Here is a 227,067-nt window from a genome sequence, read left to right as displayed (position 1 = left end):
TATGTGCTGGTGGAGATGGAAAACAAGGTTGTGGAAGCGATTGATCCGTGGGGCACGCGGCTGCGGTTGGTGCCGGTATAAGAGGGCGGCAAGTCGGCTGGTTTCCTGTGACTGGTTGAGGAACGACGGACGCTAGGCACAAGACCAAAAAAAAGCCTTGCGAGGCCACGGCAGCGACCTCGCAAGGCTTTCCATCCGGTACAGGAAACCGGATGGGGGGTCTGGAAAGAGCCCAAATTCCTTTCAAAAAGACATAGCAAAATGCCGCGCATTGTCGCCCACCCGAATGGGTGATGCGGCCAGATAAATTCGCGATGGAAAAGGCTTAAGGGGTAGACCCGGAACGGGAAACTCAGACGGCTTCGCGCAGTTGCTCGGCAGTCTGCAAATCCACGGAAACCAGTTGCGACACGCCCTGTTCGGCCATGGTGACGCCGAAGAGGCGGTTCATGCGCGCCATGGTGATGGGATTGTGGGTGATGATGACGAAACGCGTTTCGGTGGAGGCAACCATTTCGTCCATCAGGTTGCAGTAACGCTCGACATTATGGTCGTCGAGCGGCGCGTCCACCTCGTCCAGCACGCAGATCGGTGCGGGATTGGTGAGGAAGACCGCAAAGATCAGCGCCATGGCCGTCAGCGCCTGTTCACCGCCGGAAAGCAGCGTCATGGTCTGTGGCTTCTTGCCAGGAGGACGGGCGAGAATTTCCAGGCCGGCTTCCAGCGGATCGTCGGATTCGATCAGCTGCAATTCCGCCGTGCCGCCACCAAACAGATGGGTGAAAAGCCGCTGGAACTGCGAATTGACCACATCGAAGGCCGCAATCAACCGTTCACGGCCTTCGCGGTTGAGGTTCTGGATACCGGCGCGCAGCTTGCGCACCGCGTCGATGATATCGTCGCGTTCCTTGATGAGGGCCGCGAGCTTGGCGGACAGCTCCGCCTGCTCTTCCTCGGCACGCAGGTTGACGGCGCCCAGCCTCTCACGCTCGATCTTCAGCCGGTCGAGATCGCGCTCGACATCGCGAATATCTGGCTTCGGCTGGTCGGGACCAAGGCCGGTCAGGCGCAACGCCATATGCGGCTCGGTATTCAGCGTTTCGCGGATGCGATGTTCGGTTTCCTGCCGCTTCTCGCGGGCGGAAACAAGCCGCTCTTCGGCGCGGCCGCGCTTTTCACGGGCTTCTGCCAGTTCGGAAAGGGCGGTGGTTGCAACGCGGTCGGCGGCGCGTTGCAGGTTTTCCGCCTCCGCCAGCCGGTCCGCGGCCAAGCGGCGGGCGTCTTCGGTTTTCTGAAGCTCGGTCAGGAGGTTGCGGCGTTTCTCGTCAAACTCTTCCGGCGCAATGTCCAGTTCGGCGATTTCCTCGCGCGCCTCTTCCTCACGCTCGCGCAGGGTGGCGATGTGATCGGCGGCACTGGCGGCCCGCGATGCCCACGTGGAGCGCTCCTGCGCGATTGCCTGAAGCCGGCGCTGGCGGCTTTCCGCCTCGCGGCTCACCCCCTCGTGGCGGGCGCGCGCTTCTGCCAGCAGGCCACGGTCTGTGGCGACTTCCAGCTGGCTTTCACGCAGGCGCAGATCAAGGGCGGAAAGATCCGGTGCATCTTCCATTTCGATGCGGGCGTTTTCTTCCTGAACGACGATCTCGTCGATCTGCGCGCCGATCTGGTTCAGCGCTTCCGAAACGATATCCCGGCGGCGCAGAAGATCGCCCGAGGCGCGTTCGGCTGATGTCAGCGCCTCGCGTGCCTCGGCAAGATGACGCGTCACCAGCCGGCTTCTGTCGCGCACTTCCGAAAGCCGCAACTCGGCGCTTTTGATGTCGTCGGTCCTGATGGAGAGCTGTTCTTCGGCCTCCTCCAGACTGAAACGGGCCTCTTCCAGTTCCGTCTCGATTTCGGCAAGCCGGTTCTTTTGTGCCAGACGAAGGGCGGCGGCTCCCGGCGCATCAGCGCTGGCGATGTGGCCATCCCAGCGAAACAGCGCGCCCTCGCGCGTCACCAGCCGCTGACCGGCCTTCAGCGACGGCATCAGGCGCAAGGCTTCCGCAGTGTCGGCTGCAACGCCGATCTGGGCGAGACCGCGCCTTAATGCGTCCGGCGCCTGCGCATAGTTCAAAAGCGGCTTGACGCCCTGCGGCAAAGCAGGATCGCCCGCACCATCGCCATTGCCGGCCCAATAGGCGGGAGCAGCGGGATCAAGGGCACTTTCGAGGTCGTCGCCAAGGGCTGCACCAATCGCTGCCTCAAAACCACGTTCCACCGTCATTTCTTCCGCCACCGGCGTGAAGCTGCCATTGGCGGCAGCACTGGCCGCCAGGATTTTGGTGATGGTGCGCGCTTCCGTATCCAGAGCGTTCAGCCGGTTTCTCGCCGTTTCCAGCGGGCCGCGCGCCAGCGCTTCGGCGGAACGCGCCTCGGCAACGGCGGCTTCGGCTTCCTCCGCCACGATCAGAGCGTCTTCCACCGCGATCTCGGCTGCCTCGACCGCCTCGCGGCGCTCCGAAGGATCGGGAAGGCCGGAGAGTTTTTCATCGACGGCATCGATCTCGGAGGATGCCTCCTGCGACTGGCGTTCCAGCCGGAGTTTACGATCGGAAAGCTCGCGGATCGCCCGTTCCAGCTGCTGGCGCCCGGCGGCGGCCTCGGCGCGCTCGGCGGTGATGGCAGTGAAAACGGTTTCGCTTTCAGTCAGTTTAGCGGCAGCTGCCTCAAAGGCTTCGCGCATCTCTTCGGCATGACGACCGGAATCGGCGAGAATTTCGAGAAGGTCTGCCTCTTCCTCATCGAGCCGCGCAAGAATCTGGGCGTTATCAGAGACAAGCCGTTCTTCGCGAACGATGTCTTCGCCAAGCTGCGACAAACGGCGCGCCAGCTCATCACGGCGGCGCAGCAGGCGGTTAGCCTCGTCATCCAGCTGGGTGCGGGCAATCTGTAGACGTTGCAGGGCGGCAGCGACACGCGCTTCATCCTCGCGCAGTTCCGGCAGCTTCAGGCTGGCAATGCCCTGCTGTTTGGCCGCCTCCATCTGCGCCTGCGCCTTTTCGGCAACGATGTTCGTGGCCTGATTAAGCGCGCTTTCCGCTTCGCCTTCGGCTTCCTTGGCTTCTACCCAGCGGATATGCAGCAAGGTCGCCTCGCGGGCGCGGATATCCGCCGACAGCATCTTGAAACGGTTGGCCTGCCGCGCCTGGCGTTTCAGGCTTTCGATCTGGCTTTCAAGCTGGGCGGTCACATCCTCCAGCCGCTCCAGATTGGTTTCGGCAGCGCGCAGGCGAAGCTCCGCTTCATGGCGACGGGAATGCAGGCCGGAAATGCCGGCCGCCTCTTCCAGAAGCTGGCGGCGGGCCTGCGGCTTGGCATTGATGAGTTCGCCGATACGCCCCTGCCCCACCATCGAGGGCGAACGCGCGCCGGTGGAGGCATCGGCAAACAGAAGCTGCACATCCTTGGCGCGCGCTTCCTTGCCGTTGATGCGATAAACCGAGCCGTTTTCGCGCTCGATGCGGCGCGTCACCTGAATTTCATCGGCATCGTTGAAGGCGGCGGGCGCGGTGCGATCGGAATTGTCGAGATAAAGGCCGACCTCCGCGGTGTTGCGGGCCGGGCGATTGCCGGAACCAGAGAAGATGACGTCATCCATGCCGGATGCGCGCATGTTCTTGTAGGAGTTTTCGCCCATCACCCAGCGAAGCGCTTCGACCAGATTGGACTTGCCGCAACCATTGGGACCGACGACACCGGTCAGACCCGGCTCGATGATGAATTCCGAGGGTTCAACGAAGGATTTGAAACCGACGACGCGGAGCTTGTTGAACTTCATGCCGCTCCGCTCCGCCTGAAATAACGGCAATAAAAAACGGGCGAACGGAAATATCCGCCGCCCGTTGCTTTAAGGGTTCGGCGATCAGAGCAGCTTGTCGATGACAGCCGACATGGTTTCAACCGACATGTCTCCCGCGTATTTCTTGCCGTTGATGATGAAAGTCGGCGTGGAGTTGACGCCGAATTCCGTCGCACCGCGTTGCATCGTTGCGTTCACATCATCCAGAAGCTTCTGGTTCGTCAAGCAGGCCTCGAAAGACTCCTGTGAGAAACCGGCCATTTTCGACAATTGAAGCAGGGCCGCACGGGCATCCTGGGCTGTTGCCCAGCTCTGCTGCTGCTTGAACAGCATGGAAACGAACGGGAAATACTGTCCTTCCGGTGCGCAGCGCGCCAGCATGAAGGCAGCGGCGGCACGCGGATCGAACGGGAATTCGCGGATGACGAAATAGGCCTTGCCGGTATCGATGTATTTCTTCTTGATCTCGTCAAAGGTCTTGTTGTGGAAATTGGCGCAATGCGGGCAGGTCATCGACATATATTCGACGATCTTGACGGGAGCGTTCGCATCGCCGAGCGCCGCTTCCGGCAGCGGACCGGGCTTCAACACCGCAGCCATATCCACGTCACCGGTGGATTCAGGCAATTCCTGCGCCTGGGCAACGCCCGGCGTGAAGGCAAACGGCAGGGCCGTGGCAAGGGCAGCAAGTGCAACGCCGCCGAGAAGGCTGCGACGGGAAATGGTCAGTTCGGAAAAATGCATGAAAGCACCTGTTGGTAATAGACTCTATTGTCTGTTGATTCCGATATAGCGACGGCCTGTTCATCACAAGCGGGGTTTTGAACTCTTCTTGTCAAAGAATTGTGACCAGTCAAGGACCGTGCGCGACATCAAATCGTCCCGCCCCGCGGCTTCTTCTTCTGCATCACCGCCGTGCCGAGCCTTTCCACTGCCTTGCGCAGCGCTTCGCTCTCGATGCCGTCCATCATATCGTCGAGACGTTTTGCCGCATCACCGCGCAGCGGCGGCGGCTTTCGCCGGCGGGGAACGGGCTGCGATACCGGCTTCTGCACGATCCTGATCTGGCGTACCGCCGGAAAGCCAAAAAAGCCGTTGATGCGGGCGATGAGCTCGCCCTGTGCGTGGGTGAGGAACAGAGCGCGCGCGCCTTCGCAGGCAATCGTCAGCACGCCCGGCTGGTAACCGCCGCGATCCGGCCCCTCGTCGCGACGCGGCCAGGTAATCTTTTCCGGCCGCGTGCAATCGGCAAAGTCATCGCCGGCTATCTCGTCCCACGAGCCGAGCAGCGCCGTGTTGATGCCCGCCCGTTTAGACAGGAGGGGATCCATGATGCCATTGGCTATTTCGGCAATCTGGATGACGCCTTTGCGTGGATATCGCATTTTTCACTCGGGTTTCAGGACCGGACAGTCCGGAGCTTCTTGATAGGTCGGTATGAATGGCCCAACTATAGGCCGAATCGAAGAGAAACGGCAAACCATGCTTCAAAAAACCGCCCCGTCATCGCACGCGCAGATGCTGCTCGCATGGTACGACCGCCACCATCGCGAGTTGCCTTGGCGCACCTCGCCGGCCATGGCGGCACAAGGAAAACGTGCCGATCCCTATCATGTCTGGCTTTCCGAAGTGATGTTGCAGCAGACGACGGTGCAGGCGGTTAAACCCTATTTCCTGAAGTTCCTCGCAACGTGGCCTCATGTCAGCGATCTGGCGGCGGCACCGGTTGAGGATGTGATGGCTGCATGGGCGGGACTTGGTTATTACGCCCGCGCCCGCAACCTGAAAAAATGTGCGGAAGCTGTGGCGAAAGAGCATGGCGGCGTCTTTCCCGATACCGAAGAGGGCCTGAAGAAGCTGCCCGGCATCGGCGACTATACATCTGCTGCCGTGGCGGCCATTGCGTTCAACCGGCAGGCGGCGGTGATGGACGGTAATGTGGAGCGCGTCATCTCCCGCCTTTTCGCCATAGATGCACCCCTGCCCAGCTCGAAACCCGCCATGAAGGCGAAGGTGGCGGAGCTTACGCCTCCCGACCGGCCGGGCGATTTTGCGCAGGCGATGATGGATCTCGGTGCGACGATCTGCACGCCGAAGCGCCCTGCCTGCGCGCTCTGTCCGTTCAATGGCGGCTGTCTGGCGCTTGCCCATGACGAGCCGGAGCGGTTTCCGGTCAAGGCCGCGAAAAAGGCAAAACCGGTGCGGCTGGGAGCCGCCTTCGTGGCGGTGAATGCAAGCGGCGAAATTCTGCTGCGGCGGCGCATAGAAAGCGGCCTTCTCGGTGGCATGACGGAGGTGCCGACAACGGCATGGACCGCCCGCGTGGATGGCGGCACCGACACGAGCCACGCGCCTTTTGCCGCGTCTTGGCAAGCGGCGGGCGTCATTGTGCATGTCTTCACCCATTTCGAGCTGCGGCTCACCGTCTATCGGGCACAGGTGCCGGATGGGCTTGAAACTGGCGCGGATGACGGATGGTGGGAGCCGGTTACAAATCTTGACGCGCAAGCCTTGCCGACGGTGATGAAAAAAGTCATCGCACAGGCTATTCCATCCGCATTCGATGAAAGCAGGAAGTTTCGATGACCAAGATTGAGCATATCGTATTCGACATCGGCAAGGTACTGATCCACTACGATCCGCATATTCCCTATAGCCGCCTCATTCCCGATGCCGACGAGCGCAAATGGTTCTTCGAGAATGTCTGCACCCATGACTGGAACCTCGAACAGGATCGCGGACGCGGCTGGGAAGACGCCGAGGCGCTGCTGATGGAACAGTTTCCCGAGCGGGAAGAGCATATCCGCGCCTTCCGCAAGTTCTGGCATGAGATGGTCTCGCATTCCTATGACGACAGCGTCGCGATCATGACCGGCCTGATCGACAACGGTCACGACGTGACGATGCTGACCAACTTCGCCTCAGATACCTTCCGCGAAGCGCAGAAGATGTTCCCCTTCCTCACCCTGCCGCGCGGCGTGACGGTTTCTGGCGATGTGAAGCTGCTGAAACCGGATGTGGCGATCTACGAGCTGCACGCGAAGGAATTTGGCCTCGACCCTGCCGCAAGCATCTTCATTGACGATACGCTTGTTAATGTCGAAGGCGCCAAGGCCGCCGGCTGGCAGGCGGTGCATTTTACCGGGGCGGAAAAGCTGAAGCAGGATCTGCAATCCTACGGCGTGGATGTCTGACAGACCATCAGATCCAAAAAGAAAATTGGCGCAGGCGGAAATGGCGGTCTCCTGCCTGCGCCAGTCCTGCCGCAAGCGGCATGGGACAGCAATGTTTTCGTGAACTTTCCGAACCGGATTTTCACAACCATTGCTTTGCGTAGGACACTATGACCGTTCTCTTGCGCGAAACTTGTCTGGCTAAATTTAGATATTCAAAAATACCAACGCCCGACACCGAAGTGCCGGGCGTTGGTCGTTCTCCATCCGGGACTGAAGGTACTAAACCGGACGGAGACGTATGCTGACAATGGCGGGCGGTGGATCGTTGCCTTCAGCCTTTTGGGCTTTAGACTGTCAGGCCTTTGCCAGTTCACTGCGGATGATTGTTCTCAGATCATCGATAGGCTTCAGCTGGTCGCCATCCTCGAAGTGCCAGAACGTCCATCCGTTGCATGCGTCGAGACCCTGCACCTTTGCACCAAGACGGTGAATGGAGCCGGCAGTCCCGCCGGATGCAATCGTACCATCGGCACGAATAATGGCGCTATAACGGCGCTTTGCATCGGTCAGCACCTGGCCGGGACGGACGAGACCGCTTTCCACCAGGGTGTTGAAGGCAACACGCGGTTCGGCCCTCTTGCCGGTCATAACGGTCAGCTCCGCCTTGCCGAGCGGCTCGACGGCGGCGATGCGGGCAGACGCCGCGTCGATGTAATCCTGTTCGCGTTCGATACCAACGAAGTGGCGGCCGAGACGTTTTGCAACCGCACCCGTGGTGCCGGAGCCGAAGAACGGGTCGAGCACGATGTCGCCAGGCTTGGTGGAGGCCATGATGATGCGTGCCAGCAATGCTTCCGGCTTCTGGGTCGGATGCACCTTCTTGCCGTCGTCACCTTTCAGCCGCTCATGGCCGCTGCAAATCGGGAACAGCCAGTCGGAGCGCATCTGAACGTCGTCGTTGGAGGCCTTCAGCGCTTCGTAGTTGAAGGTATAGCCCTTGGCTTTCGGATCGCGGCTCGCCCAGATCATGGTCTCATGGGCGTTCTGGAAACGGCGGCCCTTGAAGTTGGGCATGGGATTGGTCTTGCGCCAGACGATATCGTTCAGGATCCAGAAATCGAGGTTCTGGAGCATGGAGCCGACACGGAAGATGTTGTGGTAGGAGCCGATGACCCAGATGGTACCATTCGGCTTCAGCACGCGGCGGCAGGCCAGCAGCCAGGCGCGGGTGAAGGCATCATAGGCCTCGAAGGAGGAGAACTGGTCCCACTCGTCATCGACCGCATCAACCAGCGACTGATCTGGCCGGTGAAGCGTACCGCCAAGCTGGAGGTTGTAGGGCGGATCGGCGAAAATCGCATCCACCGACTGGCTCGGGAGGGCATCCAAGGCAGCGACACAATCACCTTTGATTATGCTGTCTTTCCAGGCGTCACTCTCGCCCGCACGATCAAAACCGGCACGCCGAAAATCGGCCAGCGGAAAAACTGCTGCCATTGGTACTCGCTCCATACGCTTACTCTCTACTGATGCTTATGGTTACCGAAGATGGTTATCAAAGCCTGAACAAGTCACGGAAAATGCGAAATAAATGGCTGTTGCGGCCGACACGCGCAATTTGCTGGCGCGGGCGGGGAACCCGAAGTGGCGCAAAAACGTTGTGCACAACGGGTTGTCCTGTTCCGCATGTCGGTGCTGGCAATACCGGCAACTCAGGGGGTAATCCGCAATGACGTCCGTAACGCGAGTGGCTTCTTTTTCAGTGCATGCCTTTTCCGCGGCTCTTCTTCTGGCGGCACTGCCGTCAAGCTTGGGGGCGCAGGAGCCGGCACCGCTATACAACGTCGTCACCGACGCTGTACTGTTCGATGGCGGCCCCTCGCTCGGCAACAGCGACAGGGTGCGGTGGGATTTCTACAAAGCCGACCGGGCCGGAGTGCGCAGCGACGTCAATGCCGGCGGCTCCTACGACGCCACCTTCGAAGCGAAGCTGCCGGCGGGTAAATATGTCGGCGTGGCAGCGCTGGGCAACATCCGTCGCGAAATACCCTTCGAGGTGAAGGAGGGAAGCCTAACGAGGCCAAAGGCTAATTTCGACGCGGCGGAACTGACGGTGGTGCCAAAACGCAGCCCCGGCGGCGATGTGGAAAGCCAGGCGAAAACCGAAATCACCAAAGACGATTTCAAGGACAGCGTTTACGGGCAGAACACGACCTTCGTGCCGGCGGGCGAACTCCTCCTCACCGGCAGCATCGGCCCTGCGCGTGCGCAGGAAACGCTTGCCATCAAGGCGGGCGAGACGATCAGCCACGATCTAGTCATCCCGAGCGGCGTGGTCGTTGCCAAGGCGGCCTATACGGACGGTGGCAAGGCTGTGGAAACGGACGATATCCGTTTCGAAGCGCTTTCAGCCAAGGAGACGCTTGATGGCACTCGCCAGACCATCAACGGTGTTTACGGCACCGGCAAAACCATGGAAATGCCTGCCGGCGATTTCGTGATGCGCGCGCGTCTGGGCAAGGTCACGGTGGAACAGCCCTTCACCGTAACTGCAGGAAAACGCACTGAGATCAACCTCAACCTCGATGCTGGTGTTCTGGCAATCACGGCACCGGGTGCGGAGCGGATCGACATCGTCGAAACGACCAAGGACCTCCAGGGTACGCAAAAGGAAATTTCCGGCCGTTACGGCAACCGGCATCAGGAGACCCTGCATCCCGGCGATTATTCGGTGAAGGTGAGCTACGACAAGAAATCCGGGCGCGAGCCGAAGGAGATCAAGGCGACGGTCAAGGCCGCCGAGAGAACCGAGACGAATGTGCCGGAGTAGCAGTAAGCCGCTGCCCGGCCGGGTGCGGCGGCGGCTCGCCAATCTTCACGCCGGTAAATCCTGATGCCGCGATGCGATCGCACAGCCTAATCCACTGGCAGCCGCGACAGGCCTGCCGGATGTCTCCGGCAGCAAAGGCCAGACGCATTTTCTCAAGCAGCTCCGGCGTTGCCCGCAGCCGCTTTCCGGCGGTGATTGTCTCGTTCAAAAGCGTTGAAACCGAAAGCCGGGCCGCCTCGTCCCTCTGCACCACGCCCTCGTTGAAACAGTGGGCATGGCTTTCGCACAACAGGCCAACGCAGATATCGTCCGGCCCATCGACCAGCTCGATATCCTCTTCGCCGGCGTTCAGCCGAGCGGCGACACGGTCGTAGTTTTCGACAAAACCGGAGGTATATCCCTTCCCCACATAGGTCAGCATGCAGAGAAGGTGATGGGCGCGAAGGCGGACCGTCACAGGGCGCGTTTCCGATCAAGGAAACAGATCGGCGGACAAAGGAAAAATCCGCTCCGTGATTTCGCCGTATCAGCAGCCATCCATGCTCCCTTCACGCACCGCGGATCGTCATCGCGGGCGGATATCGATAACCGACTTTTCCGGCGGAGTCCAAACGAGCGCAGCCAATCGTTCCCGGCCTATCCGACGATGGCGAAGGCATCGTGCACCGAGCCTGAAGGGGTGCGGATTGCCTTGCGACCGATCCATTGCACGTGCCCGTCGAGAATTCGCACCGCCTCCTCGGCACGGCCGCCGCGCAATGCGTCGAGGATCGCGCGGTGATCGGTATCGGTGCGGCGCTCCCATCCTGCCCGCCAGGCGGAAAACAGGAACCGGGCGCTCGCGGCATGCAGGCCGTCGATCGCCTCCATCAGGCGCGGCATGTTGCAAGGCGCCGTGATGAGGCGGTGGAAGCGGCGATTGGCCTCTTCCCAATGCTGCACGTCGACCGCGCTATCGCCTTCGAGCGTGGCGGCCTCCGCCTGGTCGAGAATGGCTGAAGTCATGTTTGGAATGGCGTGGCGCAGCGCCAGAACCTCAAGCGCGGCGCGCATTTCCGCGACTTCGCGCACATCGGCAAGGCCGAAATCCGCGACCCGCACGCCGCGGCGCGGAATGCTGGCGGCCAAGCCCTGCGCCTCCAGCCTGCGGAACGCTTCGCGCACCGGCACATGCGATGCGCCGAATTCGGCGGCGATGTGATCCTGCCTCAGACGTTCACCCGGCGACAGCTCACCGCGCACGATGCGGTCAGCCAGAGTGCGGCTGATGCGTGCGGCAATGGTATCTTCGGGTCTGGTTTTCGCTGTCTTGGGCATAACATCCCATAACGCATCCGGCGCTGATCTGTGTAGCGGTTTTTGCACGCAGGAAACGCGCAAAGCCAAATCCCAGCTATGAGCCGGGCGCGACCGACCCTTGCGGGCCAGCCGGTTGAGCTTGACGCGGACTTGGTCTAAAAGCCCGGGCATCACTTTTTTCCAAGGCAAATCCGATACAGGGAGCGCCCATGAGCGGCTTCGACCTCATTATTTTCGACTGTGACGGCGTTCTGGTCGATTCCGAAATCATCGCCGCACAGGTGGAGTCCCGCCTTCTGACCGATGCCGGGTATCCGATCTCCGTCGAGGAAATGGGCGAGCGTTTCGCCGGCATGACCTGGAAGAACATCCTCCTGCAGGTGGAAAGCGAAGCCAGCATCCCGTTTTCCGCATCGCTGCTCGACAAGTCGGAAAAGCTGCTGGACGCGCGGCTGGAACGCGACGTGAAGATCATCGAGGGCGTCAAGTTCGCTCTGTCGCGCCTGACGACACCGCGTTGCATCTGCTCGAATTCATCCAGCCACCGCCTCGACATGATGCTGACGAAGGTGGGCCTGAAGCCCTATTTCGCACCGCATATCTACTCCGCCAAGGATCTCGGAGCCGACCGCGTCAAGCCGAAGCCGGATATCTTCCTGCATGGCGCAGCCCAGTTCGGCGTTTCACCGGATCGCGCCGTCGTAATCGAGGATTCCGTGCACGGCGTGCATGGTGCAAAGGCAGCCGGCATGCGCGTCATCGGCTTCACCGGCGCATCCCACACCTATCCCAGCCATGCCGACCGGTTGACGGACGCGGGCGCGGAAACGGTGATTTCACGCATGCAGGACCTGCCCGCCGTTATTGCAGCGATGGCGGAGTGGGAAGGCGCTTTTTAATCTCTGGCTTTGTCACAAACGCCACTTCGTCATGCTCGGGCCTGTCCCGAGCATCTGCAACGACTTGATTCTACGATACGTGTTCGGATCCTCGGGACAGGCCCGAGGATGACGTTGCGTATGAGCCATGGTTTGTTTGCGATCTGCCCGAAAGCCCGCAAAAGCAGCCTCCGGTTTTTACATTTCGCCCGTCAAATCACCGGCGCTTGGTCTTGGCCTTTGCGCCCTGCTCGGCAAAACCGATATAGACACTGACCGACCTCGGTGCGCCGCCCGGTCCGTTGGGAATGGCGACATGATCGTTGTTGAAGATGAACTGCGTGCCGGCACCGCCTGCAGCAACGTCGATGGCGAAATTGGTCGTTTCGCCGTAAATCTCGCCGTCGCCGTCCTTAACGGTGACGCGGATCGGTACGGTCACGCGGCCGGGCTTCGACATCGGGCCGGGAACGAGACGGCCCTGGGCCAGCACGTTTACCGTCAGCGTGGTTTCGTTCGCGGTACAAGAGCGCGTCGTGTCTGACAGCGAAACCTGATAGGCGAGTTTCTGCGGATCGTCCTTTGCGCCACCGGCATAGACGCGGTGGACGGCATTGGCATCGAGAACCGTGACCGTCGGGCAGTTGGCCTGCACCACCGGAGCAACGGCATTTGCCTGCGCCGCCGGAGGGTTGACGGCAAGCGAGTCTGACGGATTGGAGGAATTGCATCCTGCAACAACGGCCAGAAGCGACATCGCGGCGGACAAACGCAAGAAATTCCCTGACACTCTTCTAATTCCCTCTCCATTGTCCCGGATCCGAACCGGAGACGCTGTTTATTGACCTTTCACGCAGGTTGGCGATGGTCTATAGCAGCGACGCCGGAAAAAATCGATTGGCATGTTTGGTTTTGCTTGAATTTTCAAAAAAGCCCTTCATTACCTCGCCAATCGCCTCATTCCGGCGGGATGCTGCTGATAAAGAGCCGGTAACGGCAACGGACAGACCGGTAAACGACAAGGGACTATCTCGTGAAATATGTATCGACCAGGGGTGCGGCCCCTTCGCTTGGTTTCTGCGACGCGCTTCTGGCGGGCCTTGGCCGTGATGGCGGGCTTTACGTGCCGCGCGAATGGCCCTCCATGTCGAAAAAGGAAATCCGCAACCTGCGCGGCAAGTCCTATCAGGACATCGCGTTTGAAGTTCTCTACCGTTTCACCGGCGGTGAAATTCCGGCCGACAAGTTCAGGGCGATGATCGACGACGCCTATGCGACGTTCCGCCATCCGGCCGTAGCACCCTTGACGCAGACCGGGCCGAACACCTTCGTGCTGGAGCTTTTCCACGGCACCACGCTTGCCTTCAAGGACGTGGCGATGCAGCTTCTCGCCCGCCTGATGGATTATACGCTGGCTGAACGCGGCGAGCGCGCCACCATCGTCGGCGCCACCTCCGGCGACACGGGCGGCGCAGCCATCGACGCCTTTGCCGGGCGCGAGCGCACCGACATCTTCATCCTTTTCCCCAACGGCAAGGTCTCTCCGGTGCAGCAGCGCCAGATGACGACCTCCACCGCCTCCAACGTGCATGCGCTGGCGATCAACGGCAATTTCGACGATTGCCAGAACCTCGTCAAAGAAATGTTCAACGACGCGAAATTCCGCGACGGCGTCAAGCTTTCGGGCGTCAACTCCATCAACTGGGCGCGCATCATGGCGCAGGTGGTCTATTATTTCACGGCGTCCCTGTCGCTCGGCGGTCCCGACCGGAAGATTTCCTTCACCGTCCCAACGGGCAATTTCGGGGATATCTTCGCCGGTTACGTCGCCAAGAAGATGGGCCTGCCGATCGACAAGCTTGTCATCGCCACCAACGACAACGACATTCTGGCGCGCACGCTGAAGACCGGCCGTTACGAGATGCGCGGCGTCACGCCCACCACCTCGCCCTCGATGGACATCCAGATCTCGTCCAATTTCGAGCGGCTGCTGTTTGAGGCCTATGGCCGCGATTCCGCTGCGGTAAAGGCGTCGATGGATGGCCTCAAGCAATCCGGCGCGTTTGAAATCCCGCCGCATGCGCTGAAATTCATCAAGAAGGATTTCCGCGCCGGCCGTGCCACCGAAAAGCAGGTGGCGGCGACGATCCGCAATACGCTTGAGAAAACCGGTTACCTGATCGACCCGCATACGGCGACCGGCGTTTTTGTGGCGGAAAAACACGAAAAGGCATCAAGCCCGATGGTGGTCCTGTCCACTGCCCATCCGGCTAAATTCCCGACCGCCGTAAAATCCGCTTGCGCAATCGACCCGGCGCTTCCAGTATGGCTAGCTGACATTATGAACCGGGAGGAGCGTTTCGACATTCTGGACGCAGAGCTGAAGACGGTGGAAACCTTCATCGGCAGCCACGCACGCGCCGGCAAATAGAGACGCGGAAAGACTTGATATGAGAGTTAATGTGACCCGGCTTTCGTCCGGGTTGACCGTTGTCACGGAAAGAATGCCGCATCTCGAAAGCGTTGCTCTTGGGGTGTGGATCAAATCCGGGTCCCGCAACGAGACGACTGCCGAGCACGGCATCGCCCATCTTCTCGAGCATATGGCCTTCAAGGGTACGGCGCGCCGCACCGCCCGGCAGATCGCCGAAGAGATCGAAAATGTCGGCGGCGAAGTCAACGCCGCGACATCGACGGAAACAACTTCATACTACGCCCGCGTCCTGAAAGACCACGTTCCGCTCGCCGTCGATATTCTTGCAGACATCCTGACGGAGTCGCTGTTCGACGAAGACGAGCTGGAGCGGGAGAAAAACGTCATCCTCCAGGAAATCGGTGCCGCCACCGATACGCCTGACGATGTGATTTTCGACAATTTTTCCGGCGTCGCCTATCGCGACCAGACCATCGGCCGCCCGATCCTCGGCACTCCGGAAACCGTGCAATCCTTCACCAGCGCCCAGATCAGGCATTATCTCGCCCGCAACTATACAACGGATCGCATCTTCGTCGTTGCAGCGGGTGCTGTCGATCACCAGAGCTTCGTGAAGCAGGTGGAAGAACGCTTTGCCTCGCTGCCGCAGCTGCCGGTCACCACGCCGGTTCTCGAAAAGGCGATCTATACCGGCGGGGAAATCCGCGAGACCCGTGACCTCATGGACGCGCAGGTGCTTCTCGGCTTCGAGGGCAAGGCCTATCACGCCCGCGATTTCTACTGTTCGCAAATTCTCGCCAATATTCTTGGGGGCGGCATGTCATCGCGCCTGTTCCAGGAAGTGCGAGAGTCCCGCGGCCTTTGTTATTCCGTTTATGCCTTCCATTGGGGTTTTTCCGACACCGGCATTTTCGGCGTGCATGCGGCGACCGGCGGCAACGACCTGCCGGAACTGATGCCCGTCATCGTCGACGAGTTGCGCAAGTCTTCCCAGACCATTCATCAGGAAGAAATCGACCGCGCCCGCGCACAAATCCGCGCGCAACTGCTGATGGGTCAGGAAAGCCCGGCAGCCCGTGCCGGCCAGATGGCACGGCAGATGATGCTTTACGGCCGGCCCATCCCCAATGAGGAGATGATGGAGCGCCTGAACGACATCACGCGGGAACGCCTGACCGATCTTGCAGGACGGCTGTTTTTCGATACAGTTCCGACATTGTCTGCAATTGGCCCGCTCGAACAGCTGCCGCCTCTTTCAGACATTACTGCCGCGCTTTCCGCGCAGCAGCCCGCAAGGATAAAGGCGAACGGCTGAGGGTTGCGGTTTCTTTCCGTACAGGGATGGTGAATGCTGCGTTTTCTTTCCCGACATAACGACACCCCGGAACTGCGCAGCGCCAACCATCTTCTCAGACTGCCGCGCTATGGCGATTTCAAGCAGTGGCACGTTCTGCGCTCGGAAAGCCGTCAGTTTCTCCAGCCATGGGAACCCACCTGGCGCCCGGACGAACTGACGGAAGGCTCCTTCCGCACGCGTGTGGTGCGCAACGGCCAGGAGTTTTCCTCCGGCACCGCCGTGTCGTTTCTGCTATTCGAGAAGGAGACGTTGCTCGTTGGCGGCATCACCATCGGTTATATCAGGAGGGGTGCTGCACAAAGCTGCATGATAGGATATTGGGTGGGCGAACGCTACGCCGCGCAAGGCCATATGTCTGCCGCATTAAAATTGGTAATACCCTATATCTTCAACGGACTTCAGTTGCACCGTATCGAGGCAGCCTGTATTCCGGAAAACTTCAAAAGCATCCGGCTTCTCGAAAATGCCGGGTTCCAGCGGGAAGGCCTCTTGCGGGAATATCTGAAAATCAACGGCCAATGGCGGGATCATACGATGTTTTCCCTTCTTGCCGACAAGCAAAGCTCCAGTGGAACGAAGTACGATACATGACTTACACTCACTCTGCGCCGTGCCTGTCGAAACGTCTGGCGGCAATTGCACTGGCTGCGCCGTTCTTCCTGTTTTTCCTGCTTTTTTCGTCTCTTTCCTACGCCTTCGAGCCGGTGAAGATTTCCCGTGACGATACGGCGCTCGATCTCACCGCGACAACCGATATCTATGCCAATCAGGGTGAAGCCTTTCAGGTCTCGACCGCGCCCGGTCCGGATGGCATCCGCCGCCGTATCGAGGTGCGCGCCAGCTCCACCGACCATCAGGGCGACTGGGCCGTCTTCGCGCTCGCCAACGTCTCGGAAGAGCAGCTGGAGCGCGTTATCGTCGCACCGCATTTCCGTCTGGTGAATTCCAAGCTCTTCTGGCCCGATCTCGGCTCGCAGCGCATCATCGCGATCACACCGAGCGAAGGCTTTGCGCTTGACCGGCAGCCAAGCCCGGATGCCGACGTCTTCCGCATCACGCTCAATCCCGGCTCCGTCATCACCTTCGTCGCCGAGCTGTCGACCCCGCAATTGCCGCAGATCTATCTGTGGGAACCGGAAGCCTACAAGGATACGATCAACGCCTTCACGCTCTATCGCGGCATCGTTCTCGGCATTGCCGGCCTGCTGGCCGTGCTCCTGACCATCCTGTTCGTCGTCAAGGGAACCTCGGTTCTGCCGGCGTCGGCCGCGCTCGCCTGGGCGGTGCTCGCCTATATCTGCGTCGATTTCGGCTTCCTTGAAAAACTCATCACCGTCACATCCAGCGATCAGCGAATATGGAGGGCGGGCGCCGAAGTGGCTCTCGCCTCCAGCTTCGTGGTCTTCCTGTTCACCTATCTCAATCTAAACCGCTGGCACGCGCATCTGGGTTATGCGACCTTTGCCTGGGTGGTGGGTCTGGCGCTGCTGTTCGGCGTCGCGATTTACGATCCTTCGGTCGCCTCCGGTATCGCGCGCGTCTCCTTCGCGCTGACGGCGACGGCCGGCATCGCACTCATCATCTATCTCGGCTTCAACCGTTACGACCGGGCGATTTTGCTCGTTCCGTCCTGGGCGCTCATCCTCGTCTGGCTGTTCGGCAGCTGGCTGACGGTGACCGGACAATTGGACAACGACATCGTTCAGCCGGCGCTTGGCGGCGGGCTGGTGCTGATCGTGCTTCTGATCGGCTTCACAGTCATTCAGCATGCCTTTGCCGGCAGCGCCTATCAGCAGGGCCTGTTTTCCGATCTCGAACGGCAATCTCTCGCACTGACGGGCAGCGGCGATACCGTGTGGGACTGGGACGTGACGCGCGACCGCATCGTCACCACACCTGACATTTCCAACCGTCTGGGGCTGGAGCCCGGCACGATGCATGGTGCTGCGCGCAACTGGCTGCCGCGCCTGCATCCTGACGATCGCGACCGGTTCAAGGCAACGCTCGACGTGCTGCTCGACCATCGCAAGGGCCGCCTCAATCACGAATTCCGCATTCGCGCTGAAGACGGACATTTCCATTGGCTGCAAATCCGCGCCCGCCCGGTTCTCGGCTCCAACGGCGAAATCATCCGCTGCGTCGGCACCATCACCGACATCACCGAGCAGAAGAACTCGGTGGAGCGGCTGTTGCAGGATGCGATGAATGACAATCTGACCGGGCTACCAAACCGGCAGGTCTTCCTCGACCGCCTGCAATCGATCCTCAACCTCTCTCCTGAAAGCGACGGCGTGCGCCCGACGGTGATGGCGATCGATATCGACCGTTACAAGCTGGTCAACGATACGCTCGGCATTGCTGCAGGCGACAATATTCTCATCGCGCTGACACGGCGTCTGCGCCGCCTGTTGAAACCGCAGGATACGCTGGCGCGTCTCGGCGGCGATGAATTCGGCCTGATCCTGACCTCGGAGCGCGATCCGCAGCGGGTGGCCGATTTCGCCGATGCGGTGAACAAGGCAATCATGGTGCCGATCAATTTCGCCAATCGCGAAATCATCCTCACCGCCTCCATCGGCCTCGTTTCATGGATCGACCAGCAGGAAAGTGCCGCAGGTCTCTTGAGCGATGCGGAACTGGCGATGTACCGCGCCAAGCGCGCTGGCGGAAACCGCGTCGAGCCGTTCCGTCCCGCTTTCCGCACGTCCGGCACCGACCGCCTGCAAATGGAAAGCGATCTTCGCCGCGCCATCGAGCGCAAGGAGCTGTCGCTCGCCTATCAGCCCATCGTCAAGCTTGACGATGGCGCGCTGGCCGGTTTCGAGGCGCTGATGCGGTGGGAACACCCCAAACGCGGCAACATTCCGCCGAGCGAATTCATCCCCATCGCGGAAGCCTCCGGCCTGATCGAACCGCTCGGCATGTTCGCGCTGGAAAGGGCAGCGACCGACCTGATGGACTGGCAGCATTCCATCGAGAAGATGCCGATCTTCATCTCCGTCAATATTTCCAGCGCGCAATTGCTGAATAACGAATTGTATAACGACGTGCGCGGCATGCTGACGCGAACGCGCTGTAATCCGCAGCAGCTGAAGCTGGAGCTGACGGAATCCGTGGTGATGGAGAACCCGGAACAGGCGCGGCTGGTGCTTTCCAAGCTGAAGGAAACGGGCATCAGCCTCGCCATGGATGATTTCGGCACCGGCTATTCGTCACTTGCCTATCTCACCCGCTTCCCCTTCGACACGATCAAGCTCGACAAGGCACTGGTGGCCAATACCAGCGACAAGCGCAACGTGCTACTGCGCTCCGTTATCGCCATGGCGCGCGCTCTCGATATGCAGGTGGTGGCGGAAGGCATTGAAACGCCTGAGGATGCGGCGGAACTCTCACGCATGAACTGCCATTTCGGCCAGAGCTTCCTGTTCGGCACACCGGTTTCCGGCGATGCGGCGCTGAAGCTTTTGCGGGAGCGGTTCCAGCCGACGAAGCGAGCTTCGTAAGAGGTATTGGAATATGGGGTGGTAAAGGGCTACTCCATCCACCGCCGTCATTCCGGTATTGAGCCGGAATGACGGGAGAAGGAAACGACGCGTTTCCTGACTATGACTTCTCGTGTCTCGTATTCACTGCGCCATCGAGAACTGCTGCATCTGCCGTTGAGGCATCGCGTCGATCCTGCCGTGTAGCAGGTCGTGGATGAATTCCATCTTGCTCACAACAGGCGGGGCCAGCACGAAGGGATAAAGGTCCGCCTCCCCCATGCTGCGCTGGATCGAGTTGATGGCGACGCTGAGCGGAATCCAGGCCTTGACCAGTTGTGCGGCGCTACGGGCATTATAGGGATCGAAAGTGACCTCCGCCGCCATTTCCTCATGTCCATCGGGGTCTATCGCCACGCCAAAGGCGCGCGCGGTTTCCAGCGTATCGACGATGTGAAGATAATGCGCGAAACACTCGGCAAAATCCTCCCAGGGATGCACGGAGGCATAGGCGCTTATGAAGGTTTCCTGCCAGTTGGGGCGCGGCCCCTGCTCGTAGTTGCGCTGTAGCGCGGCGGCATAGTCTTCGCGCTCATCGCCGAATACCGCGCGGCAGGCCTCCAGTCGGCTCTCATCACGAACCAGCTTGTTCCAGATGAAATGCCCGACCTCATGGCGGAAATGGCCAAGCATGGTGCGATAGGGCTCGTTCATGTTGGCGCGCACCTGCTCGCGCGTCGCATCATCCACCTCTGCCGCGCGAATGGCGATCAGGCCCTCGTCGTGGCCGGTCATGGCGGGAATGACGGAACCGTCAGGTGCGACTTCGTCGACCAGAAAGTCGAAGACTAGCCCGCCGACAGGATCGGCATCGCGGTTGGGATGCGGCAGGCCGAGACGCAATATCGAATAAAACAAATGCCGCTGCGCCTGGCTGATGCCGCGCCATTGTTCGATACCCTCATCCGTCGCGATATTTGGAACGAGACGGTTATGGCTGCAGGCCGGGCAAAAGGCGTTCTGGCTTTCCGCCGGCACAGACCAGTTGCAGATGTCGTTCACCTCATTGGCGCAGAACCGCACCTGTCTTTCCGGCTGGGCAACAAGTTGCCAGTTCGGCTCACCCGCAGGCGCCAGCGCTTCCATGGAAAGGCGCTCCGGCACGAAGGCCAGACGATGGCCGCAAGAGACGCAGAAACGATTGTCGAAGTGGACCGGCTGGCCACAGGAAGCGCAGGAAAAAAGCTTCATTCATGAAACCCTTGCGGTGGATGAATTGGGTGAAGGCGAATATAAGAGACCAAGGTGAAAGGCGTAACAAACCCGCCCGTCAGGCCTCCAGACGACAAGAGCGCATGTGCGATAACACATGCGCTCCAAAGCACCGCATCAAAGACACGGGAGCCCGTCAGGTGGCATTACATACGATCAACGACACCCTTGACCGCATCCTTGGCCTTGCCGACGTTCTTCTGTACCTTGCCTTCGGTTTCCTGAGCGGCACCCTTGGCGCGCAGCTCGTTGTTGCCGGTTGCTTCGCCGACGTTTTTCTTGACCTTGCCAGCAACTTCCTTGGCTGTACCGGCGATCTTGTCTGATGTGCTACCCATGTTACTGCTCCCTAGTTGAGCCGTACTGTCTGTGCGGCTTTCGGGATTGTTAACGTCAGGGATTGGGATTGGTTCCAGCAGTCGACAAAAGGAGCATCACGAAAAAATCAGGCGTGGCCGGCTTCCGCAGAAAGCATGCGAGCATCCACACCCATAAGCGCAAGCGCCCGCTCGTATTTGTTGTCCAGTCCACGGTCGAAAATCAGCTCTTCCGCCGCCGGGCAATTCAGCCATCCATTATTGGCGATCTCGTTTTCCAGCTGACCCGGACCCCAGCCGGCATAACCGAGCATCATGGTGGCCTTTTGCGGGCCGCGACCGTTGGAAATGGCGCGCACGATATCCAGCGTCGCCGTCAAGGAAATGTCGTCGCTGACCGGAATGCTCGATTCACTTAAATAATCATCGGAATGCAGCACGAAACCCCGGCCGGATTCGACCGGGCCGCCGCATTGGATCGGAAATTCCCGGGTGCGGTTGGGAAGCATGATGGCGTCGTTGCTGTCCACCAGCTTCAGATGCAGCAGAATATCCGTGAAGGTGATCTGCTGCGGCCGGTTGATGATGAAACCCATGGCTCCGGCATCCGAATGGGCGCAGATATAGACCACCGAACGGGCAAAATTGCCATTGTCCAGCCCCGGCATCGCAATGAGGAACTGGCTGTCAAAAAAGCCACGTTCGCGTTTGTCCATCAGGGTTGAAAAGCTCACCGGCGCCTCCAGCTTGCCGAATTCCACCATTGAACGGGAAAGCGGCGTTCGCACTTCGACAAAGCACAGGATGCGGCATCGCGCCCGATCAATCAACCGAAAATGATGAACCGCACGAATTCGTAACTGGTCCATCAGGCGATGTTGGGTTAGACGGAAAGAATGAGCGTCAGGACATTCTTTCGATTTTCACATCTTCGCCTCGCCGTTGCCTTCGCCGCCCTTCTCGGTAGCTGGCAACTAGCGCAGGCCGAAATTACCGACTGGGCGAGAAGTGAAGGCGGCCAGATGCGTGTGGCAAGCCTTGCCATGGATGCGGACGGCGTGGTGCGCGGCGTGTTGCAGATCGAGCCGAAAGACGGCTGGATAACCTATTGGCGCGAACCGGGCGAAGCTGGAATACCGCCCAAGATCACGCTTGATCCGGCAAGCGGTATAAGCCTGACATCGATGGCCTATCCCGTTCCCAAACTCATCGAGAACGGCGATATCACCGATATCGGCTACGATCACGCCGTCAGCATTCCCTTTCAGTTGAAAGCCGTGGACGCCAAAGCGGGAGGCAATATCGACCTCACCGCCTTCATCGGCGTCTGCCAGAATATCTGCATTCCCTTTGAGGCGACGTTTTCGATCAGCCGCGGCAATGCGGGCGATGACGACCACGAAGAGCGGCGATTGCTGGAAGAGGCGCGCGAGACGCTGCCAGAGGCTGCGTCCGACGATTTCAAGGTTGTCGATTTCCACATCACGCCCGACAAGACCATGCTTGGCGTGCAATTGCAGCTGCCGGAAAACGCGCCGAAGGAGACCGAAATATTCATCGCCGGCCCCTCCGGTTTTGCCTATTATGAGCCGCAGAACCTGGTGCGAGACAAGCGCAAGCTCTCCTTCTACATGAACATCAAGGGCTTGCCAAAAACCTATCAGGTGCAGGGCAACAGCTGGCCCATTCTTGTCAAATCCGGCGATCGGACCATGGAGACCATGCTCAATTTTCCAAAGCCCTGACCGTTCAGGCGGCATATCCCGAACGGCTGTCTCAGCCATGGAATTTCCCGCGAAAACTGTATGACAGTTTTCTTTTCCTTGCTCTATAGTCGCGCGAACCAAACGGCCATAGGAGCATGGACATGACTATCAAGATCGGCGAAAAACTGCCTTCCGCAACCTTCAAGGAAAAGACCGCCGATGGCCCGGTGGAAACCACCACCGATGCACTTTTTGGCGGCAAGACGGTGGTTCTTTTCGCCGTACCCGGCGCTTTCACTCCCACCTGCTCGCTGAACCACCTGCCGGGCTACCTCGAAAACCGCGACGCCATTCTCGCAAAGGGCGTGGATGACATCGCCGTCGTTTCCGTCAACGACTGGCACGTCATGGGCGCATGGGCACAATCGTCCGGCGGCCAGGGCAAAATTCACTTCCTCGCCGACTGGGACGCCGCCTTCACCAAGGCGCTCGGCCTCGATGCCGACCTCTCCGGCGGTGGCCTCGGCGTGCGCTCCAAGCGCTATTCGATGCTGGTGAAAGACGGCGTGGTTACATCGCTCAACGTGGAAGAAAATCCCGGCCAGGCGACGGTCTCGGCCGCTGCAGCGATGATCGAGCAGCTTTAAGCCACCTCTCTGTCGTCGCGAATGAAGCACAGTATCCATTAAAGGGCGGTCAAACCGCCCTTTTTCACACGTTCATATCAAACACCAGAAGCCCGGCCAGACCGCCATCGGTTAGCGAGACCAGACGTTGACCGACTTCCATGTGTTGCGGGTGCGCCAGATATTCGTCGCGGGCTTCCGGGCTGTCCAGCGTCACGATGAAGCCATCGACGAAACCGCCATTCAGGCCTTCCGGCGAAACGTTCTGGCCGTATTTCACGTCGATTATGCCGGGTATCACGTCCTTGAGGGCCGCAATTGCTTCAAACACCGCGTGTTTTTCAGAGGATGCCGTTGCAGCCTTGAACCGTAGAAATACACAATGCAGGATCATCTGAATGTCTCTCCTCCGCTGGAACATCGTCCAACTGTTTGACGACAAGATAGATCGGGTTTCAGTTTTCACAATCCCTTATCACGGTTGGCCCGGATCAGGGCTGCATGGAAGAAATCAGACTTCCGTTACCGGCGTTTGAAAGGCTCCATGCCCTTGCGTGCCAATTCGTCGGCGCGCTCGTTTTCCGGGTGGCCGGCATGGCCCTTGACCCAGTGCAGCGTCACTTTATGGCGCTCCTGCGCCGCCTCCAGCGCCTGCCACAGCTCCACATTCTTGACCGGCTTGTTATCGGCGGTTTTCCAGCCCTTCTTTTTCCAGCCGAAAATCCACTTGGTGATGCCATCCTTGACATAGGCGCTGTCGGTATAGAGATCGACTTCGCAGGGACTTTTCAGCGCGTTGAGCGCCGAGATGGCCGCCAGCAGTTCCATGCGGTTGTTGGTGGTATCAGCCTCGCCGCCGGATAATTCCTTTTCGGTCTCGCCATATCGCAGCACGGCACCCCAGCCGCCCGGACCGGGATTGCCGGAGCAGGCGCCGTCGGTAAAGATATCGACATGTTTCATTCGCCAACCAGCCCGTATTCGGCGACATGACTGATGGAGCGGTGGAACCGCAGCTTGCGCAGATATTCCAGCGGGTCTTTCTTCACCACCAGCGCGCCCGCCGGCGTCGTCAGCCAGTCATAGAGGCGAGTCAGGAAGAAGCGCAGCGCCGAGCCGCGTGCCAGAAGCGGCATGGCATCCAGTTCCGCCTCGCTCAACGGACGCACCGACTGGTAACCTTCCAGCAGCGCCTTGCCCTTGGTGACGTTATAAGAGCCATCCTTCTCGAAGCACCAGGCATTGAGGCAGATCGACACGTCATAGGCGAGCAGGTCGTTGCAGGCGAAGTAAAAATCGATCAGGCCGGAAAGCTCGTCACCGAGGAAAAAAACGTTGTCCTGAAACAGGTCGGCATGGATGACGCCCGCGGGCAAATCCTTCGGCCAATGGGCGGCGAGATAATCGATTTCCGGGCGGATCTCTTGCTTCAAGCCCTTCTCCACCTCGTCGGCGCGGTCTTCAGACTTGTCCCACAGCACCTTCCAGCCATCGACGGAGAGTGCATTGGGGCGCTTGATCTCGAACCCCTCACCGGCAAGATGCATGGCGGCCAGGGCCTTGCCGACTTCCCGGCAATGTTTCGCTTCCGGTTTTCGCAGCCACATGCCTTCAAGGAAGGAGATCAGCGCCGCCGGGCGGCCGGACAATTCGCCCAGCAGTTCCCCGTCCTTGCGCGGCAGCGGCAAGGGGCAGGACAGACCCTTGGCGGCCAGATGCTGCATGAGACCGAGGAAGAACGGCAGATCGGATTTTTCCACGCGCTTTTCGTAAAGCGTCAGGATCAGCGGATCCTTCGTCGTATGCAGCAGGAAATTGGAGTTTTCGACGCCTTCGGCAATGCCCTTATAGGATGTGAGGCTGCCAACGTCGTATTGTATGAGGAAATTCCTCAGATCATCTTCGGTGATGTCCGTATAAACTGCCAATTTCAAATCTCTTGATGAAGGATGGAGTGAAAATCTGAAGAGGGGATGAGATGTGCGCGGTGGGAACCACTCACATATCTCGCCATCCCGGTCTAGGCGCCAGTGGCGGCTTTCGGTGGCAGGGCATTGCTGGCATTGCCGTTCACGAAAGCCATGTCGTCCGTCGTCAGCTCGATGCTGCGCAGTTCGCGGTTGACGAGGAAATGTTCCGTTTCCTCCACCGTGACGGCCAGATCTAGCGTCGTATCGAAACGCGCCTTGAAGGCTTCGATGATCTCATCAACGATGACCTCCGGCGCGGAAGCGCCCGCCGAAAGACCGACGGTGCGGATATCGCCGATCGCATCCCAGTCGATTTCCGCCGCACGCTGCACCAGAACTGAATGTTTGGCGCCAGCGCGCAGCGCCACTTCCACCAGCCGCTTCGAGTTTGACGAATTGGGCGCGCCGACCACGATGAAGAGATCGCAGCCGGGGGCCGCCTGCTTCACCGCATCCTGACGGTTGGTGGTGGCGTAACAAATGCTGTCGGCGGCGGGCGCCTGAATGGCCGGAAAACGTTCCTGCAACCGGGCAATAACGCCTGCGGTATCATCGACAGACAGCGTTGTCTGGGTAACGAAACCGAGGTTTTCTCGGTCCACCGGTTCATAGGTGCCGGCATCCTCCACCGTCTCGACCAGCGAAACAGTACCTTCGGGCAGCTGGCCCATGGTGCCGATGACCTCAGGGTGACCGGCATGGCCGATCAACACGACATGGCGGCCGAGGCGCTGGTGGCGCATGGCCTGCTTATGGACCTTGGAGACGAGCGGGCATGTGGCATCGAGATAAAACAGGTTGCGCGCCTGCGCATCCTCCGGCACGGATTTGGGCACACCATGGGCGGAAAAGACCACCGGCTGCTCGCGATGCTCGGTGGGGATTTCGTGCAGTTCCTCGACGAAAATCGCGCCCTTGGCTTCCAGCCCCTCGACCACGTATCGATTATGAACGATTTCGTGGCGGACATAGACCGGCGCGCCATAGGCTTTCAGCGCCAGCACGACGATCTGGATCGCCCGGTCCACGCCCGCGCAAAAGCCGCGCGGTCCGCACAGCCTTATCGTCAAAGGGGGTTTGGAAACGGCGATGTTCATTCGTGCTCCTTGGCGTGCTCCTTGCCCTTGCCCGGTAGCCAGCCTTACCGGACAGGGCGCGCGTTATTCACCTTGCGCCTTACCGTTCCGGAAATAGGCAAAACCGGCGACGATGACAAGGGCCGCCGCCAGACCATACCACGTTATCGCATATTGCAGGTGATTGTTGGGCAAATCTATCAGCGTCACGCCGCCCTGTGGCCAGCCGCCGGGGTTCGGCGCATCGTCGGCATCCACGAACAGGTTGACCAGCCTGTTGGGCGGGATATCGGTGCTCGACGCCATGGCCGCCAGATCCTTCCAGTAGAAGATGTTCTTGGCGATATCGTTATCCGGCAGCAGGGAAGACGGTTTTGCAACGAGCGGCGCGCGCGCCAGCCCCTTGATCTCCACCTCGCCAGCGACCTGCCCTTCAGGCCGCTTCGTCGCCTCCTTCATCTCAAAAGGCACGAAGCCGCGATTGACGAAGAGGATGCGGCCATCGGCAAGCGACAGCGGAGTATAGATGTAATAGCCGGTTCTGCCCTCGTGGGTGGCGAAGAAATGCCGCTCGCGGGCATGATCGAAAACGCCGGAAACGTTGACCCTGCGATATTCAATTTCGCCGCCGCTTTTGGCAATGACCTCGATCTGCGAGAGCGTGGCCGGACTTGCGTTGCGCCGCGCCTGGATATCGGCAATCAGCGCTTCTTTCCAGTAAAGCCGCTTCACCTGCCATGTGCCTAGCCCGAGAAGGATGGCAAGTGCCAAAAGGACGAGCGGCGCGGCAAACCAGATGCGTCTTTCCGCCGCCTTCATGTGGGAAACCTCATTCACGATCAAGCCTGCCTTCGCTTGCATTGTTGCGGTATTGCAGCGCAATCATGATGCCCTTCATCTTGCGCAGCAGCACGAGGGAGACGATCACCGCGAAAGGCAACCAGAGCATGGCATGCACCCAGACGGGTGGCGCAAAACGCTGATCGAACCAAAGCGCCAGCCCGACGACAAGGAAACCGACGATCAGCATGACAAAGACGGCCGGGCCTTCGCCCGCATCGGCAAAGCCATAATCCAGCCCGCAGGCGCTGCATGCGGGTTTCGGGGTCAGGAAGCCGTCGAACAGCCTGCCATTGCCGCAACGCGGGCAGCAGCCCTTCAGCCCGACTTTTATTGGGTCCACCGGCGCAAAGCCGCCGTTTCCGGGTTCAGACATGATGGCCTCCCGCCTTGGGCCGGTTAAACCTCCGTCCGGCCCGCCTGTTTAAACACAAAGGGCGGCAGATGCCGCCCTCCGAGTCAGAAAACAAACCGCATCACTCCGCCAGCGGCGCGCCCCAGCCGCCCCAGATGTAGATCGCGAAGAACAGGAACAGCCAGACGACGTCAACGAAGTGCCAGTACCAGGCAGCCGCTTCGAAGCCGAAATGCTGTTTCGGCGTGAAACCGCCGGCAATGGCGCGCAGCAGGCAGACCAGCAGGAAAACCGTGCCGACGAAAACGTGGAAACCGTGGAAGCCGGTCGCCATGAAGAAGGTCGCACCATAGATCGAGTTCTTGAAGTCGAACGGGGCGTGCATGTATTCGTAAACCTGCACGGTCGAGAACAGGACGCCGAGGGCAACGGTGAGGACGAGACCGGTGATCAGCCCCTTGCGGTCATTGTGCAGCAGGGCATGGTGCGCCCAGGTGACGCAGGTGCCCGACAAAAGCAGGATGACGGTGTTGTAGAGCGGCAGGTGCCAGGGATCGATGACCTCGATGCCCTTTGGCGGCCACTGACCGCCGGTATATTCGAGGCGCGACGCCTGAATGGCCTCGTGCGGATAAAGGCTGGCATCGAAATAGGCCCAGAACCACGCGACGAAGAACATCACCTCAGAGGCGATGAACATGATCATGCCGTAACGCAGGTGAAGCGAAACGACGCGGGTGTGGCTACCCTCATTGGCTTCCTTGATCGTGTCTGCCCACCATGCGTACATGGTGTAGAGCACGATGACGAGACCGATATAAAACAGCCAGGGATTGGCCAGTTCCATGCCGAACAGCTTGAAGGAGCCAGCCGACAGGTAACGCATGTAACAGACGCCGCCGAAGGTCAGAATGAAGGCGCCGATCGAGGCCAGAAGCGGCCAGGGGCTTGGATCTATGATGTGGTAGTCGTGGTTCTTTTGATGCGTATCTGCCATGTGTGACAATCCCCTGGTATCTCTTCCCAGACCCGGCCCTGCTCAAAAGGCCCGAGTCTCCTCTCACAATTTGCTTTCGCCAGATTCAGTCTTTACCGGCAAGGACGCAACCGGTTTTTCGGTTTTGGCCGGATAAAACGTATAGGACAGCGTCAAAGTATGAATGTTCTTCGTTTCGCGCGCCGTGGCGATATCCGGATCGATGAAAAACACCACCGGCATTTCGAGCGTTTCGCCCGGCTGAAGCGTCGTTTCAGTGAAGCAGAAACACTCCACCTTGTTGAAATAAGCGCCTGCTTCCATGGGCGTGACGTTAAAGACCGCCGTGCCCGTGGTTGCCACCGCTGAGCGGTTCGTCGCCTTGAAATTGATCTGCACAGTCTCGCCGATTTTCGGCGTGACCAGCTTGTCGACCGGGCGGAAATCCCAGTTGAGGCCATTCGACGTATTGGCGTCGAAGGTGACGTTGATGGTTTTGTCGAGAATGACGTCGGAATATTGCTCGACGCGCTGGGTCGTGCCGTTATAGCCAGTGACGCGGCAGAACAGGCTGTAGAGCGGAACGGCGGCATAGGCCATGCCGATCATAGCGCAGAAAAAGACGAGACAGAGCACGAGGATGGAGCGATTGCTCACCCGCTGCGTGCCGGCCGTTGCCTTGTCTGCCCCGATATTTGCCCCAGTATTCGCCATGTCCCCCTCCTCTCCTCCGATCATGCCCTCACTGTCAGGCCGTCAATGCGAACCGATCTTGATGATGGTGATGACGTAAAACAGCACCACCAAACCGGCGAGCAAGACGCCGAGCGCGACGTTGCGCCCGCGCCTCGATTTTTTCTGCGCCGCGCTCAGTTCCACGGTTTCCATCAAAAAACTCCCGAAATCACGGCTTTCAGGGCCGGAGCGAAATGATCGGCCAAAAGGCCGGAGAAGATGGCGAAGAGGTAAAGCACCGAATAGGCGAACATCTTCTTGGCGGGCAGCATTTTTTCGTCACCGTCAGGCATGCGCCGGACATCGAGCGAACAGTACACAAAGATCGCGCTCAGCACGGCGGCGAAAATGCCATAACCGAGGCTCGCCAGACCGGTGAAATACGGCGCGACCGCAACTGCAGCCGTCAGCACGGCGTAAACGATCATCTGGTTCTTGGTGGAGCGCTCGCCCGCCACGTTCGGCATCATCGGAATGCCGACGGAGCCGTAGTCGCGCATCTTGAACAGCGCCAGCGCCCAGAAATGGGCTGGTGTCCACAAGAAGATGATGAGGAAGAGGATGACGCTATCAAGCGAAACGCCGCCGGTGACGCAGGCCCAGCCAAGCATGGGCGGGAAAGCGCCGGCAGCACCACCAATGACGATGTTCTGCGGTGTCGAGCGTTTCAGCCACATCGTATAAACGACGGCGTAGAAGAAAATGGTGAAGGCGAGCAGTCCGGCGGAGAACCAGTTGACCGCAAGCCCGAGGATGACCACCGAAAAGGCCGAGAGCGTCAGCCCGAAGGCCAGGGCCTCGCCAGGTGCTACGCGGCCGGACGGGATCGGCCGCTTGGCGGTGCGGCTCATCACGGCGTCGATATCTGCATCGTACCACATGTTGAGCGCGCCGGATGCGCCGGCACCGACGGCAATACAGAGAATGGCGATGAGGCCGAGGACCGGGTTGATGTGGCCCGGCGCCAGCACGAGGCCCGCAAACGCCGTGAAGACGACGAGCGACATGACGCGCGGTTTCAGCAACTCGAAATAATCGCGCGCGCCGGCTTCCGAAAGTTCGGAGCTTTCCAGGCCAAGCATTTCGCGATTGTCGATGACGGTCATTTCGTATCCTGTTTTTCTTCAGATGCCGCTTGCCGCGGCATCCCTTGCACCAGCCCGAAAACAGAGTGTCGTTTTCGGCGTGCACGGTGCGTCAATTCATTGGTCCGAACGTTCCGGCACGAGCAGCACCGGGGTCAAAGACCCGATGCCATGCGCCTGGCATATCGCCACGCCCGTTCCGTCGCCCTGCTGCGTCTGCCCATTCATAGTGGCAGTACTTGGCTTTTATCATGTCGCACGAAAAGCTTCGCTTGGACAAAATGCCTCACGCAGCAGCAGACTCCGTCCGCCTCAAGGGAAACGGCGCGGATAAGCCCACACCATCCCCTCTTTTCAGCTTCCGGAGTTCGCAAGCCCTGCCCGCGCACTCCGGTCCGGCATTCAGCGAATGCGCGGAAGCTGTTCCCACTGGTGGTACGGCGGCGGAGAGGACAGCTGCCATTCGAGCGTCGTCGCACCTTCACCCCAGGGATTGTTGCCAGCGATCCGCTTCTTGGCGAAGGCTTCCCAAACACCGAAGAGGAAGATCAACACGGCAACGGCCGAGATATAGGAACCATAGGAAGACACCAGGTTCCAGCCGGCATAGGCATCGGGATAATCGATGTAACGACGCGGCATGCCGGCAAGGCCGAGGAAGTGCTGCGGGAAGAAGATCAGGTTCACGCCAACGAACATCACCCAGAAGTGCAGCTTGCCGATGAACTCGTTGTACATGTAGCCGGTGATCTTCGGGAACCAGTAATACCAGCCGGCGAAGATCGCGAAGACCGCGCCGAGCGACAGAACGTAATGGAAGTGCGCCACGACGTAGTAGGTGTCGTGCAGCGAACGGTCGAGACCGGCATTGGCGAGCTGGACGCCGGTGACACCGCCGACCGTGAACAGGAAGATGAAGCCGATTGCCCAGACCATCGGGGTCGAGAAGGTCAGCGAACCACCCCACATCGTCGCGATCCACGAGAAGATCTTGATACCTGTCGGCACCGCGATGACCATGGTTGCGAAGACGAAATAACGCTGCGCTTCCAGCGAAAGGCCGACCGTATACATGTGGTGCGCCCACACGATGAAGCCGACAGCGCCGATGGCGACCATGGCGTATGCCATGCCGAGATAGCCGAAGACCGGCTTCTTGGAGAAGGTGGACACGATGTGGCTGATGATGCCGAAGCCGGGCAGGATCAGGATGTATACTTCCGGGTGGCCGAAGAACCAGAACAGGTGCTGGTAGAGGATCGGATCACCGCCGCCTTCCGGCGAGAAGAATGCCGTGCCGAAGTTACGGTCGGTCAGAAGCATGGTGATGCCACCAGCCAGAACCGGCAGGGAAAGCAGCAGCAGGAATGCGGTGACCAGAACCGACCAGGCAAAAAGCGGCATCTTGTGCAGCGTCATGCCCGGAGCGCGCATGTTGAGGATGGTGGTGATGAAGTTGATGGCGCCAAGGATCGACGACGCGCCGGCAACGTGCAGCGAGAAGATCGCAAGATCCACCGCCGGTCCCGGCATGCCGTTGGTCGAAAGCGGCGGATACATGGTCCAGCCGCCACCCACGCCGTAACCGCCCGCCGGACCTTCGACGAAAAGCGACAGGAGCAGCAGGATGAACGCCGGAACGATCAGCCAGAAGGAAATATTGTTGAGGCGCGGGAAAGCCATGTCAGGAGCGCCGATCATGATCGGGATCATCCAGTTGGCAAAGCCGCCGATCATCGCCGGCATGACCATGAAGAAGATCATGATGAGCGCGTGCGCTGTCGTGAACACGTTGAACATGTGCTTGCCGCCGTCGATGGCGGCGTCGCCCTCGAAGCCGTAAACCATGGAGGCCAGACCGTGGAAGATCTGGATGCCAGGCTCCTGCAGCTCCATACGCATGACAACCGAAAGCCCGCCACCGATGATGCCCGCCATGATGGCGAAGATCAGGTAGAGCGTGCCGATGTCCTTATGGTTGGTCGACAGGAACCAGCGGGCGAAAAAGCCCGGCTTGTGGGAATGATCATGCGAATGATCATCATGCGCGTGCCCATCATGAGCGGATTGACCATGCGAGTGATGATCGTCGTGTGCGGAAGGTCCAGCCATTGTCGTCACTCCAGGTCTCAGTTGGTTTCGTTGGCGGCAACGTCGACCGTGCGCGGAGCGCCATCGACGGAGGCCATCAGTGCCCGGTTCGCGCCGTTCAGATCTGAAGCGGCGGCGGCGTGCCAGGCACTGTACTGCTGTTCGGAAACCACCCGAATGGCGATCGGCATGAAGGCGTGGTCCTTGCCGCAAAGCTCGGAACACTGGCCGTAATAAAGGCCTTCCTTCTCCGGCTTGAACCAAGTTTCGTTGAGGCGGCCCGGAACGGCGTCGATCTTAACACCGAAAGCGGGCATGGCGAAGGCGTGGATGACATCCGTAGGCGCCGCCGTCACCAGAAGGCGAACGGTCTTGCCGACCGGAACGACCATTTCATTGTCTACCGCGAGAAGACGCGGGTAGCGGGCCTTGTCCTCCTTGCCTGCAGCTGCACGATCCTGCTCTTTAAGCAGATAGCTGTCGAAGGCGAGCGGCTCGGCGCCCTCGGCAGCCTTGTATTCGTAGTTCCAGAGCCATTGCGTCGCAGTCGCCTTCAGCGTCAGATCAGGGTTTTCCGGCTGCGTCAGCTGCGCGTTCAGAAGATTGAACGACGGGAAAGCGAGGAACAGGAGAATGAGAACCGGCGCAAGCGTCCACACCACTTCGATCGCGGTGTTGTGGCTGGTCTTGGACGGCACCGGATTTTTCGCTGCACGGAATTTCAAGGCGACGATAATGAGCAGCGCAAGAACGAAAAGCGTAACCGGAACAATGAACCAGAGCGTATATTGTTCAAACCAGCGTATTTCGTGCATGATCGGCGTGGCGGCCTCCTGCATGCCCATTTGCCAATGCACCGGCTGATCGGCGTGGGCGCCGACAGCCGTGAGCAGACAGGTCATCCCCGCCAATGCTGCGTAAATCCTATTCGTCACGGTACCCTCTCCCTCACGCGTCTGATCTTGATCAATTACAGACGCAGAATCCATGCTTATGGTACTAACTTCAAACCACAGTTTGTCCTCTGCCGCAATATGCGTAAGGACACGGATGTCAGCCAATTTCACCATTGTTCGTCGCAGCCGAGTTTCCCATGTCCCGTATCCTGCAAGATATTTCAGGCGCGCTTGGCAATGGTCAAAATCCGGCGCAGCCCCTGCTGGCAGCGCTTTTGCAGCAGGCTTCAGCCAACAGGCACCGGCTGCCGCACGGTCAAATCAGGCGCCTGCACCCGGCAACAGGTCCTATTTCCGCCCAACTCGGCTGGAATTGAGGTACCAAGGCTTTTTTTTCCGGATTATGGCGTCAAAATAGCCGCACTGATTCGAATCCCAGAGGTATCCATGCGTCTTTCCCCGCTCGCGCGCACTTTTCTTGCCGCCGCCGGTCTTGCCATCATCGCTCCCGCCGCAGCGGCGCTGGCGCAACAGCAGCCGCCCGGAACGCCGAAGTCGACGCATGGAGCATGGTCGGTGATCTGCGACAAGCCGGCAGGCGCATCCGAAGATCAATGCGCCCTGATGCAGAACGTGATTGCCGACGACCGCCCAGAAGTGGGGCTTTCGGTGGTGGTCCTGAAAACCGCGGACCGCAAGTCGCGCATCCTGCGTATCCTCGCACCGCTTGGCGTGCTCCTGAAGGACGGCATGGAGCTTTATATCGACAACAACAATATTGGCCGCGCCTATTTCACCCGCTGCTTCTCCGAAGGCTGCTATGTCGAGGTCGATATTGACGACGAGCTGCTGAAGGTTCTGCGCGCCGGCAAGAACGCGGTTTTCGCGCTGCGTGAATCCGTCGATCAGGATCGTGTCGGTATTCCGATCGAGCTCACCGGCTTTGCCGAAGGCTACGACGCGCTTCCTTAAACAATAAGGTTGAATCCGAGAGACTAAAACTCTACCATGAAAGTATTGTTTTAACTATTTTCGGATATCATGAAATATAGAAAACCGGTAACCCTCCGTCAGTTTTGCGGCGTTTTTCTGGTACTTCTACTATTTGCTTTTGCGGTGAGCTTTGCTCATGAAAGTGGCCTCTTGCCCGATTTCATGGTAGGAAACGCGCAGCCGCAAATGCTGATTATGATTGTCACTGGGAATATTCTGTCGCAGTTCCACTGGGAACGCGTCGTGCCGAATCCGCCTGAGCACTGGGGACGTCTGACGTTGCTGGTTCTTCTCCATAGCGTCCCTGTCTATGTGGCCATGGCTTTTTTCGTGCATCTCATATTCAAGCTGACTTGAGCCAAATCACGCTTTGGCTTGCCACCGACGCCCCACAATCCTACATGCTTGCCAGACACTATTCAGTTTGGAGCCTCCCATGACCAACGACCTTGTAAATCTCTTCGATTGCGACGAGACGCAGTTGCGCAAGCTGGTCGCGGAAGCGCTCACCGGCGCAGACGATGGCGAGTTGTTCATCGAACATGCGCAGGCCGAATCGCTGACCTTCGACAACGGCCGCCTCAAGGGCGGCTCCTTCAATACCGACCAGGGTTTTGGCCTGCGCGCCGTTGCCGGCGAGACCGTTGGCTACGCCCATGCGGGCGAGCTGTCGCAGGCTGCGCTGAAGCGAGCTTCGGATGCGGTTGGCGCCGTGACCAGAGGGTATTCCGGTTCCTATGCCGCAGCCCCGCAGCGCACTAACAAAAAGCTCTATGGCGACGAAAACCCGATCGGCAGCCCGAGCTTCGAGGAGAAGGTGAAACTTCTCACCGATATCGACGCCTATTTGCGCGACAAAGACGCGAATGTCCGACAGGTGACGGCGACGATTTCCGCAAGCTGGCAGGTAGTGGATATTCTGCGCGCCGATGGCCATCGCGTCAGCGATGTCAGGCCCATGACCCGTATCAATATTTCCGTGGTCGCAGGTGCAGGCGACAGGCAGGAAAGCGGCTCCTACGGCATTGGCGGCCGCGTCGGCTTTGGCGATTTCATTACCACGGAGAACTGGCAGCGCGGTGCGGACGAAGCGCTGCGCCAGGCGCTCGTCAACCTGACCGCCGTCGATGCGCCGGCCGGCACCATGGATGTGGTTCTCGGCTCCGGCTGGCCCGGCGTCATGCTGCATGAGGCTGTGGGCCATGGCCTCGAAGGCGATTTCAACCGCAAGAAAACCTCGGCCTTTGCCGGCCTGATGGGCGAGATGGTGGCAGCCCCGGGTGTTACTGTGGTGGATGACGGCACCATCGACAGCCGCCGTGGTTCGCTCACCGTCGACGACGAGGGAACACCGTCGGCCTATAATGTGCTGATCGAGAACGGCAGGCTGGTGGGATACATGCAGGACCGCCAGAACGCCCGGCTGATGGGTGCAAAGGCGACAGGCAATGGCCGCCGGCAGGGTTATGCCTATGTGCCGATGCCGCGCATGACCAACACCTACATGCTGTCAGGCGACAAGACGCCCGAGGAGATCATCTCCTCCGTCAAGAAGGGCATCTATGCCGTTTCCTTCGGTGGCGGTCAGGTGGATATCACATCAGGCAAGTTCGTGTTCGGCTGCACCGAGGCTTATCTCATCGAGAACGGCAAGATCGGCGCGCCGGTGAAGGGTGCAATGCTGATCGGCAACGGGCCGGACGCAATGAAGCGCGTCTCGATGATCGGCAACGATTCGAAACTGGACACCGGCATCGGCAATTGCGGCAAGGCCGGGCAATGGGTGCCGGTTGGCGTCGGCCAGCCGCATCTGCGCATGGACCAGATCACCGTCGGCGGCACGAAGGCGTAGTTCCGGCCTCGAGCCGGAATCCAGCCTATCCGCGTCCGCTTGGCGAGATGAGTCTTTTCAGCCCAAGGACCTGGGCTGACTGGATGCCGGATCATGCCCGGCATGAGGTGAGAAAAGCTGTGGCAGGGCGAAAAGTTGAACCTGCTTCAGCCCACAACTCCGCACATGGCTGCCATGATGAGGATTCCTCTGGCAAGTCACCCGGAAGACGATAATATCGCCCCATCACCGCAGGCCACGCCTCCCGTCGCCGGGCCTGCGCGGCAAAGGAGACCATGACCATCATACGAAATGCCCTCGTCCCGGAACTAGCCGTCAGCGACTGGCAGAAAAGCCGCGCTTTTTATTGCGACCTGATCGGTTTTCATGTGGTTTATGAGCGCGCCGAAGAGGGCTTTGCCTATCTGGCGCTGGGTGATGCGCAGCTGATGATCGACCAGATCGGTGCGACCCGGACCTTCGTGGCGGAAAATGCAGCGCTTGAATTTCCGCTGGGCCGCGGCATGAATCTGCAACTTGCCGTTCCTTCCCTGCTGCCCATCCTCGCGCGGCTTGAGCGGGCCTCGATCGATCTTGTCCTGCCGTCAGAGGAAAAATGGTACAGGCGCGGCACAGTCGAGGTCGGTAACCGGCAATTCATCGTTGCCGATCCGGACGGTTACCTGCTCCGCCCGTTCGAAAGCCTCGGCGAACGCCCCTTCCGGTTCGGTTGAGCCGCCATGCTGCCTTTTCTCCCGCATGCAGTCGTTTTCGACATGGATGGATTGCTGATCGAAAGCGAGACGCTTTATCGCGATTCCTTTCTGGCCGCGTCAGATGAGGGCGGCCACGGAATGCGGGTCGAGACCTATCAGAAGGTCTGCGGCAGCCCGTGGGATGTCATTACCGGCACCATTTTCGCCGATTATGGCGCGGATTTTCCGATCGACAGCTTCCGTGACGCCTGGCTCCGGCATCTTGCCGTGATGATGGCGGAAGGCGTGGCGCTGAAACCCGGCGTCGTCGAAATCCTCGATCTTCTCGACAGGCTCGATATACGCCGCGCCATCGCCACCTCCTCGAGGCACGATTCCGTCACGCGCCATCTCGGCCCCTATGACCTGCTCAAACGTTTCGATACCATCGTCGCCCGCGGCGACTATTCGGAGCCGAAGCCGTCGCCCATGCCATATCTTACTGCCGCAAAACGTCTCGGCATCGATCCGGGTCGTTGCCTGGCGCTGGAGGATTCCTGGCACGGCGTGCGCTCCGCCTCCTCGGCGGGCATGATGACGATCATGGTGCCGGATGTCGCGCCGCCGACCGAGGAAATGCGGGAAAAATGTATCGCCGTTTCAAGCGATCTTCATGCGGTTGCCGGTCTCCTGCAAGAGGCGCCGTTATCAGAGGCATGAAGGCGCGGCGCATGCCTTTAGCCATTGGTCTTTATGGTGCCTCACATATAGGCTGGCAGGCCGATCCTGCCCGAATTCAATTATCGGCACATCCATAAACGGAGCGGCGCTGATATTGCTCGCTCTTTGCGCATTTCAGATTACCCTGCGGCAGGTCATGACGCCGGTGGCCGCCATTCTCGCAGCTCTGCTCTCTATCGTTTCGCTCTCATAATCGCGGCAGCGGCAGAGCCGCAGCGCTAGGGTCGCGTCCCTCCCCGCAAACTGTCAAACCGACGGTGTAAAACGCCACTTGCGCTCTATCGATGCTTCGATGTCGAGACCGTTATAATGGGCGAGCAGCAAAACGTGGCCGAGGAGATCGGCGGTTTCGTCGGCAAGATCGAGTTTCATCTCCTCTTCGCTTCTGTCTTTGCTGCGCCCACGCCCCGTCAGCCGGTTCCAGGCCTGCGTGACCTCACCAACCTCCTCCTGGAGCTTCAGCATATACCAGTCGGGATCGCGGACGATCCCATTTTCCTCAGCGTATTTCTGTGAGGCAGCTTCAAACTGGCGCATCAAGACAGCAAGCATTTGTTCATCCTTTGTTCGTGAGATACAAGTCTGATCACGATTCTCCGGCGGCGTCGATTCGAAAGCATATCGTGCGATAATCAGCTGAAATTTCCGCGACAGGTGCCTGCATGCGGGATAAAGAGGTATTCGAAACCCATGCAGTCACCCATGCCTCTCCTCGATTTTTTCCCGGCTCTCATCACCGCGCATAGTCCGACGCTGCTCGCCTTGTTTGCGGGCGCCGCCTTTCTCGCCGGACTTGCCCGCGGCTTTTCCGGCTTTGGTGCGGCCCTCATCTTCATTCCGCTGGCAAGCGCCATTGTCGGCCCGCGCATCGCCTCGGTGGTTCTTCTTATGGTGGACGGCGTTTTGACGCTCGGCATGATACCGCCGGCCTGGCGCATGGCCGACCGGCGTGAAGTCTTCACCATGGCAGCCGGTGCGCTTGTCGGTGTCCCGCTTGGAACGCTGCTGCTTTCCGGCGGGGATCCGCTCACCCTGCGCTGGATCATTTCCATCGTGGTTGTCGTGCTGCTGTTATTTCTCGTTTCCGGCTGGCGTTACAGCGGCCGGCCGAAAACGCCGCTCACCCTGTTCACCGGGCTTGTTGCCGGGCTGTTTTCAGGTGCGGCGCAACTGGGCGGTCCACCCATCGTCGCCTATTGGCTTGGCGGCGCCCTCAAGGGCGCTTTCGTGCGCGCCAATGTCATTCTCTATTTCGCGATTTCGACCGTGATATCCGCCACCAGCTATTTTTTTGGTGGCCTGTTCACCGCTGACGTCTTTGTTTTTTTCCTGCTGGCCCTGCCGTTTTACGGGGCGGGTCTTTATGCCGGTGCGCGGCTGCACGGGCTTGCCGACGAGGCGGCGTTCAGGCGCATCTGCTACGGCCTGATCGCCATTTCCGCCGTCATCGGCCTGCCGCTATTTGATTCGCTGCTGAAATAGGCAGGCAAGGACGGCCTGCCCCCTGCAGCTTTCAAGGATACATGCGGACCTTGGACCACGGTTCATCCGGCGTCTCGCGGCGGAATTCGACACGGTCGTGCAGGCGGAACTTGCGGTCGTGCCAGAACTCGATGCTGACCGGGCGAATGCGGAAACCGGACCAGTAGGAGGGGCGCGGAATATCGCCGATCGCATATTTCGCGGTGTATTCGGCAACCGCCTTTTCCAGCGCAAACCGGCCTTCCAGCGGCCGCGACTGCTTCGACGCCCAGGCGCCGATGCGGCTTCCGCGCGGACGCGAGGCGTAATAGCTATCCGCTTCCGCGTCGGTAACGATCTCCACCTCGCCGCGCAGACGCACCTGCCGGCGCAGGCTTTTCCAGTGGAAACACATGGCCGCTTTTTTCTGGCCCAGGATCTCGCGCCCCTTCTGGCTTTCGAAATTCGTATAGAAAACGAAGCCGCGATCGTCGACGTCCTTCAGCAGCACCATGCGCACATTCGGCAGGCCGTTTTCATCGACGGTTGCGAGTGCTACCGCGTTCGGATCGTTGATTTCGGAGGCCGTCGCGTCCTTCAGCCATTCGGCAAAAAGCGTGAACGGTTCATTTTCTTCAGTGAAGTCACTGGATGTTAACCCCGTTTCCGACATATTGACTAAAATGCTCCCGAGCTGATTTGGACCCCAGAGATGATCTCTGGCGAAAGATGGTGACCGTCATAGCAAAGTCGAACAGTCGAACAAAGGGCCTCCTTTCATCGATAGCGGAAGTTTCCGCCATCGTGTCAATGCTTGTGGTGCTGAGCGGATGCGTCAGCCTTGACCTGTTCGGCGGCGACAAGGTCGATCGCTCGCTTTCCACCGCCTCCGTTCCCAACCAGCCCAATAATAACCCGCAGACCGACGACGCGACCATCCGCAATGCGGTCACATCGGCGGATCTCACCAAACTCGCGGAACAGCCCCTGCCCTGGGCCAATGCCGCAACCGGCAGCGCCGGTGTCGTCACCACCATTCACGAAGACAAGTCCAGCGGTTTCGTCTGCCGCGATTTCAAGACGACACGCCACTCTTTCGAAGGTGTGGCGAGTTATGCCGGACAGGCCTGCCTGTCGGAAACCGGCGAATGGTTACTCACCCGCTTCGAACAGAAATAAACTGTTTACCCTGGCGCGCGGAATTAATCCGGCCGCATGGCAGCGCGCATTCCCCGTAAACAACTGCTTAGCAACTTATTGCCACAGTCGACGTTGTTTGAACCGAGGGCATGCATGCGAATGATCGCAGGCATCCCTTTTCGGAGGGGTTTGTTTCAGGATTGCGCCATGAGCGGCTGCACGTGCCTGAGCCAACGTAACTGGTGTTTCGCATGCGCGATCCGTATTCTATCCTCGGCTTAAAACGTGACGCCCGTCACGAAGACATCAAGGCTGCCTGGCGCACGAAGGCAAAAACCGTCCATCCGGACGCCAATCGCGATGACCCTGACGCGTCGGCGCGATTCGCCGAGGTCGGGCAGGCCTACGATCTTCTGAAAGACCCCAAAAAGCGCGATCTTTACGACCAGGCCCGCAAGGCGGCCGAGAAAAGGCAGCGCGGCGAAACAATCATGCAGCAGCGGGAGGCGGCGCGCGAGGCAGCCGAGCGCGCCAGGGCCGCTGAGAAGCTGATGGAGGAACTGGCCCGTGCGGATGCCCGCAACAGGGCGCAAACCGGCCAGAAAGCCGATGCAAAACCCGAAACGGCCGAAGATATCGTCGAGCGGATTTTCGGCGCAGACGCGCAGAACGACCCCAAGGTGCAGCAGGCAGCCGAAGCGGCGAAAGCCGCAGCCACGGGCGTTAAGGGCGACGCGCCCGGTGCTGGCGAGACCACGCAGACGTCTGCAAGCGAAACCGCAGCCGCTTCGCTCGCCGCCAACCTCTTCAGCGCTCTCGTGCGTCGCTTCCGCCCCCCGCAGACGCCGCCGGAAAAGGCACCTGACATCACGGCGGAAGCCACCGTTACGGTCACCGAACTTCTGGAGCGCAAATGGATCACCGTATCCCTTGCCGACGAACGCGAGGTACGCTTCCAGCTTGAACCCGGCATGACGGACGGTCATGTGGTGCGGCTAAAGGGCCAGGGGCTGAAGCTGCCGAACATTGCGCGTGGCGATCTGGCCGTCACGTTGCTGGCGGCACGCGACGACGCCTTTTCCCTTCGAGGCTTCGATATTCATACGACGCTGCCAATCTCTCTCAGTGACGCGGTTCTGGGTTGCGAGACGAGTATCCGGACGCCGCTTGGCGAGGAAACCGTGACCATTCCTGCCTGGTCCGGCTCCGATCGCGAGCTGCGGCTTGCCGAAAAGGGGCTTGCGGACGGCAAGGGTGGATATGGCGATCTCGTCATCGAATTGCGCATCATCCTGCTCGAAAAGCCGGACGAGAAGGTGACTGACCTCATGCGCCACATGCGCGAAGGCCTTTATTTGTAAAAGTTTTGCGAATAGGCGGGACAACGCACCCTTTGTTACGTTCCCTAACAGTAGATGATCCTCGGCAATCTTGAACAGGATTGCAGCCTATGCCATAGGCAGGATCAATCGAAAGTATCAGGGAGCATACAATGGCTCAGGCATCCGGCCTTATGGCTGGCAAACGCGGCATCATCTTGGGTGTCGCCAATAATCGTTCAATCGCTTGGGGCATTGCCAAGGCTTGCGCGGACGCGGGCGCGGAAATCGCGCTCACCTGGCAGGGCGACGCGCTGAAGAAGCGTGTTGAACCGCTGGCGCAGGAACTGGGCGCCTTCATGGCCGGCCACTGTGACGTGACCGACCTCGAGACGATCGATGCGGTTTTTGCCGGGCTGGAAAAGCATTGGGGCAAGATCGATTTCGTCGTGCACGCCATCGCCTTTTCCGACAAGGACGAGCTGACCGGCCGTTATCTCGACACCAGCCGCGACAACTTCAACCGCACCATGGACATTTCCGTCTTCTCGCTGGCCGCCGTTGCCAAGCGGGCAGAGCCGATCATGAATGATGGCGGTTCGATCATCACGCTCACCTATTACGGCGCCGAGAAGGTCATGCCGAACTACAACGTCATGGGCGTGGCCAAGGCTGCACTCGAGGCCAGCGTGCGTTATCTCGCGGTAGACCTCGGCAGTCGCGGCATCCGCGTCAACGCGGTTTCCGCTGGCCCGATCAAGACGCTTGCGGCTTCCGGTATCGGCGATTTCCGTTACATTCTGAAATGGAACGAATACAACGCGCCGCTGAAGCGCACCGTTTCCATCGAAGAAGTCGGCAAGTCGGCGCTTTACCTGCTGTCCGACCTTTCGACGGCTGTCACCGGCGAAATCCACCACGTGGATTCCGGTTATCACACCATCGGCATGAAGGCTGTTGACGCGCCGGATATCTCGGTGGTCAAAGACTGAGCCGACCGAACTTTGAAACAGGGGTATCGCCTTGCTCGTCTATGTGATCCGGCACGGACAAACGGACTGGAATGCGATACGCCGGCTTCAGGGCCAGAAAGACATTCCGCTCAATGATTTCGGCCGCGCGCAAGCGGTCGGCAACGGCAAGGTTCTGGCGCAAATTCTCGGCGACTCCGCGCGTGATTTCGATTACGTGGCAAGCCCGCTCGGGCGCACGCGCGAGACCATGGAGCTGATGCGCGGGGCGATGGGGCTCGATCCCCACGCATACCGCACCGATGACCGCCTCGTCGAAGTTTCCTTCGGCGACTGGGAAGGCCAGACCCTGCCGGAACTGAAAAAAGAATTTCCTGACCGGGTGAAAGCGCGCAAGGCCAACAAGTGGGACTTCATTCCCCCAGGTCAGCATGCCGAAAGCTATGAAATCCTGTCCTGGCGTATTGGCGCATGGCTTTCCTCAGTCGAGGTGCCGACGGTATGTGTCTGCCACGGCGGCGTAATCCGCTCGATCTTCCGCCTGGTTTCCGGCATGGACAAGGATGAAGCCTCTACGACGCAGATCCCGCAGGACCGGATTTTGAAGGTCGAGATCGACAGGAACAGTGCTGAGTGGATTTCGTGAGGGTACCGATCCTGCTCCCTCATTCCGACCTCGAGCCGGAACCCGGCCAACCCAAATCTTTGGGCTGAAAAAAATCCCGCCACGCAGACGCTCGTCGGCTGGATGTCGGATCAAGTCCGACATAATGGAAATTCTGGAGCTTCCCGACCGGGATTAGAGAGGTCCGCCTCGACAACAGGCAGAGCCGAAACCTCAGTTTACTGCACGACCTCGAGATCATCGACCACGCGTTTTCCGTCCACTTCCGTGTAGAAAACAACGACCTTCACGCCTGCCTTCAGGCCTTCGAAATTGAACTCTTCCGGCACACGGTAATTCTTGCCGTCGTTCAAGGTAATGGTCAGCGCATTCACGTCGATCTTGCTGATCGTCCCCTCGACATCGACGCTCTGGGCGTAGCTGTTGATAGGCATAAGCAAGTTGGCGGTGGCCAGAAGGGCGGCAATCATCATACGCATCGATCTAGCTTTCGTGAATTTGCGTGAAAACCTTACATGCATGAAGAATTGCCTTTCGAATGTGGCGGAAATTGCCCGCAACCATGACATTTTCGGCCCAATTGATGAACGGATTTTGGATCACGTTCAAGTCGTTAGTGATTTTTACACCGCATTTCCCGGCAATATTGGAAAACCGCGAAACAGCGTGGAAAACACCAGCACCCTTACACTTTTGTCACCTGGAAAACCCTGCGCCGTTTCCGCCGAATCATTCATCCGGCCAGTCGTCAGCCATCGTCACGCCTGTCGTTTTCCGGACTGCTCGGCGTCGTGAACGGTGCGTCACCGTCTTATCGGACTTGCGATGAAAGAAAGGCTTTTGCCTTGGTCCGATTTTCTACTATGACAAATCCGCTTGTTTTAAACGGCCCCTGTCCGCAGGCGCGCCCTCGTTTTCCGGTCTAGAGAAATATGTCGCATAACAGCTTCGGTCATCTTTTTCGCGTTACCACCTGGGGCGAAAGCCATGGGCCCGCTTTGGGCTGCGTGGTGGACGGCTGCCCGCCCGGTATTCGCTTCACGCTTGCCGAGGTGCAGCACTGGATGGACAAGCGCAAGCCCGGCCAAAGCCGCTTCGTCACCCAGCGCCGTGAAGATGACATTGTCAAAGTCCTGTCCGGCGTGATGCTGGATGAGGACGGCGAGACGATGATAACCACCGGCACGCCGATCTCCATGCTGATCGAAAATACCGACCAGCGTTCCAAGGATTACGGCGAGATTGCCCGCAGCTTCCGCCCTGGCCATGCCGACTTCACCTATGACCTGAAATACGGCATTCGCGATTATCGCGGCGGCGGACGCTCTTCCGCCCGCGAGACGGCGGCGCGTGTTGCCGCAGGCGCAATCGCCCGCAAGGTGGTACCGAGCCTCAACGTGCGTGGTGCGCTGGTGCAGATCGGCAAACACAAGATCAACCGTGACAATTGGGATTGGGACCAGGTCGATCAGAACCCGTTCTTCTGCCCCGATCCGGCGATGGTGCCGGTGTGGGAAGAATATCTTGACGGCATCCGCAAGGCGGGATCGTCGATCGGCGCGGTCGTCGAAGTCGTGGCGGAAGGTGTTCCGGCCGGCATCGGCGCGCCGATCTACGCCAAGCTCGATCAGGATATTGCCTCCAGCCTGATGTCGATCAACGCCGTCAAGGGCGTGGAGATTGGCGAGGGATTTGCCTCGGCTGAGCTTTCCGGCGAGGAGAATGCCGACGAGATGCGCATGGGCAATGACGGCAAACCGATTTTCCTGTCGAACCATGCCGGCGGCATTCTGGGGGGCATCGCGACTGGCGAGCCCGTCATCGCTCGCTTCGCCATCAAGCCCACCTCCTCCATTCTGACGGAGCGCCAGTCCATCGACACCGACGGCCGCAATGTGGATGTGCGCACCAAGGGCCGCCACGACCCCTGCGTCGGCATCCGCGCCGTGCCGATCGGCGAGGCGATGGTGGCCTGCACCGTTGCCGACCATTATTTGAGAGATCGTGGCCAGACCGGCCGGTTGAAGTGAGGTAAATCCGAAATGGCCTATGATCAGAAACGTGTCGTCGACGCTATCCGCGCTTTCGAAGCTGGCGAGATCGTTGTCGTGACCGACGACGACGACCGTGAAAACGAAGGCGATCTGATTATTTCGGCGGTTCATTGCACGCCGGAAAAAATGGCGCTGATCGTGCGCCACACATCCGGCATCGTTTGCGCGCCCATGCCGCGTGACGAGGCAAAGAGGCTGAACCTCAACGCCATGGTGGCGGAAAACGACAGCGCCCACACCACCGCCTTCACCGTCAGCGTCGACTTCAAGCATGGCACGACGACCGGTATTTCCGCGGATGACCGCACCTTGACGGTGCGCAATCTCGCCAACCCGAATGTCGGCGCGTCGGATTTCACCCGGCCAGGCCACATTTTCCCGCTGATTTCCCGCGAAGGCGGCGTGCTGATGCGTTCCGGCCATACCGAAGCGGCCGTCGATCTCTGCCGACTCGCCGGCCTGCCGCCCATCGGCGTCATCAGCGAGCTGGTCAATGACGATGGCACGGTGATGCGCGGTCCGCAGGTTCTGGATTTCGCCGAAAAACACGGCATGAAGCATGTTTCGGTCGCCGATCTGATCGCCTATCGCCAGCGCAAGGAAACGCTGGTGGAGATGGAATCCTCCTTCACCATCCAAACCCCGTTCGGACCGGCCAAGGCGCATACCTATTCCCTGCCATGGGACCGGATGCAGCATATGGCGGTGATTTTCGGCGATATCCGCGATGGCGTCGATATTCCCGTCCGCCTGCACCCTGAAAACGTTGCTGACGACGTGTTCGGCGACCGCCAGCCGGTGCAGCACTATATGCAGAAGATCGCCGAAGAAGGCCGCGGCGTCATCGTCTATCTGCGCGAAGGTTCTGTCGGCGTCGGCCAGGTGGACGGACGGCGCAAGGCGCGTGATCCCGACGAAGCGCACGCACAGGCCCGCTCCCGCGAAAATGAGTGGCTGGAAATCGGCCTCGGCGCGCAGATTCTCAAAGACCTCGGCATCAGCTCGATCAAGCTGATGACGACCCGCGAGCGCCACTATGTCGGGCTGGAAGGCTTCGGGATCAAGATTTCGGCAACGGATATCGGGTGATTTAGGGACGTCGCGAGGGCGCTTCGATTTGGCGTCCTCTCCGCCCGTCCGGCATCATCCTCGGTCTTGTGCCGAGGATCTGCAGACGCATCCTATACATTTTCCGTTGCAGATGCTCGGGACAGGCCCGAGCATGACGGAAGAGGCAGTCGCCGGCTCAAGGCGCAATTACACTTCCCGCCACCCCTCCAGATAATTCACACACTCCACCCCCGTAAACTTCGCAAGTCGCGACAATTCCGCGTCTAGTTTCTCGAGCCTTCCCGCTGAGGCGCGCACGTCCGGTTCCAGCCACAGGCGGCGCACATCCAGCGTGCTGCGCTTGCGGTCTGCCTTCATGTCGATACGGCCGATCAGCCGGTCGCCTTCCAGAAGCGGGAAGACGTAATAGCCATATTGCCGTTTCGGCTCGGGTACGAAGACCTCGATACGGTAATAGAAGCCAAACAGCCGCTCCGTGCGGTTGCGGTCGCGCAACAGCGGATCGAAGGGGCTCAGCACACGGACGCGGGACGACGGCTCCGGCAGGTTGGCGACATCGGCGCTGAAATCCGCAAAAGCATAGGACGGACGGGCAGCACCGCCATCGCTCGCGAGAAGCGAGACCTCGCACAGTTCGTCACGGTGGCTCTTGACCCAGTCCCTCGCCTCCTGCGGGGTAACGAGATCAAAAAAGGCGGCGATTTCGCCATGGGTGGCAAAACCCAGCCGGGTGAGCGCCTGCCGGCAGGCCCAGTCGACGAATTGCGTATGCTCCACTTCGCTTTCGTGGTGCTCGCCGGGAATGACCCGCTCCGCCAGATCATAGACCTTCTGGAAATTCACGCGGCCGGATATGGCAAGCTTACCGGTGTGCCACAGATATTCGAGTGCGGTCTTGGAAGGATGCCAGTTCCACCAGCCGCCGGACTGATGCCCCTCCTCCTTCAACTCACGCGCCAGAACAGGACCCGAGGCGGCGATGCGCTCCAGTGTCTCGGCGAAAGCCGCATCGAACCCCTCACCATGCCATTTGCGCCAGCGCTCCTGAATGATCGGCTCGCGGCGGCGGAAGCGGTGCTTCCAATAGGGGTAAAATTCGGTCGGCACGATGGAGGCATCATGCGTCCAGTGCTCGAACAGCGCGCGGTCCTTTTCCAGCAGTGCTGTCAGATGTTCGCGCCTGTAGGTCTGGTTTCGGGAGAATATTATCTGATGATGGGCGCGCTCCACCGTGCCGATACTGTCCACCTGCACGAAACCGATATCGGTAATGAGCTGCAGCAGGCCATCCTTGGAAAGCGCCTTTCCGGGCGGAGAGCAAAGCCCCTGCCGCGCCAGAAAAATCCGCTTTGCCGCTTCGTTTGAAACCTTGATCGTCATGAAGCAGAAGGTATGACGGCTTTTTCAGGATTGCAATGTTCTTTTTTTGTTCTTTGTTTCACTTCTGTTGATGACACGATATAGAACCGGAAAGCGATAGAGGGATGCATCAATCTTGGAAATCCGTTTCGACACCGCAGGCGTCGCCTTCGAGGGCAGGCAGGCTTTACAGCCCGTGTCCCTGACATTGACTGAACGGCGTATCGGCGTCATCGGCCTCAACGGCTCGGGCAAGACCACCTTTGCGCGGCTTATCAATGGTCTGACAAAGCCGACGGGCGGCAAGGTGTCGGTGAACGGTCTCGACACCGTCAAAGATGCGAGAGCGGTATTGCAGGCAGTCGGTTTCATCTTCCAGAATCCGCAGAACCAGATCATCCTGCCGATCATACGCGACGATGTCGCCTTCGGCCTCAAGCGACTCGGTATCGGCAAGACGGAGACAGAAACGCGGGTCAAGGCTGTGCTTGCCCGGCTCGGTATCGCTCATCTGGAAGAACGGCGCGCGCACGAGCTTTCCGGCGGCGAATTGCAGCTGGCGGCGCTGGCCGCCCTGCTGGTCACTGAACCGCAAATCCTCATTCTCGATGAACCGACCAATCAGCTCGACCTCAAAAACCGCGCGATCGTTGAGAAGACAATGGCTGCGCTGTCGCAGGCGCTTGTCGTCATCACCCACGATCTGCCGCTGCTTTCCGGCTTCGATCGCGTACTGGTTTTTCACGAAGGCGAGCTTGTTGCAGACGCCAACCCCGAAGAGGCGGTGGCACGTTATCTGGAGGTTGCGTCGCGATGAAGTCCCTTCATGTCGAAGGCACGGGCTGGCTCTACCGCGTCTCTCCACGCCTCAAGCTCGTGACGCTGATGGTTTTCAGCATTGCGCTGTTTCTCACCCGCGATCTGCTTTTGCTGGGATGCGCCGTCGTTGTCGCCGCCGCCATTCTGCGCGAAACGCGGCTGCAATTCCGCGAGATCGGCCTGCGGCTACGCCCGGTGATACTGACCATTCTCCTCGTTGCCGCCTTCAGCTATCTGCTGCTTCCGGTACACGATGCGAGTGTCAATCTTCTGCGGCTGACTGCACTGGCGCTTCTCGCCACCGCCGTCACCATCACCGTCAGCATTTCGCAATTCATGGACGAAATCGCGCTTGCCGCCGCCCCGCTGGAAAGGCTGGGGCTGGTCAAGGCGGCCGATATCGGGCTCGCGGTCGGGCTCGTCGTGCGGTTCGTGCCGGAGATCGTCAATCGTTACCATGCGGTGCGCGATGCGCACCGCGCGCGCGGCCTCCCCGTTCGGCTGGCCACGATCATCGTGCCGCTCGTCATTATGACGTTGAAGGATGCGGATGCCATTGCCGACGCCATTGACGCGCGCGGTTTCAGAGGCCAAAGCTGACGGCAAAACAACCATCCGGAGTTCCCGAGCCATGACGACCCGCGACCTTGTGCTGATCTCGCTGTTTTCCGCCATCATCATCGCACTCGGACTTTTGCCGCCGATCACGCTTGGTTTCATTCCGGTGCCCATCACCGCGCAGTCGCTTGGCGTCATGCTGGCCGGTGTCGTGCTGGGGGCGAAACGCGGCACGCTCGCGGTTCTTCTGACCATCCTCATCGCCGCCATCGGCCTGCCAGTCCTCTCAGGCGGACGCGGCGGCCTTTCCATCTTCACCACGCCGACCACGGGCTTCCTGATCGGCTGGATTGCTGCCGCTTTCGTCACCGGCACGCTCTCGGAAAAACTCGTCAATCGCGGCCAGTCGGCTCTGACGCAGGGTATCGGTTTCTTCATCGCCAGCCTCGCCGGCGGCGTGGTCGTGCTTTATGCCTTCGGCATCTCCTATCTGGCGCTGGTGGTCGGGCTCGGGTTTGAAAAGGCGTTCATGGGTTCGCTCGCCTTCATTCCCGGCGATGCGTTGAAGGCCGTGCTTGCCGCCCTTGCCGGCCGCGCTGTGATGGTCGGTTATCCGCTTTTGCCGCAGCGCGCTTGATCAGCTTATTTCGGGAGGATTAGAGAATGGCGACCCGTCTTTACGAACATCCGATCTTCCTTGAACACATCACGCCGGAAGGCCATCCCGAGCGGCCGGATCGGCTGCGATCTCTGAACATTGCGCTCGAACATCCGAATTTCGAGCGGCTGGTCCGCAAGCAAGCGCCGCAGGCCAACGAGGATGCCGTGCTTCTGGCGCATCCGGAGGAGCATCTGCTGTCCGTCATGCGCCAGATTCCCGAGGAAGATGGCGAGATCAACCGCGTCGAGGCCGACACCTATGTCTCGCCGAAAAGCCTGCAGGCGGCGCTGACCGGCATAGGCGCTGCGATGGTGGCGGTAGATGACGTGTTTACGGGTGCCGCCGACAACGTCTTCGTTGCGTCCCGCCCGCCCGGCCACCATGCGGAAACCGCAAAGGCCATGGGGTTCTGTCTCTTCAACAATGCAGCAATCGCCGCCCGTCACGCCCAGAAGGTGCAAGGCGCAGAGCGCGTCGCCATCATCGACTGGGACGTGCATCACGGCAACGGTACGCAGGATATCTTCTGGAACGACACGTCAGTGCTGTTCTGTTCCACCCACCAGATGCCGCTTTACCCGTGGAGCGGCGATAAAAACGAAACTGGCGTGAAGAACAATGTCGTCAACGCGCCACTTTCCCCCAATACCGGCAGCGAGTATTTTCGCGAGGCGTTCAAATCCCGCGTCCTGCCGGCGATTGCCGATTTTTCGCCCGATCTCATCATCATCTCCGCCGGTTTCGACGCGCATCACCGCGATCCGCTGGCGCAGATCAATCTGGTGGGCGAGGATTTCGACTGGGCGACGGGGCGGCTGCTGGAAATGGCGGACAAATACGCCTCGAACCGGGTCGTCAGCCTGCTTGAAGGCGGTTATGATCTGGAAGGGCTGGCGGAATCGGCGGCCATGCATATTTTGAGAATGATGAAGGGTTGAAAATGACGGAAAATGCCAACACAGCCGATGTCAGCGGTTATTCCTTCGAAAAGGCCGTCGCCGAGCTGGAAAGCATTGTTGCACGCCTGGAGCGCGGAGACGTGGCGCTGGACGAGTCGATCGCCATCTACGAGCGCGGCGAAGCCCTGAAAAAACATTGCGAGACGCTGTTGAACGCCGCCGAAAAGCGTATCGAGAAAATCCGTCTCGACCGCGCCGGAAAACCGCAGGGCGTGGAGCCGCTGGACGGCGAATAAACACGTCCTGTTGAACGGGGGCGACACAGCGTTCAACATTACGGCGCTCCCACGTCGTATCGTTCGTGGTAAGCTTGCGTGTAACGATACGAGGAGCTTCGGATGTCCTTCTTTCCCGGCAACGATCCTGTCGCGGGCGATGCTTTCGCCTGCGACGCCATCGAAAACCTCATCATTCCGCGCACCAGCGATATTGGCGGCTTCGCCGTGCGGCGTGCGCTGCCGACGCGGCAGCGGCGGCTGGTCGGCCCATTCATCTTTTTCGACCGCATGGGTCCGGCCATCCTGAAGGCGGGCGAGGCGCTGGATGTCAAGCCGCATCCGCATATCGGGCTTTCCACCGTTACCTATCTGTTTGACGGCGAAATCAAGCATCGCGACAGCCTCGGCACCGAACTGGTCATCCGGCCCGGCGACATCAACCTGATGACGGCGGGGCGCGGAATCGTGCATTCAGAGCGCACGCCGGAAAACCTGCGCGGCCATCCGCTTTCCATGTCCGGCCTGCAGACCTGGCTTGCCCTCCCCGATCGTATGGAGGAAATCGCTCCGGCTTTTTCCCATACCGCCCGGGAAGACATGCCTCTGATCGATATCAAGGGCGCATCCGGCCGGGTCGTTATCGGTGATTTCGAAGGCCTCACTTCCCCCGTTTCGGCTTTTACCGACACGCTTTACGTTGACCTGACGCTGGAACCGGATGTGAAATTCCCGTTCTCTGCCGACCATGAGGAACGGGCGATCTACATTCTTTCCGGCTCTCTGGATGTCGCAGGTGACGTTTTTGCCGCCGACCAGTTGCTCGTCTTCCGGCCCGGCGACGACATCACATTGCAGAGCGGCAGCGGCGGCTGTCACATCATGATCTTCGGCGGTGCGGCACTCAACCAGCGCCGTTACATCTGGTGGAACTTCGTTTCGTCATCAAAAGAACGCATAGAGCAGGCCAAACAGGAGTGGAGAACCGGACGCTTCGATATCGTTCCCGGCGACGAAGAAGAGTTTGTCCCTTTGCCGGAGGGTTGAAATTCTATAGAAGTGAACGACATGCAGGGCTCAACTGCCGGCTTTCCATATGAAAGACGCACTGGTGCCCACCGCTGACACGAGAAAAGGCCGAACGATTGACCGGAATGCCACAGACCCCATTGCTTGACCGGGTGAATTTTCCATCCGATCTCAAGGAGATCGACGATCGCGACCTGCCGGAACTGGCAAGGGAGTTGCGCGACGAGATGATCGACGCGGTGTCGAGCACCGGCGGGCATCTGGGTGCCGGTCTGGGCGTGGTGGAGCTGACGATTGCCATCCACAAGGTGTTCAACACGCCGGAAGACCGGTTGATCTTCGATGTCGGCCACCAATGTTATCCGCACAAGATCCTGACCGGCCGTCGCGAGCGCATCCGCACGCTGCGCCAGGAAGGCGGGCTTTCCGGTTTCACGCGTCGGGCCGAGAGCGAATATGACGATTTCGGCGCCGGCCATTCCTCCACCTCCATTTCCGCCGGTCTCGGCATGGCGGTGGCTGCGGGGCTGGATCAGAGCGACCGCAAGGTTATCGCCGTCATCGGTGATGGCTCCATGTCTGCGGGCATGGCGTTTGAGGCGCTCAACAATGCCGGTGCGCTCGACGCGCGGCTGATCGTCATCCTCAACGACAACGACATGTCGATTGCGCCGCCGACGGGCGCGATGAGCGCTTATCTCGCGCGGCTGGCGTCCGGCCGCACCTATATGGGCTTTCGCGATTTCGGCAAGAAACTCACCGCCTATCTCGGCAAGACCATCGACCGCGCCATTACCCGCGCCGTGACCCATGCGCGCGGTTACGTAACCGGCGGCACGCTGTTCGAGGAGCTTGGCTTCTATCACATCGGCCCGATCGACGGTCATTCCTTCGATCACCTGCTGCCTGTACTGCGCAATGTGCGCGACAACCAGAAAGGCCCTGTTCTCATCCATGTGGTGACGCAGAAGGGCAAGGGTTATGCGCCGGCAGAAGCGGCAGCGGACAAGTATCACGGCGTCAACAAGTTCGATGTCATTACCGGCGCACAGGCGAAAGCCAAGCCGAATGCGCCGAGCTATACCAGCGTGTTTGCCGAAGCGCTTATCCAGGAAGCGACACTCGACGACAAGATCATCGGCGTCACCGCCGCCATGCCTAATGGTACCGGGCTGGACAAGATGGCCGAGCTTTTCCCGGCCCGCACCTTCGATGTCGGCATTGCCGAGCAGCACGCCGTCACCTTCGCGGCGGGGCTTGCGGCTGACGGTTACAAGCCGTTCTGCGCGCTTTATTCCACCTTCCTGCAACGCGGTTACGACCAGCTGGTGCATGATGTGGCGATCCAGAGCTTGCCCGTGCGCTTCCCCATCGACCGCGCCGGTTTCGTCGGCGCAGACGGACCGACCCATGCCGGCTCTTTCGACACCACATTCCTTGCCACCCTGCCCGGCATGGTGGTTATGGCGGCGTCCGACGAGGCCGAGCTGAAACATATGGTTCGCACAGCCGCAGCCTATGATGAAGGCCCGATTTCCTTCCGTTATCCGCGCGGCGAAGGCGTGGGCGTTGAGATGCCCGCACGCGGTGAGATTTTGCAGATCGGCAAGGGCCGCATCATCAAGGAAGGCACCAAGGTTGCACTCCTTTCCTTCGGCACACGCCTTGCGGAGTGCCTGGCGGCGGCCGAGGACCTCGATGCGGCCGGACTTTCGACCACGGTTGCCGATGCGCGCTTCGCCAAGCCGCTCGACCTCGACCTCATCCGCCAGCTTGCGGCTCATCATGAGGTTCTGGTGACGATCGAGGAAGGCTCTGTCGGCGGTTTCGGTGCACATGTGCTGCATTTCATGGCAAGCGCAGGCTTGCTCGACCACGGCCCGAAGGTTCGGACCCTGACCCTGCCTGACCATTGGGTGGAGCAGGCCAAGCCGGAGACCATGTATGCCAATGCCGGCCTCGACCGCGCCGGCATCGTTTCCACCGTGTTCAATGCGCTCGGCCAGCGTCAGGCCGGCGTCGGTTTCGCCGGCTGACAGCATTACCGGGACAGAAGGCGGGGGACGACCCGCCTCTGCCTCAGGATGCGGCGCCATCGAGAAAACCGACGACATTTTCAATCCGCCCCTCGGCATTCAGGCTGACGACATCGGTTCCGCCGGCGACATCTTCTCCGTCAGGCGAAATGAGACGCCATGAAAAACGGGTGAAGTTGCCGTGGCCATCCGGGGTGCCTGTGAGCACAAAGCGATATCCCGGAAATTTCTGCCGCGCCGCCTCGATCATCGCGGCAATCCCCTGCTGCCCCTCACCCTGCATCAAAGGATCTGTATAGCACGCCATTTCAGCCCAGCCTTGGCTGACGAGGCGCTGGCGGCGTTCATCGTTCTCCTCGTTCCAGACAGCGAGGTAGGTTTCGGCGACTTTGAGATGTTGCGTCATGATTGCGCTCCTTTTGGTTGACGGCCTGAGCATGCCGGGGGCTGTGACGCAGAACAATTACCTGCGAGGTAATCGCATTGCCGATATCTTCTGCTAGGCTGCGGGGCATGACACATCATCAAGAACATGTCGGCCAGGTGCTTAAGGAATGGCGGGCGCGCCGCAGATTGAGCCAGCTCGATCTGGCGTCCGATGCCGAGATATCGGCGCGCCATCTGAGTTTTGTGGAAAGCGGGCGATCTTCGCCCAGCCGTGAAATGCTGGCGAGGCTGGCAGAGCAGCTTTCCATGCCAGCCCGCGCCGCCAACCGGCTGATGCTGGCGGCAGGCTATGCGCCGATCCATTCCGAACGATCACTGGATGCGCCTGATATGACGGCCGTTCGTAAGGCCGTCGAAACCGTGGTGCAGGGCCACATGCCCTTCCCGGCACTTGCCGTCGACCGCCACTGGAATCTGGTTCTTGCCAATGATGCGATCAAATCGCTTCTCGCCGGCATATCCGAAGACCTGCTTCACCCGCCCCTCAATGTATTGCGGCTGAGCCTGCATCCTGATGGCTTGAGTACACGCATCGTCAATCTTGCCGAATGGCGGCATCACCTGCTGGATCGCCTACGCCGCCAAGTCGAAGATACCGGAGACGAGACGCTTTCCCGGCTGCATGCGGAACTTTCCGCCTATCCCGCGCCTGCAGCTCCACGGCATTCCGCCGGGGCCGATCCGCTGGCGATACCGCTTGAACTACGCGATCCGTTGTCCGGGGGCGTGCTGCGCTTCATTTCGACCACCACGGTTTTCGGAACCGCCACTGATGTGACGTTGTCCGAGCTGGTGCTGGAATGTTTCTACCCGGCCGACGCCAAGACCCGCGCCGCCTTGATGAACGGTACAAAGGAGTAACTATCCATGCACACCACCTATCTCATCGGCTTCAAGGTCCGTGCCGATCAGCGCGAACGTTTTCTAGGATTGCTGAATGATCTGCTCGACGCCATGCGACACGAGAACACCTTTGTGAACGCAACCCTGCATCGGGACGGCGAAAACGAAAACCACTTCCTGCTGCATGAGACCTGGAGCGACCATCAGGATGTCCTAGACGTTCAGATCCATCGTCCCTATCGGCAGGCGTGGCACGATGCCCTGCCCGAGCTTCTAGATGCCCCGCGCGACATTTCCGTCTGGCACCCCATGCGGGCCGATCACGCCGCGTGAGACTATCATCGTCCCACCAACGCATAGTGCATCAGTGTCGCTGCGAAATGGATATTAGATGAGCGAATGTCCTGCATTTTTCAGCAGAACGAAAGCTTTTTCCAGATCGTTCGATTTCACAAGCAGGTGGTCGCCATCGAAAGTCGAAACCACGAATATACCGATCTCATTGGTCGAGAGCGGCTCGATAACGGACAAGACGATGCCCGTTTCATCGAAGGCAAATGGCCCCTGTAGCTTTAGACAGGACCAACCCGTATCAGATCTGACATGCCCAGGTATACGATCTTCCCGGCAGACGATGGAAAGCTCATCATCGGTCCGGGTGATACTGACGAAGCCACCGCCATCGGCCCAGGCCGGAATGGCTTCAGATGCCTCAAGTCGGGCCACCCCATATGCACCATCCAGAACTTTCAACTTGATCCTAGGTGCCATCTCGAAATCACCTTTGTTGGGAAACTGCGACAGAACGCGTGGTTGAGTGCTCGCGCCGTAAATCTAGCAACAAAAAGGGGGCTTCACAGCCCCCTGATTCACGCTTGATGATCGTGACCGTCAGGCTCAGAACTCCGTCCAGTCCTGATCCTTGGCAGCCGGCGCTTCCGCTTTGCCGCCAAAGGCGCGGGCGAGGCTTTGGCCAAGGGCGCGGGCGGGTGAAGCGACCGGCCTTGCGGTTGTGGAGGCAGGCTTCACTGCGGCTTTTCTGACTGGTGCTGCGGGTGCGGACTGGTAGACAGGCTTCACCGAGGACTGGCGAGGAGCAGAATATCCGCCGGCGCCGGCAACGGCACCTCGAACGCCGCCCACCTTGAACTGGCCGAGCAGGCTATTGAGCGCTTCCGCTTCACGGGCGAGCGAATGGCTGGCAGCGGTCTGCTGCTCAACCATTGCGGCATTCTGCTGCGTGCCCTGATCCATGGTGTTCACGGCCGTGTTGATTTCTTGCAGACCAGTCGCCTGTTCGCGGGCAGCGACGACGATGGCGCTGACATGGGTGTTGATCTCCTCGACTTCCGCCACGATGAGTTCGAGCGCCTTGCCGGTCTCGTCGACGAGGTTGACGCCGTTTTCCACCTGCTGGCTGGAAGCGCCGATCAGCGTCTTGATTTCCTTTGCGGCATTGGCGGAACGCTGGGCGAGTTCACGCACTTCCTGCGCGACGACGGCAAACCCCTTGCCCGCATCACCCGCACGGGCGGCTTCGACGCCTGCGTTCAGCGCAAGCAGGTTGGTCTGGAAAGCGATATCGTCGATGACGCCGATGATATTGCCGATTTCGCCTGATGATTTTTCGATCTCGCGCATGGCGGCAACCGCCTTGCGGACCACAACGCCGGATTTTTCCGCTCCGCTGCGGGCGCGCTGAACCAGATTGCCAGCGTCCTCAGCACCCCTTGCGCTGTCACGCACCGTGGTGGTGACTTCTTCCAGTGCTGCGGCGGTTTCCTCTATGGAAGCGGCCTGCTGTTCGGTGCGGCGAGACAGGTCGTCGGCAGCAGAGAGCATTTCCGAAGCCCCGGCATTGATTGCAGCGGCATTCTCGCCAACTGCGCGCATGGCCTGCTGCAGCTTTTCGACAGCGCTGTTGAAGTCGATACGGATGGGGTCGATGTAGGAGGCGAACGGCGTTTCGATACGGTAGGCGAGATCGCCTTCCGCCAGAGCCGCAAGACCCTTGCCAAGCTCGTCACGCGCAAGGGCGTTGGCGGCTTCGTCCTGGGCCTTCTCTTCTTCGTTGCGGCGGCGCTCGGTCTCGGTTGCGGAGCGCATGCGCTCGGTTTCGCTGGCAAGGCGGGATTTTTCCAGCCCGGCTTCCTTGAAGACGAGAACGGCCTTCGCCATTTTGCCGACTTCATCCTTGCGGTCGAGAGCCGGAACTTCCGTGGTCATGTCACCATCGGCAAGCCTGCTCATAGCCGCCGTCATACCGACGATCGGCGTGACGATGGAGCGCGACAGCGCCCAGATGAGGGCCACGGCCAGGAGACCGGCAACCGCGCCGCCACCCAGAAGTGCGAGCTTGAGGTTGAGTGCGGCAGCGTCCTGCTGTGCGGCGTAGCTTGCCGACAAGCCGTTCAGCTGGTCCTTGATCTTGGCGGCGGAGGCGCGGAAACCGTCGAGCTGACCCTTGGCCTGATTGCGACCGATCTCGATGATTTCGGAAATCGGTGCTTCGGTCGTCTTGCGGGCGGCAAGCTGCGGTTCCGCCAGTTCCTTGAAGAACACGGTGGCGGATGCCTGCATGTCATCGATGGATTTCAGAATGTCCGGCTGGCCGGCGGCAAGCGCACGGGCTTCACCAAGCTTCTTCAGCATCAGATCGCGCTGGGCGAAAACATCGTTGTAGGTGCTGTCGCTGCGAAACAGCAGAAAGCCGCGCTGGTTGACGGCCTGTTCCAGCATTGCGGCCGTCGCACCGTCAACCGCATGCAGGATGTTGTTGGCCTTGTTGTTCTGGACCGTGACGTGCTCGCTCCCCAGCGTCTGCCAGAAGACCACCGCCGAGGCGAGCAGGCAAACGCCCATCAAGACGCAGAAGGTGACAATGAGCTTAATGTTGATGGGGAAATTTTTTAGCGACATCGCAAACTCTCTCGGCGACCTGATGCCACGGAGCAAGCGTCTGCGCTGCAACGGTCGCAATTTTGGAAATGGGAGGAGATGCCGTCATGGCAGGTTCCGACTGGCCGCACGGGCCTTGCAGACAAAGTGCAATACAAGCCTTTATATTGGATTAATCGCATATGCTGTTAAAGACCACGAAACGACCCTGCGCTGCGGCAAATGGTGCCGTTGCGAAGCCTTGCGCGCGATAAATCGCTTGCATCTGCGGGGTTTGGCGGTCATTGACACGGGACCATGTCCAAAACACCTGAAAATGAACGGCTTGACCAGCTTCTTGTTTCGCTCGGCCACTTTGCCAGCCGCTCGCGTGCGCGCGATGCGATTGCGCGCGGCACCGTGAGCGTCAACGGGAAAACGGCCACGAAGCCCAGCCAAACCGTTGCCGGAAACGTCAAGATCGCCATTACCGATCCGGCGCAGGCCTACGTTTCCCGCGCCGCCCTCAAGCTTACCGCCGCGCTCGATCACTTCGGGCTCGATCCGAAGGGCCATGAATGCCTCGACGTCGGCGCCTCCACCGGCGGCTTCACCGAGGTATTGCTTCATCGCGGCGCAAAACACGTCACCTCCATCGATGTCGGCCACGGGCAGATGCATCCACGGATCGAGAACGATCCGCGCGTGACCAATCTGGAAGGGCTGAATGCGCGCTTCCTGACAACCGACGACATTGATGACCGGTCCGTGGACTTCATCGTCTCCGACGTGTCCTTCATCTCCATAAAGCTCGCCCTTGCCCCGGCACTCGCACTTGCCGCCTCCGGCGCGCACGCGGTTCTGCTGGTCAAGCCGCAATTCGAGGCAGGCCGTGATGCCATCAGCAAGGCCGGGCTGTTGAAAGAGCCGGAAACGGCGCCTGCCGTTGCTGCCGAACTGGAACGCTGGCTCGTTGAAGACATGGGCTGGAAGAGCCTCGGTCTCATCCCCTCGCCGATTTCCGGCGGCGATGGCAATATCGAATTTCTTCTCGGAGGCGAAAAGCCATGAGCACGCAGACCGTCAGCATCAAGAGCCTTGGCGCCCAGGGCGACGGCATTGCGCACTGTCCCGACGGCCCGGTCTATGTGCCCTTCGCCCTGCCCGGCGAAACGGTGGCCATCGCCAAGGTCAAGGATACCGGCACCATCATCTCGATTGCGGAAGCCTCCGCGGATCGCCGCGAACCCGTGTGCCGCCACTTCGGCCCCGAGGGCGTTAACGGCACCTGCGGCGGCTGTTCGCTGCAGCATTTTGCCGACCAGCCCTACCACGCCTTCAAGCGGGAGCTGGTGGTTTCGGCGCTGAGATCGAAAGGCCTGACGCCGCCAGTAGACGATCTCGTCATCTGTCGCCCCGGCGAGCGCCGCCGCGCGGTGTTTGCCGCCCGCAAGACGGAAAAGGGCCTGCTGCTCGGCTTCAGCCAGGCAAACAGCCATCACATCGTCGCCATCGAGGAATGTCCCGTCACCTCGCCCGGTATCGTCGCGCGGCTGGACGCCGTGCGCGCAATCGGCCTTTCCCTTGCGTCGAATGCCGAACCGTTCCGCATGACCGTTCTTGAAACGCTTTCGGGCCTCGACATTTCCGTCGAAGGCATCAAATCCGTCGGCGACAAACAGCGGCGCACATTGACGGAAACGGTGCTGGCAATGCGTGGCATCGCCCGTGTCGCGCTATCAGGCGAAATCCTGATCGAACCGCAAAAGCCGATCATCGAATTCGGCGGCATTCCGGTTTCCCCACCGGCCGGCGGTTTCACGCAGGCAACCAAACAGGCCGAAGACGCCATGGCGGAACTGGTGCTTGCCCATGTTGGCAAATCCAAACGCATCGCCGATCTCTTCTGCGGTTCCGGCACGTTTGCGCTGCGGCTTGCGCGCGTCGGCCGCGTGCATGCGGTTGAGGCAGAGGACAAGCCGCTGAAAGCGCTCGATTTCGCCGCGCGCAACACGCAGGGCCTGAAACCCGTCAGCATCGAAAAGCGTGATCTTTTCCGCCGGCCGTTGATGACGAGCGAAATGAAGAATTACGATGCCGTTGTGTTCGATCCGCCGCGCGCCGGTGCGGAAGTCCAGTGCAAGGAACTTGCGCGCAGCGCGGTGAAGAAAATCGTAGCCGTCAGCTGCAATCCGCTGACGCTTGCGCGCGACCTCGCCATTCTGGTGGAGGGCGGCTATCGCGTCACGCGCGTCACGCCGGTCGACCAGTTCTTGTGGTCGCCGCATGTGGAAGCGGTGGCGACGCTGGAGAAATAATCACCAGGCGGTGTCAACAGTGCCGTTGCCGACCACGCCCGAGCAACGGCAGGCGCCGCCAACGCGGCCCTGCTCGATGGGGCAGACATAGGGCCGACGACGATTGGCGCTGTCCGGTGGAGTGATGACGCAAACGAAACGCGCGCGGCGCTGGCGATCGCGGGAATTGCCGGAGTAATAATTCGGGCTGTCCTCTTGCGTGGACTGCGCCAAAATGACGTTATTGCTCGAACCCGGCAAAGGCACGGTCGCCGCCGCCTCTGCGACAGTCGCAGCGGAGAGGAGGACGGTCAGGGCGAAAACAAAAAGACGCATGGCGGGTGGCCTTCGAAGGATGACGTTGCGTTATCTAACCCAAGCCATATTACCCGGTTCCTTAACCGCAAGGAATTCCTGCCGGAACGCTTAACGCCGCATGAATGCCTCGAAAGCGGCCCGCGCCTCGGCACTCTGCAATTGCGCGGTGAAATGGCGGGCTTCCTCATCGATGCGGGCCAGCACATCTGCCGGATTGCCGCGCACGAGATCGCGGGCAATCTTCAGCGCCTGCTGCGGCTTGGCGGCAAGCCGCGTGGCAAGCGCCAGCGTTTCGCTTTCGACATGTTCCGGCGCCACGACTTTCCAGATCATTCCGGCCTGCAAGGCCTGTTCGGCGGTAAAACCTTCGCCCATGGCCAGCAGGGCAAAGGCGCGCTGATGGCCGATGAGCTTTGGCGCAAGCAGGCTGGACGCAGCTTCCGGCACCAGCGCCAGATCCACAAACGGCGTCTTGAACAGGCTGCGGTTGGAGGCAACGGTCAGATCGCAATGCAGGTTCAGCGTCGTGCCGATGCCGATGGCCAACCCATCGACGCCCGAAACCAGCGGCTTTTCGAAGGTTGCCAGCGCCTTCAGAAGATCGAGCACCGCGAGCTTGCCCTTTGCACCAGACATGGCGAAGGCAAGAAAATCGGCCATGTCATTGCCGGCGGAAAAGCAGCCTTCCGTACCCAGAAACGCGACGACACGGATATCCGGGTCTGCATTGGCGGCCTTCAGAGCCTCTGCCATGCGCAGATACATTGCATCGGTGATGGCATTTTTCTTTTCCGGCCGGTTGAAGCGGATGGTCATAACGTCAGGCGCATGACTGACCCGCTCGACTAAAATATGGTCGTCCGACATGGTTTTCTCCTTAACCCAGTACGGCGCGGGCGGCGGCAAGGCTTGCTGCACCGGCAATGACGCGATCCCTCAGCGCTGCCGTTTCCGCCAGCAGGTTTTCCGCCGCAAACCGGCAGAGCGATGCGCGATGCGCTCCCCTGCCGTCATCCACCTGGGCCAGGGCGCCCTTGGCAAGATAGGCTCCGGTGAGCGCCAGCCCGAAGAGGCGCTGATAGGGCGTGGCACCGGCGAGCGCGGTTTCGGTTTCGCCCGCTTTCAGGCGTTCCAGCAACCAGTCGGTCGCCGTTTCTAGATCGGTGAGACTCGTTTCGAGATAACGGGCAGTCTCGCCGAGATCACTGCGGTTCGAGGCAGCAGTTCGGGCGACGATTTCACGCAATTCTGCGATGAAACCGCGCACCTGTGCGCCATCGGAAAGCGGCAGCTTGCGCACCACCAGGTCGATCGCCTGAATGCCGTTGGTGCCTTCGTAGATCGGCGCGATGCGGGCATCGCGCAGGTAACGCGCCGCACCGGTTTCCTCGATGAAACCCATGCCGCCATGCACCTGAATGCCCATGGAAGCGACATCGACACCGGCATCGGTAGAGAAGGACTTGGCGATTGGCGTTAAAAGAGCTGCGCGCTCCTGCCAGTGAGCGCGTTCAGCCACGTCCTCGGCGGCATGCGCCATATCGATGGCGTGGGCGCAGTTGAAGGAGATGGCGCGCGCACCTTGCGTCAGCGCTTTCATCGTCAACAGCGTACGGGCGATATCGGGATGCTCGATGATCGGGCTCATGCCCGAACCCTGCCAGCCGGGCGCCTTGCCCTGCGTGCGTTCCCTGGCGTATTCGATTGCCTTCTGTGTCGCCGCCTCGCAGATCGCCACGCCCTGCATGCCAACGGCAAGGCGGGCGTTGTTCATCATGGTGAACATGCAGGCGAGACCCTTGCTCTCCTCGCCGATCAGCCAGCCCAAGGCACCCTTCTCTTCGCCAAACTTTCCGTCCCCGAAGATCATCGTGCAGGTGGGCGAACCGTGAATGCCGAGCTTGTGCTCCAGCGAATGGCAGAAGACGTCGTTGCGGCTGCCCGGCGTGCCGTCGTCTTCGGGCAGGAATTTCGGCACGAGGAACAGCGAAATTCCGCGCGTGCCGGCCGGCGCATCCGGCAGGCGGGCGAGAACGAGGTGGATGATATTGTCCGCGGCGTCATGTTCGCCCCAGGTGATGAAAATCTTCTGCCCGAAAATGCGGTAGGTGCCGTCACCATTACGCTCGGCACGGGTTTTCAGCACGCCAAGGTCCGATCCCGCATGCGGTTCGGTGAGGTTCATCGTGCCGGTCCATTCGCCGGAGACGAGTTTGGGAAGATAGATGCGCTTCAGGTCGTTGCTACCGTGGGCAACGAGAGCTTCCACCGCGCCCATGGTGAGCGTCGGCGCAAGCGCGAAAGCCATGGAACCGGAATTCCACATTTCGAGTGCGGCGACGTTCAGCATATGCGGCAGGTTCTGGCCGCCGAATTCTTCCGGTGCGGTGAGGCTGTTCCAGCCGGCCTCAGCCCAGCGCCGGTAAAGATCGGCCCAGCCGTCCGGCGTTGAGACCTTGCCGTCGCTCAGCCGCGCGCCCTGTCGGTCGCCTATATCGGCAAGCGGCGCGACCTGCTCGGTGGCGAAACGGCCGGCCTCCTGTAATATGGCATCGACCACATCTTCACCGAGGTCTCCCAGAGCACCCCTGGACAACGCGTCTTGCAGACCCGCCACATGTTTGAGTGTAAAGGCGATATCATCCACCGGCGCGGTATACATGCTGCCTCCTCCCGAAGCTCTTGCCTATCGTGCTGTTGCTTTCGGGCTAAATGATTTTTACGTAAACGTCAATTTGAAAATTCCCGCCTTTTAAGCGGGATTGTTATAAAACTGTCATATGAATTTGCTCAGCATGCGCTGACAGGTGCCGTGCCACCGCTGCCGTTTCCGTCTTGGGGCGACGGACGCCTCCCTCCCATTCCGCCGGTCAGGACTGCCACGATGGATCTCATAACGCCCGCTATCCCCGGCCTTGTCTGGGCCTATCAATTCCACCCTGGAACGGCGCCATGCCGGCGGCTTGCGCCCGATGCGGGCTTTGGCGAGATGGCGCAATGCGAGGGCTTCTTCTGGCTGCACCTCAATCTCGCGGATCAGCGGGTGGCTGGCTTTCTCGAAACGATCGATGGTCTCGATCCGGCAGCGCTGGCAAGCCTCACCACCCATGAAACCCATCCGTCCATCACGGTGGATGAAAAGTCACTTTATGGGACGCTGGTCGATTTCCAGCGCGAGTTCGATCAGGAAACGCGTGATTTCGGTTGGCTGCATTTCGCGGTCAGCGACCGTTTCATCATTACCACCCGTCTGCAACCGTTGCGCTCAGTGGACCGGCTGAAAGCGGCAGTCGACAAGAATTCCAACCGCTACCTCACGCCGGCCCATGTCTTCGAAGGCCTCGTCGCGGAATTCCAGCGTTCGCTGATCAGCCTGGTGATGGAAACGACCGAAGAGCTGAACGCCATCGAGGACCTGGTCTATGACAGCGAAAACCGCGACGAGCGGCGGCGGCTTGCGCCGCTCAGACGCACGGTCGTTCGCCTCCACCGGCATCTGCGCACGGTGCTCACCCTGATGCGGCGGGCGTCTGCCACCGATGAGGACGAGATGCCTGACGGTTTCGAGGATGTCGCCTCGCGGCTGATGGGCCGCCTCGAGGCCGTCGATCACGATGTCTACGCCCTTCAGGAACGCGCAAGGCTGCTGCACGAGGAAATCGATTCCAAGCTCTCGTCCGAAACTAACCGGCATCTCTATATCCTGTCGCTGATGACGGCATTCCTGCTGCCGCCATCGCTGGTCACCGGCTTCTTCGGCATGAACACGGATGAGTTGCCATTTACGGTCGGCACCGGCGGCACGATGGCGGCCAGCATCTTCATCGTGATTTCGGTTATGCTTGCCTGGTTCGTGCTGAAGCGGGCGCGCATTCTGTGAAAACAAAAAGCCGCCCGTATCCGGGCGGCTCGTAATAACTATCAGGCTGGTCAATCGCTACTCCGTCTTGCCGGATGAAGGCCGGAGTGACGGAGTAATGCTATCAGCTGTAAGGCGAATAGCAGGGCTGGCGTGGGCCATTGTAGGGCTGGAACGTGTTGCTATAGGCATCGTAGGACCGATACCGGCCATAGCACCAGTTCACATGCGCCTGGCTCATGCCGGCACGACGGACCGGACGATATTCGCGGTAGACCGGACGCGGGCGATATTCCGGAACCGGACGGTAGACTTCGCGCGGCTGCGACAGTGCGCCGCCGATGATCGCGCCCGTCGCAAAGGCTGCGAGCGGGAACCAGTAACCGTCGTGGTGACGATAACCCGGGCGGTAGTCGCGATAACCGCGATGGCCGCCGTACCAGCCGCGGCGTTCGCCGCCCCAGCCGCCACGATTGTCGCGATCGCGCCAGTATTGCACATTGACGACATTCTTGCCGGCATCGTTACCCAGGGTCTCGACACTCTTCGGCGCCATCAGCAATGGCATTGCCTCAGCGGGAACAATCGCTCCTGCAACCACGATTGCAGAAAGACCGACAGCCAGGATATTCTTCACATAGCTTCTCATCTGACTTCCTCCATTCACGACGGTCGACAGGCCGTTGCACGTGAATAATAACACCTTTTTCTTTTTATCCAGCCAGTTTGTCGGTGCTGGCTGGAACATCACAGGTTGCAGGCTAGGCGCTTTCGCCTGAACCCAGCATTAACGGCGTTGTCACGCTTCGGTTACCGAAACTCGGCACGCGAGAGCAAAAGCCCGGATCAGATCCGGGCTTTCGGAAGGCGTGCTCAACGGCTGTATGGAGATACGCATACACGACGCGGACCGCTGTTCGGCTGGTAGCTGTTATCGTAGGCGCGGTAAGAGCGCCAACGGTTCTGGCACCAGGCAACATGGCTGCCGCCATAAGCCGGTCTCGGCTGCGCCATGGCACCGCCAATGATTGCGCCAGTGGCGAAGGCCGCCAGCGGGAACCACATCCCGTTGTGATAGCGGTAGCCCGGACGGCGGTCGCGATAGCCGCGATGGCCGTTATAATATCCGTCCCGCGACGGGCGCGGACGATACATGCGGTCGCCATATCTGCGGTCACCTCGGCGGTCCCATTCACGATACTGCACCGGCACTACATTCTCGGTTGAGATTGCCGGCTTCGCCATCGGAACAGGCGCCTGGAACGCCTGCGACGGCGTGAAGCTTGTCAGGAACAGGACAACCGCCGTAGCGACGCTCGTCGTGCGGAAATTCATCATGATCTTTCCTCCGTTTGCTGTAGCGCGTTGAACCGCGCTTTCTAACTACTCGGTCTTGTCGGAGGTAGGGGCAGCCCCATTGAAACACCCGAAAAGAATTCGATGACGTGCAAACGAGTTTTAAGACCTTTGGTTCCGGTTCAAAAATAGATTCCCGCATAAGACGCAGGATTTCGTGCGCTCAGGCTTCCACCTTCACGTCGGTCAAGGGCCGCGAGCAGCAGGCGAGAATATAGCCTTCATCGATTTCGTCATCGAGAATGCCGCCATTGTGGTTCATCTCCACCTCGCCGGAGAGCTTCAGCACCCGGCAGGTGCCGCAAATTCCAGATTCGCAGGCGGCACCGATGCGCACACCGGCGGCGCGCGCCGTCATCAAAACGGTCTGGCCGGGCTGGCACGGCACTTCCTTGCCGGAAAGCGTAAACCCCACCATCGAGAGTGCTTCGCCATCCGCCACGGTGTGAATACTCTCGCCCACAGCAACCGGGGCGGCTGGCGAAAAGCTTTCCTGGTGGTAACGGCTCATGTCGAAGCCGGAAGCATCCAGCATGGAGCGGATGGCGGCCATGAAAGGCTCCGGTCCACAACAGAACACCGTGCGATCCATGAAATCAGGCGACAGAAGCGCAATCTTGGCCTTGTCGACCATGCCCTTCAAGCCGGACCAGAGATCAGTGCGGCCGCAATTTTCCACGATGAAACCGAGCGACAGTTTCGGCATGAAGCGGGCAAGATATTCCAGCTCGTGACGGAACACGATATCGGATGGCGAGCGCGAGCAATTGATGAAGGCGATGTCACTCTGCGGCGCGCGGTCGCTCATGTCGCGCACCATCGACATCATCGGCGTCACGCCGGAGCCGGCCGAGATGAACAGGTATTTGTCGCCGGGATGCCGGACATAAGAGAAATCGCCGAGCGGGCCGAGTGCCCGGATTTTCATGCCGGGCTTCAGATTGTCGAACATCCAGCGCGTGCCGATGCTGGTGGCCTGCGCCTTGACCGTGACCGACAGCGCATAGGGCCGCGACGGGCTGGAGGACAATGTGTAGGTGCGGTAGAGCGGCTCCTTGCCTACCGGCAACTCCAGCGTCACGAACTGGCCCGGCAGGTAACGGAACCAGTTCTGATCCTCCGACCGGAACAGGAATGTCATCACGTCAGGCGTCTCGGGCGTCACCGAAATGCATTCCAGTAGGTGAAGCTTATCGCTCCACGGCTTCATCTCGTCTATGTGCTTGTAGGTCACAGCCATATTCATCTTCGCGTTACGCTACTGCCGAAAGGCGGGCCTTGTCGCCCGACAGCCGGTCAACCATGAAATCGGCATACCAGTTGACGAACTGCATCACGCCGCCCTCGTCTTCCATGGAATAGGGGCCGGGCTGGTAAGCGGGCGAGCGGATGCCGAAGGCGTTTTCCTCGACGATGCGGCGGTCCTGATCGTTGGTTTCGTTCCAGACGTGCGTGAGATCCTCGAGATCGTAATCCACGCCTTCAACCGCATCCTTGTGCACCAGCCATTTGGTAGTGACCATGGTCTCATTGGCGTTGAGCGGCAGCACGCGGAAGGAAATGGTGTGGTCGCCGAGGAAGTGGTTCCAGGTCGTCGGATAATGGAACAGAAGCAGCGCGCCGATATGGCTGATGCTGACATCATCCGAAAGTGGCCGGCGCACGGCGCGTTTTCCCGACATGGTGTAGCTTTCCGCCTCGCCGATCAGCGGCATGCGGGCAACACGGAACTGGCCTTTCGGATCGATCTTGAAGCGGCTCGGCAGGCCGGCAGCCTCGCAGCGTGCCCAGTGGCCACCGATCTCGGGATCGCTTGCACCACCGTCCGTACCCGTAACGCTCGGGTTTTCAGGATAGGTGCGGCAGAGTTCCGGATGGTTGGCGGCGCAATGGTAGCACTCGCGGTTGTTTTCCCAGACGAGCTTCCAGTTACCCTTTTCGATAATCGTGCTTTCATGCGCAACCTTGGCTTCCCAGATGCGATGCGGCGCCATGTAGCTTTCGACCTCGGCGCGCATCGGCGCGAAATCGGCGGGCTGGTCTGCCAGGCAGATGAAGACGTAACCGGCAACGGTTTCGCAGTGGACCGGCTTCAGGCCGAATTCAGCCTTGTCGAAATCATCGCCCATATGGCGGGCAAACAGCAGCTTGCCGTCCAGATCGTAGGTCCACTGGTGATAGGGACAGACGAGGCGTGCGGACTGGCCCTTATGAGAAGAGCAGACGCGGGAACCGCGATGGCGACAGGAATTATGGAGGGCGCGAATCTGTCCATCGCGACCGCGAATGATGACGACGGAATAGGCGCCGACCTGAACGGTGATGTAGTTACCGGCCTTCGGCACTTCGCAATCATGGCCGACAAACAGCCAGTCGCGGTACCAGATGGTTTCCATGTCCAGATTGAAATAATCCGGGTCCGTGTAGAAAGACTGTTCCAGGCTGAAGCCTTCGCGGCGGTTCTTCAGCTGACGCAGTACGGTATCACGCAATTCCATGGCCAAATCCTCGATCAAACCGCCCTGCCCCACACCATTTATCGGACTGCGGAAGTGTGATCCCATCTAAACATCAGCGTTCATTTGCGGTAGCGCAGACAGCGACATCGGCTTCCGCATTGGCGACAAATTGCGACATGCGCCAATGGCCGTTGCACGCCATTCCGCTGCGAAATCCGGCAGCTATTCCCCGCCGGAAACCACGTCGCAATATGACGCATGATGTCGCGCAGCTCCCTCTCTACCCGTTAAAAAACGGGGGTTGTGGCGCAACGGAGTTTTAACATGCCCTAAACTATATTGCCTGATCGACAACAACGAGGGCGTTCCGGGTGGAGAAGGCGACACGCATACGTTATTTCGATGCCGGCAAACATTCGGTCACGCCGATACGTTCAAAGACCGCGCATTCGGATTTCCTGCGAACCGGGCGCATAAGCCGCTACGAAGAACGCTGGCTGCCGAGGGAACGCGTCTATTACAGCCATGAAGAAGTGGCGGCGATGACCGGACGCAAGCTCGAGGCTGCTGCCGATGCCACCCATAGCCGTCTCAATGGCTTTCACCAGTCCATCCGTTTTCCCAAGATGGTTTTCCACCATCTGCTGGATGAGCGGCCGCATCTCGGCTATTGCCATGTCACGGCAGCGAAAACCAGTTTCGACGCAGAGCGCCATGTGCTCTGGTCATTCTATTTCGCGAATTTCTTCGCCGAGTTGAGCGGGGCCGAGAACTTCTTCGAAAACATCGATGCGCGCTATTCGCGGATGTATTTCGCAGTCGCCATCAACGCGCTTCCAAACAAGAACGTCGCCATCGATACCTCCTTCCATCGCGGCGGCCTGCTGTTCCAGACCCACGACCCGCGCGTAGCGCTCAAAAACGTGCTTATGCTCGGCGCCCGCTCGGACGAGATGCGCAAGATCATCAAGGCAATATAAAAGCCACGATAGCGCTTTCCATAAGGCCCTGAAATACGCTATTGACGCCCTGAAAGGCAGCATCATGGCGCGTCATATCGATATCGAAAACGAGCGGGAAACCGCCTTGCAGGCGGCCGTCGAGGAGCTTTCCCGCGGCCAGCCAATCGCCCTGCCCACGGAAACCGTCTACGGCCTTGCTGCGGACGCCACCGATCCGGCGGCCATTACCCGCATTTACGAAACGAAAGGCAGGCCACAGTTCAATCCGCTGATCTGCCATATGGCCGATATCGCCATGGCCGAACGTTATGCGGTTTTCGATCCCGTGTCGCGACGCCTCGCCGAAGCCTTCTGGCCTGGCCCGTTGACGCTGGTTCTGCCGCTGAAACCGGCAAGCGGCATTCACTCACTCGCAACGGCGGGGCTCGATACCGTCGGCATTCGCGTTCCGCAGGGTTTCGCCGGTGATCTGATCCGCCGGTTCGACAAACCTCTTGCTGCGCCCAGTGCCAATAGTTCCGGCAAGATCAGCCCCACCAGTGCCGCCCATGTCGAGGCTGATCTCGGTAACAGGATCAACCTCATTCTTGATGGCGGTGCTGCCTCCGTCGGTGTCGAATCCACCATCGTCAAAGTGGAAGACGACGGGCGGGTGCGGCTGCTTCGTCCCGGCGGCATCGTCACCGAGGAGATCGAGCGCATCACCGGCACCCAGCTCGAACGGCCGGAAAAGGCATCAGCTGCCATCGAGGCACCCGGAATGCTCGCCTCGCATTATGCGCCCGGTGCAGCTGTTCGCCTCGACGCGACGTCCGTTTCTTCCGACGAGGCACTGATCCGGTTCGGCGGCATCGCGGTTGAGGGACAAGAGACGGCCCGTACCGTTCTCGACCTCAGCCCTTCCGGCGACCTTGCCGAGGCGGCCGCCAATCTGTTCGATTATCTCAAAGCAGCCGATGCGAGCGGTGCCGCGACAATCGCGGTCACAACCATTCCCGCACACGGTCTTGGAGAGGCGATCAATGACCGCCTTTCCCGCGCCGCCGCGCCGCGAGGCTGACGGTACTTCACCATTTCGCCCACCGTTTCAAATGACAGCGAGACGCCAATGACAATCGCAGCCCCCTCCTCCGACATCCTCGACCGCTTCACTGCCATTGTCGGCGAAAAAAACGCGGTGCGCGACGCTGTGGAAATGGCGCCGCGTCTTGTGGAGAATCGCGGGCTTTACCATGGTGCGTCACCGCTGCTGCTCAAGCCCGGCACTGTCGAGGAGGTTGCAGCCATCCTGAAGCTCGCCAGCGAGACCGGCACGCCCATCGTGCCGCAGACCGGCAATACTGGCCTTGTGGGTGGCCAGACGCCGCGTGCTGACGGAACCGACATCATCCTCTCGCTCGAGCGCATGAACCGTATCCGCGACATCGATCCGGTCGCCAATACCATCGTTGCGGATGCCGGCTGCATTCTAGACGACATCCACAAGGCCGCATCGACCGTGGAGCGGATGTTCCCGCTGTCGCTCGGTTCGCAGGGCTCGTGCCGCATCGGCGGTAATCTGGCCACCAATGCCGGCGGCACGGCGGTTCTCGCTTATGGCAATATGCGCCAGCTTTGCCTGGGGCTTGAAGTGGTGCTGCCGACAGGTGAAATCTGGGACGGGCTTCGCCGGCTGAAAAAGGACAATACGGGTTACGATCTGCGCGATCTCTTCATCGGTTCGGAAGGCACGCTCGGCGTTATCACCGGTGCGGTGCTGAAGCTTTTCCCCGTGCCGCTCGGCCATCAGGTGGGTTTTGCCGGTCTTCGATCCACCGACGATGCGTTGAAGCTGTTCGAAATGGCGTCGAACCTCTGCGGCACAGCGCTGACCGGTTTTGAGCTGATGCCGCGCATCGGCGTGGAATTCACCGCCAAACATATTCCCGGCGTGCGCGATCCGCTACAAACGCCGCATGACTGGTACGCGCTCATCGATATCTCCACCTCCGATTCGGCTGAGACGGCTGAAACAATGATGCAATCGCTGTTGGAGCGCGGTTTTTCGGCCGGGCTGGTCGAGGATGCGGTGATCGCTTCATCGGAAGCGCAGCGTCAGGCGCTCTGGCATATGCGCGAAAGCATGTCGGATGCGCAAAAGCCGGAAGGCGGCTCTATCAAACACGACGTTTCCGTTCCGGTGTCGAAGATACCGGAATTCATGGCAACGGCGGAAAAGGCCGTTCTTGCCGCCATTCCCGGCGCCCGCGTCTGCGCCTTCGGCCATCTGGGCGATGGCAACATCCACTACAATATTTCCCAGCCGGTTGGTGCGGACAAAGCTGAATTCATCGGTCGCTGGCGGGATATGAACGAGATCGTGCACGGCATCGTGCTGTCGCTCGGCGGCTCGATTTCGGCCGAACATGGCATCGGCCAGTTGAAGCGCGACGAGCTGGCCGCGATCAGGCCTGGCATTGAAATGGACCTGATGCGACGCATCAAACACGCCTTTGACCCCGCCGGCATCATGAACCCCGGCAAGGTGATCACCGCCCGCTAGGGACAGCAGCTTCATCATCGTTGCAGGTTAGTTGGAAGTTCTCGCCGTCCAGGCGGGAACCAGTTCCGCATTCAGGCGGCGCGGCTTTTGCGCGTGCACGAGCTGTGTCAGGGCCATGCCGGATTTTGCGATCGCCACTGCATGTTTCTTCGGCATCAGGTAGCCGCATTCCAAGGGAGGACGGCGGCGCACTATCCGGCTGAAAAAGGGCCGCTTGTGATACCGGGACGGTGAGAAACGCGCGGGCTCGGCACAGACAGCCACATATTCGAGAATCTCTTCGATCCAGCCGCTCTGCGGACGCGCACCCGGTTCGACCAGCAGGATCCAATGCCCGCGCGCCGAGCGCATGACATCCTCAATATCCCATTGCGCATAAAAACGGCAACCAGCGGCATCGGCGACGCGCGACGATCCATCGCGCGAACCGTGATCGAGGATCACAACGTCGCTTACCAGCCCTTCCACGGCCCCGGTTACAAGCGCAGACAGCGTATGCGCCAGTTCCGGTTCCTGATCCCGGCATTCCATTATGACTGTCAACATATGCATAGCTCTAACGCATCGCACAATAAATTGCCACTGCACTGGATGTCAGAAAATCCGCGACCGTTCAGGCTTAACTCTAGCCCACCTTCAGGTGGGATTGATACAAACAAGACCCCGGCCGCGGGTCTGCCAGCTATCGATTTTGCATTTTTTGTTCTTGTAATGTTCTCGTTTCTGCGGTAGGAATTTAATCATTCGAAGAGGCAATGAAACGCCGGTTCGAGTGGAAACGGTTTAGGGCGTTGGCTTGCCTTGAGAGGCGTGCGGCACCCTGGGAGCATCCAGATGAGAGACCATACGCTTTCGGGGCAGGCTGCTTTCCAGCCGAGCCATACGCCTGACATTGCCAATGCGCTGGCCGATGCGTCGGGCCTGCGCATCGAGATCGACCGTCGTCGCGGGCGTGGTGCCGGACTTAACCCGGGCGGGCGCTTCGAGGCCCTGCAGCGGGAGGTTTTCGACGATGGCTGGCAGACCCTCGAGGAGCTGCCGGAGTTCCGCACCGAAGTGCAGGTGGAAAAGCCGCGCAGCATCATCAGCCGAAACGAATCGCCTGACATCCCTTTCGACCGTTCCATCAATCCCTATCGCGGCTGCGAACATGGCTGCATCTACTGTTTCGCCCGTCCGACGCACAGCTATATGGGGCTCTCTGCGGGGCTGGATTTCGAGGCGAAGCTTTTCGCCAAGCCGGATGCGGCAAAGCTGCTCGAAAGGGAGCTGGCGAAGCCCGGCTACAAGCCGCGCGTCATTGCCATCGGCACCAATACCGACCCCTATCAGCCGATCGAGCGCGAATGGCGGATCATGCGGCAGATACTGGAAGTGCTGGCAAAGGCCGACCATCCCGTCGCCATCGTCACCAAATCGGCCCTGATCAAGCGGGATATCGATATTCTCGCGCCCATGGCCAAGAAAGGTCTCGTCAAGGTTGGTATTTCCGTGACGACGCTGGACCGCAAGCTGGCACGCAGCATGGAACCGCGCGCCGCCACGCCCGAAAAGCGGCTGGAAGCGGTCAAGGCGCTGACGGATGCCGGCATTCCCGTGGCGGTGATGATGGCACCTGTCATTCCCGCACTCAACGATCATGAGATCGAACGCATTCTCGAAGCCGGCAAGGCCGCTGGCGCAACGGAGGCCTCCTATGTGCTGCTGCGCCTGCCGCTGGAGGTCAGCCCCCTCTTCCGCGACTGGCTGCTGCGCAACTATCCGGACCGCTACCGGCATGTCATGTCGCTGGTGCGCTCCATGCGCGACGGCAAGGATTACGATGCGGAATTCGGAAAACGCATGAAGGGTGCTGGTCCCTATGCATGGCAGATCGGCAGGCGTTTCGAAATGGCGACGAAACGGCTTGGCCTCATCCGCCGCGGCATTAACCTGCGCGACGATATCTTCGTGCCGCCGGGAGGTGCCGGCGTGCAATTGTCGCTGCTTTGAAAATATGAGGCCCGCTTGGCCGATCGAAGGCGCATTACGATGCGCGCAACGATACCCAGCGGTGCAGACACATAAGGAGTGGCAGCCCTTTCCTGTTGACGGGGCCATGCTCTTGACGAAATGCCCGGCGGGTTTCCCTGGCCCGTCGGACATCACCCCCGGAACCCGCCGCCTCGCGTGCGATCGTTTTTCCTCCGCCGCCCCGTTGGAGGATCAAAGGTCATGACGACCTAAGGGGCACGGTTGGCCACGCCCCTTGACCCGGCTGGCCGCGCCCGTCATCGCCCGCTTCCGGGGGCTTGCAGGAGATCGGGTGTGTGTGCAAGTTTCTGCCGCATGAAACGCCGCACCACACCCGATTCTCCTGCCCTCTTTGATCTCGCCGATACGGGCCCCGATTTCTCCTTCGAACTTGAAGCGAGGAAGAAGGGGCTTTGGCCCGTGGCCGGCACGGATGAGGCAGGCCGGGGGCCTCTCGCGGGACCAGTGGTTGCGGCAGCTGTCATTCTCGATCCCGACAATATTCCTGGTGGTCTTGACGATTCCAAGAAACTGACCAAGCTGAAACGGGAAAGCCTGTTTCTGCAAATCATGGAAACATCGATCGTTTCCGTCGCCTCCTCCGGCCCCGGCCTTATCGACACCATGAATATCCTGCGCGCCAGCCTCGACGCGATGCGTCGCGCCGTACTCGGCCTCGAAATCTCCCCAGCCCTCGTGCTGGCAGATGGCCGCGACAAGCCGCCGGGCATCACCTGCGAGTCAAAGGCAGTCATCAAGGGCGATTCCCGCTCCCTCTCAATCGCCGCCGCTTCGATCATCGCCAAGGTGACCCGTGACCGGATGATGGAACGGGCCGGTGTAGTGCACAGCTCCTATGGTTTCGAAGGCCATGCGGGTTACGGCACACCAGCCCACCTGCGCGCCATAGAAAGCCATGGCCCCTGCCCGCTGCACCGGATGAGTTTCAGGCCGCTGAAACAGGACTGATCGAAAACCACGATCCTGAAGCGGCGAATGCGGCCTTGCCCCGGATTTCAGCGCCCTGCCATGAGGTGACGATCTCCGTCTCCACTGGTAGAATTCTATCTCAATGCGTGGACTTGACGGGCTTTGGGAGAAGAGATTTGGATTTCATGAAACTGTTGAAGTCGCTCGAGGAACTTCTCTACGAGCTGGTTTCATGGCTCCTCTTCTATCCGCTGACAATGTGGCGATCGGTCGTCGCACCGCTCAGCATGATGCGCTACGCCGATAGCGAACTCGCGGATCGGCTCGAGGACCAGTATGACGACACACTGAGTCCACCCCTCTTCCTCCTGATCACTCTGCTATTTTCGCAGGGGCTCTCCGCCTCCCTTCCGACCATTTACGATCCCACATTGGCCGCCCGGGAGCTTGGTTCGGGTTCGAACCTGCTCATAGCGCGTGGCGTTATATTCGGGATTTATCCGCTGTGTATGGCCGTCACGCTTCTGCGGTGGAAACGGGTGAGGATCACCCGAAACTCCCTGCGTCCGCCGTTCTTCAGCCAATGTTACGTGGCTGCGCCGTTTACATTTGTCCTGGTTCTGGGTTTCGATTTTGCATCCATGCCTCTGGAACATGGCCTTACGTTCGGGCTCGCCATTATCGCGCTCGCCACGATCTGGTATGCGCAGGCACAGATACGATGGCTGATGCAGGATCTTGGCTTGGGTGTCGCGAAAGCAGGCCTGGCTTTCAGTGGCGCATTTCTGGTTGCCACCGCGGCAGCTTTTGTACTGGCGGTGCTGATAGCGCTCGAGGCCAAGACAATCTATCCCGCGATCACTTAACAAGCCTCGACAAATTGGCCGCCGCGAATTGCCGGCCAGCATCCAGTCCTCAAAGCCGATGCTTTTTCTCCAAAGGTCGACAGACATCGATAGACACGCGGCAAGCCGGCACCACAGTGTGCAACCGCGAGCTTGCCAACACCGCCCGTGGTTGAGGCATAAAACAAAAAACCCCTCGCGGCGGGTGCCGGAGGGGTTTTGAATAGCCCGAGATGAACTTAGTTCAGCTTCGACTTCACTTCGCCAATGGTGTTGGCGAAAAGTTTGGCCTTTGCGGCAGCGGTGGTCTTTTCGGCAATGAGCTTCTCGGAAGCTGCAATGGCGATGTCCACGGCGGCGGCACGAACGGCGCCGATGGCGTCTTCTTCGGCCTGCTTGATCTTCTGTTCCGACAAGGCCGTGCGGCGGACGACGAATTCTTCCGTCTTCTGCTTGGCTTCGGCGGTCAGGGCGGCCGCTTCGCGTTCGGCAGCGGCAACGATGCCTGCGGCTTCAGCTTCGGCTTCCTTGCGCTTGCGCTGGTATTCGGCCAGCAGGTGCTGTGCCTCTTCGCGCAGACGCTTGGCTTCGGCCAGTTCGTCCTGAATGTTCTGTGCGCGCTCGTCCAGAGACTTTGAGAGCATGCCCGGAACCTTGAGATAGGCGATCAGGACGAAGAAAAGGACAAGACCGACAAGAGCGAAAAATGATGCATCAAACGCCATATCAGGCTCCCTTCACAGTCGAAGCGGCTGCAATGGCGGCCTTGACGTCGGCATCCTTGACCTTGGCGCCAACCAGCTGGTCAACGATTGCGGTCGCGGTTTCCTCGGCAATGGCGCCGACATCCGCGAATGCCTGATCCCTGATACCCGCAATGCGCTTTTCGGCGGCGGCAAGCTTCTCGGCAAGTCCGGCTTCGATAGCGACGCGGTCGGCATCGGCTTTCGCCTTGGCGGCGTCACGTGCCGCGGAGCCTATCGAGCTTGCCTTGGCGCGGGCTGCCGCGAGTTCTTTTTCATAGGTTTCGACGGCTGCGTCGGCTTCGCTTTTCAGCCGTGCCGCTTCATCGAGATCCTGTGCAATGCGCCCATGACGGTTTTCAAGAATGCCGCCGACGCGAGGAACGATGACCTTCTGCATGAGCAGGTAGAAAAGGCCGAACGTGATCGCCAGCCACAGGACCTGCGATGCATAAGTAGACTGGTCGAACGGCGGGAAAACGCCGGAAGCACCGTGTTCGGCGCCGTGCGCTACACCGGTTTCCGTGTGCGTGGCTTCCGGTTGCGGCTGGCCGACAGCCGGAGTTTCCGTATGCGTTTCACCTACGGTCGGTGCTGACTGGGCATAAGCCTCGGTCACGAACATGCTCACCTCCAGGGGGACTGCAAATGCGAAGGATCACGGCACGCAATTTGCGCGAGCCGTGATCCAGACCTGATGCCGTTATTAGACAGCGAACAGGAGAAGGAGAGCTACGAGCAGCGAGAAGATGCCCAGAGCTTCCGTAACGGCGAAGCCGAATACCAGACGGCCGAACTGGCTGTCGGCAGCAGAGGGGTTGCGCAGTGCACCGGAGAGGTAATCACCGAAGATACGGCCGAGTGCGAGGGACGTACCAGCCATGCCGAGGCATGCGAGACCTGCGCCGATGTACTTTGCTGCTTCCGCTTCCATGTGAGACTCCTTGAGATATTGGTTGTTGCGGCTATCTTTTGGCGCCCGTTGCCGGGGCCAGCGACTTTACTTCTCAGTGACCACCATGCACGGCGTCGTTCAGGTACATGCAAGTCAGTACCGCGAACACATAAGCCTGCAGGAAGGCAACGAGAAATTCGAGAGCGGTCATTGCGACCGTCATGATGAGAGGCAGGACTGCACCGCCGATACCGAGCGCGCCGAGCGCACCCATGGAGGCGACGAAGCCTGCGAAAACCTTGAGCGTGATGTGGCCAGCCAGCATGTTCGCGAAGAGACGAACGGAAAGGCTGATCGGACGCGACAGGAACGAAATCATTTCAATTGACGCGACAAGCGGCAAAAGCGCCTTCGGCACGCCAGAAGGTGCGAAGATGCCGAAGAAATGCAGACCGTGCTTGTAGAAACCGTAAACGACGACCGTGCCAATGACGAGGCAGGCAAGCGCGAAGGTGACGATGATCTGGCTGGTGACCGTGAAGAAATACGGGAACATGCCGAGAAGGTTCGCAGTCAGCACGAACATGAACAGCGAGAATACGAATGGGAAGAACACCATGCCCTTTTTGCCGGCGCCTTCGCGCAGCATGGAGGCGATGAATTCATAGGACATTTCAGCAACGGACTGCATGCGGGTCGGGATCAGACCGCGGCTCGACGTTGCGAAATAAAGGAAACCGGAAGCGGCGGCCACGGTCGCGACCATGAAAAGCGACGCATTGGTGAAGGAAAAATCGACGCCGCCAATTTCGATCGGAATGATCGGCTGCACCAAGAACTGATGGGTCGGATCGTTTGCCACCGGCTGCCCTCTTTACCTGTCGCCGCTCATGGCGGCATCTCAACTGCAAGAAAAAACAGCTTAAACGCCGTCTTTTCCACCCTCGTCTCGCTTGTCGGCTCTCTCAAGCAGCGGCGGCTTTGCCACCGCGCCCGTGGAGCGCAACACATTCAATACGCCTGCGCAGAAACCGAGAAGAAGAAGAACGATCATCCCCCACGGCGTCGTGCCGACAAAATAGTCCAGAAGATAACCCAGCATAGCGCCGACCACGATGGCCGAAATGAACTCCGATGAGAGCTTCACCGCCATCGCAAAGCCTTTCCGGCTTTCCGCGGCATTGGTCTCCGCCCTCACTTCCGCCTCATCCTCCGCCTTCACCTTTGCCAACTCTTCGGCAAGGCGCTTGCGACGCTCGTCCAGACTATCGTCACGGTTGCCAGTCATCTTAAAATCCCACCCATTTTCTCCGTTCCAGCCATGCCAGAACCCTTTGGAGTTGTAAACGGTGACGGATTAAGCCTGTTCCAGCCCGCTCTGAAGTCGCGCGCAACATAGTTTTAGGGGCTTCGCTAGTCAAGGCACTGGCGAAGCTTGTTTTTTCACAAATTAAATATTTGAAAACAAAGGCTTAACGCCAAATCGCCGTTTGTCGACGATGTTTCCCCCGGGAATCGGCATTTTTGACACGCAAATTGCGACAAATTGGCGGTGGTATCAGCTCCAGCCGCCACCATAGGTTCGATAAAAGACGTGCAAGCCAATCCTGCCGACCTTCTTCATGGATTTTCCCCAGGCGGGACGAACATAGACGGCATGATAGTGAGTCGCCGAGCCCACTTCCGTCAGCCAGATTTTGCCGGCGGTGGTTGCCATGGCCACTTCGCGGGCCATTTTCCAGTGACGTTCGGAATTCACCCGGTCCTTTATATTGTCGCAGGCGAAGGAGAACTGGCAGCGGTTGCGCCAGTCCTTGTTCTGATAAACCACACCGCAGATGGTTTTCGGATAAGCGGGGTTGCGCACGCGGTTAAGGATCACCTGTGCCACCGCCGCCTGTCCCTTGACCGATTCACCGCGCGCCTCGAAATATATGCCGGATGCGAGGCATTGCTGTTCGGCTGCGGAAAACACGGCAGCGGGCAGCGGCGTTGCCGCCCATGCGTGATCGTCCGCGCCGATCAACGGCACGAAGCGGCCGGCCTCCGGCTTTTTCAGAATGGCGTCGAACGGCGATTCACGGGCGAAGTCCGGTTCGGCCGGCGCGTAAGCCGTGGCGAGAATATCGGGAGTCCTGTTGGTGACGAGTTCCGCCAGCATCGGAGAGACGCTTTTGTCCGCCTTCTTTTCTTCACGGCGGAAATAGAAGGAGGCAAGTTTGACGTCGCTGCCGCGTTTCGGTTTCACGAAAGCCGTGCGGTCCTTGCGCTTCAGCGGCTCTATATCCAGCATGCTGGTGCGTTCCAGCACGGAACCGGCGGTGAAGGCCTTTGGCGGCTGCATGATTTCGGTTGCGACGATGCGACCCTTTTTGGCGGCACGGTTGACGCGCTCGCTGTCGGGTGTCGTCTCGTCACCCTTCTTGTTGGTGACGAAAGCAACCTTGCGGCCATCGGGCAGCGTCATGCCGCTGCCATGCAACGCCGCCTCCCCTTCCGCATCGTTAAAGGTAAGCGAGGCATTATGGACAGAGCCTGCCGGAGACGCGGTCAGCACCATGCGCCATTGCTCGCCGCCATTGTCCAGCCCTGCCAGCAGGGAGGCCAAATCAGCGCGTGCGGCAATGGAAGGAAAGACGAGCCAGGCAGCAAGGCCGAAGACAACGGGTGAGGTCCATGCCTGAAGGGACGCAAAGGACCGACGACGCATTACTCTTTTCGAACGCAAAACCAGCACTCCGAACACCAGGAACCATATTTGTTACAGGTGTTCGAGAATCTCTTATTAACCTTGATGCTTGGTTAACGCCGCGCGCGGGCGCGGCTTCACGTTAATGTGTAACCACCTTCTAATAATCAGACGACGACGTGAGACCCGAGTTCCACCACGCGGTTGGCCGGAAGGCGGAAGTAGTCCGAGGGATCGGCGGCCGTTTCGGCAAGCGCGATGAACAGTCGGTTCTGCCAGCCGGGCATGCCCGATTTCGGATCCGGCACCAGCTTGCGGCGACCGAGATAAAACGAGGTGGACATGATGTCGAACTTGTAACCCGTGCGCCTGAGGTAACCGAGCGCCTGGGTGACGTTCTGCGTTTCCATGAAGCCGAAATGCAGTTCGACCACGGCAAAACGATCGCTCAGCTTCGTCAGTGTGTAACGATTTTCGGGACGGACGCGCGGCTGGTCTTCCGTGCGGATCGTCAAAATCACGTTCTTGTCGTGCAGGACGTGGTTGTGCTTGAGATTGTGCAGCAATGCAGCGGGTGCGGCATCCGGATCGCCAGTCAGGAAAATCGCTGTGCCGGGCACGCGCACCGGCGCATGGGCGCTTTCCTTTTCCACCGAAGCCACGAAAGCCTTCAGCGGCACGTCGCTGCGGCGGGTTTTGGCGAAGAGGATTTTCGAGCCGCGCTGCCAGGTGGTCATGATGATGGTGAAAGCGATTGCCAGCAACACCGGCACATAGCCGCCATCATGTATCTTGAGCAGGTTTGCACCGAGGAAAATCAGTTCCAGCAGCAGAAGCGGCGCCAGCACGCCAATCGCCAGCCAGATGGACCATTGCCAGCGCTTGCGAACGAATTCGAAGAACATCATGCTGGTGACGACCATCGCGCCGGTAACGGAAATGCCGTAGGCGGTGGCCAGTGCATCCGAACTCTTGAAGGTGAGCACCAGTGCGACGACGCCGAACAGCAGGATGGTGTTGACGGCAGGAAGATAGATCTGCCCGGTATTGGTTTCCGAAGTGAAGAGGATTTCCATGCGCGGCAGATAGCCGAGATGGATCGCCTGACGCACGAGCGAGAACGCGCCTGTTATAACCGCCTGGCTGGCGATGATGGTGGCGGCGGTCGCAAGAATGACGGCCGGCAGGATCGCCCATTGCGGGAACATCAGGTAAAACGGATTGGACATCGCCGCCGGGTCCTTGAGAACCAGCGCGCCCTGACCGAGATAATTCAGCGTCAGCGCCGGGAAAACCAGACAGAACCATGCCCACTGGATGGGACGGCGGCCGAAATGGCCGAGATCGGCATAAAGCGCTTCAGCACCGGTGATCGTCAGGAAAACCGCGCCCAGCACGACGATGCCATAAAAGCCTTCATTGGCGAGAAACTCGACCGCATGCCAGGGGTTGAAGGCATAGAGAATGCCGAAATCATCGGCGATGTGAATGAGGCCGGCTAAACCCATGACCAGGAACCAGACAGCGGTGATCGGTCCGAAGAATTTCGCCACCGTTCCCGTACCGTGCGATTGGATCGCGAATAGGCCGATGAGAATGCAGACGGAGATCGGAATAATAAAGTCGTCCATGGCCGGAGTGACGAGCTTCAGACCCTCCACCGCCGAAAGCACTGATAGCGCCGGCGTGATCATGGCATCGCCCAGGAACAGGGCTGCGCCGATGAGGCCGAGCACGATGAGAACGCTGCGGTGAGTGCCCGCCGTCTTCATCAACAGCGCCAGAAGCGAGAGTGTGCCGCCCTCGCCGTCATTGTCGGCGCGCAGCAGGAGCGTGATATATTTGAACGTCACGATGATCGTCAGAGACCAGATCATCAGGGATGTCAGGCCGATGACTTCTTCTCTCGTCACGCCATCATAGGCGATCGGCTTTAGCGCTTCGCGGAAGGCATAGAGCGGGCTGGTGCCGATATCGCCGTAGACGACGCCGATAGAACCAAGGATCGCGGCATAAAGCCCCTTGTTCTGATGCTTGTCATCCGAATCCGGCTTCTCGGTAAAGTCCTTGTCTGCGATTTGAGACATGATGATCCTGGCTCCTTAGAGCCAGCCCTTCCAACGGAAAAAGAGAAACGGGATGATTGCCGACATCAGCATGACGACGAGCGCGAGTGGATAGCCAAACGTCCAGTTCAACTCCGGCATGAGCTGAAAGTTCATTCCGTAAACCGACGCCACCAGAGTGGGCGGCAGGAACACGACCGACGCGATCGAGAAGATCTTGATGATGCCGTTCTGCTCAATGTTGATGATGCCGAGAGAAGCGTCCAGCAGGAATGTCAGATTGCCGGAAACGAAGGAGGCATGTTCGCTCAACGACTGGATATCCCGACCGATCGATTTGCTCTGTTCCCTCGCTTCCTTGTCCTGCTGGACCTGCCCACTTGTGGACAGGAAAGTCTGCAGGCGTGCAAGGGAAGCAAGGCTGTCACGAACCTTGGAGATCAGCCGGTGATAGGCGGCAATGTTCGTCAGTCGGTCTTCCAGATAACGCGGCGCCTTGCGCTTGCTGCGCGCCTGGCTGCCGAGAAGATCGGCGGCGAGATTGTCGATGCCTGCCACCGAGTTTTCGAGAATTTCCGCCGTGCGATCGACGATGGTTTCCAGCAGTTTCAGCAACAGCGCGGTGCCGCTGCGCATCTCGTGCGGCACGCGGGTGATGGCGGCGGTGAAGAGGTGGAATGATTTCGGCTCGGCATAACGGATCGTCACAAGGCGCTTGCCGGCAAGAATAAAGGCGACATCTGTCAGGCGCGGACCGTCGGAATCTGCCTTCCAAACCAGAGAGGCGGTCATGAAGACGTTGCCATCTTCCATGTAAAGGCGGCTGGAAGGTTCGATATCCTTCAAATCCTCGCGGGTGGGCAGCTCAAGCCCCAGCAGTTTTTCAACATACTGCTCTTCCGTCCTCGTCGGATTGATAAGGTCGATCCAGACGATATCGTCGGGAATCTGTTCACGGCCGTCGTCTGGCGACAGGCTGATCGCCTCGCAGTTGGCGCGATAGGCTTTTATCAATCCGTTTCTCCGGTCCGCATCGCTGGCTTCAGCCGCAATGCTGCTTAACATATCCTGTTCAAGGTCGGCAAACCTTTGGACAACACTTCAGGGAACACCGGAACGAGCGGGATTTTCACATCCCGCCGGACTGACGGACCAAGAACCAAACGGCGCAGGGCTATGCTCCCAAAGCGAGACCCAATCAAGCAATATTTTCTCGCGACAGCATTGCAGGCGATGCATCTCTGGCGTTCAAATGCATCGGCCTTTCCCGAAGCCACCAGTTAACATATTGTTTTTAAAATATATCCAGGCAGGACAACCGTCCGGCCTTTTTTCTTCCTTAACCGGTACGTTATTCGAAAACGATTTTCGGGGCGGCTTTTCTTTCGCCCGCACCGATGCGGGCCCAGACTTTTTCCGCAATATCGCGGTAGATGGCGGCCTGCGGACCATCCGGCTCGGCGGCAACCACCGGCGTTCCGGCATCAGACATTTCACGGATGGAAATGGTGAGCGGCACTTCGCCGAGGAACGGCACGCCAATCCGCTCAGCCTCTGCCTTGGCACCGCCATGGCCGAAAATATCATAACGCGCGCCGGTATCCGGTGCGATGAAGTAGCTCATATTCTCGACGACGCCGAGCAGCGGCACTTCCACCTTGCGGAACATGGTGATGCCCTTGCGCGCGTCGATCAGCGCCAGATCCTGCGGCGTGGAGACGATGACGGCGCCGGCGAGCGGCACCTGCTGGGCGATGGTGAGTTGCGCGTCGCCGGTGCCAGGCGGCATGTCGAGCACCAGCACATCGAGTTCACCCCAGGCGACTTCACGCAACATCTGCATCAATGCGGATTGAACCATCGGCCCGCGCCAGATCATCGCCGCTTCCTCATCCACCAGAAATCCCATGGACATGACCTTCAGTCCGTAATTTTCCATGGGAATGATGATGCGGTCTTCCTGCTGCTGCGGGCGTCCTGAAATCTTCAGCAGTCGTGGCAGCGAGGGGCCGTAAATGTCGGCGTCGAGCATGCCAACCTTGAGGCCCAGCGCCTGCAGGCCCAGCGCCAGGTTGACGGCGGTCGTGGACTTGCCGACCCCGCCCTTGCCCGAGGCAACGGCGATGATCGCGCCGACGCCGGGAACGCCGACCTTCGACGAGCCGGGCTGCGCGGGCGGGCGGCCGGTTGCAGCCGCAGGGCGCGCGGGTGCTGGTGCCGGGCGCGCCGGTGCGGGTTGTTGTGTGCCGGGTTTGCGATCCGCCGTCAGCGCGACGACGGCACCGGCGATACCCGGAACGCCCTTGGCGGCCTGTTCAGCCGAAAGCCTCAACGGCTCCATGTCGGCTGCCCTGTCGGCCGGGACGGTAATAGAGAAATAGGCTTTCGCGTCGGCGATGAAGATTTCCGAGACCATGCCAAGCGCCACAATGCTTTTGCCGCTGCCCGGATAGATGACTGCCTCCAAAGCCTTTTCGACCTGGTGCTTGCTGACCTCTGCCATATGTTTACTCCGCTACATCATCCCGCCGGATATGGGCTGCATTCCGCGCCATCCATAGACAAACGCGGCCCGTTCGCCAATGCCAAACCGCAAACAGCGGATCACCGCGACGGTTTATTCGCAGACTTCAGATTTCGTCGTCCATATCAAGCGTTTCCGGATCGAAAACCCGACCATCGAAAAAACAGTCGGGGCCGAGGACAAGACCCGAGCGTGACGCCCCGACATGGACCGGCTCCCGCAACGTGCCTTCCAGCTTCAGGTTCGCGCCCGGCACCGGCACGAAAAGCGGCTTCATCGCCTTGCGGAAGATATCCGGCCGATAGGCATTGCGCGCGGCCTCCACCACGGCTGCATCGAACCGGCGATCGGGGGGCACCTCGCCCCAGCGCAACATCTGGCTGAAGAACCACAGCGCCTGGCTTTGCCAGGGGAAATTGGCGGCCTTGGCGCTTGTTACGAAAAACTCCTGAAAACGCTGCATGTCCCTTTGCGAAGTGGAAATATAGCCCGTCAGCGCCGGAAGCAAGAATTCGCCGTTCTCGTCAATATAATGGGGGGCGGCAAGAATGCCGGTAAGTTCCTCGATATTGGCGGAGTTGGCGCACCATTCGCCGGCGCGATAAAGCGAACGCAGCAAGCCTTCCAGCACAGTGGCGTTCTCTTCCGCCCAGGGCCGCTTCACGGCCAGTATCTTTTCAGGCGCATTGTGCCAGATCAGCGCTCCCGTGGTGACGATCCGCCCGCCGCCACCCAGCACCACAGCGCTGCCCGCCGGTTCGGCGGTACAGAGCGCATCGACCTTGCCGCTTTCCAAAAGCGCCGGCATAGCCTTCGGCAGGGCTTCAACGATTTCCATGTCGCGGCCGAGCAGCACACCGCAGCTTCCGAGCAGATAACGCAACGCATAAAACGGCGTGGACACGATATCCTCTATCGCAAAGACCGGCGGTTTTTCACCCGCCGCCCGGCGCGCGGAACAGACACGGGCCATCGCCCGCCCGAACGCGGCCGGGTCCGGCAGCTTCATGCCCTCCCGGTAAAGCTCGTCGAAAAATCCGTGCGAAACGGTCGTTGCCGATCCGCCAAGGGAAAGAGTGAAGACGCCGACAATATCGGCCGGCAGGTCATCGAGGCCAACCGCGGAACCGACGGGAACCGCGGCGGGCAAATGGGCGATCTGAACCTCGTCCCCGCCAAGTGCTGCAAGCACGGCGCGCGCGGATTGTTTTCGGATGAGTTCCAGTTCGACGCCTTCGTCGGCAGCAAAGCCTTTTTCGGCAGCGGCTATCAGTACGGCGCAATCGACAGTCGGAGAAAACCCCGCTTTTATCCTATGCCGTTCCGGCAAACGATTTCTCCTTCCCGGTGATTCGAAAGAAGGATCGCCCAGGAACCCATTTATCACAATGATAAATTTGCGGTTTCGCTATTTAATCAGACCGACCCGGAGCGCCTTTGCGACGGCTTGGGTGCGGTTGACCGTATCGAGTTTTTTCGTCGCACGGTTCAGGTAGTGATTGATGGTATGTTCCGAGAGCATCATGATTTCAGCGATCTCGGCGCTGGTCTTGCCGGCGGCCGTCCAGTTCAGACAATCTATCTCGCGCTCGTTCAATGTCTCGGGAACCCGCAGGTCAAGGCGGCGGATTTCAGATAGCCGGGCAAAGATGTGGCTGGAAATGTAAAAAAGTTCCGCTAGCTGGCTGGTGGGCAAAGTCGTTTTGTTACCGGAAAAGGACACCGCTCCCCGCATCGTGGTGATGTCGTGAACGGGGAACCACACCGAATTGATCATATCGAACCGCTCAAAAAGTCCGACGACCGGTTTCTTCGGCGCGTTTTCGTCGCCGCTGACCAGAAAATCCAGGGAGACGGAAAAGGGTGTGGTCGATTTCTTTAACTGCGCCATCACCCGGCTTCTCTGCAGCATGCCCTCTTCATCATAACGCTGCAAAAGCTCGGCCGGCCAGCTGGTGATGATGGTGCATTGCGACAATTCGCTCGCCATTTCGGCCGAGAGGTCAAGCACCATGAAGGCCTTGAATCCCCAGGCTTCCGTCAGCCGTTTCAAAAACCGGAATATATCGAATTGCGTGTTGAGACCGGCGATCTCGCGAACGCAATCAACACCAATCGACTGAACGGCGGCCGTCTCTGTTTTCTGCATGAAGCGGTTCTTCAAAAAAGAGAAAATACCGCCGCAAAGGCCTGCCTTCGTGCGGAAATTGCGCGGATGTTACTCGCCAAAATGATTCATGCAAACAAAAGTTGAAACTTAATTCCGAATAATCGAAAATAAGATTTCACTTACACGCATCGGCGCGCGATCTGCCGTTTTTGGAGCGGAAACCAACAGCTTCACGCATCCATTTTTCTCAACCATTCGCAACCGGAGATAATCTGCAGGCAAGTTCCGCCGAAATTTGATCGGCCGTTTCGCGCACCAGAGGACCCCATTTCCGCAGTTGCTCCACATCCACGCGATAGGCTGGGCCGGTGACGGAAATCGCCGCGAGAAAATTGCGCCCCGGCGCCCATACCGGCGCGGCAACGCAGTGGATGCCGATTTCATGCTCCTGAAGGTCGAAACCGTAGCCATTGCTGCGAATGGCGGCCACATCCTGCGCCAGCATTTGCGGGGTTACGATCGTATTTTGCGTGAAGCGGTGGAAGTCCAGCTCTGCGGCAAGTGCAGCGAGTTCGTCAGGGGAAAGCATTGACAGCGCGGCCTTGCCCACCCCTGTGCAGTAGGCGGGGGATGTCTTGCCCACATGCGAATGCATGCGCAAAGTATGCTTGCCCTCCATCTTGTCCAAATAGGTGACTTGCCCGCCGTTCAGAACGGCAAGATGCACGGATTCCTGCGTCGCCTCCTGCAATGCCGCCAGATGCGGCGCGGCAACGCTGCGCAGATCATTGCCGCTCCAGGCCTTGGCAGCCAATTGCAGCAGCCTCAGACCCACGACATAGGTCTGGTCGGCGACATGATCGACCAGACCTTCGGCCACGAGATGGGCGAGCTGGCGGTGCACCGTGCCGCGCGGCTGGCCGCAAGCCTCGACAACGTCGGTGAAGCGCATCGGTTTTTCGGCAAGGGCGATAAGCTCCAGAAGCGAGACGGCCTTACCAAGCGTGCCGGTTACGCTTTCCTTTTTTCGATCCAAGGCAGGAACCACCTCATGCTCGCTGTCATTTGGGTTTTTGTGATCGGGCATGGCAACATCCACCGTCATCTGTCTTGACATAAGCCTGCGGCCAAGAGAATAATTCCACTTAGTAAAATCTAGTTCCAAATAATGGAACAATCAAGCCCCTCACTGGACGAGACGATGTCGATGATGCAAGCCCATTTCCCTGACCTCAAGGACGCGGGCGTGCTCGTCACCGGCGGCGGCTCCGGCATCGGGGCATCGCTGGTGGAGGCCTTTGCGGCGCAGGGCGCAAGGGTCGCGTTCATCGACATCGCCGAAGAGCCGAGTGTGGCGCTCGTTGCGCGGCTTGCTCATGCCGCACGCCATCCGGTCCATTTCTTCAAGACCGACCTGCGCGATATTGCGGCGACCCGGCAGAGCGTGGAGGCGGCAGCAGCTGCAACCGGCGGCATCAAGGTGCTCGTCAACAATGCCGCATGGGACGACCGCCACGACATCGATACCGTCACAGAAGCCTATTGGGATGCCAATCAGGCCGTCAATCTCAAGCAGATGTTCTTCACGGTTCAGGCCGCCTTGCCACATCTGCGGCAGGCGCAGGACGCAGCCATCATCAATTTCTCCTCGATTTCGTTTTTGCTGAACATGGGCGAGCTTCCTTCTTATGCGGCAGCCAAGGCCGGCATCATCGGCCTGACGAAAAGCCTGGCCGGACGGTTGGGGCCGGAAAATATCCGCGTCAACACGCTGCTGCCGGGCATGATCGTGACGGAACGGCAGAAAGAATTGTGGCTGACGGACGACGACGTCACCTCGACCACGGCACGGCAATGTCTCAAGCGCACGCTTGTCGCCGCCGATCTGGTGGGTCCGTGCCTGTTTCTCGCATCATCGGCATCGAGCGCGATCACCGCGCAATCCATAATCGTAGACGGAGGCCTGTTATAATGTCTGAACCCGCTTTTATCGCCGTCGACTGGGGCACGACCAGTTTCCGGCTCTGGCTGCTCAGCCGGTCCGGCGCGGTGCTGGCTGAGCGCAGAAGTGCTGAAGGCATGACGACGGCCATGCGGACCGGCTTTACAGAGGTGCTGCAATCGCATCTCGATGCCATCGGCGCACCGGAAAAACTGCCGGTTCTTATCTGCGGCATGGCAGGTGCGCGGCAGGGCTGGGTGGAGGCCGGTTATATCGACGTGCCTGCATCGCTTTCAGCGGTTCTTGATGGTGCGGTGCGCGTGCCGGGTCAGGAACGGGATGTCCGCATTCTGCCGGGGTTGGCGCAGCGGGACAAAAACGCACCTGATGTGATGCGTGGCGAAGAAACGCAATTGCTCGGTGCACTCAGCTCCGCCGGTGGCGGCAGGAAGCTGGTCTGCATGCCCGGCACCCATTCCAAATGGGTAACGGTGGATGGCAGCGACGTGACGGGCTTTGCCACCTTCATGACCGGTGAGCTGTTCGAGGTCATCTCGAAACAGACCATCCTTTCCCATGCGGTGGCGGAAGCCGACGCCTTTACCGGCGAGCACGAGGTATTCAGGGCGGCCGTGCGCGACGTCTATGCCAATCCGCAGCTCGCCACCAACCGTCTGTTCACCCTGCGCTCCGGACAATTGCTGCACGGCCTCACCGCGACAGACGCCAAGGCCAAGCTTTCCGGCATCATGATCGGACTGGAAATCGCCGGTGCGCATTCCTCCGTACGGCGGGACACGCCGGTGGTGCTGATCGGCTCCGGCGCGCTCGGTGCGCTTTACGAGGGTGCATTCGCAGCCCTTGAGATTCAATATACTGTCATCGACGCAGACGAGGCCGTTCGGCGCGGGTTGTTAGCCGCCGCAAATGCCATCTGGTCATAGATTATTCAGTGGAGCGGAATTCCAGGCGAAAACCGCTACCGCTTTTCGCTATCCCGCTCAAGGACGAAAGACCCACCATGCGTATCCCCTTCCCCGCCATGAAATATCCGCTGATCGCCATCCTGCGCGGCCTTAAACCCGAGGAAACAGAAGGCGTCGTCGGCGCGCTGATCGAGACCGGCTTCCGCGCCATCGAAATCCCGCTCAATTCGCCCGATCCGTTCCGCTCGATCGAGATCGCCGCGAAGATGGCGCCCGCCGATTGCCTGATCGGCGCCGGCACCGTGCTCAGCACGGAAGACGTGGATGCGCTGGACGCCGCCGGTGGCAAGCTGATGGTCAGCCCCAACGCCGATGCCGACGTCATCACCGCCGCGCGCGTCAAGGGCATGGTGACGATGCCGGGCGTTCTGACTCCGACCGAGGCTTTGGTCGCCGCAAAGGCCGGAGCAACCGGGCTGAAGTTCTTTCCCGCCAGCATCATCGGCCCGTCCGGCATCAATGCGATCCGGACGATCCTGCCGAAGGATCTGGTCATTGCCGCCGTTGGTGGCGTCTCGGACAAGAATTTCGCCGACTATACCAACGCCGGCATCATCGCTTTCGGGCTTGGCACCAGTCTCTATAAGCCCGGCATGACGGCTGCGGAGGTGCGCGAGCGCGCCATCGTCACACTTTCGGCCTATGATGCAGCAATTGGAGGATAAAAGCATGGCGACCGTTTTTCCCTTTGCCGGACGTGTTCTTGACGAAACGCCGATGACGCTTGGCGAAGGCCCGACTTTCGACCCGGCGACCGGCACGGCCTGGTGGTTCAATATCATCGGGCGCGAACTGCATGAATTGCATCTCGCCTCCGGCCGCAAAACGGTGCACGCCCTGCCCTTCATGGGCAGCGCACTGGCGAAAATCAGCGACCACAAGCAATTGATCGCCTCCGATGACGGCCTTTTCCTTCGCGATACGGCAACCGGCGTGTTGACGCTGCATGCGGAGCTTGAAAATGACATGCCCGACAACCGCTCCAATGACGGGCGTATGCATCCCTCGGGCGCGCTGTGGATCGGCACCATGGGCCGCAAGGCGCAAATCGGCGCGGGCAGCATCTACCACGTTGCCAGGGGAACCGTGACCAAGCTTTTTGCCGATGTCAGCATTCCAAATTCGATCTGCTTTTCGCCCGATGGCGCGACCGGATATTACGTCGACACCAAGGTCAACGAGCTGATGAGGGTGCCGCTCGATGCCGAGACGGGACTTCCCACCGGCAAGGCAGAGGTGTTCATTGACACCGCCGGCATCGACGGTGGCGTAGACGGATCGGTCTGCGATGCGGAAGGGCATATCTGGAACGCCCGCTGGGGTATGGGTGCGGTCGATCGTTACGATGCCGACGGCAACCACATCGAACGCTATCTGGTGCCAGCGGGACAGACCACCTGCCCGGCCTTCATCGGCCCCGATGCGTCGCGCCTTCTCATCACATCCGCCCGCGAAAATCTTGACGACGACGCCATTGCCGCCAATCCGCAGCACGGAAAGACATTCGAGCTCGGGATTGAGATCAAGGGCAGGTTCGAGCCGCTCTACCGGTTGTGAAGCGCGGCGCGTGCCGCCTTCTCATTCCTGTGCTCGTCACAGGGATGAGGTTGGGGAGGTCCCTACAGCCTTATGTGCAAGGCCATTCCATTTCTCAGGGAATATCCGACAGGATCTCGCGATAGTTTTCGTGAAGGTAGCGCTGCGTGGCGGCGGCATCGGCGGGGCGGCCGTAAAAATAGCCCTGCCCCATAGCGCAGCCGAGCGCGCGCAGTTTTTCCTCTTCCGCCTGCTCCTCGATACCCTCCGCGACGACCTCGAGATCAAGCCCTTCGCACATGGCGACGATGGCCTTGATGATATGTTCCGAAGGACGGTCGCTGCTGATGCGGGAGACAAAGGCGCGGTCGATCTTGACCTTGTCGAAGGTAAAGTCGCGCAGACGGCCAAGGCTCGACTGGCCGGTGCCGAAATCGTCGAGAGAGATACGAACACCCGCACCCTGCAATTCGCTGATGATGCGCTGCGCGGTATCGGCGGATGTCATGACAGCGGTTTCGGTGATTTCAAGCTCCAGCCGGTGCGGATCAAGGCCGACACGCGACAGGATGGACAGAATATTATCCGCTGTGCCGGGGTCCATCAATTGCGCGGAAGACAGGTTGAAGGACAGGAAAAGCTCTCGCGGCCAGAACAGCGCCGCTTCCGCCGCCTTCCTCAGCAGCGCTTCCGACAGCGCGTCGATGAAACCGCGTTCTTCGGCCAGCGGCACGAAAACGGCGGGCGACACGAAACCGAGATCGGGGTCGTTCCAGCGGGCGAGTGCCTCGAAACCGATGACCTTCGCTTCTTCCAGCCTGACGATGGGCTGGAAATGCACGTCGATCGCATCGGTGATGATGGCGTTACGCAACGCCTGTTCCAGCTGGGTGGCGCGCTTCATTTCCTGCGCAATCTCGCGCGAATAGACCGTTATCTGGCCACGACCACGGCGCTTGGAGCGGTAAAGCGCAGTCTCGGCGCTTTTCAGCAAATCCTCGAAATCATCGCCGGCGAAGGGATAGATGGCAAAACCGAAGGAGGAGGAAAGCCGGACGTTGCGGTCGCCGAGATCGTAAGGCGCAGAAAGCACGTCCTTGATCATGTTGCCGATGCGCTCTGCGCCGGTGCGTTCGAATACCAGCGGCAGCACGAAGGCGAACTCGTCGCCATCATGGCGCGTCACGGCGGCGCCATCGGGAATGCAAGCCTTCAGCCGATGCGCGACCTGGCACAAAATCTCGTCGCCCGCCTGCACGCCGAAAAGATCGTTGATGGGTTTGAAGCCGTCAATATTCGCAATGCCGACGGTGAAGGGCGCGGGATCGCTGGAACGCTCGCTGGCGAGCATGCGGATTTTGTCCCGCAAACGGTAACGATTGCCAAGCCCCGTCAGCGGATCGCTGTAAGCCATCGCCTGCAGCTCGTTCTGGCTGACGTGCAACGCCTGCGGCTCTGCCCGTTTCATTCCTGCATCTCGTGAATCCCGTGTCGACCGCGATCACAATGCAGGGCAAGTATTAAAAAAGCCATAGAACCGCGCACCGAAAATGCGTCGGCGTTTCCGCAAGGCCAGCGGCTCGAACAAAAAAACCGAAATGGAGGAGCTTCAGGCTTGCAGCCGCAGGGCATCCTTGCCGAAAAGGCGCAGAAAAACGGCATCGACCATATCGGGACTGACGGGTTTCAGCAGCATGTCCTCCATGCCCGCCGCCAGGCATTTGTCGAGATCGCCCTCGAAAGCGTGGGTGATGACGCCGACGATGGGAATGCGCTCGTCGCCGGCCAGTGCACGCATACGGCGGGCGACCTCGAAACCGTCGATATCGCCAAGCGTGGTGTCGAGCAGGACGACGGACGGCGCCTGTTCCGCAAAAAGACGCAACGCCTCCTCACCCGACGTGGCAAGCCGCCAGGACAGCCCCAATCCCTCAAGGATTTGTGAGAAGACGATCTGGTTGACCCTGTTGTCCTCAACGAGAAGTATCTCGCAGACGCCGCCAGTCTTGAGGATTTTGGGCAGGTCCTCGGTCATGATCTCCCAGTCCTCGTCGGAGGACTTTTCCTTCGGAGACGATTTGAGGCCGACGGCGAGATAATGCAGCAGCGAAGCGTCGATCTCCTCTTCCTCGATGGTGACGACCGGCAGGTCATGCGCAGCCGCGATATCGAGGCATGTGACACTCATCTGGGCGTCGACAACGACGACATCGATGCCGACGCCTGCGGAAGCGGCGATATCGATGAAACTACGCTGTTCTTCCTCGCTCCTCACCACGGCATGATCCATGCCGCTCGCGGCAAGCCGGTGGCAGGCGGCTTCGGCAAAGCGCCCGTTTCCGGAAACCACCAGCACTGCCTTGCTTTTCAGCAGACCGCCTGCGGAATCGCGATCTTCATCCTTGCCATAGGTGGAGGCGACGAAATCGACATGTTCGAGCGAGGGGATAATGGGCATGCCGTTCGCGTCGATGGTGGCGAGCGCGGTCACGTCCTCCATCGTCGTGACCAGAAAATGCCGGCCAGGCCGACCCACCCGCTGCTTGCGAGTAATCGTCAGCACCTCTTCACCATTCGCGCGCCTCACCCTTTCGGGAAGGATGCTCGGCGTGCCGCTGTCCAGCACCATGCGATCGGCAGCGTCGATCCGGCCTGCGACCTGGCGCGAATGCAGATCGAAAACCGTGCGGCCGAGAATGCTCTCTGCACTGGTCTCGACCATAGTGCAGGCGGCTTTATTTACGGCGACATAGGCGAGGTTCCGGTCCTTGACGAGGACCGGAAACGGCAGATTGTCGAGAATGTCTTCGATCAGTTGCACGCGTTCGAGGTCGATGCGCCACTGTTCTTCTCTTTTCTTCTGTTCGGAAATATCGGCAACGACGCTGATGCCCAGCCCGGAAGGCAGGCGGTTCATGACGAAGCGCAGGAAGCGCTCCCCCTTCAGCCGCTCGGTTTTTTCAGACCTTTCCTTCCAGTGCAGCGCCAGCCGCTCGCCAATCCATTCCTCGCGTCCCAGCTGCCGGGCATTGGCGGACAGGCTTTCCGCTTCCAGAAGATAACAATCGTAAAGCGCGCTCAGATAGTCGCGCAGCCGCGCGCCCGGCCCGATAACGGCCTCTTGCAGTGGAAAAAAACTCAAAAGCTTCCGGCTTGCGAAAACGATGTGATCGTTCCGGTCGTAAACGACGATCGCCGCGCCAAGCGCGTCGCAAAGGGCATCAAGCATCACCGTATGAACGCCCGCGCCGGAGGACGCCAAATCACTCAACTGCAAACTCCCACCTGTTTTCAGGGTCAGGCTTATGTTTCTATTGGAATCGTCCGAGGCAAATGCCGGGATGAAACGGTAAATTCCGCAAAAGAGACATCAGGGTTCGCTACTTGAAGCAGTCTTGAGGGGAAGATGACGTTCACCCATATACGACGTCACACCACCCGGCGAAGGGGGGCCTCGTTCCTGCAGTCATTTCAAGCCGCCTCACCATATGCAAGGCCGATTAAAGGCGGATTAACGCTTATCCTGACGTTGAACGGAAATGATCAAACGCCGGGCAGGCCGCAAAACATGTGCAAACTTTCACCACTTGAGTTTTTTGCTTTCGAAGCCGTGACGAATCCGCGAAAATGACGATCATGGCCATCAAGCAGCTTTCAGAAACCCTCATCAACCAGATCGCCGCCGGCGAGGTCATCGAAAGACCCTCCAGCGCCACGAAGGAGCTGGTGGAAAACGCCATCGACGCGGGCGCAACGCGCATCGAAATCGCCACGGCGGGCGGTGGCAAGGGACTGGTGCGCATCACCGATAACGGCTCCGGCATGTCGCCTGCCGATCTGGAGCTTGCGGTCCGACGCCATTGCACCTCGAAAATATCCACCACGCTTGACGATATCCGCACGCTTGGCTTTCGCGGCGAGGCCCTGCCCTCCATCGGCTCGGTTGCCAAGCTTTCCATCACCAGCCGGCAACACGGCGCAGAACAGGGTTCGGTGATCTCCGTCACCGGCGGCAAAGTCTCCGAGGTCCGGCCCGCCGCGGCCAATGCCGGCACCATCGTCGAGGTGCGCGACCTGTTTTTCGCGACGCCCGCACGGCTGAAATTCCTGAAAACGGAGCGAGCGGAGGCAGCCGCCATTACCGAAGTCGTCAAGCGGATGGCAATTGCCTTTCCGCATATCCGCTTCGTGCTGTCAGGCACCGACCGCTCCACGCTTGAAATCCCCTCCACCGGCGACGATCATCTTGCCCGCATGGCGCAGATTCTCGGTGCCGAGTTCAAGGACAACGCCATCGAAATCGATGCCGGGCGCGAGGATGTAACGCTCTCCGGTTTTGCCGGCGTGCCGACCTTCAACCGCGGCAACTCGGCGCATCAATATGTCTTCGTCAACGGTCGCCCGGTGCAGGACAAATTGCTGTTGTCCGCCATTCGCGGTGCCTATGCCGAAACCGTGCCGCACGGGCGATATCCGGTCGCGGTGCTGTCCCTGACGCTCGATCCCGCCTTTGTCGACGTGAACGTGCATCCGGCGAAATCAGATGTGCGCTTCCGCGATCCCGGCCTGGTTCGCGGGCTGATCGTCGGTGCGATCCGCCAGGCGCTGACCCGCGACGGTGACAGGGCGGCGACGACTGGTGCCAGCCAGATGATGAACGCCTTTCGCCCCGGCTACAGCCCGTCCAATCTCCGACCGTCTGCCGCTGCGACATGGTCCGCCGCGGCCTCGCCTTCCCGACCGCTTGCCGTTTCCGGGAACATGCAATTTGCCGAGGCCGTGCAATCGCGCTTTTCCGACATCACCATGCCGACCGCGCGGGCAGAACCCCGCGAGGTTTACGAGGCCTCTGCAAGCCCGTCGCTGGAACCGTCACAATATCCGCTCGGCGCCGCGCGGGCGCAGTTGCACCAGAACTACATCGTCGCGCAGACGGAAGACGGCCTCGTCATCGTCGACCAGCATGCGGCGCATGAACGGCTGGTGTTTGAGGAAATGCGCAATGCGCTGCATTCCAGACGCCCGCCTTCACAGGTGCTGCTCATTCCTGAGATCATCGACCTTCCCGAAGAGGATTGCGACATGCTGATGGATCATGCGGCTGGTTTCGATGCGCTGGGACTGGTCATCGAGCGTTTCGGGCCGGGGGCGGTCGCGGTTCGCGAAACGCCGGCGATGCTTGGCGAGGTGAACGTGCAGGGGCTGGTGCGGCAGCTTGCCGACGAGATCGCTGAATGGGACGCTGCCTCCACGCTTGCCAACAAGCTGGAATATGTCGCCGCCACCATGGCTTGCCACGGCTCGGTGCGTTCAGGGCGGCGCATGCGGCCGGAGGAGATGAACGCGCTTTTACGGCAGATGGAAAACACGCCGGGTTCAGGACAGTGCAATCACGGTCGTCCGACCTATATTGAGCTAAAACTTTCCGATATAGAACGTCTCTTCGGCCGAAGCTGAGCCTTAACCCGGGGGCAGCAGGCAGGGCTGGCCTTGGGCGTAGCTCAGCGATATAAATTCAAGGGACTGGAGCATCCGGATTGTTCAGGAGAACGCTACGCCGTTTCGGGCTGGATGCACTGACAGGACATAGCAGGAGACGAAAACGGATGAACAGATTTGAGGGAGGCGGAAACCGCATCGCCGTCATCGAATATCTCGACGGTGACTTCCGGATCGTGCAGACCGGCTCGCATGTCATATGCGCCATCACCGGCAAGACCATTCCGGTCGACGAGCTGCGTTACTGGAGCGTCGCCCGGCAGGAAGCCTATGTGGATGCCAGCGCCTCACTGGAGGCAGAGCGCAAGGCTGGTAATTTGCCCGCCTGATCAGGCGCGGAAGCACGCCCGAAATGGCCGCGTGTGAGAACTCTTCTTTTCGCGCTGAGGGCTGCTCAATTCCTGTGACAAGCACAGGAATGAGGGGGGCGAGTGCCCGGCGGCTTGCGTTACGAGATGCTCTAAATTGACGTCCGCGCATTTTCCCGCAGCAAACGGGCGCGGCAGTTGCGCACCGCCGTCTCGATGATCGTTGTGGCCGCATTGGGATCGTCGAACACCATGTCGACCTCGATCACCAGGCTGTTCCACAGCAATTCTTCCGCACGCCCATGGTGTCCGTTAAGACGCACGGCGTCCTTGGCCGTTGTCACCAGCTGCAAGTTTTCCTTATCCGCGTCCTGCAGAAGATCGGCGATCTCATCATCGCTGAAATGGTGATGGTCAGGAAAGGAGCGCTGCAGCACGATTTCGCCACCAAGCCCCTCGACAGTTCGGAAAAACTTGGCGGGATCGGCGATACCAGCATAGGCCAGCACGCGCCTTCCCCTGAAATCCTGCGGTTCCTGCGGCTTTATCGCCGCGACGAAAACCGGTTTGGCGGCCTTTGCCGCGGTTCTGACCAGCGGATCGGCCGCATGGCCGTTGCCGACTTTCAAGAGTCCGGTCATATGCCGCATCTGTTCGGCAAGCGGCGCCCGGACCGGGCCGCCCGGTACAAGATGGCCGTTGCCGATGCCACGCACCGTATCGATAACGACCAACGCATAATCCAGCGTCAGGCGTGCGCTCTGGAAGCCATCATCCATGATGATGAGATCCACGCCCTCCTTCACCAGCCGATGTGCACCTTCCACCCGCTTGCGGGAGATGACCGTCACCGCCTCGCGGGCAAGCAGCAGGGGTTCATCGCCGACATCAGCTGAGCGGTGCTGCGCGGGATCGACGAGGGTGGTGACATCAAGTGTGCCGCCGTAACCACGGCTCAGGAAGCCGGGTTTCAGGCCCTTTGCGGTGGCGGCTCGGGCGATTGCCATTGCGGTCGGCGTCTTTCCGGCACCACCAACGGTGAAGTTGCCGATGCAGATGACCGGAACGGAAACGCTCGCCCGTTTTGCCGTGCGCATCCGCCGGCCGGCAATATTGCCGTAGAGAAGGGAAAATGGTGATAACAGCCAGGCTTGCCAGCCTGCTTTCTGCCACCAGAAAGGCGGCGCTTCAGAAACCATATATGCCTGCTCCCGGCCGCATCACCCACGGCATTGCGCTTAAATTCGATAAGTCACATGGGTATTTGCCAGAAAAAACCCTGAATTGCAAAACCCGGCTATACATGCGCAGCTTGTCTCTTCCCATCTTGTGCGACAAGTGGCGCGCACTGCGGGGACATGACCTAAACAACGCGTTCCGGAAGCAGGGTTTCCAGCGCGGTAATATCGTCGAAACAATAATGGGCGTCGGCGCCAAGGCTTTCGCGCGAGCCGGTTCCGGTGAGAACGGCAATGCGCAATCCTGCGCCGGCATTTCTCGCCATGTGCAGATCGTGATTATTGTCGCCGACCACTGCCACGCGCGCAGGCGCAAGACCAATCGCGTCGCAGAAACCGAGAACCATGCCGGGTTGCGGCTTCGTGCCGTAACCGCTGTCATAACCCGCGACGAAATCGACATCGCTTTCGAAACCGAAACGGATCGCCGTCTGGCGGATGGATTTTTCGTTGTCGCTGGAGGCGATGCCAAGCTTGTAGCCGCGTGCCTTGAGCCTTGCGAAAAATGCCTTGAGATCGGTGACCGGCACGGATTTATCCGCTGCTTCAGTGAATAGCCGGTCGAGCCGCGCAGTCAACTCCACGACATCGCAAGGCGAACCGGCGGCGACGAGACCGGCAGCTATCTCCGCCGTATTGCCGGCAGCCAAAAGACTGTCGGGCACCACATGCCCGGTAACCGGATCCATGCCGCAGGCGGCGAGAAGCTGGTCCGCAAGAACGGGATCGCCCTTGGCCGCAATAGCCGCAAGTTCGCGGTTCACCGGCCCCCAGCTTGCGTCATAGCCTAACAGCGTGCCGTCCTTGTCGAAAAGGACTGCGGCAATCGATCGGGTCGCATCAATCTCCATATCCGCTACCATGAACCGATGGCACTCCGCGGTTGCAGCTTGGCGGTGACTGTGAGCGGGTTGATGTAGGGCTCCAGCGCCTTGACGGTGGCGGAAAGCGCGCCGCGCATGTCCTGAATGACCCGGTTGCCGGCATCGATCATCTTGTAGCGTTCATTGTCGTTGACCAAGAGGTAATGCACCGCCTTGGCCAGCATCTCGACATCGCGGACGATGCGCCCGCCGCCGGCGCGGATCAGCTTCTGATAGGCCTCGCGGAAATTCTGTACATGCGCGCCTGACAGTACGGCGCAGCCCAGCATTGCCGGCTCCAGCGGGTTCTGCCCACCCTCGGCCGTCAGCGAACGGCCGACGAAGGCAAGTTCGGTGAGCCTGAGGTAAAGCCCCATTTCGCCAATGGAATCCCCGAGGAAGATATCGGTTTCCGGCGTGATCACGTCGTTGCGGCTTCTGCGTGCCACGGTCAACCCCATGCCCTTCAGCATGGCTTCCACGTCGTCGCCGCGCTCGGGGTGGCGCGGCACGATGATGGTCAATTGACCGTTGCGCGACTTTATCGCCGCATGCACGGTGGCTGCTGCCTTCTCTTCACCGTCGAAGGTGGAGATCGCCGCCCATGTCTTGCGGGGGCCGATCTGCCTGCGATAGTGCTCGAGCAGAGCTTCGTCGCAAGGCGGCGGATCGGTATCGCCCTTGAGATTGCCGGATATCACCACCGGCCAGGAGCCGAGATCACGGAAGCGTTCGGCATCGACATCGGATTGCGCAACCACCAGCGCCAGCTTGGAGAACAGCGATTCCGCAATGTCGTGCCGGTTGTTCCAGCGGTCGAAGGAACGGTCTGAGAGCCGCGCATTGACCCGGATCTGCGGAATGTGCCGGCGCTCCAGCTCCATCATCGTTACCGGCCAGATTTCCGATTCAGCAGTGATCGCTGCATCCGGTGCCCAATAGGCGAGGAAACGGTTGACCGCGATCTTGATGTCGAGCGGCACATATTGGTGGATCACATCATCGCCAAGCCGGGTACGGGTCAGCTCGGCCGAGGTGACGGTGCCTGTGGTCAGAAGCACGAAGATATCGCGCTTGCGTATTTCCCGGATCAGCGGAATGAGGGCGAGCGTTTCGCCGACACTTGCGGCATGGAACCAGACGAGCGGGCCACGGGGGCGCTCCGCGCTGGCGTAACCGAAACGTTCTAGACGGCGGCGCTTGTCTTCCTTACCCTTTGCGGCCCGATAGGAAAGATAAGGCCGTGCAAACGGATAAGCGGCGATACCGGCAATCCTGTAACCGGAAAGAGCGAAACGTGCGATACGGCTGCTCATGACATTCTGCCCTTGATCATTCCGCGCAATGCCCTGCCCCTGTTCTTTGTTGTTATCGCCGCCTACTTCTTCTCAAATTGCGTCATTTTTTATCATCGGAAACAAAAGCGCGATCACGTTTTCTCGCAACCGAATTTCCTGCCTGCCATTCCGGGCAGGAATCACGGGAAAACTCGCCTTCACCCAATAGTATTACAACGCAAGGGCAAAAGGACTCAATTTTTATCGTCGGGATTGAGAAGACGGTGCATATGCACGATAAAATAACGCATATGGGCGTTATCAACAGTCATCTGCGCCTTGGATCTCCACGCGGTCAGCGCGGAAGCGTAGTCAGGATAGATGCCGACGATATCGAGCGCATTCAAATCCCGGAACTGAACATCCTGAAGATTTTCCAGTTCGCCGCCGAACACAAGGTGCAGCAGCTGTTTCTGTTTGCCAGATTCCGTCATGTCTTGTCTCTTTCTTAAGCTCTGAGAGCCCCTCATCTGCGGGATTTCCCGGCAAACGTCAACCATCGGACAGATGTGAAAACGCTTTCAAAAGCGCGGGAAGCGCATATTCTGCTGCAGCGCACAATGCGGGGTGGTTTACCTCGCGGCGATTATACATCAGGGGTTTTCCATCAAGTCCGACCAGACTGCCGCCTGCCCTTTCGAGGATCAGGTCTGCGGCGGCCAGATCCCACTCGTGCGAGTTCGCCTTGACCAGCGTTCCATCGATGCGGCCATCCGCCACCATCGCCAGCCGGTAGGCGAGCGAGGGCACATGCGGAATGCGCTTGACGGTGCTGCGCACCTCTTCCGGCAGATGCGTAATCACGTCTTCCGGTGCGGCCAGATGGAAGACGCCGGTGTTTTCGCGGGCGGCTGAAATCGGCTTGCCGTTCTTCAGCGCTTCGCCGTCTTCAAGCGCGGTGAATTCCTCTGCGAGTGCAGGCGCAACAAGGGCGGCAACGACGGGTCGGCCCTCATGCACCACCGCGACGCTGACGCACCAGGTATCCCGCCCACCGATGAAGGCGCGCGTTCCGTCGATGGGATCGATGACGAAGACGGTGGAGCGGGCCAGCCTTGTCGTATCGTCATCCGTCTCTTCCGAAAGCCAGCCATATTCCGGCCGGGCGGTACGCAGGATGGTTTCGAGAATTTCGTTTGCCGCGTAATCGGCCGCGCTGACCGGTGAAAGCCCGCCATTCTTCCACCAGACCTCGGGGTCCTTGCGAAAGAAACCGAGGGCCGTCTCGCCCGCCTTGCGTGCGGCTTCGAGGACCAGCCTCAGATCGGAAGCCCAGCGGGCCTCAGCCATATCGTTCATTTTGCCGTCTTTTCCGCGCGCCTCATACGGCGCGCCTGTTTTTCCCTTCGCACTTGCACACAAAGTGCTGGCGAAAACAACCCGCAGGTCGCCTCACTTGCCCGCGATCGTCATGCCTTCGATAGCAAGTGTCGGTGCTGCGACACCATATTTACGGTCGATATCGTTAGCCGGCGTGACACGCATGAACATGTCCTTCAGGTTCGAAGCGATGGTGACCTCGGAAACCGCGAAGGATTTTTCACCATTCTCGATCCAGAAGCCGCTCGCACCGCAGCTATATTCACCTGTGAGCATGTTGGCGCCGTGGCCAATCAATTCGGTGACGTAAAAGCCGGTTCCGACGTCCCTCAGCAGATCTTCCGGCGAAATATCGCCTGGCTCCAGCGCAAGATTGGTTGAGGACGGCGATACCGAAGTGCCACCGCGCACGCCGCGACCGTTGGTTTCAAGGCCGAGTTCACGCGCTGCCGAGGTAGAGAGGAACCAATGCTTCAGCACCCCGTCCTCGATCATCGTCATCTTCTCGCCCCGGACACCCTCGCCATCGAAAGGACGCGACGAGGGGCCACGAACGATCTGCGGATCGTCCGTCAGATAAAGGCCCTTTTTCAGAACCTGCTGCCCCATCCTGTCGCGCAGGAAGCTGGTCTTGCGGGCAACGGAAGCGCCATTGATCGCGCCGGCAATGGCGCCGACGAAACCGCGCGCGATGCGGGGATCAAAAACCACGGTAATATTGCTGCCGGTATCGACCTGACGCGGGCCGACCCGCCGCACGACTTTTTCGCCGGCGCGGCGGCCGATCTCTTCGGCTGCATCCAGATCGGCGTAATAAAGGCGGCTGTCGAAATCGTAGTCGCGCTCCATCTTCGTGCCCTCGCCGGCGATGACACTGACGGAACGGCTGAAACGGCTGCCCATGTAGCTGCCGGAAAAACCGTGCGAGGTGGCAAGGACGAGGCCGCCCATGCCGCTCGATGCGCCAGCACCGGAGGAATTGCTGACGCCCTTGACGGCAAGCGCCGCCTCTTCCGAGGCGAGCGCTGCCTCACGCAATTGATCTGTAGAGACCTCGGTCGCATCGAAAAGCTCGAGATCGTCGTAGGAGGTTGCGAGCCGTTCCCTGTCTGCCAGGCAGGCGAAGGGGTCTTCCGGCGAAACCTTCGCCATCGCCACCGCCCGTTCCGCCAGGGTCTTCAGGTCGAAGCCGGGATTGGCCGAAACGCTCGCCACCCGCCGCCCGACGAAAACGCGAAGCGAAAAATCATCGCTTTCGGAGGATTCGGTACTTTCCACCTTGCCAAGCCGCACGCCGACCGATTGCGAGCGAGAGCGGACGACGACGGCATCCGCCTCATCCGCGCCTGCAGCACGGGCAAGATCGACAAGCTCGCTGGCGCGATCGAGAAGTTTGGAAGAATCTATTTCTGAGGACATGAGTTGGCCTTTCATTCCTGTTCCATTTATTGTGCCATCAACCCCGCATCAAGGGCGAAACGCCGCTTTCTCCATCGACAAGGCTTTGTCGCCACCATATTCGAAAGTCAGCCAGCATGACCGAGCACGACGCTCTCTTTTCCGAACCCTTGCTGCTTCTGGCCGGCGCTGTCATCGCGGCGTCGATTTTCCGCAAACTCGGCCTTGGCACCGTGCTCGGTTATCTGGTGGCGGGCATCGTCATCGGGCCGTTCCTGCATCTGGTGACAGACGCGAAAGATATCTTCAACGTCTCGGAACTGGGCGTGGTTTTCCTGCTCTTCATCATTGGCCTCGAACTCAAGCCATCGCGCATATGGCAGATGCGGCGCGATATTTTAGGGCTCGGGCTGGCGCAGGTACTGGTGACGGGCAGCGTGCTGGCATTGATTGCCTGGTGGGCCGGACTGATCGACGCGCGCGGCAGCCTCGTTGCGGGTTTCGGCCTTGCACTATCCTCCACCGCCTTTGCGTTACAGATTCTTGAAGACGATGGCGACATGAATACGCGGCATGGCAACCGCTCCTTCTCGATCCTGCTGTTTCAGGATCTCGCTATCGTACCGCTTCTCGCCCTTGTGACCATTCTTTCCAACCGCCCGGACGTGCCAACGGATTCAATGGCCTACGATCTCGTCGCCTCCGTTGTCGCGGTGGCGGGCATGGTGTTGGCCGGGCGTTATCTGCTGACGCCGATGTTCCAGATCATCGCCCGCACGGGTGCGCGGGAGGTGATGATCGCCGCCGCCCTCTTCGTCGTCATCGGTGCGGCCGCCATCATGGAGGCGGTTGGGCTTTCGATGGGCATGGGTGCGCTGCTGGCCGGGCTGATGCTGTCGGAATCCTCCTATAGGCACGAGCTGGAAGCCGATATCGAGCCGTTTCGCGGGCTGTTTCTGGCGCTGTTCTTCATGGCCGTCGGCATGTCGCTGCACATCAACATCGTCTACGAGCACATTCTTCTCATCCTGATCGCCGTGCCGGCGATGATGGCTGTGAAGGCGGCCGTAATCTATGGGCTGTGCCGCATCGCCGGTTCGTCCCGTTATGCATCGAGCCGTATCGCGCTGCTGCTGGCGCAGGGCGGCGAATTCGGTTTCGTGCTATTTTCCACTGCCGCCGCCTCCCGCCTGTTTCCGCAGGCGACGGCTTCCATCCTTGTCGTCATCGTGACGCTTTCCATGGCGCTGACGCCGCTGCTGGCAGTGGTTTCTCGCCGGCTGACGGCGGAGGATGCCGATGAGGACACGCTGGACGAGGATTTTGACGGGGCTGGCGCCGATGTGCTGATGATCGGCTTTTCGCGCTTCGGCCAGATCGCCTCGCAAATCCTGCTTGCCGGTGGGCGCGACGTGACTGTCATCGACAGTTCGGCCGATCGTGTACGTCAGGCTTCCCGCTTCGGTTTCCGCATCTTTTTTGGCGATGGTACACGCAAGGACGTGTTGATCGCGGCTGGCATAGAGCGCGCCGATCTCGTGGCGGTCTGCACACATAAAAAGGAAGTCACCGACCGCATCATCGACATGATCCAGTCGGAATTTCCAAGCGTGCGCATCTATGCCCGCTCCTATGACCGCATTCATTCCCTCGATCTCAGGAAAAAGGGCGTGGAATACGAAATCCGCGAGACTCTGGAATCCGGCCTGCTATTTGGCCGCCGCATTCTGGAAGGGCTGGACATGGACGGCGAAAGGGCGCTTGCCATTTCCGACGACATACGCGAGCGCGACGAGGAGAGATTGCAGCTACAGGCCGTGGAAGGGCTCGCCGCCGGCAGGCAGATGCTGCACAACAAGCCGGTGCGCGAAGTGAAGCCCGAGCCACTGATGAAGCCGAAGAACAAGGTGGAAAAGCGCGAGGAAGAAGAGGACGAAGACGAGGGTGAAATAGCAGTCACCCACTAAGCGGCACGCGCTCGCCCATAGCGAATACTCAAGGAGTACCGCTCAAGCCTCCACGCCCTGCCCGCGATGGAACAGTTCCACCTGCATTTCGATCTGCCGTTTCAGATCATCCTTGATCCCGGCGGAAGCGTTCAGAACTTCTTCCGATTTGAGGAAATCCAGCACGCCGAAACGGTGCACCGGTGGGCGCAGGAAAATATGCGGCGGGCGCAATCTGAGTTTCAGGGCAATGGCCGCCTGCATCATCAGCTGACTGGCGCCGAACAGGCTGTCCAGCCGGTTCGGCATGGTGGTGCCGTCACCTTCAGGGCCACCAACCACATCGATGCCGACGATGATATCGGCCTGATCCATCAGATGCTCATAGGGCACGGGATTGAAGATGCCGCCATCGATCATGATGCGGCCGTTAACGCGCACCGGCATGAATAGAGCCGGAATAGCCGCAGAAGCCGCCAGCGCCTGAATGATCTCGCCGGTTTCCACCACCACTTCGGTCTGCGCATAATAATCCGTGGTCACCACTTTCAGGGGAATGGCAAGTTCGGAAAAATCCTTCGGCAGGGCCTGCGGCATCAAGGCGTGCAGAATGAGTTCGAGATTGAACTGGCCAAGACGAAAACCATCTACCGCATGGCGCATGGATGCGGGGCCGAGGCTCCAGAGACGGTTGGCGACCGAACCCTTCCGCCCCATGAGTTCAAGCGTATATTCGCGGATTTCCTTGCCGCTCATGCCGGCCGCCATGCCTGCTGCGATGACGGAGCCGATGGAGGAGCCGGAAAGCGCGACCGGGCGAATGCCTAGTTCGTCGAATGCCTCGATAACGTTGATGTGGCAGATGCCGCGTGCGCCACCGCCGCCGAGCGCCAGGCCGAATGTCGGCTCATGACCGCTCTCGCGACTGGCATCGATTGCCTCTTGCCCGGCGTGAACCATTGTGACGCTGTCGTTTACACCCTGCTCCATGCCAAATACCCAAGACCCTTTCCACGGCAAAGCCTCTGCCTATTCGGCAAACAAGACAAGACCGTGACGCGACGGGAAAGTGCTGCCGTCAGAGCGTTTTCGCTTTTCTTCAAATAGCGAAAACACTCTAACTCTTTGGCTTGCACCATTTCCGCACGGAAACCGGGGCCGTTTTTGCTGGAAATGCTCTAGGGCTCGTAGCGGTAGAAGTGCATTTTCGAGTCACCGAAGATGCGGCTTTCGAGCGGTTTGAACACCGGCTCGACATTGACCACAACATCGCCGCGCTCTTCCAGAATGGCGAGCGCACCGGGGGCCAGCCAGCCGCCAGCATGGGCAGCAGCAAATGCCTTCTCCCCGTGGCCCTGGCCATAGGGCGGATCGGCGAACAGTAGATCGAAGGGCTCGATATTGTTGACGCCGCCAAGCTTGGTCGCGTCACGCCGCAGGATGCGGGCACGCCCATGCAGCCCCAGCGCATCGATATTTTCCCACAACAGCCCCCTGCCCTCAACGCCGTTTTCGACGAAGAGCGCCACACGACAGCCACGCGAAAGCGCCTCCAGCCCGACCGCGCCCGTTCCGGCAAAAACGTCCAGAACGCGCGTACCGTCAAGACTTTCCGGATAGGCGTGGCTTAGAATATTGAAGAGGCTTTCCCGTGTCCTGTCGATTGTCGGACGAATGGAATTTGTTTTCGGCGCGGCCAGATTTCGGCCGCGGAACTCACCGCCTACGATCCGCATTACGTGTCATTCCCCTGCCACCAGAAGGTTTGCCACCCGGGCCTTTGCCGCCCGGTTTGCCGCCGCCGGGGCCGCTACCGCCACCGGGGCCTTTGCCCTTGCCTGAAAAACCCGAACGTTCGCCACGTTCACCCGGTTTTCCAAAAGAAGGCTTGCCCGATGAGGGCCTGCCGCCGGGTTTTCCACCCGGTTTTGCGCCTCTTGGCTTGTCACCGAAAGGCCGGTCGCCGCGTGGGCGATCACCGTCTTCGCGGGGCTTGTCGCGGAACGGACGCTCACCGAAAGGTTTCTCACCACGTGCTGTGCGATCTCCGAAGCTCTTCTCGCCGCGGGGGCGGTCGCTGCGCGGGCGATCACCCTCCTCACGTGGCTTGTCACGGAACGGACGGTCGCCAAACGGTTTTCCACCGCGTGCGGGGCGATCTCCGAAGCTCTTCTCGCCGCGAGGACCGTCGCCACGCGGGCGATCTCCCGCTTCACGTGGCTTGTCACGGAACGGGCGGTCACCGAAGGATTTCCCGCCGCGATCTCCAAAGCTCTTTCCACCGCGCGGGCCGTCGCCACGTCCACGACCGCCTTCCTCTTCGCGCGGGGAATCCGAACGGATCCACTCGCCCTCGGAATCGGCATGCCTGACGACGTTGCGGCGCGCTTCCGCCTGGGCGGATGGCTTCTTGAACAGGCTTTCCGCTTCCGCGCGGGCAGAAGACTTCCGCTCCTTGCCATCACGGGTGGGCTTTGCGCCGGGCGCCATCCAGACATTGGCCGTGCGGCTGGTGCCCGCGGGCGGGCGGGCGGGGCGGCGTTCTTCGCCATCCTCTTCGCCACGGGTTTTCGCGCCGAATTTCCCGGCAGGTTTGCCACCGAACTTGCCAGCTGGCTTGTCACCGCGCTTGGTGTCGAGACGGCCGAGCGCCTTTTCGCGGCGATCTTCCGGTTTGCCGGCAGCCCTGTCGAAACGCGCCTTGCCTTCCGGCGCGTCGCTCTTTGCCCATTCGGACCGGGGCGCGCGCTTGGGCGTGTTTTCTTCTTCATCGTCGGCGACAGGCGCATCGTAGATCGGCGCGTCGAAATTGGCGCCGGATTGTTCGATGAGGCGCGGACCAAGCTGGTCACGCAGCATGCGGCCACGCACTTCAAGCACCTTGCCTTCAGGCAGATCGCCAAGCTGGAACGGGCCGTAGGAGATACGGATCAGGCGGTTGACCTCAAGGCCGAGCGCGCCGAGCACGTTCTTGATCTCGCGGTTCTTGCCTTCGCGCAGACCCATGGTGATCCAGACGTTGTGACCCTGGGTGCGGTCGAGCGTCGCGTCGATAGCGCCATAAAGCACGCCGTCGACGGCAATGCCTTCCTTCAGCTTGTCGAGCGCTGCCTGATCGACCTCGCCATGGGCGCGCACGCGGTAGCGGCGCAGCCAGCCGGTCGTCGGCAGTTCCAGCACGCGGGAGAGACCGCCATCATTGGTCAACAGCAGCAGGCCTTCGGTATTGATGTCGAGGCGGCCGATGGAGAGCACACGCGGCAATTCACCCGGCAGATTGTCGAAAACGGTCGGGCGGCCTTCCGGGTCGGAATTGGTCGTCACCAGGCCAGCGGGTTTGTGGTAAAGCCACAGGCGCGTGCGCTCAGCCCCGCGGATGGGCATGCCATCCACTTCGATCTTGTCAGAAAGAGTCGCGTTCATCACCGGAGTGTCCAGCTTGACGCCGTTCAGCGACACGCGGCCTTCCATGATCATGCGCTCGATATCGCGGCGCGAGGCAACGCCGGCGCGCGCCATGATCTTGGAAATGCGCTCTGGCTTGGTGCCCATAACGGCTTCCTGCACCGGAGCCGCCTTGGCTTCTACCGGTTTCTTTTCACGCTCTGCGGCGGGCTTGCCGGGGCCTTTCGGCTTCTTGTCGCGGCTAAAAGTCTTGCCACCGTCACGCTTCGGCTTGTCTTTAAAAGTCATTTGCTGTTTGCCTGTTGTTTGGGCTGTCCTATCAGGTCCAAGCACAAGGGTTAAGAGGAAATTGAAACGCAATGGCCGAAAGGACGCATTTCATGGAACTGGCGCTGGCGGAAGCCCGTGCCGCCGGTGAGCGGCAGGAGGTTCCGATCGGCGCAGTCCTGGTTATGGACGGTCGCGTCATCGCCCGTTCCGGCAATCGCACCCGTGAATTGAACGATGTGACGGCGCATGCCGAAATCGCCGTGATCCGCATGGCCTGCGAGGCGCTGGAACAGGAACGCCTGCCCGGTGCCGATCTCTATGTAACGCTGGAACCCTGCACCATGTGCGCGGCGGCGATCTCGTTTGCCCGCATCCGTCGTCTCTATTACGGTGCGGAAGACCCGAAGGGCGGAGCGGTGCATAGTGGCGTGCGCTTCTTCAACCAGCCGACATGCCACCACGCGCCTGATGTGTATTCGGGGCTGGCGGAAAGCGAAAGTGCTGAAATTCTGCGGAAATTCTTTCGCGAGAAACGTCTCGACGAATAAGCAGCCGGCGGGAGATGCAATCTTTCCCGCAGGCCATAAGCCCTTCATTTTATCAGAAGGGGTTCCACCAGGGTTTGCCGGTGTTTGCCATCGCCGCTTCTTTCTTACGGCGCTTTTCCTTCTTCTGCTCCGGCTCACCGAGGTCAGTCAGCTGATCCTGCGGAACGCTACGATATTCCTGCGGCGGATCAGTCAGGAACTTGCGCTGGGCGTTGACGACAGAGCCACCCTGGGCATCTGCCTTGGCCTTGCGGAAGGCTTCCCATTTCTGGCTTTCGGTCATCTGGCCGGCCGTGCCGTTGCCGGCAAGCAGCGGTGAGCGGTAATGCGGATTGTTCTTATTGGCATCCGCCTCGTCGCGCAGGCGTTCACGGGTCTCTTCCGGCGATTCGACCCATTGCGGGTTGTTTTCGCGGCTGGCCATGTTCTGCTGCGGCGTCGTCAATTGCTCGGCGCGGGACTGGGCGGGGACAACGAGACCGGGACGCGGGCTGTATTTCAGGTTACGTTTTTCCTGATCGTTGCCGGTGATCGAAGTCGCGTTGCCGAGGTCGTCTACAAGCTGTTCTGCCGCAGTCTTGCCCGTACCATAGGTCGGGCTCGTGCAGGCGCTGAGCAGCACGCCTATCGCCGTGATACCTGCAACCGTGCGGAACATGCTCAAACCCTGCGCGTTATCCTGCCCAAAAGCCTTCATCGTCTTCATAAAAACCCTTCCAGCCGTCCGTCCCATTGCGCCAGACATCGTCTTTCGGCAGGCGGTAGCCCGCATTGCCGTGCAAATCCGGCCATTTTCAGGCAGGTGTACCGGATGAAGAGCTAAAGCGCAATTCATCCGGCCATTTTCCTCGCGCATCGGTCCGAAACTCGAAATCGATTTTTCGACAGTAACGATGCGCAGCAGCTTTAAATCATCCCAGCGCGGCAAGCTCGCGCAGTGCCGCCGCATCACGGGCCGAAACCTCCGGATAGTCCGGATCGGAACCGACATCGGTGGTGATACGCCAGGAGCGTGCGCATTTTGCGCCTTCCGCCAGCTTCTGCTCGACCACGACCTTTGCGACCTCCGGCAAGCGGAAGCCATCGGCAGGGCCTTCATCGCCGACCACCGAAATGGCCGAGGTGATGCAGATTTCGGCAAAATCCTGCCCGGAGAGAGCCGCCAGAAGATCGGCGTCGGCAATGTGCACGACGGGCGCGGCCTCAAGCGAGGAGCCGATACGCTTTTCACGACGTTCCACTTCGAGCGCACCGGTGACGACCGTGCGGACCTTGCGGATTTTCTCCCACTTCGCTTCCAGCGCGTCGTTGTTCCACTCCGCCGGAATTTCCGGGAACTGGGCGAGATGCACCGATTCCGCATCCGGATAGCGCGAAAGCCATGCTTCTTCAGTAGTGAAGGGCAGCATGGGCGCAAGCCATGTGACGAGGCAATCGAACAGCTTGGCGATGACCGACAGCGATGCACGGCGCTTCAGCGACGACGGCGCGTCACAATAAAGCGTGTCCTTGCGGATGTCGAAGTAGAAAGCCGACAGCTCCACATTTGCGAAATCGATCAGGGCGCGGGCGATCTTCTTGAAGTCGAAGGCGTCGTAGCCATCGCGCACGACCTTATCCAGCTCGGACAGGCGGTGCAGTACCAGCTTTTCCAGTTCCGGCAGATCGGCATAGGCGATCTCCTCGCCCTTGTCGTGGGCAAGCGTGCCGAGCATCCAGCGCACGGTGTTGCGCAGCTTGCGATACGCGTCGATATTGGTCTGGATGATGGCCTTGCCCAGACGCTGGTCTTCCCAGTAATCGGTCGTCATCACCCACAGGCGCAGGATATCCGCGCCGGACTCTTTCATCACGTCCTGTGGTGCAACAACGTTGCCGAGAGACTTGGACTGCTTGCGGCCTTGCTCGTCCATGGTGAAGCCATGGGTGACGACGGCGTTATAGGGCGCGCGGCCACGCGTCGCGCAGCTTTCCAGCAGCGACGAATGGAACCAGCCGCGATGCTGGTCCGAGCCTTCGAGATAGACATCCGCCGGCCACTTCATGTCCGGGCGGTCTTCCAGCGTGAAGGTATGGGTGCAGCCGCTATCGAACCACACATCGAGGATGTCCATGACCTGCTGCCATTTGGCGTGGTCATGGTCATTGCCGAGGAAACGTTCCTTGGCGCCTTCGGCGAACCAGGCATCCGCACCTTCAGCCTCGAAGGCCTCGAGGATGCGGGCGTTGACAGCCTCGTCGACCAGAACCTCACCCTGCTCGTCGGCGAAGACCGCGATCGGCACGCCCCAGCTGCGCTGGCGCGACAGAACCCAGTCGGGCCGACCTTCGATCATGGCGCGCAGGCGGTTCTGGCCGGATGCCGGAACGAAACGGGTCTGGTCGATGGCATCAAGCGAACGCGAGCGCAGCGTCGTGCCGTCGCCCAGTTCCTTGTCCATATAGACAAACCACTGCGGCGTGTTGCGGAAGATCACCGGCTTCTTGGAGCGCCAGCTATGCGGATAGCTGTGCTTCAGACGGCCGCGCGCGAACAGGTTGTTGGCCGCGATCAGCGCCTTGATGACGCGCTCGTTGGCATCGCCCTTCTTGCCGTTATCATCCATGACGCGGGCCGCACCGCCTTCGGCAGACGGGCCGAAACCGGGTGCGTCCTCGGTGTAGAAACCGTCATCGCCAACGGGGAACGGGATGGCCGGCGAAACGCCGCGCGCTTCCAGCTCACGCTGATGCGCGGTCCAGACGTCAAAGTCCTCGCGGCCATGGCTCGGCGCGGTGTGCACGAAGCCCGTGCCTGCATCGTCGGTGACGTGATCGCCATCGAGAAGCGGAACCGGGAAATCGTAGCCAAGCGACGCCAAAGGATGGGCGCAGGTGATGGCGGCCAGTTCTTCAGCTTTCACATCGCGCACGAACTTGAAGGTCACCTTCGCCTTGGCAGCAGCCTCATCGGCAAGCTTTCTGGCGAAGATCAGCTTTTCACCCGGCTGCGGACCGAAATCGTTCTGCGCGCTTTCGACTTCGAACAGGCCATATTCGACCCGCGAGGAGAAGGCGATGGCGCGGTTGCCGGGGATGGTCCACGGCGTGGTTGTCCAGATGACGACAGAGACGCCGGAAAGAGCTGGCGCAGCGTCCTTCACCGGGAACTTCACCCAGATCATGTCGCTTTCAACGTCGTGATACTCGACCTCGGCTTCCGCCAGCGCCGTGCGCTCGACGACCGACCACATGATCGGCTTGGAACCGCGATAGAGCTGGCCGCTCTTGGCGATCTTCAGCAGTTCGCCGGCGATGCGGGCTTCCGCGTGGAAGTTCATGGTTGTGTAGGGGTTTTCGAAGTCACCCTCGATGCCGAGGCGCTTGAACTCTTCCGACTGAACCTTGATCCAGCCAGCAGCGAACTCGCGGCACTCCTTGCGGAATTCGTTGACCGGAACCTCGTCCTTGTTCTTGCCCTTGGCGCGGTAGGCTTCCTCGATCTTCCATTCGATCGGCAGGCCGTGGCAATCCCAGCCGGGCACGTAATTGGCGTCGAAACCGCGCATCTGGAACGAGCGGGTGATGACGTCTTTCAGGATCTTGTTCAGCGCATGGCCGATGTGGATGTTGCCGTTGGCATAGGGCGGGCCATCATGCAGCACGAATTTCTCGCGACCGGCGGCGGAGGCGCGGAGCTTTTTATACAGGCCCATTTCCTGCCAGCGCTTCACCGTTTCCGGTTCTTTCTGCGGCAGGCCGGCACGCATCGGGAAATCCGTCTGCGGCAAATAGAGGGTCGAGGAATAGTCGAATTTTTCTGCGGTGTCGCTCATAATTGTACCGTTGTTGCGCGCCGTGTCGGTCGCGCCGTCTCAATTTCAAAGAGGGCAAATACGGAAAGCGCCATGTCAAATGCCATGACGAGCGCCAAAATCCCGGACCTTCCGGCTCTTCAGAGCGGGCGGAAGGCCGGGCCAATAATTCGGCCTATCTGAACTTTAAACAGCAACCGGTATTGGGACATGGCCGGTTGTTTATGCGGTTTTCCGGCAAAAAGGAAGTGAAAAGCGACGACAATCCGGGACAGGATTATCTGCCCGCTCAAAATGCTATCTTCGCATCCAATTCACTGAGCGGCCGCACGCCTGACAGCATCGCCCGCGCCTCTTCCTCATCCCGCCTGATCTGCGCGACCAGAGGGTCCAAGCCGTCAAATTTCAGCTCGTCACGCAGGTGCCCGAAGAACGATACCGAACAGACCTCACCATAGAGATCACCGGAAAAATCGAAGACGTAGGTTTCCAGAAGTGCCGCACCGTTATCGGTGACCGTGGGGCGGTAACCGAAGCTTGCAACGCCATCGTAAATCGCCCCGTCGGGGCGGCGGAACCGCACAGCATAGATGCCGGCTTTCAGCTCCGTTTCGGGTGAAAGCGCCATGTTGGCCGTTGGGTAACCCAGAGTTCGCCCCAGCTTCTGGCCGCCGATGACTTCACTTTCCACCGTGAAACGATACCCGAGTTGTCCGGCGGCACCTGCCACATCTCCTTCGCACAGAAGCGAGCGGATACGGCTCGAGGAGACGACATCCGCGCCCTCGTCGCGAAAGGCATCCACGAGCGTCACGTCGAAGCCGTTGCGCTTGCCGGCCGCCATCAGAAATGCCGGGCCACCTTCGCGGCCCTTGCCGAAATGAAAATCAAAGCCGGTGACGACGGCGCTGGCGCCCAGCCAGTCGACCAGAATGGAATTGACGAACTCTTCCGCCGAGCGCTGCGAAAACTCGCGGTCAAATGGGTATTCGATGACCGAGCGGAAACCGATGGCCTCGAGAATACGTGCCTTCAACGGCGCAGGCGTCAGGCGGAAGACCGGCGTTTCGGGGCGGAAGACGGAACGGGGATGCGGTTCGAAGGTCAGCACCAGGGCCGGTACGCCACGCGCCTCGGCCAGTTCCAGCGCACGGTCCAGAACGGCACGGTGGCCGCGATGCACACCATCGAAATTGCCGATCGCGATGACGCCGCCGCGCAAGCCTTCAGGCAGCGGCTCCTTTTTTTCATTGCGATGAAAGACGGTCATTGCAGTCGATCCATTGTTTACGCCGGCTTACGCCAGACGTTTCCTAGGCAAGGCGGGGCATCCACCAGCCGGGAGCCGCGCCCTGCCCCTTCAGGTAGGCGTTCAGAAGCGCCTCGTCCGTCTGGCCATTCAGCGTATATTCGGCGGCGTGAATGCCGCCGCTGATATAAAGAAGGTTGAGGCCGCTCGCAATTGCGCCCTTCACATCCGTCGGCATGCCATCGCCGATGGCGAGCACGCGATCCTTCGGGAAATCGCCGCGCACTTCTTTCGCCGCCGCGAGGCAGGCTTCATAGATCGGCGCGTGCGGTTTGCCGGCAATACGGACTTCGCCGCCAAGCTGTTCGTAATATGCGGCCATGGCGCCGGCGCAGGGAATGATGCGCTCGCCGCGCTCTACCACCAGATCGGGGTTGGCGCAGATCATCGGCGCCTTGCGGGCGATGAAGCCTTTCAACATTTCCGTATAGTCTTCCGGCGTTTCCGTCTCGTCATCGAAGAAACCGGTGCAGACGACGGATTCCGCTTCCGCCTCGCCGACCCGTTCGACATCGAGACCTTCCAGCAGCGGCATGTCACGCTCGGGGCCGAGCAGAAAGACTTTTCTTGGGCCTTCCGCGATCAGGCCCCGGGTGACGTCTCCCGATGTGATGATGCGGTCATAGGCCTCATCCGGCACGCCGAGAACGCGAAGCTGGGCGATGACACCGGGGGCCGGACGCGGCGAATTGGTGATGAGCACCACGGTCTTGCCGGCCTTGCGCGCGTCGTGCAGCGCAACCGCCGCATCCGGGAAAGCGCTGACACCATTATGCAGCACGCCCCAGACATCCGAAAGAACAACGTCGAACCCATCAGTGATTTCGCCGAGGGTGAGAATGCGATGGGCCATGATATGCTTTCCGGGTGCGAAAAAAGGGTGTGCGTCACATGGCAAAGCAGGACGCCGATGGCAAGGAAAAAAGCGGCGCCAGGCCTGCCTCCGGACCACCGGCCACCATCCGAACATAAAACCCCTCTACGCCGAAAACGAAGGCTGCCTGAAAAAGAGCGATTTGTCCTCGTCCGTCATAGCGTGGAAATTTTCTGTCATGGAACGCTGGTAACCATAGGCCGTGAAATTTTTCCGGCAATGCGTTCTTGACTCCGGGGGGACGCCTCCTTATCTGGGCTTTGCTGGCACTCCAACAAGAGGAGTGCTAACACCCATCACGTGAACCTGCAAAAGGTTCCTGAAGTCATTTGATCGAGGGATTAGGCAATGACAAGCACCAATTTCCGCCCGCTTCATGATCGCGTCGTCGTTCGTCGCGTTGAGTCCGAAGCAAAGACCAAGGGCGGCATCATCATTCCCGATACCGCCAAGGAAAAGCCGCAGGAAGGCGAAATCGTCGCCGTCGGTTCCGGCGCTCGCGATGAGGCCGGCAAGGTCGTCGCTCTCGACGTCAAGGTTGGCGATCGCGTCCTGTTCGGCAAGTGGTCGGGCACCGAAGTCAAGCTCGACGGCGAAGACCTTCTGATCATGAAGGAAGCCGACATCATGGGTATCATCGGCTGATTTCGCCGCACCCATCGTTTCCTTAAATTTCAAGCCGGACCCCGTCCGGCCATTCGAAACCAGGAGTTTTGAAAATGGCAGCCAAAGAAGTCAAATTCGGCCGCACAGCGCGCGAAAAGATGCTCAAGGGCGTCGACATTCTCGCTGATGCAGTGAAGGTCACCCTCGGCCCGAAGGGTCGTAACGTCGTTATCGACAAGTCCTTCGGCGCACCGCGCATCACCAAGGACGGCGTTTCTGTCGCCAAGGAAATCGAACTCGAAGACAAGTTCGAGAACATGGGCGCACAGCTCGTTCGCGAAGTTGCCTCCAAGACCAACGACATCGCCGGTGACGGCACCACCACCGCAACGGTTCTGGCCCAGGCCATCGTTCGCGAAGGTGCAAAGGCAGTTGCTGCCGGCATGAACCCGATGGACCTCAAGCGCGGTATCGATCTGGCCGTTGCTGAAGTCGTCAAGGACCTTCAGGCCAAGGCCAAGAAGATCAACACTTCGGAAGAAGTTGCACAGGTCGGCACGATCTCTGCAAACGGCGAGCGTCAGATCGGTCTCGACATTGCTGAAGCAATGCAGCGCGTCGGCAACGAAGGCGTGATCACCGTTGAAGAAGCCAAGACCGCTGAAACCGAACTCGAAGTCGTCGAAGGCATGCAGTTCGACCGCGGCTACCTGTCGCCTTACTTCGTGACCAACCCGGAAAAGATGGTTGCGGACCTCGAAGACGCATACATCCTTCTGCACGAAAAGAAGCTTTCGAACCTCCAGGCCATGCTGCCTGTTCTCGAAGCTGTCGTTCAGACCGGCAAGCCGCTCGTCATCATCGCTGAAGACGTAGAAGGCGAAGCCCTTGCAACGCTCGTCGTCAACAAGCTGCGTGGCGGCCTCAAGATCGCTGCCGTCAAGGCTCCTGGCTTCGGCGACCGCCGCAAGGCCATGCTGGAAGACATCGCCATCCTGACCGGTGGTACCGTCATTTCCGAAGACCTCGGCATCAAGCTCGAAAGCGTTACCCTCGACATGCTCGGCAAGTCGAAGAAGGTTTCGATCTCCAAGGAAAACACCACGATCGTTGACGGTGCTGGCCAGAAGTCCGACATCGAAGGCCGTGTTGCCCAGATCAAGGCGCAGATCGAAGAAACCACTTCCGACTACGACCGCGAAAAGCTGCAGGAACGTCTTGCCAAGCTCGCTGGCGGCGTTGCCGTGATCCGCGTTGGCGGTTCGACGGAAGTTGAAGTGAAGGAAAAGAAGGACCGCATCGACGACGCTCTCAACGCGACGCGCGCTGCTGTTCAGGAAGGCATCGTACCGGGCGGCGGCGTTGCCCTGCTGCGTTCTTCCACGAAGATCACCGTCAAGGGTGAGAACGACGACCAGGAAGCCGGCATCAACATCGTCCGCAAGGCTCTGCAGTCTCTGGTTCGCCAGATTGCAGAAAACGCAGGTGACGAAGCTTCCATCGTTGTTGGCAAGATCCTCGACCGGAACGAAGACAACTATGGCTACAACGCCCAGACCGGCGAATATGGCGACCTGATCCAGCTCGGCATCGTCGACCCGGTCAAGGTTGTTCGCACGGCTCTGCAGAACGCAGCTTCGGTTGCTTCGCTGCTGATCACCACCGAAGCCATGATCGCCGAACTTCCTAAGAAGGAATCGGCAATGCCCCAGATGCCTGGCGGCGGCATGGGCGGCATGGACTTCTAATCAGTCCTGTCACTGGAATACGAAAGGGCGGTCTTCGGATCGCCCTTTTTTCGTTGCCGCCCATGCCCCTTGTGAGAGCTGGCGCAATATCTTCACTTGCCGGGATCGGGCTTAAAAAATATTGTCTCTTTTTGAAACAGCGATAACTTTAGTCGGCTTGTTTTTGGCAGCGCGTGCAATAATCGGGTGCCGATAGAGGCGAATCACAGTTACCGATGGGGCGGAATTTCGCCCTCTCCAGTTTATAAGCACGACATTTAGTTGTCTTTTTTCATATATTTCGCGATTACGATGAAGGAATACATATTATTTTTGATTTTCTCTCTGACAGGTTGTTGTGGGTAGAAGAAAATAAACTATAAGTCAGCGCCCGTGAGGGTGCCGCGGCGGGACGCAAGCATTGAAGGGGTTCGATGCTTGGCAAGCACGCTCGAATGCGGATGGCGATGAAAAATCAACTTGGCAGCGACGCTTGAGATTGCAGCGCTGGTACGATGTTCATGCGGGGGCGCGATTTGTTCGAAATATCAAGACGCAACGATGCTCTGCCTGCGGCCGCGACAACCATGCCGGATACTCAGACCCTGTCGCATTTCTTTATTTCGGAGGAGTGGAGCGGCGATCTTTCGAGCGGCGTCATCAAGCTTGGCGAACATGCATCTTTCATGCATGGGCTGCCGCAGGGTGAGTGCGGCCTGCTCAGCCTGATCCGGTGTTATGATCGGGGTCACCACGACCGCGTGCTCGAAATTTTCGAACAGGCTTCCGCCGCACCCTCACGCTTCTGCTTTTCCACCGGCCTGTTCACCCTGCCGGCAATGCGGCAGCCGCTTATTTGCATGGGCGAATCCTCGGGTTTCGAGATCGGCCAGCAAGGGCGCATTTCGGGGCTCTTCCTGTTTCCGCGTTTCGAGGATATTCGCTTCGCCGCCTAGCGCGTTTCCAGTAAAACTGCGCAGCGGCTTTATGTCAGGAAAATTTGTTAAAACAATTAGATAGATCGAGTCGAATGGTCCCGTTCAAACGGGATGCGCGCTCTATGTCATTGAACGACATTGTTGGTCGTTCACAAAATGAAGACAATTTGTCTTCTATTGTTCATCTTTATAGATGCATGATTTTCGGTCATTGATATCTCCAGACATCACCTTGCAGTTTAACCGGCGACACGCCGATCACTTACCGGAGATACTCCATGTCCAGCAGCCAGAACGCTCTCGTTCTCATCGCCCGCATTCTGCTTTCCTTCATCTTCATCTATTCCGGCTTCGGCAAACTCACCGATCCGGCTGGCACTGCCGGCATGATCTCGGGCGCCGGCATGCCTGCCGCAACCGCGCTTGCCTATCTTGCCGGCCTGTTCGAACTCGTTGCCGGTCTTGCCATTCTCGCCGGTTTCCAGACGAAGATCGCCGCATGGGCGCTTGCAGCATTCTGCGTGTTCACCGGCCTCGTATTCCACAGCGGCACCGTTGCCGTTCCCGGCTGGCCTGAGCCTGCTCTCGGCTGGATCAACACGCTGAACGGCATCATGCTGATGAAGAACATCACCCTTGCCGGCGCCTATATCCTGCTCGCAACCTTCGGTGCAGGCGCCTACTCCGTCGACGCAAAGCGCGGCTTCGTTACCGCCCGCGCCTGAGCCCATAGGCTGACCAAGAAAAAAGCCGCCGGAGCGATCCGGCGGCTTTTTTCTTTTTTGCTTTCAGACAGCCGCTTTTATTCGCGCCGCGATCTCCTGAACCGCCGGATCACCTTCGTGCTCCGGCTTGCGGGCGCGCACGAAACAGGCTTCCGAGCGGACGATGATGCCGTCGGAGAGGATTTTCAGGTGGTTAGCTTTCAGCGTCGAGCCGGTGGAGGTGATATCGACGATGATATCCGCCTGCCCTGCCGCTGGCGCACCTTCGGTGGCGCCAAGGCTTTCGACAATGCGGTAAAGCTGAATGCCGTGCTGGCGCGAAAAGAACTGCTGCGTCAGCCGCCAGTATTTGGTTGCGATTGCCAAACGGCGACCATGACGGGCACGGAATTCCGAGGCCACATCGCCGAGATCGGCCATGCTGTCCACATCAAGCCAGATTTCCGGCACGGCGACAACGACATCGGCATGGCCGAAACCGAGGCGGGCGCAGAATTCCACCTGCGCATCGGCGTTGGTCAGACCCTCTCGCACCAGGTCTTCACCCGTCACGCCGAAATCCACGCTGCCAGCACCAATTTCGCGGGCGATCTCGGAGGCTGAGAGATAGGCAATCTCGATATCGTCGCGCCCTTCGATGCGGCCGCGATAGGACCGGTCGTTACCGACAGCTGCGACCTTCAGCCCGGCGCGTTCCAGAACGGCGGAGGCGTCTTCCTTCATCCGGCCCTTGGAGGGCAAGGCAATGGTGATCATGGCTTATCGCTCCCGCGCACCGTTTCGATGCGATCCAGCCAGAGGGAAAAGCCCACGGCCGGTATTTTTTCCTGCGCGCCAAGCAGCGTCAGCAGCCGGTCAAAACGGCCACCACCGGCCAAAACGCTATCGCTACCCGCTTCCATCACCTCGAAAACGAGGCCAGTATAATAATCGAGCGGACGGCCGAAGGCCGCGCCGTAGCTGACTGTTTCGAGATCGACCCCGGCATTCGCAAGGGCCGCAACACGCTTATCGAAAGCGGAAAGCGCACCGTCCAGTTTCAGCTTCGCCTTTGCGGCAAAATCGGCCAGAACTTGCGAGGCCTGCGGCAAGGGCGCCTGCAGGGCCAGGAACTGCTTGAGCAGTTCGAAACTCTCATCCGGCAGACGCGTGGCGGCAAGCGCCAGCTTTTCCCGCAGACGGCGGGCGATTTCCTGCGGCGAGCGGCTGGCATTGGTGGAATAGCCGGTTTCCTGCATTACCGTGTCGAGATAATCGACCAGCACCGCCTCTTCGCCCGTTGCCAGAAGTCCAGCGACCCGCGCGTCAAGGCCGGTCATGGGCTTGGGGTGCACGAGGCTTTCCAGCAGCGCGTCGAGCTGCGCCATATCGCCGAAAGCCTGCACCAGCCGTTTCTGCCAACCGAGCGGCAGGCCGAGCGCTGCAACGACCGCCTCGAACACCTGCTGGTCGCCCAGCGTGACGGCGAGCGAACGGCCAGGCAGAAGGCGTTTCAGGATGGCTGTTGCATCAATCACGGCGCGGGCATCGGCGGCGGCGATATCGGTATCGCCAAGATCCTCGATGCCGGCCTGATAAAACTCGTTCGCACCCTCCCGGCGCTGGCGGAAGACCTCGCCCAGATAGGAGTAACGCTTCGGCGTACCCGTCGCCGTCTCGATATGGCGCAGGCAGACTGGAATAGTGAATTCGGGGCGCAGGCACAGGCTTTCGCCTGTCTCGCTCTCCGTCATGAAAATACGCCGACGCAAATCCTCGCCCGCCATATCCAGAAACGGTTCGGCAGGCTGGATGACAGGCGTGTTCACACGACTTGTGCGGCGCGCGGCGAATTCTTCCAGTAGCTCTCCGGAAAATTCCGGCATGTCGATCAGGGGCATGGAACGGTACTTTTCGTCACGGTTCGAGCGGCTGCATCATTTCGATGCGGTTTCCGAAGGGATCAAGGACATAAAACCGGTGATATCCTTCGAGCGGCTCATCCTCAACCACATGGTAGCCTGCAGTTTCAAGTGTTTTTCGCAAGATACTGAGATCGTCTACCAGAAAGGCAGGATGGGCTTTCCTGGCAGGTCTGAAATCCTGATCGATGCCGAGGTGGAGTTTTATCGGTCCAGATGAGAACCAACATCCGCCCCGCGCCGCCAGACTGGCGGGTTTTGCCTGCTCCGCAAAGCCGAGCAGGTCGCCATAAAAGGCGCGCGCCTCGTCTTCCCGGCCGACGGGCATCGCCAGTTGAAGGTGATCGAGCGCGAGGATCGCCATCGCCTCAGCGCCCTTCAGCGGCGCGGCGAACGTCCTCTGCATGATGTTCCAGAATCTCGCGAACCTTCGCCACCAGTTCCGTCTCCGGCGCGGTGATCTGTGCCACCCGCGCTTCGCGCCAGCTGGCATTGTCCTCGATCTCGCCGGAGAGGCGCTTGCCTTCGATCAGATCCTTGATCTGCACGACGCCTTCGGCGCGCTCGTCGCCGCCCTGGATGATGGCGATGGGGGAGCCGAGACGGTCGGCATATTTCAGCTGATTGCCGAATTTCTTCCAGTTGCCCTGGTACATTTCGGCGCGGATGCCCTCGGCACGCAGCGCCTGCGTGAAGCGCTGGTAACGGCCCATGCTGTCCACATCGCCATCCATGACGGTGATGAGAACCGGGGCGAGCGGCTTGACCCGACCGAGTTTGCCGAGGTTCTTCAAGGCCGTCATCAGACGGGAAACGCCGATGGAGAAGCCTGTTGCCGGAACTGGCTGACCCATGAAGCGAGAGACGAGACCATCATAACGGCCGCCACCGCCGACCGAGCCAAAGACGACCTTTTCGCCCTTTTCGTTGGTGACGTCGAAGGTCAGTTCGGCCTCATAGACAGGGCCGGTGTAATATTCGAGACCGCGCACGACGGAGGGATCGATCTTGATACGCGTCGCATCGTAACCGGCACCGGAAACCAGAGAGCCGATGATGTTCAGTTCATCGACGCCTTCCGCGCCTTTGGATGTGCCCGCAACCAGTTTTGCAAGATCATCGGCGCTTTCCGCATAATCCTTGATGCCGACGAAAAACAGAACCTTTTCGATCTGCTCTTCACCGAGACCCGCACCCTTGGTGAAATCGCCGGACTCATCCTTACGGCCGGGACCGAGCAGCAGCTTCACGCCATCAGGGCCGAACTTGTCGAGCTTGTCGATGGCGCGCAGCACGTTCAGGCGACGACCGGCATTTTCCTCGCCACCAAGGCCGATGGCCTCCATGACGCCGTCCAGCACCTTGCGGTTGTTGACGCGGATGACATAGTCACCGCGCGCAATGCCAAGCGCTTCCAGCGTATCGGCCATCATCATGCACATTTCGGCATCGGCCTGCACACCGGCAGCACCGACCGTATCGGCATCGAACTGCATGAACTGGCGGAAGCGGCCGGGGCCGGGCTTTTCATTGCGAAACACATAACCGGCGCGATAGGTACGGTAGGGCAGCTGGATTTCGTTGAAATTTTCCGCGACATGGCGGGCAAGCGGTGCAGTGAGATCGTAACGCAGGCTCATCCACTGGTCGTCATCGTCCTGCAGCGAAAATACACCCTCGTTCGGACGGTCGCTATCAGGCAGGAATTTGCCGAGCGCATCGGTATATTCAAACAGCGGTGTTTCCACCGGATCGAAGCCGTAAAGCTCGTAGACCTTGCGGATCTTGTCGATCATTTCATTGGTGGCATGGATATCGGCAGCAGAACGGTCCACGAAGCCACGCGGCAGGCGGGCTTTCAGTTTCTGAGGCTTTTTTGCTTTTTCGCTCATGATGCCGATCCGATATTTTCCTGAAATTATGCCGGTGTATTAGATGATGAAGCCCGGTGCGGCAAGCCGCAAAGCCTCTGGTTCTACTGGCCGCACGGGGCAAACAATGCTATATGGGATGCATGTATCCCATTTTAGTCGAAAAGGGCGCAAGCAATGAGCAAACAGACTGCCATCCGCCTGCCGGACGAGACCTATGAACGGCTGAAAGCGCTTTCCGAGCGCACGGGCCGTACGTCCGCATACTATATCCGCGAGGCGATTGAGAAACATATTGAGGATATGGAAGATCTCTATCTAGCCGAAGAGGCGACGCGACAGCGCATTGCCAATAAAGAGCGCACCTATAATCTGGAAGAAGTGATGCGCGATCTTGACCTGGAAAATTGAATTTCAGCAGCGAGCCGTCAAACAGCTTGGAAAGTTGGCAAAGCAGGACGCGAACCGCATCGTTTCTTTTCTGGCGGATCGGGTCGTCCAGGACGACAATCCCCGCCAGACAGGTGCCGCCCTGCAAGGCTCAGAACTCGGCAGCTTCTGGCGTTACCGGGTAGGCGATTACTGTATCATCTGCGATATACAGGACCACAAGCTTGTCGTGCTGGTGGTGGAAATTGGCCATCGCCGCGAAATTTACCGTTAGGCATCAATGATCCTCGAAGCCCTGCAATATGCCGCCACGCGTGCGGCCACGCCGAAGCCATTCCGGCCGCATATTCGCTATTCCGTCAATCTATGGGCGCGCGCCAATCGCTGCGCAACAGCATGGGCGGAGCATGAAAACAACAGCCAGCAATTTGTGCTGCAATCGGTGAGAAAACTCAAACAGAGACGGACGGCGGTGGTGCTCGGGTCGGGTCTGCTGCGCGACGTGCCATACGATGCGCTGGTGGCGATGTTCGATACCGTGGTTCTGGTCGATCTGGTGCATCTTGCCAGCGTGCAGGCGAAGCTGCGCTTCAATTCCAAAAAGAATGTGCGCATCGTCAACCGCGATCTTTCCGGTTTTGACGATATCGTTGCCGGTAAAGAACCGGAACCGCTCGAGTTCCTGCGGCGGGTGCCCTATCTAGATTTCGTCGTCTCGGCCAACCTCCTGTCACAGATCGGCACCGGCGTGCGGCATCGGCTGGAGCGGGAGAAGATTGCCGGCGCGCCTGATGACCTTTTGCCGAGGCTCATTCAGACGCATCTGGATGCGCTGGCCGCCCTTCCCTGCAAGGTGTGCCTGGTAACGGACACATCCTTTGACGTTATCGGCAAAGACGGCAGCCTGCACCAGCACGAGGACTTGCTGCACGGCGTTGATCTGTCCGCGCCGGCCGCCGCATGGGAATGGCCACTCGCTCCGTTGGGAGAGGAAAGCAGGGACTATCGAATCGTTCATCACGTCGTTGCGCATGAGCTGACGTGAGAGGCTCTGCCCGCGCGCCGCGATCCCGATAATGCCGCGCGGCCTTTCGACCTACAAACCGGCAAGACCGGCCTTGTAGTCCTCCGAGGCGGCACGGCTGAGGCGTTCCAGTTCCATGGCGGCACGGCTGGTGTGACGTTCCTTGTGGCGCAACAGAGCAAAATTGCGGGCGGGCAGATCGATGCCGGCGCGGACCAACAATCCCTGGCGTAAGAAGAGGGAGGCGACGGAAGCGGAAACCGCTGTCGCCGCGCCGCCGGAGCGTGCCGCCATCACCACGGCCTCGTTGGAGGGCAGTTCCAGCATCACGGAAAGATCTGCCGGGTCGACACCCATCTGCCGCACCGCCGCCTCGAAGGCGGAGCGGGTGCCGGAACCCTGTTCGCGCAACACCCAGGACGTTCCGTATAGAATATCGAGGGCGGTGAGATAACGGCCGTCGGCGAAGGGGTGGGCGGAGCCGGTGACGACCAGAAGCTTGTCGGATACCACGGGCTGCACCATCAGCGCCGGCTCGTCGATCTTGCCCTCGATGAAGCCGACCTCAGCCAGCCCATCGAGCACGGCCTGCGTTACCGTTTTCGTATTGCCGATATCGAGTTTCAGCGTCACACCCGGATAAAGCTTCTTGAATTGCATGAGGATCGGCGGCAGCCAGTAGCTGGCAATGGTCTGGCTGGCGCATACGGTGATTTCGCCGCGCGTCAGACCGCCCATTTCGGAGAGAATCAGTTCGGCGCTGCGCACACGCGCCAGCGTCGCCCTGGCCTCACCCAGAAACACCCGTCCGCTTTCGGTCAATTCGATATTGCGGCCGACGCGATGAAACAGCTCGACATTGTAAAATGCCTCGAGATTCTTGATCGCGGAACTGACGGCGGAAGCGGTCAGACCGATTGCCTGCGCGGCCCTTGTCAGGTGCTCGCGTTCGGCGACGGCGATGAAAATGCGGAGTTGTTCAAAGGTCATGGCTTTTTCATTCGATTTTACCGAATAATATATGCCATATTATTTGATAGAATAAAACATGCCATTCCGGCATTGTCTGGGCATGGCACAGCATCGCACCCTCACTCATCCCTTCCAGTCTTCTTTTCGCTCGCTGACCCCGCTTCTGCCGGGCATTCTGCTTTGCGCGGCGGTCAGTTGCGCTGCCATTCTGGCGGAACGCTTTCAGGTGCGGCTTGCCGGACATGCATGGCTCGGCGATCTGGTGCTGGCTATTCTGATCGGTACGCTTTTGCGTTCGCTCGTGTCGCTGCCAGCGGTTGCTTCGGCCGGCATCAAGTTCAGTGCCAAGACCCTGCTCGAGATTGCGGTGGCGCTTCTTGGCGCATCCTTGAGCCTTGCCATTCTAAAAGGCGCCGGCGGTTTGCTGATCGGCGGCATCGCTGTCATCGTCGCCCTGTCGCTGATCTTCAGCTATGCCGCCGGGCGGATGCTGGGGCTGCCACCCAAACTCGCAACCCTTATCGCCTGCGGCAATTCCATCTGCGGCAATTCGGCGATCGCGGCGGCAGCGCCCGCCATTGGCGCCAAGCCAGAAGATGTCGCCGCATCGATTGCTTTTACAGCCGTTCTCGGTGTCGCCGCCGTTCTGCTGATGCCGTTTCTGCCGCAGCTTCTCGGTCTTGATGCCACCCAATATGGCATCTTCGCGGGCCTGACGGTCTATGCCGTACCGCAGGTGCTAGCCGCCACCGCCCCGCTCGGCGCCGTTGCGGTGCAGACCGGGACAATCGTCAAGCTCATACGCGTCCTGATGCTGGGGCCGGTCATTGCTGCCCTCTCCGTTATCCACGGCCAGTCCGGCAAGGGCCGGCTGAAGTTGCAGCAGATGGTTCCGTGGTTCATCATCTGCTTCGTGCTGATGATCATGGTCCGTTCCTTCGGCCTTATTCCCGAGGTTCTGCTAGGCCCCCTCGCCTCGCTCTCCAACATCCTCACCATCATGTCGATGGCGGCACTTGGTCTGTCGGTCGACATTCGCAGCCTTCGCCATGCCGGGGGCAAGGTCATCGTCGCCGCCAGCCTCTCGCTCGTGCTGCTTGGAATCTTGAGCTTCGGCCTGATCGCGCTGACGCAAACGGCCTGAAGGTGCGGCGGGCCGTTATTTCTGAGTGCTGACCGTCAGGATATAATGCGCGCCGAGCCCGCGACGCGGTGATCCCAGGATAAGCGTCGGGCGGATCAGCCATTCGGTATCCGCCTTCGGCGTCAACGTGGCGATTTTACCTTCGGAGTCGCTGAAAAAGATCGCGTCCTGATCCGGCGTCGAAAAATCAAAGATCGCCATCAGGACGAATTCGCTGGACGAGGTAAGCTCGACCTTCATCGTCTGCCCGGCCTTGACCTTCAGGCGGTAGACATCGCCACGGCCGCGCCGTGTCCAGCCATCTAGTTTCAACGGCCCGGTGGGCGGCAGGGCAACCTCCTTGAGCCTTTCGCCGTCGTCCAGCCAGATGCCGTCGACGTTGCGGCTTTCCGCAGAGGACGGATGCGGCACGGCCGCCACGGCCATGGCAAAAGCCAGAAAAAGGGACTTTGCTTTCATGGACGTACAAACTCCCGCCGCATGGCCTCGATCGGCTCACGGCAATGACAGCCTTCGATATGATCGTTGACCATACCCATGGCCTGCATGAATGCATAGACGGTCGTCGGGCCGACGAAGGTCCAGCCGCGCTTTTTCAAATCCTTGGAAAGACGAATGGACGCGTCGCTGGTGGGGTTGGCCCTTAACGTCGCATAGTCCAGCCTTTGCGGCCTTTCTGCGGCGGAAGGCTCGAACCCCCAGAAATAATGGGCAAGCGAACCGAATTCGTCCCGGAGCGCTATGGCGCGACGGGCATTGTTGATGGTCGACACGATCTTGCCGCGATGACGGATGATGCCCTTGTCCGCAACACAGCGCTCAATGTCGGCTTCACCGAACTGCGCCACTTTTTCGAATTCGAAATTGGCAAAGGCAAGACGGAAAGCCTCGCGCTTGCGCAACACCGTCAGCCAAGAGAGGCCTGACTGGAAGCCCTCGAGACATATCTTCTCGAACAGGCGGCGATCGTCGGTGACGGGATAACCCCATTCTCCGTCATGGTAGCGGCTGTAATCCTCAAGTCCCTGCTGCCAGAAACACCGCACGCGGCCATCCGCGCCCGTTTCAAGTCCCGCCTCGTTCATACCGCAACCACCCTTTTTCGCTCCCGCCCGTGACCGGCGTGATGCGCGCACTTACCACTCATTCACCACGTTTCAAAACGGGTCGCTAACCTTAAATCCAGCTTTTTCTAATCAAGCGCTTTTTAATGAACAGCCATTTACGATTCGCTGGCGTCAAGGTGCGAACGTAGCCGGCAAGGCGGGCGAATGATCCCGCAATTGCTATTGTTGCGACATACCGCAGAGAGAGTCCACCCGATGACGATGAAGTCCGTTTTTCTGGCGCTGAGCCTCGTTTCCACCTTCGCCGCCCCGGCCGCCGCAGCTGGTGAGCGTTACCGGGAGCGCCCGCCTGTCGTCGTCAGTCCAGACCTTTCCGCCCCCTGGGTAACGCAGCTTGGTGGCGGCAATGTGCGCCCCGTGGTTTACCCGCGCGCGCCAGCAGCCCGCCAGCCTTTCTTCCAGCAGCGCCAGGCCGCCATGCCACAGCGCCCCAGCTCCGGCGTCACCTCGCAGCGCCCGGCCCGGGTACAGAACGCCGCCGTTCGCCCGAATGCGCCGGTGCGCACGCAGATCGCCCCGCAATTCCTGCCCCAGATCGTGAGCTACCAGACCACTCAGAAGCCCGGCACCATCGTCATCGATACGCCGAACCGCTTCCTCTATCTCGTCATGGCGGATGGCAAGGCCCGTCGTTATGGCGTCGGCGTCGGCAAGCCCGGTTTCGAATGGGCCGGAACGCACAAGGTAACCCGCAAGGCGGAATGGCCGAGCTGGACGCCCCCGAAAGAAATGATCAGCCGCGAAGCGACGAAGGGACACTACCTTCCGGCCTTCATGGAAGGCGGACCTGCCAATCCGATGGGCGCGCGCGCCATGTATCTCGGCTCCACGCTTTACCGCATCCACGGTACCAACCAGCCCTGGACGATCGGCAGCAACAATTCCTCAGGCTGCATCCGCATGCGCAACGAGGATGTCACCGATCTTTACGAGCGTGTGAACGTCGGAACAACCGTCATTGTGATATGACGGCAACGGTGCCGCTAATACGCGGACTTGCAGCCCACACCACGGCAGATCGCGCTTGAATTGATGTCCCGCAGCGGTACAATCGCTACTAGATTGATTGAAGGAGACTTGGCGGGGGACGCCAGGCGCCGGACCTCTCTCAGGGGATGATGGAACGGCCTTGAAACGGGTGGTCAACTGACCGCCCGTTTTTCGTTTCTGTCATTTAAATGTTACTAAAAAGCGGTTTGGTGTGTCCTCAACACCAAACTGGATTCTCCCCATGCTGCGCCACGTTTCCATTCTTTGCGCCCTGCTACTCAGCGGCGTTTCCTTCTCTTCCGCAATCGCGGGGGAATTTGAATTTTCCGGTTACGGCGGCTGGCAAAGCGCCCCGCACAGCGATGTCACGGTTTCGGACGGAACGGACTTCCGGGCGGGGTGGGAAGGCAAGTCATTTTCGAGCCCGGCCTATTGGGGGGTGCGCGGCACCTACTGGTTCGAGGAAGGCCAGCTCAACAATCTCGGCATCTCGCTCGATTACACCCACGACAAGGTCTATGCCGACGACCAGACGCTGGCGCGTTCCGGCTGGTCGCATTTCGAGTTCACCGACGGCCTGAACCTTTTGACGCTGAACGCGCTCTATCGTTTCCCGCTGGAGACCTGGCGCCTGACGCCTTACGTGGGCGCGGGCGTTGGCATCAACGTGCCGCATGTGGAGGTTACCCGGGCTTCCGGCAAAACCTTCGAATACCAGTTCGGTGGCGCAACCCTGCAGGCGCAGGCCGGCCTCAGCTACCGCATAACCGACAACTGGTCGACCTTCGTGGAATATAAAGGCACCTACTCCTTTATCGACGTGGATATCGACAATGGCGGCAAGCTGAAAACCGATATCATGACCAATGCGGTGAACTTCGGCGTGGCCTACAAGTTCTAAAGCTGGGATGGAAATAGAGGGCGCTTTCCGACAGGTGCCAAGCTACCCTCAAACCTCACTCCTGTGCTTGTCACAGGATGAGCAGAGCGAACGACGCACCGGCCCGAACCTTGTGTCGGGTCCGATGGCCCTTACAAGCGAACGGCGCTCTAAGCCAAAAGCCTCGCGGGTTTCGGTCCGCCATAAGCCCAGTCCAGCAGCTCGACCGTGTGCAGGATCGGCATTTCCGTGCCAGTCGCGATCTGCGTGATGCAGCCGATATTGCCGGTGGCAATGACATCCGCGCGTGTGGCTTCGATGTTCCTCACCTTGCGCGCCTTCAGCTTTCCTGAGATCTCCGGCTGCATGATGTTATAGGTTCCGGCCGACCCGCAGCAGAGGTGCCCTTCCGCCGGATCGCGGACGGTGAAACCAGCCGCTTTCAGCAATTGCTTCGGCGCCATGGTGATCTTCTGGCCATGCTGCATGGAGCAGGCCGAATGATAGGCAACCGTCAGGCCCTGGCTTTCCTTTTGTGGCAGGTCGAGCGTGGCAAGATATTCGGTGATGTCCTTCGCGAGTGCCGATACCCGTGCGGCTTTGTCCGCATAGGCCGGATCAAGCCGCAGCATATGGCCGTAGTCCTTGATGGTCGTGCCGCAGCCGGATGCGGTGATGATGACGGCATCGAGGCCGCCATTTTCCATTTCACGCATCCATACATCGACATTGCGGCGGGCGGCGGCGAGCGCCTCAGCCTCGCGCCCCATATGATGCACCAGCGATCCGCAGCAGCCTTCCCCCTTAGGCACGACAACCTCCACGCCAAGCCGCGCCAGAAGACGCAGCGTCGCCTCGTTGATACCAGGATCGAGCACCGGCTGGGCGCAGCCGGTAAGAATGGCGACACGTCCACGCTTTTCACCTTCGGCTGACCGTTCACCCGGACGGGCAGAAGCTGAAACGGCGGGCACGGAAGCCGGGGCGAGAGCGAGCATGGATTGCAGCGGTTTCAGCGCGGGAAACTTCGCGAGCACACCGGCGAAGGGTCGCGTGATCCGTGCCAGATGCAAGGCCAGCCGGAAGCGACCGGGATAAGGCAGAACTGCAGCCAGAAGATTGCGGGTCAGGCGGTCCATGAAAGGACGTTTATAGGTTTGTTCGATATGGGCGCGGGCGTGATCGACCAGATGCATGTAATCGACGCCGGACGGACAGGTGGTGGTGCAGGCAAGGCAGGACAGGCAGCGGTCGATATGGGTGACGACTTCGCGGTCCGCCGGGCGGCTATTTTCCAGCATGTCCTTGATGAGGTAAATGCGGCCGCGCGGACTGTCCAGCTCATTGCCAAGCGTGACATAGGTGGGACAGGTGGCGGTGCAGAAGCCGCAATGCACACATTTGCGCAGGATTTTTTCGGATTCCGCCACATGCGGATCAGCCAGCTGCTCGGGCGTGAAGGATGTTTGCATGGTTCAGACGGCCCTTCCCATCTTGCCAGGATTGAAGATGCCCGCTGGATCGAGCTTTTCCCTGATGCGCGCAGACAATATGGCCTCCGCCGCCGGGCGCGGTTCGAATGCCGGCACGGTGGCGCGCACCGCGTCGCTCGCCCGTATCAAGGTGGCGTGCCCGCCGCCGAGCGCGCGGATGGCACCGCGCAGCAATTCCGCTTCGGGGTCCGCCTCCATCTGCATCCAGATGAGACCACCCTGCCAGTCATAAAAGGCATCGATGCCCGCTTCCATGCGCAAGGCAGCAACCAGCCTGTGGCCTTCGCTCGGCGCGACCGAGACTTTCCAGAGCGGTTTGGCATCTTGCCCGGCATAGGGCGCGACATTCCGCACCTGCCGCCATAAAACAGCACTCTCCTCGCCTTCCAGCAGCGCCCATGGGCCAACCCGATCCATGACGGAAAGGAGTTTCGCCGCGCGCGCCTCGACGGAAGCCCCGAGCCCTTCCAGCCGCAGGATTGTCGCCGGACCTTCCGGCAGCGCACCTGCAATGAAATGGGAGCGAACGCTTTCCGGCAGATGAGCCGCACCGGAAACCTCGACGCTCATCGCCATCGCTGCCGCCATGATCCGCGTCGCGGCCTCGTCGTCCAGACCGGAGACAACCACGGTTTTTTCCGCGGGCGGTTTCGGCAACACGCGGAAGGTTACTTCCGTGAGAAAACCGAGCGTGCCGTGTGAACCCGCCAGAAGCTTCGAAAGATCTAGCCCGGTGACATTCTTCATCACCCGGCCACCCGCCTTGATGACTTCCGCCTTTCCATTGACGAAACGGATGCCGAGCAGGCTGTCACGCGCCGCACCAGCCACATAACGGCGCGGGCCGGAAACATTGGCAGCAAAGACGCCGCCGATGGTCGGCTCGCCTGTGGTTCCCATGATCGGGCGGTGGTCCATCGGCTCGAAGGCCATCATCTGCCGGTTTCCGGCAAGGGCGGCCTCGACGGTGGCGAGCGGTGTGCCTGCTTTGACCGTCATTACCATTTCGGCAGGGTTGTAGGCGATGATGCCAGCCATTGCGCGGGAGGAAAGCGTTTCATCTGCCTCGACCGCATTGCCGAAACCGGAGCGGGTGTTGCCGCCGATGATTTTCAGCGGGGTTTTTCGGGTTGTGTGGTCGCGGATGATGTCGGCGACCTGGGTTTCTGCATAGGGCGTCAGCATGGGGTGCGCTCCGAGCAAGAGATACCCTCCTCTGCCCTGCCGGGCACAGAGGGGTGAGCCGCACCCACCAAGGCTACAAAGCTAAAGTACATCATCCCCTCCCCTCCAGCGGAAACACCTTGGAAGGGTTCATCAGCCAGCCCTCGTCAAAAGCAGCGCGAACCGCCATCTGCTGGGCAAGATCAGCCTCGGCATATTGGTGCCGCATCAGGTCGCGTTTTTCGATGCCGACACCGTGTTCGCCGGTGAGGCAACCGCCCGCATCGACGCAGAGCTTCAGGATTTCATTGCCCGCCTCTTCGGCCCGGGCGGCGTCTTGCGGATCGTTGGCGTTGAAGAGGATCAGCGGATGCATGTTGCCATCGCCCGCATGAAAGACATTGGCGACGCGAAGGCCGAGGCGGTCGGTGATTTCGCTTGTTTTTTTCAGCACATAGGAAAGCTGGGAAAGCGGCACCGTGCCATCCATGCAGATATAGTCCGCGATGCGGCCCGTTGCGCCGAAAGCGGATTTCCGGCCCTTCCAGATCGCCGCGGCCTCCATGGCCGACTGGCATTCCCTGACCGTCTTCACGCCGTGTTTTTTCGCAATGGCGACAATATCGGCCAGCATGGCGTCCATTTCCGCCTCCGAGCCTTCGACCTCGACGATCAGCAGCGCGCCGACATCCAGCGGATATCCGGCCCTGGCGAAGGCCTCGCAAATCTCGATTGCCGGCTTGTCCATGAATTCGATGGCGACAGGAATGATGCCCGCGCCGATGATATCGGCCACGCAGGAGCCAGCTTCTTCGGAAGTTTCGAAACCAAACAGCACCGGGCGCGCGCCCTCCGGCTTGGCAATCAGCCGCACCGTCGCCTCTGTGACGATGCCGAGCTGGCCTTCCGAACCGCAAACGAGGGCGAGAAGATCGTAACCGGCAGCGTCAAGATGCTTGCCGCCCAGCTCCAGCACCGTGCCATCAACAAGCACCATTTTTACGCCGAGCAGATTATTGGTGGTGACACCGTATTTCAGGCAGTGCGCACCGCCGGAATTCATGCCGACATTGCCGCCGATGGTGCAGGCAAGCTGCGAGCTTGGGTCCGGCGCATAAAAGAAGCCTTCCGCACCGGCCGCATCGGAAATGGAGAGATTGGTGACGCCCGCCTGTACCCTTGCCGTGCGATTGTAAAAATCGAGTTCGAGGATCGCGGACATCTTCGAAAGGCCGATCACCACCGCATCTTCCTGCGGAATGGCGCCGCCGGAAAGCGAGGTGCCCGCGCCGCGCGGCACGACAGGAATGCCGTAACGGTGACAATATTTCAGCACCGCTGCGACCTCTTCGGTGGTCTTCGGCAAGGCGACGGCCAGCGGCAGGCGGCGGTAGGAGACGAAAGCGTCGGTCTCGAAAGGCACGAGCTCACGCGGCTCGTGCACGAGACAGTCCTCGGCCAGGATATCCTTCAGATCGGATATGATGCGGTCACGGCTCGATAAAACCGCCGCACGCGGCTCCAGAAACTTGATCGGCTGCGTCACCGCCCCCTCCTCCATGCACGTCCTGCCAAGTGGTATTGTTTCTTTACCACTTTGAAGGAGCGCAATCAAATGCTAAGGATTTTTTCCGTTCTGGAAATAATCGGGAGGCAACTGTGACAAATCTGGGCGATCTGGAGGTCTTCGCAACCGTTGCCGCCTCCGGCAGCATGTCACTTGCCGCCAAGGAGCTTGGTTATTCGCCCGCTGTTATTTCCAAGCGCATCAAGCGGCTGGAAGAAAAGCTCGGCGCACGGCTGTTCCAGCGCACGACAAGGCAGATCTCACTGACCGAAGCGGGCCAGGGCTTTTACGAACGGGTACTTGCCGTGCTGGAAGGGCTGGAGGATGCCGAGGATTTCGTGTCTGGGCGCGCTAACACCGTCAACGGCACGCTGAAAATCTCAGCTCCCACCTCCTTCGGTCGCATGCATATTGCGCCGCATCTGAAGACGTTCATGGAGCGCCACCCGGACCTGTCCGTCAATCTGGTGCTCAGCGACGAATTCATCGATATCATCGAAGGCGGTTACGATCTGGCGATCCGCATCGCCGATCTCAATTCCTCCAGCCTCGTCGCCCGCCGGCTGGCGCCGGTGCGCCGCGTGCTATGCGCCTCGGCGGAATATGTCACTGCCCACGGCATGCCGGCGACGATCGAGGACCTTAAGAAGCACCGCTGCCTGCCGGCCCACAACAACGATATCTGGCGACTGGAAGGACCGGGCGGGGCGCTCAGCATCCGCCCGGAAGGCATGCTGGTCACCAATTCCAGCGAAGTGATCCGCGAGGCGGTGATATCGGGACTGGGAATTGCGTTGCGCTCCACCTGGGATATCGGCCACGAATTGCGCGCCGGCCGGCTGGTGCAGGTTCTACCCAGCTATGAGGGATCGCGAAACGTCACGCTGTCGGCGGTCTATCCAAGCCGCCAGTTCCTGCCCGCGAAGGTGCGGCTGTTCATCGACTATCTCGCCGGACTTTACGGCCCCTCACCCTATTGGGAGCATGATTGACGCCGGTATTCAGTGCCCGCCCTCGACATGGGAGCGGCGAATGCGGCGCACCACCCACCAGACGCCAAAGACGGCCAAGGGAACGGAAAGGCCGGTGACCACGGCTGGATCAACCGGCAGCACGTCGTGGCTGATCGCCTTGGTGAGATAACCGATCAATCCGACGACATAATAGGAGATGGCGGCGACGGACAGGCCTTCCACCGTCTGCTGCAGGCGAAGCTGCATGGCGGCGCGCCTGTTCATGGTGTTCAGGAGCACCGTGTTCTGCCGTTCCAGTTCCACGTCGATCCAGCTTCTGACGAGTGCCGTAGCGCGATAGAGCTTGCGCGACAGGTTGGCCTGCCGCTCCTCGACCGACTGGCAGGTGCGCATGGCGGGCGCCAGGCGCCTTTCCAGAAAGCTGCCCATGGTCTCGTGCCCCTGAACCGGCGTTTCCGCAAGCGCGCGAATACGTTCATGCACGATGCCGTCATAGGCGCGGCTGGCGCCAAAACGATAGAGGCTGAGCGCGGCATTGGCTTCCAGTTCCGCCGCAAGCCGGGTCATCTCCGCCAGCAGCGCATCGGCCTCGTCGCGCGCGCCGTTTTTCATGCGCTGGGTGATTCCCGTCAGGCCATCTTCGATGCGACGGATTTCCGGCGACAGCGTCTGCGCCATCGGCAGTCCGAGCATGGCGAGCGTGCGATAGGTCTCGATATCCAGCAGCCGCTGCACCAGCGCACCGCGGCTGTAATCGCTCAAGCCACGGTCGATCACCAATATCTGCGTCAACCCGTCGCGATCCTGACGGAAATCGGTGAGGATCGCCGCCTGCCCGTCGCGCACGTCGCTGTAACAGAGGCTCGTCGGCTCGAACATGGTCTCCGCGTTGGGGGCCGTTGCGCCTTCTGGACGGATTTCCAGCCGTATGCCTGATATCAGGGAGCCGGGTGGCGAAAAACCGTCGCCGAACGGATCGCCGACAATATCGCCGCCGAATTTTTCCGGCGCGGGGCCATCCCAGAACCATGTCGAGAATTCGGTATGCCGCTCCCAGCGCAGCGTGCCCTGCCCCCAGGGCATGGCATGGTGGCGGGCATCGCGTTCCGGCGGCGCGACACCCCGGCTACGCGACATTTCCGCAATGACCGAGTGATGCACGGCAGAACCGCCATCCATCATGAAGGCAAGCTGGACGATGATGCGCGACGGCGCGAGAAGCACGGTCGGCCGCGCATGAACCTCGCCGAGAGCCAGCGATCTTTCCGGCGCGCTTGCGAAAGCAAATCTACCCTTGGCCATTGCGATATCGTCCCCGCCTGTTTCGCCGGTTATCTAGAACATCCATCGCGATGACGACACCGCAATCGAAGCATATGTAATTGTTTTGATGCACCTGACGGAGAAAACCGTCATCACCACCCTGTGCGGGTGCTTTAACAAAAGCCAGTTTAAAAAGGCAGGTGCCGTGTTGCCGCAGGCATGGCGCAGAGCTTACGGCAGAACTGGACAGAATATTTGACCAGTGCGATGCTTCGCTGATAATTTGCCCCATCGAATACGGGGCGGGACTTCGCCGGAGAATGTTGCGATGGACGAAACACTGTTCGCCCGAATAGAGCACAGCCGCACATCGCAGGAGGTGATCTTACGTTTCGAGGAGCTCATCCTCGACGGCATATTGCGGGATGGCGACCGGCTGCCCGGCGAGCGTGAACTGGCGCAGAAGCTCGATGTCTCGCGGCCAATCCTGCGGGAAGCGCTGAAGGAACTCGAAACGCGCGGCCTTCTCACCAGCCGGCACGGCGGTGGGACTTATGTGGCCGATATTGTCGGTCCGGTCTTTTCCGATCCCTTGAGCGCGCTGATCACACGCCACAGCCGCGCAACGCGGGATTTTCTGGAATATCGCCGATATATCGAAGGCATGACCGCCGAACTTGCGGCACAGCGGGCGACGGAACCGGACAGGCGCAACCTTGCGGCTATCGTCGAAAAAATGCGGGAGGCCCATGAGGCTGGCCGCTTCGAAGAAGAACTTGCAAGCGATGTGGAATTTCACAACGCCATCGGCGAGGCGGCACATAATATCGTGCTGATGCACACATTGCGGTCCTGCTACCGGCTCCTGAGCGACGACATCTTCTATAACCGCCATCTCATATTCAGCGTCGCAGGTGCGCATGACGAGGTGTTGAGACAGCATATCGCCATCCACGAGGCCATTGCGGGCAGTAATGCGGCAGGGGCAAGGGCTGCGGCGGAAACCCATATCGATTTCATCGTGGACACCACATCAAAGGCGCATCAGGCAAGGGAATGGGACCGGATTTCACGCCTGCGACAACAGCAGCGCAACGCCTGAAAACAGCTTCAGACGAAATGCGGCATCGCTTTTCTTCAGATTTTATGGAACCTTTTGTCCTCTTTGGTCTTTTTCTGGGGTTAATTGGAAAAATTTACCAAGATGGGACCCATGACGACCACGAGCGAAACTGAACGCTATCCAAGGATAGCTCTCATATCGACGCATGGCTATGTCGCCGCGCACCCGCCACTCGGCGCAGCGGACACCGGGGGACAAGTGGTTTATGTGCTTGAGCTTGCACGCAAACTCGGCCAGCTCGGTTACACCGTTGATCTCTATACCCGCCGCTTCGAAGACCAGCCGGAATTCGACGAGGTTGACGAGCGCGTCCGTGTGGTGCGCATTCCCTGCGGCGGGCGCGATTTCATTCCCAAGGAATATCTGCACCGCCACCTGATGGAATGGTGCGAAAACGCGTTGCGCTTCATCAAGAAAAACAACCTCAACTACTCTTTCATCAACAGCCACTACTGGGATGCGGGCGTTGCCGGGCAGCGGCTTTCCGAGGCGCTGAAAGTCCCGCATCTGCACACGCCGCATTCGCTCGGCCTCTGGAAAAAACGCCAGATGGAAACCGACTACCCGGAAAAGGCCGATACCTTCGAACTTGAGTTCAATTTCAAGGAACGTATCCAGCACGAACTCATCATCTATCGCAGTTGCGACATGGTGATTGCGACGACGCCGGTGCAACTCGACGTCCTGATCGAAGATTACGGTCTGAAGCGCAAGCACATCCACATGATCCCGCCGGGTTATGACGACAACCGCTTCTTCCCCGTCTCTGATGCGACGCGGCAAATGATCCGGCAGCGTTTCGGTTTCGAGGGCAAGGTGGTGCTGGCGCTTGGACGCCTTGCCACCAACAAGGGTTACGACCTTTTGATCGACGGCTTCTCGGTTCTTGCGGCGCGCGAGCCGGAAGCCCGCCTTCATCTGGCCGTCGGCGGCGAGAATATGGACGAGCAGGAAACCACCATTCTCAATCAGCTGAAAGAGCGGGTCAAATCGCTCGGGCTGGAGGACAAGGTGGCGTTTTCCGGCTATGTCGAGGACGAGGATTTGCCTGATATCTACCGGGCAGCCGATCTTTTCGTTCTGTCGAGCCGTTACGAGCCATTCGGCATGACCGCAATCGAGGCGATGGCGAGCGGAACTCCGACCGTGGTAACCATCCACGGCGGGCTGTTCCGCGCCGTCAGCTACGGCCGCCACGCGCTGTTTGCCGATCCTTTCGATAAGGAAGACCTTGGCATCACCATGATGAAGCCGTTCAAGCACGAGCGGCTGTATGGGCGGCTTTCCCGCATGGGGGCGCACAAGGCGCGCAGCCTTTTCACCTGGACGGGAATCGCGCAGCAATTGCTGGCGCTGGTGGAAGGCAGGCCGCTGATGCCTGTTCTGGAAGAATCCGATTGGGCAGAACCATGGAACGACGGCGATTGAAACCGCTTCGCTTGTTTTCCACCGATCTCGACGGAACCGTCGTCGGCGATAACGCCGCTACGCGCCGGTTCCGCGATTTCTGGCATTCGCTGCCGGACGATCTTCGCCCGGTTCTGGTCTTCAATAGCGGCAGGCTGGTCGATGACCAGCTCGCCCTTTTGGAAGACGTTCCCTTGCCGAGGCCCGACTACATTATCGGCGGGGTCGGCACCATGCTGCACGCAAGAGAGCGGGGCGAGCTTGAAAGCGCCTATACGCATTCGCTCGGTACGGGTTTCGACCGGCAAAAGATCGCCGATGTCATGGCCGGCCTGCCGGGTGTGACCATGCAGGCGGAACGCTATCAGCATGGCCTCAAATCCAGCTGGTTCCTGCATGGTGCGGATGAGAAGACGCTCAGTGATATCGAAAACACGCTCGTTGCGGCGGATATCGATGCCCGGATCGTCTATTCCAGCAACCGCGACCTCGACATATTACCCAAGGCCGCAGACAAAGGTGCGGCATTGGCGTGGTTATGTGGACAACTGCACATTGGTCTCGACGAATCAGTGGTTGCGGGCGATACTGGCAATGATCGGGCGATGTTCGAGTTGAATGGTATTCGCGGTGTGATCGTTGGCAATGCCTTGCCGGAGCTTCTTTCGCTGGCGAACAATGACAGCCGTTTTTTCCTCTCGCGCGCGACCGAAGCTGACGGTGTGATCGAAGGTCTCCAGAATTGGGGATTGCACACTGGCCAACGCAGTTGCGGCAATAATTCATAGCGGTTTTGCGTTCTGAATAGCGTAAAACAGAAAAAATGCAGTATTCCCGCGATCGGTCGCTGACGGTTACGTACCGGGCAAAGCCTTCGTTCGCACCCCTGCCACATCCCCTGCTGCCTAAGATCTTCAACGGCATGAAGACAATCGTGGGTTATGCGTGAGAGGGGATTGGCGGGACATAAAGGATATCTATATTAGCAGTTACGACTAACAGGCGAAGAAGGATCCACACGGATTGAAGATTTTGAATCGATTGGCGACAGATGTAGGCTTGATGTTGCGCAGACCGCCGCGACAGCAATACGCAGCGCTGTGCTATCGATCGTCCAAAAAACATCATGAGCCGGAAGTCCTGTTGCTGACAAGCAGGGATACGGGGCGCTGGGTCATTCCCAAAGGCTGGCCCATGGCCAACAAGAAGGCGCATGCAGTTGCCGAACAGGAAGCCTACGAGGAAGCCGGTGTCAAAGGCAGGGTGGATAAGGCCCCCTTCGGCTTTTATGAGTATGAGAAAAAGCTGAACAGCGGCATCAATGTGCTGTGCAAGGTTCAGGTACATCTGCTCGAAGTGGCGGAGCTGCAGGACAGCTTTCCCGAGAAGGATTCCAGACGGCTTGAATGGGTTACTCCCGAAGAGGCCGCCAAACGGGTCAACGAGCCGGAACTGAAAGCGCTCATGCTCACTTTCGACAAGCGGATGGCGCTTTCGAAATAGCGTCCACGCCCGAATAGTGGCAATCTGCAGTTTGTTTTTCCAACATGGCTTTTACTGTCTTTCATTTTGGAAAGATGTGCGAGATGTAACAGTCTTTCTGTAAATTGCCTTCAGCCCGCGACATTGCCGGACGAATGGGAATGCTGGCGAACGAGGTCTGAATGGCAATAAAGCCGCCACCGAACATGAAGCCGACGCTCGACAAGGATCTCGAGAAGATCACCCGTGTCGAAGAGGCGACGCTGCACGTCACGCAGCAGCTTGCCGGCCTTGGTGCGGGGGTGATGTTCGTTGTTCTGGCGGCGATATTTGCGGGCGCCTTCGTCACGGGCACGGCGGGCGCCGTCATCATCATCGCAGCCGTTGCCATCGGCGCCTATATGGCAATCAACATCGGCGCAAACGATGTAACAAACAATGTCGGCCCGGCGGTCGGCGCCAAGGCGATGCCGCTTGCAGCGGCACTCATCATCGCCGCCATCTGCGAAATCGCGGGTGCCTTGATCACCGGCGGCAACGTCGTCGAGACCATTTCCAGCGGCATCATCAACATCCAGACCATTCCCGACCGCACCGTGTTTTCCTGGGCTATGTTGTCGGCCCTTCTCGCCGCCGGTCTTCTCGTCAATATCTCGACCTGGACGAAAGCGCCGATTTCCACCACCCACACGGTGGTTGGCGGCGTTGCGGGGGCTGGAATGGCGGCCTATGGCATCCGGGCAGTCGACTGGCTGTCGCTTGGCAGCATCGCCTTTGCCTGGGTTCTAGCGCCCTTTATAAGCGCGGCCATCGCCATCGCCCTCCTTGCCTTCATCAAGGAATTCATCATCTACCGGGAGGACAAGATTGACGCCGCGAAGCGTTGGGTTCCTGTTCTGATCGGCATCATGACCGGGGTCTTCACCGCTTATCTCATCTGGGTGGGGCTGAGGCAGATCGTGCATGTCTCGCTTGGCCATGCAAGCGGCATCGGGCTTTTGACCGGCCTCGTCGCCTGGCGGCTGTGTGTGCCGATCATCCGCAAACAATCGGTGGGATTGGAAAACCGCAACCAGTCGCTTCGAACGCTGTTTCAGTGGCCGCTCGTTCTTGCGGCTGGCCTCATGTCCTTCGCGCATGGGGCAAATGACGTTTCGAACGCCATCGGCCCGGTGGTGGCAATCGTGCGGGCACTGCACGACGAGGCGGTGGAGACGTCCGCCCGCGCGCCGCTCTGGGTGATGCTGGTCGGCGCATTCGGGCTTTCCTGCGGTATTCTTCTCTATGGCCCGCGCCTCATCCGCCTTGTCGGTGAACAGATCACCAAGCTCAACCCGATGCGCGCTTTCTGCGTTTCCGTGGCCACGGCTCTGACGGTTCTCGTCGCATCACGCTTCGGCCTGCCGGTCAGCACCACCCATACGGCGATCGGCGCCGTGTTCGGCGTCGGCTTCTTCCGCGAATGGTACACGCAGGCGTCTCGACGGCGGCAGGAACTCGTCCAGGCCGGCACCAGTCAAATCCGCCGGGCCGATCGATATCTGGACAATCCTTCCGAGATACGCCGCCGTTATCTCGTCCGGCGATCCCACTTCATGACCATCATCGCCGCCTGGCTGGTGACCGTTCCCGCAAGTGCTACGCTTGCAGCACTGTTATATTGGCTTATGTCCTTCCTCTTTCTCTGACGCTGAAACAGAAAAGTCCCATGCGCGCAAATTTCCGGATGCAACGCCTGTTCGTCGAAACCCCGCTTGCTGCGGGCGTGGCGCAGGAAGCGACAACCGAACAGTTCAATTATCTCGCCAATGTACTGCGCATGACCGATGGCGCGGAAATCCTGCTGTTCAACGGTCGCGACGGGGAATGGAAGGCGAGGCTCTCCTTTCCGAGCCGTAAGAAGATCACCCTCATCCCTCTGGAACAGACACGGCCCCAGCCGCAGGCATCGGATCTGCACTACCTGTTTGCGCCGCTGAAAGTCGGACGCATGGATTATCTGGTGCAGAAGGCGGTCGAGATGGGGGCCGGTCTTTTGCAGCCGGTGATGACCCAGCATGTGCAGGGCAAGATCCACAATACCGAAAAACTGCGCGCCAATGCCATCGAGGCCGCCGAGCAATGCGGCATCCTGTCGTTGCCTGACGTGGCCGAGCCGGTGAAACTGAAAGACATGCTCGAGACCTGGTCCCAGGATCGACGGATCATCTATTGCGACGAGGGCGACGCGGGCCAAAATCCGCTGCCTGTCCTGCAATCCATCAAGGAACGCAAAATCGCTCTTCTGGTCGGCCCGGAAGGCGGGTTTTCCGAAGAGGAAAGAGAGCTGCTGCGCAGCCTTACCTTCGTCACCCCCATCCCGCTCGGGCCGCGTATCCTCAGGGCCGATACGGCTGCGGTCGCAGCCCTTGCGGTCATTCAGGCATCGATTGGCGACTGGAATTGACCTATCTGGGACATGTCTTTATCGCAAAACCGCTGCACAGTTTTACGCGACATGCGCTGAACCATTGCGCTTCATGCATCTTTAAAAGAAATTCATTTGCCTCCGGATATGATCCGGCTCTATCTGCCACACATATGCCTCGCCGCAACAGAGACGTCATAACAAGGTAAGCCATGGCACGCGATACGACCGACCAGACACCCCTCTCCTCCGTCACGGAGCTTACAGATTATCTGGCCGGCGGTTGCAGAGCTGAAGCCGACTTCCGCATTGGCACCGAGCACGAGAAATTCGCCTTTTTCCGCGAGGGCAACCGGCCGGTTCCCTATTTCGGCGAGGCCAGCATTTCCGCTCTGCTGAAGGGCATGCAGGAAAAGCTCGGCTGGGAGCCGATCATGGATGGTGAAAACATCATCGGACTTGGCGAACAGCACGGCATGGGCGCCATATCGATCGAGCCGGGCGGCCAGTTCGAACTGTCAGGTGCCCCGCTCGAGAACCTGCATCAGACCTGCAAGGAATCGAACCAGCATCTGGCGACCCTGCGCGAAGTGGCGGAGCCGATGGGCATCCGTTTTCTCGGTATAGGCGGCAGCCCGCTGTGGAGCTATGACGAAACACCGCGCATGCCGAAATCGCGCTACGCGATCATGACGCGCTACATGCCGAAGGTCGGGACCAAGGGTCTCGACATGATGTACCGTACCTGCACCATTCAGGTTAACCTCGACTTCTCTTCCGAAGCGGATATGCGCCAGAAGATGCGCGTTTCCGTGAAGCTCCAGTCGCTGGCAACCGCACTGTTTGCTTCCTCGCCCTTTACCGAAGGCAAGCCGAACGGCCTGCTTTCCTGGCGCGGCGATATCTGGCGCGATACCGACAATCGCCGCTCCGGCGTGCTGCCCTTCACCTTCAATGACGATTTCGGCTTCAAGGATTATGTCGAATGGGCGCTGGATGTGCCGATGTATTTCATCGTGCGCGACGGCAAGTATCACGATTGCACCCATGTCACCTTCCGTCAGTTCATGAACGGGGCGTTAAAGGGTGAAATCGCCGAATGGGAACCGACCATGGGTGACTGGACGAACCATCTCTCCACGCTGTTCCCCGATGTGCGCCTGAAGCGCTTTCTGGAAATGCGCGGTGCCGATGGCGGCCCATGGAGACGCATCTGTGCCCTGCCCGCTTTCTGGGTCGGCCTTCTCTATAATCAGGAAGCGCTTGACGCAGCCGATGCGCTGACAGCCGGCTGGAGTTTCGATGAGGTCATCGCCCTTCGCAATACCGTGCCGGCCAAGGGGCTGGCGGCGGAGATCGCCGGCAAGCCGCTTCTCGGTTTCGCCCGCGAGGTGCTCGACATTTCCCGCACCGGCCTCAAGAACCGCAACCGGCTGAACGGCGAAGGCCAGGACGAAACCGTGTTCCTGTCATCGCTGGACGAGGTTCTTGCCAAGAAGACCACGCTCGCCGAAGACCTGCTTGCGCTCTATAACGGCCGCTGGGGTGGAACGGTGCTGCCAGTATTCGATGAATATCAGTATTAAAGCATTTCGCTGAAACTGCGCAGCGGCTTTACGTCCGGACAGTGCGCAAGACAGGCAAGGCGTTGCCATAAAAAAACCCGGTGCGGCCGAGGGGCCTGACACCGGGCAAAGGCAGGGTTATTGGCAAATCACCCTGCGGGGAAAACCTTATCGGTTCGCAAGCAATCCCGGCGTCTGGAGGTACGCCGGAATTGCACGAACACAAGCCTAGAGCGTCTTGAACCGCGTGACTGAGCGCGTGCGTGCGGCGCGGGTCAGATGGGCGGTCGGATCTTCGAGCAAGCCGGTATTGAGCGCGTTGGTCACATCCGAGCGCGCCAGCCCGATATCGGCGAGCAGGCGATCGTCAAGCTCCGTGAGACCATTTGCGACGATACGATTGTAGATGCGCTGCACAAACGTTTTCACGGTGGAAGCAACACCGAAAGTGATGCGACGCAGGGTGTCGCTCTGCTGGCCGGTTGCGAATTCCAGTTCCATTTTCCGTTCTGCCGTGCGCATAACAATGATCCTTCCGTAACGGCACGATGCGGCACCGCTCCCGACGCACCGTGCGCGGGAAGCTGCCTTGGGTTGGGGGCCTGACGATGTGCCCGCCCCGGGGTTGAGATTGATTTGCTGGGTGTCAAAATGTCGCAAGACTATTGATCAGTCCAACGAATGTTTCTAATGTGAGGCATCAATCATTCTGATGGATGAGTATCAATGTCCGCACCTCTCGACATAGACCAGCTGCACACCTTCATCGCCATTGTCGATACCGGCAGCTTTACCAAGGCCGCTGAGCGCGTTTTCAAGACGCAATCCGCCGTATCCATGCAGATGCGGCGACTTGAGGAGCGGATCGGCAAACAGCTCTTTGCAAAGGACGGGCGCGGCAACCGCCTGACGGCCGAGGGCGAGAAACTGATGAATTATGCCCGCCGCATCATTCGCCTTAACAACGAGGCGATTGCGGCCTTCGATGACAACAGGCTCGAGGGCACGTTGCGCATCGGCACCCCGGACGACTATGCCGACCGCTACATGCCAGAGATCATCGGGCGTTTCGCCAAGACGCATCCGAATGTCGAGCTTTACATCGTCTGCGAACCTTCGGTGAGCCTTGCCGAAAAAATGGCGCGCGGCGAGCTGGATATAGCACTCGTCACCCACAATCCCCGCGCCCGCTCCTCCGATGTCGTGCGCACCGAGCCACTCTGCTGGGTCACCTCCGCGAACCATCCGCTGAAGGATGATGCGCCAGTGCCGCTGGCTGTCGGCCGGCGCGACTGTCACTGGCGCCAGCTCGCCTGCTCGGCGCTCGATGCCGACGGGCGGGATTATCAGGTGCTGTTCACCAGCTGGTCTTCCACCGTGGTTGCCGCCGCCGTGCTGGCAGGCATGGCGGTTTCCGTGCTGCCGGAATCGGCGCTGCGTACCGGCATGAAGGTTTTGACCGCCTCGGACGGTTTCCCACCGCTGCCGCCGGTCCAGATCGGCCTGATGAAACGGCCCGGCCTGTCGCCCTCGCTGGTAAACGCCATTACAGACCACATCACCGCCTGCCTCGACAACATCTCTCCGATGAACGTCGCCGATGAGCTGGATAACGATGTGAAGACCTACCCGAAGATGCCGCGCCTGCGCGCCGGGCACATGCTGCCGGGCTGGTGAATGGGTCCGCAAATGCGGTCGTGTGAGACGCCTTAACCGGGTAAGCTCGGCCTTTCCATCGTCCGTCTTCGCGTTGCAGCCTACCGTGCACGCAGCGATGCGACAGCCAGCAGCGTGTCGCCGCTGATGCCCACCGAGCCGCTGCCGTTGAACAGCATCATGATCGGGTTGGTGGTGTTCTGCTTGTCGTCGTACATGATGGTAAAACGGGCGATCAGCTTCTTGACCTTATCGGGGTCCTGGAAGTCCTCGATGTCGAAATATTTCTTCATCATCGCCACCTGCGTATCGACCCCGGCATTGCCGAGTTCATCGGGAATGCCAAAGGTGGTCGTGATGAAGTTCTGGATCGCGGTGTCGGCAAGAATGGAGTAATAGGACGTTGTTCCCGCCGCCATTCGCTTGAAATAGAGCGCCAGACGCACGCCCGCATTTTCTTCACCTGCCTGCGTCTCCAGCGTCTGCGTCAGATAATTGTCCAGCGTCTCGTAGAGGCCGCGACGAGTCTGGATGGAGCTTCGATCCTCGCGCAGGATATTACCGTCCGTGTCGAAATTGAACGCGGTGACGAGACGGCGAAAAGCCGGGTCCATCTCCTTGTTGAGATAGCTGTCCTTGTCATCCAGATTGGACGTGAACATTTTTTGCAGCTGGTCCTTGGTGACCTTCGTCGGGTCGATGCCAAGCGATTCCATCGCGAATTTCGTCAGGCGATCATTCCCCAGAAAATCGCTGAGCGTCTTGACCTTCTGTAGCTCCGAACGGAAAAATTCCGCCTCCTTCTTGGCGGCTTCCTTTTCCTGGTCTGTTCCGAAGGCTGATTTCTTCTTGATGTAGTCGACCGACATGCTCTGAATTTCAAGTTCGGACTGCGCAAGAACCGGAGAGCCTGGCGATCCGTCAGACTTGAAGTTGAAGAGTTCCGCGAGTTTGACGTAACGGTCGTCTTTCAGCGCATAAACGTAGCTCTTCTTGTCCAACAGGTCGCTGGTCAAGGCTTTACGAACGTCCGCAATATTCACCTTCGTCGGATCGAGGCCGACCGCCTTGAGCGCATAGGTGTAGACCGCGCTGCTTTCCAGGAAGTCCGCAACGGATTTGACGTTGGCAATATCGCTTTTGAACAGCTTCAAAGCGTTTTCGTCAGCGGCTTCGTCCTTGTCGTTATAATGGTTCATGTACCCGTTGGTCGTGGTAACGGTCTGGGTCGTCGTCTGTGGTGCCGTACCGTCCGGCAGCGTTCCATCCGCCTTGAAATTGAACGCTTCACGCAATGCGATGTAACGTTTGTCGCCATTGCCGAACTTGGCGATATAGTTGTTGGGATCGCTGAGATCGCTGGTCAAAATGTTCTCGATCGTCGCATTGACTATGGTCAAGTCATTCAGGTCGAATGCGACCTTGATGTAATTCACCAGACGCGGGTCTGCCATTAACTCATCGACGGTCTTGATCGAACCGATCTTCGATTCGAAATAATCCCTGTTCAAGGTGGCAACGGTCGGGGTCACACGCGGGGCACTGCCGACATAGGCCTGGGTCAGGATCTTGACGTTGTCGGCCGTCTGCGCCTGGCCGGCCGCAACGCTACCGTCATTGGCAAATTCGAAAGCCTGGGCCATCTGCGCCATCGTATTATATTGCGAGACGGTATTCGAGAGCTGGGTCTGCTCCGCCGTGATGGAGGCAAGGGTCGCCGCCCACTGGTCCTTCGGCGGCAGCACGGCTTCAAGCTGGGTGAGCTGATCCTGCCGGGTGGTTTTCTCTGTTTCAAGGGCGGTTCGCTGTTCGGCGGTCAGCGTGGTATCAGCCAGCGCGGTATCGATGGCCGTTATCCGATCCGTCACATCCCCATGCAACTCGATATTGCCCTTGGTCGTAAGCTTTTCCACGGCAGCGGAATAGGCCGCGCCGAACTTCTGGTTCAGATAGCTGTTCGGGTCATCGATATCGCTCGTCATCAATCCCTTGATGTGGGAATAGCTGTAGGTCTTCTCATCAATGCTGAAGACCTCGAAGATGTAGGCGCGGGTTCTATCGTTCTGAAGCAGCTGGTCGACGTTCGTGACCGTTCCGATGATCGCCTTATAATAACGGGTTTCTTCGGACAGGCTGTCATCGAGGTTGGTGATCGAGGTGTCGTAAAGCCCGATCATCTTATCGAGCTGCGCCTCCGTCTGCACTGTGGTGGTGGACTGAGTGAAGTTGAAGGATGCGGCAAATTCGCGATAACGTTCATCGGTCAGCTTGTTGGCAAAGCTGTTCTGGTCGTTCAGGTCGCTTTCCAGCACCTTCTTCATGAAGGCCTTGGCGTAGGTCATCTCGCCGAGACCGAAGGCATCCATGGCATAGGAATAGAGCTGGTAGTTATTGAGGAACTCGTCGACGCTTTTTACATTGCCGATGTTTTCCTTGTAATATTTCGTCTGCCGCTCGACGACCCCCTGCTGCGACACGCGTGAAATGCTTGCCTTCATATCGCGGTTGATGAGGTCGTAGCTCAGAAAAGTCGATACCATGCGAATGCCCCCTGGAGCACCGCGCATCACGCTGGATACGGCCGGCTCCGGTTTTGAATTCGCCCACCACACCTCCATCCGGACGCACGGCAGGCCTTGGCGCGACTGTGCATGACGCGCCTTGCCCGGAGCTTGAAAGAGCACAGTTTCGGGACTGAGAAAAATCGCATTGTCTCAATCGGCTTTACCTCAGCGAAACCATGCCACGGTGGGTTTTGCTAACCATTTGGGAATGCAAAGTTTTCTTAACCGCGATTTTTAAGCAGTCTCGAACATGCGGCGGATATTCTCCTGACATCAGAGGACGAAAAGTCCCGATGAGAAGACCGGAAACCGGCTCTCAGGTAAAACAAGGGTAGAATAAACATGACCAAGACCGTTCTGAAGCCCGACTGGGCCGTCGCCACACTCAGACTCGACCCGGCACGTTTTCCGCAACAGGTCACCTATGGCAGGGGCAATGGCGCAACCGATGTTGCCGTCACGCTCGATGAACGGGGCGCCGTTCTGCGAAAGGTCCTGTCCTCTTCCGGCCTGCCTTTGTCCTTCGCCCTGCCAGCCCGCGCTTTCAAGGGCGTTGCCGCCCGCGCCATCGACCATGGTGATGGACAGGTGACGGTGACGCTGGAGCTTCACCACGACGATCCGGAACTTTGCGTTCCGCTTCTCGTCGCCCATGATCTTTGCGATATCGCCGCCGACTGGCGCAGCTGGTCCGAAGCCTACCGCATTCCGATGCTGATGGTGGAGGCCGATGGCGTCGCCCGTCCGCTGGAAGAACATCTCGGCAAGGTGCGCACCAAGAACAGCCGCCCCCGTCGCCGGCACTCCTATTTCGCGGATCGTCGCCCGCGCTTTCTCGTTCGCCGCTCCACCGGTTCTCTCGGCATGAGCATGAAGATCGAGGGCAAGGAAATCATCGCTCGCAGCTGATAATCTTCAGACAAAACAATAAAAAGCCCGGCGCGGATATCGCGGCCGGGCTTTTTTGCATCTACCTTTCAACAACCTCACGCCAACAGAAGCGGCAGAATGAGACCGGCGAAAATCAGCACGCCGACGCGGTTGTTGGATTTAAACAGCACAAGGCATTGCGCCACGTCGTCGATATCGAGCACCCAGACCTGCCGGAAAAGCATGATGGCGGCGGCGGCAAGGCCGCTATAGGCGATCAGGTTAACGCCCGCTCCCCAGAAGGACAGGGCGATCATGACAAGGGCTGTGCCATAAAGAAAAACCAGCCAGCGATGTGTGTTGTCTCCAAACAGCAGCGCGGTTGAACCGATGCCCACTGCCGTGTCGTCTTCCTTGTCCTGATGGGCGTAGATTGTATCATAACCGATCGTCCAGGCGATGGAGCCGACATAAAGCAGGACAGCAGGCCAGGCGATGGACCCGAACTGCCCGGCCCAGCCCATCAGCGCACCCCAGGAAAAGGCAAGGCCGAGAAAAAATTGCGGCCAGTTGGTGAAGCGCTTGGCGAAGGGATAGATTGCCACGAAGACCAGCGAGAATATGCCGGTGGCAATCGCAAATCCGTTGAACTGCAACAGCACCACGAGTCCGGCGAGCGCCTGCAACACGATGAAGACCTTCGCCTGCGCCCTGCTCACGCGACCAGATGGCAGCGGCCGCGAGCGCGTGCGCGCCACTGCCATGTCGATCTTGTGGTCCGCAAGATCGTTATAGGTGCAGCCCGCGCCGCGCATCGCCACCGATCCGATGAAAAACAGCGCCAGATGCCAGATCAGCGTGCCCCAGGAAAAACCGCCGCTTGCTACCGCGGCATTGGCCGCGAGTGCTGCGGACCAGAAACACGGCCACATCAGCAATTGCCAGCCGATGGGGCGGTCCCATCTTGCCAGCTGCGCATAGGGCCAGAGGGGTCTCGGCAAAATCCGATAGACCCAGTTGTTGGATGGTGCGTCGGAGACGCGGTCTGACAAATCGCTGTGGTGAACCATGGGGATGGTTCTACAGCATCGGCAGGCGAATCGGAATCGATTTCAGCACTTGGCCGCAGACACAAAAAAGCCCCGCAACGCTTTCGCGGCGGGGCTTGGGGTGGGCATATTCGCCTCGCCTCAGGGCAGCGTGAAGCCGAATTTGTAGCTTGCCTGGACGCCGACGACGAACTGATTCTTGGAGCCGCGCTCACGCACCAGCGAGCTGTCGGCGGCATCGCCCGTCAGGCGGCGATATTCGGCGAAGGAACCAACTTCAGCGGCTTCCGTGACCTTCCATGTGATGGCGGCGCCGACGCCGGCGGAATGCAGGCCGCCGCCGGGGCTGTAGGGCGATGGCGCGCCGGCCGCTGTCTGCGCGGCGCTTACGCCGTAATAGCGTTCATTGTATTTGCTGCTGACCCATGTGGCGCGCGGGCCGGCGGAAATCTGGATACCGGGGGCGATATCGGTGAAGACGTCGGCCGAGAGGTCGGCGACCACGCCGCTATGGCTGCGGATGCCCTGACGGGCTTCGCCGCGAATACGCAGCCAGTCGGTGGGATAAGCCTCGGCGAAACCGCCAAGCTCGCCGCCGCGCTTGATGCGGGTCATGCCTTTCAGATCGGCCGAATCCTTCTGGTCACGCGGAGACACCAGTTTTCCCGCAAGACCCATACTGATCGGGCCATTGTCCAGCAGCGAGATCGAGGCGCTGTCGTTGCGCGAGGTGAAACGCGCGCCCTGACCCTGACGGCCGAGAGAAATGATGGGCGAAAAGCCGAATTCGTTCTTGTTGTCGCCCTGATATTTCGGCGCAGAAAAACCCGAACCGCCGAGCTTCAAATACCAGTCGCCGGAAAACCAGCCATCGGCATGGGCGTTACCGACGGCAAAAAGCGATAAAACACAAGCGGCGACGGCCGCTGATGGCTTGAACATGAAAATAACCCCAGGAAACGCAATACAAACAGGTAAGCGTAGAATTAGAGGGATTCCGTTTCCATTCCATTAACCAGCGCGAGAAGGCGGCGATTAGCTCTTCCGTCATTCCGGCCCTGAGCCGGAATTCAGCCGTCGCGCGTCTGCGCGGCAGGAAGCCTTCTTTCAGCCCGAGGACTTGGGCCGACTGGAGGCCGGATCAGGTCCGGCATACGGCGGAGAAGGCGCAAGCCTTAGAACATAACCTTCTCAAGCGGCGGCCGCGTCTTTTCGAACTCCAGCAGCTTTTCCTCGTTGCGGGCAATGTAATCGCGATTATGCGGAACGGCGTCGCGATCCTTGGCGAGCTGGATCTGGAAAATATGGAAATTTTCGTGGGTAAAGGCCATTTCGGACCCCGCCAGATAAAATTCCCACATGCGGAAGAAACGTTCGTCATAAAGTGCTACCGCCTCTGCCTTGCGCGCCACGAAACGTTCGCGCCAATGCCTCAGCGTATGCGCATAATGCATGGGCAGGATTTCGATATCCTTCACCAGCAGCCCCGACTTCTGGATGGCCGGCAGCACCTCGGCGAGCGAGGGGATGTAACCACCGGGGAAAATATATTTTTCGATGAAGGGATTGGTCGCCAGTGCCGGACTGGGCTGGCCGATGGAATGCAACACCATTACGCCCTTGTCGTCCAGAACCTCCGCCACCTTGTCGAAGTAATCGCGGTAATGGGTCGGCCCGACATGTTCGAACATGCCGACCGAGACGATACGGTCGAATTTCTTCGAGGCAGGCAGGTAACGGTAGTCCTGCAATTCGAAACGAACATTGCCGGCAAGCCCACGTTTTGCTGCACGGTCACGGGAAACGCGCAGTTGCTCCTCGCTGAGCGTGATGCCGGTCACATCGGCACCCGCACTTTCGGCAATATACATCGCCATGCCGCCCCAGCCGGACCCGATCTCCAGTACGCTCTGGCCCGGCTCCGTCATCAGCTTGGCGGCGATGTGCCGCTTCTTGGCGACCTGCGCCTCATAAAGGCTGATGCCCGGCGGATTGAAATAGGCGCAGGAATATTGCCAGTCCTCATCAAGGAAGATGTCGAACAGCTTGGCGCTCAGATCATAGTGATGGGCGACGTTACTCTTGTTGTGGTTTACCGGCAGATGCATCCTGATGCGGGCGGCGATGATGCGGGCCATACCACGCCACACCATGCCGAAGGACAGCGCCTCGCTTAGCGTGTTGCTTTTAACCAGCGCCAGAAAGTCGTAGATGTCGCCCTCGACGACCTGCATACGGCCTTCCATATAAATTTCGGCGAGTTTCAGCGCAGGATCGGCAGCGATCTCCTGCATGGCAGCTTCGTCGGTGAAATTCAGAACCACCCTTGTTCCGGTACCGTTACCAAATGTGCGGCTACCACCCGGGCTATTGACGACAAGATTACCGTTCTTGATTATCTTTTCGAGAAGAACATGCAGAGACGACGCCATGGCACCCCCAATTGCTAAGTCTCACTTATCAATTTTTCTGACCGTATTCCTTTCGGCACAAGTTTCAAGATAGTCTTATTTCAAAAAAATTGAACGATTTCATCAAGCAAAAAGCCCCACCGGGGTTTCCGGCAGGGCTTTTCCATAGAAATTATTTCAACCGGAGGTCAGCGTCGCTTCATCGCTTCGGCCAGAGCCGCAGCAAGAGCACCACCGGATTGCGACCCTTCGTTGTGTCCCTGCGGTTTGGAATTCGCGTGGCGCATGGCGCCCGCATTGCCCTTTTCGCGCATTGGCTGGGGTGCCGCCTCGCCGCCGTCCTTGCGCATGGTGAGGGCAATACGCTTGCGCTTCACATCCACTTCCACGACACGGACCTTGACGACATCACCCGCTTTCACGACCTCATGCGGGTCTTTCACGAAACGGTCGGCCAGCTGCGAGACATGCACGAGCCCGTCCTGATGCACACCGATATCCACGAAAGCGCCGAAGGCGGCGACATTGGTGACGGTACCTTCCAGCAACATGCCCGGTTTCAGATCGGTGATCTCGTCCACGCCGTCAGCAAAGGTCGCCGTCTTGAAGCTTGGGCGCGGGTCTCGGCCGGGCTTTTCCAGTTCGGCGATGATGTCCTTGACGGTGGGCAGGCCGAATTGCTCGTCGATGAAGCGCTTCGGATCCAGCCCCTTCAGCGTGGCGCTGTCACCCATCAGCGTGCGCAGATCGCGACCGCAGGCGGCAACGATCTTTTTCGCAACGCCATAGGCTTCGGGGTGCACCGAGGACGAATCCAGCGGTTCCTTGCCGTTGGGAATACGCAGAAAGCCGGCGCATTGCTCGAAGGTGCGCTGGCCAAGGCGCGGCACCTTCAACAGCTCCTTGCGGCTGGCAAAGGGGCCGGTCTGGTCGCGGTGTGCAACGATGGCATCGGCAATCGAAGCACCGAGGCCGGAAACCCGCGCCAGAAGCGGCGAGGAGGCGGTATTGAGATCGACACCGACGGCATTCACCGCATCTTCCACGACCGCGTCGAGTGAACGGCTGAGACGGCCCTGATCGACATCGTGCTGATACTGCCCGACGCCGATGGATTTCGGCTCGATCTTCACCAGTTCGGCCAGCGGGTCCTGAAGGCGGCGGGCGATGGACACCGCGCCACGCAGGGACACGTCGAGATTGGGGAATTCCGCCGCCGCCCGTTCCGACGCGGAATAGACTGACGCGCCCGCCTCCGAAACGATGACCTTGGTGGGCTTTGCGCCGGAAGCCGAAGCCGGCATCTGTGTCAGCAGATCGGCGACCAGCTTTTCCGTCTCACGGCTGCCCGTGCCGTTGCCGATGGCGATCAGCTCGACATTGTGCTTGCGGATGAGCATGGCGAGTTCCGCCTGCGCGCCGCGCACGTCGTTCCTCGGCTGGAAGGGATAGACCGTCGTGGTGTCGAGCAGCTTGCCGGTGCCATCCACCACGGCCACCTTGACGCCGGTGCGGATGCCCGGATCGAGCCCCATGGTGGCGCGTGAGCCCGCCGGTGCGGCCAGCAGCAAATCCTTGAGATTGCGGGCGAAAACATTGATCGCCTCTTCTTCCGCACGTTCGCGCAATTCGCGCATGAGATCGAGCGAAAGCGACATGGAGAGCTTCACCCGCCAGGTCCAGCCTGCCACTTCCATCAACCATTGATCGGCGGGGCCGGCATTGCGGATATCGAAGGCGGCCGCGACGGTACGCTGCGCGGGTTTGACCGGAGATGGATCATCCGCATCGACATCGATGGTCAGCGTCAGAATCTCCTCGTTCCAGCCGCGCAGCATGGCCAGCGCGCGGTGTCCCGGCACTGTCGCCCAGCGCTCGAAATGATCGAAATAATCGGAGAATTTTTCGCCTGCCGCCTGCTTGCCGTCGACCACCTTGGCGCGGAAAATGGCGTTCTGGCGCATATAGTCGCGCAGGCGTCCAAGAAGATCGGCGTTTTCCGTCATGGTTTCCGCCACGATGTCACGCGCGCCTTCAAGCGCTGCCTTCACATCCGCCACCTCGCCCTGCACATAGGCTTCGCCAAGCTTTGCCGGATCGGCTGCGCGGTTTGCCCAGATCGCTTCGGCCAGCGGACCGAGACCGCGCTCGCGGGCGATTTCGGCGCGGGTGCGGCGCTTCGGCTTGTAGGGCAGATAAAGGTCTTCCAGCTCCGCCTTGGTGCCCGCCTGCATGATCTTGACCATCAGGGCGTCCGTCATCTTGCCTTGACCGTTGATGGTATCAACAATGGAGGCGCGGCGCGCATTGAGTTCACGCAGATAGACGAGGCGTTCGGCAAGCATTCGAAGCTGGGTATCATCCAGCCCTCCCGTCGCTTCCTTGCGGTAACGGGCGATGAAGGGCACGGTCGCTCCCTCGTCCAGCAACGCCACTGCCGCCTTCACCTGATCGGCGCGGGCGTTGATTTCGGAGGCGATGAGCGAGGCGAGGCGGGCATTATCTGCGGTCATGGGGTTCTCTGATGTCACATCTGGAGCGGCGAACATAATGTCTGATTGTGGCGTGACAACAAGAGGCGGCAACGATTCCACAGGAAAGGCTGAGTTCAAGGGAAAGACGGGCATTTGAGGCGCTTTCTCCTTGACCTTTCGCCCCCCTGCCCTTAACGCCCCTCAAACAAGGTTACAGGCGAATTTGCAGGGGTGTTGACCATGAAAGTTCTGTTGATCGGTTCCGGCGGACGCGAACATGCGCTGGCGTGGAAAATCGCCCAGTCTCCCCTGCTCGATGAACTTTATGCCGCTCCCGGCAATCCCGGCATCGCCGACCATGCGACACTCGTTTCGCTTGACGTGGAAGACCACGCCGCCGTTATCGCCTTTGCCAGGGAAAAGGCGATCGACTTCGTCGTCGTCGGACCGGAAGCGCCGCTGGTTGCCGGTCTGGCAGATGATCTGCGTGCGGCTGGTATTGCCACCTTCGGGCCTTCGAAAGCAGCCGCTCAGCTTGAGGGTTCCAAGGGGTTCACGAAGGATCTATGCGCCCGTTACGATATTCCAACCGGGGCTTATCAGCGTTTCAAGACCGCCGAACCGGCAAAGCAATATGTCCGTGAACAGGGCGCACCCATCGTCATCAAGGCCGACGGGCTTGCCGCCGGCAAGGGCGTAACGGTTGCCATGAGCGAGGCGGAAGCGCTTGCCGCCATCGACGACTGTTTCGACGGCGCTTTTGGCGCTGCCGGCGCCGAGGTTGTGGTGGAAGCTTTCCTCGACGGTGAGGAAGCCAGTTTCTTCTGCCTTTCCGATGGCAAAACCGCGCTGGCGTTGGCAACAGCCCAGGACCACAAGCGCGTGGGTGATGGCGACACCGGCCCCAACACCGGCGGCATGGGCGCCTATTCCCCCGCCCCGGTGATGACACCGGCCATGGTGGAGCGCACCATGAAAGAAATCATCGAACCGACGATTTCTGGCATGGCGAAAGACGGCAATCCCTTCTCCGGCGTATTTTTCGCCGGTCTGATGATCACCGCCAAAGGCCCCGAGTTGATCGAATACAATGTGCGTTTCGGCGATCCGGAATGTCAGGTGCTGATGATGCGCCTCAAGAGCGACCTGCTGCCGATCCTCTACGCCACTGCTACCGGCACGCTGGACAAGGTGGAAGCGGAATGGCGCGACGATGCGGCGCTGACCGTTGTTCTAGCTTCCAAGGGTTATCCCGGTGCCTACGACAAGAACACGCCCATTGCCCATATTCCCGATGCCAGCGAAGAGGCAAAGGTGTTCCATGCCGGGACGGCGCTGAAGGACGGCAGACTGGTGGCGACGGGCGGACGCGTGCTGAACGTCACCGCCTTTGGCAAGAACGTGACGGAAGCGCAGGCGCGCGCCTATGCGCTGGCGGCCAAGGTGGAATGGGAAAACGGCTTCTGCCGTCGCGATATCGGCTGGCAGGCCGTGGCGCGCGAAAAAGTCTGACCATTCAAGGCATACAGCGGCCGGAGCGCAGATTTCGCTCAATTTTTACCAAGTTTGCTGACCTGATGGAAACGAAAGACCGATAATATCTGTCGAACATTGAAGGGCGCATTCTGTCTCGATCGTGAGGCTGCGCCGTCATTTCGGGGGTTTTTCGATGCGTCGTCTTCTTTTGACAGCGGTTGTCGCGCTGACCGGCGGGTCTGCGATGGCGTCTTCCATCGAATATGTAAACGGCACCCACACCAGCAATGGCAGCTTCGTTCGCCTCGACTGCGCCCGCTGCCAGCCCGTGAAGGACAACCCTGCCCCCGAGGGCTTTGCCATCCCCTCCATCGAGCCGGGCACGCAGCACACGGAAATGCGTGAAATCGAGGGTAAGCGCACGCTGGTGCGCACCGAGGCCTGGCTTGGCGGCGCGCCCGTCACCTTCGTCAGCACCAATCCCGCTTGGATGCCGCAGGAAACCCCCGGCACCGCAATTGCCACGTATGATGAGGGTGAAGCTGGCACTCCCCCCGAGGAAACGGCAGCCACGCCAGCAGGCATAGACATGACCGCGACCACGGCAGCGACGAAGACAATTTCGGCGGCCAATGCCACGGCACCGTCAAGCGCATCAGTAATGGCGGCACCCGATTTCCAGGATTTCAAATTGCGCGGCAATTGACCGACAGTGTCGGCGGCGTCTTTGATGACAAAAGTCAAATAATCGCGTCATCGCTGCATTTTTCGAAGTGCACGGCAACCATCCGGTGAATAATAAATTATGCATCCATTATTCTGCCAAGCACGCTCATAAAGCTTTTGCTAATTAAATATTTATTCAAATTTTTTGCCGCTAAGTGACCTCATAGTGCGATGCAGCACGACATGAGGGCTTGGAGCGGACTTTCGCTTTCAGGCTGATCACAGCGCATCAGGCGCCTTCCCATTCTCGAAACTTCGGCAGCGCGCGGCTTTTTCCGGCTCGCGGCGCAAAAGCTTGTGAGCGCCCATGAAGAATCTTTCCATTTCCCGTCAGCTGATCGTGCTCGTGGTGGCCCTTATGGCCGCCTTCGCAGCAGCAACGTTTTACCAGCTGAAATCTGCCACCGACGCGATCTATGAAGAACGCTACGGCATGCTGCGGACACAGGTGCAATCCGCCATTTCCATCCTGCAATCCTTCCACGACAAGGAAAAGGCCGGGACGCTTTCACACGAAGACGCCATGAAGCAGGCCTTCGCCACCGTCAGCGCCATGAGGTTCACCCCAGATGGCTATCTGTTCGGTTACGACTACGACGTGACGATGAAATTCCATCCCGACGCGAAGCGTGTCGGCGAGAACTACAAGGGCAAGCCGGACAGCAAGGGCTTCCAGTATCGTGACGAGCTCGTACGGCTTGGCCGCAACGGCGGCGGCCAGACGGATTTCTACGGTCCGAAGCCCGGCATGGAAGGCAATGACTACGCCAAAAGCTCCTACGCCCTTGCTTTTGAGCCCTGGCAGGTGGTGGTCGTGACCGGCGTTTACATCGATGATCTGAATGCCCAGGTTCGTGGCGAGGTGATGAGGGCGCTGTCCATCGGTGCCGCCATCTTCGTGCTGGCACTTGCCGCCGCCTTCTACGTTATCCGGGGGATCTCGAAGCCGCTCGGCGACATTCACAGGGCGCTCGGTGAAGTCGCCAATGAGAACGTCTCGCTCACCATACCCCATACCGGGCTGACCAACGAAGTGGGCATGATGGCGAAGGCCACGGCCTCGCTTCAGGACAAGGTACGGGAGCGCCACGCCATGCAGCGCCGGGAGGAAGAACAGCAGCAGCAGCTCAACGCCGAGCGCCAGAACAACCTCGACATGCAGCGCGACGAGGCCGCATTGCAGGCACGTGTCGTCACCACCATTGGCGAGGCGCTGGAAAAACTCGCCGGCGGTGATCTGACCGTACGTTGCGCCGATCTCGGCAACCGTTACGCCGCGCTGCGCGACAACTTCAACGAGGCATTGACCCATCTCGACGCCGCCATGGCCAAGGTGAATTCCAAGAGCATCGATATCGGCGGCTCGAAGGAAGAAATCCGCAAGGCCTCCAACGAGCTTTCGCAGCGCACCGAACGCCAGGCGGCAAATCTCGAGGAAACCTCTGCCGCGCTCGACGAGTTGACGGTTGCGGTGCGCCAGACGGCTGAAGGTGCAGCCGACGCCGCCAAGCGCGTCACGACAGTCAGTTCCGAAGCGATGCGCAGCGACCGGGTGGTGGAAGAAGCGATTGCGGCGATGAGCGGCATCGAACAATCTTCCGATCAGATTTCGAACATCATCGGCGTGATCGACGACATCGCTTTCCAGACCAATCTTCTGGCACTGAATGCGGGCGTGGAAGCGGCGCGTGCCGGGGAAGCGGGCAAGGGCTTTGCCGTGGTGGCACAGGAAGTGCGCGAACTGGCGCAGAAATCCGCCGCCGCCGCCAAGGAGATCAAGGACCAGATCGCCCGCTCTTCCAACCAGGTGGAAAACGGCGTGCGTCTTGTCGGCGAAGCCGGTGACGCGCTGAAACGCATCTCGGACCAGATCAAATCCGCCAACGAGATCGTCGGCAAGATCGCCCATTCGGCGGCCGAACAGGACACGACGCTGCGCTCTATCTCCACATCGCTCAACCAGCTCGACGTCGCCACCCAGCACAATGCGGCGATGGCGGAAGAGACCACGGCTTCGGCGGAAGCGCTGGCCGTCGATACCGAAGAGCTGCTGAACCTCATCCGCGGCTTCCGCGTCTCCTCCGGCAACCAACTCCACGGCATGGCAGAGCAGATGCGCATGGCGGGGTGATAGACGCTGAGGTGATGGATAAACGAAAACGCCGGAGAAAACTCCGGCGTTTTTTTGTTTCAACGTGTCAAAGTATCCAGCCGGTCGATATCGGCAGGCGAAAAGACCGTAATTCCCGCTCTTTCAAGCAGCGCCGCCGTCACGCCATTGCCCGCATGTTTGATGCCGGAGAACGAGCCGTCATAGATCGCAACCGATCCGCAGGACGGGCTGCCGTCGATCAACAACGAGTGCGTGCAGCCATTGGCTTTAGCAAGGGCCAACGCCTTTTCCGCACCGGCAATAAATTCCGCCGTGACATCGCCGCCGGTTACTTCCAGCACCCGGGCGCGGCCTTCCAGCACATCGAGACCGGAAGCTCCCTTCTCGATCTCTGCCGGCGGGCGCGGCACGGACATGCCGCCCGCCATTTCCGGACAGATCGCCACCAGCCTGCCTTCATCCCGCCAGCGGTCTATCGCCGGGTGGACGAGAGTTTTGCCCTTGCCGTCATAGCGGACCGCCTGGCCGAGGAGACAGGCGCTGATGAGGATTTTGCGGGGCGTGTGGGTCATTGGAAAAACATCCTGTGGGAGTCGCGGCTGTAGCTTACCCCCCTCTGCCCTGCCGGGCATCTCCCCCTCAAGGGGGGAGATCGAATCGTGACAACGTGCCGATCATTTTCGACGTTGCAAATTTTTGCGGGGAGCGACCGTCTTGCCGATCTCCCCTTGAGGGGAAGATGTCCGGCAGGCCAGAGGGGGTGAACCAAGAACGCTACCGTCCATGTTCACACCCAATCCCCTCACCCCGTAATCTTCGAGAAATCCGCAACCGTTCCGGTGGCTTCACGAATGGCCTTCAACAGCGCCAGACGGTTTGCGCGGATGGCTGCGTCCTCGTCGTTGACGAGAACATCCTCGAAAAACTTGTCGACGGGCGCGCGAAGCGTCGAGAGCGCCTGCATGGCGGAGCGGAAATCTTCCGTCTCGACGGCCTTTGCGGCATCGGCGGAAGCGGTCTTGATCGCCGCGTAAAGCGCCTTTTCGGCGTCGAGCTTCAGCAGTTCTTCTGAAACGCTGTTCGCAACCACGGTGCCCTTCTTTTCCTCTGCGGCCAGAAGCTGGGTGGCGCGCTTTGCACCGGCCAGCAGGTTCCGGCCATCTTCGCCGGTGATGAAGGCGGTCAGCGCCTCGACACGGCGGGCGATCATCAGCAGGTCGTCGGATTCCGGCGTCAGGACGGCGTCGATCAGATCGTAACGGGCGCCGAGGTCGCGCAGATAGACTTTCAGGCGGTCGTGGAAGAAGGAGAGGAGGTCAGTATCCTTCGCGACGCTCAAGAGCGGCAGGCGCACGTTCTTTTCAAGCAGAATGCGAACCACGCCCAGCGCCGCACGGCGCAGTGCGAAGGGATCCTTCGAACCGGTAGGCTTTTCATCGATGGCCCAGAAGCCGACGAGCGTGTCGAGTTTGTCGGCGAGAGCAACCGTGATCGCCACCTTGTCGGCTGGCAGGCGGTCGGAGGGACCCTGCGGCTTGTAGTGATCCTCGATCGCCGCGGCGACACTTTCGTTTTCGCCCTGCAAGGTTGCGTATTTTCGGCCCATCAGGCCCTGAAGCTCGGGGAATTCGCCGACGGCTTCGGTGCGCAGGTCGGCTTTCGCCAGCACCACGGCGCGGTCCACCAGAGCAGCATCGGCACCGACGACGGGGGCCAGAGCCTTGGCCAGTTCGCGAATGCGGGCCACACGCTGCCCTTGAGTGCCGAGCTTGGCATGGAAGGTAACGTTCAGCGCATCGAGCTTGGCCATGCGCTGGTCGAGCGGCTTCTTGAGATCGAGGCCAAATTTCGCAGCCGAATCCTTGAGCGTCTCCAGATCGGGCAGATCGCCCTGGTCACGGTTCCAGAAATGGCGGGCATCCGACAGGCGGGCGCGGACGACCTTGCCGTTGCCATGGATGATTTCCTTGCCGCCGTCGCTTGCCTCGATGTTCGAGATCAGGATGAAGCGGTTGGAAAGACCCTCTTCCGCACCCTGATTGCGGGTGACGAAACACTTCTGGTTGGTCTTGATGGTCAGCCGGATGATTTCCGCCGGGATTTGCAGGTAATCCTCCTCGAAAGTGCCCATCAGCACCTGCGGCCATTCAACAAGGCCGGAGACTTCTTCCAGCAGGCCTTCGTCTTCCACCAGCTCAAGGCCGTTGGCAAATACCAGATCCTTGGCATCGTGCAGGATGATATCCTTGCGGCGGTCGGCATCGAGAATGACCTTCGCCTTTTCAAGGCTGGAGACATAATCCTCGAAACGGCGCACGGTGATCGGACCCGGCGCATGGAAACGGTGGCCATAGGTGACGTTGCCAGCGACGATGCCGTCGATGACAAAGGGAATGACCTGGGTTTCGTCATGTTCGGGGCCGAACAGGCAGACGATGGATTGCAGCGGGCGCACCCAGCGCAGGCTCTCCGAGCCCTTGCCTTCGATGCCGGCATAGCTGGAACCCTTCGGCATGGAGGCCGGGCCGGAGCGCATGGATTTCGGCCAGGGGAAGGAGCGGATGATGCCGGGCATCACCTCGGCGATAATCTCTTCCGCCGGGCGGCCGGGCTTGTTGATGATGGCGATGTAGAAATCGCCTTTCTTCGGATCGGAAACGACCTGAGCCTCGGAGACATCATTAAGGCCAGCGCCGCGCAGAAAGCCCTCAATCGCCTTTTCGTTGGCATCGGTGCGCGGACCCTTCTTTTCCTCACGCACATCGGCGGAGCGGGCGTTGAGGCCCCGAATATCCAGCGTCAGGCGGCGCGGCGTCCAATATTCGCGCGCACCCTCATAGGTCAGCCCTCTCTCCACCAAGGCGTCAGTGACGAGTTTCTTCAGATCGCCCGCCGCCTTACGCTGCATGCGTGCGGGGATTTCCTCGGAGCGAAGTTCAAGCAGAAGATCGGGCATGGGATAAGGACTTTAATCTGTTGCAAAAGAGTGTCGCGGACTTAGCAAGACCAGCGGCAAAAGTCATCAGCTATCGGTTAAATTACCGCCGGCGGACGTTACCAGCCGCCACCACCACCGCCGCCGCCGCCCGAACCGGAAGAACCACCGCCACCGCCACCTGAAAAGCTGGAGGAAGATGAGCTGACAGGCTGGGGAATGGTGGAAGCGATTGTATTCGCCATGGAAGTGGAGAACCCACCAATCCGGTCTCCGAAGCTGCCGTAATTGCTGCCCAAATACCAGCCGGGCGCATAACTTGCCGTGGCGGCACCAGCGGCGGCTGTCGCGAGCCAGGTCTCGAAGGTGCGGCTCCAGGGTTTTTCCACGCCGAGCGCGACCGCATAGGGCAGCAATGTCTCAAAATGCTGCGGCGACATGGCGGGGGCGTCCGCCATATTCATCCGGTCCTTTTCCGCCAGCGTCAGATAGGTTCTGAGGCCCTCGATGCCGTCCATCAGCTTGCGGCCGAGCGGCGTCGGCGCACCCATCAGGAACAGGAACAGCGCGTTGGTAAGCACGATGCCGCCGATGGCGGCCAGCGCCAGCGACTTGGTGTCATGCGTCACATCCAGCAGGATCTGCGTGGCAATGCCGCCAATGACCGAGAAAGCCACAAAACCGGCAAAGGCCAGCATAACGATGCCGCCGATGCGCTTGCTCAACGACGCGCCACGCGAGAACTGTCGGCCGATGCCGATCGACAGGATGCTGAAGAAAAAGGCGAAAAAGCCGAAGACCAGCACGGCGGCAATGGCGCTTTCATCGAGATCACCGAACACCAGCGTCGCGACGATTATGGCGACGCTGAAGAAGATGCCGAAAACGATGTAACCGGCATTGCTGCGGTAATATTTGCCGCGGTGCTCTTTTTCTATCGCCGCGCGAAACTGCTTGCCGACCTTTTCGACTTCCGTTCCATGCGCCTTGTCGATGGTGAGCGTCTCGCCCGGACCACCGATGGAGGACAACAGCGTCTTCTGCCCGCTCGGCAACTCCGCCCCAGCCTGCTTTTGCGTGCGGCGGATGACTATGGAGTTCTTCAGATCCTCCAGAACGACATAACCCTTGACCGCCAGATCAAGCGCCGAGGCGGACAGCGCTGTCCAGCCTGCGCCGGAAAAACCCCTGTTATCAACGTAATTGACCAGAGCCGGCGAAAGCCCCTCCGGTGCATCCCAGCGCGGCACGACTACACCCTTGGCCGGATCACGGCCGACCGCGAACCATGCTCGCAGATAATAGAGCAGCACTGCGAAAAGCCCGCCGCCCGAAAGCAGGATGGCAAGATTGTCACGTAGCCACCAACCTGCCTCCTGGGAGGAGTCGGGGGCGGCAATGGCGCCCTTCGGTAACTTCACGGCAACTGTCATGCCCTCGCCTACTGAAAACGGGCGGGTAGAGGCAAAAAACACCTCGTTGCCTTCGCTCAAAATGCGCGCATCCTTGCCCTTGGCACCGAGTGGACCGGTGAAAACGGCAGTATCGGTGGCCTTCACGCCCTGTGGCAAAGTGATGGTGGCGGAAATCTCACCCATCGGAAACTGCCAGCCATTGCCGGTGACATTCCAGGTGAGTTCGTCATAGTCGCTGAAATAACGGATCTGCCGGGCGGTGGTGTAGGTGATCTGGAAGATATGCTCGCCGGTCGGAAGAAAACGGTCGGCGCTGCCGGTATAAATGCGGATACCGCCATCGATATTCTCGGTGCGCCAGTTCTCCGGCGCGCCGTCTCGCTCCACGGAAACGACGTTAAAATCCACCTTGGTGCGTCGGTTATTCGCATCCAGCGCATAAAGCGGGAAATCGCGAAAGATGCCGCGCTTGATGTTCTGACCTTCAGCACGGGCGGTGATGGTTTCCGTCACCGTCAGTTCGCCACTCTTCGCAACCTCGACGACGGAATGATAGGAGCGGATGAATTCTTCCGCAAAGGCCGGGCAGGTCGCGCCCAGGAAGACAAGCAGCGCGAGAAGTCTTGCGGCGATGGTCTTCACGGGGCGGTCTCCTCCAGCCGGTTTCAGTGCTGCGGCTCGGCAGCACTTTCCTTTTCGGTATAGTCGACGCCGAGCGAGGCGAGCGCCTTCCAGTAGCCCGGATAGGTCTTGCCAACGCAGGCAGGGTTCTGGATGGCGATGCCGCCGATCTTCAGAGCCGCGAGCGCAAAGCTCATGGCGATGCGGTGATCGGCAAAAGTATCGATGGAGGCATCGACCGTCTGGCCCGCCAGCGCCGGGTCGGCATGCACGATCAGGTCGTCGCCTTCCTCATGCGCCAGACCGTTGCGGATTTCGTTGAGGCCGAGCGAGACGGCACGGATACGGTCGCATTCCTTCACACGCAGATTGGCAATGCCGACGAAACGTACCGGCGTTTCGTTGAACGCGGCGAGAACGGCGATGGTCGGAATGGCGTCCTGCATCTGCGAACCGTCGATTTCAGCGGGCAGATGCGGAAACTGCGCCATGACCTCATAGGCCTTGGCATCCGGCTGGGTGAACTTGTCGGCGGGCGTGCCGATGTCGATCGCACCGGCGGTAAGAAGCTCCGCGCCCCAGAGATAGGTGGCGGCGGATGCATCCGGTTCGATATGGAAATCGGTCGCGGTATAGCCGGTCGGATGTACGCGCCAGATGGCGTTGCTGACCCGCTCCACCTTCGCACCGAAAGCTTCCATGGCTGATGTGGTGAGGTCGATATAACCCTTCGCGCCGATTTCCTCGCCCTTGAGGATGATATCGACAGGCTTATCGCCGCAGGCGGCCGCCATCAGAAGTGCCGACACATATTGGCTGGAGAGGTTGGCGTCGATTGTGACGCTGCCCTTCGGGAAACCCATGCCCTTGCCCCGCACGGTAACTGGCGGGCAGCCGGTCGGCGCATCCGCTTCGACGCCGAGGGCGCGCAGCGCTTCCACCAACGGCATGATCGGGCGTTTGCGCATGTGCTCGTCGCCATCGATGATGACGGCGCCATCCACCAGTGCTGCAGCCGCAGTCAGGAACCGCGTGGCTGTGCCGGCATTGCCGAGAAAAAGCGGCTTTTCCGGCTGTTGAAGCACGCCTGTACCCTCCACCACGAAGGTCGTGGCGTCAGGTTCTGTCACCTTAACGCCCATGGCGCGCAGGGCTTCGGCCATATAGAGCGTATCGTCGCTCTTCAACGCGCCGGTTAGGCGGCTTTTTCCCTTGGCGAGGCCAGCCAGCAGAAGCGCGCGGTTGGTGATGGATTTGGAGCCGGGCGGCTCTACCTTGCCGGAAAGCGGGTGGCCGGGCGGGGTGATGGTCAGTTCGATCATGATCGTCGTCTTGTCAAAGAATGCGGCAGAGAGCCGGGATACAGGAATGTCGGCGGGAGGATTTGGCCCCGGGGAACGGTCACCTTAGAATTTCACGGTCGGCACGGCGCGGTCTGCCGGGTTTTCGATCTCGAAATAAGGCGCCTTGGCAAAACCGAACTGGCCGGCGATCAGATTGGATGGAAAGCTTTCCACCCTGACGTTCAGATCGCGCGCGGCGCCATTGTAATAACGGCGCGACATCTGCAGTTCGCCCTCGATGGTTTCCAGCGAGCGCTGCAATTCCAGAAAGTTCGTGTTGGCTTTCAGATCAGGATAGGCTTCAGCCAGCGCAAAGAGCTTGCCGAGCGCCTGCGACAGCATGCCTTCCGCCTGGGCGCGGCCTTCGACATCGCCAGCCGGCACGGCTTGGGCCCGGTTGCGCATGGCAATCACCTCCTCGAAGGTGCTTTTTTCATGCGCCGCGTAGCCCTTCACGGTCTCGATGAGATTGGGAATGAGATCGGCGCGGCGTTTCAACTGCACGTCGATGCCCGACCACGCCTCTTCCTTCATCTGCCTCGCCTTGACGAGCCCGTTATAGATGAAGACGACATAGAGCGCGATTGCCGCGATGATTGCCAGCGTGATGAACATTCCCGACCCCTCCTCAAGAGGCGCGAGCGCCGTAACGGCACCCGCACGTTAGACTGTTGCCCCGCCTTACATAAAGGTTCAGGCGGCCCTGTTCCAGTTCAACCCGCCCGCATCCGTGAGCAGGAAGGCTTCGCCGCAGGCTTTTGCCAGCGTGCGCACGCGCAGGATATAGCTCTGGCGTTCCGTCACCGAGATCACACCGCGCGCATCCAGCAGGTTAAAGACATGGCTTGCCTTGATGCACTGGTCATAGGCCGGGAACACGCATTTATGCAGGCGCTGATTGTCATCATCACCCGGCGCACCGGCGGCGAGAAGCGCCAGGCATTCCTTTTCCGCGTCGATGAAATGACGATGCAGCATGCCGGTGTCGGCAAATTCGAAATTATGGCGGGAGTATTCCTGCTCGGCCTGCAGGAAGACGTCACCATAGGAGATCTTCTCTTCACCCTCGCGGCCGTTGAAGTTGAGGTCGTAGACATTGTCGACGCCCTGAACATACATGGCCAGACGCTCCAGACCGTAGGTCAGTTCGCCAGCGACCGGCGAGCATTCGATGCCGCAGACCTGCTGGAAGTAGGTGAATTGCGACACTTCCATACCGTCGCACCAGCACTCCCAGCCGAGACCCCAGGCGCCGAGCGTCGGGCTTTCCCAGTCGTCTTCGACGAAGCGCACATCATGCAGCAGCGGATCGAGACCGATGGCCTTCAGCGAACCGAGATAGAGTTCCTGAAGGTTGGAAGGGTTGGGCTTCAGAATGACCTGATATTGGTAATAATGCTGCAAACGGTTGGGGTTTTCACCGTAGCGACCATCGGAAGGCCGGCGCGAGGGCTGCACATAGGCAGCCTTCCACGGCTTCGGGCCCAGCGCGCGCAGCGTCGTTGCCGGATGAAACGTACCAGCGCCCACTTCCATATCATAGGGCTGCAATACCGCGCAGCCCTTGTCGGCCCAGTAATTGTGCAGCGTCAGGATCAGCGCCTGAAAGGAACGCTTGGGGTTCATATGGTCTGGAATATCGGTCATTGCAGTCATCGCGGCGTTGTGAGGATAAGTAAGCACTGACTTACTTCGGATGCGGACTGGTGCCACGGCATGGCGAAGGGGTCAAGGATTTATGCGTGGAGACACCGGCTTACGTCTCATCCTCACGCTTCACGCGGTATTCGCCGGTTTCGGGGTCCTTAATCAGCGTGCCGATGGCGCCGGTTTCGCGTTCCTTTTCGCGCTGCTTCGATTTTGCCGAAAGCTTTTCCGCATCGCGAACGAAGCGGCGGTAGAGGATGACGGATCCCACCACCAGAAGAACAATTGTAATAAGCTGCGCCATAAGGCCCTATTCCTGCGACATCATAGACCGAAACGCGACCACAATGCCTTTTCTTCGGCAACTTCCGCAAGTTCCGAGACGGCGCCTGCCGCAAGCCTTTCGGCATTGAGGCCGAGTGCCGCATTCACGCCCGGCACTTTTTTGCCGAACAGCGAGCGCCCACCGGTGACGAGCTGAAGCTTGACCTTTGTCCCGTAACGGCGACGAAGAACCTCCCTCATGTCGCCCAAGCCGTCGATCAGGCCGAGATCAAGGCCACGCATACCGGTCCAGAACAGGCCGGAGAAGACCGTCTCATCACCCTTCAATTTTGCACCGCGGCGCATCTTGACCATATCGATGAAAACATTGTGGATTTCGACCTGAAGCGACTTCAGATATTCGATGTCGCCCTCTTTTTCCGGCTGGAAGGGATCGAGGATGACCTTGTTCTCGCCGGCCGTATAGACGCGGCGCTCCACCCCGATCTTCTTCAACATTTCCGGGAAACCGAAACCACCGGAAACGACGCCGATCGATCCGACGATGGAGGTGGGGTCGGCGATGATCTCGTCGCCGGCAAGCGCGATCATGTAGCCACCGGAGGCCGCCACATCCTCAACGAAAATCAGGACCTTCTTGTCCTTTTCCTCGGCAAGCTGGCGGATGCGATTATAGATCATTCGCGCCTGCACCGGCGAGCCACCGGGAGAATTCACGGAAATGGCGACAGCTGGCGCGTCCTTGATGGCAAAGGCCTTTTCCAGCAGCGGTGCATAGGAGGCAAGATTGAGAGCGGGGCGGAACTGGTTGCCGCCAGCCATGATTGCGCCATGCATGCGCACAACCGGGATGACGAGTTCTTTTTTGCGAAAGCGTTTCGGCACCAGATACTTCAGAAAACCCACAATTCACTCCTCGCAGCATTTGCCTGTTCGTCACGGATGTATGTATTGCCCTGCAAAACACAATGGTTTGCGGCCGGAGGAACGGCGAATTTATAGGCCAGGCCCGATTGCCTTTACATTACGGCGATAGGCGGTGCGGCCATTATTCAGATCATCCACGATGGGCGTGAAAGCATGGCTACCGGTCTCGTGCATGACGAGCGGCGCCCGGAACGACAGCCGCGCCCGTGACCCCTTGATCGCTGTTACGAGCATGCGCACCGCGTCCTCACCGGGGCGTGGGTGGATGAGTGTGATCTCTATGCCGCCGAAACGGCTGCCACACGCGGCAATGATCTCCGCCACCGATTGCGGCCGTGCAATAAGGGAAAGCTGCCCGCCTGGAACCGTGATCGCACCTGCGGTCCTGATCCAGTCCTCGAACAGGCCCTCCGTCATGGCGTGGGCCTCAGCCTTCAGCGCATCGGGCGTGCGGCGGTCACCTGCATCGTTATAGGGCGGGTTCATGATGACGTGGTGAAAATGCCCGTCCGGCAGTCCGGCCTCGACGCGCGCCTTGCCACGCAGTGTCACGTCAGCCTCACGCACGCTGACACGGGCGGAAAAAGCGGCATTTTCCGGCAATGCCAGGCTGCGGCGGGCAAATTCCACCATTTCCGGCGAACGTTCGAACAGGGTCACTTCGGCCTTTTCAAGCCGCGTGGCGACAGCGAAACCTGCCGCGCCCGCGCCCGCGCCGAGATCGGCTATGCGGCATGCGCGCTCGTCCGCCACCATCGAGGCAAGAAGCATGGCGTCCATGCCGGCGCGGTGTCCCCTGCCCTTGGGCTGGAGAATATGAAAACGGCCCCGGTGAAACGCATCCAAAGTTTCCGAAATCTCGCCGCCCACGTTCGTTTACGCCTCTTCGTTGCGCAATTCGTCGCCCAGACCGGCATCCACGAGAATGCGGCGGGCCTCACCGGCGCGGTCTTCCTCCACCAGGAACCGGCGGGGCAAAAGACCGAGCGAACCTTCCAGAATGCTCATTGCCTGATCGGCGACAAGGCAATGGATGCCAGCGTCCTTCATCAGGCTTTCGGCGAAGGATAACAGCACGGCATCGTTGGTACGGATCAGTTCACGCATGGATAAGCCCCAAATTCCCATTTTTTTGAATGGCTAGCGGCAATTCGCCCCTTGCCGCGACAGGCGCCAGTTTTTATTGTCGAACTCAAATTCGAACAGGAGTCCTGTCCCTTGGGCGTCGTCATACCGCTTGAAGAAAGCAAAAACAAACTCGCATCCGTCAAGCCGCTTGTCGACCTGACCCGTGCCGACATGGAACGGGTGAACCAGCTTATCCTTTCCAGAGCCGGTTCCGATGTCCAGATGATACCTGAGGTGGCCAACCATCTGATCTCGTCCGGAGGCAAACGCCTGCGGCCGATGCTGACGCTGGCCTCTGCCTCGATGTTCGGTTACGAGGGCGACCACCATATCAAGCTCGCCACCAGCGTGGAATTCATGCACACGGCGACGCTGCTGCATGACGACGTGGTGGATGAAAGCGATCTGCGCCGTGGCAAGTCCACCGCCCGCACCATCTGGGGCAACCAGGCAAGCGTTCTCGTCGGCGACTTCCTGCTCGGCCAAGCCTTCCGCATGATGGTGGACGTCGGCTCGCTGGATGCGCTCGATGTGCTGTCCACCGCCGCTTCGGTCATCGCCGAGGGCGAAGTGCTGCAGCTTTCGGTCGCCAAGAACATGGAAACGACCGAGGACGATTATCTGCAGGTGATTCGCGCCAAGACGGCCGCCCTTTTTGCAGCGGCCGCGGAAGTTGGCCCCATCGTCGCCAAAACCGACAAGGCAAGCCGCAGCGCGCTGAAATCCTACGGCATGAATCTCGGCCTTGCCTTCCAGCTCGTTGACGACGTGCTGGATTACGGTGGCAAATCCGCCGATCTCGGCAAGAATACGGGTGACGATTTCCGTGAGGGCAAGATAACCCTGCCGGTCATCCTGTCCTATCGCCGCGGCACGCAGGATGAGCGCGCCTTCTGGCGCAACGCCATCGAAAAGGGTGAAAGCAGCGACGAAAACCTCGAAAAGGCGCTCGGTCTCATCACCAAATACAACGGTCTTGGCGATACGATCGGCCGCGCCACGCATTACGGCACCATTGCCCGCGATGCGCTTGCACCGCTGCCGGAAAGCCCGTGGAAAAACGCGCTTCTGGAAGTCATCGACTTCTGCATCGAGCGTCTCAACTGACGCTGGAGGCCTCAGGCAAACGGCGGATGGACAAGACCGTCCGCCGCTGTTTCGGACTGGGTGTCCCGCAAGGGGAGATTGTGGCGCGGGCCATAATTTCTTGCGGGGTTGCTTCAAAAAAGCCATTCTATCGTGACCAAACAATGGAAACTGATTTTTCCGTGCTTCTGCACAAAGGCAAAGGTTCCCTCATGCGGCGTAAACCAGCACTTCGTCTTCTCTGCAGCGCGGCTCTTGCCGCCGCTCTCGCACTTGGCGCGGGTTCAAGCCCCGGCTTTGCGGAGACGAAAACGGAAGCCAAGGCCGTTACTTTCGATCCTGCCAAGGTAAATACCTTCTCCGGCGCATTCCTTGCCGCGCGCAATGCCGATGTCGATCAGGATTACCCCACCGCGATTTCGCTCTACAAGAAGGCGCTGGAATTCGATCCGGCCAATTCGGAAATCCGCCAGCGCCTGATGATCGCCGAACTGTTGAGCGGCAATTTCGAGGCTGGCGCCAAGATTGCCGATTCGATGAAGGACGATACCTCCGTCGAACGCGTGACGACCATCGTGCGCGGCCTCGACGCCATCAAGGACAAGGAATTCGTCAAGGCCGAGAAAATCCTGAAATATACCGGCCCGAACGATCTCGACCGCATGGTCAACACGCTTCTGACGGCATGGGCGCGCGCCGGTTCAGGCAAGCCCAAGGAAGCGCTGGCCCTCGTCAACAACATGAAGGGTCCGGGCTGGATTTCGATTTTCCAGAAATACAATGCCGCGGCGATCGCCCTTGTCTCCGGCAACACAGATGCTGCCCGCAAGAGCCTCAATGAGGCCGTGACGGATCGTGAAGGCGGGGCAACCGCTTCCGACACCTATATGCGCGCGGTGATGGCGCTTGCACGGCTGGAGGCTTCAGCCGGCAACAAGCAGAAGGCGCTGGACGCAATTGCGGTCGGCGACACTTTTGCGCCGAACTATGCGCCGCTCAAAGCGCTTCGCCAATCCATCGAGAAGGGCGAGAAGCCGCCGCAGCAGATAACCAATGCCGTTGAAGGCGCGGCTTCCGTGATGTTTTCCATCGCGGGCGCGCTGAACCGCGAAGGTGCCGAAGAGATCGTCACGCTTTACCTTCAGACCTCGCGGGCGCTCGATCCGCAAAGCGCCGATACGCTGATCCTTCTCGGCGGACTTGCCGAGGCGATGAAACAGCCCGACCGCGCCATCGCCTTCTACCGCGACGTGCCGAAGGATTCGCCGATGCACCGTATCTCCGAGTTGCAGCTCGGGCTGACGCTGGCGCAGACGGGCAAGGTGGAGGAAGCGCGCAACCACCTGCAATCCCTGCTGCAATCCGATCCGAAGGATATCCGTTCTTACCTCGCCTATGGCAGCGTGCTTTCCGACGCCAAGGACTACAAGGCTATGGCCGAAAACTACGACAAGGCTGTCGAAGTGATCGGTGCCGTGCCGCAGAAGTCGGACTGGACCGTGTTCTTCCAGCGCGCCATCGCCCATGAGCGCCTGAAGGAATGGGACAAGGCCGAGCCGGACTTCAAGCGTGCGCTCGAACTCAACCCGGAACAGCCGCAGGTGCTGAACTATCTCGGCTATTCCTGGGTGGACAAGGGTATCAACCTCGACGAAGCGATGAAGATGATCAGCCGCGCGGTCGAGCTTCGGCCGAATGACGGCTATATCGTCGACTCGCTTGGCTGGGCGCATTTCCGGCTGGGCGCGTTTGACCAGGCCGTGACGGAACTGGAGCGGGCAATCGAGCTAAAGGCCGGCGATCAGACCATCAACGATCATCTGGGCGATGCCTACTGGCGTGTCGGTCGCAAGATCGAGGCCGTGTATCAGTGGAACCGCGCGCTGATTGGCGACAATGACGATCTGGACAAGGCCAAGGTGAAGGAAAAGATTGCCAACGGCCTGCCGCCGCTGGAAAAGGACGCCGAAAACACCGCCAAGAAGGAGGCCGCGCCGCAGCCGCCGGCTCCGCCAGCACCGGCCCCTGTTGCCCCTGCCCCGGACAAGAAATCCTGACGCGACATGCGCGCGGATGACATTACCGGGGCTGTCGAAACAACCGAGGCGGCCCCGGCCAAGATCAATGTGGCACTGCATGTAATCGGTCAGCGGGCAGATGGTTATCATCTGCTCGAGACGCTGGTGACCTTCACCGAAGCAGGCGACGCGATCCATGTTCGCGATGCCGATGCCGACACTTTCTCCATCTCCGGCCCGTTTGGCGATCTGCTGCGCGCAGGCGATGGCGGCAACAATCTCGTCGTCCGTGCCAGAGACCTTTTGCGTGATGCGCTTGTGGCGGCAGGTCAATCGGCACGCCCGGTTGCCATCCATCTCGAAAAGAACCTGCCAGTCGCCTCCGGCATTGGCGGCGGCTCAGCGGATGCGGCAGCGACACTGCGGGCGCTGTTGCGGCACTGGAATGCCGGGATTGTTCCTGAAAATCTCGCACACATCGCGCTTGCGCTTGGCGCTGACGTGCCGATGTGCCTTGAAAGTCGCCCACTCATCGCACGAGGTATCGGCGAGGATATCGAGCCGGTCTCCGATCTGCCGGAATTCTTTCTGGTGCTGGCCAACCCTCTGAAAGCGGTCTCGACGCCGGAGATTTTTCGGCGATTGCTCGACAAGGCCAACCCGCCCCTGCCGGAGCGGAAAGAAGGCGGCTGGATGGATTTTCTGGCGCAAAGCCGAAACGATCTGGAAGTCCCCGCCAAGGCGCTCCTGCCGGAGATCGGCGCAATCGCCGGCATGCTGTTGCAGGAAGGTGCTTCCCTTGTGCGCATGTCCGGTTCGGGCGCCACCTGTTTTGGACTATTTCATTCCTTCGAGGCCGCCCGAAAAGCGGAAACATCGCTTCGAAACAAGCGCCCCGGCTGGTATTTTCAGGCGACGCGGACCATCTGAAGACAACACAATTCGAGGATAAGGCCATGGCAGGCGAAAGACTCTTCATCCCCCTCGGCATCGCGGTTCTGACCGTTTCGGACAGCCGCACGCTTGAGAATGACAAGTCCGGCGACACGCTAGTCGCACGCATAGAGGAAGCCGGACACAAGGTCGCCGCCCGCACCATCGTGGCAGACGACAAGGCTGCTATTTTCAACACCGTGCGCGACTGGACGCTCAACGGGAGCGTGGATGTGGTCATCACCACCGGCGGCACCGGCTTTACAGGCCGCGACGTGACACCCGAGGCGCTGGAACCCCTGTTCGAAAAGCGCATGGACGGCTTTTCTGCCATCTTCCATCGCATTTCCTATGAAAAGATCGGCACCGCCACCATCCAGTCACGGGCGACCGGCGGCGTGGCAAACGCCACCTTCATCTTCGTGCTGCCCGGCTCTCCCGGCGCCTGCAAGGATGCCTGGGACGGTATTCTCAAAGCCCAGCTCGATTACCGCCACCTGCCCTGCAATTTCGTTGAGATCATGCCCCGGCTTGATGAGCATTTGAAACGCGGGGCTGGCGGCGTCTAGAGCGGGATTTCAGGGGTTGTCCGTCACAGCGGACCGAAACCCCACTACGCCAGATATTTTTTGAAGAACTCCGTCGTCCGGCCCCAGGCGAGATCGGCCGCGGCCTTGTCGTATCGCGCCGAGGACGTATCGTTGTTGAAGGCGTGGTTGACGCCGTCATAAACGAAGATTTCGAAGGTTTTGCCGTTTTGCTCCAGTGCCTTTTTATAGGCGTCGATACCGGCATTGATGCGCTCGTCCAGACCGGCATACTGTAACAGCAGGGGCGCCTTGATAGCAGGCACATCGGCCGCCGGCGGCTGCTGGCCGTAATAGGCGACGCCGGCATTCAGGCCTGCCGATTTGGTGGCGAACCGGTTGACCAGCCCGCCGCCCCAGCAGAAACCGACCGCACCAACCTTGCCGTTCGCACCCTGCCTTGCGGCGAGCCACACCCGACCGGCTTCGGCATTGGCGACTGTTGCCTCCATATCGAGGCCACTGAACATCTCCCGTGCCTTATCTTCATCCGAAGGCGTGCCGCCCTGCGGCGACAGGAAATCAACCGCAAGCGCCCTGAACCCCGCAAGCGCCACGCGTCTTGCCACATCGCGGATATGGTCGTTCAGGCCCCGGTTTTCATGGATGACGATGACCGAGCCAATGGGCCCGGAAACCGATTTCGGCGTGACGAGATAGCCTTTCATCTCGCCCCCGGGGGCGGGATAGGTCACCTCTTCCGCAACGATACCCGCATCATCAGGCGCAACGATTGCCGCACGGGCGCTGTTGGCCGAAAGAAGCGGCGCGATTGCGGCAGCAGCTGCGCCGGACCCGGCAAGCAGGCTGAGCTTTTCCATGAATTTGCGGCGATCGAGGCTGAGATGGGTATATTCATCGTAAGCGTCGATCATGGCCTGTGTAATCTTCGGCTTGTCGTCCATCGCTCTCTTCTCCCTGAACGCGCAGATGCACAGGGAGGATAGCGCAGATCGCCGCCCGGTGAACAAGCGGCGGCACACTTTTGCGTGAGCGCCACCGCTGGTCATCTGTCTCAGGCGGCAAGGTCCACGACGATACGGCCGTCGATCTTGCCCTCTTCCATTCGACGGAAGATGTCGTTGATGTTTTCGAGTTTGTCCCAGGAGAAGTGGGCGGCTACCTTTCCTTCACCAGCGAAGGAAAGCGCCTCCTCCAGATCCTGCCTTGTGCCGACGATGGAGCCACGCACCGTGATGCGCTTCAGCACCGTTTCGAAAACCGGAATGGAGATGAAGCCCGGCGGCAGGCCAACAAGTGCCATCGTGCCCTTGGAGCGCAGGAAACCGTAGGCCTGCTCCATGGCTTTGGGCGAAACCGCCGTCACGAGCGCGCCGTGGACGCCGCCGGTCGCCTTCTGCACCTGTTCCACCGCATCCGGCGCCCGACCGTTGACGGTGAAATCCGCGCCCAGCTTTTTCGCAAGCTCCAGCTTGTCGTCATAAATATCGGCGGCAACGACATGCATGCCCATGGCCTTGGCATATTGCACGGCCATATGACCAAGCCCGCCAATGCCCGATATGACCACCCATTCGCCGGGCCTCACTTCGGTTTCCTTGAGACCCTTGTAGACGGTGACACCGGCGCAGAGCACGGGTGCAGCGGGGCCGAATTCCAGATTGTCGGGAAGTCGGCCAACGAATTTCGGATCGGCAAGCCCGTATTCCGCAAAGCTGCCATTGACGGAATAACCCGAGTTCTTCTGACTTGGGCAAAGAGTTTCCCAGCCGGTACGGCACGGAATGCAACATCCGCAGGCGGTATAAAGCCACGGCGTGCCGGCGCGGTCGCCTTCCTTGATGCCGGTCACGCCAGCGCCGATCTTGGCGACGTAGCCGACGCCTTCATGGCCGGGGATGAATGGTGGATTGGGTTTGACCGGCCAATCGCCCGTTGCGGCGTGCAGGTCCGTGTGGCAAATGCCGGTCGCCTTGTAATTGATGAGAATTTCACCCGGGCCGGGATCCGGTATCGCCACTTCCTCGATGGTCAGCGGTTTGCCAAATGCGCGGACAACCGCGGCCTTCATTGTTTTAGCCATGACATACTCCCTAATCTCTGCTCGCCTGAAATTGTCGACGGCGAGGCAGAGACTACCGGGGATGGGGCGTCACGGAATTGACCCATCGCAAATCGCAGCATTTTAGAGGCGCGATTGTCTCACTTATGAAGCAACCTTACGGTGCCATCTCACTCCAGCGCCAACCAGATGGCGAGCCAGCCCCAGAGGCAGACGAGAAGCGCGAAACCAATCGCGAACAATGGCGCACGATAACGCAGACGGTTGCTGGTGACGTGAACGAAGGAGTGCGCATAACGGGAAATCACGAACAGCCAGGCCAGAACGGCGGTAACGATATTGTCCGCGTCGGTAATATAAAGCAGCAGGCAGACGGGGTGGAAGAGAACCGGAAGCTCGAACTGGTTGGCAATGTTTCGGTTGACCAGATAGCTTTCGCGCCCTTCCTGTCCCGTATCGCGATATCTGAGCGCGGTATCACGGTCCGTCAGCGTGTATTTTTTGCGGCGGTAAAGCAGTAGGGCGTAAAGAACGAACACGAGAAATGCATGGGCTATCATCGGCCAGAACATTGCGGTCGTTGGTGACATGCTTTCTCCTCCAATCACAATAACGCTCCCCGATCCGGCGTGGATCGGGGAGCGCCAAATACTGAGACTATGTTGTTGCGGATTCGGTTCGAAAGATCAAACCGCGCCGGGGTAGTTCGGGCTTTCGCGGGTGATCGTCACGTCATGGGCGTGGCTTTCGCGCAAGCCCGCGCTGGAAATGCGCACGAAGGTGGCGCGCTCCTGGAATTCCTTGATCGTGCCGCCGCCGACATAACCCATGGCAGCCTTCAGGCCACCGGCCAGCTGGTGCAGGACGCCGGAGACCGGACCCTTATAGGGAACCTGACCTTCGATACCTTCCGGAACGAGCTTCAGCGTGTCACGCACTTCCGCCTGGAAATAACGGTCGGCGGAGCCGCGCGCCATGGCGCCAACGGAACCCATGCCGCGATAGGCCTTGAAGGAACGGCCCTGATAGAGGAACACTTCGCCCGGGCTTTCATCCGTGCCGGCCAAAAGCGAGCCGATCATGACGGCGGAGGCGCCGGCGGCAATAGCCTTCGCCAGATCGCCCGAGAACTTGATGCCGCCATCGGCGATGACAGGAATATCTGCAGCATTGGCCACTTCGACCGAGGCCATGATCGCAGCAAGCTGCGGAACGCCAACGCCGGCGACGATACGGGTGGTGCAGATGGAACCGGGGCCGATACCGACCTTGACGCCATCGGCGCCGGCATCGATCAGTGCCTTGGTGCCGTCAGCGGTCGCAACATTGCCGGCGATGATGCGAACGGAGTTCGACATCTTCTTGACCACCGAAACGGCATCGAGCACGCGCTGCGAATGGCCATGCGCGGTATCGACGACCAGAAGGTCAACACCGGCATCGATGAGGCGTTCTGCGCGCTCGATGGCATCGGCACCGACGCTGATTGCGGCAGCGGCGCGAAGACGGCCCTGCGCATCCTTGGTGGCGTTGGGGTTGAGCTGCGACTTCTCCATATCCTTGACGGTGATGAGGCCGACGCAATTGCCCTTTCCATCCACCACCAGCAGCTTTTCAATGCGGTGCTTGTGCAACAGACGGCGCGCTTCCTGCTGATCGACGCTGCTTTCCTTGACCGTGACAAGGTTTTCGCGGGTCATCAGTTCATAGATCTTCTGCTGCGGATCGGATGCGAAACGCACGTCGCGGTTTGTCAGAATGCCGACGAGACGGCCATTCTTGTGGCCGCCTGCACCGCCGTTTTCAACCACCGGAATGCCGGAAATGCCGTGCGCCTTCATCAAAGCCTGTGCTTCTGCCAGCGTGGCATCCGGGCCGATGGTGACCGGGTTGACGACCATGCCGCTCTCGAACTTCTTTACCTGCCGGACTTCTTCGGCCTGTTCGATGGGGGTAAGGTTGCGGTGGATGACGCCGATGCCGCCGGCCTGCGCCATGGCGATGGCAAGGCGGCCTTCCGTGACCGTGTCCATGGCGGAAGAGAGGATCGGCAGGTTGAGATCGATATCACGGGCAATGCGGGTGGCGATATTCGTCTGTCCCGGCATAACCTCGGAATGCCCGGGTTGCAGCAACACATCGTCAAATGTGAGAGCGTCCAAACCAGTGGGTGTTTGAATGATGCGTGCCATGACCAAATTCCTTCATAATGAAAATGCGTGGCCGTCCCGGAACGAAAAGTTCACCCCGGCGCCCTGCAAGGATTGCTTGGAAGTTGGCGAGGGCTGGTAACACGTTCATGACAGGAAGGAAATAGAAAAAACCCGGAATGACCTTCCGGGCTTATTCTGTTGCTGCATTGCAGCAGGCGTTAAAGAGCGTCCTGTGGATCCCTGTTCCGCACGACGCGCTTTAACTGCTTGTTTTTACGCATGTCGTTATCGCAAAACCGCTTAACGCTTTTGCGCGATATGCATCAGATGTCGAACTGGTAGGACTTCGGCACGAAACGGTACCCCGTATCCAGCTTTTCCGCGTAACCGACAGCCGGGAAAGGCATGTGATAGCCGAGGAACGGCAGCCGGTCCGTGGCGATCATGTCGTAGACCTTCTTGCGGGTTGCAGCGGCCGCCGCCTTGTCCATGTCGAACTTCACTTCCCAATCCGGCTTTTGCAGCGACAGGACGAAATGGTTGGCCGTGTCAGCCGTCAGGATCAGCTGCTTGCCTTCCGATTCGACACGGAAGATCATGTGGCCCGGCGAATGGCCAAACGCCGCAATGCCGGTGATGCCGGAAACCACGTCAGCGCCGTCGCCGATGAAGGTCGCCTTTTCCGCCAGCGGTTTGACGTTGGCGATGACGCCCTTCTGGCCGCCTTCGGCAGGCGTGCCAACCCGCTTCTCGTCCGTCCAGAAATCATATTCCGCCTGGCCGAAAACATAACGCGCCTTGGAGAAGGCCGGCGCGCCCTTTTCCATCAATCCGCCAATGTGGTCTCCGTGCATATGGGTCAGCACCACCACGGTCACGTCCTCAGGAGAGTAACCGGCAGCCGCCATGCCTTCGATAAGACGGCCATTACCAGCGCCACGGCCGGACTCGCCGAAACCCGTGTCGAACAGCACGAGGTCCGTGCCGGTATTTACGAGAACCGGCGAGAAGGAATTGACGAATTGCTCCTTCGGCAGAAAATTGTCTTCCAGCAGCTTGCCGACGGTTTCCGCCGATTGATCGGTGCCGAAGGTCTCGCCCGGATTGGGCGCGGCGCGCGCGCCATCCTTCACGACAAGCACTTCGAAATTACCAAGCTTGAAGCGATTGGTTTCAGGCGGCATGGCGTGTTTGATCTCCATGGAAGTTTGCGGCTGGTTCGTCTGCGCCGTTGCGGTGCGCGCCATCAAAAGCGGCGCGCCGAGAACGCTTGCTCCCGCCACACCGATAAGGCCGCGTCTGCTCATGCTCAAGGATTGAGTCATCATTTTTCTCCCGATTCTCGCCAATGTCACTTTGCCCAACGGACAATAGAGCGAGAAAGTTGCAAGAAAACCGGCCTCACGCAGGTTTGATCGGAACTTCAGAAATTGATAATTAACGTGTTGGCAAGTCGGCCCATCAGGCGTAGGAGGAACTGCGATACCATTGTCGCAGCGGAGAGCCGCAGGCAGCCTCATGAACCGCATCATTCCCCTGATCCTGGCAGTCGCTCTCTTCATGGAGCAGATGGACTCCACCGTCATCGCCACATCGCTTCCAGCCATTGCGGCCGATCTTCATGTGGGTCCGATCACGCTCAAGCTCGCACTGACGGCCTATATGGTGTCGCTGGCGATCTTCATTCCCATCAGCGGCTGGATGGCCGACAAATACGGCGCGAAGAAAATCTTCCGTTTCGCCATCGGCGTCTTCGTCGTCGGTTCGATCTGCTGCGCAGTCTCGTCATCGGTATTCGAATTCGTCGTTTCGCGCTTCCTGCAAGGCATGGGCGGGGCGATGATGACGCCCGTTGGCCGCCTCGTCCTCCTGCGGACGACGCAACGCAGCGAACTGGTTTCCGCCATGGCGCTTTTGACGATACCGGCGCTTGTCGGGCCTCTGACCGGCCCGCCGATCGGCGGTTTCATCACCACCTATTTTTCATGGCACTGGATTTTCCTCATCAACGTGCCCATCGGCGTCATCGGCATCTGGCTGTCGACGATCTTCCTGCCGGAAATCGAGACCACCAATCCGCCACCGATGGACGGCAAGGGTTTCGTGTTATCCGGTCTCGCAGCATCGGGCGTGGTTTTCGGCGTCTCGGTCGTCAGCCTTCCTGCACTGCCGCCCGCCATCGGCATCGCCTCGACGGTCATCGGTTTCATCTGCGGCTTTCTTTATGTGCGCCACGCGGCAAACCACCCTGCCCCCATTCTGGATTTCCGCATTTTCCGCAACCCGACATTCCGGGCGGCCACCGTTGGCGGCACCGCCTTCCGCATTTCCACGGGCGCCATTCCCTTCCTGATGCCGTTGATGTTGCAGATCGGTTTCGGGCTCAACCCGTTTCAGTCAGGCATGATCACCTTTGCCGGGGCAATCGGCGCGATCACCACGAAATTCATGGCCAAGCGGGTCTTTGCCGCAACGGGGTTCAGATCAACGCTGATCGGAGCCGGCATCGTCGGCGCCTTCACGACGCTCGCCAACAGCTTCTTCACGCCGGAAACGCCCTACCCGCTGATCATGATCTGCCTGGTCACGGCGGGCTTTGCCCGTTCCTTCTTCTTTACCGGATCCAACGCGCTCAGCTATTCCGATATAGACGACAGCCAGGCAAGTCAGGCAACTTCGATGGCATCCGTGCTGCAACAGATCAGCCTTGCGCTCGGCGTGGCTTTCGCAGCCGCCATCCTGGAAGTCAGCAGCATGTTATCTGGCTCGCATCTGCAGCTCGCCGATTTCCACGTTGCCTTCACCATCGTGGCGCTCGTTTCGCTGTTTGCAATCGTGCCGATCATCCGCATGGACGCGCAAGCGGGCGCGGCCGTTTCCGGCCACCGCGGCAAGGTCTCGCAACCGGCAGAGTGATTAGTCTTCGTCCGCCTCATCCACGTGCATAACGGACTGCGTTTCGGCTGTCCGGCCCTTGAAATGCTTGGCGAGCAGGAACATTTCGACCGATTCCGAGCGCGAGGACGCCGGCTTGATATGCAGGACCTGCTTGAAGTTCTTCTTCAGCATGTCGAGCAAGGCCTTTTCCGTGCCGCCCTGGAAGGTCTTGGCGAGGAAATGGCCGCCTTCCGCCAGCACCTGAACCGCGAAATCGGCCGCGACTTCGCACAGATGCATGGTGCGGATGTGGTCCGTCTTTTGGTGGCCCGTAGTTGGTGCCGCCATGTCGGACAGTACCAGATCCGGCGTGCCGCCAACGGCCTGCATCAACTGGTCCGGTGCGGTCGGATCGAGGAAGTCGAGCTGCAGGATCTTCACGCCGGGGATGGGATCGATTTCGAGAAAATCGATAGCGGCGACGCGGATATCATCCTCCGTGGAATCGGTAACCTTAGAAGCGATCTGCGACCAGCTTCCGGGTGCCGCACCAAGGTCGATGATGCGGGTGGCGCCCTTCAGGATCTGGTGCTTGTCGTTGATTTCCAGAAGCTTGAAGGCGGCGCGGGCGCGATAGCCTTCAAGCTTGGCGCGCTGCACATAGGGGTCGTTGATATGACGTTCCAGCCAGCGGCGCGATGAGGCCTTGAGCTTGGTCTTCTTGACCTTCTGACCGATCTTTCGGCCGGTGCGATTGGTGCTTGTGGGCGCCTTGCTCATGTCAAACCTTCCGTTCTGTCCTGCCGTGCCATCTGCATGCGCCTTATCCGGTTACGCCGCCATGCGCCGTCATCCGCCATCATATCCGTCAACAGGCCTTCGCGCAGCCCGCGATCGGCCACACGCATGCGCCGCGCCGGCCAGCGACGGCGAATGGCCTCGAGGATGGCGCAGCCGGCCAGAACCAGATCGGCCCTGTCAGGACCGATGCAGGCATTGGCGGCGCGGCCGGCAAAATCCCATGCCAGAAGCTTGTCCTGCATCGCCGTCACCTCGGTATCTGAAAGCCAGAGGCCATCCACCTTGCGGCGATCGTAGCGCGGCAGGTCGAGGTGAACGCCCGCAAGCGTCGTCACCGTACCCGAGGTTCCGATCAGGTGAAAATCCTCGTGATGCGCAAGCGGCGCCAGAGGCGGGCACTGGAAGGCATCCAGCAGCCCTTCGACTTCCCGCACCATGGCGGCAAACACATCCGGCGTCACATCGCGGCCGCCATGGCGTTCCGAGAGGGTAACAACGCCGACCGGCAACGATGTCCAGTGGGTGATGTGGTTGGCGAGCCGGTTGGAACGGTTTTCGCCGACCTTGATGACCGCGATTTCCGACGATCCGCCGCCTATATCGAAAAGTACCACCGAACGGGCTTCACGCCCGACCAGGGAGGCGCAACCCGAAACGGCGAGACGCGCTTCCGTCTCGCGGCTGATGATCTCAAGCTTGAGCCCGGTTTCCCGGGTAACCCGCTCCAGAAACTCCTCGCCATTGGTTGCTGCCCGGCAAGCTTCGGTGGCGATGAGGCGCATACGCCTGATCGGGCGTCCAGCAAGTTTCGAGGAGCAGACCTTGAGAGCCTCCACCGCGCGATCCATGGCATCGTCTGAAAGACGGCCGGTCGATACCAGCCCCTCGCCCAGCCTGACGATGCGCGAAAAGGCATCGACGACCCGGAACTGGCCGGGCCGTGTCGGCTGCGCGATCAGCAGTCGGCAATTATTGGTTCCGAGATCGAGCGCCGCATACATGTCCGTTGCGAATTCGGAGCCATGCTCTTGATGGCGGGCGCCGTGACGGGCGGACATTTCGGATTGTTGCCGGTGCGGTTCCTGAGCCGTCCCATTGGCGCGACCGTTCTGCTTGCCGACATGTCGGGGCGCATGGGAGGGAACCAGCGGGCGACCCTGCGGATCGCGGCTGCGCGGATCACGGTGAGCCCGCTTGCGGTTACGCGACTTGCGACCACCGGCAGGCGGCACGGAGGATGGATTGGTGGCATCCGTTGCGACGACAGCCTCTGGCTGTTCACTGGCAGCAGGCGGCGTCTGATGGGAGGTGCCTTTGCCACGGGAACGCCGACGCCGCTTTCTTTTGCGCGGTTCGGCATCCGGCTCGAGAGCCGATACATAGGGGGAACCGGCCGGAACATCCGCGGCAACATCATGCGACAGCACAGCAACGTCACGGGGTTTACCGTCACGCCTGTTTTTCTTGCCACGACGGGATCGCTTCGCTTTCCCTTTGTTTGCCACCGACGCCCCTTGTTCCGACGGCTTTGGGCCGTTTCCGGGGTCGATCACTGTCTTGTCCATTTCGCCGCGCACAAGCGTAGACGCTATGCTGCTGGCTTTCATAAGGTTTCGTTGGGCGGACAATACCAGCGCAAGAGATTTTAGCCAAATGGTTTTTGGAAGGGAGGAAACCGCACAGTCGACGCGCAGCAAAGACATGCGTTTGCGATAACCCAAATCGGGTTTGAAATCGCTGCAATGATTTTCAGGAATTTTAGGAAATTGGAGATGGTACGGTTGGGGGGTCTCGAACCTCCGACCTCAGGTGCCACAAACCTGCGCTCTAACCAACTGAGCTACAACCGCACATCAAACGCCGAACCGGCGCCACGGGGGGTGACATAAAAGGTGTTTTCGCTATTTGCAAGTCCTTCAGCGAATTTTGCGAAAAAAGGCTTGGAAAGGCAAGCCGTTTTCATGGCGCCAGAGCTGGCAACAGTCGATAGCCGGGTATACCGCTTGCAATCTGGAACGGGGCCAGAACGGGTCTCGCCGGGCCTGTTCATGTTAACTCTATTTGGCGATTCATTCAGGCGGCGGTGGACCGCGCCGCCCTGTGAAGTTATTTAAAATTCTGTTAACGTGGTGCCTCAGCGGGTTTACGTTTCAGCTTCATGAGGAAGCCGAAAGCCTCGCAAGGTCCGGTAGTGCCAGAATAGGTTTCGACATGCCCGCCGTCCAGTATCCCTTTATCGATATCGCAGTGCATGAACGGGTGCGCGAAGGTTTCGGGCGCGGCGAGGCGATGGCTTTGTTCTCGCTCGATCTTCAGAGCGCGCTCTGGGCCAATGGGCGCGGTGCAGCGCTGTTCGGCACGCCGATGGTCTATGATTTTCTGGAACAGGGGCCCAAACGGCAGGACGTGACCTTCCGGCAGCTGGCCGCGACGGCTGCGCGTCTTTCGAAGACGGGCGACAGCCTGCCGTTTACCATTCGTATCAATGCCGGCTTCCGCAGTCTTGCCGTTACCGCCAAGGCGGAAATCATCGAGGCCGAACCGGGCCAGCCTGCTATTCTGTTTTCCGCCCTCACCGATCAGGCCGCACCTGACACGGCGGAATGCGCAAGGCGCATGATTGAAGGCTTTGACGATCCCGATATCCATATCGCTGTCATCAATGGCGATAACGAGGTCGTTGCCGCTTCGGCCAAGTTTGCGTCGCTCGGCATCACGCCGCATACGGCAAGGACGCTGGTTAGGATGGCCGCAGGTCAGGCTGGCCACCTCGTCAAACGGCCCGTGCCGACCGGCAAGGGTTACATGCCCGCCGCCGCCGGCCAGATCACGACATCGCCAGAACTCAATCTGTTGTTCGTGGTCGAAACCGCGCTCGGGACGCTCGATCCCGTTAACGGCTTTGCCGAAGACAAGCCGCAGGAAACCCCGGCCGCCGCCCAACCGGTTTTGCCGGTCGCCGAGACCGCGCCTGTTGCCGCAACGGCTGCCTCGTTCGATTCCGTGCTCGACGCCGTCGCCGGGATAGAAGATGTGGAGGACGTGCCGGAACTGCCTTCCGACGTCGAAGACGAAGTGACGGTGGAACAGGATGAGGAAACCGTCCTGCCATTACTTGCAGCAGAAGAAGAAACGGATGCTCCGGCGGATGTCCCGCTGGAGGATGCCGATACGGCTGCGAATGCGGCGATGACGGACGATATTGCCGATCTCTTTGAACTGGATGCGGATGAGGCAGAGGTTCCGGCAGCTGGCCAGGCTTCCAGCGAAGACCATACCGAACAGGCCCCGGACGTGGAGCGCGCAGAGGCGGAAGATGAGGTCGCTGAAACAATAGCGGCGCAGACCGCTGCACCCGTTGAAGAGGATCTCCCGGCGGACGTGGAACCGACCGACGAACCCCAGCCTTTTGTCTTCAACGCCGGTGCGCGTGCATCCCGTTTCGTCTGGAAAATCGATGCCGAGGGCCGCTTCAGCTCGATCTCGCACGAATTTGCGGAGGCTGTGGGCGCGAAGGCGGCAGCTGTCGAAGGCATGAGTTTTGCCGATGTGGCGGCACTGTTCAATCTCGATCCGGAAGGCAAGATTCGCGAGCTTCTCGGCCGCCGTGATACCTGGTCTGGCAAGACGATCTATTGGCCGGTTGAAGGCACGTCTCTCATGGTGCCGATCGATCTCGCCGCCCTTCCCACCTATACGCGCTCGCGCGAATTTGACGGTTTCCGTGGTTTCGGCATCGTGCGGCTGGCCGATGCCGCAGAGGATCCGCACGCCACCGGCCTCACCTTCCTGCACGGCGAAGACGCCCTTCAAACCGAGGTTTTGCCGCAGCCGGCTGCCGAGGATGAAGACGAGGAATTGCTGGCTTTTCTCGATGAGCTCGATGCGGAAATCCCGGCCGCTGAAGATGCGCCAGCCGAGATTTCGGACGAAGAGCGGCCCCACGATTACAGCCCGCCGGAATTCGAAGTGCCGGCCTTGGCAATCGTACCGACCCCGGAACCAGAGCCGGAGCCAACCTCCGACAAGGTCGTCCATCTGGAAGAGCGCCGCTGGCGCTCCCGCGAGGGCCTGACCGCAGGCGAGCAGGCCGCCTTCCGCGAAATTGGCCGGACGCTGGCACCCGTAGATGCCGTTTCAGACGAAGGCCCGAAGGCGGAAGAAGACGCTCCTTCTACCGATCCGGCTGCACAGCATATCCAAGACGATATCGACGCGGTAACGCAGGTGGACCTGCCGCCCGTGCTGGAAGAAGACGTTAATGTCGCAGAACCGGCTGAGGAAGACGATCTCTTCGCGGACTATGTTCGCGGCGAACGCCCTGCGGCCACGAACAAGCCTGCCGATGAAATCCAGATCGAAGAAAAGACAGTCGCCTTCACCGAGGTGGTACCGGCGGCCGATATCGCCGCTGCGATGGTTAGCCCACCGCTGCGCCCCGCCGATGCGCTGAGCGCCGAAACGCTGGACCAGATGCCCGTGGCACTGCTGGTGCATGCCGGTGACAGGCTGATCCATGCCAATCCGGATTTCCTGCGGCTGACGGGCTACGGCTCTCTTGATGAATTGGACGAGGTCGGTGGACTGGAAGCCCTGCTGCAACGGCAGGAGCTTGAGGATATGCCTGATAACGAAGGCGGCATGGTCGTCGTCAGCGCCGAAAATGACATCATTCCGGTCAAGGCACGGCTGCAATCCATCCGCTGGGAAGACACCAAGGCACTGATGCTGTCGCTGGTTCCGCTGGAAGAAAAGCAGGCACCGGTTACGGCAGCCAACGAGAATACGTCAGCGGCCGAAACCGCGAATGCCGACGCAGGCAGCGTTTCCGTATTGCAGGGCGAAGTCGAAGAACTGCATTCCATTCTGGAAACGGCAACGGATGGCGTGGTGCTTTTGGGAGACGACGGCGAAATCCGTTCGCTCAATCGCTCCGCCAGTGCGCTATTCAACTACGACAATGGCGAAATCGCAGGAAAGCCCTTCGTCACCCTGTTTGCGCATGAGAGCCAGCGCGCGGTGCTGGACTATCTTTCCGGCCTTGCCAATAACGGTGTCGCCAGCGTGCTGAACGATGGCCGCGAGGTGATCGGCCGCGAGGCATCCGGCGGTTTTCTGCCGCTGTTCATGACGATCGGGCGGCTCAAATCCTCGCACGGCTATTGCGTGGTCATCCGTGACATCACCCAGTGGAAGCGCACGGAAGAAGAGTTACGCAACGCCAAGCGCGCGGCGGAAACCGCCAATGCGCACAAGACCGATTTTCTTGCGCGTGTCAGCCACGAAATCCGCACGCCTCTCAACGCCATCATCGGCTTTGCGGACATGATGGCGACCGAGCGTTTCGGGCCGATCGGTCATCCGCGTTATGTGGAATATTCCAATGATATCGGACGTTCGGGCCGGCATGTGCTCGATATCGTCAACGACCTCCTCGACATCTCCAAGATCGAAGCCGGGCAGATGGATGTCGATTTCATCGCGGTTCCGCTGAACGAGACGGTGGCCGAGGCGGTCTCGCTGGTGCAGCCGCAGGCCAACAATCAGCGTGTCATCATCCGCACGGCGCTTTCGCAATCCGTTCCACAGATCGTTGCCGACCTGCGCTCGATCAAGCAGATCGTGCTCAACATCCTGTCGAACGCCATCCGCTTCACGCCATCAGGCGGCCAGATCGTGGTTTCCACCGCCTATGAGGCCAATGGCAGCGTCGCGCTGCGTATCCGCGATACGGGCATCGGCATGACCCGGGCTGAGCTGGAACAGGCCATGAAGCCGTTCCGGCAGGTGGCGTCATCGGGCAAGCGCGTGCGCGGCGATGGCACCGGGCTCGGCCTTCCCTTGACCAAGGCGATGGTGGACGCCAACCGTGCGAACTTCTCCATCACCTCGACACCGAACGAGGGAACGCTGGTGGAAATTACCTTTCCGTCGCAGCGGGTTCTTGCCAACTGAGGCCATGCGGGCGTAGCAATGCGGGAACCGCCGGCTAAACGGACAGCCGGTTGAGGCTTTCGCAGGACAGCAGGCTGGCATTTCCATGACGGTTTCCATTCCGGCAACAAGACGCGTTTCATTGTTGCCCATCACGGCGGTCATCGTCGCAGCGATCGCCGCCATGCCTGTTCTGGCGGTCTTCTGGCTGGCGCTGACCGGCAGCACGGAAGGATGGCAACACCTTCTAGCCAACGTTCTGCCGCGCGCCGGGTTTCGAACCTTCCTGCTGCTGGCGATGACGGCCGCAACGACGGCATTGTTCGGCATTGTCTGCGCCTGGCTCGTCACCACATTCGAATTCCCTTTGCGGCGGGTATTGTCGGCGGCACTTGTCCTGCCGCTCGCCATTCCCTCGTATCTGGCAGCCTATGCTTTCGGCGAGTTCCTGGATTTCACCGGCCCGGTACAAAGCGCCCTTCGCGCCGCCTTCGGCTATCACAGCATCCGCGACTACTGGTTTCCGGACGTACGCTCGCTTGGCGGCGCCGTGGTGGTTCTGAGTTCGGTGCTTTACCCTTATGTCTATCTCTCGGCCCGCGCCGCCTTTTCCATGCAGGGACGGTTTGCGGCCGAAGCTGCGCGCACGCTTGGTGCGAAACCGCTTGGCGTATTCTTTTCCGTTCAATTGCCGATGGCGCGGCCGGCGATCGCCATCGGTCTTTCGCTGGTTCTGATGGAAACGCTGAACGATATTGGCGCTGTCGAATATCTCGGTGTCCAGACGCTGACTTTCACGATTTACGAGACCTGGCTCAATCGCGGCAATCTTGCCAATGCCACACAGATCGCCGCCGTCATTCTGCTCATCGTTGGCGCGTTGATCTTCATCGAACGCAACGCCCGCGAAAAACAGCGCTTTGCCGCTCCAAAAGCCACGACCATGGCGCAACGCCACCGGTTGAAAAGCCTTCGCGGCTGGCGGCGCTGGTCTGCAAGCCTCTTCTGCGTCGCTCCTGTGGCGAGTGGTTTCCTCATTCCCGTCATCGTTCTTGGCGGTTACGCCGCAAAAAGGCTGGATGCGCTGTTTGCGCCGAAGCTGCTGAAAGCGCTCGGTCACAGTCTCGAGGTCTCGCTTTCCGCCGCCTTCGTCACCCTGATTGCGGCTTTCGTATTTTCCTATGCCATCCGCACCGAGCGCTCGCGCACGTCAAAGGTGGCCGCGCGACTTGGCTCCATGGGATATGGCGTGCCGGGAACGGTGCTCGCCATCGGCGTGCTCATTCCCCTGGCCGGTCTCGACAATCACGTCGACGGGTTTGTCCGCTCCCACTTCGGATTTTCGAGCGGCCTGCTGCTGTCAGGCACTGCCTTTGCCATCATCTACGCCCATTCGGTGCGCTTCATGACCATGGCGGAGGGAACGCTTGATGCCGGGTTCCAGAAGCTCTCGCCGCATATCGACATGGCCTCGCGAACGCTTGGGCGCAACCGGTTGCAGACACTGTTCAAGGTGCTGTTGCCGAATATGCGGCCTGCGGCGCTGACAGCCTTTCTTTTGGTACTGATCGAATCCATGAAGGAGCTGCCGGCGACGATCCTGCTGCGGCCCTTCGGCTTCAACACGCTCGCCACGCTGGTCTATGAAGACGCGTCCCGCTCAAGGGTGCAGGACGCCGCCGTGCCGGCGATCATCATCATCATTGCCGGGCTTATCCCCGTGCTTCTCGTGTCGAAATCGATGGATCATCCGGAAAACCGCTGAAGGCAACCCGCATGGCGGCAAAAAGAAAGGCGGCCTCTCGGCCGCCTGTATTAGTTGTGCTTTTTTAACGAGAGAAAGGGGGACAACCTCGCCATATGGAAATTATCAATCCCGGCTATCTAAAGTTTGACAGCCCTGCGTTGGGATTTACTTTCCGCCAACTCCTATTAACAAGCGGTTAAAACCAAAATCGATCAATTACCGACGATAATTCCTATTTTGAGACCGTAAAAGTCAAAAACTAAATTACAGGTTTCTAATTTTATCGACGCCTCAACAGTAACGCGTAGAAATCGGAGAGGAATATTCGATCAGTTGCGCGCGGCTGCGTGTTCGTCCTTCATCCGCTGGAGTTCCGTGCGTTTGGAGGCGATGGAAGCGACAATCACGCCGATTGTGACAAGCCCGATAAGGATCGTGCAGATGGCGTTGATCTCAGGTGTGACACCGAGACGAACCTGCGAATAAATCTTGATCGGCAGCGTCGTCGCACCTGGACCAGTGGCGAAACTTGCGATCACGAGATCATCGAGCGACAGCGTAAACGCCAGCATCCAGCCGGCGATGACGGCCGGGAAGATCAGCGGCAGGGTAATTTTGAAGAAGGTCTTGACCGGCGGGCAACCGAGATCGAGCGCTGCTTCCTCGAGGCTGCGATCAAAGGTCAACAGACGCGACTGCACGACGATTGCCACATAACACATGGTGAAGGTGGTGTGGGCGATGACTACCGTCCAGAAGCCGCGATCCACCCCAACAGCCACGAACAGCAAAAGCAGCGACAGACCGGTAATGACCTCCGGCATGACGAGCGGCGCATAGATCATGCCCGAAAACAGCACGCGTCCCGGAAAGCGCGCAAAGCGCGTCAGAGACAGCGCCGCCAGCGTTCCGAGGATGGTGCCGATGGTGGCGCTCAAAATACCGACACGAAGCGTCACCCAGGCTGCATCCATCAGCCCCTGGTTCGACCACATGGACTTGTACCATTGCAGCGAAAATCCGCCCCAGACGGTGACCAGCTTAGAGGCATTGAAGGAATAAACGATCAGGATGATGATCGGGATATAGAGAAAGGCAAAACCGAGGGTCAGGACGGTGATGTCGAATTTTCCGCGTTTCATGGCCTCACCCGACTTTCTTCTGCTGGTTCTGGAAGATGGCGATGGGCACCACCAGCAACAGTAGAAGCAGCACCGCAACGGCGGATGCCAGGGGCCAGTCGCGGTTGCCGAAGAATTCCGTCCAGAGCGTCTTGCCGATCATCAGCGTCTGCGCACCGCCAAGCAGATCGGGAATGACGAATTCGCCGGTTATCGGGATGAAACAGATCATCGACCCGGCCACCACGCCCGGAAGCGACAGCGGGAAGGTAATCTTCCAGAAGGCTTTCCAGGGCGGGCAACCCAGATCGGCCGCCGCTTCCAGAAGCGTATTGTCGAATTTTTCCAGCGCCGAATAAAGCGGCAGCACCATGAACGGCAGATAGGAATAGACGATGCCGATGAAGATCGCCGTCTCGGTGCGGAAGATATTGACCTGCTGGTCCGGCCCCAGAAAACCGAGCCATTGGAACAGCACCGTCAGCAGACCTTCGGGCTTCAGAATACCAATCCAGGCGTAAACGCGGATCAGGAACGAGGTCCAGAACGGCAGGATGACCAGCATCACCAGCGTGGGGCGGATGGATGACGGCGAACGCGCCATGGCAAGAGCCATGGGATAACCGATCAGCAACAGCAGGAAGGTGGAGATGAATGCGATGCGCAGCGACGAGAGATAGGCGTCGATGTAGAGCGGGTCTTCCGTCAGAAACAGGTAGTTTTCGAAATCCAGCTGCGAGAAGAATGCGCCAAGCTTCGAAAACCCTTCGAAGACTGGCGTATAGGGCGGCATGGATATCGCCGTATCCGAAAGCGATATTTTGAAAATGATAAAAAAGGGCGCTGCGAAAAACAGCATCAGCCAGAAATAGGGAACGGCGACGACCAGCCATCGCCAGGGACTTTGCCGGTTTTCAGGAGTGGTGATCGCCATAAAAGCCTCCCTCAGTGCGTTAGCACAAGACCGGAATCCTGTTTCCAGTTCAACCACACCATATCGCCGAAGGTGATCGGGCGATCCACGAGACGCGAGACATTCGCCTGCGCTGCACGGATGACACGGCCATCGGCAAGCTTGACGATGAACACCGAGAAGTCACCGAGATAGCCGATATCCCAGACTTCGCCATAAGCGGAATTGACGGCGCTGTCGGTGGGTTGATCGAGCGAGATGCGGACCTTTTCCGGGCGGATGGCGAAAGCCACCCGGCTTCCGGTGACAGCGGCACATTCCTGCTCCACGGCAACTGTCAGCCCGTCGCAATCGAGTGTCACCAGTCCCGGCTTGCCGATATCGGACGCGTTAGTGACGACGTTGGCGTCGAAAATATTGATGTCGCCGATGAAATCCGCCACGTAACGGCTGTTCGGCGCCTCGTAGATCTCGGCAGGCGTTGCCACCTGCACCACAATGCCCTTGTCCATGACCGCGATCCGGTCCGACACCGTCATTGCCTCTTCCTGGTCATGGGTGACGATCAGGAAGGTGAGGCCGAGATTGGTCTGGATGTCCATCAGCTCGAATTGGGTTTCCTCGCGCAGCTTCTTGTCGAGTGCACCGAGCGGTTCATCCAGCAAAAGCACCTTCGGCCGCTTGGCAAGCGAGCGGGCAAGCGCCACGCGCTGCCGCTGGCCGCCCGAAAGCTGGCTCGGCTTGCGCTTGGCAAACTCGCTGAGCTTGACGAGCCGCAGCATTTCCTCGACCCGCGAGGATATTTCTGCCTTGGGCAGACCGTCCTGCTCCAGACCGAAGGCAATGTTCTTCTCCACCGACATATGCGGGAAAAGGGCGTAGGACTGAAACATCATATTGGTCGGGCGCTTGTAGGGCGGCACGCCGGAAATATCCTTGCCCTGAAGGAGAATACGCCCATTGGTCGGTTCCTCGAAACCGGCCAGCATGCGCATCAGCGTGGTCTTGCCGCAGCCGGAAGGACCGAGCAGCGAAAAGAACTCCCGTTCGTAAATATCGAGCGTCAGATTATCGACGGCGACGAAATCGCCAAACCGCTTGGTGACGTTTTCAAACCGGATGAAGGGAACCGCATCGGGATTGTCCCAAGGGCTAAATTTGCGTTTGACCGGCCCCAGAGTTTTCGCCATTCACCCTACCCTCAAATCCCGTTGATTTTGTAGATTTGAGCATCGGATTTCCCGAAAACCGCGTCACACTTTTCGGTCCGATGCCATGAGGCGGGCAGCGCCGGCAGGTTGCGTGACCTGCCGGCAAGGTATCAGAGAAACAGGCCCGCCGGCCGTTTCTCAACCAGCGCGCGGAGCTATCAGCTACCGGTCTTTATCTGCGTCCAGACACGGTTCAAGACGCGCTGTTCCTTCGGTCCGTAGGGTGAGATGGTGAAGAGCTTCTTCATCGTCTCGGCATTGGGGTAGACCGCCGGGTTCTTGGCAACCGACGGATCCATCAGCGCCTGCGAGGCAAGGTTGCCGTTCGCATACTGAACATAGTTGGACGCCTTGGCGATGACTTCCGGGCGCATCAGGTAATTTATGAAAGTGTGAGCTTCCTCGACATTCTTGGCATCCGCCGGGATGGCAAGGTTGTCGAACCACATATAGGTGCCTTCCTTCGGGATGACGTAGTTCACCTCGACGCCGTTCTTGGCTTCTTCGGCACGCTTTTTCGCCTGAAGAATGTCACCCGACCAGCCGATCGTGATGCAGCTGTCGCCATTTGCCAGCTCGTCGATATAGGCGGAGGAGTTGAAGGTCTTCACAAAGGGACGGATCTTCGAATAGACGGCACCGCCCGCTTCCAGATCGGCCGTTTCCTTGCTGTCCGGGTTCTTGCCGAGGTAATTCATCGCGATGGCGAAGGTCTCGTCCGATGCATCGAGAATATTGATGCCACAGGATTTCAGCTTTTCGGCATTTTCCGGCTTGAAGAGAATATCCCAGCTGTCGACCGGAACATCACCGAGAGCCGCCTTCACCTTGGCGACGTTATAGCCGATACCTGTTGTGCCCCACATGTAGTTCACGGCATACTCGTTACCGGGGTCGTATTTCGCCAGACGCTCGGAGACATCCGGCCACATGTTCTTCAGATTCGGCAACTTGGACTTGTCGAGTTTCTGGAAAACACCGGCATTGATCTGGCGGGCAAGGAAGGGGCCAGTCGGCACCACCACGTCGTAGCCGGAGCTGCCGGCCAGAAGCTTCGTTTCCACGAGTTCGTTGCTGTCGAATACATCGTAAACGACCTTGATGCCGGTTTCCTTGGTGAAATCGGTAAGGATCGATTCGTCGATATAATCCGACCAGTTAAAGACGTGAACGACCTTCTCCTGGGCCATTGCCGAGCCTGCAGCAACGAGCGCCGTCGTGAGAGCCAAAGTGAAACGGAGCGAACGGTTTTTCATGATTTCTCCTGTTAACGCATCCTCGTGACGGAAGCGTGATCCCCTTTTTTAGTGAGACTAGAAAGGAAAACAAAAGGGAGCAAGCGGGAAATGTGCAGCACAGCATTTTCAACCGAATGTGTTCCACCGGAAAAAAAGTGATGCGAAACCTCTACTGGAAGTCGAAAACACTAAGACCGGTCACCATTTCGTCCAGGCCGAGCGGCCTCGTCAGCGGGGCCTCCGCCCGCGACAGACAGCCCTGCCTTTCACACAGCCGGCACGAGGGACCAATGGCAATGGTCGGCCCACCTGCGCCGGCAGCTCCATAAACCGTCTCCCCGGCCTGGGCGAGATCGCAGCCCAGAAGCACGGCCGTTCGCCGCACCCTTTCGCCGAAACCGGCCTGCGGGCCTTCAAGCGTGCGCGACACAGTCAGGAAGGCGTCACCGTCAGGCATCTCCACCGGCTCCACCAGCACCTGCCCCGGCTGGGCAAAAGCTGCGTGGATATTAAGACGCGGACAGAGGCCGCCAAACCGTGCCCTCGGGAAACCACCGGCGCCCGCAAGACGGAAACGGTTGCCGGCATTGTCAGTCTCCATCAAAAAGAACGGGATTGCCGCAGCCGTCGGCCTTTGTAGGCTGACGAGCCTGTTGGCGGCCTGCTCGAACGACACATTGAAGCGTGATCGCAGGACATCGAGATCGTATTTCGCGCGCTGGGCGGCACTCAAAAACGCACCATAGGGCATCATCAGGGCATGGGCGGCATAACGCGCCAGCTCGAAGCGGGCGATGCGCCGTGCCTCCTCCCCCTTCAGGCCAAGCGTCTCCAGCTCAGCGCCAATCTCCTCTCGAAGCGCCAGAAGACAGGTTTCCATCGCCATTTCCCTGAGCTGATCCGGCTGCGACAGGCGCTCGGACAAAAACAGCCGCATGGAATGGCGGTCATAACGCCGCCGCAGATTGGGCATGGCATGGACCGGCAGAGTTCTGACCACGATACCGTGGTTTTTCTGAAGCCATGCGCGAAGGCCCGCGGCGAGATCTTCGCCCGCCGACAATTGCTTGTGGAGTTCTTCTGCCGCCGCATCGATGGAATGGACATAGGCCGGCCGGTTTTCAAAGACGTGCCGCACCTCGTCTATCGGCAGGCGGGTGGAGGAAAGCGCCGTCTCATGTCCTTCGCGCGCCAGAAGATCCGAGAGGTCGGAAAGGCGCTGCGCCTGTTCCCGATACGCCCTGTACAGCTTGACGACGCCACTTGCCGCATTGGGCGCGGCATCTGCCACCTCGATCAGCTCCTGCGGCGACGGCACCTCGCCCACCAAGAGCGGATCGGCGAAGACCTCTCGCAATTGCCCGGCGGAACCGGCACTCTCGCCTTGCAGGTCGTCCAGATCCACCTTGTAGACTGAAGCGAGCTTCAAGAGCAGCTGCACGGTCAGCGGCCGCTGATTGCGCTCGATGAGATTGAGGTAGGAAGGCGAGATTGCCAGCGCCTCGGCCATGGCCGTTTGCGTCAGGGCCAGACCATTGCGAATACGACGTACGCGCGGGCCAGCAAAAATCTTGTTTTCCGACACAGCCTCAACCTCACATCGAAAGACTCATACAAGTCTGTTACAAAATCGCCGGGCATGAGGCTTTTACAAAATTTACAATTTTACAGCTCCACCCTGTCATTCACACTACAGCATAACCTCTTTCAAGTCACTGTTTTTATGTTTCTTCTGGCGCTCAAACTCATGAAAATGTAAATGTAGTCACATCGAAATGCGCTTCACACAGTTGAAGACAGCACGTTTCTGAAACTGCATTTGTAATGGGAGAGAGAAGTATGACGGATTTTTACAAACTTGTTCCGGGCGCACCGCGGGGACGCTTCGACGGCATTGAGCGCACTTATACCGCCGCCGACGTGGAGCGGTTGCGCGGCTCCGTTGAAATCCGCCATTCGCTGGCCGAGATGGGTGCCAACCGGCTGTGGAAGCTGATCAACGAAGAGAATTTCATCAATGCGCTCGGCGCGCTTTCCGGCAACCAGGCCATGCAGATGGTTCGCGCCGGGCTGAAGGCGATCTATCTTTCCGGCTGGCAGGTTGCGGCAGATGCCAACACGGCCTCCGCCATGTATCCGGACCAATCGCTCTACCCCGCCAATGCGGCGCCAGAGCTTGCAAAGCGCATCAACCGCACCTTGCAACGGGCAGACCAGATCGAGACGGCAGAGGGCAAGGGCCTTTCGGTCGACACGTGGTTCGCGCCGATCGTTGCCGATGCGGAAGCAGGTTTCGGGGGACCGCTCAACGCCTTCGAGATCATGAAGGCATTCATCGAGGCCGGTGCAGCCGGTGTTCACTATGAAGACCAGCTGGCATCTGAAAAGAAGTGTGGCCATCTCGGCGGCAAAGTTCTGATCCCCACGGCCGCGCATATTCGCAACCTGACGGCGGCACGACTTGCAGCCGACGTCATGGGCGTGCCGACGCTGGTCATCGCCCGCACCGATGCGGAGGCAGCCAAGCTTTTGACCTCTGACATTGACGAGCGCGACCAGCCCTTCGTCGACTACGATGCCGGCCGCACCGTAGAGGGCTTCTATCAGGTGAAGAACGGTCTTGAACCCTGCATCGCCCGTGCGGTGGCCTATGCGCCCTATTGCGATCTGATCTGGTGCGAGACCTCCAAGCCAGATCTCGAGCAGGCGCGCAGGTTTGCCGAGGGCGTGCACAAGGTGCACTCCGGCAAGAAGCTGGCTTACAATTGCTCGCCGTCGTTCAACTGGAAAAAGCACCTCGACGACGCGACGATTGCCAAGTTCCAGCGCGAACTCGGGGCGATGGGCTACAAGTTCCAGTTCATCACGCTGGCCGGCTTCCACCAGCTGAATTACGGCATGTTCGAACTGGCGCGCGGCTACAAGGAGCGGCAGATGGCGGCCTATTCCGAGCTTCAGGAAGCGGAATTCGCGGCCGAGGTTAACGGCTACACCGCCACCAAACACCAGCGCGAAGTCGGCACCGGCTACTTCGACGCCGTGTCGCTGGCAATCTCGGGCGGCACGTCTTCGACCACCGCCATGAAGGAATCCACCGAGCACGACCAGTTCCGCCCGGCGGCGGAATAAACTGGAAAACTGCCCTTCCCTTGAACGGGAAGGGCTTGCAAATCGCATCAAGAACCCCAACCAATAAAGAGAGGAGAAATGCCATGAATGCCCATAACCCCATCAAGACCCACGTCAAGGAACGCGCCGAGGAGCAGTCCTCCGCCATGACGCAGGATCAACAGGTCGCCATCCGCATGCTGGCCAACGATCTGCACCGCCTCAACCAGGCCGTCATGAAGGCAGTTGAGGCCGGTGTTTCCGTTGAACTCGTCCGCTCAGCCCGCCATCACGGCGGGGGCGGCAACTGGGGCGATCTTCTGATCCCGGTCATCGTTGCGCAGGGAAGTGCTGCTGCGTGACACCGCTCATGCCGGACGGCTTTTTCGTCCGGCGTACAAATCGGAATGTCGCTTGATGAGACGCGTCATCCGGTCCGCCACCGTCCGTATATCGCGGCGGTGGCGATCGTCATTGTTCATGACGATCCACTGATTGTGACGAAGCGCTTCGATTTCGTCACCCTCACGCATCAGCCCCGCATCGGCATCGCCCACGAAACACGGCAGCACGGCAACCCCTGCCCCGGCCAGCGTGAGATCGAGCAGTGCCGTTGGCCTGTTGACGGTCACCACGATATTGTCCCGCCGGTTTTCATGCGGCCAGCGCAGGTAGGCGGAAATGGCGTTTTCTTCCGCCACCGCCAACCACCGGTCGGCAACAGAAGCGGCGGCGTTGCGCAGCCTGTAGGGCGCATAGGCCACCTCCCCCGTCTTGATGGCAGCGAGGTTGCGTTCCTCGGGCTCGAAAGCGCGAATGCCGATGTCGTTTTCACGGTGCGCCAAAGACGCCCTCTGTTCGGCGATGAAAAGATCGATGCGGAAATCGTCGCGATCCGTGCAGATGGCGGAAAAGTTCCCGGTAAGCAGCCAGGCATTCCAGGTACCGACGGCGATACGTACGACGGAAGAGGCTGATGACGCCTTCTGCCAGCCCTCTATATCCTTGGCTGCATTTTCCATGGCCTGAAGACGGTCGAACAAGGCGCGGCCATCCGGTGTCAGCGCGTATCCCGTCTGGCTGCGCTGGAACAGCGCCTTGCCAATGCGCTCCTCCAATTCGATCATGCGTCGCCCGATAGTCGCAGGGCTCAAACCCGTCAGCGCCGCAGCACCCGTAAGGCCGCCGCTGCGTGACACATCGAGGAAAAGTTGGTATGAATCCCAAGTGACGTTTTTCATTTATGAAAAACGTAGCGCATTTTCTTGCGCAGATAAAACAAAAAACGGCGTGCATCACGGCCCTCCGCAACATGGAGAGTGACATGCACGTATTTTATTCAGCATTGGCCATCATCGAAAGCCAGACGCCGCGCACGCGGCGGGAAGCCATCCGGCAGGAAGAGAAATTCTATGCCGATATGGCCGAGGCATCCTGGCCGTGGCGGCTGTTTACCGCGATTGCTGCAAGGGCAAAAGCGAAGAGCCTGACCTTAGTAAAAAAGGGCGATCAGGGCAGCCACGGCACCGGCTGCGATTGCAGTCAGGCGAAAGGCCAACTGCCTGCTCTCGCTTTCGGCGCGGGCGATGGCAATGGCGCGAGGGCGGCGATGTGCGGATCTGTTCATGCGCGGGCTCCTGACGAAAAACTCAACCGACCCATGCCCTGTTAAGAGCCTCCAGCATGACATCATGTACAGCGGAACCACAACGCGATCCGGCTTTGCTGGCATTCTGTCAGGATGACCCGTGCCCATTAACAAGGTGTTAATACGAGCGGTTTCAGGCGAATTCACCTGCTGCCTGACCGGAGGCCCAGGCCCACTGGAAATTATAACCGCCCAGCCAGCCGGTCACGTCAACACATTCGCCGATGAAATAGAGGCCCGCCACGGTTTTCGCTGCCATGCTGCGGGAATCGAGGCCGGTCGTATCCACGCCGCCAAGTGTGACTTCCGCCGTGCGATACCCCTCGGAACCGGCTGGCTTGATCTGCCAGTCCTGCACCTCATTTGCCAGGGTCGCCAGAGCCTTGTCTGACATATCGGCAAGGTTGCCGGTCAGCCCCGATTTTTCGACGACATGCTGCGCCAGCCGTTTCGGCAGGATTTCCGCAAGAGCGGTCTGGGCCGACTGGCGGCCGTTCTTCTGTTTCGCTTCCTTTAGCAATGCGACGATATCGCGCGCAGGCTCCAGTTTCAGGCGGATCGTATCGCCCTCCCGCCAATAGGAGGAGATTTGCAGGATTGAGGGGCCGCTTAGGCCTCGATGGGTAAACAGAAGTGCTTCGTTGAAAGCCGTTTTGGCATGGGAAATTTCGGCTGGCACGGCAACACCGGCAAGGGGGCTCAGCCTTTCCAGTGCCGCAGGATCAAGCGTCAGCGGCACGAGACCGGGGCGAGTCTCGATGAGCGACAAGCCGAACTGCTCGGCGATCTGGTAGGCAAAACCCGTCGCACCCATTTTCGGGATCGACTTGCCGCCCGTTGCGACCACAAGGCTTTCCGCCTCGATGACGCCGCCGGAGGTCGTCACGCGAAACCGGCCGGCATCATGGGCGACATCAGAAACGGCGGTTTCGAGCCTCAACTTCACCTTTGCAGCCTGCATTTCGCCAAGCAGCATGCGGATGATGTCCTTGGCGCTATCGTCGCAGAACAGCTGCCCAAGCGTCTTTTCATGCCAGGCGATACGATGTTTTTCGACCAGAGCGATGAAATCGCGCGGCGTGTAACGGGCAAGTGCGGATTTGGCGAAATGCGGGTTGGCGGAGAGATAATTCTTCGGCCCGGCGTGGATGTTGGTGAAATTGCAGCGGCCGCCGCCGGAGATGCGGATTTTCTCGCCCGGCGCCTTGGCATGGTCGAGGATGATGACGGAGCGGCCGCGCTGGCCGGCACGGATGGCGCACATCATGCCGGCAGCCCCCGCCCCCAAAATCAGCACGTCACATTTGTCTGCCATAGTTGCTTTCCGTTTGCTTCTCCCTTTCCTCTTTTCGAAGTGTCGCCCGTTGTCAATGGCGCTTTCCCCCTCGCCAATTGCCAAACTCCGGTTATGATGGCGCCAGTCGAAACACAGACCCGGTGATACATGCCCCCGAAGAAAACCATGCTCCGCCCGAAGAAACAGGCAACCATGGCAAAGAAACCTCCCCTCGACCTTTCCTCTACCCGTGGCGTTTCCTCCTGGCGCGAAGCTTCGCAATGGTTGAGGGCGCGCGGTATTGAGGATATTGAATGCATAACACCCGATCTTGCCGGGGTTGCGCGTGGCAAGATGATGCCGACGGCGAAATTTACGGGCGACACCTCGCTTGCCCTGCCCTCCGCGCTCTATCGCCACACGATCTCGGGCGAATACCCGGATGAGACGGCAAACTTCCGCTATGAGCCGCGCGACAGCGACCTGAAGCTAGTGCCTGATCTTTCCACGCTGTCCGTGGTGCCATGGGAAAGCGACCCGACCGCGCAAGTGATCTGCGATGTCGTGGATGCCGAGGGTAATTTCGTTCCCTATACGCCGCGCAACGTGCTGAAAAACGTGCTTTCGCTTTACACGGAAAAAGGCTGGAAGCCGGTCGTCGCGCCGGAAATCGAATTCTACCTGGTCGCCATGAATGACGACCCTGACTATCCGCTGCATCCGCCTAAGGGCCGCTCCGGACGCTCCATCGTCGGTGGGCAGAGCTATTCCATCGCCGGCATCAACGAGTTCGACGAACTGATCGACGATATCTATCACTTCTCCGAAAAGCAGGGCCTCGAGATCGATACCCTGATCCACGAGGAAGGCCCGGCCCAGCTGGAAATCAACCTGCGCCATGGCGATCCGATCGAACTTGCCGACCAGGTGTTCCTGTTCAAGCGCACGATCCGTGAAGCAGCATTGAAGCATGGCATCTACGCCACCTTCATGGCCAAGCCCATGCAGGGTCAACCGGGTTCGGCCATGCATATCCATCAGTCGGTGGTGGAGATCGACAGCGGCCGCAATATCTTCTCCAACAAGGACGGCGGCCCGTCCAAGGAGTTCTTCGCCTTCGTCGGCGGCATGCAGCGTTATGTTCCGAACGCGCTGGTGATGCTTGCTCCTTACGTGAATTCCTATCGCCGCCTGACACCTGACATGGCTTGCCCGGTCAACAATGCCTGGGGTTACGACAACCGCACGACGGCTTTCCGCGTGCCGATTTCCAGCCCGCAGGCAAGGCGTGTCGAAAACCGCCTGCCGAGTTCGGATGCCAATCCCTATCTCGCGCTCGCCGCTTCGCTTGCCTGCGGCTGGCTCGGCATCGTCAACAATATCGAGCCGACCGAACCGACCGCCGATACGGCCAATGAAGGCTCCATCGACCTGCCGCGCGGGCTGCTGGAAGCCGTGGCGCTGCTGGAAGGCGAAGAACAGTTCGAGCGGGTGTTCGGCCATGAATTCGTCGGCCTTTATGCGGGCCTGAAGCGCGGGGAATTCGAGACATTCATGCAGGTCATCAGCCCATGGGAGCGGGAATTCCTGCTTCTCAACGTGTGAGGTCTGAAGCATGACGTGGCAAAGCCCGATAGCGCCGGGTATTTCCTGGTATCAGGCAAGCGCCCAGGAGCGGCCGCAATATCCGGCGCTCGACGGGTCGAAAGCAGTGGACGTCGCGGTCGTCGGCGGTGGCTATACCGGGCTTCAGGCCGCCTTTAATCTTGCGGCCAACGGTGTCTCCGTCGCCTTGATCGAGGCGCATCGTTTCGGCGACGGCGCATCCGGCCGCAACGGCGGGCAATTCGGCACCGGGCAGCGCTCGTTTCCCGACGAGATGGAAGACGAGATCGGCTTCGAGCAGTCGAAGGTACTGTTCGATATCGCCGAGGATGCCAAACACTACGTCCTCAACTTCGCCCGCGATCACGGCATCGACATGGAGTACCTGCCGGGGCAGCTCTATGTGGCGCACAAGGCTGCTTACGAAGACGATTACCGCAAAAGCGTCGATGCGATGAACAATCGCTACGGCTATCCGCATATTTCCTACATGGAGCGGGCGGACGCACGCAGACGTGTCGGCTCCAGCCATTATTTCGGCGGCACACGCGATACCGGCACCGGCCATATCCATCCGCTGAAGCTGCTGGTCGGGCTTGCGAAAGCCGCAAAAGAGGCGGGCGCCGGCATCCATGAAATGACGCCCGCCAAATCCATACGCCAGGCGGGCGGCAAGACCATCATCGAAACGCCCTCCGGCACGCTGACCGCAACGCGGGTGCTGATTGCGACCAATGCCTATATCGGCAATCTGGAACCGGTAACGGCGGCCCATATCATGCCCATCCGCTCCTTCATCGGCGCAACCGCACCGCTTGACGCTTATCCCGACATTATTCCCGGCAAGGAAGCCGTGGCCGATTCCCGTTTCGTGGTGCGCTATTTCCGCAAGACGGTCGACAACCGGCTGCTGTTCGGCGGGCGCGAGGCCTATACGGCCGATACGCCGCGTGACATTTCCAGCCATATTCGCCGGCAGATCGCGGAAATCTATCCCGAACTCGGAAATGTCGAGATCACCCATTCCTGGGGCGGCTCCGTCGGCATCACCCTGCCAAGGCGGGTGTTCGTGCGGGAAGTCATGCCAGGGGTCACCTCCATCGGCGGTTATTCCGGACACGGGGTGATGCTGTCGAACTATTGCGGCAAGCTCTATGCCGATCTCGTTCTCGGCAGACAGGATATGCTGGCGCCATTCGCGCGGTTGAAGGTTCCGTCGTTCCCCGGCGGTGCATCGCTGCGGGCACCGCTGCTTTTTCTGGCGCTCTCATGGTACGCGTTGCGAGACAGGTTTTAGGAAATCCGCCCACCTCTGGAGATCTGATGGAAAGACCTAGCGACAGGCTTGTAACGATTGCGACCGGTTACGGGATGGCGGAAACCGCCGTGACATGTTCGTTTCTGCGCGCCTATGGCATCCACACCACCGTGCCCTCGGCCCATATCGTTTCCGTGAACTGGCATTTGACGGTCGCTTTCGGAGGCATGGAAATCCGGGTGCCGGAGTGGCAGCGGCATGAGGCAAGACTGCTGCTGGACAGTATAGATGCCTCGCACAAGGTCGATGAGCCATCGCTGCGATCATGGATGGGGAAAATCGCAGCAATCGTCGTTTTTTTCTTTTTTTCCGTTCCGCCGCCGGCCAAAGGCTTGTTCAAGAACCCTGCTTTCTAGCCGGCATCACTCAATGACAATCGGTACGGGTTTTCGACCCGTGAAACCAAAATTCATAATTTCACATAACTGAGACTGGCATTTTTAAATCGATTAGATTATGGATGCCCCAACCCTTGAAGATCGAGAGTATCGATATGAGCAGTCAGATCATTCCTGTTGAAGCTTTTGATTGTGTCGTTTTCGGCGGCACAGGCGATTTGGCAGAGCGCAAGCTTTTGCCGGCCCTTTATCACCGTCAGGTCGAAGGCCAGTTTACGGAGCCGACCCGCATTATCGGCGCGTCGCGTTCGGTCATGAGCCATGAGGAATATCGCAAATTCGCGCAAGACGCGCTGAAGGAGCATCTGAAGGGGGGCGAATATGATGATGCGCAGGTTGCGCTGTTCCTTAACCGGCTTTTCTACGTTCCCGTCGACGCAAAATCCGGCAACGGATGGGACGTGTTGAAGAAGCTGCTCGATGAGGGCAAGGAGCGCATACGCGCCTTCTATCTCGCTGTTGCGCCCGGCATTTTCGGCGATATCGCCGACAAGATCCGCGAACACAAGCTTATCACCCGCTCGACCCGCATCGTCGTTGAAAAGCCGATCGGCCGCGACCTTGCCTCGGCGCAGGAACTCAACGACACCATCGGCCACGTCTTCAAGGAAGAACAGATCTTCCGCATCGACCACTATCTCGGCAAGGAGACGGTGCAGAACCTGATGGCACTGCGTTTTGCCAACGCGCTTTACGAGCCGCTTTGGAATTCCGCCCATATCGACCACGTGCAGATCACGGTCGCAGAAGCTGTCGGCCTTGAGGGTCGCGCCGGATATTACGATACGGCCGGTGCGTTGCGCGACATGGTGCAGAACCACATTCTGCAATTGCTGTGCCTCGTTGCCATGGAGCCGCCCGCTTCCATGAACGCGGAAGCCGTGCGTGACGAAAAGCTCAAGGTCCTGCGCTCGCTGAAGCCGATCAACACCAGCAATGTTGAAAAGCTGACGGTTCGCGGCCAGTACCGCGCCGGCGCTTCCGCAGGCGGCCCGGTGAAAGGTTATCTGGAGGAGCTGGAGGGCGGCGTTTCCAACACGGAAACCTTCGTCGCCATCAAGGCCGAAATTGCCAACTGGCGCTGGGCAGGCGTTCCTTTCTACATTCGCACGGGAAAACGCCTTGCGACCCGCGTTTCGGAAATCGTCGTCACGTTCAAGCAGATCCCGCATTCGATCTTCGACGATGCGGCCGGCAAGATCGAAGCCAACAAGCTGGTCATTCGCCTCCAACCGGACGAAGGCGTCAAGCAGTCGCTGCTCATCAAGGATCCCGGCCCGGGCGGCATGCGTCTGCGTCAGGTCTCGCTGGACATGAGCTTTGCCGAAGCCTTCAATGTGCGCAGCCCCGATGCCTATGAGCGGCTTTTGATGGATACCATCCGCTCCAACCAGACACTGTTCATGCGCCGCGACGAAGTGGAAGCGGCCTGGGACTGGGTCGATCCTATCCTCAAGAGCTGGGAAGAGCTGGGACAGGGCGTACAGGGTTATACTGCCGGAACCTGGGGTCCGAGCGGCTCGATCGCACTGATCGAGCGCGACGGCCGCACCTGGCACGACGCTGACTGAGGGCGCGGGTATGAGCGAAACAATCCATGTCTTCGACACAGCCGCTGAACTGGCGAAAACCCTGGCGGCGGATGTCGCCGCGCGTCTCGACGCAGCAACGAAAGAATACGGAACGGCAAGCATTGCCGTTTCGGGCGGTTCAACGCCCAAGCTGTTCTTCCAGGCGCTTTCCCATCATGATCTCGACTGGAGCAACATCAGCGTGACGCTGGTGGACGAACGGTTCGTGCCGCCGGAGAGCGAGCGCTCGAACCACCGGCTGGTCAGCGAGAACCTGTTGCAGGACAAGGCGAAGGCGGCCTATTTCGTGCCGCTGTTCCAGCCCGCGGCCTCGCCTGAGGATGCAGCGACGCTTGCGACCGTCAAGACCGAAGCGATCTGCGATCCTTTTGATGTCGTCGTGCTGGGCATGGGAACGGATGGGCATACGGCATCGTTCTTTCCCGGTGGCGACAATCTCTACGAAGCGCTCGACCTTGACGAACCGCGCGGCGTTTTGACCATGGCGGCGGAAACCGCGGGGGAAGAACGGTTGACGTTCAACTTCTCCAGCCTTCACGATGCAGGTTTTCTGGTGCTCCACATCGAAGGTGCAGCAAAAAAGGCGACGCTTGAAAAAGCACAGTCGGGCGAGGATGAGGACGAAATGCCGATCCGCGCCGTGCTGAACCGGGCAGAAACCGCCCTGGATATTTACTGGGCGCCATAACTGGATGCGGTTGCCGCGCAAGCGGCCCCGCGACAGCGCCCGACGACACAAGACGAAAACACGATAACCGGTCCTTCATCTCCCGGAACGCCGGTTCTCGACCAACGAACAGGATGAACGCTCATGTCCGCCGATTCCCGCATTCAGGCCATTACCGCCCGCATCGTCGAACGCTCCAAGCCTTACCGCGAGACCTATCTAGAGCGGCTGCGGCTGCAGGTTTCGAAGGGCGTTCATCGCTCCACTCTCTCCTGCGGTAACCTCGCGCATGGATTTGCTGTCTGTTCCCCCGCCGACAAGGACCTCCTTGCCGGCGACCGGGTTGGTAATCTCGGCATCATCACCGCCTATAACGACATGCTGTCGGCGCACCAGCCCTACGAGACCTTTCCGGCAATCATCCGCGAGGCCGCAGCGCAAGCCGGCGGCGTGGCGCAGGTCGCGGGTGCCGTGCCTGCCATGTGCGACGGCGTAACCCAGGGCCAGCCGGGCATGGAGCTCTCGCTATTCTCCCGTGATGCCATCGCCATGGCTGCCGGCATCGGCCTGTCGCATAACATGTTCGACGCCGCCGTCTATCTCGGTGTCTGCGACAAGATCGTTCCCGGCCTCGTCATCGCAGCGCTTTCCTTCGGTCACCTGCCCTCCATCTTCATCCCCGCCGGGCCTATGACCACCGGCCTGCCGAACGACGAGAAATCCCGCATTCGCCAGCTTTATGCAGAGGGCAAGGTGGGGCGCGCCGAGCTGCTGGAGGCGGAGTCCAAATCCTATCATGGTCCCGGCACCTGCACCTTCTACGGCACGGCAAATTCCAACCAGATGCTGATGGAGATCATGGGTTTCCATATGCCCGGCTCTTCTTTCATCAATCCCGGCACGCCGCTGCGCGACGCGCTGACACGCGAGGCCGCCAAGCGGGCGCTCGCCATCACCGCGCAGGGCAACGAGTTCACGCCCGCCGGCGAAATGATCGATGAGCGCTCGATCGTCAACGGCGTCGTTGGCCTGCACGCGACGGGCGGCTCGACCAACCACACCATGCATCTGATCGCCATGGCGCGCGCAGCAGGCATCATCCTCACCTGGCAGGATATTTCCGACCTGTCGGATACCGTGCCGCTGCTTGCCCGCGTTTATCCCAACGGTCTTGCGGATGTGAACCATTTCCACGCCGCAGGCGGCATGGGCTTCCTCATCAAGCAGCTTTTGAAACAGGGCTTCGTGCATGACGATGTCCGCACCGTCTTCGGACAGGGGCTCGAAGCCTACACCGTGGATGCAAAGCTTGACGAAAACGGCGCGGTGACCCGCGAGCCTTCTCCCGAGCAGAGCCACGATCCCAAGGTTCTCGCCAGCATTGAAACGCCGTTCCAGCCGACCGGCGGTCTGAAAATGCTGACCGGCAACCTCGGCAAATCGGTCATCAAGATCTCCGCCGTCAAGCCCGAACGCCATATCATCGAGGCGCCCGCGATCGTCTTTAGCGACCAGCAGGAGCTTCAGGATGCCTTCAAGGACGGCAAGCTCAACCGCGATTTCATCGCTGTCGTCCGCTTCCAGGGTCCGAAGGCCAACGGCATGCCGGAACTGCACCGCCTGACGCCGCCACTTGGCGTGCTGCAGGATCGCGGCTTCAAGGTGGCGCTGGTAACGGACGGACGCATGTCCGGCGCTTCCGGCAAGGTGCCGGCCGCCATCCATGTCACGCCCGAAGCTTCCGAATGCGGCCCGATCTCGCTCATCCGCGATGGCGACATCATCCGTCTCGACGCCATTTCCGGAACGCTTGAAGTGCTTGTTCCAGCCGCAGAGCTGGCAAAGCGCGAACCGGCGCGCGCCGACCTTTCCGCCAACGAATGGGGCATGGGCCGCGAACTTTTCGCCCCGTTCCGCCGTAATGTCGGCCCTGCCGACCAGGGCGCCAGCGTTCTGTTCCATTGATCGTCCGGAGGCGAAGGCCGGATTCGGCCTCGCCTCCGCACCCTCTTGGCATGACCCGCATAACTCGCGCTGAAACCGCTTTATTTCCCGTCTCTTAAACGCCAAACTTGTCATGCGGCTGTGATGATCGCCCTATAGGGGCTTCTCAGCCAGCCGCGGGACGATGACGCATTTCAAGATGATGGGGCCAGACATGACGATTTTCTCAAGCAAACGCCGTGACGTGCTGAAGCTTATGGCTGGCACCGCCATACTGCCGCTGATGGTGGTGGCAACGCCGGCGGAAGCGCAGGATGTGGCCCTGCGTGCAATCGTGATTTCCGACCTGCATTCGGCCTATGAGCGCATCGGGCAGCTCCTAGCAGCCATAGAAATGCGCATCGCGGCTGAAAAGACGCCCCACATTATTCTTCTGAACGGCGACCTGTTCGAAACCGGCAATGCGGTGGCGACACGGTCGTCTGGCGAAATCGAGTGGACGTTCCTCTCGGCGCTCGCCAGGCTCGCGCCCACCGTCATCAATATCGGCAACCATGAACCGGATATCGATAACGACCTCGCCAATTTCGTCAGTCGTGCCCGCGCGCTCGGCATTACCGTGCTGTCCAACATCATCGACAAGCGCAGCGGCGCACCCTATGCACCGGCCAGTGCGGAGGTGAGTGTGGGCGGACGGACGGTCGTCGTTGCGGGCCTTGCCACCAACGCGATCAATACCTATCCGAAGGCGACGCGTGAGATGCTGGATATTCCGCAGCCTGTGGAATGGGCCAAGGCGAATCTGCCTGCAATCGTCAAGCCGGAGGCGATCAACATCGTTCTCAGCCACGCCGGTGTCGTTGCCGACCGCGATATCCTGCCGTTGCTGCCCGATGGCACCCTGCTGGTCGGCGGCCACGATCACCTGAACTTCGTGCATGAACAGGGTGCGACGCGCTATGTCCACACGGGCTCATGGTGCACCTCCATGGCCATTGCGACGATCGAAGCTGCTGGCAAGGCGCCGACGATCGAGACCGTCGCCATCGACAGCGACGCCCCCTCCTCCCCGGCGCTCAAAGGCCTGATCGAACAGACGCTCGACAAACATCTGACGGCAGAAGAGAAGGCGGTTGTCGGCAAAACGGAAAAGGCGATGACAGTTGACGAGGCAGGACGCCGTGTGGCGCAGCTAATCGCCACAAAAACCGGCGCGGATGTCGGCTTCATCGGCCACACCTCCTTCGGCGCTGGTTTGCCAAGGGGCGATATCCGCCGCTACGATTTCAACGCCTCGCTGCGTTTCGACGGCAAGCTGATGGTGACGGAAGTGGATGGCGAAACGCTTGCGCAAATCCTCAAGCGCTGCAATCAGGACGGCGACATTCCGCTTGCTGACCGCACCGGCGATTATCTTTACGCCATGCCGGAAAAACCGGTCGCGAGAGAGCGATACAAACTGGTCTGCAACGACTGGTCCGCCACCAACCAGAAATCCTATTTCGGCCGCAGCGATCTTGCCTTTGCGGAAGTGCCGGATGTGAAGCTGAAGCAGACGGTTCTGGGTGGGCTTTCCTGAAGCCGGAGATTCTCCAGCCCCTTAGAAAGACCGGATATCGAGCTTCCGGTCCTTGTGCGCCGGATGCGTGCTGAACACGAAAATGCGGTCGAGTTCCTTTTGCGTCAACATGCGCAGAAAACGGACGTGGATGGTGTTGTTGGCGTTGACGCGCAACATAACGCAACCGATCTTGGTGATGCGGGCGTCGGGAATATCCAGATAGAACTGGTTCGGAAGATTGTATTTCGTCAGCAGCGCCAGCACGGCCTCGGTCTGGGAAATGCGAATGACGTCGCAACGGCGAGCGGCCATATGCATGACGGCCTTCTCGGTATATTCGATGCGCGCCGCATTCATGGTGTCTTCCATGCGAAACCGGCCTTCGCGGTCGTACATGAAGGATTCTTCCTTGGTCAGGTAACTGTTCTTGATAACACCCGCACTGCTCTGCACGCCCTGACCTCCATGCTCTTTCAACGTCTCCAAGATTAAAACGTAGTCTTTAACAATTCATATCAGCGTCACCTTAAACAGACCGAAGACGGAACATTTTTGGCATTTTTCCACAGCGGCAAAATATCATGAAAAAACCCCGGAACGGGACGTTCCGGGGCATGTTTCCTGAAGCTCACGGCCATTGTTTCCGCAACTATCTGCGGTAGTTCTTGCCCTCGGCATCAAAGAGATGGAGCTTTGCCTGCGGTGCCGCAAAACGCAGGGTCTGACCCTTGGCGACGGATACGATGCCCGGCACCTTGACGATGATCGGCTCCTGCCCCTTGGGCGCTTCGAGATAAAGCAGGGTCACTTCACCGAGAGCCTCGACGATCGCGACTTTTCCCTCGAAAAGATAATCGTCGCCGGTGACGATGCTCAAATCCTCCGGCCGGACACCGAAGCTCGCGGCCTTGCCCTGCTCGGTTGCAGGCGTGGGAACGACGATGTTCAGCGTCTTGCCTCCGGCAAGTTCGATCGAAGTCCGCTCCCCGGTTACGGCAATTTTTGCCGCAATGATGTTCATGGCGGGCGAGCCGATGAACCGCGCCACGAAGAGGTTGGCGGGGTTTTCGTAAAGTTCCAGCGGCGGGCCGACCTGTTCCACACGACCCGCATTCAAAACGACGATACGGTCGGCCAGCGTCATCGCCTCCACCTGATCGTGGGTGACGTAGATCATCGTCGTGTCTGCCATCTGCTCATTGAGCTTGGCGATCTCGATGCGGGTTGCGACGCGCAGCGCGGCATCGAGGTTCGACAGGGGTTCGTCGAACAGGAACACCTTGGGATTGCGGCAAATGGCACGGCCGATGGCGACGCGCTGGCGCTGGCCGCCAGAAAGAGCCTTGGGCAAACGCTCCAGATATTGCGTCAGCTGCAGGATTTCGGCAGCGGCGCGGACGCGGCGGTCGATCTCCTGCTTGTTTTCCTTGGCGATCTTCATGCCGAAGGCCATGTTGTCGTAAACAGTCATATGCGGATAAAGCGCATAGGACTGGAACACCATGGCAATGCCGCGACGCGAGGGCGGGATTTCATTGACCAGCTGGCCGTCGATAAACATCTCACCGCCGGTGATTTCCTCCAGACCCGCAATCATGCGCAGCAACGTCGATTTCCCGCAGCCGGACGGCCCGACGAAAACGATGAATTCGCCCTGTTCGATCTCCAGATCGATGCCGTGCAGGACTTTTACCTGCCCGTATGATTTGCGGATATCCTTGAGAACGAGACTTGTCATGGGTTGTTCCTCCCTGCTCTATCAGGCGTAACGGGCGAAGAAAGCGCCCCATGCCGGAAGTTCTACGCTTCTGCCGTCCACACCGCTTGCAAAGCCGTGGCCTTCGAGAACCTCCCAGTTCCCTTCCGGCAGCGTCGCCTTTGCCGGTGTCGCGGACAGATTGAAGAGGCACAGAACGGTTTCGTTGCCGAGCGTGCGGGTGTAGCTCAGCACGTCGCCCTCCACTGGCTGGAATTCGATGCCGCCCTTGGCAAAAGCGGGATGCTTTTTGCGGAAGGAAAGGAAGCGGCGGTAGTGCTCCAGCACGGATGCCTCATTGCCCTGCTGGGCGCTGACGGCGCGCTGCTTGTGTTCGGCCGGAATGGGCAGCCAGGTCTTGTCCGAGGTCGAAAAGCCGGCCTGCGCATGGCCCGCATCCCACACCATCGGTGTGCGGCAACCGTCGCGGCCCTTAAATTCCGGCCAGAACTGGATGCCGTAGGGGTCCTGCAAATCCTCAAAAGCAATATCGGCTTCAGTAAGGCCCAGCTCTTCACCCTCATAGATGCAGACGGAGCCGCGCTGCGTCATCAACAACGCCGAGAGCACCTTGGCGAAAGCGTCCTTGTCCTCGACATGCTCGCCCCAGCGGCTGACATGGCGAACGACATCGTGATTGGAGAAAGCCCAGCAGGCCCAGCCTTCCGGTGCGGCCCTGGCAAAATCCACCTGCACATCGGCAACACGCTGCGGCGTGAGCGCATCCGGCGCCAGGAATTCGAAGGCGTAGCACATCTGCATCTTGTCGTCGCCGGAGGTGTATTCACCGACGATTTCGAGTCCGCGCTGGCTGTCGCCCACTTCGCCGACAGCGGCGATATCCGGAAACTCGTCCAGCACGGCGCGGAAGCGTTTCAGAAAGGCGATGTTTTCGGGGCGGTTCTTGTCGTAGAGATGTTCCTGGAAATTGTAGGGATTGACCGCAGGTGCCGTGGAGGCGTTGCGGCGCTCCGGCGCCAGCGCCGGGTTGTCGCGCAATTCCAGATCATGGAAATAGAAATTGATGGTATCGAGGCGGAAACCATCGACGCCGCGCTTCAGCCAGAAGCGGGTGATATTGAGCAGTTCTTCCTGCACTTCCGGATTATGCAGGTTGAGATCCGGCTGCGAGGTCAGGAAGTTGTGCATGTAATATTGCATGCGGGTGGGGTCCCACTGCCAGCCGGAGCCGCCGAAGATCGACAGCCAGTTGTTGGGCGGCGTGCCATCCGGCTTGCTGTCCGACCAGACATACCAGTCCGATTTCGGATTGTTGCGGCTGGCGCGGCTTTCCACGAACCACGGATGCTGGTCAGACGTGTGCGACATGACGAGGTCGATCATGACGCGGATACCCAGACGGTGCGCTTCCGCGATCAACCCGTCGAAATCGGCAAGCGTACCGAACATCGGATCGACATCGACATAATTCGAGACGTCGTAACCGAAATCCTTCATTGGCGAGGTGAAGAAGGGCGAAATCCAGATGGCGTCGGCACCGAGACCGGCAATATGCGCCAACCGGTCGGTGATGCCCTTGAGATCGCCGATGCCGTCGCCATTGGAGTCCTGATAGGAGCGCGGGTAGATCTGATAGATCACGGCGCCGCGCCACCAATCCTTGTTGGGCGTCAAAGCGGAAATCACCGGAGCGGTCATAGTCTCATCCTGTCTGGTATGGGCGTTCATGGATAATCAGCCTCCCTTGACGGAGCCTGAGAGCAGGCCACGCACGAGATAACGTTGAAGGGCAAAGAAGACGCCGAGCGGCACGACAATGGTAACGAAGGCCGAGGCGGTGAGAATTTCCCAGTTGCCGCCGCGCGAACCGAGCAGCGCGTTCAAAGCACCGGTCAGCACCAGCTCATCCTTCTGCGTGCCGAGGAAGACCATGGCGACGAGCAGGTCGTTCCAGGTCCACAGGAACTGGAAGATGGCGAAGGAGGCGAGCGCCGGGAAGGACAGCGGCAGGATGATCTTGACGAAGATTTCGAAATCGCTCGCGCCGTCGACACGCGCACTTTCGATGATCTCTTTCGGCAGGCCGGAAATGTAGTTGCGCAACAGGTAGATGGCGAGCGGCAGACCGAAGGCGGTGTGGGCCAGCCAGATGCCGGCATAGGTCTTGGAGGGTACGCCGAAGATATTGCCGATTTCGTTGTAGAGTTTCAGGAGCGGTATCAGCGACATCTGCAACGGTACGACGATCAGGCCCACCACCATCGCAATCAGAAAATTGCGGCCGGAAAAGCTCATCCATGACAGCGCATAGGCGGCAAAGGCGGCGATGAGGATCGGAATGACGGTTGCCGGAACGGCGACTGTCAGCGAGTTGACGAAGGACTGGCCGATGCCTTCCGATGTCAGGACGGTTCGATAATTGTCGAGTGTGAAGACCGGCGGTGTCGCGACGGAAATATAGACGCGCTTGCCGCGAGAGCCCTCGAAGCTTGAGGCCTTGCTGTATTCGTAGGTGCCGTCCGTATTGACGAGCAGCGTTTCCCCGTCGCCGATATCTGCCGCTTCACCGGCTTTGAAGGCCGTCGGCTCCTGCACGCGAACGCCGAAGGCTGCAACCTTGCCCCCCTGTCCGCTTTCAAAAAGATTACCTGATATGACGTAGCGGTTCCCGTCCTGCTTCTGCACGGCAGCGTCGGCAAGGCGAACCGCCGCGGTCTGCTCGGAACTGGAAAAGGCCGTCCACCAGCCTGACACGGTGATCTGGTCCTTGTCGCGCAGGGAACTTACGAGAATACCGAGTGTGGGCAGAAGCCAGAGAAGCACGACGACCAGCACGCTGGCATGGACGATGAGGCGCGGCAGGCCGACGCGGCGCAGACGTTTTACGATATCCATCTCAGCGGCCCTCCATCTCGCGGTTCGCCTGGCGGATGTTCCAGACCATGATCGGGGTGACGGCCGCCATGATGACGAGCGCTATGACCGCACTTCGGCCACTGTCACCACCGCCGCGGAACATCCAGTCGAACATGAGATTGGCGAGAACCATGGTGTTCCACTGACCGTTGGTCATGGTCAGCACGATGTCGAAAACCTTGAGAACGAGAATGGTGATCGTTGTCCAGACGACGGCGATGGTGCCCCAGATTTGCGGGACCATGATCTTCCAGAAGATCTGCCAGCCATTGGCGCCATCGATGACGGCCGCTTCGATTGTCTCTTCCGGAATGCCGCGCAGCGCTGCCGACAGGATGACCATGGCAAAGCCGGTCTGAATCCAGATGAGGATGACCATCAGGAAAAAGTTGTTCCAGAAGGGCATCGAAATCCACACCTCCGGGCTGCCGCCGAAAAACTCGACGACGGCGTTGAGGAGACCGATCTGCACCTGGCCTTCGGCGCGATACTCGTAAATGAATTTCCAGATGACGGAGGCACCGACGAAGGAGATCGCCATCGGCATGAAGACGATGGATTTGGCGATGTTGCCCCACCAGATGCGGTCGGTCATGACGGCAATAACGAGGCCGAAGAAGGTGCAGGCGGCCGGCACCACGGCCAGCCAGAGGATGTTGTTGAAGATCGATTGCCTGAAGCCGGCATCGAAAAATGCCCAGCGATAATTGGCAAGACCTACGAATTCGGCGCCGGTCCGGTCATAGAACGAGAGGATGAGCGTCGCGATGACAGGATAGACCAGATAGACGAGAAGAAGGAGAAGAGCGGGGCCGATGAACAGCCAGGGCCTGACCGACGCGCGGCGGTTGAGGTTGCGGGATGCCTGCAACACGTCTCCCGAGCGGACGGGAAAGATTACCTGCAACAGTTTGTCGGATAGCCAATAATAGGCAGCGCAGGCAAAAACGCCGGCCACCATGACGCCGATGGCAGAAACGAGTTGTTGAGCCATGTTCCCTCCCTTGATCCTCTCCGCGCCGCGCTGATTTTATGCGGTCGACGGCCGTTCCGTTGGCAAAGGCCCGGCGGCATCACCGCCGGGCCAAGCTCTGTTGAGGTTACTTCAGGCCGTCCCAGGCCTTCTGGATATCGGCAGCGACCTGATCGGCCGACTTGCCGCCGACGAAATCGATCATGCCGGTCCAGAATGCACCCGCGCCGATCTTGCCCGGCATCAGGTCGGAACCGTCAAAGCCGAAGGTGGTCGCGGAGGTGAGGATTTCACCCTGGCGCTTCATCTGCTCATTGGCATAGGTCTCGACATTCACACCCTTATACGGCGTCAGGAAGCTGGACTGTGCCATCCAGACTTCATGGGCGATCGGGGTTTTCAGGAAGTCCACGAAAGCCTTGGCGGCGGGCGCTTCCTTGGTGATGGTGACGAGCGTGCCGGCGCCCAGAACCGGCTTGCCGAGTTCAGGCTTTGCGGCATAGGTCGGCATATAGAAGAAATCCACATCCGTTCCGACCTTGGTACCATCAGGGAAGAAGGACGGCACGAAGGACGCTTGATGGTGGAGGTAGCACTTCGGCGGAATGTCGAAGAGACCCTTCGGGCTGTCGCGGAAGTCGGTGGAGGCCACAGCCGCAACGCCGCCGCTGACATATTTTTCGTTCTTGGCGAATTTGCCGAATTCATTGATTGCCGCAACTACGGCCGGATCGGTGAACTTCACCTCGTTCGTCGTCCATTTCTGATAGACGTCGAGTGGCTGCGTGCGCAGCATCAGGTCTTCCACCCAGTCCGTTGCCGGCCAGCCGGTCGCACCGCCGGAACCGAGGCCGATGCACCAGGGTGTGCCGCCATCGGCAACGATCTGGTCCGTCAGCTTGAACAGGTCTTCCATGCTCTCGGGCACTTTATAGCCCGCTTCCTCGAAGTTCTCAGGTACGTACCAGACGAGCGACTTCACGTCGGCCTTGAAGGGAAATGCAAAGTAAGCCTTGTTGCCGTCCTTGCCCTTGTAGCTGCCGAGATCAACCCAGGACTGGCCAGCGCCGTAATTGTCCTTAACCCAGCTTGCGGTCTCATCGCCGAGCGGAACCAGAAAACCCTTGGCGGCGAGATCGGCCAGAAGACCGGGCTGCGGCAGGATGGCGATGTTGGGCGGAGAACCCGCCTGCGTATCGATGACGATCTGCTGTTCGTAGTTTTCCGAGGAGGAATAGCGGACGTTCACGCCGGTCGCGTCGGAGAAATAGGCCAGCACCGTCTGGAACAGCGCCTCGTCCTCACCGCGCCAGGGCCCGAAAATCGTCAGCGTCTGACCTTTCAGGTCGGCATGGGCCGCCTTGAAGTCTTCGTAGCTTTTCCAGTTGAACTTGGCATCCTGACCGGGCGCGAATTTCAGATCGGCGGCAAAGGCCGAGCCCGACAGCAGCACTATAGAAGCCGCCGTCGCCAAAAAGGTCTTCTGCATGTGATTTACCTCCCATCACATAAAAGGCTCAAAGCATCTCCCATAAATCAAAGCGCTTTGGCTGCCTATTCATCTCATTGTCATTGAGAAGGAGTCAAGAGGCTCTTTCGCTGGACATGCCGCATTGTCGTATGAATAGTCATACTTACTTAGAAAGGCGGCTATCGTTTTCGATTGAGAAAACCGGCAGGGACTGGTAAAAAACTAAAGCGCTTTGGGAGTTAGAGGAGAGGCTTTTGCCATTTCTGATGCGCGCGCATGGAGGAAAAACAAACATGAACCTGAAACAGTTGTCGCAACTGCTGGGGATTTCTCAGACAACCGTCAGCAGAGCGCTCAACGGATATCCCGAGGTGAGCGCAGAGACGCGCCGCCGCGTCATGGAAGCCGCCGAAAAGACCGGATATCGCCCCAATGCCGCGGCGCAACGGTTGGCGACCGGCAAGGTCGGCTCCATTGGACTGGTCATGCCGGTTGGCGAACATCACCGCTCGGATGTGCATTTCGGCGAATTCCTAAGCGGTCTAGGCGAAGAAGCGGCTCGCAGCGGATTTCACCTCGTCATCACGCCCACGGAGCCGGAAAAGGAACGGGAAGCCCTGCGGGGGCTGGCGGCGAGCGGCAGCGTCGATGGCATCTACCTCGCCTATATGAAGAAGAACGACGCCCGCATCGCCATGATGCAATCGCTTTCCCTGCCCTTCCTCGTCCATGGCCGCTCCATCGGCGTGGAAGAGGATTATCCCTTTCTCGACGTGGACAATGAGGCCGCATTTCGCGATGCGACCCAGCTGCTGCTTCAGCTTGGCCACAAGCGGATCGGGCTTCTTAACGGGCCGGAGGGCTACGACTTCACCTTCCGCCGCTGTCTCGGGGTGGAAAAGGCGCTGACGGCAAATGGGCTGACATTGCGCCCGGAACACACAAGACACAGCAGCATGACCGATGAGGAGGGTTATCTCGGCATGGAAGCGCTGTTGTCACAGCCGGAAAGACCAACCGCCATTGTATGCGCCAGTACCGCATTGGCACTCGGCGTGATCCGCTCGCTCAACCGGCGCGGCTTGAAACCGGGCAAGGATATTTCGCTGATTGCCCATGACGATGTGTTGCCGCTGTTGAAGCCCGACAATTTCTCGGTGCCTCTCACCACCACCCGCTCATCCCTGCGGGCGGCGGGAGTACGTGTCGGGCAGCGCCTGATCAACCGGATCAAGCTTAACCAGACCGAACCTCATCAGGAACTCTGGAAGGCGGAACTTGTCGTCCGCGCCTCCACAGGACCGGCTCCGAAAGAGTAACTACCGATTTCAGAACTTCGGTGCGGTCTTTCCAAGCGCGCGATAGGCGGCGATGACGGTGTTGGCCATCAGCATGGCAATCGTCATCGGGCCTACGCCGCCCGGAACGGGGGTGATGGCAGCAGCGACTGCGCTTGCCTCATCATAGGCGACGTCACCGACCAGCTTCGATTTGCCTTCACCCTTTTCCGGAGCGGGAATGCGGTTGATGCCGACATCGATGACGGTGGCGCCGGGCTTTACCCAATCGCCCTTCACCATTGCCGCGCGACCCACCGCCGCCACGAGAATATCGGCCGTCTTGCAGACGGTGGCGAGATCCTTGGTGCGCGAATGCGCCATCGTCACCGTGGCGTTGGCATTCAGGAGAAGCTGGCCCATCGGCTTGCCGAAGAGGTTGGAGCGACCGATGACCACGGCGTTCAGGCCGGAAAGATCTTCGCCGTGAATGCTGCGCACCAGAAGCATGGCGCCGGCTGGCGTGCAGGAGATGAGGCCGGTTGCGAGATCGCCGGTCGCCAGCTTGCCGGCGTTCAGCACGCTCAGGCCATCGACATCCTTCTCGGGCAGGATCGACTGGATGATCTCATCGGAATTGAAGTGTTTCGGCAAAGGAAGCTGTACCAGAATGCCGTGGATGGAGGCATCGGCGTTCAGTTCGCCGACCAACTTCAGAAGCTGATCTTGAGTTGTTTCCTCCGGCAGCGTGTGCTGAACGGAATTGAAGCCGCATTGCTTGGCTGTCTTGCTTTTGGAATTCACGTAAGCGTGGCTGGCCGGATCGTTGCCGACGATGACAACCGCGAGACCGGGCTTCACACCCTGTTCCGCCTCAAGCGTTTCTGCCGATTTGCGGACCGCCTCCGTTACCGAAGCCGCCTTTGCCTTTCCGTCAATCACAACTGCCATGCGTCCTGCTCCTGCTGGATTACGTTGGCCCCGTATGGTGCCGACTTTGCAGGAATGCAAGCAAAAATGCAGCTTCGTCAGGCAGTTTTGCGGTAGTCGTCGCGATGCTCGGCGTAATCGGCGAGACGCTCCCTCAAGAGCGCCAACTCGCGTCTCAATTCCGCCAATTCCTCGGCCTCGGCCTGCTCGTGATCGAAATGCCCGGCAAGGGCTTCACTGAGCAAGGGCGGCAGCTCCGGTGTCGTCTGGGGGGTATTCCTGACGGTGCGGTTGCCCATCAGAACCTGCCGCACACGCTCGTCCAGCGGAATGTCATCGGTATCGAATCCGCTATCGTTCGCCGCCCCGGCGTAATAGTCCGCGAACTCAGCCTCCGGCTCGAATTCGCTATCCGCGGCCAGTTCTTCCAGATCATCGAACACATCCGGCTCGATCGGCTCGAACTCGGGAAACTGCCCCGATTGCTCAGGCGCTTTTTCGGAGGGCAGAACATGCGCATCATCAAAGACGAGTGCCTCCTCCTCGTCATGGCGACGGTAGCTCAGGAGATACAGGCTGCCCAACAGGCCGAGCAACGCGCCACCGCCTGCCAGCATAGCGGCTTGTGTGAGGTCGCGCGACAATTCGCCCGGTCCGGCCTTCCTGGTGAGGCGGGTCTCAACGGCGGTTGTGGTGGATGAGGACATGTCCCGACGCTCGCTCGCCTCAAGATAGGCATTTCGCGCCGTTTCCAGTTCACCCTGCAATCTGGAGAATTCACCGGGCGTGACACCAAGGCTGCTCAGGCGGTCGAGATGTTTCGTTCGTTCGGCGTTCGCGGTTGCAACTTCCTGTGCGACGCGCTTCTCATCGGCGCGCAAGCCATCGACCAGCTGACGCAATGCGGGAGCGACAAGCGCCTGCACGGCATCTACGGCATTCTGGGCGGCGATGCGGCGGGGATGTTTCGGGCCGTAATCGATCGAGACTCCTGAAAGCGCCATGCTGGCACTTGCATGTCTTTGCCTGATGTCCTCAAGCACAGAGAAAGCAGCGCCTGACGGCAGGGGCTTTGACAATACGTCATTCGGCTTGAGGCCGGTGGCCACCGCCAGATCCGTCTGAAGCGACTGCTGCTGCTGGGTCGTCCCCGCAAGGCTGTCATTGAGATCGCGCAACTGCTGCTCGAGTTGCTGCACTTCCGCCAGGACGGTCTCGCCGTGGCGCATCTGGAAACCGTTCAAGGCGGCTTCCGCCTCGTCCAACCGGGTGCGCGCCCGCTCCGTCTCGCGCATGGCGGGTGTCATGGTGCCGGCCTTGCCATCCGCCATGACACGCATCGAAAGATAATCCGTAAGCCGCATCGCTGTTTCCGGCGTCGCTGCCTTCGAGGTTACGATCAGCGTGTTTTCATCTGGCGTCAGTTCCAGACGTATCGCCTCGCCCACAGCACCGTTCAATGCTTCACGTGGGGAAAGCGAACGGGCATCCGCCCCGGTCAAAAGGTCGAAAAGCAGGCCAAGTTCGCCCTGATTGCGAACGCCGACCATGTCGGCGGGCTTCAATTTGAGGTCGCCCGTTATACGGTCCAGACCGGAAGGAGAAAGCAGGGTGCGGCGGGCCATGGCAAGAAAGCGTGCCGCATCGGGTGCATCGTAGCCGGTCTGGGTAACCTCGACATGCGCCTGCGAAACATATCCGCGAAAACCGGAATCGATGAGCAGCAGCGGAAGTGCAGCCCCCACAACGGTGGCGGCGGCTACGCACCCAGCTGTCAGAAGCCGCAGACAATGTTTGCGAAATTGCGACGCAGGCATGGCAACACCATCCTCATCAGGGCGCGTCGCCATCATATCGGGACTGTGATCAACCATCTGAAGCCGTCTGCCACGCTCGGCGCCGCCCGCAACAGGCGGCTTTCAAAACCTTACGGGAGGTTAAAGGATCGTGGCAAACAAATGGTTAACGCGGGCCTTGCCGACCCGCCTCAGCCCTTGCCGAGCGCAATGTGCCAGGGCTCGGCGCAAAGGCTGTAAAGCCAGCTCATATGCAGCTTGCGAAAGATTTCGGGCATGCCAGCCACTTCGGACGCCAGCACCTTGAACAGGGGACCGACCGCGATGGCGAGACGCGCATCATCGCGATTGATGCTGCGATGCAGCCATTTCTCCTGGTTTTCCGCAAGCATGCCCGCCAGCACGACATCCACCTTCACGCCCGAAGTATCCCGGTTCAGCATGACGAAATCATGCCACGGCGCATGTGCGCGCAGCTTGGCGAGGACCTCTCCGACTTGTGCTGCATCATCCCCCGCAACGCCGATACGTTTCGGCACCGCCATATAGGTCAGAAGTGCCATAACGAAGGCAACGCCATCGATGGTCTCGGGCAGAGGCTTGCCGTGTTCGGCGCGTGCGGCGGCATTCATCCCCCTGCCCTGCGGCAGAAGCAGACAGCTCTCCAGAATCTGCCTGTAAGCAATGTCCTTGAGGGACAGCCTGGCATTCTGGATGGTAAGAAACGAGAGCATCGTGTGGCCATCACAAGCCGAAGCCTGGCCGCTGACCATTTCCAGCGCCCCGTTCCAGTCCAGATCACAGACGCGCAGTCCGTGAATATTCCGTTGCGATCCCGTCCGCGCAAAATCTGCTGCGAAATTCATGCCAGCCCCCGAATGCCAAATCCACCGTCGCCAATCCGGCGCATGGTTTGCGGGACGGCAGCTCATGGGTCTGTTTATACAGGTACTGGTTGAATTTACCCTGAAGGCAACCGATCGAATATTCCGGAAAATAGAAAGGGGCGATTAACCAGACCGGTGGCCTGCACCGCGCCGCCGTTAGTGGCTTGGGGCCGCTTCTTTTCCGGTGTCGACTTTCTCGCCTTCGACAAGCTTGACCGAACGGGGCGAGCCGTTGCCCTTTTGCTCGCGAATATCGGCCTTCGACAGATAATCGAGCTGCTCGATCAGGACGTCCCCGACCACCTCGTCGCCAAGTTTCTTGTTCAGCCCCTCTCGGATGCGCTGCTTGAAGGCATCAGGGTCAAAGGTGGAGATATTGGCGATGTTGACCATGGAAGAACCCGCCAGAAGCGTGAAGAGTTCGTCGGTCATCAACTGCGTTGCGGGCAGTTCGATCTTCGCCATCTTGTCCTTGTCGACACGCAAGGAAATGCGGCTGAGGAAATAACCGTTCACACCACCGTCATTGATGACGGGGATGGTGATGCTTTCGCCTTTGACCAGCTGCAGACTTGCCATTTTCGCCCCCGCCTCATCTCCCGACGAGGGGGCCGTCGCCATCTGGACGGAGAAATACACCGCGCCGAGCGTGACGGCGCAAACCCAGACGCCGGTGAGAAGAAGCTTCAACATCAGGAGGCTGCGCCGTACATGAACTGTTCCTGGGAATAGGTGCCGTCCGTATCGGCTTCCTGGATCGCGGTCTTGAGCAAATCCGCAACAGCGCGAACCGCATTCAGATGCGCCTCGACGCGGCTGGCATTGGTCGCGAGCTTGGACTTGATGCCCTGCACCTGATCGAGATGTCCGGCGGCGATTTCCTCATGGGGCGTATCGCGGAACAACATCGTCAACTCATAGAGGCAACGGCTTTTATGGGCATTGGAGACTTTGAAATCGAACTGGGGGTCCTTACCGATATTGTCATTCTCATTGTCGATGATCATTTCAAGACGGCCGAGAACGGATTTGATGCGGTGGTCGTTCGACATAAGGTCCATGCTTGTCTCCTCGTTATGATTTATCATGCTCAAGCCTCGTCCGTTTTATCATTGGAAACGCCGAGGACCTGCCTTTCGAACTCCGCCACCATCCGAATTGCAGCATTATGGTCTTTGTCATTCATGGATACGTCGGTAATGCCTTTGCTCTCGGCTTTCCGCAACGCATCCTTGTAGGCCTGTTCTGCAATGCCAACGCCGCCATTTCTGGAGATCGTGTCGGCAAACTGTTCCGCCATCATGCTTTTCCAGATCTCGCCGGCGTTGCCCTTGCCGTAGACCTCCTCGCTGTCTTTCGGCAGCATGTTGGCAACGAAGGTCTGAAGCACGGAAGCCTCATACTTGCGATATGTTTCCGGAACTTCGGTACGGGCAGAGCGGATGTTGGTATTGCCGAGACCTGCCTTCGAAGTGGCGCTGTCAAGCATATCAATGGCAGCGCCAAAGCCCTTGCCCGAATCGGCAAGGCTCGTCGCAGCGAAAGCCGCCTTGTTCGCCTTCAATTTTTCCTGGGCGACCTGCACTTCCTGAGGGTCCGCAGCGCGAACCACATCCATCACCAGATCGCTTATAACCGATATCGCCACGTCCAGAACTCCCGAGCTGACGAACGGGCGGCATTAAAACCGGGGCGTTCGCTCAATCAAGAAACACCGCTGAATACGTCTCTCTGGACGCCCAACGATGCAACAACGGGACAGACTATGGATCGCCAACCTTGCTGGAGGCTGGTGTCCGGGATGCGTTCGTGATTTCTAACAGATCATAGATTGCATTGTCGTCGGCCTCACGATCCTCGAGATCGCGCGCGAGGTGCATCCTGTCCTCCAGCCGGTCGGCCTTGGTCTTTTCCTTCAGCACCTTGTTTTCCTGCAATTGCTGCACGCCGGAGAGCTGACGGTCCTTGACGACAAGGCGGCCGTAACGATCCGAATAGTGCCTGGAGAACGTCTGGTGGACCGGCTCCATGGAACTCATCGCTTCAAGCACGTTCTCCATGGATTGCGCCACTTCGGCACGCACGCGGGTGGTGTCGGCCAGTTCCACCTCGGCCATTTTCTCCATGTGGCGCTGGACCGTTACCAGGCGCTTGAGTTTGGCCGAACGCTTGTCCGAAGCCATGGCGTTTTCTCCAGATCAGAAGCCGATGAAGACCGGGCCGAAACCATCCACGAATTGCCGGATGAGGGCCGCGATCGACAGGTAAAGCATGAAAATACCGCCCGCGAGAACGAAAGGCGTCGATATGAAGTAGACCGGGATTTGCGGCGCCAGCTTGTTGATGAGGCCGACCGCAACGTTGAACATCAGACCGTAAATTACAAAGGGGCTGGCAAGCCGCAGCATGATGGAAAAGGAGGCGCGCAGCGTGTCTGTCAGGGTTATCAGCATCTTCTGGCCGCTGATGAGCGCGCCGACCGGTGTCGTTGCGTAGGAATCGACCAGCGCCCGCAGGACGATATGGTGGAAATCCAGGATGAACAGCACCATGAGCCCACCGAAGGTGATGAAGTTCGATATCTGGTTTTCCTGCACGTCTTCAACGGCATCCGCTCCGCCGGGAGCGCTAAGCCCGATGGATGCGCCGATGAGCGCGCCCGTGAACTGGAAGCCGAGCGTGTAAAACCGCGCGATCAGCCCGTACATCGCGCCAATGACGATCTCGGTGAAGATGAGGCCGACAACGGCGCCCTGGCTTGCGCCGGAGACTTTCGGATAGATCGTATCCCACAGTACCGGCAGAAGCGCCATGGACACCGCAACGCACAGGAGAATGCGTATCTGCGGCGAGATGCGCGAACTGGAAAAGCCCGGCATGGTCATGAAGCAGGCGCCGATACGGCAAATTGCAAGGAACAATGCGATAATTGTCCCTTGCGGGTCGGTTATCATGAAATGGCGCCCAGAATCTTGATCTCCAGCCCCTTGGCCAGTTCCACATGCGAGAGAACCGGCAGGGTCGCAAAGAGTCGTTCGATGATCATGCGCACATAGGACCGTGTTTCCGGCGACGTGACAAGGACAAAGGGTAGTCCGCGATCCATGAATTCACGGATAACTTTCGATGCCTGCTCGGAAAATTCCTCGAGATGGCGGGGATCGATATCGAATTCGACGATTTCGCCCTTTTGATCGCGCTTGAGCGCCTGATGGAAGACCATGTCCCATTTGTTGCCGAGGCGAAGCACACGCAATACGCCATTGTCGGCAAGATCGCCGCAGAGCTGCTGCGACATGCGCACCCGTACATGTTCGACGATCTGCTCGGTCTTGCGCACATGCGGGGCAAGTTCGGCGACCGCTTCCAGAATGAGATGCAGGTTGCGGATCGACACACGTTCGGCGAGCAGCAGTTTCAGCACGGCCTGCAGGCCGGAATAGGACATGTGCGACGAGCAAATTTCGTCGGCAAGCTTCTTGTATTCCGGGTCCAGCCTGTCGATGAGGATCTTGACGTCCTTGTAGGACAGCAATTGCGGCAGATTGTTGCGAATGACTTCGCTCAGATGCGTCAGCACCACAGAGACATTGTCGATCGGGTGGAAACCTTCGCGCTTCAAATCCTCGGTGAATGTCTCGAGAATGGAAACGGCCGGCATGCCGAAGGCGGGTTCGCGGATTTCGTCGCCCGGAATGCTCGGCTTGCGCCCTGCCCCCGTCACGACAAGAACATCGCCAACGCGCAGATTGCTCGACGCGATCGTCGTACCATGGACACGGATCTGGTAGGCCTTTTCCGGGATCATGATGTCGTCGGAGACCTTGATCTCCGGCACGACGAAGCCGTATTGGGTCGCGAACTTCTTGCGCATCTTGCCGACACGGAAAGCCAGTTCCTGATGCGCGCCGAGGAGGCGGGTCGAAACCTGCTTGCCGAGGGCAAGTTCGATTTCGGACGTCTTGAGGACCTGCTTGACGGAGTCCTTTTCCGCTTCGTTGGTCTGGAGAACCTTGTCCTCCTCTTCCTGACGGCGCTGCGCGCTTTCCGCTTCGACCTGGCGCGGAATATACCAGCTGCCGAAGGCCATGATGCCGCCCAAAAGCGTGAAGGGCAGGAAGGGCAATCCCGGCATGACGGCAAGAAGCCCCATCAGCATGGCTGCGACCATCAAGGCACGCGGATATCCGCTCAGCTGATTGATGACGGCCTGATCCGTCGATCCCGAGGTGCCGCCGCGCGACACCAGAAGGCCGGCCGCCAGCGACACGATAAGGGCCGGGATCTGCGAAACGATACCGTCGCCGACCGAAAGCTTCACGAAAACATCGGCAGCCTCGCCGATCGGCATGCCGTGGCGGAAGTAACCGATGATGATGCCGCCGAAAATATTGATCGCGGTGATGATCAGGCCGGCGATCGCATCGCCGCGTACGAACTTCGAGGCACCGTCCATCGAACCGAAGAACGAGCTTTCCTCTTCCAGCTCGCGGCGACGGCGTTGCGCTTCCTTTTCATCGATGATGCCAGCGGACAAATCCGCATCGATCGACATCTGCTTGCCGGGAATGGCATCCAGCGTGAAGCGCGCGCCGACTTCGGCGATACGGGTGGCACCCTTGGTGATAACGATGAAGTTGACGGTGATCAGGATCAGAAAGACAATCAGACCGATCACGAAGTCGCCCGACATGACGAGGCTGGAGAAGCCCGCAATCACGCCGCCCGCCGCCGTCGGCCCCTCGTTGCCGTGCGAAAGGATGACACGCGTCGTCGCAATGTTCAGCGACAGGCGAATCATGGTCGCGATCAGCAGCACGGTTGGAAAAGACGAGAAATCCAGCGGACGCTGTATCCAGAGCGCCACCATGAGGATGAGGACCGAAAGTGCTATGGAAAAGGCCAGACCGACATCCACCAGAACGACCGGAATGGGCAGGAACAGCACGCAGAGGATCGACACGATGCCCAATGCGAAACCGACATCCCGCATGCTCGGGCTTACCTTGGGCAAGGAAATGACTGGTGGTTGCGCCATAAAATCGTCCTGTCTCTTCATGAGAAGGGCGACGGAAAAGCCGCCGCACGGTTCCGCGGCACCGGTTTTCTAAAATCGCTGACGCAATTCAGCCCGATGCTTCAGCCTATCCCTAGTCGCTGAAGCTTGCGCGAGGATGGCATCCAGACGGGACGGGCGTCAGAAGCCCGACTGAACCCGCGAAAAAACTAGATTGGAAAAAAGGGCGATCTGCGCGCCCACGAACGGGGCGGCAACGCCGAGAACGATCATGATCGTTACGATTTTAGGGACAAAGGTCAGCGTCATTTCCTGAACCTGGGTCAGGGCCTGGATGAAGGCGATGGCGACACCAACGATCATGGCCGCGAGAACGGCGGGACCGGCCGCGACGAGAACCGTCCAGACTGCCGCCTGCATGATATCAAGCGCATCGGCCTCGTTCATCGTCGCATCCTTTATTCCGGAAAGGCGGCATCATGCCGCCTCTTCAATGTCAGGAACCTGCAGGCACGTCCGAATCGGTGCCGCTATCAGGTGTAGTCGCGATCGGACCGTTCGAGAAGGTCACACCGGCCTGCAGCAGCACTTTGTCACCAGCTTCTGTGATGGCGACGACGCCGTCCGAATAGACTTCGACTTCCTTTACCACGCCGGTGACCTTGTCGTCGGCGCTCTTGACCGTTTTGCCAACCAGGTCGGAAGCGCGCGTCAGGGCTTCGGCCTGCAGCATGCTCTTCAGATGGGTGTTGGTCTTGATCGTCTGCTCAACCTGCGAGAAGCTCGCAAGCTGCGACATCTGCTGGCCGGCATCCAT

212 protein-coding genes and 1 tRNA gene (2 of these 213 cut by a window edge) are annotated in these 227,067 nt (G+C 59.7%); 90 read left to right on the top strand and 123 right to left on the bottom strand.

The features are described from left to right. On the top strand, positions 1 to 81 hold the 3' end of the coding sequence (locus G6L97_RS02190; RefSeq protein ID WP_174002665.1) for a VOC family protein. Its footprint begins 897 nt before the window's first position; only the last 81 of its 978 coding nucleotides appear in the window; its start codon lies beyond the left edge, outside the window; it ends in the stop codon at positions 79 to 81. Positions 82 to 352: 271 nt separating this feature from the next. Here G6L97_RS02190 and G6L97_RS02185 read toward each other — a convergent pair whose 3' ends face one another. The 3 genes from G6L97_RS02185 to G6L97_RS02175 all read right to left on the bottom strand — a co-directional run bounded on the left by G6L97_RS02185 (position 353) and on the right by G6L97_RS02175 (position 5,226). Then, the gene (locus G6L97_RS02185) at positions 353 to 3,820 is read right to left on the bottom strand and encodes a chromosome segregation SMC family protein (RefSeq protein WP_174002663.1); all 3,468 of its coding nucleotides are present in this window, start codon (positions 3,818 to 3,820) and stop codon (positions 353 to 355) included. 84 nt (positions 3,821 to 3,904) lie between these two features. Further along, complete coding sequence (locus tag G6L97_RS02180; RefSeq protein ID WP_003511833.1) at positions 3,905 to 4,585, bottom strand: DsbA family protein; 681 nt, start codon at positions 4,583 to 4,585, stop codon at positions 3,905 to 3,907. Between the two features lie 128 nt (positions 4,586 to 4,713). Further along, complete coding sequence (locus tag G6L97_RS02175) at positions 4,714 to 5,226, bottom strand: DUF721 domain-containing protein (protein WP_003511832.1); 513 nt, start codon at positions 5,224 to 5,226, stop codon at positions 4,714 to 4,716. A gap of 97 nt (positions 5,227 to 5,323) precedes the next feature. Between G6L97_RS02175 and mutY the strand changes: the two genes are divergently transcribed. After that, positions 5,324 to 6,427, top strand: a complete 1,104-nt coding sequence (mutY, locus tag G6L97_RS02170) for an A/G-specific adenine glycosylase (RefSeq protein WP_174002661.1) — start codon at positions 5,324 to 5,326, stop codon at positions 6,425 to 6,427. After that, positions 6,424 to 7,035 carry an HAD family hydrolase gene (locus G6L97_RS02165; RefSeq protein ID WP_003511829.1) on the top strand — a complete coding sequence of 204 codons (612 nt, stop codon included), beginning with the start codon at positions 6,424 to 6,426 and terminating at the stop codon, positions 7,033 to 7,035. The genes mutY and G6L97_RS02165 overlap by 4 nt, the downstream gene beginning before the upstream one ends. Positions 7,036 to 7,371: 336 nt before the next feature. On the opposite strand, the gene G6L97_RS02160 is transcribed toward G6L97_RS02165, so the two are convergent. Then, complete coding sequence (locus tag G6L97_RS02160; RefSeq protein WP_003511827.1) at positions 7,372 to 8,514, bottom strand: site-specific DNA-methyltransferase; 1,143 nt, start codon at positions 8,512 to 8,514, stop codon at positions 7,372 to 7,374. Positions 8,515 to 8,746: 232 nt separating this feature from the next. Between G6L97_RS02160 and G6L97_RS02155 the strand changes: the two genes are divergently transcribed. Further along, complete coding sequence (locus tag G6L97_RS02155; protein ID WP_065661290.1) at positions 8,747 to 9,847, top strand: hypothetical protein; 1,101 nt, start codon at positions 8,747 to 8,749, stop codon at positions 9,845 to 9,847. Here the strand turns inward: G6L97_RS02155 and G6L97_RS02150 are convergent. Then, positions 9,807 to 10,268, bottom strand: a complete 462-nt coding sequence (locus G6L97_RS02150) for a DUF1284 domain-containing protein (protein WP_041694521.1) — start codon at positions 10,266 to 10,268, stop codon at positions 9,807 to 9,809. The genes G6L97_RS02155 and G6L97_RS02150 overlap by 41 nt on opposite strands. Before the next feature lie 215 nt (positions 10,269 to 10,483). Continuing rightward, the gene (locus tag G6L97_RS02145; protein ID WP_013635630.1) at positions 10,484 to 11,164 is read right to left on the bottom strand and encodes a GntR family transcriptional regulator; all 681 of its coding nucleotides are present in this window, start codon (positions 11,162 to 11,164) and stop codon (positions 10,484 to 10,486) included. Between the two features lie 191 nt (positions 11,165 to 11,355). Here G6L97_RS02145 and G6L97_RS02140 point away from each other — a divergent pair, with 191 nt between their 5' ends. Continuing rightward, entirely contained in the window at positions 11,356 to 12,045 is a 690-nt protein-coding gene (locus G6L97_RS02140) for an HAD family hydrolase (RefSeq protein WP_111783269.1), read from the top strand. Positions 12,046 to 12,241: 196 nt separating this feature from the next. On the opposite strand, the gene G6L97_RS02135 is transcribed toward G6L97_RS02140, so the two are convergent. Next, positions 12,242 to 12,781 (bottom strand): hypothetical protein, encoded by a 540-nt coding sequence (locus G6L97_RS02135; protein ID WP_003511819.1) that lies wholly within the window; start codon positions 12,779 to 12,781, stop codon positions 12,242 to 12,244. Positions 12,782 to 13,057: 276 nt separating this feature from the next. Here G6L97_RS02135 and thrC point away from each other — a divergent pair, with 276 nt between their 5' ends. Genes thrC through G6L97_RS02115 form a run of 4 tightly spaced genes read left to right on the top strand, consistent with a single transcriptional unit; the run spans position 13,058 to position 19,318 of the window. After that, entirely contained in the window at positions 13,058 to 14,455 is a 1,398-nt protein-coding gene (gene thrC / locus G6L97_RS02130) for a threonine synthase (RefSeq protein ID WP_111783270.1), read from the top strand. A 19-nt stretch (positions 14,456 to 14,474) separates the two neighbouring features. After that, on the top strand, positions 14,475 to 15,773 hold the full coding sequence (locus G6L97_RS02125) for a M16 family metallopeptidase (protein ID WP_003511816.1): 1,299 nt from the start codon (positions 14,475 to 14,477) through the stop codon (positions 15,771 to 15,773). Positions 15,774 to 15,806: 33 nt separating this feature from the next. Then, positions 15,807 to 16,406 carry a GNAT family N-acetyltransferase gene (locus G6L97_RS02120; protein WP_003511814.1) on the top strand — a complete coding sequence of 200 codons (600 nt, stop codon included), beginning with the start codon at positions 15,807 to 15,809 and terminating at the stop codon, positions 16,404 to 16,406. Further along, positions 16,403 to 19,318: an EAL domain-containing protein gene (locus G6L97_RS02115; protein ID WP_003511812.1), complete on the top strand. Its 2,916-nt coding sequence runs from the start codon at positions 16,403 to 16,405 to the stop codon at positions 19,316 to 19,318. The genes G6L97_RS02120 and G6L97_RS02115 overlap by 4 nt, the downstream gene beginning before the upstream one ends. A gap of 123 nt (positions 19,319 to 19,441) precedes the next feature. On the opposite strand, the gene G6L97_RS02110 is transcribed toward G6L97_RS02115, so the two are convergent. The 3 genes from G6L97_RS02110 to G6L97_RS02100 form a co-directional block, all read right to left on the bottom strand. Beyond that, entirely contained in the window at positions 19,442 to 20,548 is a 1,107-nt protein-coding gene (locus tag G6L97_RS02110) for a zinc-binding metallopeptidase family protein (protein WP_111783272.1), read from the bottom strand. Between the two features lie 167 nt (positions 20,549 to 20,715). Then, the gene (locus tag G6L97_RS02105) at positions 20,716 to 20,907 is read right to left on the bottom strand and encodes a CsbD family protein (protein WP_003511808.1); all 192 of its coding nucleotides are present in this window, start codon (positions 20,905 to 20,907) and stop codon (positions 20,716 to 20,718) included. Positions 20,908 to 21,014: 107 nt separating this feature from the next. Further along, a complete protein-coding gene (locus G6L97_RS02100; protein ID WP_003511807.1) occupies positions 21,015 to 21,620 on the bottom strand; it encodes a YqgE/AlgH family protein in 606 nt (201 codons plus the stop codon). A 162-nt stretch (positions 21,621 to 21,782) separates the two neighbouring features. Here G6L97_RS02100 and G6L97_RS02095 point away from each other — a divergent pair, with 162 nt between their 5' ends. Together G6L97_RS02095 and G6L97_RS02090 are read left to right on the top strand one after the other, a co-directional pair. Next, a complete protein-coding gene (locus G6L97_RS02095) occupies positions 21,783 to 22,631 on the top strand; it encodes a protein-disulfide reductase DsbD domain-containing protein (RefSeq protein ID WP_065702733.1) in 849 nt (282 codons plus the stop codon). 122 nt (positions 22,632 to 22,753) lie between these two features. Next, a complete protein-coding gene (locus G6L97_RS02090) occupies positions 22,754 to 23,239 on the top strand; it encodes a peroxiredoxin (protein WP_003511803.1) in 486 nt (161 codons plus the stop codon). A gap of 64 nt (positions 23,240 to 23,303) precedes the next feature. Here the strand turns inward: G6L97_RS02090 and G6L97_RS02085 are convergent, their stop codons facing one another. From G6L97_RS02085 to coxB, 12 genes are all read right to left on the bottom strand, one after another. Beyond that, a complete protein-coding gene (locus G6L97_RS02085; RefSeq protein ID WP_013635620.1) occupies positions 23,304 to 23,612 on the bottom strand; it encodes a Dabb family protein in 309 nt (102 codons plus the stop codon). Positions 23,613 to 23,740: 128 nt separating this feature from the next. Then, positions 23,741 to 24,181 (bottom strand): ribonuclease HI, encoded by a 441-nt coding sequence (rnhA, locus tag G6L97_RS02080; RefSeq protein WP_003511799.1) that lies wholly within the window; start codon positions 24,179 to 24,181, stop codon positions 23,741 to 23,743. Then, positions 24,178 to 25,146, bottom strand: a complete 969-nt coding sequence (locus tag G6L97_RS02075; protein ID WP_111783343.1) for a homoserine kinase — start codon at positions 25,144 to 25,146, stop codon at positions 24,178 to 24,180. The genes rnhA and G6L97_RS02075 overlap by 4 nt, the downstream gene beginning before the upstream one ends. 92 nt (positions 25,147 to 25,238) lie before the next feature. Beyond that, the gene (ispH, locus tag G6L97_RS02070; protein WP_019564182.1) at positions 25,239 to 26,285 is read right to left on the bottom strand and encodes a 4-hydroxy-3-methylbut-2-enyl diphosphate reductase; all 1,047 of its coding nucleotides are present in this window, start codon (positions 26,283 to 26,285) and stop codon (positions 25,239 to 25,241) included. Between the two features lie 63 nt (positions 26,286 to 26,348). Then, positions 26,349 to 27,083, bottom strand: coding sequence for an SURF1 family protein (locus tag G6L97_RS02065; protein ID WP_065658304.1), 735 nt, complete (start codon positions 27,081 to 27,083; stop codon positions 26,349 to 26,351). Positions 27,084 to 27,093: 10 nt separating this feature from the next. Further along, complete coding sequence (locus G6L97_RS02060; RefSeq protein WP_065658253.1) at positions 27,094 to 27,480, bottom strand: DUF983 domain-containing protein; 387 nt, start codon at positions 27,478 to 27,480, stop codon at positions 27,094 to 27,096. 100 nt (positions 27,481 to 27,580) lie between these two features. Continuing rightward, positions 27,581 to 28,456, bottom strand: coding sequence for a cytochrome c oxidase subunit 3 (locus G6L97_RS02055; protein WP_003511788.1), 876 nt, complete (start codon positions 28,454 to 28,456; stop codon positions 27,581 to 27,583). A gap of 63 nt (positions 28,457 to 28,519) precedes the next feature. After that, on the bottom strand, positions 28,520 to 29,149 hold the full coding sequence (locus G6L97_RS02050; RefSeq protein ID WP_003511786.1) for a cytochrome c oxidase assembly protein: 630 nt from the start codon (positions 29,147 to 29,149) through the stop codon (positions 28,520 to 28,522). Between the two features lie 42 nt (positions 29,150 to 29,191). Further along, positions 29,192 to 29,323 (bottom strand): hypothetical protein, encoded by a 132-nt coding sequence (locus G6L97_RS02045; RefSeq protein WP_013635615.1) that lies wholly within the window; start codon positions 29,321 to 29,323, stop codon positions 29,192 to 29,194. After that, positions 29,323 to 30,276, bottom strand: coding sequence for a heme o synthase (gene cyoE, locus G6L97_RS02040; RefSeq protein WP_065688067.1), 954 nt, complete (start codon positions 30,274 to 30,276; stop codon positions 29,323 to 29,325). The genes G6L97_RS02045 and cyoE overlap by 1 nt, the downstream gene beginning before the upstream one ends. A 381-nt stretch (positions 30,277 to 30,657) precedes the next feature. Next, positions 30,658 to 32,367, bottom strand: coding sequence for a cytochrome c oxidase subunit I (ctaD, locus tag G6L97_RS02035; RefSeq protein WP_003511781.1), 1,710 nt, complete (start codon positions 32,365 to 32,367; stop codon positions 30,658 to 30,660). Between the two features lie 17 nt (positions 32,368 to 32,384). Then, positions 32,385 to 33,248: a cytochrome c oxidase subunit II gene (coxB, locus tag G6L97_RS02030; protein WP_236762567.1), complete on the bottom strand. Its 864-nt coding sequence runs from the start codon at positions 33,246 to 33,248 to the stop codon at positions 32,385 to 32,387. Between the two features lie 441 nt (positions 33,249 to 33,689). Here coxB and G6L97_RS02025 point away from each other — a divergent pair, with 441 nt between their 5' ends. The 5 genes from G6L97_RS02025 (at position 33,690) to G6L97_RS02005 (ending at position 37,481) form a co-directional block, all read left to right on the top strand. Further along, positions 33,690 to 34,214, top strand: a complete 525-nt coding sequence (locus G6L97_RS02025) for an invasion associated locus B family protein (protein ID WP_003511775.1) — start codon at positions 33,690 to 33,692, stop codon at positions 34,212 to 34,214. Between the two features lie 69 nt (positions 34,215 to 34,283). Next, a complete protein-coding gene (locus tag G6L97_RS02020; RefSeq protein WP_038490085.1) occupies positions 34,284 to 34,592 on the top strand; it encodes a hypothetical protein in 309 nt (102 codons plus the stop codon). Between the two features lie 79 nt (positions 34,593 to 34,671). Further along, the gene (gene tldD, locus G6L97_RS02015; RefSeq protein WP_111783275.1) at positions 34,672 to 36,087 is read left to right on the top strand and encodes a metalloprotease TldD; all 1,416 of its coding nucleotides are present in this window, start codon (positions 34,672 to 34,674) and stop codon (positions 36,085 to 36,087) included. A gap of 275 nt (positions 36,088 to 36,362) precedes the next feature. Next, positions 36,363 to 36,800: a bleomycin resistance protein gene (locus G6L97_RS02010; RefSeq protein WP_003511773.1), complete on the top strand. Its 438-nt coding sequence runs from the start codon at positions 36,363 to 36,365 to the stop codon at positions 36,798 to 36,800. A gap of 6 nt (positions 36,801 to 36,806) precedes the next feature. Continuing rightward, entirely contained in the window at positions 36,807 to 37,481 is a 675-nt protein-coding gene (locus G6L97_RS02005; protein ID WP_111783276.1) for an HAD family hydrolase, read from the top strand. Between the two features lie 267 nt (positions 37,482 to 37,748). On the opposite strand, the gene G6L97_RS02000 is transcribed toward G6L97_RS02005, so the two are convergent. After that, positions 37,749 to 38,054 (bottom strand): pyrophosphohydrolase domain-containing protein, encoded by a 306-nt coding sequence (locus G6L97_RS02000; RefSeq protein WP_111783277.1) that lies wholly within the window; start codon positions 38,052 to 38,054, stop codon positions 37,749 to 37,751. 150 nt (positions 38,055 to 38,204) lie between these two features. Here G6L97_RS02000 and G6L97_RS01995 point away from each other — a divergent pair, with 150 nt between their 5' ends. Further along, on the top strand, positions 38,205 to 38,984 hold the full coding sequence (locus G6L97_RS01995; RefSeq protein ID WP_162686620.1) for a sulfite exporter TauE/SafE family protein: 780 nt from the start codon (positions 38,205 to 38,207) through the stop codon (positions 38,982 to 38,984). Between the two features lie 31 nt (positions 38,985 to 39,015). On the opposite strand, the gene pdxH is transcribed toward G6L97_RS01995, so the two are convergent. Then, a complete protein-coding gene (pdxH, locus tag G6L97_RS01990) occupies positions 39,016 to 39,636 on the bottom strand; it encodes a pyridoxamine 5'-phosphate oxidase (RefSeq protein ID WP_003511768.1) in 621 nt (206 codons plus the stop codon). 56 nt (positions 39,637 to 39,692) lie between these two features. On the opposite strand from pdxH, the gene G6L97_RS01985 reads away from it, so the two are divergent. From G6L97_RS01985 to G6L97_RS01970, 4 genes are all read left to right on the top strand, one after another. Further along, positions 39,693 to 40,142: an RT0821/Lpp0805 family surface protein gene (locus G6L97_RS01985; RefSeq protein WP_003511767.1), complete on the top strand. Its 450-nt coding sequence runs from the start codon at positions 39,693 to 39,695 to the stop codon at positions 40,140 to 40,142. 212 nt (positions 40,143 to 40,354) lie between these two features. After that, positions 40,355 to 41,464, top strand: a complete 1,110-nt coding sequence (locus G6L97_RS01980) for a DnaJ C-terminal domain-containing protein (RefSeq protein WP_111783278.1) — start codon at positions 40,355 to 40,357, stop codon at positions 41,462 to 41,464. A 131-nt stretch (positions 41,465 to 41,595) separates the two neighbouring features. After that, positions 41,596 to 42,414 carry an enoyl-ACP reductase FabI gene (gene fabI, locus G6L97_RS01975; protein ID WP_003511762.1) on the top strand — a complete coding sequence of 273 codons (819 nt, stop codon included), beginning with the start codon at positions 41,596 to 41,598 and terminating at the stop codon, positions 42,412 to 42,414. 31 nt (positions 42,415 to 42,445) lie between these two features. Beyond that, entirely contained in the window at positions 42,446 to 43,039 is a 594-nt protein-coding gene (locus G6L97_RS01970) for a histidine phosphatase family protein (RefSeq protein WP_003511761.1), read from the top strand. Between the two features lie 197 nt (positions 43,040 to 43,236). Here the strand turns inward: G6L97_RS01970 and G6L97_RS01965 are convergent, their stop codons facing one another. Next, positions 43,237 to 43,497 (bottom strand): DUF1344 domain-containing protein, encoded by a 261-nt coding sequence (locus G6L97_RS01965; protein ID WP_003511760.1) that lies wholly within the window; start codon positions 43,495 to 43,497, stop codon positions 43,237 to 43,239. A gap of 453 nt (positions 43,498 to 43,950) precedes the next feature. Here G6L97_RS01965 and aroC point away from each other — a divergent pair, with 453 nt between their 5' ends. Then, the gene (gene aroC, locus G6L97_RS01960) at positions 43,951 to 45,048 is read left to right on the top strand and encodes a chorismate synthase (protein ID WP_003511758.1); all 1,098 of its coding nucleotides are present in this window, start codon (positions 43,951 to 43,953) and stop codon (positions 45,046 to 45,048) included. A 12-nt stretch (positions 45,049 to 45,060) separates the two neighbouring features. Continuing rightward, a complete protein-coding gene (ribB, locus tag G6L97_RS01955; protein WP_003511757.1) occupies positions 45,061 to 46,161 on the top strand; it encodes a 3,4-dihydroxy-2-butanone-4-phosphate synthase in 1,101 nt (366 codons plus the stop codon). Between the two features lie 168 nt (positions 46,162 to 46,329). Here the strand turns inward: ribB and G6L97_RS01950 are convergent, their stop codons facing one another. Beyond that, on the bottom strand, positions 46,330 to 47,523 hold the full coding sequence (locus G6L97_RS01950; RefSeq protein WP_174002658.1) for a winged helix-turn-helix domain-containing protein: 1,194 nt from the start codon (positions 47,521 to 47,523) through the stop codon (positions 46,330 to 46,332). A 115-nt stretch (positions 47,524 to 47,638) separates the two neighbouring features. On the opposite strand from G6L97_RS01950, the gene G6L97_RS01945 reads away from it, so the two are divergent. The 7 genes from G6L97_RS01945 (at position 47,639) to dxs (ending at position 53,779) form a co-directional block, all read left to right on the top strand. Then, entirely contained in the window at positions 47,639 to 48,319 is a 681-nt protein-coding gene (locus G6L97_RS01945) for an energy-coupling factor ABC transporter ATP-binding protein (RefSeq protein ID WP_065661299.1), read from the top strand. Beyond that, a complete protein-coding gene (locus G6L97_RS01940) occupies positions 48,316 to 48,921 on the top strand; it encodes an energy-coupling factor transporter transmembrane component T family protein (RefSeq protein ID WP_065661300.1) in 606 nt (201 codons plus the stop codon). The genes G6L97_RS01945 and G6L97_RS01940 overlap by 4 nt, the downstream gene beginning before the upstream one ends. A gap of 31 nt (positions 48,922 to 48,952) precedes the next feature. Next, a complete protein-coding gene (locus tag G6L97_RS01935) occupies positions 48,953 to 49,516 on the top strand; it encodes a biotin transporter BioY (RefSeq protein ID WP_035197936.1) in 564 nt (187 codons plus the stop codon). Between the two features lie 26 nt (positions 49,517 to 49,542). Next, positions 49,543 to 50,478, top strand: coding sequence for a histone deacetylase family protein (locus G6L97_RS01930; protein WP_111783281.1), 936 nt, complete (start codon positions 49,543 to 49,545; stop codon positions 50,476 to 50,478). A 2-nt stretch (positions 50,479 to 50,480) separates the two neighbouring features. Next, positions 50,481 to 50,735, top strand: coding sequence for an exodeoxyribonuclease VII small subunit (locus tag G6L97_RS01925; RefSeq protein WP_003503059.1), 255 nt, complete (start codon positions 50,481 to 50,483; stop codon positions 50,733 to 50,735). Positions 50,736 to 50,837: 102 nt separating this feature from the next. Continuing rightward, positions 50,838 to 51,761 carry a pirin family protein gene (locus G6L97_RS01920; protein ID WP_111783282.1) on the top strand — a complete coding sequence of 308 codons (924 nt, stop codon included), beginning with the start codon at positions 50,838 to 50,840 and terminating at the stop codon, positions 51,759 to 51,761. A gap of 98 nt (positions 51,762 to 51,859) precedes the next feature. Then, complete coding sequence (gene dxs, locus G6L97_RS01915; RefSeq protein ID WP_003511745.1) at positions 51,860 to 53,779, top strand: 1-deoxy-D-xylulose-5-phosphate synthase; 1,920 nt, start codon at positions 51,860 to 51,862, stop codon at positions 53,777 to 53,779. A 43-nt stretch (positions 53,780 to 53,822) separates the two neighbouring features. On the opposite strand, the gene G6L97_RS01910 is transcribed toward dxs, so the two are convergent. Further along, on the bottom strand, positions 53,823 to 54,185 hold the full coding sequence (locus G6L97_RS01910; protein ID WP_111783283.1) for a nuclear transport factor 2 family protein: 363 nt from the start codon (positions 54,183 to 54,185) through the stop codon (positions 53,823 to 53,825). 107 nt (positions 54,186 to 54,292) lie between these two features. On the opposite strand from G6L97_RS01910, the gene G6L97_RS01905 reads away from it, so the two are divergent. Both G6L97_RS01905 and G6L97_RS01900 read left to right on the top strand, forming a co-directional pair. Continuing rightward, complete coding sequence (locus G6L97_RS01905; protein ID WP_111783284.1) at positions 54,293 to 55,087, top strand: helix-turn-helix domain-containing protein; 795 nt, start codon at positions 54,293 to 54,295, stop codon at positions 55,085 to 55,087. 6 nt (positions 55,088 to 55,093) lie between these two features. After that, entirely contained in the window at positions 55,094 to 55,402 is a 309-nt protein-coding gene (locus G6L97_RS01900; RefSeq protein ID WP_111783285.1) for a putative quinol monooxygenase, read from the top strand. A gap of 54 nt (positions 55,403 to 55,456) precedes the next feature. Here the strand turns inward: G6L97_RS01900 and G6L97_RS01895 are convergent, their stop codons facing one another. After that, entirely contained in the window at positions 55,457 to 55,840 is a 384-nt protein-coding gene (locus G6L97_RS01895) for an ACT domain-containing protein (RefSeq protein WP_003511736.1), read from the bottom strand. Between the two features lie 126 nt (positions 55,841 to 55,966). Beyond that, positions 55,967 to 57,988 carry a methyl-accepting chemotaxis protein gene (locus tag G6L97_RS01890; protein ID WP_111783286.1) on the bottom strand — a complete coding sequence of 674 codons (2,022 nt, stop codon included), beginning with the start codon at positions 57,986 to 57,988 and terminating at the stop codon, positions 55,967 to 55,969. A 276-nt stretch (positions 57,989 to 58,264) separates the two neighbouring features. Here G6L97_RS01890 and G6L97_RS01885 point away from each other — a divergent pair, with 276 nt between their 5' ends. Next, the gene (locus G6L97_RS01885; RefSeq protein WP_038490049.1) at positions 58,265 to 59,017 is read left to right on the top strand and encodes a TlyA family RNA methyltransferase; all 753 of its coding nucleotides are present in this window, start codon (positions 58,265 to 58,267) and stop codon (positions 59,015 to 59,017) included. Continuing rightward, positions 59,014 to 60,264 carry a class I SAM-dependent RNA methyltransferase gene (locus G6L97_RS01880; protein WP_111783287.1) on the top strand — a complete coding sequence of 417 codons (1,251 nt, stop codon included), beginning with the start codon at positions 59,014 to 59,016 and terminating at the stop codon, positions 60,262 to 60,264. Before G6L97_RS01885 ends, G6L97_RS01880 begins: the two co-directional genes overlap by 4 nt. On the opposite strand, the gene G6L97_RS01875 is transcribed toward G6L97_RS01880, so the two are convergent. From G6L97_RS01875 to G6L97_RS01865, 3 genes are all read right to left on the bottom strand, one after another. After that, positions 60,265 to 60,579 carry a hypothetical protein gene (locus G6L97_RS01875; RefSeq protein ID WP_111788323.1) on the bottom strand — a complete coding sequence of 105 codons (315 nt, stop codon included), beginning with the start codon at positions 60,577 to 60,579 and terminating at the stop codon, positions 60,265 to 60,267. 90 nt (positions 60,580 to 60,669) lie between these two features. After that, positions 60,670 to 61,428, bottom strand: coding sequence for a crotonase/enoyl-CoA hydratase family protein (locus tag G6L97_RS01870; protein WP_019564207.1), 759 nt, complete (start codon positions 61,426 to 61,428; stop codon positions 60,670 to 60,672). Positions 61,429 to 61,438: 10 nt separating this feature from the next. Then, complete coding sequence (locus G6L97_RS01865; RefSeq protein WP_111783289.1) at positions 61,439 to 63,223, bottom strand: acyl-CoA dehydrogenase; 1,785 nt, start codon at positions 63,221 to 63,223, stop codon at positions 61,439 to 61,441. A 222-nt stretch (positions 63,224 to 63,445) separates the two neighbouring features. Between G6L97_RS01865 and G6L97_RS01860 the strand changes: the two genes are divergently transcribed. Next, positions 63,446 to 64,441, top strand: a complete 996-nt coding sequence (locus G6L97_RS01860) for a transporter (protein WP_111783290.1) — start codon at positions 63,446 to 63,448, stop codon at positions 64,439 to 64,441. Positions 64,442 to 64,544: 103 nt separating this feature from the next. Here G6L97_RS01860 and G6L97_RS01855 read toward each other — a convergent pair whose 3' ends face one another. From G6L97_RS01855 to G6L97_RS01840, 4 genes are all read right to left on the bottom strand, one after another. Next, positions 64,545 to 65,069: a BA14K family protein gene (locus tag G6L97_RS01855; RefSeq protein WP_003511720.1), complete on the bottom strand. Its 525-nt coding sequence runs from the start codon at positions 65,067 to 65,069 to the stop codon at positions 64,545 to 64,547. 224 nt (positions 65,070 to 65,293) lie between these two features. Further along, positions 65,294 to 65,758, bottom strand: coding sequence for a BA14K family protein (locus G6L97_RS01850; protein ID WP_003511718.1), 465 nt, complete (start codon positions 65,756 to 65,758; stop codon positions 65,294 to 65,296). A gap of 181 nt (positions 65,759 to 65,939) precedes the next feature. Continuing rightward, positions 65,940 to 67,022 (bottom strand): hybrid-cluster NAD(P)-dependent oxidoreductase, encoded by a 1,083-nt coding sequence (locus G6L97_RS01845; protein WP_013635587.1) that lies wholly within the window; start codon positions 67,020 to 67,022, stop codon positions 65,940 to 65,942. 7 nt (positions 67,023 to 67,029) lie between these two features. Next, complete coding sequence (locus G6L97_RS01840; RefSeq protein ID WP_013635586.1) at positions 67,030 to 68,274, bottom strand: aromatic ring-hydroxylating oxygenase subunit alpha; 1,245 nt, start codon at positions 68,272 to 68,274, stop codon at positions 67,030 to 67,032. 332 nt (positions 68,275 to 68,606) lie between these two features. On the opposite strand from G6L97_RS01840, the gene G6L97_RS01835 reads away from it, so the two are divergent. The 3 genes from G6L97_RS01835 (at position 68,607) to G6L97_RS01825 (ending at position 71,739) form a co-directional block, all read left to right on the top strand. Next, positions 68,607 to 69,215 (top strand): DUF6656 family protein, encoded by a 609-nt coding sequence (locus G6L97_RS01835; protein ID WP_013635584.1) that lies wholly within the window; start codon positions 68,607 to 68,609, stop codon positions 69,213 to 69,215. A gap of 64 nt (positions 69,216 to 69,279) precedes the next feature. Next, complete coding sequence (locus tag G6L97_RS01830) at positions 69,280 to 70,257, top strand: L-threonylcarbamoyladenylate synthase (protein WP_111783291.1); 978 nt, start codon at positions 69,280 to 69,282, stop codon at positions 70,255 to 70,257. Between the two features lie 48 nt (positions 70,258 to 70,305). Further along, positions 70,306 to 71,739 (top strand): FAD-binding oxidoreductase, encoded by a 1,434-nt coding sequence (locus G6L97_RS01825; RefSeq protein ID WP_003511708.1) that lies wholly within the window; start codon positions 70,306 to 70,308, stop codon positions 71,737 to 71,739. 27 nt (positions 71,740 to 71,766) lie between these two features. Here the strand turns inward: G6L97_RS01825 and G6L97_RS01820 are convergent, their stop codons facing one another. Further along, positions 71,767 to 72,285, bottom strand: a complete 519-nt coding sequence (locus G6L97_RS01820; RefSeq protein WP_111783346.1) for a glycosyl transferase — start codon at positions 72,283 to 72,285, stop codon at positions 71,767 to 71,769. A 288-nt stretch (positions 72,286 to 72,573) separates the two neighbouring features. On the opposite strand from G6L97_RS01820, the gene G6L97_RS01815 reads away from it, so the two are divergent. The 3 genes from G6L97_RS01815 (at position 72,574) to G6L97_RS01805 (ending at position 75,548) form a co-directional block, all read left to right on the top strand. Then, on the top strand, positions 72,574 to 73,731 hold the full coding sequence (locus tag G6L97_RS01815) for a PA0069 family radical SAM protein (RefSeq protein ID WP_065702782.1): 1,158 nt from the start codon (positions 72,574 to 72,576) through the stop codon (positions 73,729 to 73,731). A gap of 336 nt (positions 73,732 to 74,067) precedes the next feature. After that, on the top strand, positions 74,068 to 74,721 hold the full coding sequence (locus tag G6L97_RS01810; RefSeq protein WP_019564214.1) for a ribonuclease HII: 654 nt from the start codon (positions 74,068 to 74,070) through the stop codon (positions 74,719 to 74,721). A gap of 137 nt (positions 74,722 to 74,858) precedes the next feature. After that, entirely contained in the window at positions 74,859 to 75,548 is a 690-nt protein-coding gene (locus G6L97_RS01805) for a permease (RefSeq protein ID WP_111783292.1), read from the top strand. A 218-nt stretch (positions 75,549 to 75,766) separates the two neighbouring features. Here G6L97_RS01805 and G6L97_RS01800 read toward each other — a convergent pair whose 3' ends face one another. The 12 genes from G6L97_RS01800 to G6L97_RS01745 all read right to left on the bottom strand — a co-directional run bounded on the left by G6L97_RS01800 (position 75,767) and on the right by G6L97_RS01745 (position 87,671). After that, positions 75,767 to 76,252, bottom strand: coding sequence for a F0F1 ATP synthase subunit B (locus G6L97_RS01800; RefSeq protein WP_003511699.1), 486 nt, complete (start codon positions 76,250 to 76,252; stop codon positions 75,767 to 75,769). A gap of 1 nt (position 76,253) precedes the next feature. Next, on the bottom strand, positions 76,254 to 76,895 hold the full coding sequence (locus G6L97_RS01795) for a F0F1 ATP synthase subunit B (RefSeq protein WP_003511698.1): 642 nt from the start codon (positions 76,893 to 76,895) through the stop codon (positions 76,254 to 76,256). A gap of 81 nt (positions 76,896 to 76,976) precedes the next feature. Beyond that, positions 76,977 to 77,204 (bottom strand): F0F1 ATP synthase subunit C, encoded by a 228-nt coding sequence (locus G6L97_RS01790; RefSeq protein WP_003494147.1) that lies wholly within the window; start codon positions 77,202 to 77,204, stop codon positions 76,977 to 76,979. 73 nt (positions 77,205 to 77,277) lie between these two features. After that, positions 77,278 to 78,027: a F0F1 ATP synthase subunit A gene (locus G6L97_RS01785; protein ID WP_003511697.1), complete on the bottom strand. Its 750-nt coding sequence runs from the start codon at positions 78,025 to 78,027 to the stop codon at positions 77,278 to 77,280. A gap of 60 nt (positions 78,028 to 78,087) precedes the next feature. Then, positions 78,088 to 78,453 carry an AtpZ/AtpI family protein gene (locus G6L97_RS01780; protein ID WP_003511695.1) on the bottom strand — a complete coding sequence of 122 codons (366 nt, stop codon included), beginning with the start codon at positions 78,451 to 78,453 and terminating at the stop codon, positions 78,088 to 78,090. A gap of 270 nt (positions 78,454 to 78,723) precedes the next feature. Next, complete coding sequence (locus tag G6L97_RS01775; RefSeq protein WP_019564219.1) at positions 78,724 to 79,875, bottom strand: cell wall hydrolase; 1,152 nt, start codon at positions 79,873 to 79,875, stop codon at positions 78,724 to 78,726. A 146-nt stretch (positions 79,876 to 80,021) separates the two neighbouring features. Then, positions 80,022 to 81,941: a potassium transporter Kup gene (locus tag G6L97_RS01770; protein WP_003511693.1), complete on the bottom strand. Its 1,920-nt coding sequence runs from the start codon at positions 81,939 to 81,941 to the stop codon at positions 80,022 to 80,024. 15 nt (positions 81,942 to 81,956) lie between these two features. Beyond that, entirely contained in the window at positions 81,957 to 82,934 is a 978-nt protein-coding gene (gene corA / locus G6L97_RS01765) for a magnesium/cobalt transporter CorA (RefSeq protein WP_003511691.1), read from the bottom strand. Between the two features lie 337 nt (positions 82,935 to 83,271). Further along, positions 83,272 to 84,423, bottom strand: coding sequence for an Mrp/NBP35 family ATP-binding protein (locus G6L97_RS01760; RefSeq protein WP_065702785.1), 1,152 nt, complete (start codon positions 84,421 to 84,423; stop codon positions 83,272 to 83,274). Between the two features lie 127 nt (positions 84,424 to 84,550). Then, positions 84,551 to 85,774, bottom strand: a complete 1,224-nt coding sequence (locus tag G6L97_RS01755) for a CmpA/NrtA family ABC transporter substrate-binding protein (protein ID WP_111783294.1) — start codon at positions 85,772 to 85,774, stop codon at positions 84,551 to 84,553. A gap of 78 nt (positions 85,775 to 85,852) precedes the next feature. Further along, positions 85,853 to 86,593, bottom strand: a complete 741-nt coding sequence (locus G6L97_RS01750; protein WP_065658270.1) for a helix-turn-helix transcriptional regulator — start codon at positions 86,591 to 86,593, stop codon at positions 85,853 to 85,855. 208 nt (positions 86,594 to 86,801) lie between these two features. Further along, entirely contained in the window at positions 86,802 to 87,671 is an 870-nt protein-coding gene (locus G6L97_RS01745; RefSeq protein ID WP_162686618.1) for an IclR family transcriptional regulator, read from the bottom strand. 84 nt (positions 87,672 to 87,755) lie between these two features. On the opposite strand from G6L97_RS01745, the gene G6L97_RS01740 reads away from it, so the two are divergent. From G6L97_RS01740 to G6L97_RS01725, 4 genes are all read left to right on the top strand, one after another. Then, positions 87,756 to 88,526 carry an SDR family NAD(P)-dependent oxidoreductase gene (locus G6L97_RS01740; protein WP_111783295.1) on the top strand — a complete coding sequence of 257 codons (771 nt, stop codon included), beginning with the start codon at positions 87,756 to 87,758 and terminating at the stop codon, positions 88,524 to 88,526. Next, entirely contained in the window at positions 88,526 to 89,440 is a 915-nt protein-coding gene (locus tag G6L97_RS01735; RefSeq protein WP_111783296.1) for a 2-dehydro-3-deoxygalactonokinase, read from the top strand. Before G6L97_RS01740 ends, G6L97_RS01735 begins: the two co-directional genes overlap by 1 nt. A gap of 77 nt (positions 89,441 to 89,517) precedes the next feature. Further along, positions 89,518 to 90,147, top strand: coding sequence for a 2-dehydro-3-deoxy-6-phosphogalactonate aldolase (locus tag G6L97_RS01730; RefSeq protein WP_111783297.1), 630 nt, complete (start codon positions 89,518 to 89,520; stop codon positions 90,145 to 90,147). 4 nt (positions 90,148 to 90,151) lie between these two features. Then, positions 90,152 to 91,039 carry an SMP-30/gluconolactonase/LRE family protein gene (locus tag G6L97_RS01725; protein ID WP_111783298.1) on the top strand — a complete coding sequence of 296 codons (888 nt, stop codon included), beginning with the start codon at positions 90,152 to 90,154 and terminating at the stop codon, positions 91,037 to 91,039. Positions 91,040 to 91,133: 94 nt separating this feature from the next. On the opposite strand, the gene G6L97_RS01720 is transcribed toward G6L97_RS01725, so the two are convergent. Both G6L97_RS01720 and G6L97_RS01715 read right to left on the bottom strand, forming a co-directional pair. Further along, positions 91,134 to 92,486, bottom strand: coding sequence for a putative bifunctional diguanylate cyclase/phosphodiesterase (locus G6L97_RS01720; RefSeq protein WP_003519050.1), 1,353 nt, complete (start codon positions 92,484 to 92,486; stop codon positions 91,134 to 91,136). A gap of 141 nt (positions 92,487 to 92,627) precedes the next feature. Then, entirely contained in the window at positions 92,628 to 94,247 is a 1,620-nt protein-coding gene (locus tag G6L97_RS01715) for a response regulator (RefSeq protein ID WP_162686650.1), read from the bottom strand. A 407-nt stretch (positions 94,248 to 94,654) separates the two neighbouring features. On the opposite strand from G6L97_RS01715, the gene mutL reads away from it, so the two are divergent. Both mutL and G6L97_RS01705 read left to right on the top strand, forming a co-directional pair. Then, complete coding sequence (mutL, locus tag G6L97_RS01710) at positions 94,655 to 96,475, top strand: DNA mismatch repair endonuclease MutL (RefSeq protein ID WP_111783300.1); 1,821 nt, start codon at positions 94,655 to 94,657, stop codon at positions 96,473 to 96,475. A gap of 149 nt (positions 96,476 to 96,624) precedes the next feature. After that, positions 96,625 to 96,846 carry a DUF2093 domain-containing protein gene (locus G6L97_RS01705; RefSeq protein ID WP_003519053.1) on the top strand — a complete coding sequence of 74 codons (222 nt, stop codon included), beginning with the start codon at positions 96,625 to 96,627 and terminating at the stop codon, positions 96,844 to 96,846. Positions 96,847 to 96,977: 131 nt separating this feature from the next. Here the strand turns inward: G6L97_RS01705 and lpxK are convergent, their stop codons facing one another. From lpxK to G6L97_RS01675, 6 genes are all read right to left on the bottom strand, one after another. After that, positions 96,978 to 98,024: a tetraacyldisaccharide 4'-kinase gene (lpxK, locus tag G6L97_RS01700; RefSeq protein WP_111783301.1), complete on the bottom strand. Its 1,047-nt coding sequence runs from the start codon at positions 98,022 to 98,024 to the stop codon at positions 96,978 to 96,980. Positions 98,025 to 98,188: 164 nt separating this feature from the next. Beyond that, the gene (locus tag G6L97_RS01695) at positions 98,189 to 98,926 is read right to left on the bottom strand and encodes an HAD family hydrolase (protein WP_019564232.1); all 738 of its coding nucleotides are present in this window, start codon (positions 98,924 to 98,926) and stop codon (positions 98,189 to 98,191) included. Beyond that, complete coding sequence (gene waaA / locus G6L97_RS01690; RefSeq protein WP_013635565.1) at positions 98,920 to 100,242, bottom strand: lipid IV(A) 3-deoxy-D-manno-octulosonic acid transferase; 1,323 nt, start codon at positions 100,240 to 100,242, stop codon at positions 98,920 to 98,922. Before waaA ends, G6L97_RS01695 begins: the two co-directional genes overlap by 7 nt. A 215-nt stretch (positions 100,243 to 100,457) precedes the next feature. After that, positions 100,458 to 100,697 (bottom strand): DUF4170 domain-containing protein, encoded by a 240-nt coding sequence (locus G6L97_RS01685; RefSeq protein ID WP_019564234.1) that lies wholly within the window; start codon positions 100,695 to 100,697, stop codon positions 100,458 to 100,460. A 58-nt stretch (positions 100,698 to 100,755) separates the two neighbouring features. After that, entirely contained in the window at positions 100,756 to 101,562 is an 807-nt protein-coding gene (locus tag G6L97_RS01680; protein WP_111783302.1) for a 3'(2'),5'-bisphosphate nucleotidase CysQ, read from the bottom strand. 93 nt (positions 101,563 to 101,655) lie between these two features. Continuing rightward, entirely contained in the window at positions 101,656 to 103,002 is a 1,347-nt protein-coding gene (locus tag G6L97_RS01675; RefSeq protein WP_065658307.1) for a TldD/PmbA family protein, read from the bottom strand. Between the two features lie 116 nt (positions 103,003 to 103,118). Here G6L97_RS01675 and G6L97_RS01670 point away from each other — a divergent pair, with 116 nt between their 5' ends. Next, entirely contained in the window at positions 103,119 to 104,948 is a 1,830-nt protein-coding gene (locus tag G6L97_RS01670; RefSeq protein WP_111783303.1) for a monovalent cation:proton antiporter-2 (CPA2) family protein, read from the top strand. 42 nt (positions 104,949 to 104,990) lie between these two features. Here G6L97_RS01670 and G6L97_RS01665 read toward each other — a convergent pair whose 3' ends face one another. From G6L97_RS01665 to G6L97_RS01655, 3 genes are all read right to left on the bottom strand, one after another. After that, positions 104,991 to 105,917, bottom strand: a complete 927-nt coding sequence (locus G6L97_RS01665; RefSeq protein WP_111783304.1) for a patatin-like phospholipase family protein — start codon at positions 105,915 to 105,917, stop codon at positions 104,991 to 104,993. Positions 105,918 to 106,105: 188 nt separating this feature from the next. Beyond that, positions 106,106 to 106,663: a 16S rRNA (guanine(966)-N(2))-methyltransferase RsmD gene (gene rsmD / locus G6L97_RS01660; RefSeq protein WP_004432183.1), complete on the bottom strand. Its 558-nt coding sequence runs from the start codon at positions 106,661 to 106,663 to the stop codon at positions 106,106 to 106,108. Continuing rightward, positions 106,644 to 108,620, bottom strand: a complete 1,977-nt coding sequence (locus G6L97_RS01655) for a pseudouridine synthase (RefSeq protein WP_174037367.1) — start codon at positions 108,618 to 108,620, stop codon at positions 106,644 to 106,646. The genes rsmD and G6L97_RS01655 overlap by 20 nt, the downstream gene beginning before the upstream one ends. A gap of 71 nt (positions 108,621 to 108,691) precedes the next feature. On the opposite strand from G6L97_RS01655, the gene G6L97_RS01650 reads away from it, so the two are divergent. Next, positions 108,692 to 109,150 (top strand): nucleoside deaminase, encoded by a 459-nt coding sequence (locus G6L97_RS01650; RefSeq protein WP_004432187.1) that lies wholly within the window; start codon positions 108,692 to 108,694, stop codon positions 109,148 to 109,150. A gap of 52 nt (positions 109,151 to 109,202) precedes the next feature. Here G6L97_RS01650 and G6L97_RS01645 read toward each other — a convergent pair whose 3' ends face one another. From G6L97_RS01645 to G6L97_RS01630, 4 genes are all read right to left on the bottom strand, one after another. Next, positions 109,203 to 109,856 (bottom strand): hypothetical protein, encoded by a 654-nt coding sequence (locus G6L97_RS01645; protein ID WP_019564237.1) that lies wholly within the window; start codon positions 109,854 to 109,856, stop codon positions 109,203 to 109,205. 205 nt (positions 109,857 to 110,061) lie between these two features. Further along, entirely contained in the window at positions 110,062 to 112,965 is a 2,904-nt protein-coding gene (ileS, locus tag G6L97_RS01640) for an isoleucine--tRNA ligase (RefSeq protein ID WP_111782778.1), read from the bottom strand. A 268-nt stretch (positions 112,966 to 113,233) separates the two neighbouring features. Continuing rightward, positions 113,234 to 114,214: a bifunctional riboflavin kinase/FAD synthetase gene (locus G6L97_RS01635; RefSeq protein ID WP_004432194.1), complete on the bottom strand. Its 981-nt coding sequence runs from the start codon at positions 114,212 to 114,214 to the stop codon at positions 113,234 to 113,236. A gap of 43 nt (positions 114,215 to 114,257) precedes the next feature. After that, the gene (locus G6L97_RS01630; RefSeq protein WP_004432196.1) at positions 114,258 to 115,106 is read right to left on the bottom strand and encodes a TIGR01459 family HAD-type hydrolase; all 849 of its coding nucleotides are present in this window, start codon (positions 115,104 to 115,106) and stop codon (positions 114,258 to 114,260) included. A 369-nt stretch (positions 115,107 to 115,475) separates the two neighbouring features. Between G6L97_RS01630 and groES the strand changes: the two genes are divergently transcribed. The 4 genes from groES to G6L97_RS01610 all read left to right on the top strand — a co-directional run bounded on the left by groES (position 115,476) and on the right by G6L97_RS01610 (position 119,123). Beyond that, positions 115,476 to 115,772, top strand: a complete 297-nt coding sequence (groES, locus tag G6L97_RS01625) for a co-chaperone GroES (RefSeq protein ID WP_003494080.1) — start codon at positions 115,476 to 115,478, stop codon at positions 115,770 to 115,772. A gap of 74 nt (positions 115,773 to 115,846) precedes the next feature. Beyond that, positions 115,847 to 117,481: a chaperonin GroEL gene (gene groL / locus G6L97_RS01620; protein WP_004432205.1), complete on the top strand. Its 1,635-nt coding sequence runs from the start codon at positions 115,847 to 115,849 to the stop codon at positions 117,479 to 117,481. A 500-nt stretch (positions 117,482 to 117,981) separates the two neighbouring features. After that, on the top strand, positions 117,982 to 118,416 hold the full coding sequence (locus G6L97_RS01615) for a hypothetical protein (RefSeq protein WP_065661588.1): 435 nt from the start codon (positions 117,982 to 117,984) through the stop codon (positions 118,414 to 118,416). A gap of 260 nt (positions 118,417 to 118,676) precedes the next feature. Continuing rightward, positions 118,677 to 119,123: a DoxX family protein gene (locus G6L97_RS01610; protein WP_013635551.1), complete on the top strand. Its 447-nt coding sequence runs from the start codon at positions 118,677 to 118,679 to the stop codon at positions 119,121 to 119,123. A gap of 63 nt (positions 119,124 to 119,186) precedes the next feature. Here the strand turns inward: G6L97_RS01610 and hisG are convergent, their stop codons facing one another. Genes hisG through hisS form a run of 4 tightly spaced genes read right to left on the bottom strand, consistent with a single transcriptional unit; the run spans position 119,187 to position 122,916 of the window. Next, positions 119,187 to 119,879 (bottom strand): ATP phosphoribosyltransferase, encoded by a 693-nt coding sequence (gene hisG, locus G6L97_RS01605; RefSeq protein ID WP_004432208.1) that lies wholly within the window; start codon positions 119,877 to 119,879, stop codon positions 119,187 to 119,189. Next, complete coding sequence (locus tag G6L97_RS01600; RefSeq protein WP_111782779.1) at positions 119,876 to 121,003, bottom strand: ATP phosphoribosyltransferase regulatory subunit; 1,128 nt, start codon at positions 121,001 to 121,003, stop codon at positions 119,876 to 119,878. The genes hisG and G6L97_RS01600 overlap by 4 nt, the downstream gene beginning before the upstream one ends. Positions 121,004 to 121,019: 16 nt before the next feature. Continuing rightward, positions 121,020 to 121,388, bottom strand: a complete 369-nt coding sequence (locus G6L97_RS01595; protein ID WP_111782926.1) for a VOC family protein — start codon at positions 121,386 to 121,388, stop codon at positions 121,020 to 121,022. Between the two features lie 4 nt (positions 121,389 to 121,392). Then, the gene (gene hisS, locus G6L97_RS01590) at positions 121,393 to 122,916 is read right to left on the bottom strand and encodes a histidine--tRNA ligase (protein WP_111782780.1); all 1,524 of its coding nucleotides are present in this window, start codon (positions 122,914 to 122,916) and stop codon (positions 121,393 to 121,395) included. A gap of 156 nt (positions 122,917 to 123,072) precedes the next feature. Here hisS and relB point away from each other — a divergent pair, with 156 nt between their 5' ends. Genes relB through G6L97_RS01575 form a run of 3 tightly spaced genes read left to right on the top strand, consistent with a single transcriptional unit; the run spans position 123,073 to position 124,330 of the window. Continuing rightward, on the top strand, positions 123,073 to 123,306 hold the full coding sequence (gene relB, locus G6L97_RS01585) for a type II toxin-antitoxin system RelB family antitoxin (RefSeq protein ID WP_004432214.1): 234 nt from the start codon (positions 123,073 to 123,075) through the stop codon (positions 123,304 to 123,306). After that, on the top strand, positions 123,290 to 123,559 hold the full coding sequence (locus tag G6L97_RS01580) for a type II toxin-antitoxin system RelE family toxin (protein ID WP_174002647.1): 270 nt from the start codon (positions 123,290 to 123,292) through the stop codon (positions 123,557 to 123,559). Before relB ends, G6L97_RS01580 begins: the two co-directional genes overlap by 17 nt. A 6-nt stretch (positions 123,560 to 123,565) precedes the next feature. After that, positions 123,566 to 124,330, top strand: a complete 765-nt coding sequence (locus G6L97_RS01575) for a hypothetical protein (protein WP_111782782.1) — start codon at positions 123,566 to 123,568, stop codon at positions 124,328 to 124,330. A 51-nt stretch (positions 124,331 to 124,381) separates the two neighbouring features. On the opposite strand, the gene G6L97_RS01570 is transcribed toward G6L97_RS01575, so the two are convergent. Continuing rightward, positions 124,382 to 125,299, bottom strand: coding sequence for a LysR substrate-binding domain-containing protein (locus G6L97_RS01570; RefSeq protein WP_004432220.1), 918 nt, complete (start codon positions 125,297 to 125,299; stop codon positions 124,382 to 124,384). A gap of 82 nt (positions 125,300 to 125,381) precedes the next feature. Between G6L97_RS01570 and G6L97_RS01565 the strand changes: the two genes are divergently transcribed. Continuing rightward, positions 125,382 to 126,425, top strand: a complete 1,044-nt coding sequence (locus G6L97_RS01565; protein ID WP_111782783.1) for a YeiH family protein — start codon at positions 125,382 to 125,384, stop codon at positions 126,423 to 126,425. A gap of 15 nt (positions 126,426 to 126,440) precedes the next feature. Here the strand turns inward: G6L97_RS01565 and G6L97_RS01560 are convergent, their stop codons facing one another. Together G6L97_RS01560 and G6L97_RS01555 are read right to left on the bottom strand one after the other, a co-directional pair. Then, a complete protein-coding gene (locus tag G6L97_RS01560) occupies positions 126,441 to 126,884 on the bottom strand; it encodes a hypothetical protein (RefSeq protein ID WP_038489949.1) in 444 nt (147 codons plus the stop codon). Next, on the bottom strand, positions 126,881 to 127,510 hold the full coding sequence (locus tag G6L97_RS01555) for a DNA-3-methyladenine glycosylase I (RefSeq protein WP_111782784.1): 630 nt from the start codon (positions 127,508 to 127,510) through the stop codon (positions 126,881 to 126,883). The genes G6L97_RS01560 and G6L97_RS01555 overlap by 4 nt, the downstream gene beginning before the upstream one ends. Before the next feature lie 237 nt (positions 127,511 to 127,747). On the opposite strand from G6L97_RS01555, the gene G6L97_RS01550 reads away from it, so the two are divergent. Both G6L97_RS01550 and G6L97_RS01545 read left to right on the top strand, forming a co-directional pair. Then, positions 127,748 to 128,521 (top strand): L,D-transpeptidase, encoded by a 774-nt coding sequence (locus G6L97_RS01550; protein WP_004432233.1) that lies wholly within the window; start codon positions 127,748 to 127,750, stop codon positions 128,519 to 128,521. 262 nt (positions 128,522 to 128,783) lie between these two features. Beyond that, positions 128,784 to 129,443 carry an outer membrane beta-barrel protein gene (locus G6L97_RS01545; RefSeq protein WP_013635541.1) on the top strand — a complete coding sequence of 220 codons (660 nt, stop codon included), beginning with the start codon at positions 128,784 to 128,786 and terminating at the stop codon, positions 129,441 to 129,443. Between the two features lie 149 nt (positions 129,444 to 129,592). Here G6L97_RS01545 and glcF read toward each other — a convergent pair whose 3' ends face one another. From glcF to G6L97_RS01530, 3 genes are all read right to left on the bottom strand, one after another. Beyond that, positions 129,593 to 130,894 carry a glycolate oxidase subunit GlcF gene (gene glcF / locus G6L97_RS01540; protein ID WP_004432239.1) on the bottom strand — a complete coding sequence of 434 codons (1,302 nt, stop codon included), beginning with the start codon at positions 130,892 to 130,894 and terminating at the stop codon, positions 129,593 to 129,595. A gap of 3 nt (positions 130,895 to 130,897) precedes the next feature. After that, a complete protein-coding gene (locus G6L97_RS01535; RefSeq protein WP_111782785.1) occupies positions 130,898 to 132,100 on the bottom strand; it encodes an FAD-binding protein in 1,203 nt (400 codons plus the stop codon). A 91-nt stretch (positions 132,101 to 132,191) separates the two neighbouring features. Further along, on the bottom strand, positions 132,192 to 133,640 hold the full coding sequence (locus G6L97_RS01530; protein WP_236762564.1) for an FAD-linked oxidase C-terminal domain-containing protein: 1,449 nt from the start codon (positions 133,638 to 133,640) through the stop codon (positions 132,192 to 132,194). 98 nt (positions 133,641 to 133,738) lie between these two features. Here G6L97_RS01530 and G6L97_RS01525 point away from each other — a divergent pair, with 98 nt between their 5' ends. Then, a complete protein-coding gene (locus G6L97_RS01525) occupies positions 133,739 to 134,638 on the top strand; it encodes a LysR family transcriptional regulator (protein WP_004432244.1) in 900 nt (299 codons plus the stop codon). 9 nt (positions 134,639 to 134,647) lie between these two features. Here the strand turns inward: G6L97_RS01525 and G6L97_RS01520 are convergent, their stop codons facing one another. Continuing rightward, entirely contained in the window at positions 134,648 to 135,922 is a 1,275-nt protein-coding gene (locus G6L97_RS01520) for a DUF3422 family protein (RefSeq protein ID WP_111782786.1), read from the bottom strand. Between the two features lie 289 nt (positions 135,923 to 136,211). Here G6L97_RS01520 and G6L97_RS01515 point away from each other — a divergent pair, with 289 nt between their 5' ends. From G6L97_RS01515 to G6L97_RS01485, 7 genes are all read left to right on the top strand, one after another. Next, positions 136,212 to 136,985 (top strand): FadR/GntR family transcriptional regulator, encoded by a 774-nt coding sequence (locus G6L97_RS01515; RefSeq protein ID WP_019564254.1) that lies wholly within the window; start codon positions 136,212 to 136,214, stop codon positions 136,983 to 136,985. Positions 136,986 to 137,087: 102 nt separating this feature from the next. After that, positions 137,088 to 138,434, top strand: coding sequence for a glycosyltransferase family 4 protein (locus tag G6L97_RS01510; protein WP_004432251.1), 1,347 nt, complete (start codon positions 137,088 to 137,090; stop codon positions 138,432 to 138,434). Then, positions 138,431 to 139,201, top strand: coding sequence for an HAD-IIB family hydrolase (locus G6L97_RS01505; RefSeq protein ID WP_111782788.1), 771 nt, complete (start codon positions 138,431 to 138,433; stop codon positions 139,199 to 139,201). Before G6L97_RS01510 ends, G6L97_RS01505 begins: the two co-directional genes overlap by 4 nt. A 274-nt stretch (positions 139,202 to 139,475) precedes the next feature. After that, positions 139,476 to 139,916 carry an NUDIX hydrolase gene (locus G6L97_RS01500; protein ID WP_013635535.1) on the top strand — a complete coding sequence of 147 codons (441 nt, stop codon included), beginning with the start codon at positions 139,476 to 139,478 and terminating at the stop codon, positions 139,914 to 139,916. Positions 139,917 to 140,077: 161 nt separating this feature from the next. Further along, positions 140,078 to 141,583: an inorganic phosphate transporter gene (locus tag G6L97_RS01495; RefSeq protein ID WP_025592560.1), complete on the top strand. Its 1,506-nt coding sequence runs from the start codon at positions 140,078 to 140,080 to the stop codon at positions 141,581 to 141,583. Between the two features lie 20 nt (positions 141,584 to 141,603). Further along, a complete protein-coding gene (locus G6L97_RS01490) occupies positions 141,604 to 142,341 on the top strand; it encodes a 16S rRNA (uracil(1498)-N(3))-methyltransferase (RefSeq protein ID WP_162686722.1) in 738 nt (245 codons plus the stop codon). 173 nt (positions 142,342 to 142,514) lie between these two features. Beyond that, the gene (locus tag G6L97_RS01485; RefSeq protein WP_174002645.1) at positions 142,515 to 143,888 is read left to right on the top strand and encodes a glutamate--cysteine ligase; all 1,374 of its coding nucleotides are present in this window, start codon (positions 142,515 to 142,517) and stop codon (positions 143,886 to 143,888) included. A gap of 207 nt (positions 143,889 to 144,095) precedes the next feature. Here the strand turns inward: G6L97_RS01485 and G6L97_RS01480 are convergent, their stop codons facing one another. Beyond that, positions 144,096 to 144,389, bottom strand: a complete 294-nt coding sequence (locus G6L97_RS01480; protein WP_174002643.1) for a DUF1127 domain-containing protein — start codon at positions 144,387 to 144,389, stop codon at positions 144,096 to 144,098. Between the two features lie 204 nt (positions 144,390 to 144,593). Between G6L97_RS01480 and G6L97_RS01475 the strand changes: the two genes are divergently transcribed. Then, on the top strand, positions 144,594 to 145,544 hold the full coding sequence (locus G6L97_RS01475) for a LysR substrate-binding domain-containing protein (protein WP_003515204.1): 951 nt from the start codon (positions 144,594 to 144,596) through the stop codon (positions 145,542 to 145,544). An 80-nt stretch (positions 145,545 to 145,624) separates the two neighbouring features. Here G6L97_RS01475 and G6L97_RS01470 read toward each other — a convergent pair whose 3' ends face one another. Beyond that, entirely contained in the window at positions 145,625 to 148,063 is a 2,439-nt protein-coding gene (locus tag G6L97_RS01470; protein ID WP_111782929.1) for a DUF1217 domain-containing protein, read from the bottom strand. A gap of 366 nt (positions 148,064 to 148,429) precedes the next feature. On the opposite strand from G6L97_RS01470, the gene G6L97_RS01465 reads away from it, so the two are divergent. Continuing rightward, entirely contained in the window at positions 148,430 to 148,996 is a 567-nt protein-coding gene (locus G6L97_RS01465; RefSeq protein ID WP_003515202.1) for a DUF6101 family protein, read from the top strand. Between the two features lie 77 nt (positions 148,997 to 149,073). Here G6L97_RS01465 and ubiA read toward each other — a convergent pair whose 3' ends face one another. The 4 genes from ubiA to G6L97_RS01445 all read right to left on the bottom strand — a co-directional run bounded on the left by ubiA (position 149,074) and on the right by G6L97_RS01445 (position 154,930). Next, a complete protein-coding gene (ubiA, locus tag G6L97_RS01460) occupies positions 149,074 to 150,027 on the bottom strand; it encodes a 4-hydroxybenzoate octaprenyltransferase (RefSeq protein WP_003515201.1) in 954 nt (317 codons plus the stop codon). A gap of 120 nt (positions 150,028 to 150,147) precedes the next feature. Then, on the bottom strand, positions 150,148 to 150,948 hold the full coding sequence (locus tag G6L97_RS01455; RefSeq protein WP_003515199.1) for a MipA/OmpV family protein: 801 nt from the start codon (positions 150,946 to 150,948) through the stop codon (positions 150,148 to 150,150). 233 nt (positions 150,949 to 151,181) lie between these two features. After that, positions 151,182 to 152,438 (bottom strand): SAM-dependent methyltransferase, encoded by a 1,257-nt coding sequence (locus tag G6L97_RS01450; protein ID WP_003515197.1) that lies wholly within the window; start codon positions 152,436 to 152,438, stop codon positions 151,182 to 151,184. Positions 152,439 to 152,605: 167 nt separating this feature from the next. Beyond that, on the bottom strand, positions 152,606 to 154,930 hold the full coding sequence (locus G6L97_RS01445; protein ID WP_111782789.1) for a Tex family protein: 2,325 nt from the start codon (positions 154,928 to 154,930) through the stop codon (positions 152,606 to 152,608). A 201-nt stretch (positions 154,931 to 155,131) separates the two neighbouring features. Here G6L97_RS01445 and purD point away from each other — a divergent pair, with 201 nt between their 5' ends. The 3 genes from purD to G6L97_RS01430 all read left to right on the top strand — a co-directional run bounded on the left by purD (position 155,132) and on the right by G6L97_RS01430 (position 159,224). Then, complete coding sequence (gene purD, locus G6L97_RS01440; RefSeq protein ID WP_111782790.1) at positions 155,132 to 156,403, top strand: phosphoribosylamine--glycine ligase; 1,272 nt, start codon at positions 155,132 to 155,134, stop codon at positions 156,401 to 156,403. 157 nt (positions 156,404 to 156,560) lie between these two features. Then, positions 156,561 to 157,073 (top strand): plant virulence effector HPE1-like domain-containing protein, encoded by a 513-nt coding sequence (locus G6L97_RS01435; protein ID WP_111782791.1) that lies wholly within the window; start codon positions 156,561 to 156,563, stop codon positions 157,071 to 157,073. Between the two features lie 327 nt (positions 157,074 to 157,400). Beyond that, a complete protein-coding gene (locus tag G6L97_RS01430; protein ID WP_111782792.1) occupies positions 157,401 to 159,224 on the top strand; it encodes a methyl-accepting chemotaxis protein in 1,824 nt (607 codons plus the stop codon). Positions 159,225 to 159,283: 59 nt separating this feature from the next. Here the strand turns inward: G6L97_RS01430 and G6L97_RS01425 are convergent, their stop codons facing one another. The 10 genes from G6L97_RS01425 to G6L97_RS01380 form a co-directional block, all read right to left on the bottom strand. Beyond that, positions 159,284 to 159,778: a DUF523 domain-containing protein gene (locus G6L97_RS01425; protein WP_111782793.1), complete on the bottom strand. Its 495-nt coding sequence runs from the start codon at positions 159,776 to 159,778 to the stop codon at positions 159,284 to 159,286. 230 nt (positions 159,779 to 160,008) lie between these two features. After that, positions 160,009 to 162,162: a glycine--tRNA ligase subunit beta gene (glyS, locus tag G6L97_RS01420; protein ID WP_111782794.1), complete on the bottom strand. Its 2,154-nt coding sequence runs from the start codon at positions 162,160 to 162,162 to the stop codon at positions 160,009 to 160,011. Between the two features lie 98 nt (positions 162,163 to 162,260). Then, positions 162,261 to 164,198 carry a DUF2207 domain-containing protein gene (locus G6L97_RS01415; RefSeq protein WP_111784181.1) on the bottom strand — a complete coding sequence of 646 codons (1,938 nt, stop codon included), beginning with the start codon at positions 164,196 to 164,198 and terminating at the stop codon, positions 162,261 to 162,263. Positions 164,199 to 164,221: 23 nt separating this feature from the next. Continuing rightward, a complete protein-coding gene (locus G6L97_RS01410) occupies positions 164,222 to 165,499 on the bottom strand; it encodes a 3-phosphoshikimate 1-carboxyvinyltransferase (protein ID WP_080799348.1) in 1,278 nt (425 codons plus the stop codon). Between the two features lie 84 nt (positions 165,500 to 165,583). Continuing rightward, positions 165,584 to 166,135, bottom strand: coding sequence for a LemA family protein (locus tag G6L97_RS01405; protein ID WP_003515183.1), 552 nt, complete (start codon positions 166,133 to 166,135; stop codon positions 165,584 to 165,586). A 78-nt stretch (positions 166,136 to 166,213) separates the two neighbouring features. Beyond that, on the bottom strand, positions 166,214 to 167,176 hold the full coding sequence (locus G6L97_RS01400; RefSeq protein ID WP_013635520.1) for a glycine--tRNA ligase subunit alpha: 963 nt from the start codon (positions 167,174 to 167,176) through the stop codon (positions 166,214 to 166,216). 100 nt (positions 167,177 to 167,276) lie between these two features. Further along, on the bottom strand, positions 167,277 to 167,471 hold the full coding sequence (locus G6L97_RS01395) for an NfeD family protein (RefSeq protein ID WP_003515179.1): 195 nt from the start codon (positions 167,469 to 167,471) through the stop codon (positions 167,277 to 167,279). 20 nt (positions 167,472 to 167,491) lie between these two features. Further along, positions 167,492 to 168,361, bottom strand: coding sequence for a S49 family peptidase (locus G6L97_RS01390; RefSeq protein ID WP_164876645.1), 870 nt, complete (start codon positions 168,359 to 168,361; stop codon positions 167,492 to 167,494). An 87-nt stretch (positions 168,362 to 168,448) separates the two neighbouring features. After that, complete coding sequence (locus G6L97_RS01385; protein WP_019564271.1) at positions 168,449 to 169,249, bottom strand: tRNA1(Val) (adenine(37)-N6)-methyltransferase; 801 nt, start codon at positions 169,247 to 169,249, stop codon at positions 168,449 to 168,451. A gap of 6 nt (positions 169,250 to 169,255) precedes the next feature. Then, complete coding sequence (locus G6L97_RS01380) at positions 169,256 to 169,486, bottom strand: putative signal transducing protein (RefSeq protein ID WP_003515173.1); 231 nt, start codon at positions 169,484 to 169,486, stop codon at positions 169,256 to 169,258. Positions 169,487 to 169,597: 111 nt separating this feature from the next. Between G6L97_RS01380 and G6L97_RS01375 the strand changes: the two genes are divergently transcribed. From G6L97_RS01375 to moaB, 4 genes are all read left to right on the top strand, one after another. Continuing rightward, entirely contained in the window at positions 169,598 to 170,614 is a 1,017-nt protein-coding gene (locus G6L97_RS01375; RefSeq protein ID WP_026330625.1) for a polyprenyl synthetase family protein, read from the top strand. 191 nt (positions 170,615 to 170,805) lie between these two features. After that, positions 170,806 to 172,650, top strand: coding sequence for a tetratricopeptide repeat protein (locus G6L97_RS01370; protein WP_111782931.1), 1,845 nt, complete (start codon positions 170,806 to 170,808; stop codon positions 172,648 to 172,650). A 6-nt stretch (positions 172,651 to 172,656) separates the two neighbouring features. Further along, the gene (locus tag G6L97_RS01365; protein WP_111782796.1) at positions 172,657 to 173,541 is read left to right on the top strand and encodes a 4-(cytidine 5'-diphospho)-2-C-methyl-D-erythritol kinase; all 885 of its coding nucleotides are present in this window, start codon (positions 172,657 to 172,659) and stop codon (positions 173,539 to 173,541) included. A gap of 26 nt (positions 173,542 to 173,567) precedes the next feature. Beyond that, positions 173,568 to 174,113: a molybdenum cofactor biosynthesis protein B gene (moaB, locus tag G6L97_RS01360; RefSeq protein WP_162686719.1), complete on the top strand. Its 546-nt coding sequence runs from the start codon at positions 173,568 to 173,570 to the stop codon at positions 174,111 to 174,113. A 44-nt stretch (positions 174,114 to 174,157) separates the two neighbouring features. Here the strand turns inward: moaB and G6L97_RS01355 are convergent, their stop codons facing one another. The 5 genes from G6L97_RS01355 to G6L97_RS01335 all read right to left on the bottom strand — a co-directional run bounded on the left by G6L97_RS01355 (position 174,158) and on the right by G6L97_RS01335 (position 179,632). Further along, a complete protein-coding gene (locus G6L97_RS01355; protein WP_065703851.1) occupies positions 174,158 to 175,036 on the bottom strand; it encodes a dienelactone hydrolase family protein in 879 nt (292 codons plus the stop codon). Positions 175,037 to 175,146: 110 nt separating this feature from the next. Further along, entirely contained in the window at positions 175,147 to 176,175 is a 1,029-nt protein-coding gene (adhP, locus tag G6L97_RS01350) for an alcohol dehydrogenase AdhP (protein ID WP_003515167.1), read from the bottom strand. Positions 176,176 to 176,324: 149 nt separating this feature from the next. Then, positions 176,325 to 176,726 (bottom strand): MAPEG family protein, encoded by a 402-nt coding sequence (locus tag G6L97_RS01345; protein ID WP_162686728.1) that lies wholly within the window; start codon positions 176,724 to 176,726, stop codon positions 176,325 to 176,327. A gap of 114 nt (positions 176,727 to 176,840) precedes the next feature. After that, a complete protein-coding gene (gene guaB, locus G6L97_RS01340; RefSeq protein WP_003515165.1) occupies positions 176,841 to 178,346 on the bottom strand; it encodes an IMP dehydrogenase in 1,506 nt (501 codons plus the stop codon). A gap of 284 nt (positions 178,347 to 178,630) precedes the next feature. Then, entirely contained in the window at positions 178,631 to 179,632 is a 1,002-nt protein-coding gene (locus G6L97_RS01335) for an MBL fold metallo-hydrolase (protein ID WP_162632877.1), read from the bottom strand. Between the two features lie 193 nt (positions 179,633 to 179,825). Here G6L97_RS01335 and G6L97_RS01330 point away from each other — a divergent pair, with 193 nt between their 5' ends. Continuing rightward, a complete protein-coding gene (locus tag G6L97_RS01330; RefSeq protein WP_003515163.1) occupies positions 179,826 to 181,223 on the top strand; it encodes an MDR family MFS transporter in 1,398 nt (465 codons plus the stop codon). Here G6L97_RS01330 and G6L97_RS01325 read toward each other — a convergent pair whose 3' ends face one another. From G6L97_RS01325 to G6L97_RS01315, 3 genes are all read right to left on the bottom strand, one after another. Continuing rightward, a complete protein-coding gene (locus tag G6L97_RS01325; RefSeq protein ID WP_111782801.1) occupies positions 181,224 to 181,964 on the bottom strand; it encodes an RlmE family RNA methyltransferase in 741 nt (246 codons plus the stop codon). After that, positions 181,961 to 183,592 (bottom strand): Ppx/GppA phosphatase family protein, encoded by a 1,632-nt coding sequence (locus tag G6L97_RS01320; protein WP_003515160.1) that lies wholly within the window; start codon positions 183,590 to 183,592, stop codon positions 181,961 to 181,963. The genes G6L97_RS01325 and G6L97_RS01320 overlap by 4 nt, the downstream gene beginning before the upstream one ends. Before the next feature lie 166 nt (positions 183,593 to 183,758). Beyond that, positions 183,759 to 183,835, bottom strand: a tRNA-His gene (locus tag G6L97_RS01315). 361 nt (positions 183,836 to 184,196) lie between these two features. On the opposite strand from G6L97_RS01315, the gene G6L97_RS01310 reads away from it, so the two are divergent. Together G6L97_RS01310 and G6L97_RS01305 are read left to right on the top strand one after the other, a co-directional pair. Continuing rightward, on the top strand, positions 184,197 to 187,940 hold the full coding sequence (locus G6L97_RS01310) for a PAS domain-containing sensor histidine kinase (RefSeq protein ID WP_111782802.1): 3,744 nt from the start codon (positions 184,197 to 184,199) through the stop codon (positions 187,938 to 187,940). Positions 187,941 to 188,025: 85 nt separating this feature from the next. Continuing rightward, positions 188,026 to 189,684 carry an ABC transporter permease gene (locus G6L97_RS01305; protein ID WP_162686718.1) on the top strand — a complete coding sequence of 553 codons (1,659 nt, stop codon included), beginning with the start codon at positions 188,026 to 188,028 and terminating at the stop codon, positions 189,682 to 189,684. Positions 189,685 to 189,995: 311 nt separating this feature from the next. On the opposite strand, the gene G6L97_RS01300 is transcribed toward G6L97_RS01305, so the two are convergent. The 5 genes from G6L97_RS01300 to G6L97_RS01280 form a co-directional block, all read right to left on the bottom strand. Then, positions 189,996 to 190,808 (bottom strand): ABC transporter permease, encoded by an 813-nt coding sequence (locus G6L97_RS01300; protein ID WP_003515157.1) that lies wholly within the window; start codon positions 190,806 to 190,808, stop codon positions 189,996 to 189,998. A gap of 4 nt (positions 190,809 to 190,812) precedes the next feature. Then, complete coding sequence (locus G6L97_RS01295; RefSeq protein WP_003515156.1) at positions 190,813 to 191,721, bottom strand: ABC transporter permease subunit; 909 nt, start codon at positions 191,719 to 191,721, stop codon at positions 190,813 to 190,815. Between the two features lie 11 nt (positions 191,722 to 191,732). Beyond that, the gene (locus tag G6L97_RS01290; RefSeq protein ID WP_013635505.1) at positions 191,733 to 192,890 is read right to left on the bottom strand and encodes an ABC transporter ATP-binding protein; all 1,158 of its coding nucleotides are present in this window, start codon (positions 192,888 to 192,890) and stop codon (positions 191,733 to 191,735) included. A 179-nt stretch (positions 192,891 to 193,069) separates the two neighbouring features. Beyond that, positions 193,070 to 194,167 (bottom strand): polyamine ABC transporter substrate-binding protein, encoded by a 1,098-nt coding sequence (locus G6L97_RS01285; protein WP_003515154.1) that lies wholly within the window; start codon positions 194,165 to 194,167, stop codon positions 193,070 to 193,072. Positions 194,168 to 194,318: 151 nt separating this feature from the next. Then, a complete protein-coding gene (locus G6L97_RS01280; protein WP_003515152.1) occupies positions 194,319 to 195,734 on the bottom strand; it encodes a helix-turn-helix domain-containing protein in 1,416 nt (471 codons plus the stop codon). Positions 195,735 to 195,988: 254 nt separating this feature from the next. Here G6L97_RS01280 and aceA point away from each other — a divergent pair, with 254 nt between their 5' ends. Together aceA and G6L97_RS01270 are read left to right on the top strand one after the other, a co-directional pair. Continuing rightward, complete coding sequence (gene aceA / locus G6L97_RS01275) at positions 195,989 to 197,278, top strand: isocitrate lyase (RefSeq protein ID WP_174002641.1); 1,290 nt, start codon at positions 195,989 to 195,991, stop codon at positions 197,276 to 197,278. Positions 197,279 to 197,361: 83 nt separating this feature from the next. Beyond that, the gene (locus G6L97_RS01270) at positions 197,362 to 197,619 is read left to right on the top strand and encodes an SMc00767 family acetate metabolism repressor (RefSeq protein ID WP_003515151.1); all 258 of its coding nucleotides are present in this window, start codon (positions 197,362 to 197,364) and stop codon (positions 197,617 to 197,619) included. A gap of 6 nt (positions 197,620 to 197,625) precedes the next feature. Here the strand turns inward: G6L97_RS01270 and G6L97_RS01265 are convergent, their stop codons facing one another. Continuing rightward, positions 197,626 to 198,498, bottom strand: a complete 873-nt coding sequence (locus G6L97_RS01265) for a LysR family transcriptional regulator (RefSeq protein WP_111782804.1) — start codon at positions 198,496 to 198,498, stop codon at positions 197,626 to 197,628. Positions 198,499 to 198,581: 83 nt separating this feature from the next. Between G6L97_RS01265 and G6L97_RS01260 the strand changes: the two genes are divergently transcribed. Then, complete coding sequence (locus tag G6L97_RS01260; protein WP_162686717.1) at positions 198,582 to 198,929, top strand: hypothetical protein; 348 nt, start codon at positions 198,582 to 198,584, stop codon at positions 198,927 to 198,929. Positions 198,930 to 199,038: 109 nt separating this feature from the next. Here the strand turns inward: G6L97_RS01260 and G6L97_RS01255 are convergent, their stop codons facing one another. Continuing rightward, entirely contained in the window at positions 199,039 to 200,220 is a 1,182-nt protein-coding gene (locus tag G6L97_RS01255; RefSeq protein ID WP_111782806.1) for a BaiN/RdsA family NAD(P)/FAD-dependent oxidoreductase, read from the bottom strand. A gap of 129 nt (positions 200,221 to 200,349) precedes the next feature. Between G6L97_RS01255 and G6L97_RS01250 the strand changes: the two genes are divergently transcribed. The 7 genes from G6L97_RS01250 to G6L97_RS01220 all read left to right on the top strand — a co-directional run bounded on the left by G6L97_RS01250 (position 200,350) and on the right by G6L97_RS01220 (position 209,284). Beyond that, positions 200,350 to 201,786, top strand: coding sequence for a glutamine synthetase family protein (locus tag G6L97_RS01250; RefSeq protein ID WP_013635499.1), 1,437 nt, complete (start codon positions 200,350 to 200,352; stop codon positions 201,784 to 201,786). Positions 201,787 to 201,796: 10 nt separating this feature from the next. Further along, positions 201,797 to 203,083 carry an NAD(P)/FAD-dependent oxidoreductase gene (locus tag G6L97_RS01245; protein ID WP_003515145.1) on the top strand — a complete coding sequence of 429 codons (1,287 nt, stop codon included), beginning with the start codon at positions 201,797 to 201,799 and terminating at the stop codon, positions 203,081 to 203,083. A 26-nt stretch (positions 203,084 to 203,109) separates the two neighbouring features. Continuing rightward, positions 203,110 to 203,460 carry a hypothetical protein gene (locus G6L97_RS01240; RefSeq protein ID WP_111782807.1) on the top strand — a complete coding sequence of 117 codons (351 nt, stop codon included), beginning with the start codon at positions 203,110 to 203,112 and terminating at the stop codon, positions 203,458 to 203,460. A gap of 137 nt (positions 203,461 to 203,597) precedes the next feature. Continuing rightward, positions 203,598 to 205,073, top strand: a complete 1,476-nt coding sequence (gene zwf / locus G6L97_RS01235) for a glucose-6-phosphate dehydrogenase (protein WP_111782808.1) — start codon at positions 203,598 to 203,600, stop codon at positions 205,071 to 205,073. A gap of 10 nt (positions 205,074 to 205,083) precedes the next feature. Further along, positions 205,084 to 205,782: a 6-phosphogluconolactonase gene (gene pgl, locus G6L97_RS01230; RefSeq protein WP_019564290.1), complete on the top strand. Its 699-nt coding sequence runs from the start codon at positions 205,084 to 205,086 to the stop codon at positions 205,780 to 205,782. Positions 205,783 to 205,905: 123 nt separating this feature from the next. Next, positions 205,906 to 207,726, top strand: a complete 1,821-nt coding sequence (gene edd / locus G6L97_RS01225) for a phosphogluconate dehydratase (RefSeq protein ID WP_111782809.1) — start codon at positions 205,906 to 205,908, stop codon at positions 207,724 to 207,726. 193 nt (positions 207,727 to 207,919) lie between these two features. Then, positions 207,920 to 209,284 carry a metallophosphoesterase gene (locus G6L97_RS01220; protein ID WP_111782933.1) on the top strand — a complete coding sequence of 455 codons (1,365 nt, stop codon included), beginning with the start codon at positions 207,920 to 207,922 and terminating at the stop codon, positions 209,282 to 209,284. A 21-nt stretch (positions 209,285 to 209,305) separates the two neighbouring features. Here the strand turns inward: G6L97_RS01220 and G6L97_RS01215 are convergent, their stop codons facing one another. From G6L97_RS01215 to G6L97_RS01190, 6 genes are all read right to left on the bottom strand, one after another. Further along, the gene (locus G6L97_RS01215) at positions 209,306 to 209,662 is read right to left on the bottom strand and encodes a hypothetical protein (protein ID WP_034501827.1); all 357 of its coding nucleotides are present in this window, start codon (positions 209,660 to 209,662) and stop codon (positions 209,306 to 209,308) included. A 253-nt stretch (positions 209,663 to 209,915) separates the two neighbouring features. Beyond that, positions 209,916 to 211,004 (bottom strand): ABC transporter ATP-binding protein, encoded by a 1,089-nt coding sequence (locus tag G6L97_RS01210; protein WP_003515137.1) that lies wholly within the window; start codon positions 211,002 to 211,004, stop codon positions 209,916 to 209,918. A 21-nt stretch (positions 211,005 to 211,025) separates the two neighbouring features. Then, on the bottom strand, positions 211,026 to 212,681 hold the full coding sequence (gene bglA, locus G6L97_RS01205; RefSeq protein ID WP_111782810.1) for a beta-galactosidase BglA: 1,656 nt from the start codon (positions 212,679 to 212,681) through the stop codon (positions 211,026 to 211,028). A gap of 36 nt (positions 212,682 to 212,717) precedes the next feature. Then, positions 212,718 to 213,878, bottom strand: coding sequence for a carbohydrate ABC transporter permease (locus tag G6L97_RS01200; protein WP_111782811.1), 1,161 nt, complete (start codon positions 213,876 to 213,878; stop codon positions 212,718 to 212,720). A 1-nt stretch (position 213,879) separates the two neighbouring features. After that, a complete protein-coding gene (locus G6L97_RS01195) occupies positions 213,880 to 214,893 on the bottom strand; it encodes a carbohydrate ABC transporter permease (protein WP_003515131.1) in 1,014 nt (337 codons plus the stop codon). Between the two features lie 106 nt (positions 214,894 to 214,999). After that, positions 215,000 to 216,361, bottom strand: coding sequence for an ABC transporter substrate-binding protein (locus G6L97_RS01190; protein ID WP_111782812.1), 1,362 nt, complete (start codon positions 216,359 to 216,361; stop codon positions 215,000 to 215,002). Positions 216,362 to 216,636: 275 nt separating this feature from the next. On the opposite strand from G6L97_RS01190, the gene G6L97_RS01185 reads away from it, so the two are divergent. Then, complete coding sequence (locus tag G6L97_RS01185) at positions 216,637 to 217,662, top strand: LacI family DNA-binding transcriptional regulator (protein WP_174002639.1); 1,026 nt, start codon at positions 216,637 to 216,639, stop codon at positions 217,660 to 217,662. Between the two features lie 9 nt (positions 217,663 to 217,671). On the opposite strand, the gene folD is transcribed toward G6L97_RS01185, so the two are convergent. The 11 genes from folD to flgD form a co-directional block, all read right to left on the bottom strand. Then, a complete protein-coding gene (folD, locus tag G6L97_RS01180; RefSeq protein WP_038489842.1) occupies positions 217,672 to 218,571 on the bottom strand; it encodes a bifunctional methylenetetrahydrofolate dehydrogenase/methenyltetrahydrofolate cyclohydrolase FolD in 900 nt (299 codons plus the stop codon). 77 nt (positions 218,572 to 218,648) lie between these two features. Then, positions 218,649 to 220,424, bottom strand: coding sequence for a GumC domain-containing protein (locus tag G6L97_RS01175; RefSeq protein WP_111782814.1), 1,776 nt, complete (start codon positions 220,422 to 220,424; stop codon positions 218,649 to 218,651). 113 nt (positions 220,425 to 220,537) lie between these two features. Next, positions 220,538 to 221,212: a WecB/TagA/CpsF family glycosyltransferase gene (locus G6L97_RS01170; protein WP_065688341.1), complete on the bottom strand. Its 675-nt coding sequence runs from the start codon at positions 221,210 to 221,212 to the stop codon at positions 220,538 to 220,540. Between the two features lie 177 nt (positions 221,213 to 221,389). Next, positions 221,390 to 221,926 carry a hypothetical protein gene (locus tag G6L97_RS01165; RefSeq protein WP_174002637.1) on the bottom strand — a complete coding sequence of 179 codons (537 nt, stop codon included), beginning with the start codon at positions 221,924 to 221,926 and terminating at the stop codon, positions 221,390 to 221,392. Beyond that, positions 221,926 to 222,294, bottom strand: a complete 369-nt coding sequence (locus G6L97_RS01160; RefSeq protein ID WP_003515122.1) for a hypothetical protein — start codon at positions 222,292 to 222,294, stop codon at positions 221,926 to 221,928. The genes G6L97_RS01165 and G6L97_RS01160 overlap by 1 nt, the downstream gene beginning before the upstream one ends. A 29-nt stretch (positions 222,295 to 222,323) precedes the next feature. Then, a complete protein-coding gene (locus G6L97_RS01155; protein WP_003515121.1) occupies positions 222,324 to 222,881 on the bottom strand; it encodes a rod-binding protein in 558 nt (185 codons plus the stop codon). Between the two features lie 115 nt (positions 222,882 to 222,996). Beyond that, positions 222,997 to 223,416: a hypothetical protein gene (locus tag G6L97_RS01150; RefSeq protein ID WP_003515120.1), complete on the bottom strand. Its 420-nt coding sequence runs from the start codon at positions 223,414 to 223,416 to the stop codon at positions 222,997 to 222,999. Positions 223,417 to 223,431: 15 nt separating this feature from the next. After that, a complete protein-coding gene (fliR, locus tag G6L97_RS01145; RefSeq protein WP_003515118.1) occupies positions 223,432 to 224,187 on the bottom strand; it encodes a flagellar biosynthetic protein FliR in 756 nt (251 codons plus the stop codon). After that, complete coding sequence (gene flhA / locus G6L97_RS01140; protein ID WP_003515116.1) at positions 224,184 to 226,271, bottom strand: flagellar biosynthesis protein FlhA; 2,088 nt, start codon at positions 226,269 to 226,271, stop codon at positions 224,184 to 224,186. The genes fliR and flhA overlap by 4 nt, the downstream gene beginning before the upstream one ends. Before the next feature lie 159 nt (positions 226,272 to 226,430). Further along, positions 226,431 to 226,697 (bottom strand): flagellar biosynthetic protein FliQ, encoded by a 267-nt coding sequence (locus G6L97_RS01135; protein WP_003515115.1) that lies wholly within the window; start codon positions 226,695 to 226,697, stop codon positions 226,431 to 226,433. Positions 226,698 to 226,746: 49 nt separating this feature from the next. Continuing rightward, positions 226,747 to 227,067: the 3' portion of a flagellar hook assembly protein FlgD gene (flgD, locus tag G6L97_RS01130; protein ID WP_003515114.1), read on the bottom strand. 150 nt of this gene lie beyond the right edge of the window; the window shows 321 of its 471 coding nt (coding positions 151-471); the start codon falls outside the window, past its right edge; its stop codon occupies positions 226,747 to 226,749.

Source organism: Agrobacterium tumefaciens (genome assembly GCF_013318015.2).
GTDB classification, from domain to species: Bacteria; Pseudomonadota; Alphaproteobacteria; order Rhizobiales; family Rhizobiaceae; genus Agrobacterium; species Agrobacterium tumefaciens.
This window is presented reverse-complemented; position numbering and strand designations above follow the sequence as displayed.

Excerpts from the sequence above, each read along its gene's own strand:
- G6L97_RS02045 (WP_013635615.1), bottom strand. The coding sequence starts at position 29,323 with ATGGAAACCGTGGAACTGAGCGCGGCGCAGAAAAAATCGAGGCGCGGG.
- G6L97_RS01865 (WP_111783289.1), bottom strand. The coding sequence starts at position 63,223 with ATGTATACCGCGCCGGTGGATGATATCGCCTTTACACTCAAACATGTG.
- G6L97_RS02180 (WP_003511833.1), bottom strand. The coding sequence starts at position 4,585 with ATGCATTTTTCCGAACTGACCATTTCCCGTCGCAGCCTTCTCGGCGGC.
- G6L97_RS02135 (WP_003511819.1), bottom strand. The coding sequence starts at position 12,781 with ATGTCGCTTCTGGCCGTTGTTGCAGGATGCAATTCCTCCAATCCGTCA.
- G6L97_RS01575 (WP_111782782.1), top strand. The coding sequence starts at position 123,566 with ATGATCCTCGAAGCCCTGCAATATGCCGCCACGCGTGCGGCCACGCCG.
- G6L97_RS01930 (WP_111783281.1), top strand. The coding sequence starts at position 49,543 with ATGGCGACCCGTCTTTACGAACATCCGATCTTCCTTGAACACATCACG.
- rnhA (WP_003511799.1), bottom strand. The coding sequence starts at position 24,181 with ATGAAACATGTCGATATCTTTACCGACGGCGCCTGCTCCGGCAATCCC.
- G6L97_RS02055 (WP_003511788.1), bottom strand. The coding sequence starts at position 28,456 with ATGGCAGATACGCATCAAAAGAACCACGACTACCACATCATAGATCCA.
- G6L97_RS01355 (WP_065703851.1), bottom strand. The coding sequence starts at position 175,036 with ATGGACGACAAGCCGAAGATTACACAGGCCATGATCGACGCTTACGAT.
- G6L97_RS02095 (WP_065702733.1), top strand. The coding sequence starts at position 21,783 with ATGAGCGTCAGGACATTCTTTCGATTTTCACATCTTCGCCTCGCCGTT.
- rsmD (WP_004432183.1), bottom strand. The coding sequence starts at position 106,663 with ATGCGGATCGTAGGCGGTGAGTTCCGCGGCCGAAATCTGGCCGCGCCG.
- G6L97_RS01520 (WP_111782786.1), bottom strand. The coding sequence starts at position 135,922 with ATGGCCAAGGGTAGATTTGCTTTCGCAAGCGCGCCGGAAAGATCGCTG.
- G6L97_RS01635 (WP_004432194.1), bottom strand. The coding sequence starts at position 114,214 with ATGACCGTCTTTCATCGCAATGAAAAAAAGGAGCCGCTGCCTGAAGGC.
- G6L97_RS01495 (WP_025592560.1), top strand. The coding sequence starts at position 140,078 with ATGGCAATAAAGCCGCCACCGAACATGAAGCCGACGCTCGACAAGGAT.
- G6L97_RS01175 (WP_111782814.1), bottom strand. The coding sequence starts at position 220,424 with ATGGTTGATCACAGTCCCGATATGATGGCGACGCGCCCTGATGAGGAT.
- G6L97_RS02145 (WP_013635630.1), bottom strand. The coding sequence starts at position 11,164 with ATGCCCAAGACAGCGAAAACCAGACCCGAAGATACCATTGCCGCACGC.
- G6L97_RS01855 (WP_003511720.1), bottom strand. The coding sequence starts at position 65,069 with ATGAGAAGCTATGTGAAGAATATCCTGGCTGTCGGTCTTTCTGCAATC.
- G6L97_RS01950 (WP_174002658.1), bottom strand. The coding sequence starts at position 47,523 with ATGACGATCAAGGTTTCAAACGAAGCGGCAAAGCGGATTTTTCTGGCG.
- G6L97_RS02000 (WP_111783277.1), bottom strand. The coding sequence starts at position 38,054 with ATGCTTGCTGTCTTGATGCGCCAGTTTGAAGCTGCCTCACAGAAATAC.
- G6L97_RS02120 (WP_003511814.1), top strand. The coding sequence starts at position 15,807 with ATGCTGCGTTTTCTTTCCCGACATAACGACACCCCGGAACTGCGCAGC.
- G6L97_RS01150 (WP_003515120.1), bottom strand. The coding sequence starts at position 223,416 with ATGGCTTCGGACAAGCGTTCGGCCAAACTCAAGCGCCTGGTAACGGTC.
- G6L97_RS01320 (WP_003515160.1), bottom strand. The coding sequence starts at position 183,592 with ATGAAAGCCAGCAGCATAGCGTCTACGCTTGTGCGCGGCGAAATGGAC.
- ileS (WP_111782778.1), bottom strand. The coding sequence starts at position 112,965 with ATGAGCGACACCGCAGAAAAATTCGACTATTCCTCGACCCTCTATTTG.
- G6L97_RS01160 (WP_003515122.1), bottom strand. The coding sequence starts at position 222,294 with ATGGACCTTATGTCGAACGACCACCGCATCAAATCCGTTCTCGGCCGT.
- G6L97_RS01670 (WP_111783303.1), top strand. The coding sequence starts at position 103,119 with ATGACCGAGCACGACGCTCTCTTTTCCGAACCCTTGCTGCTTCTGGCC.
- G6L97_RS02010 (WP_003511773.1), top strand. The coding sequence starts at position 36,363 with ATGACCATCATACGAAATGCCCTCGTCCCGGAACTAGCCGTCAGCGAC.
- fliR (WP_003515118.1), bottom strand. The coding sequence starts at position 224,187 with ATGATAACCGACCCGCAAGGGACAATTATCGCATTGTTCCTTGCAATT.
- G6L97_RS01780 (WP_003511695.1), bottom strand. The coding sequence starts at position 78,453 with ATGACTGGCAACCGTGACGATAGTCTGGACGAGCGTCGCAAGCGCCTT.
- G6L97_RS01550 (WP_004432233.1), top strand. The coding sequence starts at position 127,748 with ATGACGATGAAGTCCGTTTTTCTGGCGCTGAGCCTCGTTTCCACCTTC.
- G6L97_RS01370 (WP_111782931.1), top strand. The coding sequence starts at position 170,806 with ATGCGGCGTAAACCAGCACTTCGTCTTCTCTGCAGCGCGGCTCTTGCC.
- G6L97_RS01200 (WP_111782811.1), bottom strand. The coding sequence starts at position 213,878 with ATGGATATCGTAAAACGTCTGCGCCGCGTCGGCCTGCCGCGCCTCATC.
- G6L97_RS01940 (WP_065661300.1), top strand. The coding sequence starts at position 48,316 with ATGAAGTCCCTTCATGTCGAAGGCACGGGCTGGCTCTACCGCGTCTCT.
- tldD (WP_111783275.1), top strand. The coding sequence starts at position 34,672 with ATGACCAACGACCTTGTAAATCTCTTCGATTGCGACGAGACGCAGTTG.
- G6L97_RS01345 (WP_162686728.1), bottom strand. The coding sequence starts at position 176,726 with ATGTTCTGGCCGATGATAGCCCATGCATTTCTCGTGTTCGTTCTTTAC.
- G6L97_RS01285 (WP_003515154.1), bottom strand. The coding sequence starts at position 194,167 with ATGAAAAACCGTTCGCTCCGTTTCACTTTGGCTCTCACGACGGCGCTC.
- G6L97_RS01545 (WP_013635541.1), top strand. The coding sequence starts at position 128,784 with ATGCTGCGCCACGTTTCCATTCTTTGCGCCCTGCTACTCAGCGGCGTT.
- G6L97_RS01405 (WP_003515183.1), bottom strand. The coding sequence starts at position 166,135 with ATGTTCATCACGCTGGCAATCATCGCGGCAATCGCGCTCTATGTCGTC.
- G6L97_RS01770 (WP_003511693.1), bottom strand. The coding sequence starts at position 81,941 with ATGTCTCAAATCGCAGACAAGGACTTTACCGAGAAGCCGGATTCGGAT.
- hisG (WP_004432208.1), bottom strand. The coding sequence starts at position 119,879 with ATGATCACCATTGCCTTGCCCTCCAAGGGCCGGATGAAGGAAGACGCC.
- groES (WP_003494080.1), top strand. The coding sequence starts at position 115,476 with ATGACAAGCACCAATTTCCGCCCGCTTCATGATCGCGTCGTCGTTCGT.
- G6L97_RS01210 (WP_003515137.1), bottom strand. The coding sequence starts at position 211,004 with ATGACAAGTCTCGTTCTCAAGGATATCCGCAAATCATACGGGCAGGTA.
- aroC (WP_003511758.1), top strand. The coding sequence starts at position 43,951 with ATGTCGCATAACAGCTTCGGTCATCTTTTTCGCGTTACCACCTGGGGC.
- G6L97_RS01880 (WP_111783287.1), top strand. The coding sequence starts at position 59,014 with ATGAGCACGCAGACCGTCAGCATCAAGAGCCTTGGCGCCCAGGGCGAC.
- G6L97_RS01645 (WP_019564237.1), bottom strand. The coding sequence starts at position 109,856 with ATGAAGACGATGAAGGCTTTTGGGCAGGATAACGCGCAGGGTTTGAGC.
- G6L97_RS01325 (WP_111782801.1), bottom strand. The coding sequence starts at position 181,964 with ATGAGCAAGGCGCCCACAAGCACCAATCGCACCGGCCGAAAGATCGGT.
- G6L97_RS01430 (WP_111782792.1), top strand. The coding sequence starts at position 157,401 with ATGAAGAATCTTTCCATTTCCCGTCAGCTGATCGTGCTCGTGGTGGCC.
- G6L97_RS01725 (WP_111783298.1), top strand. The coding sequence starts at position 90,152 with ATGGCGACCGTTTTTCCCTTTGCCGGACGTGTTCTTGACGAAACGCCG.
- G6L97_RS01730 (WP_111783297.1), top strand. The coding sequence starts at position 89,518 with ATGCGTATCCCCTTCCCCGCCATGAAATATCCGCTGATCGCCATCCTG.
- G6L97_RS01885 (WP_038490049.1), top strand. The coding sequence starts at position 58,265 with ATGTCCAAAACACCTGAAAATGAACGGCTTGACCAGCTTCTTGTTTCG.
- G6L97_RS01195 (WP_003515131.1), bottom strand. The coding sequence starts at position 214,893 with ATGGCTCAACAACTCGTTTCTGCCATCGGCGTCATGGTGGCCGGCGTT.
- G6L97_RS01840 (WP_013635586.1), bottom strand. The coding sequence starts at position 68,274 with ATGGAATTGCGTGATACCGTACTGCGTCAGCTGAAGAACCGCCGCGAA.
- G6L97_RS01650 (WP_004432187.1), top strand. The coding sequence starts at position 108,692 with ATGGCCGAAAGGACGCATTTCATGGAACTGGCGCTGGCGGAAGCCCGT.
- G6L97_RS01830 (WP_111783291.1), top strand. The coding sequence starts at position 69,280 with ATGGCGCGTCATATCGATATCGAAAACGAGCGGGAAACCGCCTTGCAG.
- moaB (WP_162686719.1), top strand. The coding sequence starts at position 173,568 with ATGGCAGGCGAAAGACTCTTCATCCCCCTCGGCATCGCGGTTCTGACC.
- G6L97_RS02025 (WP_003511775.1), top strand. The coding sequence starts at position 33,690 with ATGCGTCTTTCCCCGCTCGCGCGCACTTTTCTTGCCGCCGCCGGTCTT.
- G6L97_RS01890 (WP_111783286.1), bottom strand. The coding sequence starts at position 57,988 with ATGTCGCTAAAAAATTTCCCCATCAACATTAAGCTCATTGTCACCTTC.
- G6L97_RS01530 (WP_236762564.1), bottom strand. The coding sequence starts at position 133,640 with ATGGAGGAGGGGGCGGTGACGCAGCCGATCAAGTTTCTGGAGCCGCGT.
- G6L97_RS01380 (WP_003515173.1), bottom strand. The coding sequence starts at position 169,486 with ATGCGTGAACTGATCCGTACCAACGATGCCGTGCTGTTATCCTTCGCC.
- fabI (WP_003511762.1), top strand. The coding sequence starts at position 41,596 with ATGGCTCAGGCATCCGGCCTTATGGCTGGCAAACGCGGCATCATCTTG.
- G6L97_RS01330 (WP_003515163.1), top strand. The coding sequence starts at position 179,826 with ATGAACCGCATCATTCCCCTGATCCTGGCAGTCGCTCTCTTCATGGAG.
- G6L97_RS01395 (WP_003515179.1), bottom strand. The coding sequence starts at position 167,471 with ATGGCGCAGCTTATTACAATTGTTCTTCTGGTGGTGGGATCCGTCATC.
- G6L97_RS01450 (WP_003515197.1), bottom strand. The coding sequence starts at position 152,438 with ATGGCGTCGTCTCTGCATGTTCTTCTCGAAAAGATAATCAAGAACGGT.
- G6L97_RS01250 (WP_013635499.1), top strand. The coding sequence starts at position 200,350 with ATGCCCCCGAAGAAAACCATGCTCCGCCCGAAGAAACAGGCAACCATG.
- G6L97_RS02165 (WP_003511829.1), top strand. The coding sequence starts at position 6,424 with ATGACCAAGATTGAGCATATCGTATTCGACATCGGCAAGGTACTGATC.
- G6L97_RS01630 (WP_004432196.1), bottom strand. The coding sequence starts at position 115,106 with ATGGCCCATCGCATTCTCACCCTCGGCGAAATCACTGATGGGTTCGAC.
- G6L97_RS02175 (WP_003511832.1), bottom strand. The coding sequence starts at position 5,226 with ATGCGATATCCACGCAAAGGCGTCATCCAGATTGCCGAAATAGCCAAT.
- G6L97_RS01845 (WP_013635587.1), bottom strand. The coding sequence starts at position 67,022 with ATGAATATGGCTGTGACCTACAAGCACATAGACGAGATGAAGCCGTGG.
- mutY (WP_174002661.1), top strand. The coding sequence starts at position 5,324 with ATGCTTCAAAAAACCGCCCCGTCATCGCACGCGCAGATGCTGCTCGCA.
- adhP (WP_003515167.1), bottom strand. The coding sequence starts at position 176,175 with ATGGCTAAAACAATGAAGGCCGCGGTTGTCCGCGCATTTGGCAAACCG.
- G6L97_RS02065 (WP_065658304.1), bottom strand. The coding sequence starts at position 27,083 with ATGAAGGCGGCGGAAAGACGCATCTGGTTTGCCGCGCCGCTCGTCCTT.
- coxB (WP_236762567.1), bottom strand. The coding sequence starts at position 33,248 with ATGACCTGTCTGCTCACGGCTGTCGGCGCCCACGCCGATCAGCCGGTG.
- guaB (WP_003515165.1), bottom strand. The coding sequence starts at position 178,346 with ATGGCACGCATCATTCAAACACCCACTGGTTTGGACGCTCTCACATTT.
- G6L97_RS01490 (WP_162686722.1), top strand. The coding sequence starts at position 141,604 with ATGCGCGCAAATTTCCGGATGCAACGCCTGTTCGTCGAAACCCCGCTT.
- G6L97_RS01220 (WP_111782933.1), top strand. The coding sequence starts at position 207,920 with ATGACGATTTTCTCAAGCAAACGCCGTGACGTGCTGAAGCTTATGGCT.
- G6L97_RS01465 (WP_003515202.1), top strand. The coding sequence starts at position 148,430 with ATGACCAAGACCGTTCTGAAGCCCGACTGGGCCGTCGCCACACTCAGA.
- G6L97_RS01715 (WP_162686650.1), bottom strand. The coding sequence starts at position 94,247 with ATGCTTGATGCCCTTTGCGACGCGCTTGGCGCGGCGATCGTCGTTTAC.
- ribB (WP_003511757.1), top strand. The coding sequence starts at position 45,061 with ATGGCCTATGATCAGAAACGTGTCGTCGACGCTATCCGCGCTTTCGAA.
- aceA (WP_174002641.1), top strand. The coding sequence starts at position 195,989 with ATGACGGATTTTTACAAACTTGTTCCGGGCGCACCGCGGGGACGCTTC.
- G6L97_RS01535 (WP_111782785.1), bottom strand. The coding sequence starts at position 132,100 with ATGCTGACGCCCTATGCAGAAACCCAGGTCGCCGACATCATCCGCGAC.
- G6L97_RS01400 (WP_013635520.1), bottom strand. The coding sequence starts at position 167,176 with ATGACTGCAATGACCGATATTCCAGACCATATGAACCCCAAGCGTTCC.
- G6L97_RS02050 (WP_003511786.1), bottom strand. The coding sequence starts at position 29,149 with ATGGCGAATACTGGGGCAAATATCGGGGCAGACAAGGCAACGGCCGGC.
- G6L97_RS01875 (WP_111788323.1), bottom strand. The coding sequence starts at position 60,579 with ATGCGTCTTTTTGTTTTCGCCCTGACCGTCCTCCTCTCCGCTGCGACT.
- G6L97_RS02105 (WP_003511808.1), bottom strand. The coding sequence starts at position 20,907 with ATGGGTAGCACATCAGACAAGATCGCCGGTACAGCCAAGGAAGTTGCT.
- G6L97_RS01515 (WP_019564254.1), top strand. The coding sequence starts at position 136,212 with ATGGACGAAACACTGTTCGCCCGAATAGAGCACAGCCGCACATCGCAG.
- waaA (WP_013635565.1), bottom strand. The coding sequence starts at position 100,242 with ATGAGCAGCCGTATCGCACGTTTCGCTCTTTCCGGTTACAGGATTGCC.
- G6L97_RS01705 (WP_003519053.1), top strand. The coding sequence starts at position 96,625 with ATGAACAGATTTGAGGGAGGCGGAAACCGCATCGCCGTCATCGAATAT.
- G6L97_RS01260 (WP_162686717.1), top strand. The coding sequence starts at position 198,582 with ATGCACGTATTTTATTCAGCATTGGCCATCATCGAAAGCCAGACGCCG.
- G6L97_RS01335 (WP_162632877.1), bottom strand. The coding sequence starts at position 179,632 with ATGACTCAATCCTTGAGCATGAGCAGACGCGGCCTTATCGGTGTGGCG.
- G6L97_RS01290 (WP_013635505.1), bottom strand. The coding sequence starts at position 192,890 with ATGGCGAAAACTCTGGGGCCGGTCAAACGCAAATTTAGCCCTTGGGAC.
- G6L97_RS01170 (WP_065688341.1), bottom strand. The coding sequence starts at position 221,212 with ATGAATTTCGCAGCAGATTTTGCGCGGACGGGATCGCAACGGAATATT.
- G6L97_RS01245 (WP_003515145.1), top strand. The coding sequence starts at position 201,797 with ATGACGTGGCAAAGCCCGATAGCGCCGGGTATTTCCTGGTATCAGGCA.
- G6L97_RS02160 (WP_003511827.1), bottom strand. The coding sequence starts at position 8,514 with ATGGCAGCAGTTTTTCCGCTGGCCGATTTTCGGCGTGCCGGTTTTGAT.
- G6L97_RS01555 (WP_111782784.1), bottom strand. The coding sequence starts at position 127,510 with ATGAACGAGGCGGGACTTGAAACGGGCGCGGATGGCCGCGTGCGGTGT.
- G6L97_RS02020 (WP_038490085.1), top strand. The coding sequence starts at position 34,284 with ATGAAATATAGAAAACCGGTAACCCTCCGTCAGTTTTGCGGCGTTTTT.
- G6L97_RS01675 (WP_065658307.1), bottom strand. The coding sequence starts at position 103,002 with ATGTCCTCAGAAATAGATTCTTCCAAACTTCTCGATCGCGCCAGCGAG.
- G6L97_RS01760 (WP_065702785.1), bottom strand. The coding sequence starts at position 84,423 with ATGGCAGAGGTCAGCAAGCACCAGGTCGAAAAGGCTTTGGAGGCAGTC.
- G6L97_RS01410 (WP_080799348.1), bottom strand. The coding sequence starts at position 165,499 with ATGATCGAACTGACCATCACCCCGCCCGGCCACCCGCTTTCCGGCAAG.
- G6L97_RS01750 (WP_065658270.1), bottom strand. The coding sequence starts at position 86,593 with ATGCAGAAAACAGAGACGGCCGCCGTTCAGTCGATTGGTGTTGATTGC.
- G6L97_RS01920 (WP_111783282.1), top strand. The coding sequence starts at position 50,838 with ATGTCCTTCTTTCCCGGCAACGATCCTGTCGCGGGCGATGCTTTCGCC.
- G6L97_RS01680 (WP_111783302.1), bottom strand. The coding sequence starts at position 101,562 with ATGAACGATATGGCTGAGGCCCGCTGGGCTTCCGATCTGAGGCTGGTC.
- G6L97_RS02140 (WP_111783269.1), top strand. The coding sequence starts at position 11,356 with ATGAGCGGCTTCGACCTCATTATTTTCGACTGTGACGGCGTTCTGGTC.
- G6L97_RS01695 (WP_019564232.1), bottom strand. The coding sequence starts at position 98,926 with ATGGTAGCGGATATGGAGATTGATGCGACCCGATCGATTGCCGCAGTC.
- G6L97_RS02060 (WP_065658253.1), bottom strand. The coding sequence starts at position 27,480 with ATGTCTGAACCCGGAAACGGCGGCTTTGCGCCGGTGGACCCAATAAAA.
- G6L97_RS02005 (WP_111783276.1), top strand. The coding sequence starts at position 36,807 with ATGCTGCCTTTTCTCCCGCATGCAGTCGTTTTCGACATGGATGGATTG.
- G6L97_RS01820 (WP_111783346.1), bottom strand. The coding sequence starts at position 72,285 with ATGTTGACAGTCATAATGGAATGCCGGGATCAGGAACCGGAACTGGCG.
- G6L97_RS01305 (WP_162686718.1), top strand. The coding sequence starts at position 188,026 with ATGACGGTTTCCATTCCGGCAACAAGACGCGTTTCATTGTTGCCCATC.
- groL (WP_004432205.1), top strand. The coding sequence starts at position 115,847 with ATGGCAGCCAAAGAAGTCAAATTCGGCCGCACAGCGCGCGAAAAGATG.
- G6L97_RS01810 (WP_019564214.1), top strand. The coding sequence starts at position 74,068 with ATGAAACGCCGCACCACACCCGATTCTCCTGCCCTCTTTGATCTCGCC.
- G6L97_RS02110 (WP_111783272.1), bottom strand. The coding sequence starts at position 20,548 with ATGAAGCTTTTTTCCTGCGCTTCCTGTGGCCAGCCGGTCCACTTCGAC.
- G6L97_RS02155 (WP_065661290.1), top strand. The coding sequence starts at position 8,747 with ATGACGTCCGTAACGCGAGTGGCTTCTTTTTCAGTGCATGCCTTTTCC.
- G6L97_RS01425 (WP_111782793.1), bottom strand. The coding sequence starts at position 159,778 with ATGACCCACACGCCCCGCAAAATCCTCATCAGCGCCTGTCTCCTCGGC.
- G6L97_RS01135 (WP_003515115.1), bottom strand. The coding sequence starts at position 226,697 with ATGAACGAGGCCGATGCGCTTGATATCATGCAGGCGGCAGTCTGGACG.
- G6L97_RS01270 (WP_003515151.1), top strand. The coding sequence starts at position 197,362 with ATGAATGCCCATAACCCCATCAAGACCCACGTCAAGGAACGCGCCGAG.
- G6L97_RS01815 (WP_065702782.1), top strand. The coding sequence starts at position 72,574 with ATGAGAGACCATACGCTTTCGGGGCAGGCTGCTTTCCAGCCGAGCCAT.
- relB (WP_004432214.1), top strand. The coding sequence starts at position 123,073 with ATGAGCAAACAGACTGCCATCCGCCTGCCGGACGAGACCTATGAACGG.
- G6L97_RS01190 (WP_111782812.1), bottom strand. The coding sequence starts at position 216,361 with ATGCAGAAGACCTTTTTGGCGACGGCGGCTTCTATAGTGCTGCTGTCG.
- ubiA (WP_003515201.1), bottom strand. The coding sequence starts at position 150,027 with ATGGTTCACCACAGCGATTTGTCAGACCGCGTCTCCGACGCACCATCC.
- G6L97_RS01445 (WP_111782789.1), bottom strand. The coding sequence starts at position 154,930 with ATGACCGCAGATAATGCCCGCCTCGCCTCGCTCATCGCCTCCGAAATC.
- G6L97_RS01565 (WP_111782783.1), top strand. The coding sequence starts at position 125,382 with ATGGCACAGCATCGCACCCTCACTCATCCCTTCCAGTCTTCTTTTCGC.
- G6L97_RS01470 (WP_111782929.1), bottom strand. The coding sequence starts at position 148,063 with ATGGTATCGACTTTTCTGAGCTACGACCTCATCAACCGCGATATGAAG.
- pdxH (WP_003511768.1), bottom strand. The coding sequence starts at position 39,636 with ATGTCGGAAACGGGGTTAACATCCAGTGACTTCACTGAAGAAAATGAA.
- G6L97_RS01295 (WP_003515156.1), bottom strand. The coding sequence starts at position 191,721 with ATGGCGATCACCACTCCTGAAAACCGGCAAAGTCCCTGGCGATGGCTG.
- ispH (WP_019564182.1), bottom strand. The coding sequence starts at position 26,285 with ATGAACATCGCCGTTTCCAAACCCCCTTTGACGATAAGGCTGTGCGGA.
- G6L97_RS01510 (WP_004432251.1), top strand. The coding sequence starts at position 137,088 with ATGGGACCCATGACGACCACGAGCGAAACTGAACGCTATCCAAGGATA.
- G6L97_RS01895 (WP_003511736.1), bottom strand. The coding sequence starts at position 55,840 with ATGGCACCTAGGATCAAGTTGAAAGTTCTGGATGGTGCATATGGGGTG.
- G6L97_RS01790 (WP_003494147.1), bottom strand. The coding sequence starts at position 77,204 with ATGGAAGCGGAAGCAGCAAAGTACATCGGCGCAGGTCTCGCATGCCTC.
- G6L97_RS01965 (WP_003511760.1), bottom strand. The coding sequence starts at position 43,497 with ATGCGTATGATGATTGCCGCCCTTCTGGCCACCGCCAACTTGCTTATG.
- lpxK (WP_111783301.1), bottom strand. The coding sequence starts at position 98,024 with ATGGTTTCTGAAGCGCCGCCTTTCTGGTGGCAGAAAGCAGGCTGGCAA.
- bglA (WP_111782810.1), bottom strand. The coding sequence starts at position 212,681 with ATGACCGCTCCGGTGATTTCCGCTTTGACGCCCAACAAGGATTGGTGG.
- mutL (WP_111783300.1), top strand. The coding sequence starts at position 94,655 with ATGGCCATCAAGCAGCTTTCAGAAACCCTCATCAACCAGATCGCCGCC.
- G6L97_RS01935 (WP_035197936.1), top strand. The coding sequence starts at position 48,953 with ATGACGACCCGCGACCTTGTGCTGATCTCGCTGTTTTCCGCCATCATC.
- G6L97_RS02185 (WP_174002663.1), bottom strand. The coding sequence starts at position 3,820 with ATGAAGTTCAACAAGCTCCGCGTCGTCGGTTTCAAATCCTTCGTTGAA.
- hisS (WP_111782780.1), bottom strand. The coding sequence starts at position 122,916 with ATGAGCGAAAAAGCAAAAAAGCCTCAGAAACTGAAAGCCCGCCTGCCG.
- G6L97_RS01185 (WP_174002639.1), top strand. The coding sequence starts at position 216,637 with ATGAACCTGAAACAGTTGTCGCAACTGCTGGGGATTTCTCAGACAACC.
- G6L97_RS02115 (WP_003511812.1), top strand. The coding sequence starts at position 16,403 with ATGACTTACACTCACTCTGCGCCGTGCCTGTCGAAACGTCTGGCGGCA.
- G6L97_RS01255 (WP_111782806.1), bottom strand. The coding sequence starts at position 200,220 with ATGGCAGACAAATGTGACGTGCTGATTTTGGGGGCGGGGGCTGCCGGC.
- G6L97_RS01610 (WP_013635551.1), top strand. The coding sequence starts at position 118,677 with ATGTCCAGCAGCCAGAACGCTCTCGTTCTCATCGCCCGCATTCTGCTT.
- G6L97_RS01475 (WP_003515204.1), top strand. The coding sequence starts at position 144,594 with ATGTCCGCACCTCTCGACATAGACCAGCTGCACACCTTCATCGCCATT.
- G6L97_RS01995 (WP_162686620.1), top strand. The coding sequence starts at position 38,205 with ATGCCTCTCCTCGATTTTTTCCCGGCTCTCATCACCGCGCATAGTCCG.
- G6L97_RS01595 (WP_111782926.1), bottom strand. The coding sequence starts at position 121,388 with ATGGCGATCCTCGCGCTCGATCACCTTCAACTGGCGATGCCCGTCGGC.
- G6L97_RS01165 (WP_174002637.1), bottom strand. The coding sequence starts at position 221,926 with ATGTTGAAGCTTCTTCTCACCGGCGTCTGGGTTTGCGCCGTCACGCTC.
- zwf (WP_111782808.1), top strand. The coding sequence starts at position 203,598 with ATGAGCAGTCAGATCATTCCTGTTGAAGCTTTTGATTGTGTCGTTTTC.
- G6L97_RS01775 (WP_019564219.1), bottom strand. The coding sequence starts at position 79,875 with ATGCGTCGTCGGTCCTTTGCGTCCCTTCAGGCATGGACCTCACCCGTT.
- G6L97_RS02125 (WP_003511816.1), top strand. The coding sequence starts at position 14,475 with ATGAGAGTTAATGTGACCCGGCTTTCGTCCGGGTTGACCGTTGTCACG.
- flhA (WP_003515116.1), bottom strand. The coding sequence starts at position 226,271 with ATGGCGCAACCACCAGTCATTTCCTTGCCCAAGGTAAGCCCGAGCATG.
- G6L97_RS01265 (WP_111782804.1), bottom strand. The coding sequence starts at position 198,498 with ATGAAAAACGTCACTTGGGATTCATACCAACTTTTCCTCGATGTGTCA.
- G6L97_RS01925 (WP_003503059.1), top strand. The coding sequence starts at position 50,481 with ATGACGGAAAATGCCAACACAGCCGATGTCAGCGGTTATTCCTTCGAA.
- G6L97_RS01740 (WP_111783295.1), top strand. The coding sequence starts at position 87,756 with ATGTCGATGATGCAAGCCCATTTCCCTGACCTCAAGGACGCGGGCGTG.
- G6L97_RS02090 (WP_003511803.1), top strand. The coding sequence starts at position 22,754 with ATGACTATCAAGATCGGCGAAAAACTGCCTTCCGCAACCTTCAAGGAA.
- G6L97_RS01560 (WP_038489949.1), bottom strand. The coding sequence starts at position 126,884 with ATGAAAGCAAAGTCCCTTTTTCTGGCTTTTGCCATGGCCGTGGCGGCC.
- G6L97_RS01860 (WP_111783290.1), top strand. The coding sequence starts at position 63,446 with ATGGATCTCATAACGCCCGCTATCCCCGGCCTTGTCTGGGCCTATCAA.
- G6L97_RS01735 (WP_111783296.1), top strand. The coding sequence starts at position 88,526 with ATGTCTGAACCCGCTTTTATCGCCGTCGACTGGGGCACGACCAGTTTC.
- G6L97_RS01655 (WP_174037367.1), bottom strand. The coding sequence starts at position 108,620 with ATGACTTTTAAAGACAAGCCGAAGCGTGACGGTGGCAAGACTTTTAGC.
- G6L97_RS02150 (WP_041694521.1), bottom strand. The coding sequence starts at position 10,268 with ATGCTGACCTATGTGGGGAAGGGATATACCTCCGGTTTTGTCGAAAAC.
- G6L97_RS01870 (WP_019564207.1), bottom strand. The coding sequence starts at position 61,428 with ATGTCGGACGACCATATTTTAGTCGAGCGGGTCAGTCATGCGCCTGAC.
- G6L97_RS01500 (WP_013635535.1), top strand. The coding sequence starts at position 139,476 with ATGTTGCGCAGACCGCCGCGACAGCAATACGCAGCGCTGTGCTATCGA.
- G6L97_RS01600 (WP_111782779.1), bottom strand. The coding sequence starts at position 121,003 with ATGCCCCTGATCGACATGCCGGAATTTTCCGGAGAGCTACTGGAAGAA.
- G6L97_RS01850 (WP_003511718.1), bottom strand. The coding sequence starts at position 65,758 with ATGATGAATTTCCGCACGACGAGCGTCGCTACGGCGGTTGTCCTGTTC.
- G6L97_RS01215 (WP_034501827.1), bottom strand. The coding sequence starts at position 209,662 with ATGTACGACCGCGAAGGCCGGTTTCGCATGGAAGACACCATGAATGCG.
- folD (WP_038489842.1), bottom strand. The coding sequence starts at position 218,571 with ATGGCAGTTGTGATTGACGGAAAGGCAAAGGCGGCTTCGGTAACGGAG.
- G6L97_RS01900 (WP_111783285.1), top strand. The coding sequence starts at position 55,094 with ATGCACACCACCTATCTCATCGGCTTCAAGGTCCGTGCCGATCAGCGC.
- G6L97_RS02085 (WP_013635620.1), bottom strand. The coding sequence starts at position 23,612 with ATGATCCTGCATTGTGTATTTCTACGGTTCAAGGCTGCAACGGCATCC.
- glcF (WP_004432239.1), bottom strand. The coding sequence starts at position 130,894 with ATGCAAACATCCTTCACGCCCGAGCAGCTGGCTGATCCGCATGTGGCG.
- G6L97_RS01985 (WP_003511767.1), top strand. The coding sequence starts at position 39,693 with ATGGTGACCGTCATAGCAAAGTCGAACAGTCGAACAAAGGGCCTCCTT.
- G6L97_RS01480 (WP_174002643.1), bottom strand. The coding sequence starts at position 144,389 with ATGCGCACGGCAGAACGGAAAATGGAACTGGAATTCGCAACCGGCCAG.
- glyS (WP_111782794.1), bottom strand. The coding sequence starts at position 162,162 with ATGCCCGATCTTCTGCTTGAACTTCGCTCCGAGGAAATCCCCGCACGC.
- G6L97_RS01910 (WP_111783283.1), bottom strand. The coding sequence starts at position 54,185 with ATGACGCAACATCTCAAAGTCGCCGAAACCTACCTCGCTGTCTGGAAC.
- G6L97_RS01685 (WP_019564234.1), bottom strand. The coding sequence starts at position 100,697 with ATGACGGAATCTGGCAAACAGAAACAGCTGCTGCACCTTGTGTTCGGC.
- G6L97_RS01455 (WP_003515199.1), bottom strand. The coding sequence starts at position 150,948 with ATGTTCAAGCCATCAGCGGCCGTCGCCGCTTGTGTTTTATCGCTTTTT.
- purD (WP_111782790.1), top strand. The coding sequence starts at position 155,132 with ATGAAAGTTCTGTTGATCGGTTCCGGCGGACGCGAACATGCGCTGGCG.
- ctaD (WP_003511781.1), bottom strand. The coding sequence starts at position 32,367 with ATGGCTGGACCTTCCGCACACGACGATCATCACTCGCATGGTCAATCC.
- G6L97_RS01240 (WP_111782807.1), top strand. The coding sequence starts at position 203,110 with ATGGAAAGACCTAGCGACAGGCTTGTAACGATTGCGACCGGTTACGGG.
- G6L97_RS01825 (WP_003511708.1), top strand. The coding sequence starts at position 70,306 with ATGACAATCGCAGCCCCCTCCTCCGACATCCTCGACCGCTTCACTGCC.
- G6L97_RS01905 (WP_111783284.1), top strand. The coding sequence starts at position 54,293 with ATGACACATCATCAAGAACATGTCGGCCAGGTGCTTAAGGAATGGCGG.
- G6L97_RS01365 (WP_111782796.1), top strand. The coding sequence starts at position 172,657 with ATGCGCGCGGATGACATTACCGGGGCTGTCGAAACAACCGAGGCGGCC.
- G6L97_RS01720 (WP_003519050.1), bottom strand. The coding sequence starts at position 92,486 with ATGAAACGGGCAGAGCCGCAGGCGTTGCACGTCAGCCAGAACGAGCTG.
- G6L97_RS01570 (WP_004432220.1), bottom strand. The coding sequence starts at position 125,299 with ATGACCTTTGAACAACTCCGCATTTTCATCGCCGTCGCCGAACGCGAG.
- G6L97_RS01310 (WP_111782802.1), top strand. The coding sequence starts at position 184,197 with ATGCCCGCCGTCCAGTATCCCTTTATCGATATCGCAGTGCATGAACGG.
- G6L97_RS01745 (WP_162686618.1), bottom strand. The coding sequence starts at position 87,671 with ATGTCAAGACAGATGACGGTGGATGTTGCCATGCCCGATCACAAAAAC.
- G6L97_RS01615 (WP_065661588.1), top strand. The coding sequence starts at position 117,982 with ATGCGGGGGCGCGATTTGTTCGAAATATCAAGACGCAACGATGCTCTG.
- G6L97_RS01435 (WP_111782791.1), top strand. The coding sequence starts at position 156,561 with ATGCGTCGTCTTCTTTTGACAGCGGTTGTCGCGCTGACCGGCGGGTCT.
- G6L97_RS01485 (WP_174002645.1), top strand. The coding sequence starts at position 142,515 with ATGGCACGCGATACGACCGACCAGACACCCCTCTCCTCCGTCACGGAG.
- cyoE (WP_065688067.1), bottom strand. The coding sequence starts at position 30,276 with ATGACCGTCATCGACAATCGCGAAATGCTTGGCCTGGAAAGCTCCGAA.
- G6L97_RS01665 (WP_111783304.1), bottom strand. The coding sequence starts at position 105,917 with ATGGAGCAGGGTGTAAACGACAGCGTCACAATGGTTCACGCCGGGCAA.
- G6L97_RS01300 (WP_003515157.1), bottom strand. The coding sequence starts at position 190,808 with ATGAAACGCGGAAAATTCGACATCACCGTCCTGACCCTCGGTTTTGCC.
- G6L97_RS01795 (WP_003511698.1), bottom strand. The coding sequence starts at position 76,895 with ATGTTCGTGACCGAGGCTTATGCCCAGTCAGCACCGACCGTAGGTGAA.
- G6L97_RS01980 (WP_111783278.1), top strand. The coding sequence starts at position 40,355 with ATGCGCGATCCGTATTCTATCCTCGGCTTAAAACGTGACGCCCGTCAC.
- edd (WP_111782809.1), top strand. The coding sequence starts at position 205,906 with ATGTCCGCCGATTCCCGCATTCAGGCCATTACCGCCCGCATCGTCGAA.
- G6L97_RS01800 (WP_003511699.1), bottom strand. The coding sequence starts at position 76,252 with ATGGCGTTTGATGCATCATTTTTCGCTCTTGTCGGTCTTGTCCTTTTC.
- pgl (WP_019564290.1), top strand. The coding sequence starts at position 205,084 with ATGAGCGAAACAATCCATGTCTTCGACACAGCCGCTGAACTGGCGAAA.